Source organism: Micromonospora sp. WMMD998, from assembly GCF_029581235.1.
Classification (GTDB): domain Bacteria; phylum Actinomycetota; class Actinomycetes; order Mycobacteriales; family Micromonosporaceae; genus Micromonospora.
The window spans coordinates 5,783,635-6,009,507 of the sequence record NZ_CP120740.1; the positions used below are offsets into that span (position 1 = coordinate 5,783,635).

At 72.8% G+C, this 225,873-nt stretch carries 216 protein-coding genes, 4 tRNA genes, 3 rRNA genes, 2 pseudogenes and 1 riboswitch (1 of these 226 only partly in view); of the genes and pseudogenes, 85 read left to right on the plus strand and 140 right to left on the minus strand.

Annotated features, from left to right (window positions below):
• Positions 1–13: 13 nt before the first annotated feature.
• Entirely contained in the window at positions 14–265 is a 252-nt protein-coding gene (locus tag O7619_RS26030) for a hypothetical protein (RefSeq protein WP_282283984.1), read from the plus strand.
• A 96-nt stretch (positions 266–361) separates the two neighbouring features.
• Positions 362–1,108 (plus strand): ALF repeat-containing protein, encoded by a 747-nt coding sequence (locus O7619_RS26035; RefSeq protein ID WP_282283985.1) that lies wholly within the window; start codon positions 362–364, stop codon positions 1,106–1,108.
• Positions 1,109–1,165: 57 nt separating this feature from the next.
• Here the strand turns inward: O7619_RS26035 and O7619_RS26040 are convergent, their stop codons facing one another.
• The 5 genes from O7619_RS26040 to O7619_RS26060 all read right to left on the minus strand — a co-directional run bounded on the left by O7619_RS26040 (position 1,166) and on the right by O7619_RS26060 (position 5,426).
• Entirely contained in the window at positions 1,166–1,546 is a 381-nt protein-coding gene (locus O7619_RS26040; RefSeq protein WP_282288950.1) for a VOC family protein, read from the minus strand.
• A gap of 78 nt (positions 1,547–1,624) precedes the next feature.
• Positions 1,625–1,701: transfer RNA gene (locus O7619_RS26045), tRNA-Ile, on the minus strand.
• A 120-nt stretch (positions 1,702–1,821) separates the two neighbouring features.
• Entirely contained in the window at positions 1,822–3,054 is a 1,233-nt protein-coding gene (locus O7619_RS26050; RefSeq protein ID WP_282283986.1) for an FAD-dependent oxidoreductase, read from the minus strand.
• On the minus strand, positions 3,047–5,182 hold the full coding sequence (locus O7619_RS26055; RefSeq protein ID WP_282283987.1) for an MMPL family transporter: 2,136 nt from the start codon (positions 5,180–5,182) through the stop codon (positions 3,047–3,049). The genes O7619_RS26050 and O7619_RS26055 overlap by 8 nt, the downstream gene beginning before the upstream one ends.
• A gap of 171 nt (positions 5,183–5,353) precedes the next feature.
• Positions 5,354–5,426: transfer RNA gene (locus O7619_RS26060), tRNA-Asn, on the minus strand.
• Between the two features lie 195 nt (positions 5,427–5,621).
• Between O7619_RS26060 and O7619_RS26065 the strand changes: the two genes are divergently transcribed.
• The gene (locus O7619_RS26065; RefSeq protein WP_282283988.1) at positions 5,622–6,014 is read left to right on the plus strand and encodes a hypothetical protein; all 393 of its coding nucleotides are present in this window, start codon (positions 5,622–5,624) and stop codon (positions 6,012–6,014) included.
• Positions 6,015–7,115: 1,101 nt separating this feature from the next.
• Here the strand turns inward: O7619_RS26065 and O7619_RS26070 are convergent.
• The 9 genes from O7619_RS26070 to O7619_RS26110 form a co-directional block, all read right to left on the minus strand.
• Positions 7,116–8,126: a sugar phosphate isomerase/epimerase family protein gene (locus tag O7619_RS26070; RefSeq protein ID WP_282283989.1), complete on the minus strand. Its 1,011-nt coding sequence runs from the start codon at positions 8,124–8,126 to the stop codon at positions 7,116–7,118.
• Between the two features lie 68 nt (positions 8,127–8,194).
• Positions 8,195–9,424, minus strand: coding sequence for a Gfo/Idh/MocA family oxidoreductase (locus tag O7619_RS26075; protein WP_282283991.1), 1,230 nt, complete (start codon positions 9,422–9,424; stop codon positions 8,195–8,197).
• 19 nt (positions 9,425–9,443) lie between these two features.
• A complete protein-coding gene (locus tag O7619_RS26080) occupies positions 9,444–10,487 on the minus strand; it encodes a substrate-binding domain-containing protein (protein ID WP_282283992.1) in 1,044 nt (347 codons plus the stop codon).
• A gap of 91 nt (positions 10,488–10,578) precedes the next feature.
• On the minus strand, positions 10,579–11,664 hold the full coding sequence (locus O7619_RS26085) for an ABC transporter permease (RefSeq protein ID WP_282283993.1): 1,086 nt from the start codon (positions 11,662–11,664) through the stop codon (positions 10,579–10,581).
• On the minus strand, positions 11,661–13,229 hold the full coding sequence (locus O7619_RS26090) for a sugar ABC transporter ATP-binding protein (RefSeq protein ID WP_282288951.1): 1,569 nt from the start codon (positions 13,227–13,229) through the stop codon (positions 11,661–11,663). The genes O7619_RS26085 and O7619_RS26090 overlap by 4 nt, the downstream gene beginning before the upstream one ends.
• A gap of 53 nt (positions 13,230–13,282) precedes the next feature.
• Positions 13,283–14,461: an ROK family transcriptional regulator gene (locus O7619_RS26095; RefSeq protein WP_282283994.1), complete on the minus strand. Its 1,179-nt coding sequence runs from the start codon at positions 14,459–14,461 to the stop codon at positions 13,283–13,285.
• 300 nt (positions 14,462–14,761) lie between these two features.
• Positions 14,762–15,859, minus strand: coding sequence for a YhjD/YihY/BrkB family envelope integrity protein (locus O7619_RS26100; RefSeq protein ID WP_282283995.1), 1,098 nt, complete (start codon positions 15,857–15,859; stop codon positions 14,762–14,764).
• Positions 15,860–16,064: 205 nt separating this feature from the next.
• Entirely contained in the window at positions 16,065–16,253 is a 189-nt protein-coding gene (locus O7619_RS26105; RefSeq protein WP_282283997.1) for a DUF397 domain-containing protein, read from the minus strand.
• Complete coding sequence (locus tag O7619_RS26110; protein ID WP_282283998.1) at positions 16,244–17,047, minus strand: helix-turn-helix transcriptional regulator; 804 nt, start codon at positions 17,045–17,047, stop codon at positions 16,244–16,246. The genes O7619_RS26105 and O7619_RS26110 overlap by 10 nt, the downstream gene beginning before the upstream one ends.
• Positions 17,048–17,315: 268 nt before the next feature.
• On the opposite strand from O7619_RS26110, the gene O7619_RS26115 reads away from it, so the two are divergent.
• From O7619_RS26115 to O7619_RS26165, 11 genes are all read left to right on the plus strand, one after another.
• On the plus strand, positions 17,316–17,576 hold the full coding sequence (locus tag O7619_RS26115; protein ID WP_282283999.1) for a flavin reductase: 261 nt from the start codon (positions 17,316–17,318) through the stop codon (positions 17,574–17,576).
• Positions 17,577–17,915: 339 nt separating this feature from the next.
• Positions 17,916–20,027 (plus strand): TRAP transporter fused permease subunit, encoded by a 2,112-nt coding sequence (locus O7619_RS26120; RefSeq protein WP_282284001.1) that lies wholly within the window; start codon positions 17,916–17,918, stop codon positions 20,025–20,027.
• Positions 20,024–21,037, plus strand: coding sequence for a TAXI family TRAP transporter solute-binding subunit (locus O7619_RS26125; protein WP_282284003.1), 1,014 nt, complete (start codon positions 20,024–20,026; stop codon positions 21,035–21,037). The genes O7619_RS26120 and O7619_RS26125 overlap by 4 nt, the downstream gene beginning before the upstream one ends.
• Before the next feature lie 66 nt (positions 21,038–21,103).
• Positions 21,104–23,479, plus strand: coding sequence for a nitrate- and nitrite sensing domain-containing protein (locus O7619_RS26130; protein ID WP_282284005.1), 2,376 nt, complete (start codon positions 21,104–21,106; stop codon positions 23,477–23,479).
• Positions 23,476–23,868: a roadblock/LC7 domain-containing protein gene (locus O7619_RS26135; RefSeq protein WP_091071202.1), complete on the plus strand. Its 393-nt coding sequence runs from the start codon at positions 23,476–23,478 to the stop codon at positions 23,866–23,868. The genes O7619_RS26130 and O7619_RS26135 overlap by 4 nt, the downstream gene beginning before the upstream one ends.
• The gene (locus O7619_RS26140; RefSeq protein WP_282284007.1) at positions 23,865–24,842 is read left to right on the plus strand and encodes a TAXI family TRAP transporter solute-binding subunit; all 978 of its coding nucleotides are present in this window, start codon (positions 23,865–23,867) and stop codon (positions 24,840–24,842) included. The genes O7619_RS26135 and O7619_RS26140 overlap by 4 nt, the downstream gene beginning before the upstream one ends.
• 45 nt (positions 24,843–24,887) lie before the next feature.
• On the plus strand, positions 24,888–25,742 hold the full coding sequence (locus O7619_RS26145; RefSeq protein WP_282284008.1) for a MerR family transcriptional regulator: 855 nt from the start codon (positions 24,888–24,890) through the stop codon (positions 25,740–25,742).
• A 46-nt stretch (positions 25,743–25,788) separates the two neighbouring features.
• Complete coding sequence (locus O7619_RS26150) at positions 25,789–26,046, plus strand: type II toxin-antitoxin system prevent-host-death family antitoxin (protein WP_281587172.1); 258 nt, start codon at positions 25,789–25,791, stop codon at positions 26,044–26,046.
• The gene (locus tag O7619_RS26155; protein ID WP_282284011.1) at positions 26,031–26,429 is read left to right on the plus strand and encodes a PIN domain-containing protein; all 399 of its coding nucleotides are present in this window, start codon (positions 26,031–26,033) and stop codon (positions 26,427–26,429) included. The genes O7619_RS26150 and O7619_RS26155 overlap by 16 nt, the downstream gene beginning before the upstream one ends.
• A 75-nt stretch (positions 26,430–26,504) precedes the next feature.
• A complete protein-coding gene (locus tag O7619_RS26160) occupies positions 26,505–27,359 on the plus strand; it encodes a helix-turn-helix domain-containing protein (RefSeq protein WP_282284013.1) in 855 nt (284 codons plus the stop codon).
• Between the two features lie 61 nt (positions 27,360–27,420).
• Complete coding sequence (locus tag O7619_RS26165) at positions 27,421–28,365, plus strand: NADP-dependent oxidoreductase (protein WP_282284015.1); 945 nt, start codon at positions 27,421–27,423, stop codon at positions 28,363–28,365.
• Positions 28,366–28,451: 86 nt separating this feature from the next.
• Here the strand turns inward: O7619_RS26165 and O7619_RS26170 are convergent, their stop codons facing one another.
• From O7619_RS26170 to ppdK, 11 genes are all read right to left on the minus strand, one after another.
• A complete protein-coding gene (locus O7619_RS26170; protein ID WP_282284016.1) occupies positions 28,452–28,991 on the minus strand; it encodes a GNAT family protein in 540 nt (179 codons plus the stop codon).
• A gap of 320 nt (positions 28,992–29,311) precedes the next feature.
• Positions 29,312–29,848, minus strand: a complete 537-nt coding sequence (locus tag O7619_RS26175; protein WP_282284017.1) for a hypothetical protein — start codon at positions 29,846–29,848, stop codon at positions 29,312–29,314.
• Complete coding sequence (gene dnaG / locus O7619_RS26180; RefSeq protein ID WP_282284018.1) at positions 29,848–31,740, minus strand: DNA primase; 1,893 nt, start codon at positions 31,738–31,740, stop codon at positions 29,848–29,850. The genes O7619_RS26175 and dnaG overlap by 1 nt, the downstream gene beginning before the upstream one ends.
• A 73-nt stretch (positions 31,741–31,813) precedes the next feature.
• A complete protein-coding gene (locus O7619_RS26185; RefSeq protein WP_282284019.1) occupies positions 31,814–32,059 on the minus strand; it encodes a helix-turn-helix transcriptional regulator in 246 nt (81 codons plus the stop codon).
• A 10-nt stretch (positions 32,060–32,069) separates the two neighbouring features.
• Positions 32,070–32,921, minus strand: a complete 852-nt coding sequence (locus tag O7619_RS26190; RefSeq protein ID WP_282284020.1) for an ABC transporter permease — start codon at positions 32,919–32,921, stop codon at positions 32,070–32,072.
• Positions 32,918–33,808 (minus strand): ABC transporter ATP-binding protein, encoded by an 891-nt coding sequence (locus O7619_RS26195; protein ID WP_282288952.1) that lies wholly within the window; start codon positions 33,806–33,808, stop codon positions 32,918–32,920. The genes O7619_RS26190 and O7619_RS26195 overlap by 4 nt, the downstream gene beginning before the upstream one ends.
• A 128-nt stretch (positions 33,809–33,936) precedes the next feature.
• Positions 33,937–35,571, minus strand: a complete 1,635-nt coding sequence (locus O7619_RS26200; protein ID WP_282284021.1) for a BCCT family transporter — start codon at positions 35,569–35,571, stop codon at positions 33,937–33,939.
• A 59-nt stretch (positions 35,572–35,630) separates the two neighbouring features.
• Positions 35,631–36,467, minus strand: a complete 837-nt coding sequence (locus O7619_RS26205; protein ID WP_282284022.1) for a siderophore-interacting protein — start codon at positions 36,465–36,467, stop codon at positions 35,631–35,633.
• A gap of 48 nt (positions 36,468–36,515) precedes the next feature.
• Entirely contained in the window at positions 36,516–37,748 is a 1,233-nt protein-coding gene (locus tag O7619_RS26210; protein ID WP_282284023.1) for a deoxyguanosinetriphosphate triphosphohydrolase, read from the minus strand.
• Positions 37,738–38,100, minus strand: coding sequence for a VOC family protein (locus O7619_RS26215; RefSeq protein WP_282284024.1), 363 nt, complete (start codon positions 38,098–38,100; stop codon positions 37,738–37,740). Before O7619_RS26215 ends, O7619_RS26210 begins: the two co-directional genes overlap by 11 nt.
• Before the next feature lie 109 nt (positions 38,101–38,209).
• Positions 38,210–40,918, minus strand: coding sequence for a pyruvate, phosphate dikinase (ppdK, locus tag O7619_RS26220; RefSeq protein WP_282284025.1), 2,709 nt, complete (start codon positions 40,916–40,918; stop codon positions 38,210–38,212).
• 312 nt (positions 40,919–41,230) lie between these two features.
• On the opposite strand from ppdK, the gene O7619_RS26225 reads away from it, so the two are divergent.
• On the plus strand, positions 41,231–43,048 hold the full coding sequence (locus tag O7619_RS26225; RefSeq protein WP_282284026.1) for a beta-N-acetylhexosaminidase: 1,818 nt from the start codon (positions 41,231–41,233) through the stop codon (positions 43,046–43,048).
• Positions 43,049–43,743: 695 nt separating this feature from the next.
• The gene (locus tag O7619_RS26230) at positions 43,744–44,403 is read left to right on the plus strand and encodes a C39 family peptidase (protein ID WP_282284027.1); all 660 of its coding nucleotides are present in this window, start codon (positions 43,744–43,746) and stop codon (positions 44,401–44,403) included.
• 51 nt (positions 44,404–44,454) lie between these two features.
• Here the strand turns inward: O7619_RS26230 and dusB are convergent, their stop codons facing one another.
• Complete coding sequence (gene dusB / locus O7619_RS26235) at positions 44,455–45,603, minus strand: tRNA dihydrouridine synthase DusB (protein WP_282284028.1); 1,149 nt, start codon at positions 45,601–45,603, stop codon at positions 44,455–44,457.
• A gap of 177 nt (positions 45,604–45,780) precedes the next feature.
• Here dusB and O7619_RS26240 point away from each other — a divergent pair, with 177 nt between their 5' ends.
• Entirely contained in the window at positions 45,781–46,743 is a 963-nt protein-coding gene (locus O7619_RS26240) for a type IV toxin-antitoxin system AbiEi family antitoxin domain-containing protein (RefSeq protein WP_282284029.1), read from the plus strand.
• 52 nt (positions 46,744–46,795) lie between these two features.
• Here the strand turns inward: O7619_RS26240 and O7619_RS26245 are convergent, their stop codons facing one another.
• The 3 genes from O7619_RS26245 to O7619_RS26255 all read right to left on the minus strand — a co-directional run bounded on the left by O7619_RS26245 (position 46,796) and on the right by O7619_RS26255 (position 49,191).
• Positions 46,796–48,175, minus strand: a complete 1,380-nt coding sequence (locus tag O7619_RS26245) for a glycine--tRNA ligase (protein ID WP_282284030.1) — start codon at positions 48,173–48,175, stop codon at positions 46,796–46,798.
• Between the two features lie 103 nt (positions 48,176–48,278).
• Positions 48,279–48,752 carry a hypothetical protein gene (locus O7619_RS26250; RefSeq protein WP_282288953.1) on the minus strand — a complete coding sequence of 158 codons (474 nt, stop codon included), beginning with the start codon at positions 48,750–48,752 and terminating at the stop codon, positions 48,279–48,281.
• Positions 48,753–48,849: 97 nt separating this feature from the next.
• On the minus strand, positions 48,850–49,191 hold the full coding sequence (locus O7619_RS26255; RefSeq protein ID WP_282284031.1) for an antibiotic biosynthesis monooxygenase family protein: 342 nt from the start codon (positions 49,189–49,191) through the stop codon (positions 48,850–48,852).
• 27 nt (positions 49,192–49,218) lie between these two features.
• On the opposite strand from O7619_RS26255, the gene O7619_RS26260 reads away from it, so the two are divergent.
• The 8 genes from O7619_RS26260 to O7619_RS26295 all read left to right on the plus strand — a co-directional run bounded on the left by O7619_RS26260 (position 49,219) and on the right by O7619_RS26295 (position 53,709).
• A complete protein-coding gene (locus O7619_RS26260; protein WP_282284032.1) occupies positions 49,219–49,482 on the plus strand; it encodes a DUF6703 family protein in 264 nt (87 codons plus the stop codon).
• Between the two features lie 78 nt (positions 49,483–49,560).
• Positions 49,561–50,511: a metal ABC transporter substrate-binding protein gene (locus tag O7619_RS26265; protein WP_282284033.1), complete on the plus strand. Its 951-nt coding sequence runs from the start codon at positions 49,561–49,563 to the stop codon at positions 50,509–50,511.
• Entirely contained in the window at positions 50,508–51,272 is a 765-nt protein-coding gene (locus tag O7619_RS26270) for an ABC transporter ATP-binding protein (RefSeq protein ID WP_282284034.1), read from the plus strand. The genes O7619_RS26265 and O7619_RS26270 overlap by 4 nt, the downstream gene beginning before the upstream one ends.
• A gap of 1 nt (position 51,273) precedes the next feature.
• Positions 51,274–52,149 carry a metal ABC transporter permease gene (locus tag O7619_RS26275; protein ID WP_282284035.1) on the plus strand — a complete coding sequence of 292 codons (876 nt, stop codon included), beginning with the start codon at positions 51,274–51,276 and terminating at the stop codon, positions 52,147–52,149.
• Between the two features lie 34 nt (positions 52,150–52,183).
• A complete protein-coding gene (locus O7619_RS26280) occupies positions 52,184–52,486 on the plus strand; it encodes a metalloregulator ArsR/SmtB family transcription factor (RefSeq protein ID WP_282284036.1) in 303 nt (100 codons plus the stop codon).
• Complete coding sequence (locus O7619_RS26285) at positions 52,483–52,878, plus strand: transcriptional repressor (RefSeq protein WP_282284037.1); 396 nt, start codon at positions 52,483–52,485, stop codon at positions 52,876–52,878. Before O7619_RS26280 ends, O7619_RS26285 begins: the two co-directional genes overlap by 4 nt.
• Before the next feature lie 45 nt (positions 52,879–52,923).
• Positions 52,924–53,529 carry a hypothetical protein gene (locus tag O7619_RS26290; protein ID WP_282284038.1) on the plus strand — a complete coding sequence of 202 codons (606 nt, stop codon included), beginning with the start codon at positions 52,924–52,926 and terminating at the stop codon, positions 53,527–53,529.
• Positions 53,530–53,538: 9 nt separating this feature from the next.
• Positions 53,539–53,709 (plus strand): hypothetical protein, encoded by a 171-nt coding sequence (locus O7619_RS26295; RefSeq protein WP_282284039.1) that lies wholly within the window; start codon positions 53,539–53,541, stop codon positions 53,707–53,709.
• Between the two features lie 57 nt (positions 53,710–53,766).
• Here the strand turns inward: O7619_RS26295 and O7619_RS26300 are convergent, their stop codons facing one another.
• From O7619_RS26300 to O7619_RS26315, 4 genes are all read right to left on the minus strand, one after another.
• Positions 53,767–55,716, minus strand: a complete 1,950-nt coding sequence (locus O7619_RS26300; protein WP_282284040.1) for an acyl-CoA dehydrogenase family protein — start codon at positions 55,714–55,716, stop codon at positions 53,767–53,769.
• Positions 55,717–55,816: 100 nt separating this feature from the next.
• Positions 55,817–56,320 carry a DUF6328 family protein gene (locus O7619_RS26305; protein ID WP_282284041.1) on the minus strand — a complete coding sequence of 168 codons (504 nt, stop codon included), beginning with the start codon at positions 56,318–56,320 and terminating at the stop codon, positions 55,817–55,819.
• A gap of 92 nt (positions 56,321–56,412) precedes the next feature.
• Positions 56,413–57,162, minus strand: a complete 750-nt coding sequence (locus tag O7619_RS26310) for an SIS domain-containing protein (RefSeq protein ID WP_282284042.1) — start codon at positions 57,160–57,162, stop codon at positions 56,413–56,415.
• On the minus strand, positions 57,159–57,995 hold the full coding sequence (locus O7619_RS26315; RefSeq protein WP_282284043.1) for an alpha/beta hydrolase: 837 nt from the start codon (positions 57,993–57,995) through the stop codon (positions 57,159–57,161). Before O7619_RS26315 ends, O7619_RS26310 begins: the two co-directional genes overlap by 4 nt.
• A 77-nt stretch (positions 57,996–58,072) precedes the next feature.
• Positions 58,073–58,179: riboswitch (TPP riboswitch) on the plus strand.
• 75 nt (positions 58,180–58,254) lie between these two features.
• On the opposite strand from O7619_RS26315, the gene O7619_RS26320 reads away from it, so the two are divergent.
• From O7619_RS26320 to gndA, 5 genes and pseudogenes are all read left to right on the plus strand, one after another.
• Complete coding sequence (locus O7619_RS26320; protein WP_282284044.1) at positions 58,255–58,845, plus strand: ECF transporter S component; 591 nt, start codon at positions 58,255–58,257, stop codon at positions 58,843–58,845.
• A 97-nt stretch (positions 58,846–58,942) separates the two neighbouring features.
• Positions 58,943–60,346 (plus strand): annotated as a pseudogene (locus O7619_RS26325) (ABC transporter ATP-binding protein); the annotation flags it as partial.
• Positions 60,347–60,609: 263 nt separating this feature from the next.
• Positions 60,610–61,410 carry an energy-coupling factor transporter transmembrane component T gene (locus O7619_RS26330; protein WP_282284045.1) on the plus strand — a complete coding sequence of 267 codons (801 nt, stop codon included), beginning with the start codon at positions 60,610–60,612 and terminating at the stop codon, positions 61,408–61,410.
• 854 nt (positions 61,411–62,264) lie between these two features.
• Complete coding sequence (locus tag O7619_RS26335; RefSeq protein ID WP_282284046.1) at positions 62,265–62,561, plus strand: MTH1187 family thiamine-binding protein; 297 nt, start codon at positions 62,265–62,267, stop codon at positions 62,559–62,561.
• Positions 62,562–62,689: 128 nt separating this feature from the next.
• Positions 62,690–64,132, plus strand: a complete 1,443-nt coding sequence (gndA, locus tag O7619_RS26340; protein ID WP_282284047.1) for an NADP-dependent phosphogluconate dehydrogenase — start codon at positions 62,690–62,692, stop codon at positions 64,130–64,132.
• A gap of 102 nt (positions 64,133–64,234) precedes the next feature.
• Here the strand turns inward: gndA and O7619_RS26345 are convergent, their stop codons facing one another.
• The 3 genes from O7619_RS26345 to recO all read right to left on the minus strand — a co-directional run bounded on the left by O7619_RS26345 (position 64,235) and on the right by recO (position 66,173).
• Positions 64,235–64,420: a hypothetical protein gene (locus O7619_RS26345; RefSeq protein ID WP_282284048.1), complete on the minus strand. Its 186-nt coding sequence runs from the start codon at positions 64,418–64,420 to the stop codon at positions 64,235–64,237.
• A gap of 68 nt (positions 64,421–64,488) precedes the next feature.
• Positions 64,489–65,301 carry an isoprenyl transferase gene (locus O7619_RS26350; RefSeq protein WP_282284049.1) on the minus strand — a complete coding sequence of 271 codons (813 nt, stop codon included), beginning with the start codon at positions 65,299–65,301 and terminating at the stop codon, positions 64,489–64,491.
• Positions 65,298–66,173, minus strand: a complete 876-nt coding sequence (gene recO, locus O7619_RS26355) for a DNA repair protein RecO (RefSeq protein ID WP_282284050.1) — start codon at positions 66,171–66,173, stop codon at positions 65,298–65,300. Before recO ends, O7619_RS26350 begins: the two co-directional genes overlap by 4 nt.
• Positions 66,174–66,274: 101 nt before the next feature.
• Here recO and O7619_RS26360 point away from each other — a divergent pair, with 101 nt between their 5' ends.
• Positions 66,275–67,072 carry a DUF4097 family beta strand repeat-containing protein gene (locus O7619_RS26360; protein ID WP_282284051.1) on the plus strand — a complete coding sequence of 266 codons (798 nt, stop codon included), beginning with the start codon at positions 66,275–66,277 and terminating at the stop codon, positions 67,070–67,072.
• 32 nt (positions 67,073–67,104) lie between these two features.
• Here the strand turns inward: O7619_RS26360 and O7619_RS26365 are convergent, their stop codons facing one another.
• The 8 genes from O7619_RS26365 to O7619_RS26400 all read right to left on the minus strand — a co-directional run bounded on the left by O7619_RS26365 (position 67,105) and on the right by O7619_RS26400 (position 74,443).
• The gene (locus tag O7619_RS26365) at positions 67,105–68,262 is read right to left on the minus strand and encodes an acyltransferase (RefSeq protein ID WP_282284052.1); all 1,158 of its coding nucleotides are present in this window, start codon (positions 68,260–68,262) and stop codon (positions 67,105–67,107) included.
• Positions 68,263–68,384: 122 nt separating this feature from the next.
• Positions 68,385–69,281, minus strand: a complete 897-nt coding sequence (gene era / locus O7619_RS26370) for a GTPase Era (protein ID WP_282284053.1) — start codon at positions 69,279–69,281, stop codon at positions 68,385–68,387.
• Positions 69,278–69,664: a cytidine deaminase gene (locus tag O7619_RS26375; RefSeq protein WP_282284054.1), complete on the minus strand. Its 387-nt coding sequence runs from the start codon at positions 69,662–69,664 to the stop codon at positions 69,278–69,280. The genes era and O7619_RS26375 overlap by 4 nt, the downstream gene beginning before the upstream one ends.
• Positions 69,657–71,066, minus strand: a complete 1,410-nt coding sequence (locus tag O7619_RS26380; protein ID WP_282288954.1) for a hemolysin family protein — start codon at positions 71,064–71,066, stop codon at positions 69,657–69,659. The genes O7619_RS26375 and O7619_RS26380 overlap by 8 nt, the downstream gene beginning before the upstream one ends.
• Positions 71,042–71,515 (minus strand): rRNA maturation RNase YbeY, encoded by a 474-nt coding sequence (gene ybeY, locus O7619_RS26385; protein ID WP_281587133.1) that lies wholly within the window; start codon positions 71,513–71,515, stop codon positions 71,042–71,044. The genes O7619_RS26380 and ybeY overlap by 25 nt, the downstream gene beginning before the upstream one ends.
• Before the next feature lie 18 nt (positions 71,516–71,533).
• On the minus strand, positions 71,534–72,592 hold the full coding sequence (locus O7619_RS26390) for a PhoH family protein (RefSeq protein WP_282284056.1): 1,059 nt from the start codon (positions 72,590–72,592) through the stop codon (positions 71,534–71,536).
• 133 nt (positions 72,593–72,725) lie between these two features.
• Positions 72,726–74,102, minus strand: coding sequence for a serine hydrolase domain-containing protein (locus tag O7619_RS26395; RefSeq protein ID WP_282284058.1), 1,377 nt, complete (start codon positions 74,100–74,102; stop codon positions 72,726–72,728).
• Positions 74,099–74,443 carry a histidine triad nucleotide-binding protein gene (locus tag O7619_RS26400; protein ID WP_281587130.1) on the minus strand — a complete coding sequence of 115 codons (345 nt, stop codon included), beginning with the start codon at positions 74,441–74,443 and terminating at the stop codon, positions 74,099–74,101. The genes O7619_RS26395 and O7619_RS26400 overlap by 4 nt, the downstream gene beginning before the upstream one ends.
• A gap of 93 nt (positions 74,444–74,536) precedes the next feature.
• Here O7619_RS26400 and O7619_RS26405 point away from each other — a divergent pair, with 93 nt between their 5' ends.
• A complete protein-coding gene (locus tag O7619_RS26405) occupies positions 74,537–75,298 on the plus strand; it encodes an SDR family oxidoreductase (RefSeq protein ID WP_282284059.1) in 762 nt (253 codons plus the stop codon).
• A 42-nt stretch (positions 75,299–75,340) separates the two neighbouring features.
• Here the strand turns inward: O7619_RS26405 and O7619_RS26410 are convergent, their stop codons facing one another.
• The 3 genes from O7619_RS26410 to hrcA form a co-directional block, all read right to left on the minus strand.
• Positions 75,341–76,075 carry a 16S rRNA (uracil(1498)-N(3))-methyltransferase gene (locus O7619_RS26410; RefSeq protein ID WP_282284061.1) on the minus strand — a complete coding sequence of 245 codons (735 nt, stop codon included), beginning with the start codon at positions 76,073–76,075 and terminating at the stop codon, positions 75,341–75,343.
• 1 nt (position 76,076) lies between these two features.
• On the minus strand, positions 76,077–77,222 hold the full coding sequence (gene dnaJ, locus O7619_RS26415) for a molecular chaperone DnaJ (RefSeq protein WP_282288955.1): 1,146 nt from the start codon (positions 77,220–77,222) through the stop codon (positions 76,077–76,079).
• 72 nt (positions 77,223–77,294) lie between these two features.
• Entirely contained in the window at positions 77,295–78,317 is a 1,023-nt protein-coding gene (gene hrcA, locus O7619_RS26420; protein WP_282284063.1) for a heat-inducible transcriptional repressor HrcA, read from the minus strand.
• A 209-nt stretch (positions 78,318–78,526) separates the two neighbouring features.
• On the opposite strand from hrcA, the gene O7619_RS26425 reads away from it, so the two are divergent.
• Entirely contained in the window at positions 78,527–79,192 is a 666-nt protein-coding gene (locus tag O7619_RS26425) for a DUF4870 domain-containing protein (RefSeq protein ID WP_282284064.1), read from the plus strand.
• 43 nt (positions 79,193–79,235) lie between these two features.
• Here the strand turns inward: O7619_RS26425 and hemW are convergent, their stop codons facing one another.
• On the minus strand, positions 79,236–80,459 hold the full coding sequence (hemW, locus tag O7619_RS26430; RefSeq protein WP_282284066.1) for a radical SAM family heme chaperone HemW: 1,224 nt from the start codon (positions 80,457–80,459) through the stop codon (positions 79,236–79,238).
• Between the two features lie 19 nt (positions 80,460–80,478).
• On the opposite strand from hemW, the gene O7619_RS26435 reads away from it, so the two are divergent.
• The 4 genes from O7619_RS26435 (at position 80,479) to O7619_RS26450 (ending at position 83,036) form a co-directional block, all read left to right on the plus strand.
• Complete coding sequence (locus O7619_RS26435; RefSeq protein WP_282284067.1) at positions 80,479–81,255, plus strand: enoyl-CoA hydratase-related protein; 777 nt, start codon at positions 80,479–80,481, stop codon at positions 81,253–81,255.
• A 110-nt stretch (positions 81,256–81,365) separates the two neighbouring features.
• Positions 81,366–82,226 carry a hypothetical protein gene (locus O7619_RS26440; protein ID WP_282284068.1) on the plus strand — a complete coding sequence of 287 codons (861 nt, stop codon included), beginning with the start codon at positions 81,366–81,368 and terminating at the stop codon, positions 82,224–82,226.
• Between the two features lie 197 nt (positions 82,227–82,423).
• Complete coding sequence (locus tag O7619_RS26445) at positions 82,424–82,549, plus strand: hypothetical protein (RefSeq protein WP_282284069.1); 126 nt, start codon at positions 82,424–82,426, stop codon at positions 82,547–82,549.
• 40 nt (positions 82,550–82,589) lie between these two features.
• A complete protein-coding gene (locus O7619_RS26450; protein ID WP_282284070.1) occupies positions 82,590–83,036 on the plus strand; it encodes a hypothetical protein in 447 nt (148 codons plus the stop codon).
• 18 nt (positions 83,037–83,054) lie between these two features.
• Here the strand turns inward: O7619_RS26450 and O7619_RS26455 are convergent, their stop codons facing one another.
• The 8 genes from O7619_RS26455 to O7619_RS26490 all read right to left on the minus strand — a co-directional run bounded on the left by O7619_RS26455 (position 83,055) and on the right by O7619_RS26490 (position 90,649).
• Complete coding sequence (locus tag O7619_RS26455; protein WP_282284071.1) at positions 83,055–83,702, minus strand: MOSC domain-containing protein; 648 nt, start codon at positions 83,700–83,702, stop codon at positions 83,055–83,057.
• A gap of 20 nt (positions 83,703–83,722) precedes the next feature.
• Positions 83,723–84,553 (minus strand): carbohydrate ABC transporter permease, encoded by an 831-nt coding sequence (locus tag O7619_RS26460; RefSeq protein WP_282284072.1) that lies wholly within the window; start codon positions 84,551–84,553, stop codon positions 83,723–83,725.
• Complete coding sequence (locus tag O7619_RS26465) at positions 84,550–85,539, minus strand: sugar ABC transporter permease (RefSeq protein ID WP_282284073.1); 990 nt, start codon at positions 85,537–85,539, stop codon at positions 84,550–84,552. Before O7619_RS26465 ends, O7619_RS26460 begins: the two co-directional genes overlap by 4 nt.
• The gene (locus O7619_RS26470; RefSeq protein WP_282284074.1) at positions 85,536–86,828 is read right to left on the minus strand and encodes a sugar ABC transporter substrate-binding protein; all 1,293 of its coding nucleotides are present in this window, start codon (positions 86,826–86,828) and stop codon (positions 85,536–85,538) included. The genes O7619_RS26465 and O7619_RS26470 overlap by 4 nt, the downstream gene beginning before the upstream one ends.
• Positions 86,829–87,049: 221 nt before the next feature.
• Positions 87,050–87,334: a GlsB/YeaQ/YmgE family stress response membrane protein gene (locus O7619_RS26475; protein WP_282284075.1), complete on the minus strand. Its 285-nt coding sequence runs from the start codon at positions 87,332–87,334 to the stop codon at positions 87,050–87,052.
• Between the two features lie 261 nt (positions 87,335–87,595).
• Positions 87,596–87,880, minus strand: a complete 285-nt coding sequence (locus O7619_RS26480) for a GlsB/YeaQ/YmgE family stress response membrane protein (RefSeq protein WP_282284076.1) — start codon at positions 87,878–87,880, stop codon at positions 87,596–87,598.
• A gap of 233 nt (positions 87,881–88,113) precedes the next feature.
• Positions 88,114–89,988 carry a translation elongation factor 4 gene (gene lepA / locus O7619_RS26485; protein WP_282284077.1) on the minus strand — a complete coding sequence of 625 codons (1,875 nt, stop codon included), beginning with the start codon at positions 89,986–89,988 and terminating at the stop codon, positions 88,114–88,116.
• A 124-nt stretch (positions 89,989–90,112) separates the two neighbouring features.
• Entirely contained in the window at positions 90,113–90,649 is a 537-nt protein-coding gene (locus tag O7619_RS26490; protein ID WP_282284078.1) for a DUF4240 domain-containing protein, read from the minus strand.
• A gap of 75 nt (positions 90,650–90,724) precedes the next feature.
• On the opposite strand from O7619_RS26490, the gene O7619_RS26495 reads away from it, so the two are divergent.
• Both O7619_RS26495 and rpsT read left to right on the plus strand, forming a co-directional pair.
• Complete coding sequence (locus O7619_RS26495; protein ID WP_282284079.1) at positions 90,725–91,705, plus strand: phosphotransferase; 981 nt, start codon at positions 90,725–90,727, stop codon at positions 91,703–91,705.
• Positions 91,706–91,954: 249 nt separating this feature from the next.
• Positions 91,955–92,221, plus strand: a complete 267-nt coding sequence (gene rpsT / locus O7619_RS26500) for a 30S ribosomal protein S20 (protein WP_089158054.1) — start codon at positions 91,955–91,957, stop codon at positions 92,219–92,221.
• Between the two features lie 256 nt (positions 92,222–92,477).
• On the opposite strand, the gene O7619_RS26505 is transcribed toward rpsT, so the two are convergent.
• The 5 genes from O7619_RS26505 to O7619_RS26525 all read right to left on the minus strand — a co-directional run bounded on the left by O7619_RS26505 (position 92,478) and on the right by O7619_RS26525 (position 97,983).
• Positions 92,478–92,960, minus strand: coding sequence for a hypothetical protein (locus O7619_RS26505; RefSeq protein ID WP_282284080.1), 483 nt, complete (start codon positions 92,958–92,960; stop codon positions 92,478–92,480).
• On the minus strand, positions 92,957–93,937 hold the full coding sequence (gene holA / locus O7619_RS26510; protein ID WP_282288956.1) for a DNA polymerase III subunit delta: 981 nt from the start codon (positions 93,935–93,937) through the stop codon (positions 92,957–92,959). Before holA ends, O7619_RS26505 begins: the two co-directional genes overlap by 4 nt.
• Positions 93,938–94,072: 135 nt before the next feature.
• Entirely contained in the window at positions 94,073–96,448 is a 2,376-nt protein-coding gene (locus tag O7619_RS26515; protein ID WP_282284081.1) for a ComEC/Rec2 family competence protein, read from the minus strand.
• The gene (locus O7619_RS26520; RefSeq protein WP_282284082.1) at positions 96,445–97,425 is read right to left on the minus strand and encodes a helix-hairpin-helix domain-containing protein; all 981 of its coding nucleotides are present in this window, start codon (positions 97,423–97,425) and stop codon (positions 96,445–96,447) included. Before O7619_RS26520 ends, O7619_RS26515 begins: the two co-directional genes overlap by 4 nt.
• 372 nt (positions 97,426–97,797) lie before the next feature.
• The gene (locus O7619_RS26525) at positions 97,798–97,983 is read right to left on the minus strand and encodes a hypothetical protein (protein WP_146179874.1); all 186 of its coding nucleotides are present in this window, start codon (positions 97,981–97,983) and stop codon (positions 97,798–97,800) included.
• A 65-nt stretch (positions 97,984–98,048) separates the two neighbouring features.
• On the opposite strand from O7619_RS26525, the gene O7619_RS26530 reads away from it, so the two are divergent.
• A complete protein-coding gene (locus tag O7619_RS26530; protein ID WP_282284088.1) occupies positions 98,049–98,366 on the plus strand; it encodes a hypothetical protein in 318 nt (105 codons plus the stop codon).
• Here the strand turns inward: O7619_RS26530 and O7619_RS26535 are convergent.
• From O7619_RS26535 to pepN (O7619_RS26560), 6 genes are all read right to left on the minus strand, one after another.
• Positions 98,299–99,075, minus strand: a complete 777-nt coding sequence (locus tag O7619_RS26535; protein WP_282284089.1) for an SDR family oxidoreductase — start codon at positions 99,073–99,075, stop codon at positions 98,299–98,301. The genes O7619_RS26530 and O7619_RS26535 overlap by 68 nt on opposite strands.
• Positions 99,072–99,923, minus strand: coding sequence for a DegV family protein (locus O7619_RS26540; RefSeq protein WP_282284090.1), 852 nt, complete (start codon positions 99,921–99,923; stop codon positions 99,072–99,074). Before O7619_RS26540 ends, O7619_RS26535 begins: the two co-directional genes overlap by 4 nt.
• 48 nt (positions 99,924–99,971) lie before the next feature.
• Complete coding sequence (locus tag O7619_RS26545; protein ID WP_282284092.1) at positions 99,972–100,601, minus strand: histidine phosphatase family protein; 630 nt, start codon at positions 100,599–100,601, stop codon at positions 99,972–99,974.
• Positions 100,598–101,005 (minus strand): ribosome silencing factor, encoded by a 408-nt coding sequence (gene rsfS / locus O7619_RS26550; RefSeq protein WP_282284094.1) that lies wholly within the window; start codon positions 101,003–101,005, stop codon positions 100,598–100,600. Before rsfS ends, O7619_RS26545 begins: the two co-directional genes overlap by 4 nt.
• A 110-nt stretch (positions 101,006–101,115) precedes the next feature.
• On the minus strand, positions 101,116–101,712 hold the full coding sequence (gene nadD / locus O7619_RS26555; protein WP_282284096.1) for a nicotinate-nucleotide adenylyltransferase: 597 nt from the start codon (positions 101,710–101,712) through the stop codon (positions 101,116–101,118).
• 89 nt (positions 101,713–101,801) lie between these two features.
• On the minus strand, positions 101,802–104,318 hold the full coding sequence (gene pepN / locus O7619_RS26560) for an aminopeptidase N (RefSeq protein WP_282284098.1): 2,517 nt from the start codon (positions 104,316–104,318) through the stop codon (positions 101,802–101,804).
• Between the two features lie 66 nt (positions 104,319–104,384).
• On the opposite strand from pepN (O7619_RS26560), the gene O7619_RS26565 reads away from it, so the two are divergent.
• Positions 104,385–104,603: a DUF397 domain-containing protein gene (locus O7619_RS26565; protein ID WP_013287999.1), complete on the plus strand. Its 219-nt coding sequence runs from the start codon at positions 104,385–104,387 to the stop codon at positions 104,601–104,603.
• A 10-nt stretch (positions 104,604–104,613) separates the two neighbouring features.
• On the opposite strand, the gene O7619_RS26570 is transcribed toward O7619_RS26565, so the two are convergent.
• Complete coding sequence (locus O7619_RS26570; protein ID WP_282284100.1) at positions 104,614–105,003, minus strand: hypothetical protein; 390 nt, start codon at positions 105,001–105,003, stop codon at positions 104,614–104,616.
• 245 nt (positions 105,004–105,248) lie between these two features.
• On the opposite strand from O7619_RS26570, the gene O7619_RS26575 reads away from it, so the two are divergent.
• Both O7619_RS26575 and O7619_RS26580 read left to right on the plus strand, forming a co-directional pair.
• Positions 105,249–106,496 (plus strand): cytochrome P450, encoded by a 1,248-nt coding sequence (locus O7619_RS26575; protein WP_282284102.1) that lies wholly within the window; start codon positions 105,249–105,251, stop codon positions 106,494–106,496.
• Positions 106,497–106,595: 99 nt separating this feature from the next.
• Positions 106,596–107,663, plus strand: a complete 1,068-nt coding sequence (locus O7619_RS26580; protein ID WP_282284104.1) for a glycosyltransferase family 2 protein — start codon at positions 106,596–106,598, stop codon at positions 107,661–107,663.
• Positions 107,664–107,728: 65 nt separating this feature from the next.
• Here O7619_RS26580 and O7619_RS26585 read toward each other — a convergent pair whose 3' ends face one another.
• From O7619_RS26585 to O7619_RS26595, 3 genes are read right to left on the minus strand one after another with little or no spacing between them, the layout of a single operon-like run.
• Entirely contained in the window at positions 107,729–108,367 is a 639-nt protein-coding gene (locus O7619_RS26585) for a DUF3618 domain-containing protein (protein ID WP_282284105.1), read from the minus strand.
• A complete protein-coding gene (locus O7619_RS26590; RefSeq protein ID WP_282284106.1) occupies positions 108,364–108,831 on the minus strand; it encodes a phage holin family protein in 468 nt (155 codons plus the stop codon). Before O7619_RS26590 ends, O7619_RS26585 begins: the two co-directional genes overlap by 4 nt.
• A gap of 31 nt (positions 108,832–108,862) precedes the next feature.
• A complete protein-coding gene (locus tag O7619_RS26595) occupies positions 108,863–109,663 on the minus strand; it encodes a hypothetical protein (protein WP_282284107.1) in 801 nt (266 codons plus the stop codon).
• Between the two features lie 195 nt (positions 109,664–109,858).
• Here O7619_RS26595 and O7619_RS26600 point away from each other — a divergent pair, with 195 nt between their 5' ends.
• Positions 109,859–110,335, plus strand: a complete 477-nt coding sequence (locus O7619_RS26600) for a DUF4383 domain-containing protein (protein WP_282284108.1) — start codon at positions 109,859–109,861, stop codon at positions 110,333–110,335.
• A gap of 27 nt (positions 110,336–110,362) precedes the next feature.
• Here O7619_RS26600 and O7619_RS26605 read toward each other — a convergent pair whose 3' ends face one another.
• The 11 genes from O7619_RS26605 to O7619_RS26655 all read right to left on the minus strand — a co-directional run bounded on the left by O7619_RS26605 (position 110,363) and on the right by O7619_RS26655 (position 123,253).
• Complete coding sequence (locus tag O7619_RS26605) at positions 110,363–110,812, minus strand: GNAT family N-acetyltransferase (protein WP_282284109.1); 450 nt, start codon at positions 110,810–110,812, stop codon at positions 110,363–110,365.
• A 70-nt stretch (positions 110,813–110,882) separates the two neighbouring features.
• A complete protein-coding gene (gene obgE, locus O7619_RS26610; protein ID WP_282284110.1) occupies positions 110,883–112,352 on the minus strand; it encodes a GTPase ObgE in 1,470 nt (489 codons plus the stop codon).
• A gap of 90 nt (positions 112,353–112,442) precedes the next feature.
• Positions 112,443–112,697, minus strand: coding sequence for a 50S ribosomal protein L27 (rpmA, locus tag O7619_RS26615; protein WP_091072397.1), 255 nt, complete (start codon positions 112,695–112,697; stop codon positions 112,443–112,445).
• 11 nt (positions 112,698–112,708) lie between these two features.
• Positions 112,709–113,026, minus strand: coding sequence for a 50S ribosomal protein L21 (gene rplU / locus O7619_RS26620; RefSeq protein ID WP_282284111.1), 318 nt, complete (start codon positions 113,024–113,026; stop codon positions 112,709–112,711).
• Between the two features lie 186 nt (positions 113,027–113,212).
• Positions 113,213–113,686, minus strand: coding sequence for a hypothetical protein (locus O7619_RS26625; RefSeq protein ID WP_282284112.1), 474 nt, complete (start codon positions 113,684–113,686; stop codon positions 113,213–113,215).
• Between the two features lie 117 nt (positions 113,687–113,803).
• Entirely contained in the window at positions 113,804–116,959 is a 3,156-nt protein-coding gene (locus O7619_RS26630; RefSeq protein ID WP_282284113.1) for an Rne/Rng family ribonuclease, read from the minus strand.
• A gap of 130 nt (positions 116,960–117,089) precedes the next feature.
• Complete coding sequence (locus O7619_RS26635; protein WP_282288957.1) at positions 117,090–117,809, minus strand: TIGR03936 family radical SAM-associated protein; 720 nt, start codon at positions 117,807–117,809, stop codon at positions 117,090–117,092.
• Between the two features lie 174 nt (positions 117,810–117,983).
• A complete protein-coding gene (mycP, locus tag O7619_RS26640; protein WP_282284114.1) occupies positions 117,984–119,195 on the minus strand; it encodes a type VII secretion-associated serine protease mycosin in 1,212 nt (403 codons plus the stop codon).
• Positions 119,196–119,205: 10 nt separating this feature from the next.
• Positions 119,206–120,684: a hypothetical protein gene (locus O7619_RS26645; RefSeq protein ID WP_282284115.1), complete on the minus strand. Its 1,479-nt coding sequence runs from the start codon at positions 120,682–120,684 to the stop codon at positions 119,206–119,208.
• A 13-nt stretch (positions 120,685–120,697) separates the two neighbouring features.
• On the minus strand, positions 120,698–121,132 hold the full coding sequence (locus O7619_RS26650) for a hypothetical protein (RefSeq protein ID WP_282284116.1): 435 nt from the start codon (positions 121,130–121,132) through the stop codon (positions 120,698–120,700).
• A gap of 138 nt (positions 121,133–121,270) precedes the next feature.
• Positions 121,271–123,253, minus strand: a complete 1,983-nt coding sequence (locus O7619_RS26655; protein ID WP_282284117.1) for a TIGR03960 family B12-binding radical SAM protein — start codon at positions 123,251–123,253, stop codon at positions 121,271–121,273.
• 176 nt (positions 123,254–123,429) lie between these two features.
• Between O7619_RS26655 and O7619_RS26660 the strand changes: the two genes are divergently transcribed.
• Entirely contained in the window at positions 123,430–124,983 is a 1,554-nt protein-coding gene (locus O7619_RS26660) for a hypothetical protein (protein WP_282284118.1), read from the plus strand.
• Positions 124,984–124,991: 8 nt separating this feature from the next.
• Here O7619_RS26660 and O7619_RS26665 read toward each other — a convergent pair whose 3' ends face one another.
• The 3 genes from O7619_RS26665 to O7619_RS26675 all read right to left on the minus strand — a co-directional run bounded on the left by O7619_RS26665 (position 124,992) and on the right by O7619_RS26675 (position 130,873).
• The gene (locus O7619_RS26665) at positions 124,992–125,672 is read right to left on the minus strand and encodes a lysophospholipid acyltransferase family protein (protein ID WP_282284119.1); all 681 of its coding nucleotides are present in this window, start codon (positions 125,670–125,672) and stop codon (positions 124,992–124,994) included.
• A 153-nt stretch (positions 125,673–125,825) separates the two neighbouring features.
• Positions 125,826–128,981, minus strand: coding sequence for an isoleucine--tRNA ligase (gene ileS, locus O7619_RS26670; RefSeq protein WP_282284120.1), 3,156 nt, complete (start codon positions 128,979–128,981; stop codon positions 125,826–125,828).
• A 332-nt stretch (positions 128,982–129,313) separates the two neighbouring features.
• Positions 129,314–130,873 carry an alkaline phosphatase D family protein gene (locus O7619_RS26675; RefSeq protein ID WP_282284121.1) on the minus strand — a complete coding sequence of 520 codons (1,560 nt, stop codon included), beginning with the start codon at positions 130,871–130,873 and terminating at the stop codon, positions 129,314–129,316.
• A gap of 194 nt (positions 130,874–131,067) precedes the next feature.
• Between O7619_RS26675 and O7619_RS26680 the strand changes: the two genes are divergently transcribed.
• Together O7619_RS26680 and sigJ are read left to right on the plus strand one after the other, a co-directional pair.
• A complete protein-coding gene (locus tag O7619_RS26680; protein WP_282284122.1) occupies positions 131,068–131,511 on the plus strand; it encodes a carboxymuconolactone decarboxylase family protein in 444 nt (147 codons plus the stop codon).
• Complete coding sequence (gene sigJ, locus O7619_RS26685) at positions 131,460–132,392, plus strand: RNA polymerase sigma factor SigJ (RefSeq protein WP_282284123.1); 933 nt, start codon at positions 131,460–131,462, stop codon at positions 132,390–132,392. The genes O7619_RS26680 and sigJ overlap by 52 nt, the downstream gene beginning before the upstream one ends.
• Before the next feature lie 8 nt (positions 132,393–132,400).
• Here sigJ and ndk read toward each other — a convergent pair whose 3' ends face one another.
• Positions 132,401–132,826, minus strand: a complete 426-nt coding sequence (gene ndk, locus O7619_RS26690) for a nucleoside-diphosphate kinase (protein ID WP_282284124.1) — start codon at positions 132,824–132,826, stop codon at positions 132,401–132,403.
• Positions 132,827–132,969: 143 nt separating this feature from the next.
• Here ndk and O7619_RS26695 point away from each other — a divergent pair, with 143 nt between their 5' ends.
• Positions 132,970–134,223, plus strand: a complete 1,254-nt coding sequence (locus O7619_RS26695) for a VOC family protein (protein ID WP_282284125.1) — start codon at positions 132,970–132,972, stop codon at positions 134,221–134,223.
• A gap of 69 nt (positions 134,224–134,292) precedes the next feature.
• On the opposite strand, the gene O7619_RS26700 is transcribed toward O7619_RS26695, so the two are convergent.
• The 3 genes from O7619_RS26700 to O7619_RS26710 are packed head-to-tail and all read right to left on the minus strand — an operon-like array spanning position 134,293 to position 138,622.
• Entirely contained in the window at positions 134,293–134,667 is a 375-nt protein-coding gene (locus O7619_RS26700) for a DUF4233 domain-containing protein (protein ID WP_282284126.1), read from the minus strand.
• Entirely contained in the window at positions 134,664–136,007 is a 1,344-nt protein-coding gene (locus O7619_RS26705; protein ID WP_282284127.1) for a folylpolyglutamate synthase/dihydrofolate synthase family protein, read from the minus strand. Before O7619_RS26705 ends, O7619_RS26700 begins: the two co-directional genes overlap by 4 nt.
• Positions 136,004–138,622 carry a valine--tRNA ligase gene (locus tag O7619_RS26710; RefSeq protein ID WP_282284129.1) on the minus strand — a complete coding sequence of 873 codons (2,619 nt, stop codon included), beginning with the start codon at positions 138,620–138,622 and terminating at the stop codon, positions 136,004–136,006. The genes O7619_RS26705 and O7619_RS26710 overlap by 4 nt, the downstream gene beginning before the upstream one ends.
• A gap of 69 nt (positions 138,623–138,691) precedes the next feature.
• Between O7619_RS26710 and O7619_RS26715 the strand changes: the two genes are divergently transcribed.
• Positions 138,692–139,372, plus strand: a complete 681-nt coding sequence (locus O7619_RS26715; protein ID WP_282284130.1) for a hypothetical protein — start codon at positions 138,692–138,694, stop codon at positions 139,370–139,372.
• Between the two features lie 57 nt (positions 139,373–139,429).
• Here O7619_RS26715 and rrf read toward each other — a convergent pair.
• The 3 genes from rrf to O7619_RS26730 form a co-directional block, all read right to left on the minus strand.
• Positions 139,430–139,546 (minus strand): 5S ribosomal RNA (gene rrf / locus O7619_RS26720).
• An 87-nt stretch (positions 139,547–139,633) separates the two neighbouring features.
• Positions 139,634–142,743: ribosomal RNA gene (locus tag O7619_RS26725) — 23S ribosomal RNA — on the minus strand.
• A 378-nt stretch (positions 142,744–143,121) separates the two neighbouring features.
• Positions 143,122–144,636, minus strand: a 16S ribosomal RNA gene (locus O7619_RS26730).
• Together the 16S, 23S and 5S rRNA genes form the textbook arrangement of a ribosomal RNA operon.
• A gap of 644 nt (positions 144,637–145,280) precedes the next feature.
• Between O7619_RS26730 and O7619_RS26735 the strand changes: the two genes are divergently transcribed.
• Complete coding sequence (locus O7619_RS26735; protein WP_282284131.1) at positions 145,281–145,502, plus strand: hypothetical protein; 222 nt, start codon at positions 145,281–145,283, stop codon at positions 145,500–145,502.
• Positions 145,503–145,507: 5 nt separating this feature from the next.
• Here the strand turns inward: O7619_RS26735 and O7619_RS26740 are convergent, their stop codons facing one another.
• Together O7619_RS26740 and O7619_RS26745 are read right to left on the minus strand one after the other, a co-directional pair.
• A complete protein-coding gene (locus O7619_RS26740; protein ID WP_282284132.1) occupies positions 145,508–146,305 on the minus strand; it encodes a carbon-nitrogen hydrolase family protein in 798 nt (265 codons plus the stop codon).
• Between the two features lie 39 nt (positions 146,306–146,344).
• Positions 146,345–147,178 (minus strand): EamA family transporter, encoded by an 834-nt coding sequence (locus tag O7619_RS26745; RefSeq protein ID WP_282284133.1) that lies wholly within the window; start codon positions 147,176–147,178, stop codon positions 146,345–146,347.
• Positions 147,179–147,204: 26 nt separating this feature from the next.
• Here O7619_RS26745 and O7619_RS26750 point away from each other — a divergent pair, with 26 nt between their 5' ends.
• Complete coding sequence (locus O7619_RS26750; protein WP_282284134.1) at positions 147,205–147,843, plus strand: XRE family transcriptional regulator; 639 nt, start codon at positions 147,205–147,207, stop codon at positions 147,841–147,843.
• A gap of 29 nt (positions 147,844–147,872) precedes the next feature.
• Here the strand turns inward: O7619_RS26750 and clpX are convergent, their stop codons facing one another.
• The 5 genes from clpX to O7619_RS26775 form a co-directional block, all read right to left on the minus strand.
• Positions 147,873–149,165 (minus strand): ATP-dependent Clp protease ATP-binding subunit ClpX, encoded by a 1,293-nt coding sequence (gene clpX / locus O7619_RS26755; protein WP_281587073.1) that lies wholly within the window; start codon positions 149,163–149,165, stop codon positions 147,873–147,875.
• A gap of 226 nt (positions 149,166–149,391) precedes the next feature.
• A complete protein-coding gene (locus tag O7619_RS26760; RefSeq protein WP_281587072.1) occupies positions 149,392–150,054 on the minus strand; it encodes an ATP-dependent Clp protease proteolytic subunit in 663 nt (220 codons plus the stop codon).
• A gap of 14 nt (positions 150,055–150,068) precedes the next feature.
• Positions 150,069–150,710, minus strand: coding sequence for an ATP-dependent Clp protease proteolytic subunit (locus O7619_RS26765; RefSeq protein WP_089158260.1), 642 nt, complete (start codon positions 150,708–150,710; stop codon positions 150,069–150,071).
• Positions 150,711–150,884: 174 nt separating this feature from the next.
• Entirely contained in the window at positions 150,885–152,231 is a 1,347-nt protein-coding gene (gene tig / locus O7619_RS26770) for a trigger factor (RefSeq protein ID WP_282284135.1), read from the minus strand.
• A gap of 149 nt (positions 152,232–152,380) precedes the next feature.
• A tRNA-Pro gene (locus O7619_RS26775) sits at positions 152,381–152,454 on the minus strand.
• Positions 152,455–152,614: 160 nt separating this feature from the next.
• Between O7619_RS26775 and O7619_RS26780 the strand changes: the two genes are divergently transcribed.
• Positions 152,615–152,685 (plus strand) — tRNA-Gly (locus tag O7619_RS26780).
• On the opposite strand, the gene O7619_RS26785 is transcribed toward O7619_RS26780, so the two are convergent.
• Both O7619_RS26785 and O7619_RS26790 read right to left on the minus strand, forming a co-directional pair.
• Positions 152,685–156,866, minus strand: a complete 4,182-nt coding sequence (locus tag O7619_RS26785) for a serine protease (protein WP_282284136.1) — start codon at positions 156,864–156,866, stop codon at positions 152,685–152,687. The genes O7619_RS26780 and O7619_RS26785 overlap by 1 nt on opposite strands.
• Positions 156,867–156,886: 20 nt before the next feature.
• Positions 156,887–157,213 carry a trypco2 family protein gene (locus tag O7619_RS26790; protein ID WP_282284139.1) on the minus strand — a complete coding sequence of 109 codons (327 nt, stop codon included), beginning with the start codon at positions 157,211–157,213 and terminating at the stop codon, positions 156,887–156,889.
• 280 nt (positions 157,214–157,493) lie between these two features.
• Between O7619_RS26790 and O7619_RS26795 the strand changes: the two genes are divergently transcribed.
• Positions 157,494–160,421 (plus strand): Hsp70 family protein, encoded by a 2,928-nt coding sequence (locus tag O7619_RS26795; RefSeq protein WP_282284141.1) that lies wholly within the window; start codon positions 157,494–157,496, stop codon positions 160,419–160,421.
• A 170-nt stretch (positions 160,422–160,591) separates the two neighbouring features.
• On the opposite strand, the gene O7619_RS26800 is transcribed toward O7619_RS26795, so the two are convergent.
• Positions 160,592–161,122, minus strand: a complete 531-nt coding sequence (locus tag O7619_RS26800) for a hypothetical protein (RefSeq protein ID WP_282284143.1) — start codon at positions 161,120–161,122, stop codon at positions 160,592–160,594.
• Positions 161,123–161,221: 99 nt separating this feature from the next.
• Here O7619_RS26800 and O7619_RS26805 point away from each other — a divergent pair, with 99 nt between their 5' ends.
• Positions 161,222–162,442, plus strand: coding sequence for a GNAT family N-acetyltransferase (locus tag O7619_RS26805; RefSeq protein WP_282284144.1), 1,221 nt, complete (start codon positions 161,222–161,224; stop codon positions 162,440–162,442).
• 1,053 nt (positions 162,443–163,495) lie between these two features.
• Positions 163,496–163,711, plus strand: a pseudogene (locus tag O7619_RS26810) (hypothetical protein); the annotation flags it as partial.
• An 81-nt stretch (positions 163,712–163,792) separates the two neighbouring features.
• Here O7619_RS26810 and O7619_RS26815 read toward each other — a convergent pair.
• From O7619_RS26815 to O7619_RS26830, 4 genes are all read right to left on the minus strand, one after another.
• A complete protein-coding gene (locus O7619_RS26815; RefSeq protein WP_281587065.1) occupies positions 163,793–164,263 on the minus strand; it encodes a ribose-5-phosphate isomerase in 471 nt (156 codons plus the stop codon).
• A 75-nt stretch (positions 164,264–164,338) separates the two neighbouring features.
• Positions 164,339–165,538, minus strand: coding sequence for a DUF1015 family protein (locus tag O7619_RS26820; RefSeq protein WP_282284146.1), 1,200 nt, complete (start codon positions 165,536–165,538; stop codon positions 164,339–164,341).
• Between the two features lie 128 nt (positions 165,539–165,666).
• Positions 165,667–166,008, minus strand: a complete 342-nt coding sequence (locus O7619_RS26825) for a hypothetical protein (protein ID WP_282284147.1) — start codon at positions 166,006–166,008, stop codon at positions 165,667–165,669.
• A gap of 184 nt (positions 166,009–166,192) precedes the next feature.
• Positions 166,193–166,819, minus strand: a complete 627-nt coding sequence (locus O7619_RS26830) for a DsbA family protein (protein ID WP_282284148.1) — start codon at positions 166,817–166,819, stop codon at positions 166,193–166,195.
• Positions 166,820–167,048: 229 nt separating this feature from the next.
• Here O7619_RS26830 and pepN (O7619_RS26835) point away from each other — a divergent pair, with 229 nt between their 5' ends.
• Positions 167,049–169,595: an aminopeptidase N gene (gene pepN / locus O7619_RS26835; RefSeq protein ID WP_282284149.1), complete on the plus strand. Its 2,547-nt coding sequence runs from the start codon at positions 167,049–167,051 to the stop codon at positions 169,593–169,595.
• A gap of 84 nt (positions 169,596–169,679) precedes the next feature.
• Positions 169,680–170,243: a Uma2 family endonuclease gene (locus O7619_RS26840; RefSeq protein WP_282284150.1), complete on the plus strand. Its 564-nt coding sequence runs from the start codon at positions 169,680–169,682 to the stop codon at positions 170,241–170,243.
• Between the two features lie 64 nt (positions 170,244–170,307).
• Here O7619_RS26840 and O7619_RS26845 read toward each other — a convergent pair whose 3' ends face one another.
• The 16 genes from O7619_RS26845 to O7619_RS26920 all read right to left on the minus strand — a co-directional run bounded on the left by O7619_RS26845 (position 170,308) and on the right by O7619_RS26920 (position 183,973).
• Positions 170,308–170,721: a DUF5130 family protein gene (locus O7619_RS26845; RefSeq protein ID WP_282284151.1), complete on the minus strand. Its 414-nt coding sequence runs from the start codon at positions 170,719–170,721 to the stop codon at positions 170,308–170,310.
• On the minus strand, positions 170,708–170,992 hold the full coding sequence (locus O7619_RS26850) for a hypothetical protein (protein WP_282288958.1): 285 nt from the start codon (positions 170,990–170,992) through the stop codon (positions 170,708–170,710). Before O7619_RS26850 ends, O7619_RS26845 begins: the two co-directional genes overlap by 14 nt.
• Before the next feature lie 72 nt (positions 170,993–171,064).
• On the minus strand, positions 171,065–172,528 hold the full coding sequence (locus tag O7619_RS26855; protein WP_282284153.1) for an amidase: 1,464 nt from the start codon (positions 172,526–172,528) through the stop codon (positions 171,065–171,067).
• Between the two features lie 260 nt (positions 172,529–172,788).
• Positions 172,789–173,217, minus strand: a complete 429-nt coding sequence (locus O7619_RS26860) for a PIN domain-containing protein (protein WP_282284154.1) — start codon at positions 173,215–173,217, stop codon at positions 172,789–172,791.
• Positions 173,214–173,432, minus strand: coding sequence for a type II toxin-antitoxin system VapB family antitoxin (locus O7619_RS26865; protein WP_282284155.1), 219 nt, complete (start codon positions 173,430–173,432; stop codon positions 173,214–173,216). Before O7619_RS26865 ends, O7619_RS26860 begins: the two co-directional genes overlap by 4 nt.
• 28 nt (positions 173,433–173,460) lie before the next feature.
• Positions 173,461–174,471, minus strand: coding sequence for an amidohydrolase family protein (locus O7619_RS26870; protein ID WP_282284157.1), 1,011 nt, complete (start codon positions 174,469–174,471; stop codon positions 173,461–173,463).
• Positions 174,471–174,995: a 3-hydroxyanthranilate 3,4-dioxygenase gene (locus O7619_RS26875; RefSeq protein ID WP_282284158.1), complete on the minus strand. Its 525-nt coding sequence runs from the start codon at positions 174,993–174,995 to the stop codon at positions 174,471–174,473. Before O7619_RS26875 ends, O7619_RS26870 begins: the two co-directional genes overlap by 1 nt.
• On the minus strand, positions 174,992–175,414 hold the full coding sequence (locus O7619_RS26880) for a RidA family protein (protein WP_282284159.1): 423 nt from the start codon (positions 175,412–175,414) through the stop codon (positions 174,992–174,994). Before O7619_RS26880 ends, O7619_RS26875 begins: the two co-directional genes overlap by 4 nt.
• Positions 175,411–176,184 (minus strand): 4-oxalocrotonate decarboxylase, encoded by a 774-nt coding sequence (locus O7619_RS26885; RefSeq protein ID WP_282284160.1) that lies wholly within the window; start codon positions 176,182–176,184, stop codon positions 175,411–175,413. The genes O7619_RS26880 and O7619_RS26885 overlap by 4 nt, the downstream gene beginning before the upstream one ends.
• Positions 176,181–177,245, minus strand: a complete 1,065-nt coding sequence (gene dmpG, locus O7619_RS26890) for a 4-hydroxy-2-oxovalerate aldolase (protein WP_282284161.1) — start codon at positions 177,243–177,245, stop codon at positions 176,181–176,183. Before dmpG ends, O7619_RS26885 begins: the two co-directional genes overlap by 4 nt.
• Positions 177,242–178,177, minus strand: a complete 936-nt coding sequence (locus tag O7619_RS26895) for an acetaldehyde dehydrogenase (acetylating) (protein ID WP_282284163.1) — start codon at positions 178,175–178,177, stop codon at positions 177,242–177,244. The genes dmpG and O7619_RS26895 overlap by 4 nt, the downstream gene beginning before the upstream one ends.
• On the minus strand, positions 178,174–178,968 hold the full coding sequence (locus O7619_RS26900; RefSeq protein WP_282284164.1) for a fumarylacetoacetate hydrolase family protein: 795 nt from the start codon (positions 178,966–178,968) through the stop codon (positions 178,174–178,176). The genes O7619_RS26895 and O7619_RS26900 overlap by 4 nt, the downstream gene beginning before the upstream one ends.
• Positions 178,965–180,446, minus strand: a complete 1,482-nt coding sequence (locus O7619_RS26905; RefSeq protein ID WP_282288959.1) for a 2-hydroxymuconic semialdehyde dehydrogenase — start codon at positions 180,444–180,446, stop codon at positions 178,965–178,967. Before O7619_RS26905 ends, O7619_RS26900 begins: the two co-directional genes overlap by 4 nt.
• 20 nt (positions 180,447–180,466) lie before the next feature.
• Positions 180,467–181,798 carry an NAD(P)/FAD-dependent oxidoreductase gene (locus tag O7619_RS26910; protein ID WP_282284166.1) on the minus strand — a complete coding sequence of 444 codons (1,332 nt, stop codon included), beginning with the start codon at positions 181,796–181,798 and terminating at the stop codon, positions 180,467–180,469.
• Positions 181,795–183,078 carry a kynureninase gene (gene kynU / locus O7619_RS26915; RefSeq protein ID WP_282284167.1) on the minus strand — a complete coding sequence of 428 codons (1,284 nt, stop codon included), beginning with the start codon at positions 183,076–183,078 and terminating at the stop codon, positions 181,795–181,797. Before kynU ends, O7619_RS26910 begins: the two co-directional genes overlap by 4 nt.
• Positions 183,079–183,094: 16 nt before the next feature.
• On the minus strand, positions 183,095–183,973 hold the full coding sequence (locus O7619_RS26920; RefSeq protein ID WP_282284168.1) for a tryptophan 2,3-dioxygenase family protein: 879 nt from the start codon (positions 183,971–183,973) through the stop codon (positions 183,095–183,097).
• Positions 183,974–184,118: 145 nt separating this feature from the next.
• Here O7619_RS26920 and O7619_RS26925 point away from each other — a divergent pair, with 145 nt between their 5' ends.
• The 3 genes from O7619_RS26925 (at position 184,119) to O7619_RS26935 (ending at position 186,048) form a co-directional block, all read left to right on the plus strand.
• Entirely contained in the window at positions 184,119–184,565 is a 447-nt protein-coding gene (locus O7619_RS26925) for an Lrp/AsnC family transcriptional regulator (RefSeq protein ID WP_282284169.1), read from the plus strand.
• Between the two features lie 109 nt (positions 184,566–184,674).
• Positions 184,675–185,187: a hypothetical protein gene (locus O7619_RS26930; RefSeq protein ID WP_282284170.1), complete on the plus strand. Its 513-nt coding sequence runs from the start codon at positions 184,675–184,677 to the stop codon at positions 185,185–185,187.
• 12 nt (positions 185,188–185,199) lie between these two features.
• Positions 185,200–186,048 carry a class F sortase gene (locus O7619_RS26935; RefSeq protein ID WP_282284171.1) on the plus strand — a complete coding sequence of 283 codons (849 nt, stop codon included), beginning with the start codon at positions 185,200–185,202 and terminating at the stop codon, positions 186,046–186,048.
• Positions 186,049–186,083: 35 nt separating this feature from the next.
• Here the strand turns inward: O7619_RS26935 and O7619_RS26940 are convergent, their stop codons facing one another.
• Entirely contained in the window at positions 186,084–186,623 is a 540-nt protein-coding gene (locus tag O7619_RS26940) for an HNH endonuclease (RefSeq protein ID WP_282284172.1), read from the minus strand.
• A gap of 254 nt (positions 186,624–186,877) precedes the next feature.
• Between O7619_RS26940 and O7619_RS26945 the strand changes: the two genes are divergently transcribed.
• The 3 genes from O7619_RS26945 (at position 186,878) to O7619_RS26955 (ending at position 190,007) form a co-directional block, all read left to right on the plus strand.
• Positions 186,878–187,939: a mechanosensitive ion channel domain-containing protein gene (locus O7619_RS26945; RefSeq protein ID WP_282288960.1), complete on the plus strand. Its 1,062-nt coding sequence runs from the start codon at positions 186,878–186,880 to the stop codon at positions 187,937–187,939.
• Between the two features lie 235 nt (positions 187,940–188,174).
• Positions 188,175–189,542, plus strand: a complete 1,368-nt coding sequence (locus O7619_RS26950) for an MFS transporter (protein ID WP_282284173.1) — start codon at positions 188,175–188,177, stop codon at positions 189,540–189,542.
• A 78-nt stretch (positions 189,543–189,620) separates the two neighbouring features.
• The gene (locus tag O7619_RS26955; RefSeq protein ID WP_282288961.1) at positions 189,621–190,007 is read left to right on the plus strand and encodes a globin; all 387 of its coding nucleotides are present in this window, start codon (positions 189,621–189,623) and stop codon (positions 190,005–190,007) included.
• Between the two features lie 16 nt (positions 190,008–190,023).
• Here O7619_RS26955 and O7619_RS26960 read toward each other — a convergent pair whose 3' ends face one another.
• From O7619_RS26960 to ettA, 4 genes are all read right to left on the minus strand, one after another.
• Complete coding sequence (locus tag O7619_RS26960; protein ID WP_282284174.1) at positions 190,024–190,608, minus strand: YbjN domain-containing protein; 585 nt, start codon at positions 190,606–190,608, stop codon at positions 190,024–190,026.
• A 131-nt stretch (positions 190,609–190,739) separates the two neighbouring features.
• Complete coding sequence (locus O7619_RS26965) at positions 190,740–191,408, minus strand: hypothetical protein (protein ID WP_282284176.1); 669 nt, start codon at positions 191,406–191,408, stop codon at positions 190,740–190,742.
• Complete coding sequence (locus O7619_RS26970) at positions 191,405–191,848, minus strand: thioesterase family protein (RefSeq protein ID WP_282284177.1); 444 nt, start codon at positions 191,846–191,848, stop codon at positions 191,405–191,407. The genes O7619_RS26965 and O7619_RS26970 overlap by 4 nt, the downstream gene beginning before the upstream one ends.
• Before the next feature lie 13 nt (positions 191,849–191,861).
• A complete protein-coding gene (gene ettA, locus O7619_RS26975; RefSeq protein ID WP_282284178.1) occupies positions 191,862–193,538 on the minus strand; it encodes an energy-dependent translational throttle protein EttA in 1,677 nt (558 codons plus the stop codon).
• 369 nt (positions 193,539–193,907) lie between these two features.
• Here ettA and O7619_RS26980 point away from each other — a divergent pair, with 369 nt between their 5' ends.
• Both O7619_RS26980 and otsB read left to right on the plus strand, forming a co-directional pair.
• Positions 193,908–195,308 carry a trehalose-6-phosphate synthase gene (locus tag O7619_RS26980; protein ID WP_281587035.1) on the plus strand — a complete coding sequence of 467 codons (1,401 nt, stop codon included), beginning with the start codon at positions 193,908–193,910 and terminating at the stop codon, positions 195,306–195,308.
• The gene (gene otsB / locus O7619_RS26985) at positions 195,305–197,905 is read left to right on the plus strand and encodes a trehalose-phosphatase (protein ID WP_282284187.1); all 2,601 of its coding nucleotides are present in this window, start codon (positions 195,305–195,307) and stop codon (positions 197,903–197,905) included. The genes O7619_RS26980 and otsB overlap by 4 nt, the downstream gene beginning before the upstream one ends.
• Positions 197,906–197,955: 50 nt before the next feature.
• On the opposite strand, the gene cobA is transcribed toward otsB, so the two are convergent.
• Genes cobA through cobC form a run of 3 tightly spaced genes read right to left on the minus strand, consistent with a single transcriptional unit; the run spans position 197,956 to position 201,469 of the window.
• Complete coding sequence (gene cobA, locus O7619_RS26990; protein ID WP_282284189.1) at positions 197,956–199,191, minus strand: uroporphyrinogen-III C-methyltransferase; 1,236 nt, start codon at positions 199,189–199,191, stop codon at positions 197,956–197,958.
• Positions 199,188–200,333, minus strand: coding sequence for a nicotinate-nucleotide--dimethylbenzimidazole phosphoribosyltransferase (locus O7619_RS26995; RefSeq protein WP_282288962.1), 1,146 nt, complete (start codon positions 200,331–200,333; stop codon positions 199,188–199,190). Before O7619_RS26995 ends, cobA begins: the two co-directional genes overlap by 4 nt.
• Positions 200,333–201,469 carry an Rv2231c family pyridoxal phosphate-dependent protein CobC gene (gene cobC, locus O7619_RS27000; RefSeq protein ID WP_282284190.1) on the minus strand — a complete coding sequence of 379 codons (1,137 nt, stop codon included), beginning with the start codon at positions 201,467–201,469 and terminating at the stop codon, positions 200,333–200,335. Before cobC ends, O7619_RS26995 begins: the two co-directional genes overlap by 1 nt.
• 121 nt (positions 201,470–201,590) lie before the next feature.
• Between cobC and O7619_RS27005 the strand changes: the two genes are divergently transcribed.
• Positions 201,591–203,723 (plus strand): transglycosylase domain-containing protein, encoded by a 2,133-nt coding sequence (locus O7619_RS27005; protein ID WP_282284192.1) that lies wholly within the window; start codon positions 201,591–201,593, stop codon positions 203,721–203,723.
• A gap of 106 nt (positions 203,724–203,829) precedes the next feature.
• On the opposite strand, the gene O7619_RS27010 is transcribed toward O7619_RS27005, so the two are convergent.
• Entirely contained in the window at positions 203,830–205,206 is a 1,377-nt protein-coding gene (locus O7619_RS27010; RefSeq protein WP_282284194.1) for a cobyrinate a,c-diamide synthase, read from the minus strand.
• 132 nt (positions 205,207–205,338) lie between these two features.
• Here O7619_RS27010 and O7619_RS27015 point away from each other — a divergent pair, with 132 nt between their 5' ends.
• The gene (locus tag O7619_RS27015; protein ID WP_282284195.1) at positions 205,339–206,226 is read left to right on the plus strand and encodes an SURF1 family protein; all 888 of its coding nucleotides are present in this window, start codon (positions 205,339–205,341) and stop codon (positions 206,224–206,226) included.
• Here the strand turns inward: O7619_RS27015 and O7619_RS27020 are convergent.
• From O7619_RS27020 to O7619_RS27035, 4 genes are all read right to left on the minus strand, one after another.
• Positions 206,216–207,799, minus strand: a complete 1,584-nt coding sequence (locus tag O7619_RS27020; protein WP_282284197.1) for an ATP-dependent DNA ligase — start codon at positions 207,797–207,799, stop codon at positions 206,216–206,218. The genes O7619_RS27015 and O7619_RS27020 overlap by 11 nt on opposite strands.
• Positions 207,800–208,334: 535 nt before the next feature.
• Positions 208,335–208,541, minus strand: coding sequence for a hypothetical protein (locus tag O7619_RS27025; RefSeq protein ID WP_091069481.1), 207 nt, complete (start codon positions 208,539–208,541; stop codon positions 208,335–208,337).
• A 147-nt stretch (positions 208,542–208,688) separates the two neighbouring features.
• The gene (locus tag O7619_RS27030; RefSeq protein WP_282284199.1) at positions 208,689–210,053 is read right to left on the minus strand and encodes a dipeptidase; all 1,365 of its coding nucleotides are present in this window, start codon (positions 210,051–210,053) and stop codon (positions 208,689–208,691) included.
• Between the two features lie 21 nt (positions 210,054–210,074).
• On the minus strand, positions 210,075–210,728 hold the full coding sequence (locus O7619_RS27035) for a hypothetical protein (RefSeq protein WP_282284200.1): 654 nt from the start codon (positions 210,726–210,728) through the stop codon (positions 210,075–210,077).
• Between the two features lie 111 nt (positions 210,729–210,839).
• Between O7619_RS27035 and O7619_RS27040 the strand changes: the two genes are divergently transcribed.
• On the plus strand, positions 210,840–211,241 hold the full coding sequence (locus O7619_RS27040) for a rhodanese-like domain-containing protein (RefSeq protein WP_282288963.1): 402 nt from the start codon (positions 210,840–210,842) through the stop codon (positions 211,239–211,241).
• A gap of 4 nt (positions 211,242–211,245) precedes the next feature.
• On the opposite strand, the gene O7619_RS27045 is transcribed toward O7619_RS27040, so the two are convergent.
• Both O7619_RS27045 and O7619_RS27050 read right to left on the minus strand, forming a co-directional pair.
• Positions 211,246–212,790: a cobyric acid synthase gene (locus O7619_RS27045; RefSeq protein WP_282284201.1), complete on the minus strand. Its 1,545-nt coding sequence runs from the start codon at positions 212,788–212,790 to the stop codon at positions 211,246–211,248.
• A complete protein-coding gene (locus O7619_RS27050; RefSeq protein WP_282288964.1) occupies positions 212,787–213,779 on the minus strand; it encodes a cobalamin biosynthesis protein in 993 nt (330 codons plus the stop codon). The genes O7619_RS27045 and O7619_RS27050 overlap by 4 nt, the downstream gene beginning before the upstream one ends.
• A 412-nt stretch (positions 213,780–214,191) precedes the next feature.
• Between O7619_RS27050 and O7619_RS27055 the strand changes: the two genes are divergently transcribed.
• A complete protein-coding gene (locus O7619_RS27055; protein ID WP_282284204.1) occupies positions 214,192–215,397 on the plus strand; it encodes a pyridoxal phosphate-dependent aminotransferase in 1,206 nt (401 codons plus the stop codon).
• Between the two features lie 83 nt (positions 215,398–215,480).
• Here the strand turns inward: O7619_RS27055 and ssb are convergent, their stop codons facing one another.
• The 3 genes from ssb to O7619_RS27070 form a co-directional block, all read right to left on the minus strand.
• On the minus strand, positions 215,481–216,302 hold the full coding sequence (gene ssb, locus O7619_RS27060; RefSeq protein ID WP_282288965.1) for a single-stranded DNA-binding protein: 822 nt from the start codon (positions 216,300–216,302) through the stop codon (positions 215,481–215,483).
• Positions 216,303–216,380: 78 nt separating this feature from the next.
• Entirely contained in the window at positions 216,381–217,817 is a 1,437-nt protein-coding gene (locus tag O7619_RS27065) for a recombinase family protein (protein WP_282284205.1), read from the minus strand.
• Positions 217,817–218,209, minus strand: coding sequence for a hypothetical protein (locus tag O7619_RS27070; protein ID WP_282284206.1), 393 nt, complete (start codon positions 218,207–218,209; stop codon positions 217,817–217,819). Before O7619_RS27070 ends, O7619_RS27065 begins: the two co-directional genes overlap by 1 nt.
• A 271-nt stretch (positions 218,210–218,480) precedes the next feature.
• Here O7619_RS27070 and O7619_RS27075 point away from each other — a divergent pair, with 271 nt between their 5' ends.
• The 16 genes from O7619_RS27075 to O7619_RS27150 all read left to right on the plus strand — a co-directional run.
• Positions 218,481–218,738 carry a hypothetical protein gene (locus tag O7619_RS27075; protein ID WP_282284207.1) on the plus strand — a complete coding sequence of 86 codons (258 nt, stop codon included), beginning with the start codon at positions 218,481–218,483 and terminating at the stop codon, positions 218,736–218,738.
• Positions 218,735–218,941 carry a hypothetical protein gene (locus O7619_RS27080; RefSeq protein ID WP_282284208.1) on the plus strand — a complete coding sequence of 69 codons (207 nt, stop codon included), beginning with the start codon at positions 218,735–218,737 and terminating at the stop codon, positions 218,939–218,941. The genes O7619_RS27075 and O7619_RS27080 overlap by 4 nt, the downstream gene beginning before the upstream one ends.
• 119 nt (positions 218,942–219,060) lie before the next feature.
• Entirely contained in the window at positions 219,061–219,792 is a 732-nt protein-coding gene (locus O7619_RS27085; RefSeq protein ID WP_282284209.1) for a hypothetical protein, read from the plus strand.
• A complete protein-coding gene (locus O7619_RS27090) occupies positions 219,789–220,295 on the plus strand; it encodes a hypothetical protein (protein ID WP_282284210.1) in 507 nt (168 codons plus the stop codon). The genes O7619_RS27085 and O7619_RS27090 overlap by 4 nt, the downstream gene beginning before the upstream one ends.
• Positions 220,292–220,561: a hypothetical protein gene (locus O7619_RS27095; RefSeq protein WP_282284212.1), complete on the plus strand. Its 270-nt coding sequence runs from the start codon at positions 220,292–220,294 to the stop codon at positions 220,559–220,561. The genes O7619_RS27090 and O7619_RS27095 overlap by 4 nt, the downstream gene beginning before the upstream one ends.
• Complete coding sequence (locus O7619_RS27100; protein ID WP_282284214.1) at positions 220,558–220,836, plus strand: hypothetical protein; 279 nt, start codon at positions 220,558–220,560, stop codon at positions 220,834–220,836. Before O7619_RS27095 ends, O7619_RS27100 begins: the two co-directional genes overlap by 4 nt.
• Positions 220,836–221,231, plus strand: coding sequence for a hypothetical protein (locus O7619_RS27105; RefSeq protein WP_282284215.1), 396 nt, complete (start codon positions 220,836–220,838; stop codon positions 221,229–221,231). The genes O7619_RS27100 and O7619_RS27105 overlap by 1 nt, the downstream gene beginning before the upstream one ends.
• Entirely contained in the window at positions 221,228–221,596 is a 369-nt protein-coding gene (locus tag O7619_RS27110) for a hypothetical protein (protein ID WP_282284216.1), read from the plus strand. The genes O7619_RS27105 and O7619_RS27110 overlap by 4 nt, the downstream gene beginning before the upstream one ends.
• Positions 221,593–222,075 (plus strand): hypothetical protein, encoded by a 483-nt coding sequence (locus O7619_RS27115; protein ID WP_282284217.1) that lies wholly within the window; start codon positions 221,593–221,595, stop codon positions 222,073–222,075. Before O7619_RS27110 ends, O7619_RS27115 begins: the two co-directional genes overlap by 4 nt.
• Complete coding sequence (locus tag O7619_RS27120; protein ID WP_282284218.1) at positions 222,072–222,407, plus strand: helix-turn-helix transcriptional regulator; 336 nt, start codon at positions 222,072–222,074, stop codon at positions 222,405–222,407. The genes O7619_RS27115 and O7619_RS27120 overlap by 4 nt, the downstream gene beginning before the upstream one ends.
• Entirely contained in the window at positions 222,392–222,601 is a 210-nt protein-coding gene (locus O7619_RS27125; RefSeq protein WP_282284219.1) for a hypothetical protein, read from the plus strand. The genes O7619_RS27120 and O7619_RS27125 overlap by 16 nt, the downstream gene beginning before the upstream one ends.
• Positions 222,598–223,464 carry a PD-(D/E)XK nuclease-like domain-containing protein gene (locus tag O7619_RS27130; RefSeq protein WP_282284220.1) on the plus strand — a complete coding sequence of 289 codons (867 nt, stop codon included), beginning with the start codon at positions 222,598–222,600 and terminating at the stop codon, positions 223,462–223,464. Before O7619_RS27125 ends, O7619_RS27130 begins: the two co-directional genes overlap by 4 nt.
• Positions 223,461–224,366, plus strand: coding sequence for a hypothetical protein (locus O7619_RS27135; RefSeq protein WP_282284222.1), 906 nt, complete (start codon positions 223,461–223,463; stop codon positions 224,364–224,366). Before O7619_RS27130 ends, O7619_RS27135 begins: the two co-directional genes overlap by 4 nt.
• A complete protein-coding gene (locus tag O7619_RS27140) occupies positions 224,363–224,593 on the plus strand; it encodes a hypothetical protein (protein WP_282284223.1) in 231 nt (76 codons plus the stop codon). Before O7619_RS27135 ends, O7619_RS27140 begins: the two co-directional genes overlap by 4 nt.
• Positions 224,593–225,147 (plus strand): crossover junction endodeoxyribonuclease RuvC, encoded by a 555-nt coding sequence (locus O7619_RS27145; RefSeq protein ID WP_282284224.1) that lies wholly within the window; start codon positions 224,593–224,595, stop codon positions 225,145–225,147. Before O7619_RS27140 ends, O7619_RS27145 begins: the two co-directional genes overlap by 1 nt.
• Positions 225,144–225,873, plus strand: partial view of a hypothetical protein gene (locus O7619_RS27150; protein ID WP_282284226.1) — the 5' portion only. It continues 98 nt past the right edge of the window; the window shows 730 of its 828 coding nt (coding positions 1–730); it begins with the start codon at positions 225,144–225,146; the stop codon falls past the right edge of the window. The genes O7619_RS27145 and O7619_RS27150 overlap by 4 nt, the downstream gene beginning before the upstream one ends.

A 225,873-nucleotide genomic window follows, 5' to 3' on the forward strand; every position in this document is an offset into this window, starting at 1 on the left:
CTAGGCTGGGACGGTGGATGAGCTTCTGGCGATCGTGCTGGTCGCTGGATGCCTGGCAACCGTCGTGGGCCTCCTCGCATGGCTGGCGGCCCGGGTCCGTCGCCGCGGCATCGGCGACAACGTCATGGGGCCGTTCGAGGAGATCTGGCATCCGGCCGCCCACCGCTTCCGCGCGGAGATCAGGGCGCACGACGAGCGTGTGGTGCCGCTGCCGTCCGCCGGAGATCCGGAGCGGCGGGGCGACCGGGCAAGACGCCCCCGGTAGGCCGCCACTCTCGCATCGCTATATGTCGATGGGTACGTGCGCGCCGGCCGCTGTCGGTAGCATCTCCGTGTTTGTCCAACGGGGAGGAAGATCTACATGCGATGGAAGATTCCGGCCGGCGTCCTCATGGCGCTGGCCTTGCTGATTCCGGCGGCACCGGCTCTGGCGCAAACCGGCCATCCCGGGCTCGACTCGGCCTGCCAGACGGTCGAGCGCAAGGTCTACAAGGACATCCGGGACCTCATCACCATCGACCTGGACACCGCCAGCAACACCGAGTTGCGTGTGTTGACCGCCCAGATCCTGGCCGAGGCGAACGCCGAGTCGTTGCCGGTTCTGCCGGACGCCATCCAGAAGGCGCTGAAGGGCTCCGAGGACGAGCTGCGCGCGTTCCTCAAGACGGGCGTGCAGAGCGCCTGGTCGGTGGCGCTGCGCGTCACGGTGGTGCGGACGCTGACGGATGCTGGTCCCAACGTTCAGGCGGCCACGCAGAAGGTGCTCGACGACCCGAGCATCGATGCCTACCTGGTGTACCTGAACTACGGCCTGTACATCGCACGGGAGCTTGACTGCGCGTCCACGCCCACGCCGACGCCGACGCCGACGACGGCACAACCCACTCCGACGCCGACGCCGACGCCGACGCCGAGCACCACGACGACAGTCGTGCCGACCTCCGCTCCCGCCGTGACCCCGGGTGCCCCCGGCGGCGGCGAGGGCGGCGGGCTGCCCGTGACCGGCACCGACACCGCGACCGTGGCCGGCATCGGTGGGGTGCTCCTGCTCCTCGGCGGCGCGGGCTTCGTGATCGGCCGCCGACGCCGTTCCCGCTTCGTGGCCTAGCTCGCTCGACGCGCCCGGCTCGACGCTTCGTCAAGCCGGGCGCGTCGGCACCGTGCGTCAGAGGTGCTGGACGATCTGGATGGGGTTGCCGTCCGGGTCGGCGGTCCATGCGATCAACAGACGATCGAGCCATGTGTGAGGTGCGGCCAAGGCGGGGGCGCCATTGGCGACGAGGTCGGCGTAGGCGCGCGTGGTGTCGTCGGTCCAGAGGATCACCGCGGCCCGCTGACCCTCCGGTACGGGGTCGAGCCCGTGATCATCGCGAGTGGAGGCGACCGAGGCGATGCCGATCTTGTAGCCATCGAGCACGAGATCGACGTGAATCGGCTCGCTCTCGGTCGGCACTCGAAAGGTCTCCGTGAACCCGAGACCGGTGTAGAACTCGGCGGCGCGCAGAACGTCCTCACTGAAGAGGATGACTTGGGGAGCACGAAACATCGACACGGCGGGACGTTAGCAGCGTTGTCGCCTCGTGCTGCTGCGGACTCAGCGCGGACTCTGGGCGTCGGTCCCTGCTGGTGGGGCGGGCGGGGTTCGAACCCGCGACCGAGGGATTATGAGTCCCCTGCTCTAACCGGCTGAGCTACCGCCCCGTCACCGCGCCGGATCGTAACCTGCCGATCGGTCGCCGGCCACCACCGACCCGGCGACGGAGGCCGCCTCGACAGCACGATGGGCAACGCGAGAATAACAGCGCACAGTGACCCGCCGGTTCAGCCCCGCAGTTCGTCGAGCACCGCGCCGGCGGTACGCCAGCCGCTTGCCAACGCGCCCTGGATGGACGGGCTGTCCCGGTGGTCGCCGGCCACGAACAGGCCGTCGCCGAGCGCGACCGGCTTGCGCAGCCGGCCCTGGGGCGGCGGGGCGGCCGGCAGCGCGTCCGGCACCGTGACGGTGGTGAGGTGGGTCCAGTCGGCGGTGGGGCGGCCGTAGAGGCGGTCCAGCTCGCGTCGGATCACCGGTTCGGGCGGTGCCTGCGGGCCGACCACGGAGGTGGCCACCAGGTGTTGGCCGGACGGCGCGTACGTGGGCGCGGCCTGGCTGAGCACCACCGTGTTGGTGACCAGTTCCCGCCGGTCGCCGTCGAGCAGCAGGATCGGCTCGTCGAGCGGCGGCGACTCGGTGCGGTGGTAGTAGGTGGTGTAGGCGTGCATGCGTACCCGCTCGATCGTGGGCAGCAGCGTGGCCGCCGCCGGCGGGTCCGCGGCGACCACGACGGCGCGGCAGGTGATCTCGCCGTTCGGGGTGCGGACCCGGCCGGGGGCGACCTCGGTGACCGGCGTGTGCAGGGCGATCAGCTCGGCGGGCAGCGGCGCGGCGACGGCCCCGGGCAGCGCGCCCATGCCCTGCGCGGGCAGGCCGATCCGGCCCCGGGCGAAGGAGCGCAGGATCATCGCGAACACGTGGCTCGAGGTGGCCAGCTCGCGGTCGAGCAGCACGCCGGCCAGGAACGGCCGGAGCAGTTCCTCGATGATCGCGTCGGAGAGCCCGGCCCGGCGTAGCGCCGTCTCGGTGCTGGTCTCGGGCGCGGTGAGCAGCCGACCGGCGGGCAGGGTGGCGCAGCCCCCGGCGAGCGCGGCGAGGCGCAGCCGGTCGCGCAGCGAGCCGACGCCCGCGGTGAGCGTGCCGGGCGCGCCGGTGGGTTCGCGCAGCGGGTTGACCAGGCGTGCCAGCCGGTCGCCGCGGCGCACGAGCACGCCGGAGGTGAACCAGCCCAGATCGAGGGTGTCGAGGTCGAGCAGCCCGCCGAGTCGGGGGTAGGCGGTGTTGAGCACCTGGAAGCCGCGGTCCAGCAGGAAGCCGTCGACCTCGTCGGTGGCGACCCGGCCGCCGAGCCGGTCGCCGGCCTCCAGCAGCCGCCACGGCACGCCGGCGCGGTGCAGCCGCCGGGCGGCGGCGAGGCCGGCCAGGCCGCCGCCGACGATGACCACGTCGGTGTCAGGCACGGTCCACCCCCGCCTCGGCGCGGTCGCCCTCGCGGTGCGACCGCGACAACCGGCCCGGCCACCAGACCTTCGGCCCGATGTCGTACGCGAGCGCGGGCACCAGCAGCGAGCGGACCACGATGGTGTCGAGCAGCACCCCGGCGGCGACCGCCACGCCCAGTTCGACGAGCACCACGAGCGGCAGTACGGCGAGCGCGGAGAACGTGGCGGCGAGCACGATGCCGGCGGAGGTGATCACGCCGCCGGTGACGGCCAGGCCGGTGAGCACCCCGGCCCGGGTGCCGCGCCGCACCGACTCCTCGCGGACCCGGCTCATCAGGAAGATGTTGTAGTCGATGCCGAGCGCGACCAGGAACACGAACGCGAACAGCGGGAAGGACTGGTCGACGCCGGGGAAGTCGAAGACGTATGTGAAGAGCAGCGCGCAGAGGCCGAGCGTGGCCAGGAACGACAGGACCACGGTGGCGATCAGCAGCACCGGGGCGACCAGGGCGCGCAGCAGCAGCGCCAGGATGACCGCGATGACGAGCAGCACCACCGGGATGATGACGTTGCGGTCGCGGACGGAGGCGTCGGCGGTGTCCACGTTGATGGCGGTGAAGCCGCCGACCACGGCGTTCGCGCCGGGCACCGCGTGCACCGCCTCGCGCAGGTCGCGGATGGCCTGTTCGGCGCCGTTGCTGTCGGGTGGATAGGCGAGCGTGACGTTGAGTTGCACCCGGCCGTCGACGACCTTCGGCGGCGCGTTCGGGTCGGGTGGCGCCAGTCCGCCCCGCTGGCCGAGCGGGGCCACCGAGTCCACGCCCTTGACGCCCTGCGCCACCTGGGCGACGCGCTCGGCGGTGTTCTGTGCGGTGAAGATGGTGGCCGGGCTGCCGGTGCCGGCCGGGAAGTGCCTGTCGATGACCTCCTGTCCGGCCACCGAGTCGGTGCGCTGGGTGAAGAGCTGGGACTGGCCGAGGGTGGTCGCGCCGAGCTGGGTCACCCCGATCGCGAGCGCGGCCAGGACCACGGCGGTGACGACCCAGACGGTACGCGCGCGGCGCGCCACGAAGCCGGCGATTTGCCCCCAGATGCCGTGCTCGGTGCGCGGGTCGGCGTCGTCGTGCCGGGGCCGCCGGGGCCAGAACGCCCACCGGCCGCCGAGCACCAGCAGGGCGGGCAGGAAGGTCAGCATCACCAGCAGCGTGGCGGCGATGCCGACGGCGCTCACCGGGCCGAGCGCCCGGTTGGAGTTGAGGCTGGACAGCAGCAGGCAGAGCAGGCTGACGATGACCGTGGCGCCGGAGGCGAAGATGGCCGGGGCGGCGCCCTTCCAGGCGGCCGTCATCGCGTCCCAGGGGCGTTCGTGCCGGTGCAGTTCCTCCCGGTAGCGGGCGATGAGCAGCAGCGCGTAGTCGGTGCCGGCGCCGAACACGAGCACGGTGAGGATGCCCTGCGCCTGCCCGTTGAGCTTGACCACGTCGTGCTTGGCGAGTTGGTAGACGAAGACCGCGGCAAGCGAGTAGGACATCCCGGCGGCCAGCAGCGGAAAGACCCAGAGCACCGGGCTGCGGTAGACGATCAGCAGGATGATCAGCACCACGACCAGGGTGACCAGCAGGAGTGGTCCGTCGATCGCGGAGAACACCTCGATCAGGTCGCCGAGCAGCCCGGCCGGGCCGGCCACGTCGACGGTGAGCCCGTCGCGGTCCGGGCCGGCGATGGTCCGCAGCTCGTCGACGACGGCGCGGATCTGTTCGCCCTCGGCGCTGTCGATCGGCACGATCACCTGGGCGGCCTGCTTGTCCTGGCTGACCACGGGTGGCGGCAGCGGGGCGACCACGCCGGGCACCTGGGCGAAGCGGGCGGCGTCGCCCTGGATGCGCTGCTGGTCGGCCGGGGTGATGCCGCCGGCGCGTTCGTAGACCACGAGGGCCGGGGTGGTCTCCCGGTCGACGAAGCCGGCGGCGAGGTCCTGGGCGCGGGTGGCCTCGGCGTCGGCCGGGAGGAAGGAGGCGTTGTCGTTGGTGGCGACGTCACCGAGTTTGCCGGCGTAGGGACCGGCGATCCCGCCGACGACAAGCCAGCCGAGCACCACCGCCACCGCGACCAGCGTCGCGGTCCGGCGGGTCCGTCCTGCGGCCATCCTCACCACCCTCGAATCGACGCGCGGATCGACGCAGCGGGAGTCTAAGTCGACGTCGACCATCCTGCCGGCCGAAGCGGCGTTCGCGGGCGGAAACCGGGCGGGCCGTACGCGGGGCGGGCGACGAGAAACGCCCGCCGGCGGGGCCGACGGGCGTGGTGTGGAGCGAAGCTCCCCCGATTGGACTCGAACCAATAACCTGCCGGTTAACAGCCGGCTGCTCTGCCAATTGAGCTACAGGGGACCGTGCACCGCCCGGGCGACGATCTCTCCGCGCCGTGCGACGGGGAAAAGAATACAGGACATCGGGGGGTGGCGCGCCAGTGGGTTGTCGGGCCCACAAAATCGGGGCAAATCGTCATCTCGGCGCAGGGAGGTATGAGCGGAGAGCAGGATGGGTAGTTAGCGTTCAACAGAGTCAGGTACGGAAGGAGCCGCCATGCGCGGAAAGATCATGTTTCTTGGCGGGCTGGCTGCGGGATTCGTCCTGGGCGCCCGTGCCGGCCGGGAGAAGTACGAGGAGTTGGTGGTGCGCGGGCGCAAGGTGCTCGACCACCCGACCGTCCAGGAGGCGGCCGGCGTCGCGCAGGCACAGGCGACCCGGCTCTACTCCGAGGGCAAGGACAAGCTGGGGCAGAGCAAGATCGGCGAGAAGATCTCCACCGGCAACGGCAGCAAGTCGGGGCTGACCGAGGCCGACAAGCCGTTCGCCGGCACGCCGGCCGCCGTCGGCACCAAGGCCGGCACCAGCGGTACGGGATCGACCGGCGCGACCGGCTCGACCACGACCGGCACGAGCACCAAGTCCAACGGCACGAGCAGCACCCTCTGACATCAGCGGACAGCGGGCCGATCACCTTCGGGTGACCGGCCCGTTTCCGTATGCAGGTGTGGCCCGTTCTCCGGTGCGACGGCCGGCACCGGGGCCGGCGCATCGGGCGCCTTCGCCTCGCCGAGGACGGACCGCTGGTAGGCGACATGGCCGCGATGGCCGCGATGGGCGCAGCGGGTCGCAGCGGGTCGCAGCGGGTCGCAGCCACAGAGCCGACCACAATCCGCGCCGCGCCCCGCCACAGCGCGGGCGCGCGGCCCCACACTCGGCGCGACGGTCTCCGCGGCGCAACGGTCTCCGCGGCGCAACGGTCTCCGCGGCGCAACGGTCTCCGCGGCGCAGTGTGGCACCGGGCATAGTTCGGTCCGGGGTTCCTACAAACTTGATGACGCGAATGGATCGGGCTGGTCTCCGGCCGGCTGTGCCGCAGCGGCCAGGCCGCCGGTGCCGGCCATGGGTCACACGGCTCGTTCGACACCCATGGCGTGCAGGCGTGGCTCGCCGGCCTCGACATTCCACCCAGCCTCGCGGACGGCAACCGAGCCACCGCGATCTCCCGGGCCGGGCCCGCCCCTCCCCTCACGCTCGTCGGGGACGCATCGGACATACGTCGGTGGCGGGGCCGACGGAAAGGCCCGGGGCCGGCCGGTTACGGGATGCCACACCGCTCCGGGTGGCGACTCGTTCACGTCATCAAGTTTGTAGGCGCGGAGAAGTGATTCCCCGGCCGAGGCTGATGGTCGGGGTCGGTTCCTGACCACGACCGACCGACCTGGGGCGGACCGACCAACGACCAGCCGACCGACCTGCGGCGGACCGACCAACGACCAGCCGACCGGCCGACCAGCCGACCGACCTGCGGCGGATCAACCAACGACCAACCGGCCGGCCGACCGACCGACGACAGCGGACCTACCGACGACAGCGGCAGACCTGCGACATGCCAGCGAAACGACGATGGGGACGGCCCGTCACCGCGGTCGAGCCCGGCCCGGCGATGCTGGCCGAGCTGCACAGCGCCGAGCTGCACAACGCCGAGCTGCGGCCCGGCCCGTACGCCGGCACCGGGGACGACGGCGACGGGCCGGGAGACTGTCTACGTCAGTCGCGGGTGGTGCTGAAGGCGGCGTCGAACGCGGCGGTCGGGGCGTCGAAGGCCAGGCGGCGGACGAACTGGAGCGCCTCCGGCGCGCCGACCAGGCGGTCCATGCCGGCGTCCTCCCACTCGATCGAGATCGGGCCGTCGTAGCCGATCGCGTTCAACGCCCGGAAGCAGTCCTCCCACGGCACGTCGCCGTGGCCCGTGGAGACGAAGTCCCAGCCCCGTCGCAGGTCGGCCCAGGGCAGGTGGGAGGAGAGCCGGCCGCGCCGGCCGTCGCCGGTGCGGACCTTCGCGTCCTTGCAGTCCACGTGGTAGATCCGGTCGGCGAAGTCGAAGATGAAGTTGACCGGGTCCAGCTCCTGCCAGACGAAGTGCGACGGGTCCCAGTTCAGCCCGAACGCCGGCCGGTGCCCGATCGCCTCCAGGGTCCGCTTGGTGGTCCAGTAGTCGTACGCGATCTCGCTGGGGTGCACCTCGTGCGCGAAGCGCACGCCCTCGGCGTCGAAGACGTCCAGGATCGGGTTCCACCGGTCGGCGAAGTCCTGGTAACCGCGTTCGATCATGGCCGGCGGCACCGGCGGGAACATCGCCAGCGTGTGCCAGATCGACGAGCCGGTGAAGCCGACCACGGTCCGTACGCCGAGCTTCGCCGCGGCCCGCGCGGTGTCCTTCATCTCCTCGGCGGCGCGGCGGCGTACCCCTTCCGGCTCGCCGTCGCCCCAGATCCGCGCCGGCAGGATGTCCTGGTGCCGCTCGTCGATCGGGTGGTCGCAGACCGCCTGCCCGACCAGGTGGTTGGAGATGGTGAAGACCTGGAGGTTGTGCTTGGCGAGCGTCTCCCGCCGGCGTTCGACGTACGAGTCGTCGGCGAGCGCCCGGTCGACCTCGAAGTGGTCACCCCAACAGGCGATCTCCAGGCCGTCGTACCCCCACTCGGCGGCGAGCCGGCAGACTTCGTCGAACGGAAGATCGGCCCACTGGCCGGTGAAGAGCGTGATGGGTCGCGCCATTGTCCTTCTCCCAAGTCGTGTGATGAGGGTTTCCGTTCTGCGACCGGAGCGGGGGCACCGCGCCGACGTTAAGCGGGGCCCCCTCCTCTAGCGGAGGCGTTAAGCGGGGCCCCCTCCTTCTCCACCTCGGCCCAGGCGGAGTCGGCGGCGGACCGCGAAACCGCGTCCAGCACCTGCTGCACCTGCAACGCGTCGGCGAACGACGGCGTCGGGTCGGCGCCGGTGGCGACCGCCTCGACGAAGTCGCGCATCTGGTGGGTGAAGGAGTGCTCGTAGCCGATGATGTGGCCGGGCGGCCACCACGCCGCCAGGTACGGATGGTCCGGCTCGGTCACCAGGATGCGGCTGAAGCCCTGCTCGGCGGCGGGCCGGGTGCCGTCGAAGAACTCCAGTTCGTTGAGGCGTTCCAGGTCGAACGCGACGCTGCCGCGCGAGCCGTTGATCTCGACCCGCAGGGCGTTCTTGCGGCCGGTGGCGAACCGGGTCGCCTCGTACGTGGCGAGTCCACCGCCGTCGAGCCGGGCCACGAAGACCGCGGCGTCGTCCACGGTGACCGGACCCGTGCCCTGACCGTTGCCGCCGGACTGCGCGGCCAGGCCGCTCGACTCCGACGGCAACGGCCGCTGCTTGACGAACGTCTCGGTGAGCGCGCTGACCCCGGTGATCGACTGCCCGGTGACGTACTGGGTCAGGTCGATGATGTGCGCGCCGATGTCACCGAGCGCGCCGGAGCCCGCCCGCTCCTTCTGGAGCCGCCACACCAGCGGGAACTGCGGGTCGACGATCCAGTCCTGGAGGTAGGTCGCCCGGACGTGCCGGATCTCGCCGAGCCGCCCGTCCGCGACGAACTGCCGCATCAGGGCGACCGCGGGCACCCGCCGGTAGTTGAAGCCGCACATCGCGCGTACCCCGGACTCGCGGGCCCGCGCGGCGGCGGCGGTCATCTCCCGCGCCTCCGCGACAGTGTTCGCCAGCGGCTTCTCGCACAGCACGTGCTTGCCCGCGGCCAACGCGGCGAGGGCGATCTCACCGTGACTGTCTCCCGGCGTGCAGATGTCGACCACGTCGATCTCGTCGGACTCGACGAGCCGCCGCCAGTCCGTGGTGTACCCGTCCCAGCCGAGCCGGTCGGCGGCCTCGGCCACCTTCGGCTCGTCCCGGCCGCAGACGAGCGACATCCGCACCCGCGCCGGCAGGTCGAACACCCGGTTCACGGTGCGCCACGCCTGCGAGTGCGCGGCGCCCATGAACGCGTAGCCGACCATGCCGACCCGCAGGATCCTGTCGTGACTGGACAACCCGTTCTCCCCCCTTGTGTTAGAACCCGAGCTTGAGGTAGTCGCCCGAGTTCTCCTTGGTGATCGTCTCGGAGGCGAGCACGATTTCCTTCGGCACCTGGAGTTCCACCAGGTCGGACATGCCCTTGCCCTGCCCGATCAGCCGGGCCAGGGTGATCGCCGAGGAGGCCATCGACGGGCTGTAGGTGACTGTCGCCTTGAGCACCGTGTTGTCGGCCGCGATGTCCTCCATGGCCTTCTTCGAGCCGGCGCCGCCGACCATGAAGAACTCCTTGCGGTTGGCCTGGTTGACCGCGGCCAGCACGCCGATGCCCTGGTCGTCGTCGTGGTTCCAGACCGCGTCGATCTTCGGCAGGGCCTGGAACAGCCCGGTCGCGGCCTGCTGGCCGGAGTCCACGGTGAACTCGGCCGGACGCCGGTTGGCCACCTTCAGCCCGTACGACGCGAGCGTGTCGGCGAAGCCCTTGGACCGTTCCTGGGTCAGCTCCAGCGACTCGATGCCGGGGATCTCGCCGATCACCGGGTTGCTCACGCCCTTGGCCTTGAGCTGCTCGGCGATGTAGGTGGCGGCGGCCACCCCCATGCCGTAGTTGTCGCCCTTGATCTGCAACCGGTAGGCCCGCGCGTCCGGGAACGCCCGGTCCAGGTTGACCACCGGGATGCCGGCCTTCATCGCCTCCAGGCCGAAGGCGTTGAGTTCCTTGCCGTCGTGCGGCAGCAGCACGATCACGTCCGGCTTCTGGGAGATCAGCGTGGACAGCGCCGCCCGCTGGGCCGCCGCGTCCGCGCCGGCCTCCACGGACTTCAGCTCCACGTCGCCGTACGCCCCGGCCTGCGCCTTGGCGTTGTTCGTGATGGCGGCGATCCAGCCGTGGTCGGCGGCCGGGGCGGAGAAGCCGATCGTCACCTTCTTGCCCGGCTCGGCGTTGCCGTCGTTCGCGGCGGCCTTGGTCTGCGCCTCGGTCGGGGACTGCTCGTTGCTCGTACAGCCGGCGAGCAGCACCCCGGCGGAGACTGCGGCCCCGCCGAAGAGCAGCCGGCGGCGTGACAGGTCACGGGTCATGACGACCTCCTGGATGACGGTGGTGGGGGTGGTTTCCGGGTGTGGCCGGCCGGGCCACCGTCGGGGGACGGCGACCTGGCGGCGCGGTGGGTCAGGTGGTGGTGGCCCGGTTTCGGGCGAGGAACTGGGTCAGGCTGCGGAACTGCACCTGCTGGACCAGGACGGCGGCGACGATGATGCCGCCCTTGACCATGTTCTGGGCCTCGGCGGACAGGTTGTTGATGGCGAAGAGGTTGGTGATCGTGGAGAAGATGATCACTCCGAGCAGGGAGCCGATGATGGTTCCCCGCCCGCCGCTGAGCAGCGTGCCGCCGATGATCGCGGCGGCGATCGCGTCCAGCTCGTAGAGGTTGGCCATCGCCGCCTGGGCGGAGGTGGCCTGCGCGGTCAGCATGACCGCGGCGATGCCGCAGCACAGGCCGGAGAGCGCGTAGAGCAGTACGGTGTGCCGGCGGACGTCGATGCCGGCGAGCCGGGCCGCCTCCGGGTTGCCGCCGACCGCCACCGTGCGGCGGCCGAACGTGGTCCGGTTGAGCAGCACCCACCCGGCCGCGACCACCGCCACCAGGATGTAGACGAGCAGCGGGATGCCGAGCACGTCGGTGGTGGCGATGCCGTTGATGAACGAGCTGGTGGAGACCTGGGTCTGCTTGTCGGAGATCTCCGCGGCCAGCCCGCGCGCGGCCACGAGCATGGCAAGCGTGGCGATGAAGGGCACCAGCCGCCCGTACGAGACCAGCAGCCCGTTGACCACGCCGACGGCCAGCCCGACGGTGAGCGCGGTGAAGATCATGCCGCCGGCGCCGTAGCTCTGGGTGGCGACCGTGGTGCACCAGACCCCGGCCAGCGCCACGATCGCACCGACCGACAGGTCGATGCCGCCGCCGATGATCACGAAGGTCATGCCGACGGTGACCACGCCGACCACCGAGGCGAGCTTGAGGATGGTGAGCGTGTTGCCCCACACCCAGGTCGGGTCGCCGTAGAGGTCGGGGCGGGTCAGGATGCCGATGACCACCAGCACCACGAGCGTGGCCAGCAGGCCGAGGTTGCGCTTGACGCCCTCCCCGCCGTCGCCGCGCCACCAGGAGAGCCGGGCCGTCGCGTCGGCCTTCGCGGTCTCCGCCCGGTCCACCGGTGGCGACTGCGCGGGGAGCGTCGTGTCGGTATCGCTCATGCCGGTGCGCCTTCCATGAGGGACCCCGCCATGACGAGGTCGAGCACGGTGTTCTCGTCGAGTTCGCCGGCCGGGGCCTCCCGGACCACCCGGCCCTCCCGCATCACCAGCACCCGGTCGGCCAGGCCGAGCACCTCGGGCACCTCGCTGGAGACCAGCAGCACCCCGACGCCCCGGGCGGCCAGGTCGCGGATGACCTGGTAAAGCTCGGCCCGCGCGCCCACGTCCACGCCCCGGGTCGGCTCGTCGAGCAGCAGCAGCCGGGTGTCCCCGAGCAGCCACCGCCCCACCACCACCTTCTGTTGGTTGCCGCCGGACAGCGTGCGCACCGGCCGGCGTACGTCCGCCGGCCGCAACTCCAGCGCGGTGGCGATCCGGTCCGCCTCGGCCCGTTCCCGCCCGGCGTCGGTGAAGCCGAGGCGGGCGTACCGGCCGAAGGTGGCGAGCGTGACGTTGCGGTAGATCGGCTCGCCGAGCAGCAGCGCCTGGCTCTTGCGCTCCTCCGGCGCCATGCCCATGCCGGCCCGCACCGCCGCGCCCACGCTGCCGGGGCGCACCGCCTTCCCGTCCAGCCGGACCGTACCGGCGTGCGCCCGGCGAGCCCCGAAGATCGTCTCCAGCAGCTCCGAACGGCCGGAGCCGACCAGCCCGGCGATCCCGACGATCTCCCCGGCCCGGACGCCGAGCGACACGTCGGCGAACTCGCCGTGCCGGGTCAGGCCGTCCACCCGCAGCAACTCCGCGCCCGCCCCGTGGTCGGCCGGGCGCTGCGGAAAGACGTACTCGATGGTCCGCCCGGTCATCCGGGCGACCAGGTCGCGGGTCGGGGTGTCGCGCGCCGGCAGGCTCGCCGCCGTGGTCCGGCCGTCCTTGAGTACGGTGACCCGGTCGCCGATCTCGCGGATCTCCTCCAGCCGGTGCGAGATGTAGATGACCGCGATGCCCTGCGCGCTGAGTTCCCGGATGATCCGGAACAGGTTGCCCACCTCGTCGTGGGCCAGCACCGCGCTCGGCTCGTCCATGATGATCAGTCGGGCCTCGTGCGACAGCGCCCGGGCCATGCTGACGATCTGCTTCCCGGCCGCCGGCAGGTGCCGGACCAGTCGCCCGGGCGGGATCTCCGGGTGCCCGAGCCGGGCCAGGATCTCCCGGGTACGCCGGGCCGTCAGCCCACGCCGGACGAAACCGAGCCGGCGCGGCTCGTGCCCGAGGAACGCGTTCTCCGCCACCGACAGGTCGTCGACCAGGTCGAGTTCCTGGTAGATCGTGGCGATGCCGGCGCGCATGGCGGCCTGCGGGTTGGCGAACGCGGCCGGCTCGCCGCGCCACACCACCTCGCCGGAGTCCGGCCGGTGCACCCCGGCGAGCACCTTGATCAGCGTGGACTTGCCGGCGCCGTTCTGCCCCAGCAGGCAGTGCACCTCGCCGGCCCGCACCTCAAGCTGCACGCCGTCGAGCGCGCGTACCCCGGGGAACGTCTTGACCACGTCGGTGAGCCGCAGCACCACCTCGCCCGCGACGGCGTCGTCCTTCGCGCTCACCTGGACCTCCTCGGACGGGCTCATGCTGGGCCGGCCGGGCATGCCCTCACGGCCCTCGCTACGCTCGGTGCGTTCGCTCATGCTGGTTCACCGAACGCGACGTCGCTGGCGAGCACGGCCGCGCCGGCGACGCCGGCGCGCGGACCCAGCTCGGAGAGGACGACCGGCAGGTTGCCGGTGGCCAGCGGCAGCGAGCGGCGGTAGACCACGCTGCGGATCTCGGCGAGCAGGATGTGGCCGAGCTGGGCGAGCCCGCCGCCGATCACGATCATCGACGGGTTGGTGAAGCTGACCAGCCCGGCCAGCACGCTGCCGACCCGCCGGCCACCGTCGCGGATGAGCTGGATGCAGGTGACGTCCCCCTCGGTCGCCCCCTGTGCCACGTCGAGCGCGGTCACCGAGCCGTGGGCGGCGAGCCGCTCGACCAGGGCCGGTGACGCCTCGGCGCGGGCCGCGGCGGTCGCCTCCCGGGCCAGCGCCGCGCCGCTGAACACCGCTTCCAGGCAGCCGACGTTTCCGCAGGAGCACATCGGCCCGTTCGGGTCGACCTGGATGTGGCCGATGTCGCCGGCACAGCCGTCGGTGCCCCGGTAGACCTCGCCATGCAGGTAGATGCCGCAGCCGATGCCTGTGCCGATCTTGATGAAGAGGAAGTCGTCGATCGGGTGGGCGACACCGCCGTGCCGCTCGCCGATGGCCATGATGTTGACGTCGTTGTCCACCACGGCCGGGCAGCCGTGCTCGCGGGTGAGCAGCTCGCGGACCGGGAAGCGGTCCCAGCCCGGCATGATCGGTGGGGAGACCGGCACGCCGTCGCGGAAGCTCACCGGCCCCGGCACGCCGATGCCGATCGCGTCGAGCCGCTCGTACGCGCCGTCCGCCTTGGCCTTGTGCAGCAGCTCGTTCACCCGGTGCAGGATCACCTTGGGGCCGGAACGGATGTCGGCCGGCTCGGCGTACGCGGTGACCGGCTCCAGCCGGCCGTTGACCACCTCGACGTCGATCGAGCTGGCGCCCAGGTCGACGGCGGCGAACCGGAGGCGCGGGCTCAGCTCGACCAGGGTGGAACGGCGACCGCCCCGGGAGGCGGCCAGCCCGGCCTCGGCCACGTAGCCGAGGGCGACCAGCCGTTGCAGCTCGGCGAGCAGCCGTGGGCGGGGCATCTGGAGCCGGTCGCCCAGCTCGGCGCGGGAGACCGGGCCCTCGTCCCGGAGCACCCGCAGGAGCCGCACGTGCAGGGGGTCGACCGTCCGCACCGGCTGTCACCTCGCATCGGATCTCCGCACATCGACGCGCTGACGATGTGTTGTGTCCGCCACAGTAGGAGCGTTCCGGGTCGGGTGTCCATAGCTTCGGCTCAACTGACGGAAACTTTTGTCCATCCGAACAAAAGCGCGTCGCGGATCATGAAAACCCCCGCCCCGCCCCACCCGCACCCCACCCCGCGCCCCGCGCCCCGCGCCCTGTTTCACGGAAAGAGTGGCCATCCAGGCGCGGATAGCCACTCTTTCCGTGAATCTGCGGGCGTATGGGGGGTGGGGGGTGGGGGTGGGGGGTCAGCGTGGGGTGGGGGTGTTGCGCTTCTTGCGCAGCTTGCGGTCGTCGCGCAGCTCGACGTAGGGCTCCTTGTCCTCGGGGAGCCCGGCGGCGATGGCGCGGCTGCGCTCCAACTCGGCGTCGAACTCCGCGCCGAGCAGGATGGCGACGTTGCTCAGCCAGAGCCACACCAGGAAGATGATCACGCCGGCGACCGCGCCGTACGTCTTGTTGTAGGAGCCGAAGTTGCTGACGTAGAACGCGAACAGACCGGACACCAGCAGCCAGAGCACCACGGCGAGCACCCCGCCCGGGCTGATCCAGCGGAAACCGCCGTGCTTGGCGTTCGGCGAGGCCCAGTAGAGGATCGCGAACATCAGGCTGACCAGGAGCAGCAGAACCGGCCACTTGGCGATGTTCCACACCGCGACCGCGGTCGAGCCGAGCCCGATCGCGCTGCCCGCCTGCTCGGCCAGCCCACCGGTGAACACCACGATCACGGCGCTGATCAGCAACATCACGCCGATCACCGCGGTCACGCCGAGCCGGATCGGCAGCGTCTTCCAGATCGGCCGGCCCTCCGGCACGTCGTAGATGCTGTTCGAGGCGCGCATGAAGGCGGCGACGTAACCGGACGCCGACCAGAACGCGCCGACCAGACCGAGCACCGCCGCGACGCTCGCCAGCCCGCCGGACTGCCCGGCCTGGTCGATCGCGCTCTCGATGATCTTCCGGATGTTCTCCTCCGGCACCGCCTGGCCGACCGTGTCCCGCACCCCGTTCGTGGCCCGGTCGCCGAGCAGGCCGAGCAGCGAGATCAGCACCAGCAGGCCGGGGAAGATGGAGAGCACGCCGTAGTAGGTGAGCGCGGCGGCCCAGTCGGTCAGGCTGTCGTCCTGAAACTCCCGGGCGGTCCGCTTGAGCGTCGCCACCCACCCCGGCCCCGGCAGGTCGGTCGGGCTGTCCGGCCCGTCGTCCGGTCCCACCGGCCGGGTGCGGTCGTCCGGCTCCACCGGCCCGGTGCGGTCGTCCGGTCCCACGGGTCCGGTGCGGTCGTCCGGCTCCACCGGCCCGGTGCGGTCGCGCCCGTCGCGGGCGGGAGACTCGTCGCCTGCCATCGCACCTCCCTCGTCGTCGTGTCGTCCTGCACGACTTGCCCCGAGGCGAGGTCGGGTAACCAGCTACTTCTCAGGCAATGGCGGCGTCGGGCTCCGGCTCCGTGGTGACGGGCTCCCTACCCGCCCCGCAGGGACAGGCGGCGGCCCGGCGACCCGGCGAGGCGGCGGCGGTGTCGGGGCCGCTTCCCCGCCGGGCCGGCGTCGGTCAGCGGGCGGGGAGCCGGTCGACGAACGCGCGCCAGGCGTCGGGGCCGAAGGCCAGCACCGGGCCGCCCGGGTCCTTGGAGTCGCGCACCGCGACCACGCCCGGCAGGCCGTCCGCCACCTCCACGCAGTTGCCGCCCTGGCCGTTGCTGCGGCTGCTCGTGCGCCACCGGGCACTGCTCAGGTCCATGTCTCCGCCACCTCCGTCAGGAATTCGAGGGACTGCTGGTGCGATAGTGCCTCACCGCGGATCGACTCCCACACCTCGACCATCCGCCGCACGTGGTCGGCGCGGTCGACGACCTGACCGTGGAGCTGGCCCTCCTGGTAGACGACGTCCTCGCCGTGCGGCGGAGTGGCGATCACGAACGGGCCGTTGACGCCCGGGTAGGCACCGACGGTGAGCGGCACGACGTGGATCCGCACCCGGGGCAGCGTCGAGCCGACCTTCACCAGGTGGCGCACCTGCTCGCGCATCACCTCGGGCCCGCCGACGCTCCGGCGCAGCACGTGCTCGTCGACCACGAACGTGAGCAGCGGGGGTCGGTCGCGGGTCAGCAGCGGCTGGCGGTCCAGCCGCGTCGTCACCTGCTGCTCCACCTCCTCGGGCGCGAACAGGCCGCCGCTGGAGAGCAGCGCGCGGGCGTAGCCCTCGGTCTGGAGCAGGCCCGGCACGCAGAGCGGCTCGAACGAGCGCAGCGCGGTCGCCTCCGCCTCGATGCCGGGCCAGTCGCGGAACCACGGCACCACGCTCTCCCGGCCGATCCGCCGCTGGATCCGCTCGAATCGCCCGTCCGCGCCGAACACGGTGTCGCAGCGGCGGGCGAAGTCCAGGCTCGGGCGGCGCTCGCAGGTCTCCACCTTGGCGACAAGCGCGCCGGAGTAGGCGAGCGCCTCGGCCAACGACGTCTGCGACATGCCGTTGGCCGCGCGGGCGAGCCGCAGCTCCTCGGCGAAGTGTTCCAGCATGGACGACAGTTCCACGGACCGCCTCCGTACATCCTCGACACACCCGGGAGCCGGCCGCCGCACGCGCTTGTCGTCGCCGTGCCGGATCTCCCACCGTAGTCGCGTCGTCACCAGACTGTCACGCAGCGGAACCGCTCACGGGATCGGACGGCGGGCGGAACCAGGCCGGGGGCGTCGGCGCACGACGAGGTCCGCCGACGCCCCCATTCCAGCCCGCTACGGAGGTCCACGTCATGCGCATCGCCTGCTGGCGCCCGGCCAGAGACCCGGACGGCACGCGCTGATGCCGCGCCACCGCCCACATGTCGCGGCGCGACCGTCCTGGCGCTGCCGGATCTGCGGTGCGGCGTGGCCGTGCTCGCCCGCCCGGCTCGCCCTGCTCGGTGAGTACCGCGAGGATCGGATCGCGCTCCTGGTGTACCTCGGCACGCTCCTGTGCGAGGCGACGACCGACCTCGCCACCGTACGTGACGGCACCGCTCCCCAGGACCTGGCACAGCGCTTCGTCGCATGGGCCCGCACACCCCGCCCGACCGATATCTGACTGGACGGGCCGGGCCCGAACTGGCGTCGATCATTGACCAGAACCCGCCATCCACCCCGCCCTGTCCGAAATCCGACCGGAAACGGGTCCGGCTTGCACCTGTTGCACCTATTCCCGCCGGCACCGCAGCCCGACACCAGACAATTGTGAAAGCCATTCAGAATGAATGTGCGGTGAGTGATCCGAGCCGTGATCCGTCACTCAATGCAATCACCATCGGCAATGTCCCCCAACGTGTCCGCCATTCGCGTATCGTGCCCCTTCGTGCCACCCGTTCGCCCCTCCGATGCCACTCCCCCGCCATCCCGGCCGCCCGCCGGCGAGCCGGGTGGGTCCGAAGTGGACGCCGTCGAGGTGCCGCTCCCGCCGGACGAGGGGGACGTCACCGACCCGGCGTGGGCGGACGACGGACCGGGCGAGACCCACCACCACATGCGGGATCCGGCGCACCCCGACACCCGCGACCTCGCCGCCCGTTTCGAGGAGGAGAAACCGGGTCGGGTGCTCTCCGGACCGGTCGGGTTGCTCTTCACCGGGGTCACCGTCGCGGTCGCGCTGCTGGCCCTCCGGCAGGTGTTCTTTCCGCTGGCGCAGGGCAGCAAGTACTACCTCATCTTCTTTCTCGCCGGCGTACTGCCGATGGTTTTCCTCGCGTACCCCGCAAGGGCACGGCACACGACGCGGCCGACGGCTGTCGACTGGCTGCTGGCCGCCGCCGCGCTCGGGGTCTGCCTCTACCCGGTGCTGCCGGTCGCGCTCGGCGCGGCCGGCGGCGGCTACGACGCCTTCCTCGACCGGCAGGGCCTGCTGGACCCGCTTGACGTGGCGTTCGGCACCGGCCTGCTGCTCCTGCTGCTGGAGGCGTGCCGCCGCACCACCGGGTGGATCCTGCCCGCCGTGTGCGTGCTGTTCCTCGGCTACGGCTACTACGGCGGGCTGCTCCCGCAGTCCTGGCCGGTGGCGCACGCCGGCCTGGACTTCGGGCAACTCGTCGACGCCTTCTACAACTCCGACAGCGGTTTCTACGGCACCCCGCTCGACGTGGCCGCCTCCTACATCGTGCTGTTCACCATCTACGGCGCGGTGCTCGACCTCTCCGGCGCCGGCCGGTTCTTCGTGGAACTCTCCGCCGCCGCGTTCCGCCGCTCCCGCACCGCCGCCGGCCGGACCGCGGTCGCCTCCGGCTTCCTGCTCGGCACCGTCTCCGGCTCCGGCGCCGCCACCACCGTCAGCATCGGGGCGGTCACCTGGCCGATCCTGCGCCGCGCCGGCTACCCGCCCGAACGGGCCGGCGGCATGCTCGCCGCCGCCGGGGTCGGCGCGATCCTCTCCCCGCCCACACTCGGCGCGGCGGCCTTCATCATCGCCGAATACCTGGGTGTGTCCTACCTCCAGGTGCTCGGCTGGGCCACCGTGCCGACCGTCCTCTACTACCTGGGCATCCTGCTCTCCGTCGAGATCGACGCCCGGCGCTCGGACGTACGCCCGGTGGTCCTCGACACCGGCTCGGCGTGGCGGCTGCTGGCCCGCTTCGGCTACCACTTCCTCTCGCTCCTCGTGATCATCGTGGTGCTGGCGCTCGGCGCCTCCGCGATGCGGGCGGTGGTGATCGCCACCGCGCTGGCCGCCGCGCTGTCCTTCCTGGACCGGCGACACCGGCTCACCCCGGCCCGGCTGGTGGCGGCGCTGCGCGACGGCGTACGCGGGGTGCTCGCGGTGAGCGCGGTGTGCGCCGCGGCCGGCATCATCACCGCCACCACCACCAAGACCGGCCTCGGCCCGCAGGCGGCGGCGCTGCTGATCGGCGGCGCGCAGGCGGTCAGCTCCGAACCGGCGGTGGTGCTGGCGTTGACCGCCGTGCTCGCCGCGGTCGCGCTCAGCCTGCTCGGCCTCGCCGTGCCGGTCACCGCGTCCTTCGTGATCGGCTGGGTCATCATCGGCCCGGCGCTGCTGCACCTGGGCGTCGCCGCCCCCGCCGCGGCCATGTTCGTCTTCTACTTCGCGGTGCTGTCCGAGGTCTCGCCGCCGACCGCGCTGGCCGCGGTCGCCGCCGCCGCGATCACCGGCGGCCGGCTGGTGCCGACCATGTGGCAGACCCTGCGGTACGCGCTTCCGGCGTACCTCATCCCGCTCGCCTTCGTGATCACGCCGACCGGCCTCGGGCTGCTCGGCATCGGCGGGGCCGGGCGGATCGCGCTGGCCGGCCTGGTCTCCGCGCTCGGTGTCGCCGTGCTGGCCGTGGCGGCCGGCGGGTGGCTACCCGGCGTCGGCCCGGCCGGCCCGCCGGAGCGGCTCCTCGGCGCGGTCGCCGGGCTGGTGCTGCTCTGGCTGGAACCGCTGCCCATGGCGATCGGCGCGGTGCTCGCCGCGTCGGCCGTCGCGGGCGTGTACGCCCGACGTGGCGCCGCCCGCCCGTCGACAGAGGAACCCCCTGGGGAGGAGAGCACGTGAAACGGATCGACACGCGAATAGCCGCGGGCGTCGGGGCGCTGGCCCTGGTCGCCGCCGGCGGGTGCGGAGGCCGGCAGGACAGCGCGGCGACCGACGACGCCGCCCGCGACGTCACCTGCAAGGTCACCAAGGACACCCGGGTCGGCATCGCCACCGGCAACGCCACCGGCGTCTACTACGTGGTCGGCAACGCGCTCGCCGGTGAACTCACGAAGACGACCGACGGCAAGCTCACCGGGACGGCCGCCGAGACCGGCGCCTCGGTGCAGAACATCGAGCAACTCGTCGCCGGCCAGTACGACGTGGCGTTCTCGCTGTTCGACACCGCGGTCAACGCGGTGCAGGGCAAGGAGAGCTTCAGCGCGCCGCAGCCGGTCCAGGCGCTGGCCCGGATCTACGACAACTACACCCAGGTGGTCGTGCGGACCGACTCGGGGATCACCTCCGTCGCCGGCATGAAGGGCAAGAAGATCTCCACCGGCTCACCCAAGTCCGGCACCGAGGTCATCGCCAACCGGCTGCTCACCGCCGCCGGGCTGGACCCGACCAAGGACGTCCAGGCGCAGCGGCTCGACCTCACCAAGACCGTCGACGGCATGAAGGACGGCAGCATCGACGGGTTCTTCTGGTCCGGCGGCGTGCCGACCGGCGGCGTCACCGACCTGTTCACCACCGCCGGCGACAAGGTGACGTTCCTCGACCTCAGCGCGCTGCTGCCGAAGATGGCCGAGCTGAACCCGGCGTACCAGGCCGGCACCATCGGCAAGGACATCTACCGGACGCCGGCCGACGTGCCCACCATCGTGGTGCCGAACGTCCTGCTGGTGCGGGACAACCTCGACGCGGACGTCGCCTGCGCGATCACCCGGACGGTCTTCGACCGCAGGGACGCGCTGGCCCAGGCGAACCCGGCCGCCAAGGGCATCGAGCTGGGCAACGCCCGCAAGACGGACCCGGTGCCGCTGCACCGGGGCGCGGAGCGGGCACTCACCGACCTCGGCGCGAGCTGACCCGACCGGCCGGGCCCGGACCTCCCCGTCCGGGCCCGGCCGACCCACACCCGACCGGAGACCCCCGTGCCGCAGCCCCACCCCACCCGCGTACGCCGGCACCACCGTTCCGCGGACCGTGCCGGGCGTTTCCGGTCGGTGCGCGTCCAACTGCTCGCGCCGATCCTGGTGGCCACGGCCGGTCTGGTGGTGCTCGGCGCGGCGCAGGCCGGCGCCGCGCTGGACGCCTCCGCGGACGCCGACCGGGCGCGCGTGCTGGCCGGCACCGCGACCGCGACCGTCCGGCTGGTGCACGAGCTGGAACGCGAGCTGGCCGAGACCGCCGCGCTGCGCCAGCGCGGCGGCAACGCCGGCCGGCCCCTCGTCGACGCCCAGCGACGCCGGGTGGACGCCGCGGTCGACAGGTACCGCTCGGCCGGCGGCGACGCCCGGCGGGCCGCCCCGGACCTGGCCCGGGTGCTCGACAACGCCGACGGCCACCTCGACCAGCTCGACCCGGCCCGCGCGCTGGCGGTGACCGGGGAACGCGGGGACCCGGCGTACGGATCCCTGGTGGAGTCGCTGCTCGCGGTCGCGGACGCGCTGCCCAGCCAGCTCCGCGACGCCGGCCTGGCCAACGAGGCTCGCGAGGTCGCCTCGGTGGCCGCCCAGGAGCACCTCTCCGCGCTGGAACGCGACCTGCTGCGCACGGTGTTCGTCCGCGGCGCGTTGGAGCGCGGCGAGCTGGCCCGGCTGGGCCGGCTGCGGGGCGCCCGGGAGCAGCGGCAGGCCGAGTTCCTCCGGATCGCCTCCGGATCGGCGAACGCCGCCTGGTACCGGCTGGTCGACGGCACGGACGTGACGGCCGCCCGGCGGATGCGCGACGCGGTGCTGGACACCGACGGCACGCCGGAGACGCTGCGGACCGACGGCGACGCCTGGTACGTGGCGCAGAGCGGCGTCATCCGCCGCTACAACCTGCTCGGCCGGGAACTCTCCGACGACCTGGACGGTGACGCCGCCGCGATGGCCGGCGACGCCCGGTTGCGCGCGCTGCTGACCGCCACCGCGACGAGCGCCGTCGCGCTCGGCTCGCTCGTCACCGCCGTGCTGCTGGCGGTACGCACCAGCCGCCGGCTGCGCCGGCTGCGGGTCGCGGCGCTCACCATGGCGAACCGGGAGCTGCCGGAACGGATCACCGCGATCGCGGCGGGCGAGGGCGCGCCGGTGGAGGGCCCGGCCACCCGGATGACCGACGGGATCCGCCGGGGGCGGGACGAGGTGGCGCAGGTCGCCGAGGCGTTCGACACGGTCAACCGGGCCGCGCTGCGGCTGGCCGGTCAGCAGGCCGAACTGCGGCTGGACGTCACCCGGATGGCCGAGGCGCTGGCCCGCCGGATCCGTACGCTGATCACCCGGCAGCTCCGGCTGCTCGACGACTTCGAACGCGAGGAGACCGACCCGGACGCGCTGGCCCGGTTCTTCGCGCTCGACCACCTCGCCGCCCGGTTGCGCCGCAACGGCGAGAACCTGCTGGTCCTCGCCGGTGGCGAGCCCGGCCGGGGCCACGAGGGCGCGGTGCTCCTGGACGACGTGGTGCGGGCGGCGGCGTCCGAGATCGAGGACTACCCGCGGGTGGAGATCGACGTGCCGGCCGCCGCGGTGCACGGCGCGGCGGCCGGCAACCTGGTGCACCTGCTGGCCGAGCTGCTGGAGAACGCGACGGTCTACTCACCGCCGGCGTCCCGGGTGCTCGTCGACGGGCGGCGGACCGTGGACGGGCTGGTGCTGCGTGTCCACGACCAGGGCATCGGCATCAGCGACAGCCGGTTGGCCGAGATCAACGAACGGCTCGCCGCGCCGGCCACGCTGTCCAGCGCCGCCGCCGGGAGCATGGGCCTGCACGTGGTGGCCCACCTGGCCGCCCGGCACGGCATCCGGGTGCAGTTGCACCACGTCGACAGCGGAACGGTGGCGCAGGTGGAGGTGCCCGAGTCGGCGCTGACCCGGGTCGAGGCGGTGACCCGCCGGCCGACCGCCGACCGCCGGTCGCCGTACGGGCCCGCCGCGCCCTGGTTCAAGCCGGGGCCCGTGGCGGGGCCGCTCGCCGCGGTCGGCGACCTGGTCACCGCCACGCCGCCGGCCACCCGGCCGCCGGGCGCGCGCGGGATCGCCACGGTACGCCCGCCGGGCGGCGCCCTGCCGGTGCCGGTCGAGGCGCGGCTCCGGCCGGTGAGCGCCCCGCCGGCGCCGGTCTCCACCACCGGCGCGGGCCTGCCCCGCCGGACCCGGGGCGGAAGCCTGCCCGCGCCGATGCCCAGCACCACCACGCCGCCGCCGGCAACGGACCTGCTCGACCCCGAGGTCGTACGCGCCCGGCTGTCCGCGCTCGCCGCGGGGGTGGCCAGCGCGACACGCCGTACGTCGAACCCCACCACCACACCCACCGGGAGAACGCCATGACCACACCCGTTACCGCCGGACTCGACTGGCTGCTGGCGAACTTCGCCGAGCAGGTGCCGGACGTCTCGCACGCGCTCGCGGTATCCGAGGACGGGCTGCGCCTGGCCTCCTCCCCGGACCTCTCCGCCGACCAGGTCGACCAGCTCGCCGCGGTGATCAGCGGCCTGGCCAGCCTGACCGTCGGCGCGGCCCGGCTGATGTCGGCCGGCCGGGTACGCCAGCAGATCGTGGACATGGACGGCGGGGTGATGCTGGTGATGGCGGTCGGCGAGCGGGCGTTGCTCGGCGTGCTCGCCGCGCCCGGGTGCGACCTGGGCCAGATCGGCTACGAGACGGCGACGCTCGTGCAGCGGGTGGCGGAGGCGTTGGAACCGGCGGTCCGGCAGTGACCCGCCGCCCGCTGGGGTTGGTGGCCGCGCTGCTGGCGGCCGTGCTGGTGGCCGGCTGCGGCGGCGGGGGCACCGACGCCCCGGCGTGGCACGGCGGGCGGATCTTCCTGGCCACCGGCAACACCACCGGCGTCTACTACCAGCTCGGCGGCGGGTACGCCGACCTGATCAGCCGCCACCTGCCGGGCTACGAGGCACGGGCGGAGCCGACCGGCGCGTCGGTGGAGAACATCACCCGGGTGGCGAGCGGCGACATGGAGATCGCGTTCAGCCTGGCCGACACCGCCGCCGACGCGGTGAGCGGGCGGGGCGTCTTCGACAAGCAGCCGCAGCCGGTGCGGGCCCTGGCCCGGGTCTACAGCAACTACACCCACGTGATCGTCCGCGCCGACGGCAAGATCGGCAGCTTCGCCGACCTGCGCGGCAAGCGGATCTCCACCGGCTCGCCGAAGTCCGGCACCGACATCGTCGCCGGTCGCCTGCTCACCGCCGCCGGCATCGACCCGGACCGGGACATCCAGCGGGTCAACCTGTCGCTGCCGGAGACCGTCAAGCGGATGCGGGCGAACGCTCTGGACGCCATGTTCTTCTCCGGCGGGCTACCCACCCCGGGCGTCAAGGACCTGCTCTCGGCGGCGCCCGGGAGGTTCCGGCTGCTGCCGCTGAGCGACCTGATCGAGCCGCTGGGCGCCCGCTTCGGCCCGGTCTACACCACCGCCGTCCTGCCCAAGGAGGTCTACGGCACGCCGGAGCCGACCCCGACCATCACGGTGGCGAACGTGATCCTGGTGGCCGCGGACATGCCGGACCAGCTCGCGTACGACCTGACCCGGGTGCTCTTCACCTGGCAGGGCGAGCTGGCCCAGGTGCACCCGGAGGCGGCGAACTTCACCCGGTCGAGCGCGGCGTTGACCGATCCGATCCCGCTGCACCCGGGCGCGCGGCGGTTCTACCGCAGCGGCGGCAACCGCTGACGCGCTTGACCCTCTCACCGTGTCAGGGCCGATGCTGAGCGGACCATGTTCAGTATCGGAGAGTTCGCCGGCCTGGGCCGGGTGTCGGTGCGCATGCTGCGCCACTACGACGCCATCGGCCTGTTGCGTCCCGCCCACGTCGACCCGCACAGCGGCTACCGCTTCTACACCGCCGTGCAACTGCGCCTGCTCAACCGGGTGACCGCCCTGAAGGACCTGGGCTTCAGCCTCCAGCAGGTGCAGACGCTGATCGACGAGGAGGTGGATCCCGCCGAGCTGCGCGGCATGCTGCGCCTGCGCCGGGCCGAACTGGCCGCGCGCATGCGGCAGGACACCGCCCGCCTGGCCCAGGTCGACGCGCGACTCCGCATGATCGAGAGCGAGGGGCACATGGACACCGGAGACGTCGTCCTGAAGAACATCCCGGCCATCCGGGTGGCACAACTGTCCGGCACCGCCGCCGGCTACGACCACCCGACGTCGATCACCGAGAACCTCACGCCGCTCTATCCCCGGCTGATGGAGTCGCTGGAGCGGCACGGGATCGCCATCACCGGCGCGCCGATCGCCTGGTACGAGCCCGCGCCGGCCGAGCCCGGCGACGAGACGATCCGGGTGCACGCGGCGTTCCCGATCGGCACCGCCGACGAGCCTCCGGCCGCCGGGTTCGAGGTGGTCACGCTTCCCCCCATCGGGTACGCGGCGACCGCGCTGCACCACGGCCCGATGTCGGAGGCGTTCCGGACCGGGCAGAAGATCGCCAACTGGATCGACGACAACGGCCACCGGGCCGTCGAGCCGGGTTTCGCCCGGGAGGTCTACCTCGACTGCCCGCCGGACGAATTCGACAGGTGGGTGACCGAGATGCAGGTGCCGGTGCGGACCGCGACAGCGTCGTGAGCCGCAGCGGCGGCGAAGAAGTCTGATTATCAGATACACTCCGGTCATGCGTACCATCTCGGCCACCGAAGCGTCGAGGAGATTCTCCGATCTCCTCGACGCGATCGAGCGCGGCGAGAGCGTCGTCGTCACGCGCGGGAACCGCCCGATCGCGGAGATCCATCCAGCACACCGTCGCACCGGTCGCGACCTCCGAGCCGCACTGACCGACGTCCCGTCACCCGATGATCACTTCGAACGGGACATCGCCGACGCCCTCGGCTACGTGACGAGCGAACGGACGGATCCGTGGGCCGACGCCTGATCCTCGACACAAACGTCCTCATCGCCTACGAACGCGGCACACTCGACCGTGCCTCCCTCGACGAGGACGAGCTGGCGATCGCCGCCGTCACCGTCGCCGAATACCGGATCGGCATCGAACTGGCCGACACCGTCGCTCGCGCGCCCGACCGGGCGCGAGCCCTGGCGGCGATCGTCAGCGCGGTCGACGTCCTCGACTACACCGAGGCGACGGCCGCCCACCACGCACGACTCATCGCGCACGTACGCCGCGCCGGGACACCGCGCGGCGCCCACGACTTGATCATCGCCGCCCACGCGGCCGAAACCGGACGAGCCATCCTGAGCCGGGACGCGAAGGCCCGCTTCGGAGACCTGCCCAACGTGCTGGCGGCGGAGGTCTGAGCGGCGGATCAGCCGTCCGCGGCCCCGAACCAGCGCGGCAGCCGGGCGAGCACCGTGCCCGGGCACAATTGGGCCGTGGAACGTCATGAGTTCGGTGCCGCGGTGCGCCAGTTGCGGGAGAGCACGATGCCTGCGGCTGTCGGGCTACCGGTCGGCCGGCGGCGGACGCAGGGGTTACGACGGGAGGAACTCGGCGACCTCGCGGGCATGTCGGCGGACTACGTACGCCGGTTGGAGCAGGGGCGCAGCCATCCGTCGGCCGGGGTGGTGAACGCGATCGCCCGTGCGTTACGGGCCGGGCGGGCGGACTACGAGCGGCTCTGTGCGCTGGCCGGTTACGCCGCCGCCGAGGGGCGGGTGCCGACCGACATCGGTCCGGGTGCGATGCGGCTGCTGGAGCGCTTCACCGACACTCCGATGTTCGTCTCCGACGCGGCGATGAACCTGGTCGCCGTGAACAGCGCGTTCCTGGCCCTGGGGCACTGGCATCCCACCGGGGACCCGTGGGAGTGGAACGTCGCCTGGCGTACGTTCTGCGATCCGTTCCACGACTTCAAGCAGTCAGCGGATGACGCGACCGATCACGAAGCGATCCTCGCCGCCCAATTGAGGAGCACGCTGCTGCGCTACCCCGGCGACGCGCCGCTCGCCGCGCTGGTGGACGAGATGCGCAGCCGAAGCCGCCTGTTCGACACCCTGTGGCGCACGCCGCGCCCGGTGGCGGCCTACGAGAGCAGCGCCGCGTTCCTCCATCCGGACGTCGGCGCGGTCACGCTCGTCGGCAGCCTGCTCGCCGTCCCGGGCGACGATCTGGCGGCCCTGATGCTCACCGCGGCGCCGAGGTCGGCCGATGCGGCGCGCCTGGCCGAGATCGTCGCGGTCGCCGGGGAACCGGCCGTCATCAGGGTGGGCCAGCCCGGCCCAGGCTAACCGCGCCGGATCCGGCCAGATTGAGTGCACACGAACAGCGCTCACGAAGGCAGGTTCAGCGATGAAGGCAGTGCGTTTCCACGAGTTCGGCGGCCCCGAGGTCCTGCGTTACGAGGACGTGGAGCAGCCCACCCCCGGAGCCGGCGAGGTCCGCATCCGCGTCGCGGCGACGTCGTTCAACGGCGTCGACGGCAACATCCGCGCGGGCTTCATGCAGGGCCCGATCCCGGTCGAGTTGCCGCACACCCCCGGCCTCGACGTCGCCGGCACGGTCGACGCGCTCGGCGACGGCGTGACCGACGTCGCGGTCGGCGACCGGGTCGTCGGCTTCCTGCCGATGACGGGAACCGGGGCGGCGGCGGAGTACGTGATCGCACCGGCCACCATCTTGACCGGTGCGCCCAGGAACATCCCGTTGGCCGACGCGGCGGCGTTCCCGCTGGTGGGCCTCACCGCATGGCAGGCGCTGTTCGACCACGGCAAGCTGACCGCCGGCCAGCGGGTGCTGATCAACGGCGCCGGCGGAGCGGTCGGCGGATACGCGGCGCAGTTGGCCAAGGAGGTCGGCGCCCACGTGATCGCGACGGCCAGCCCCCGTAGCGCCGAGCGGGTCAGGGCCACCGGCGCCGACGAGGTGATCGACCACACCACCACCGACGTGATCACGGCGGTGACCGAGCCGGTCGACCTCGTCCTCAACCTCGCCCCCGTCGCCCCGGAACAGCTCGCCGCGCTGGTCACGCTGATCCGCGACGGCGGCGCCCTGGTCAACACCACCGTCTGGATGCCCGCCCCCTCCGACGAGGAGCGTGGCGTACGCGGCATCGACCTGTTCGTCCGCAGCGACGCCGACCAACTCGCCGACCTGGCCGCTCGGGTCGGCACCGGCGAGTTGCGGGTCGACGTCGCCGAGCGGGTCGCGCTGGCCGACCTGCCCGCGCTCCACGCCCGGGCCGGCTCGGGCGAGCTGCCCGGCAAGACGGTCGTCCTCGCCCCCACCGCCTGACCCATTCCCAGGAGACGGCGCCGCCGGGCACCGCATGGTGCCCGGCGGAGAACCACCGACCCGGTGTCCCGGGCCGCGCGCATCGGCTACGGCGTCCAGTCGCGCCGCAGCAGACCGTAGATCACCAGGTCCGCGAAGCCGTCGCCGTCGTAGGCGCGCTCCCGCTGGGTGCCCTCGTGGGTGAAGCCGCACGTCTCGGCGGTCCGCCGCATCGCCGTGTTGCCGGCCAGCGTCTCGATCTCCAGCCGGCGCAGGTTGCGGTTGCGGAAGCCGTACCGGCAGAGCAGCCGGATCACCTCGGTCCCGTAGCCCTGGCCACGCGCCTCGGGAAGCAGCGAGATGCCGAGGTGGGCGTACCGCTCGAACGCGCTGATCCCCCACAGCGAGCAACCGCCGAGGAACGTGCCGTCGGCCACGGTCTCGGCCAGCAGCGACACCGGGGCGCGGCCGTCGGGCGGCTCGGTGACCTGCTTTTCCAGCCGGGCGCGGATCTGGCCGACGTGGCGCGGCAGGAACGGCTCGCCGTCCGTGAGCAGGTGCAGCTCGGGGTCACCGTCGAGCCGGAAGAAGTTCGGCGCGTCGTCGGGCGTGGGCGGGCGCAACCGGACCCGGTCGGTGGCGAACATCCCGCGACGCTAACAGCAGGTATGGAACTCCGACGACCGGAATACCGTGCGGATCGCAGTGCCGCCACCACTACGAATGCAGTGAACCATGCCGCCGAGCCGGCTAAATTAACCCATTAGCTGAGCTAGGAGGTCTGCGCCATGTCGGCTGAGGCCGGGCACCCGGTGGCGAAGGTCGTGCCGCTGATCCGGCGGGTCAACCGCACCGCGGTCGGCTCCCTCGCCGGCCACCTGGACCTCTCCGGTGACTGGGACTCACCACAGACCAACACCGAGATCGCCGACGACTTCGGCACCGCTCACACCCGCGTCGGTCGCGCTCAGGCGTCGGCGGGTGTGGTGGCGGCGCGGGCCTCGGCGACCAGCCGGCCCGTCTCGGCGGCCACCGCCTCGTCGTCGGCCGGCGTGCCCGGGTCGTAGCGCACCGTCCAGGTCAGACCGTCGACCCCGGACACCCGCCGGGCGGCGATCCGGCCGGCGCCGCCGGGCACCGGGTGGTGCGCGGTGTACGCCACCGAGCCGGTCACCCGGGCCCGCACCTGGTGCGGCAGGTCGCCCGGGTCGAGCAGCAGGTAGGTCTCGGCCGGGGCGTCGGCGACCACGAGGTAGCCGTCCCGCTCGCCGACCGGCTCGGCCGGGGTGACGGTCAGCTCGCGGCCGGACCAGATCGCCTTGAGGATGTCGTGCCACCCGAGGCGGTGGCCGCGACCGGGCAGCCACAGCCCGCGGTTGGTGGCGACCAGCACGCCGTCGCCCTCGCCGTTGCCGGCGGCGGCCCAGGCGAGCACCCGCTCGTCGGCGGCCAGCGGCGGTCGGTCGGCCGGCGGCAGCTTCGGGCGGCGGCGGAAGAGCCTCATCACAGTCCTCCCGCGGCCTGCTCGCGTAGCGCCCGCGCGTGCTGCTCCAGCGAGAGCAGCTCGCCGAAGAGGGCGAAGTATTCGTCCTTGTTGCTCACCGGGTTGATCCGCTGGATCTTCGACTTGAGGTCCCGGATCCGGCCGGTGACCGAACTCCACTGCAACCGGGCCATGGTGACCGAGACGTACCTCGGGTCGACCTCGCCGTCGATGCGCAACGGCTCCACCGCCAGCTCGCCCACGAGCGCCTGGGCGGCCAGGTCGGCGCAGGCGTCGCGGACCCGCTCGATCCAGACCGCGCCGCCGGTGGCGCCGGCCGCCCCGCCGGCCTCGGCGACGGCGGCGCGGACCGCGGCGTGCACCGGGTGCTGGTAGTCGGTGACCTCGACGGCGTCGAACATCGGGCCGGCCAGCACCGGCTCCTGGAGCGCCAGCTTCAGCGCCTCCCGCTCCACCATCGACCGCGGGCTGTCCACGGCCGGCGTGGCAGGCCCCGGGCGGGACGGCGCGGGACGGCCACCGGCCGGCTCGGCGTGCGCGGCGGTGAGCACGGCACGCTGCACCGGCTCGATCTCCATGCCGAGGTCACCGGCGAGCTTGCGGACGTACTCCGGGCGCTTCTCCCGGTCCTTGATCTTCGCGACCAGCGGCGCGGCCCGGCGCATCGCCTCGACCCGGCCGTCGACGGTGTCGAGGTCGAACCGGGTGATCACGTGCCGGAGGGCGAAGTCCACGAGCGGCTCGCGGCGGGCCACCAGGTCGCGGACGGCCAGGTCGCCCTTTGCCAGCCGCAGGTCGCACGGGTCCATGTTGTCCGGGCTGACCGCGATGAAGGTGCGCCCGACGAAACGCTGGTCGTCCTCGAAGGCGCGCAGCGCGGCCTTCTGGCCGGCGGCGTCCCCGTCGAACGTGAAGATGATCTCCCCGGCCCGCTCGTCGCTGTCGAACAGCACCCGGCGCAGCACCGAGATGTGGTCCGAGCCGAACGCGGTGCCGCAGGTCGCCACCGCGGTGGGGACGTCGGCGAGGTGGCAGGCCATCACGTCGGTGTAGCCCTCCACCACCACCACCTTGCCCTGCTTGGCGATCTCCCGCTTGGCCTGGTCGATGCCGTAGAGGACGTGCGACTTCTTGTAGATCGGCGTCTCGGGGGTGTTGAGGTATTTCGGGCCGTCGTCGTCGTCGAACAGCTTGCGGGCGCCGAAGCCGATCACGTCGCCGGTGATGTCCCGGATGGGCCACATCAGGCGACGCCGGAACCGGTCGATCAGCGAGCCGGACCGGGCCGGGCGGGACAGGCCGGCGGTGACCAGCTCGTCGTGGCTGAAGCCCCGCTGGCGCAGGTGCTTGGTGAGCAGGTCCCACCCGTCGGGGGCGAATCCGCAGCCGTAGCGCTCGGCGGAGGCCCGGTCGAAACCGCGGTTGGCGAGGAACTCCCGGGCCGGCCGGGCGCCGGCGGCGCCGAGCTGGGCAGAGTAGAACTCGACGGCGGCGGCGTGCGCGGCCACCAGGCGCTGCCGCTGCCCCTGCTGCGGGCGGGCGCGCGGCGTCGACCTGTCGTCCTCGACGTAGCGCAGTTGGATGCCGGCCCGGGCGGCGAGGCTCTCGACCGACTCGACGAACCCGAGGTGCTCGGCGTCCATCAGGAACTTGATCGCGTCACCGCCGACCCCGCAGCCGAAGCAGTAGAACACGTTGCGCGCGGGCGAGACGTTGAACGACGGGCTCTTCTCGTCGTGGAACGGGCAGAGCCCCTTGAGGTTGCCACCGCCGGCCGACCTGAGCGTCACCACCTCGGAGATGACGTCCGCGATGGCGGTGCGCTCGCGGACCAGCGCGATGTCCTCGTCCCGGATCCGCCCCGCCATGACCGCCACCCCCTCGGCGTACATCCTGCCCTGCCGGACCGACGATCCGGCGGCCGGGGGGACGGGCGTGTGGCCGGCCACGCCCGCCCCCGCCGGCTCAGGCCGAGCGGACGGCCGGGGCGTCGCCGATCCGCGGGAACGGCTCGATGGAGAAGACCACCTCGACCGGCACCTCGAAGTACGCGGCGATGCGCAGCGCGAGGTGCAGGCTGGGCCGGAACTCGCCGCGTTCCAGGTAGCCCACGGTCTGGTAGTGCACACCGAGGGCGTCGGCGAGTTGCCGGCGGGAGACGCCCCGTTCGGCGCGCAGCACCGAGATGCGGTTGTGCACGGTCTCGCTCATCGACGCCCTCTCATCCGACCCGCTGCATGGCCCGCTCCCGTCGGGCCGCGACCCGCGAGCCGGACTCCCGGCGGGCCATCCGGCGCAGCACCACCGGGGCCAGGACCAGCCCGAGCAGCGCCCACGCCCCGAGCACGCCGAGCGTCTCCAGGTGCCGCCAGGAGCCGCCCAGCTCGACCGCCGCCAGGTCGGCCGGGAGCATCGCCGAGCGCATGCCCAAGCCTAGCCAGTAGAGCGGGAAGACCTGGGCCACGCCCTGCACCCAGCCGGGCAGGCCGTTGATCGGATAGAAGATCCCGGAGAGCGCGATCAGGCCGAAGATCGGCAGGACCACCAGGCCCATGTTGCGCGGGTTCTCGATCAGCGAGCCGATCACCGCGCCCAGCGGCAGCGTCGCCACCAGTCCGAGCGGCACCACCCAGGCCAGGGTGAGCCAGGCGCCGGGATCGCCGAGCCGCAGCCCGTCCAGGACGAACAGGCCGGGGGTGAGCTGGATGGTCACGCCGATCAGCGAGATCGCCGAGACCAGCACCAGCTTGCCGACCAGATAGCCGAGCATGCCGTTCGGGATCGCCTTGGCGCGCAGCAGCGTGCCGTCCTCCCGGTCGACGATGAGCTGCTGGGCCAGCCCGAGCAACCCGCCGAAGAGCATGCCCATGCCGAGCGCGCTCGGCAGCGTGCGGGCGCCGAGGGAGAAATCCGTGCCCGGCACGGTCGAGCCGCGCATCCAGAACACGGCGACCAGCAGGACCACCGTGGGGAAGAAGTAGTTCCACAGGTCCTGGCCGTTGGTGAACGTGGCACGCAGCTCGATCAGGCCGCGCCGCACCCCGGCCCGGAGCGCGCTCGTGGTCGGGTTCATCGCGTCGCCTCCTGCTGCCACACCCGCTCGGCCCGGCCGGTGCGGATCCCGGTCTCCTCCTCGTGCACGAGCGCCAGGTAGGCGTCCTCCAGGCTGGCCCGGCGCACCTCCAACTCCCGGATCCGGTCGCCGTGCTCGCGGAGCAGGTCGCGCAGGAAGCCGGTGGCGTCGGGGGTGGCGTGCACGTAGCGCTCGCCGTCGCGGGTCCAGCGGACCTCGGCGTCCCCGGCGACGCGGCGGGCCAACTGGTCCGGTGAGCCCTCGGCGATGATCCGGCCGCCGGCCAGGATGAGGATGCGGTCGGCCAGCTTCTCCGCCTCGGCCAGGTCGTGGGTGGTCAGCACGATCGTGGTCTCGTCGGTGTCGGCCAGGCGGTGCACCAGCTCGTGGAACTCGCGCCGGGCCGCCGGGTCGAAGCCGACCGTCGGCTCGTCCAGGAACAGCAGCTCCGGCCGACCCACGATGCCGACCGCCACGTCGAGGCGGCGGCGCTGCCCGCCGGAGAGCCGGGCCACCCGGGTGCCGGCCTGCGTGGTCAGGCCCACGGTGGACAGCAGGTCGTCGACCGGCCACGGGCGGGGGATCCGGTCGGTCGCGTACGGCGTGTAGAAGTCGCCGAGGTGGGCCAGCAGCTCGCGCACCCGCCACTTGCCGTGGTCGCGCCAGGACTGGAGCACCACGCCCAGCCGGGCGCGCCACCGCTCGTCGCCGTGGGCCGGGTCGGTGCCGAGCACCCGGACCGTGCCGGCCGAGGGCAGCCGGAAGCCTTCGAGGATCTCGATGGTGGTGGTCTTGCCGGCGCCGTTGGGCCCGAGCAGGGCCACCACCTCGCCACGCCGGGCGGTGAGGTCGACGCCGTGCAGCACGTCGATGCTGCCGTATCGCATGCGCAGGTCGCGGACGTCGAGGACCAGATCCTCGTCGGGTGGGCCGGTCGGCGCGACGACATCCAGAGAATCGGTCGCAGTCATACCCCGGAATGTAGCACCTCTACTACAAGTCGAGGTATACCCGCTCAGCGCCGAGGGTGATGCAGCCAGCGCGTGACCGGCGGCGGTTCCTCCTCCTCGTACGACCGGGCCGCACGCACCGCGGCAGCCAGGCCGGACCGGCGCGGCCGGGCCCCCGCACGCAGGCTCGGGTCGGCGGCCATCTCCCGGACCAGGGACACCGCCAGGCCCAGCATCACCACCACGAACGGCAACGCGACGATGATGGTGGCCTGCTGCAACGCGCCCAGGCCGCCGACCAGCAGCAGCGCCGCCGCGACCGCGCCGATGAGTACGCCCCAGAGCACCACCACCGCGCGGTGTGGCCGCAACGCGCCCCGCGAACTCAGCGAGCCGAGCACCAGGGACGCCGAGTCGGCGCTGGTGACGAAGTAGAGCGCGATCAGCACCATGGCGAGCACACTCGTCACCGTGCCCAGCGGCAGCGCGTCCAACAGGCCGAACAGCGCCTGCTCCGAACCGGCGCCCACGTCGGCCACCAGGTCACGGGTGCCGGTGGCCTGGGTCCGCAGCGCGGTGCCGCCCATCACCGCGAACCAGATCGCGCTGGCGCCGCTGGGCACCAGCAGCACCCCGACGAGGAACTCCCGCACCGTACGCCCCCGGGAGATGCGGGCGATGAACGTGCCGACGAACGGCGCCCAGGAGATCCACCACGCCCAGTAGAAGATCGTCCAGGAGCCCAGCCAGGCCGGGTCGGAGAACGCTCCGGTCCGGGTCGACATCCGCACCAGGCCGCTCAGGTAGTCGCCGACGGCCGCCGGCAGCACCTCCAGCGTGTAGACGGTGGGACCGACCACGAACACGAACAGCATCAACGCGACGGCGATCAGCACGTTGGTGGTGGACAGCCACTTGACCCCGCGGTGCAGGCCGGAGAAGGCCGAGAACACGAAGGCCAGGGTGAGCGCTCCGATGATCACCAGCTCGACGGTCCGGCTGTCCGGCACGCCGGCCACCAGGTCCAGGCCCGCCGCCACCTGGAGCGCGCCGAGCCCGAGGCTGGTCGCCGAGCCGAACACGGTGGCGAACACGGCCAGCAGGTCGATCGCGCGGCCGATCGGACCGTCCGTGCGCGTGCCGAGCAGCGGCGCGAACGCCGACGAGATCCGGTTGCCGCGCCCCTTACGGAACGTCGAGTAGGCGAGCGCCAACGCCGCGATCGCGTAGATGCCCCACGGGTGCAGCGTCCAGTGGAAGAGGGTGTACTGCATGGCTGCCGCGGCGGCGCCGCCGGTCTGCGGCTGGACGCCGGAGGCGGGCGGCGGCGTGGCGTAGTGCTGGATCGGCTCGGCGACGGCGAAGAAGACCAGGCCGATGCCCATGCCGGCGCTGAACATCATGGCGATCCAGGCCAGCCCGTTGAACTCCGGCTCGTCGTCGTCGGCGCCCAGCCGGATCCGACCGAACCGGGACGCCGCGAGCACCACCGCCAGCACCAGGAAGGCGTCGGCGGCGACCACGAAGAACCAGCCGAACGTGTTGATCGTCCACTCCAGCCCGGCCGCGCCGAACGACGCCAGGGATCCGCGCGCGAACACCCCCCAGGCCACCACGGCGAGCACCCCGGCCACACCGAGCCCGAGCACCACCCGGTCGGCCGGCTGCGTCGCGGGCCGGTCCCGTACCTGTTCCGCCATGGCCCCATCCTCGGCGGACCGGGAGCCACGGCGGGGCGGAACGGATCAGGAAGCCCGGCTCAGGCCGCGACGGCGGCGGCCTCCTCCGCCTCCACCTCGGCGTTCCACGTCTGCTTGGTGGAACGCCAGCCCTCGTCGTCCAGGCCGCGTCGCCAGTAGCCGGAGATGGACAGGTCGGCCCGGGGCACCCCGCGCTCGACCCGCAGCAGCCGGCGCAGCTCCTTGACCGCGCCGGCCTCACCGTGCACGAACGCGTGCACCCGGCCGGGCGGGAACTCCACCGCGGCGACCGCCTCGACCAGCGGCTCGCCCGCCGGCCGTCCGGCGCGGTGCAGCCAGCGCAGCTCGACCGCGCCGGCGCTGGTCAGCGGCAGCTCGTCGGCGGGGCCCTCCACCTCGACATAGACCTTCGCCGGCGCGCCGGCCGGCAACCGTTCCAGGGCGGCGGCGATCGCCGGCAGCGCGCTCTCGTCGCCGGCCAGCAGGTGCCAGTCGGCCGTCGGGTCCGGCGCGTACGCGCCGCCGGGCCCGGTGAACAACACCCGGTCGCCCGGCCGCAGCGCCGCCGCCCACGGGCCGGCCAGCCCCTCGTCGCCGTGGTGGACCACCTCCACGGTCAGCTCGCCGGCCGTCGCGTCCCAGGCCCGCACCGTGTACGCGCGCAGCCGCGGCCACTGCTCGGCCGGGAACTCGCGCCTGATGGTCGCCATGTCGATCGGGTGCGGGTAGGTCACCCCGTCCGGTGGGAAGACGAACTTCACGTAGTGGTCGGTGTACGCGCCCACCGGCAGGCCGGTCAGCTCGTCGCCGCCCAGCACGAGGCGGATCAGGTGCGGGGTGGGCCGAGCGGTCCGGACGACCGTGGCGGCGGTGAGCGACTTCGGGCGTTCCGTCATGCGGCTTAGGCTACCCTCACCAACCGGCCGGGTCCCGCCGGCCGGGCGTCAGCTCGGCGACACCAGGCGGGCGTGCCAGGCCAGCGCCGCCGGGTCGGTGAGCGAGGCCACCTGGTCGATCACCACGCGCAGCCGCGCGGCGTCGTCCGCGGCGTCGCGCCAGAGCGGAGCGAAGACCGGGTCGAGCACGTCCGGGGCCCGGTCGAGCAGCGCGGCCACCAGCTCGGCCAGGATCGCCCGCTGCCGCTCGTAGCGGCCCCGGGAGCCCGGGCGGCGCATCACGTAGCGCAGGGCGATGCCCTTGAGCAGCGCGCACTGCGCCCGGATCCGGCGCGGCACCACCAGGTCGGCGACGTAGCGGCGGTGCGGCCCGGCGCCGTGGCGGGTCTCGGTGGCGGCCACCACGGTCGAGACGAACCGGCCGGTGAGCACGCTCGTGGTGGCCTTCAGCGCGGCCATCGCCCGGTGGCTGCCGTCGTACGCGGCGAGCGGGGCGAGCGCCGGCTCGGCGAGCAACTCGGCCAGCACCTCACCCAGGTCCTCCGGCGCCTCGCCGGAGTAGGCGGACGCCACGTCGGCGCAGAGCGCCCGCCGCTCGTCCTCCTCGGCCAGCAGCGGGCGCAGGTCGACGTACCCGCCGTGGATGCCGTCCTCGACGTCGTGCACCGAGTACGCCACGTCGTCGGCCCAGTCCATCACCTGGGCCTCCAGGCAGCGCCGGCCACCGGGCGGGGCGCCGGCGCGCAGCCAGTCGAAGACCGGGCGGTCGTCGGCGTACACACCGAACTTGCGCTCACCGGGCCGGCGCGGCCACGGATACTTGCCGACCGCGTCGAGCGTGGCCCGGGTGAGGTTGAGCCCGGCGGACCGCCCGTCCGGGGTGAGCACCTTGGCCTCCAACCGGGTGAGCACGCGCAGCGTCTGCGCGTTGCCCTCGAAGCCGCCGCACGCGGCGGCCAGCTCGTCCAGGGCGTACTCGCCGTTGTGGCCGAACGGCGGGTGGCCCAGGTCGTGCGCCAGCCCGGCGGTGTCCACCACGTCGGGGTCGCAGCCGAGCCGCGCGCCCATCTCGCGGGCGACCTGCGCCACCTCGAGCGAGTGGGTCAGCCGGGTACGCAGGAAGTCGTCGGTGCCGGCGGCGTGCACCTGGGTCTTCGCGGCGAGCCGGCGGAACGCCGCCGAGTGCAGCACCCGGGCCCGGTCCCGCTCGAACGGCGACCGGCCGTACCCGGTGTCCTTGGGCGTCTCGGCGACGAGCCGGGCCGCGTCGTCAGCGTGCAACGGGGTTTCGCTGGCGCAACACGCAGAACTCGTTGCCCTCCGGGTCGGACAGCACGGTCCACTCCACGTCGCCCTGCCCGAGGTCGACGTGCCGCGCGCCCATGTCGACGAGCCGTTCCACCTCGGCCTCCAGGTCGGTCGGGCGCAGGTCGATGTGCAGCCGGTTCTTTCCCTGCTTCGGCCCGGACACCGGGACGAAGACGATGCCGGGGAGCGTCTCCGGCGTTCGACGGATCTCCACCTCGTCCGGTTTGTCGGTGACCACCTGGTAGCCGAGCGCCTCCGCCCACCAGCGGGCGAGCCGGGACGGGTCCTGGGCGTCGACGGTCAGGTTCTCCCAGACGGCGGTCATGCGGCCACCCCTTTTGATCGACACGTGGCGGAAGCTCAGGTTACGCCGCAGTGCCCGGATCGGCGCGCCAGCGGGCCGCCGGGGTCACCGGCGGCCCGCGCGGGCGTGCTCAGCGTGAGTCGGAGCCGGTCGTGCTGATGGCCGCCCGCCCGGCCTCCAACCGGGCCACCGGCACCCGGAACGGCGAGCAGGAGACGTAGTCCAACCCGACCGAGTGGAAGAAGTGCACCGAGTCCGGGTCGCCGCCGTGCTCGCCGCAGACGCCGAGCTTCAGCCCGGGCCGGGCCGCCCGGCCCTCCTCGGCGGCGATCCGGACCAGCCGGCCGACCCCGTCGGCGTCGATCGACTCGAACGGCGAGATGCCGAAGATGCCCAGCTCCAGGTAGCGCCAGAAGAACGCGCCCTCCACGTCGTCGCGGGAGAAGCCCCAGCCCATCTGGGTCAGGTCGTTGGTGCCGAAGGAGAAGAACTCGGCCGCCTCGGCGATCTGCCCGGCGGTCAGCGCCGCCCGGGGCACCTCGATCATCGTGCCGATCAGCACCTCGACGCCGCTGTCCCCGACCACCTCGGCGATGATCCGCTCGGCCTCGGCGCGTACCGTCTCCAGCTCCTGCACGGCCCCGACCAGCGGCACCATGATCTCCGGACGGGCCGACCCGCCGTCGCGGGCCACCGCGACGGCGGCCTCGGCGATGGCGCGGACCTGCATCGCGAACAGGCCCGGGATGACCAGGCCGAGCCGGACCCCGCGCAGGCCCAGCATCGGGTTCTCCTCGTGCATCCGCCGGACGGCGGACAGCAGCGCCTCCTCCTTCGCCACATCCTCACCGCGCTCCTGTGCGACCGCGACGTTCACCGCGAGCTGCTCCAACGGCGGCAGGAACTCGTGCAGCGGCGGGTCGATCAGCCGCACCGTGACCGGCAGGCCGTCCATCTCCCGGAAGATCTCCACGAAGTCGTCGCGCTGCAACGGCAGCAGCGCCGCCAGCGCGTCCTCCCGTTCCCGGCCGCCGCCGGCGAGGATGAGCCGCTCGACCAGCTCCCGGCGGTCACCGAGGAACATGTGCTCGGTGCGGCACAGGCCGATGCCCTCGGCGCCGAAGCGCCGGGCCCGCGCCGCGTCCGCGCCGGTGTCGGCGTTCGTCCGGACCCGCAGCCGCCGCGCCGAGTCGGCGTGCGTCATGATCCGATGTACGGCGCGGACCAGCGCGTTGTCGATGTGCTCGGGGTCGAGGCTGCCCTCGAAGTACTGCACCACCTCGGACGGCGTGACCGGCACCTCACCCAGGTAGACCTTGCCGGTGGTGCCGTCGATCGAGACCACGTCCCCCTCGACGACGGTGTGGCCGCCCACGGTGAACTTCTTCGCCGGGACGTTCACCTCCAGCGCGTCGGCGCCGGAGACGCAGGTCTTGCCCATCCCCCGGGCCACCACGGCGGCGTGGCTGGTCTTGCCGCCGCGCGAGGTGAGGATGCCCTGCGCGGCGATCATGCCGGTGAGGTCGTCCGGGTTGGTCTCCCGGCGGACCAGGATCACCGACTCGCCCTCGGCGGCCAGCTCGACGGCGCGGGCCGAGGTGAAGACCACCCTGCCGGACGCGGCGCCTGGCGACGCGCCGATGCCCGTGGCCACCGGCTCGAAGTCGTGGTCGAGCTGGAAGCGCGGGAACATCAACTGGGCGAGCTGCGCGCCGTTGACCCGGTGCAGCGCCTCGTCCAGGTCGATCAGGCCCTCGTCGACGAGCTGCCCGGCGATGACGAACGCGGCGGCGGCGGTGCGCTTGCCGACCCGGGTCTGGAGCATCCAGAGCTTGCCGCGCTCGATGGTGAACTCGATGTCGCAGAGATCCTTGTAGTGCTCCTCCAGCCGGGCCATGATGCCGAGCAGCTCGTCGTAGGAGGTCTTGTCGAGCTGCTCCAACTCCTGCAACGGCACGGTGTTGCGGATGCCGGCGACCACGTCCTCGCCCTGCGCGTTGGCCAGGTAGTCGCCGTAGATGCCCTGCGCGCCGCTGCCCGGGTCGCGGGTGAACGCGACGCCGGTGCCGGAGTCCGGCCCGAGGTTGCCGAAGACCATGGAGACCACGTTGACGGCGGTGCCGAGGTCGGCCGGGATGCGCTCCTGCCGGCGGTAGAGCACCGCCCGCTCCGCGTTCCACGACTCGAACACCGCGCGGATGGCCAGGTCGAGCTGCTCCCGGGGCTCCTGCGGGAACTCCCGCCCGGTGTGCTTGGCGAAGATCTTCTTGTACGTGTCGACGAGCCCGCGCAGGTCGTCGGCGTCCAGGTCGAGGTCGTTGTGCGTACCCTTGGCGCGCTTGGCGTCGTCGAGCGCGTGCTCGAACTCCTCGCCCGGGACCTCGCAGACGGTCTTGCCGAACATCTGGATCAACCGCCGGTAGGAGTCCCAGGCGAACCTGTCGTTCTGCCCGGCCTGCTTGCTCAGGCCGACGACGCTGCGGTCGTTGAGGCCGACGTTGAGGACGGTCTCCATCATGCCGGGCATGGAGAACTTCGCGCCCGATCGTACGGAGACCAGCAGCGGGTCGCCCGGGTCACCGAGGCGGCGGCCCATCTCGCGTTCCAGCGCCTCCAGGTGCGCCTCGATCTGCCCGGCCAGCCCGTCCGGTTCACGCCCGGTCGTCAGGTATGCCTGGCACGCCTCGGTGGTGATGGTGAAGCCGGGCGGGACGGGCAGGCCGAGATTGGTCATCTCGGCCAGGTTGGCCCCCTTGCCGCCCAGTAGGTCCTTGAGGTCCTTGTTGCCCTCGGCGAAGTCGTAGACGTACTTGTGCTCGACCGTTTCCTGCGATGCCACCTTCAACCTCCCACGCGCGCCATTGACACTTAACGAAGGTTCAGTTCGGACCTACCCCGGGAGCGACCACCGGTAATCCCGGCTCGTCAGCGATCGGTGGGCGAAGGTTAAGCGAACTTCGCGGGACCTGGGACTGTTCGGTGACTATTGGCACAACAGTCACCCCTGCCCGCGTCCGTACCGGTTTTTGGGAACGCTTCCACGAGCAGGAACACGCAATTCCGATTCACCTCGTACCCTTGACGGCACCGGATATCGCCGAACCTCACCTTTGCCATATCCCGCACGAATACACCCCTCGGAGCCGTCGCCGTGACGACCATTCCCGCCACTCCCGGGACCGGGCCGGACCCCTCCCGCCCCACCCCGACGCCGACCTCCCCCGACGCCGGCCGGACGCCTGCCGGGCTCGTGCCCGGTGCGTCCCCGGACGCTGCCGAGCTGGCGCGCGTCGCCAGTGACCGGGCCGCCGACCTGCTCGCCCCGCCCGCGCCGGTCCGCCTCCATGACGTGGTGCCCGCTCCCGAGCACGTCCGGCCCGACCCGGACGGCGACTTCACCCTGCGCGCCGACGCGGCGCTGCGGGTGGGCCCCGCCGGCCGGGACGTGGCCGAGCAACTCGCCGGCTGGCTGCGCCCGGCCACCGGCTATCCGCTCCCGGTGACCGACATCACCGTTCCCGACGCGGACGGCCCGCTGACGCTCACCCTGACCTCCAACGGCGGCGGGCCGGCGGACGGCAGGTCGGCGGCCGACGGCAGGTCGGCGGACGGCATGTCGGCGGACGGCGGGTCGGGCCGAGGGCTCGGCGCAGGACCGGTCGACGGCGAAGGGCTCGGTGCCGAGGGCTACCGCCTCGACGTCACGGCCGATGGCGTCCGGATCACGGCCGACACGGCGGCCGGCCTGCTCCACGGCGCGCAGACGCTACGGCAGCTTCTGCCCGTGGCGATCGAGAGCCCCACCCCGACCGGAGAGCGCTGGACGGTGCCCGGCGGCACGATCGTCGACCGGCCGCGCTTCGCCTACCGGGGCGTCATGCTCGACGTCGCCCGGCACTTCTTCGAGGTGGCGGACGTGCTGCGGGTGATCGACCACCTGTCCCGCTACAAGCTCAACCACCTGCACCTGCACCTCACCGACGACCAGGGCTGGCGGATCGCCGTCGACTCGTGGCCCCGACTCGCCGAGGTCGGTGGCGCCACCGCGGTCGGCGGCGGCCCCGGGGGCTGGTACAGCCGGGACGACTACCGGCGCATCGTCGCGTACGCCGCCCGTCACCACGTGACCGTGGTGCCCGAGATCGACCTGCCGGGGCACACCAACGCGGCGCTCGTGGCCTACCCCGAGCTGGCACCCAACAAGATCGCGCCGCCGCCGTACACGGACACCGAGGTCGGCTTCAGCTACGTCGACCCGGCCGACGAGCGGACGTACGCCTTCGTCGCCGACGTGTTCGGGGAGGTGGCCGCGCTGACCCCCGGCCCGTGGCTGCACCTCGGCGGCGACGAGGCGTTCAAGGTGCCGGCGGAGAGCTACCGGGCCTTCGTCGAGCGGGCCCAGGCCCTGCTCGCGGCCACCGGCAAGACCGTCGTCGGGTGGCACCAGCTCGCCCCGGCCGGGCACGCCGACGGGCGCGTCCTCCAGTGGTGGGGCACGGACGGCGACGATCCGGAAACGGCCGACGCGGTACGCCGGGGCGCTCGACTGATCCTCTCGCCGGCCAACCACGCATACTTGGACATGAAGTACGCAGCGGACACGCCGATCGGACACGACTGGGCCGGCCTCACCGACGTGCGCCGGGCGTACGACTGGGATCCCGGCAGTCACGTCCACGGCGTACCGGCCGAGGCCGTGCTGGGTGTGGAGGCGCCGCTGTGGACCGAGTCGATCACCAATCGCGCCGAGGTCGAGTTCATGCTCTTCCCGCGTCTGCCCGCCATCGCCGAGCTGGGCTGGTCACCGCGGTCGACCCACGACTGGGCCGGCTTCCGGGAACGGCTCGCCGGCCAGGGGCCCCGCTGGACCACGGCCGGGATCGCCTTCCACCCCGCCCCCGAGGTCCCCTGGCCGCACGCCACCATCCCCACCCAGGCCGTACGTGGGAGTGCGTCCGCCACCCGCTGACCACCGCCGCCGGCCCGTGGCGGGTTGTCGCCCGCTGAACGACAACCCGCCCCGGGGCCGCCCGTCCCCCAGCCGCGCGCACGGGCGGAACGCCCCGAGTGTGTCCTCGGCACCCCGAAGACACCCACCGCGTTCCAGTCGTCCGCGTTCCGGCCCACGACTGGAACGCCACGGGTGCATCCCGACAACGGAGACACCCACCGCGTTCCAGTCGTGCGCCATCCAGCCCACGAGTGGAACGCCACGGGTGCATCCGGACGCCGAGGACGCCCGTGACGTTTCGGGTCGGCGCGATCGGCCGCTGGTGGAGCGCCCCGGACATCCGCCCGGAACCGGGACCGGGGTGACGGTGGCCGGGTGGTGGCCGTCACCGTGGCGGCGGAATCGCTGCCGGGGTCGGGGCGTTGTACAGGGCTGACCGCGCCGCACCCCCTCGCCACCCGCACCGTCCCCCGGGCCGGAGCCGGCGGGGAATGACCCCGGGCCGCCGGTCGTTACACCCCCGAGCCGCGGAGAACGTGGCTGAGCCACAGCCCCGGCCAATCGCGCCACCGCGCCGGCCCCGGGCCAACCGAGCCGGGCCGGCCCCCGGGCCAGCCATCCAACGCCGGGTCACCCGAGCAGGTCCTACGGATCGCCTTACCCCCCATGCGGCGCACCCCGCCGCGTACCCCCAACCAGGGAGGCAACCGATCATGGCTACCACTCTGCTGCGTAAGACCGTTCTGACCGCTGCCGGCATCGCCGCCACCGCCGGAGGCATCGCCGGACCCGCCATCGCCGCCCACGCCGCTCCGGCCGGGAAGGCCGCCGTCGTCGTCGCCGACCGCAAGGGCCGCCACGGTGAGCGGGAGCTTGACGTGCGCTACGAGGCGCAGCCCAACTTCTACTTCTGCGGCCCCGCCGCCGCCCGCAACGCCCTGTCCGTGCAGGGCAAGAACATCGACGTCGACGCCATGGCCCGCGAGATGGGCACCACCGAGAGCGGCACCAACAGCATCAACGACATCACCCCGGTCCTGAACAAGGAGACCGGCGCCAAGGACGCCTACCGCTCGGTGGAGATCCGCAGCTCGAAGGCGGACGAGAAGCAGACCGAGACGCTGCGCGCCGACATCGTCAAGACCGTGGACAACGGTCGGGCGGTCGTGGCCAACATCGTCGGCACCGCCACCGACACCGACGGCAACACCCACTCCTTCGAGGGCGGCCACTACATCAGCGTCATCGGCTACCGCGACGACGGCAAGGTCGTGACCATCGCCGACAGCGCCAACCCGAACATGGCCTCCTACCGGATGAGCGTCGACAACCTCGCCGACTGGATCGCCACCCGCGGCTACTCGACCTCCTGACCGACCGACAGCGAAGGGCCCGACCCCGAACGGGGGTCGGGCCCTTCGGCGTCAGCCGCCGGAGTCGTCCAGCTCGGCGCCGTCCGGCGGGGTGTCGTCGTCCCGGCTGGCCAGCCAGCCGTCGGGCAGGAAGACCTTGCCCGGGGAGTTGGTGCGGCCCCGTGGCTGGCCGAGCGTCTCGACCGGGAAGGGTACGGCCGGGTCGAGCTTGCCGAGCAGGTCGTCGAGCTGCGCCAGGCTCTCGATCATGGCGAGTGAGCGGCGCAGTTCGCCGCCGATCGGGAAGCCCTTCAGATACCAGGCCACGTGCTTGCGGAAGTCGGTGCAGCCGTCCCGCTCGCCCCGGGCCGGGTTGCGTGCCCCGGCCACGAACTGCTCCACCAGCAGCTCGGCGTGCCGGCGCATGGTCACCGCCACCTCGCCGAGGGTGGGCAGCCGCCGGTCGACGCGGCCGTCGAACGCGGCCTCCAGGTCGGCGAAGAGCCACGGCCGGCCCAGGCAGCCACGCCCCACCACCACGCCGTCCACCCCGGTGTGGGCGACCATCCGCAGCGCGTCCTCGCCCTCCCAGATGTCGCCGTTGCCGAGCACCGGCACGTCGAGCGCCGCCTTGAGCGTGGCGATGGCGTCCCAGTCGGCGGCGCCCGAGTAGCGCTGCGCCGCCGTACGCCCGTGCAGGGCCACCGCGGCGACGCCCGCGTCCTGGGCGGCCAGCCCGGCCTCGACGTACGTCAGGTGGTCGTCGTCGATGCCCTTGCGCATCTTGACCGTGACCGGCACCCCGGCGGGTGACGCGGCGTCCACCGCGGCCCGGACCAGCCGGGCGAACAGCCGCCGCCGCCACGGCAGGGCCGAGCCGCCGCCCCGCCGGGTGACCTTGGGGACCGGGCAGCCGAAGTTCAGGTCGATGTGGTCGGCGAGGTCCCGCTCGACCACGATCCGCACGGCGGCGGCGGTGATCTCCGGGTCGGTGCCGTAGAGCTGGAGGCTGCGGGGCTTCTCCTCGGCGCCGAAGGCGATCATGCGCAGCGTCTTCGGGTTCCGCTCGACGAGCGCCCGCGTCGTGATCATCTCGCAGACGTAGATGCCGCCGCCCTGCTCGCGGCAGAGCCGCCGGAAGCCGACGTTGGTGATGCCGGCCATCGGCGCGAGCACCACCGGCGGCCACACCGCATACGGCCCGATCTTCAGCTCACTCACCGCCCAAGTGTAAGGAGGGGGCCCCGCTTAACGCTTTCTGCATAGGCGGGGGCCCCGCTTAACACGGCGCATATCACAACGCCAGGATGATCCGCGGGGTTTCCACAAGCGGGCCGGTGTCCACAGGACGTGGGCGACGGGCAGCACGGATGCCCGCCCGTCGCCCACGCTTGCCGCATGGTCGATCACCCGCCCCGGCTGGCGGACATCGCGCACCGCCAGCAGGACCTGGTCACGCGCGTCCAACTGCTGCAAGCCGGCTACGACGACATGTTCATCTACCGGCAGACCCGCCGGGGCCGCTGGCAGCGCGTGCTGCCGGCGACGTACGCCCTGGTCACCGGCGTGCTGACCGACGAGCAGCGGCGCATCTCCGCGGCCCTGTACGCCGGCCGGGGCGCCCAACTGACCGGGCTGTCCGCGCTCTCCTGGTACGGCTTCCGATACAGTCCGCGGACCACCGACGTACATCTGCTGGTTCCGCATTCGACGAGCCGCAAGTCGACAGGTCACGTGCTGGTGTCCCGGGCCCTGTCGCTCGATCCGAACGCGCGGGCGACCGCCCACTACCCGGTCTGCTCGCCCGCGCGGGCCGTCGTCGACGCCGCCCGCGACCTGCGCGACCTGCGGACGGTACGGGCGATCGTGGCCGAGGCCGTCCAACGGAGCTTCACCGACCTGGCCGCCCTGGACGAGGAGATCATCCGGGCCCGGCGCAGCCGTACGGCGCTGATCCGGAAGGCGTTCCACGAGGTGACCGCCGGTGCCCGCTCCGCGCCGGAGGCCGAGTTGCGGGACTGTCTCGCCGGGAGCCGGCTGCTCCCGGAGATCCTCTGGAACCCACGACTGACGACCGGTGACGGGTGCACCCTCCCGACGCCCGACGGCTACCTTGCCGGGTCGGCGCTGGCGCTGGAGGTCGACTCGCGGGAATACCACTTCAGCCCGGACGGTTGGGCGCGCACGCTCGACCGTCACAACGAGCTGAGCCGGCTCGGGGTGATGACCCTGCACTTCACCCCGGCGCAGATCCGACGCGAGCCCCGGCGGGTACGCCGGACGGTGGAGCAGGCGCACGCTTCCCGCCGGGGTCTCGCCGCCGCCGTCGCGGTCCATGCCGCCCCGGCAGCGGGGTGTTAAGCGGGGGCCCTTCCTCTACCAAATGCGTTAAGAAGGGCCCCCGCCTTACACCTCAGCAGCCGGGGAGGCGCTCGATCAGGTAGCGCTCGACCTGGGTGAGGGAAACGCGCTCCTGGGCCATGGTGTCCCGGTTGCGGACGGTCACCGCGTCGTCGTCGAGCGTGTCGAAGTCGACCGTGACGCAGAACGGGGTGCCGATCTCGTCCTGCCGGCGGTAGCGGCGGCCGATCGCCTGCGAGTCGTCGAACTCGACCACCCACCGCTTGCGCAGGTCGGCGGCGAGCTGCTTGGCCTTCGGCGACAGCGCCTCGTTGCGGGACAGCGGCAGCACCGCCACCTTGACCGGGGCCAGCCGCGGGTCGAACCGCATGACGGTGCGCTTGTCCACGCCGCCCTTGGTGTTCGGCGCCTCGTCCTCGTCGTACGCCTCGAGCAGGAACGCCAGCACCGCGCGGGTCAGGCCGGCGGCCGGCTCGATCACGTACGGCATCCAGCGCTCGCCCTTGCCCTGGTCGAAGTACGACAGGTCGACGCCGGAGTGCTTGCTGTGCGTGGACAGGTCGAAGTCGGTGCGGTTGGCGATGCCCTCCAGCTCGGCGAACTCGCTGCCGCCGAACCGGAACTTGTACTCGATGTCGACGGTGCGCTTCGAGTAGTGGGAGAGCTTGTCCTTGGGGTGCTCGTAGAAGCGCAGGTTCTCCTCGGACAGGCCCAGGTCGAGATACCAGTTCCAGCGCTCCTGAAGCCAGTATTCGTGCCACTGCTCGTCGGTGCCGGGCTCGACGAAGAACTCCATCTCCATCTGCTCGAACTCCCGGGTGCGGAAGATGAAGTTGCCCGGGGTGATCTCATTGCGGAACGACTTGCCGGTCTGCGCGATGCCGAACGGCGGCTTCTTGCGGGCGACCGTCTCCACGTTCTTGTAGTTGACGAAGATGCCCTGGGCGGTCTCCGGCCGCAGGTAGTGCAGGCCCTCGTCGCTCTCCACCGGGCCCAGGTAGGTCTTCATCAGGCCGTTGAACATCTTCGGCTCGGTGAAGGTGCCCTTGTTGCCGCAGTTGGGGCAGTTCAGCTCGGTGAGCGAGGTCAGCGGCTTGCCGTGCTTGGCCTCGTACGCCTCTTCCAGGTGGTCGGCGCGGAACCGCCGGTGGCAGGACTGGCACTCGGTGAGCGGGTCGACGAACTCGGCGATGTGGCCGCTCGCCTCCCAGACCCTGCGGGCCAGGATGACCGCGGAGTCGAGGCCGACGACGTCGTCGCGCTGCTGGACCATGGTCTTCCACCACTGCCGGCGGACGTTCTCCTTCAGCTCGACGCCGAGCGGGCCGTAGTCCCACGCCGACCGGGTGCCCCCGTAGATCTCGCTGGAGGGGAAGACGAAGCCCCGGCGCTTGGCAAGGCTGACGACGGCGTCAATTCGGTCGGCTGGCATGTTTCCTCCTACGCCGGCTGGCGGTCGGCGCGGTCGAGTTGGATGGAATGGGACCACGGTACGACCGCCTCGGCCCCGAGCCCAGCAGAATACCGGGGCCCGGTCAGCTCACCCCGCAGACCTCCATGCCGCCGGTCTGCCGGTCGGGCGCCAGCGTCACGGTCTGCGCCTCCCGCCGGCCACCGGCGAGCGTGACGTCCACCGGCACGGTGAGCGTGGTGGTGTCGACCTTGCCCACCCGGTAGCCGGAGATCTGCGGCTCGGTGGCCACCCGCTGCACGAACTCGGGCCGGGACTCGCGCCGCCGGGCGTCGTCGCAGAGCTGGGCGTACGCCTTGGTCCACTCCCGGGCGACGAGCGCCTGGTAGTAGTCGTCGGTGACGGCCCGGCCCTGCTCCCCGATCGCCTGCACGTTGCTCACGGCCAGGCCGATCACCGCGGCGCCGCCTCCGCCGCAGCAGAGCAGCACGGCCAGCGCGCCGACGCCGAGGGCGAGCCAGAGCCGGGCCCGCCGTCCCTCGGTCGGCGGGGCGGCGAACGGCGGGGCGACGCCGGGACCGGGCGGCGGCGCGGGCACGCCCGGGTCCGCCGGCGGCGCGCCGGGCGGCACGGGTGGCGGGGGCGGCGCGGCCGGTCCGGGAGCGGTCATACGCGAAAGGGTAGTGCCCCGGGACTCAGCGGTAAGGACCTGCGGCACGATCGCTGGCGGCGACGACGATCTCGCCCTGCGGGGCGGCGCTGGCGAGCGTCTCGTACGCCGACGGCTCGTCCACCGATCGGGCGAGCAGCGGCACGGCGGTGACCTTGACGTCGAACCCGCCGAGCCCGCGCCGGTACGCCCCGACGGACTCCCACTCGGTGATCAGGCACCAGTGGGTCGGGTCGTCGAGCGCCCGCAGCAGTTCGCCGCGCAGGTAGCCGGGTCGGGCGGCGAGCGCGGCCAGCGCCGCGTGCGCCTCCCGGGTGAACTCGTCCACCGTTTCGGCTTCCACCACGAACCGGTTGGTGACCAGCACGGCGTTCCTCCTCGTAGAGTCTGTGGCATGCAGCGTACGCAGAGTCCCGTGCTGTCCCGGTTGGCCCGGCTCAACCCGACGACGGTGTTCCTCGCCGCGCTGGTGCTGGTGCTGGTGGGCCTCTTCGCGCCCGGCCCGGCCGGCGGCGTCCTGCTGTTGGCGTTGGCCGCCGGGTTGGTCTGGTTGATGTCGGTCACCTGGCCGGTGCAGGCGCCGGCGACCCGGATGCTCCGGCTGCTGATGCTCACCCTGCTGGTCGCGGTGGCGCTGGCCAAGCTGCTTGTCGGTTGAGCAGCGCCGGTTGACCTGCGCAGACATGCAATCATGCGTTTTTGACAATAATTTTCGTTATCGCGGACAGTTGGTCCCATGACCGTTCGTGCCACGCCCCGTGTCCTGGCCGCCGCCACCGCCGCCCTGCTCGCGCTGGGCGGCCTGGCCGCCTGCTCGGACGGCGGGGGCGGGGGTAGCGACCCGGACCGGGTCGACGTGGTGGCCGCGTTCTACCCGCTCCAGTTCCTCGCGGAGCGGATCGGCGGCGACAGGGTGGTGGTCGGCAACCTGACCAAGCCCGGCGCGGAGCCGCACGACCTGGAGTTGAACCCCCGCCAGGTCGGCCAGGTGGTCGACGCCGAGCTGATCGTCTACCTGGCCGGCTTCCAGCCGGCCGTGGACGAGGCGGTCGAGCAGAACGGCGGCGACCGCGCCTTCGACGTGGCGGGCGTGGCGCCGCTGCGCGACGCCGCCGCCGGCGGCCACGAGCACGAGGGCGGGCACCAGGAGGAGGCCGGGCACGAGGAGGGCGGCGGCAAGGACCCGCACCTCTGGCTCGACCCGACCCGGCTGGCCACCGTCGGCGACAGGCTCGCCGAGCGTCTCGGCGCGGTCGACCCGGACCACGCCGCCGACTACACCGCCCGCGCCGGCGCGCTGCGGGGCGAGCTGACGACACTCGACACCGAGTACGCCGAGGGCCTGCGCACCTGCCAGCGCCGGGAGATCGTGACCAGCCACACCGCCTTCGGTTACCTGGCCGAGCGCTACCGGCTGGAGCAGATCGGCCTCACCGGCCTCACTCCCGAGTCCGAGCCGTCCCCGCAGCGACTCGCCGAGGTGGCGAGGGAGGCCCGGGAGCACCAGGCCGGCACGATCTTCTTCGAGACACTCGTCAGCCCGAAGATCGCCGAGACGATCGCCCGCGAGGTCGGCGCGAAGACCGCCGTCCTCGACCCGATCGAGGGACCACCCGCCGAGGGCGACTACCTCTCCGCGATGCGCGCCAACCTCCAGACCCTGCGAACCGCCCTGGACTGCTCATGACCGCACCCGTGCTCGAGGTCACGCACGCCACCGTCGGCTACGACGGCCGACCGGTGCTGCGCGACGTATCCCTGACGCTGGCCGCCGGCGAGGTGGTCGCCGTGCTCGGCGCCAACGGCTCCGGCAAGTCGACGCTCGTCCGCGCCGCGCTCGGCCTGGTGCCGCTCGGCGCCGGGTCGGTCACCCTGTTCGGCACCCCGCAGCGCCGCTTCCGGCAGTGGCACCGCATCGGGTACGTCCCGCAGCGGCTCGGCGCGGGCGGCGGCGTACCCGCCACGGTGGCCGAGGTGGTGGCGTCCGGGCGGCTGGCCCGCCGGGGGGTGCTCCGGCCGGCGCGGCGGGCCGACCGCGAGGCGGTGACGGAGGCGCTGCGCGCGGTCGGGCTCGACGACCGGGCCGGCGACCCGGTGGCCACCCTCTCCGGCGGTCAGCAGCAGCGCGTCCTGATCGCCCGGGCGCTGGCCGGCGGGCCGGAACTGCTGGTGCTCGACGAGCCGACCGCCGGGGTGGACGCGGCCAGCCAGGAGGCGTTCGCCGGGGCCCTGCGCGCGTTCCGCGACGGTGGCGGCACGGTGCTGCTCGTCGCCCACGAGTTGGGGCCGCTGCGCCCGCTGATCAGCCGGGCGGTGGTCGTGCACCGGGGCGGGATCGCGCACGACGGCGCGGTGCCCGAGCCGGCCGGTCACCACGCCGACCCGGACCACGAGCACGTCCACCCGCACTGCGACGAGGAGCCCGCCGGGCTCTGGACAGGCATCTGAGATGGACCTTTTCCAGTACGACTTCATGCTCCGCGCGCTCGTCGGCGCGCTCGTCATCGGGCTGGCCGCCCCGGCGCTCGGCATCTACCTGGTGCAGCGCCGGCTGGCGCTGATCGGCGACGGCATCGGGCACGTGGCGCTCACCGGCGTCGGCGCCGGGCTGCTGCTCAACCGCTCCCCCGTGCTGGTGGCGGTGCTCGCCGCCACGCTCGGCGCGGTGGTCATCGAGCTGGTCCGCGCGTACGGGCGCACCTCCGGCGACCTCGCGCTGGCGCTGCTGTTCTACGGCGGCATCGCCGGCGGCGTGATGCTCGTCGGGCTCTCCGACGCCAGCAGCGGGTCGCTCAACGCGTACCTCTTCGGGTCGCTGACCACGACGTCGCCGGCCGACCTGGTCACCATCGGCGTGCTCGGCGCGGCGCTGCTGGTGACCATGCTGGCGCTGCGCCCGGCGCTGTTCGCGGTCTGCCAGGACGAGGAGTACGCGCGGGTCTCCGGCCTGCCGGTGCGGGCGCTGAACCTGCTGATCGCGGTGGGCACCGCGATCACGGTGACCATCGCCATGCGGGCGGTCGGGGTGCTGCTGATCAGCGCGCTGATGGTGGTGCCGGTGGCCACCGCGCAGCAGGTGACGCGCGGTTTCCGGTCGACCATGACGGCGGCCATGACGCTGGGCCTGTTCGCCGCCGGAGCCGGGATCTGGGTGGCCGCCACCGCCAACACCGCGCCGGGCGCCTCGGTGGTGCTGGTGGCGATCGGCTCGTTCCTGGTGGTGGCGCTGCTGACGGCCGGCGGGCGGGCGGTGCGGCGGCGCGTCCGGCCGACGACGGCGCAGGCGGCGGCCGAGCCGGCCGAGCACGAGGTGCTGCTCGGATGAGGCCGGCGCAGCCGACACTGGTTATCGTTACGGGGTGACCGGCTCCAACGGGTACGACCTCTTCGAGGGCGCGGGGGATCTGCTGCGCGCCCTCTCCGCCCCGATCCGGCTCGCCATCGTGAGCGAGCTGGCCGAGGGCGAGCGCTGCGTGCACGAGCTGGTCGAGAAGCTCGGCGCTCCCCAACCGCTTGTCTCCCAGCACCTGCGGGTGCTGCGCGGGGCGGGGGTGGTGCGCGGCTCGCGGCGCGGTCGGGAGATCGCGTACGCCCTGGTCGACGAGCACGTCGCGCACATCGTGGCGGACGCGGTCAGCCACGCCGGGGAGGGACCGGCATGACCACCGGCGCCCCGCGCACCACCCGGCAGCGCAGCGCGGTGAGCGCGCTGCTGGACGAGGTCGAGGGCTTCCACAGCGCCCAGGACCTGCACGCCATGCTGCGCCGGCGCGGCGACCGGATCGGGCTGACCACGGTCTACCGGACGTTGCAGGCGCTCGCCGACGCGAACGAGATCGACGTGATGCGCCCGCCGGGCGGCGAGCACCTCTACCGGCGGTGCAGCGGCGGCCACCACCACCATCTGGTCTGCCGGGGCTGCGGTCGTACCGTAGAGGTGGCCGGCCCGGCGGTGGAGAAGTGGGCGGACCGGATCTCCGCCGAACACGGCTTCACCGAGGTCAGCCACACCCTGGAGATCTTCGGCACCTGCCCGGCCTGCGCCGACCGGTAAAACCGACCGGTGCCGCCGCGGCCACGCCGTGGCAGGCTGTCCGGCGTGAAGATCTACGCCGACCGCTTTCCGACCGCCCTCCGCCAGCTCCTCACCGATCTGCTCGTGGTCGTCTGGGTGTACGCGGCGATCCGCTTCGCGTTCTGGGTGCACGACCTGGTGGAGAAACTCGCCGTACCCGGGCAGAAGCTGGAGGGGGCCGGCGGCGGACTCGCCGACAACCTGGCCGAGGCCGGCGGCAAGGTGGGCCGGGTGCCGATTGTCGGCGACGAGCTGACCGCGCCCTTCACCCGGGCCGCCGACGCCGCGCGCGCGATGGCCGACGCGGGCCGCGACCAGCAGGAGCTGGTCGGCCAACTCGCGGTGGCGCTGACCGTCGCGGTGCTGGTGTTCCCGCTCGGGCTGGTGCTCTTCGGCTGGCTGCCGCTGCGGGTGCGGTGGATGCGCCGGGCCGGCGCGGCGAAGGCCATGTCCGGCGTGCCGGCCGGCCGGGACCTGCTGGCGTTGCGCGCGCTCGCCGGCCAGCCGCTGTCCAAGCTCAACCGGATCGCGCCGGACGTGGCCGAGGCGTGGCGGCGCGGCGACGACGCGACCGTGGACGCGCTCGCCGCGCTGGAGCTGCGCGGGCTGGGGCTGCGCACCGGCCGGTAGGGTGTGCCGGTGCTGTACTTCCTGATCGTCGTCGCCGTGCTGCTGCTCGTCTACGCGGGCGTGCTGGTGAGCTTCGTCCGCAAGGGCCGCAGGATTCCGCCGGCCGCCTACCTCGTGCTGGCCGCGCTCAACGGTCTGATCCTCGCCGCGGTGATCGCCTGGGCGGTCGCCCGCCGCTGAGCGGTGTTAGGAGGGGCCCCCGCCTCTACCGAAAGCGTTAAGCGGGGGCCCCTCCTTTCACAGCCGGCGGCGGACGTCGTCGGCGGTGGAGGGACCCGGCTGCCAGCGGGCCACCCAGGGCAGGTCGGTGGGGGGTGTGAGCACGCCGGCCTCCACCGAGGCGTACCGGCCGGCGACGATCCGCTTCGCGGCGGCCACGTCCACCGAGTCGGTGTTCGACCACAGGCCGGTGAACAGCTCGTCGACGCGCAGCCGCGCCTGCCGGCAGAACAGGTCGGCCAGCTCGACGTTCTCCGGGTGCTCGGACCGCTCGGCGTAGGCCCGCACGCAGACCGCGGACATCGCGAACAGCTCCGCGCCGATGTCCACCACCCGGCCGAGGAACGCCTGCTTGCGCTCCATCTTTCCCTGCCAGCGGGACATCGCGTAGAACGTCGACCGGGCCAGCTTGCGTGAGGTCCGCTCGACGTGCCGCAGGTGCCCGGCCAGCGGCCCGAACTCCTGGTAGGCACCCGGCGACTGCCCCTTGCCGACGGCGAGCGCGGGCAGCCACTTCGCGTAGAACGCGCCGGCCCGCGCGCCGGCTGCCGCCTTGCGCCCCAGCCCGGCGTCCGGGTCGATGATGTCGCCGGCCACCGACAGGTGCGCGTCGACCGCCTCGCGGGCGATCAGCAGGTGCATGATCTCGGTGGAGCCCTCGAAGATCCGGTTGATCCGCAGGTCGCGCAGGAGCTGCTCGACCGCGGCCGGGCGCTCGCCCCGGGCTTCGAGCGACTCGGCCGTCTCGTAGCCGCGCCCGCCCCGGATCTGGATCAGCTCGTCGGCGACCCGCCAGGCCATCTCGCTCGCGTAGAGCTTGACCAGCGCCGCCTCGATCCGGATGTCGTTGCGGTCGTCGTCGGCGAGCAGGCAGGACAGGTCAAGCATGGATTCCATGGCGTAGGTGGTGGCGGCGATGAACGCCAGCTTCTTGGCCACCGCCTCGTGCTCGCCGACCGGCCGGCCCCACTGGACCCGGTCGGCGGCCCACTCCCGGGCCACGTTGAGCGCCCACTTGCCGGCGCCCACGCACATCGCCGGCAGCGACAGCCGGCCGGTGTTCAGCGTGGTCAGCGCGATCTTCAGGCCCTTGCCCTCGCCGCCGATCACGTTCTCGGCCGGCACGAACACGTCGTGGAACCGGGTGAGGCTGTTCTCCAGGCCGCGCAGCCCGACGAAGGAGTTGCGCCGTTCCACCGTGATGCCGTCGCTGTCGCCCTCCACCACGAAGGCGGTGATCCCGCCGCGCCGGCCCTCCGCGGCCGGCACCCGGGCCATCACCACGAGCAGCGTGGCGACGGTGCCGTTGGTAGCCCAGAGCTTCACCCCGTTGAGGCGGTAGCCGGTGCCGTCGGCGGTCGGCTCGGCGGTGGTGGCGAGCCGGGCCGGGTCGGAGCCGACGTCCGGCTCGGTGAGCAGGAACGCGGACACCTCGCCGGCGGCCAGCCGGGGCAGGAAACGCTGCTTCTGCTCCGGCGTGCCGAACATCTTCAGCGGCTGCGGCACGCCGATCGACTGGTGCGCGGAGAGCAGCGCGCCGATCGCCGGGTTCACCGAGCCGGCGAGCATCAGCGCCCGGCAGTAGTGCAGGTTGCTCAGCCCGAGGCCGCCGTACCTCCGGTCGATCTTCATGCCGAAGGCGCCGAGCCGGGCCATCCCGTGGAACACCTCGTCCGGGATGCGCGCGTCGCGCTCGATCGCCGCGCCGTCCACCTCGCTGCCCAGGTAGGCCCCGAACGCGCCGAGGAACTCCTCCGCCCGGGTCACGTCGTCCGGGTCGGACCGGGGCCACGGGTTGATCAGGTCGAGCCGGAACCGGCCGAGGAAGAGTTCCTTGCCGAAGCTGGGCCGGTCCCAGGCCGCCTCGCGGGCCGCCTCGGCGACCTGGCGGGCCTCCTTCTCCGAGACCTGGCCGGCCTCGCCGGGCAGCGGCCCCGCCCCGTCGGCATTGTTCTGTGTCGTGGTCACGGCTGCCTCCTGGATGGTCGGTCCGGATGCGACGAAAACGACGCTACCCCCGGGTGTTACCCAGCGGTAGCATCGCGTGCACGTCCGATTTGGCGGACCGTCAGTCTCCGGTGAGGGTCTGCGGGTCGTCGTCCTCGTCGTCGATGTCGTCGTCGGCCCAGTTGCGGCGGACGAACGGCAGGACGGCCCAGAAGGTCAGGAACCAGCCGCCGGTGATCGCGGTGAGCACGAAGGCGATCGGCCGGGGCAGGACGAAGTCGGTGACCAGCAGGACCGCGCTGACCATCGCGATCAGCATGAAGAGCAGGCCACCGGTGGCCATCCGGTGGGCGAAGCGGACCAGCTCCGGCTTGCGCCCCTGGCGGAACAGCGCCCGGTGGAACGCCACCGGTGAGATGATCATCGCGGCGGCAGCGGCGGCGGCCAGCAACGCCACGACGTAGACGTCGCGCTGGAAGTCGGTGGTCCGGTTGAAGGCGTTGCTGAACGGCATGGTCAGCAGGAACGCGAACAGGATCTGCACACCTGTCTGCGCGACGCGCAGCTCCTGCAACAGGTCGGCGAAGTTGCGCTGCCAACGCTGCTTCTCGGATTCCTTGGACAACTCGTGAACCTCCGGTGAAGACGGCACGACCGGCGGGCGAACGTCCGCCGGCAGCAGCGCCTGTGCCCGGTTCAGATGATCACGAAACCGGCTCAGGAACCCCGGCGGATCCGGCCCGCGTACCGGGCCTCCCACTCGGCGTTGTGTTCGTCGCCGCCGGCGATGTTCGCCGACAGGTAGACCGGCGGACGCTCCCCCGCCGCCACCAGCCGGGCCACCACCTCGACGGTGATCTGCTGGGCCAGCAGCGCGGCGGTGATCGAGGAGACCGCGCCGACCGCGCCACCGCCGGGCAGCGGCAGCGTGGCGTCGCCGTACGGGGCGCCGTTGTCCAGCACCACGTCGGCGTAGTCGGCGAGCTTGCGGCCGGACGGATGCCGCGACGCCATCCGGGCCGAGTGCCGTGCCGAGGTGACCGCCACCAGGCCGTGCCCGTGCTCCTTCACCACGGACGCGAACTCGACCATCGCCCCGTTCACGCCCGAGTTGGAGGCCAGCACGAACACGTCCTGCGGCCGGACCGGGGCCAGCTCGTAGAGGCGGTGCGCCACGGCCGGTTCGCGTTCCAGCTTCGGGCCGAGCACGTCGGCCGGCGCGCCGCCGACAAGCACCAGGTCACGCAGCGCGATCCGATTGGTGGGCACCAGGCCGCCGGCCCGGCCGGCGATCTCCATGGCGAGCGCCTCGGAGTGCCCGGTGCCGAAGGCGTGCACCACCCCGTCGGCACGCACCGCCGCGGCGATCAGGTCGGCCGCCGCGGCCACGTTCTCCCGCTGCTCGGCGGCAACCCGGCCCATCATCTCGGTCACCGTGGCCAGGTACGCCTGGGCGCTCACCGTCATGTCTGCTCCGTTCCTCGCACCCGGGCGAGGATCGCCTCGGCCAGCGGGCCGGGGGCCTCGTCGGGGATCCAGTGGCTGACGCCGGGGAGCGTCACGAAGCGGTAGTCGCCGGTGACGTGCGCCGCGCACGCCTCGGCGGCGGTCCGGCCGATCGCCACGTCCTTCTCGCTCCACACGTACGTGGTCGGCACCGCCACCGGGCCGACCGCCTTCATGTCCGACCCGCTCATCGCGCGGTACCAGTTGAGCGCGGCGGTGAGCGCGCCCGGCTCCCGCATCGGCTCGGCGTAGCGGGCGACCGCGTCCGCGTCACCGACCCCGCGCAGCAGCCGGCGCAACGCGGCCCCGTGCAGCGCCAGCAGCACCTTCTCCGCCTTGCCCGGCATCCGGAACAGCGCCATGTAGGCGGACTTCGCCTTCTGCCGCCCGTCGGTGGCGAGCGCGTGCCCCATCGCGGCCGGGTGCGGCACCGACACCGCGGTCAGCGTCCGCGCCCGCTCCGGGTGCGCCGCCGCCAGGCCCCAGGCCACGATCGCGCCCCAGTCGTGGCCGACCAGGTGGGCGTCGGTCACCCCGAGCGCGTCCAGCACGGCCGCCGCGTCGGCCACCAGCTCCGGGATGCGGTACGCCTCGACGGCGTCCGGCCGCGCGCCGGGCGAGTAGCCGCGCTGGTCGAGCGCGTACGTGCGCAGCCCGGCGGCGTGCAGCGCGGGCGTCACCGCGTCCCACTCGCCGGCGTGCTGCGGGAAGCCGTGCAGCAGCAGGACCGGATCGCCGCCCTCGGGGCCGCCGGTGCGTACCTCGAACGTCAGATCCCGCGCCTCGACCCGCATGATCGCCACCATACCGACCCACGCCCTGCTGGGCCTGGCCCCGACATCGGTGCTAGCGTCTGCCGTTGAGACAACTTCACATCCGACAGGGGAGCGCACAGCGCTGAGAGTGCGGGCCGACGCCCGCAGACCCTCGAACCTGATCTGGGTAATGCCAGCGCAGGGAGTTCGGTCGACCTCCAGCCGCGTCGACGTCCGGGCACAAGCCGGGCGCGGCGTGCGTCTTCTCCTGGTTCCGCACCACGAACTGGGAGTCCGTATGAACCACACCGACAGCAACCGCTGGCGTACCGTCGACATCGTCGTCGCCTCGGTGATCGCCGTCGCCTTCGGCGTCGTCTTCTGGGCCTGGGGCCTGCTCTGGAGCGCCACCGACGCGGCGTTCGCGTTCTTCCCGCCGGCGCAGGCGGTGCTCTACGGCGTGTGGCTGATCCCGGCGGTGCTCGCCGGCCTGATCATCCGCAAGCCGGGCGCGGCGCTCTACTGCGAGACGGTCGCCGCGATCGTCTCCGCGCTGCTGGGCAGCCAGTGGGCCGGCATCGTGATCCTCCAGGGCCTGATGCAGGGCATCGGCGCCGAGCTGGCGTTCGCCGCGTTCCGCTACCGCTCGTTCAAGCTGCCGGTGGCGACGCTCGCCGGCGCGCTCACCGGCCTCGGCGCGGCCATCTTCGACTTCGTCTACTGGAACAAGGCCTACGACCTGACCGACTACCGCATCCCCTACGCCCTGATCACCATCGCCAGCGCCACCGTCGTCGCCGGCTTCGGCGCGTGGGTGCTGACCCGCGCCCTGGCCAACACCGGCGTCCTGGACCGCTTCCCCGCCGGCCGAGACCGAGCCCTGGTCTGACCCTCCCGCCCCCGTTGATCAAGGAGTTTGCGTCAGCCGTGGGCGGTTTCCCCGACGCGAACTCCTTGATCAACGAGGCTGGGGAGGAGGTGGAACGGTGAGCGGGGTGGTGCTGCGGGGGTTCGGGTGGCGGCACGGGGGGCGCAGACGCTGGGCTCTGCGGGGGGTGGACCTGCGCGTCGAGAGCGGGGAGCGGGTGCTGCTGCTCGGGGCCTCCGGGGCCGGCAAGAGCACGCTGCTGGCGGCGCTGGCCGGGCTGCTGCCCGAGGACTCCGGCGAGCAGGAGGGCACCGTCGAGATCGACGGGCTGGACCCGCGCAAGGCCCGCGAGCGCGTCGGCCTGCTCTTGCAGGACCCGGAGACCCAGCTCGTGATGGCCCGCTCCGGCGACGACGTCGCGTTCGGGCTGGAGAACCGGGGGGTGGCGGCCGAGGAGATCTGGCCCCGGGTGGACGAGGCGCTGCGCCGGGTCGGCTTCCCCTACCACCGGGACCGCCCCACCGCCGCGCTCAGCGGCGGCGAACAGCAACGGCTCGCCCTCGCCGGGGCGCTCGCGCTGCGGCCCGGGCTGCTGCTGCTCGACGAACCCACCGCCAACCTCGACCCGGACGGCGCCGCGCTGATCCGCCGGGCCGTCGCCGACGCCGTCGACCCGGACACCACACTGATCCTGGTCGAACACCGGGTCGCCGAGGCGCTCCCGCTGGTCGACCGGGTGGTGGTGCTGGAACCCGGCGGCGGCGTCCGCGCCGACGGCCCACCCGAGGCGGTCTTCGCCGCGCACGGCGAGGCGCTGGCCGCCGCCGGGGTCTGGGTGCCCGGGCACACCGCGCCGCCCCGGCACGCCACCACGCCGGCCGGGGACGTGCTGCTCACCGCCGACCGGCTCGGCCTGCCGCCCCGGCTGGCCCCCACCGACCTTCGGGTACGCGCCGGCGAGGCGCTCGCCGTGCTCGGCCCCAACGGCGTCGGCAAGTCCACGCTGGCGCTGTTCCTCGGCGGCCTGACCCGCCCCGGCACCGGCGCGGTCACCGCCTCCGCCGCACTTGCCGGCCGGGACGCGCGTACTCCCCCGCACCGGTGGCGCGCGCCCGCGCTGGCCGGGCGGATCGGCTCGGTCTTCCAGGACCCGGAGCACCAGTTCGTCACCGGCACCGTCCGCGACGAGCTGGCCCTCGGGCCGCGCCGCACCGGCCGGTCCGAGGCGGAGGTCACCGCCACGGTGGACGCGCTGCTGGAGCGGCTGCGGCTGGACCGGCTCGCCGGCGCCAACCCGTACACCCTCTCCGGCGGCGAGGCGCGGCGGCTGAGCGTGGCGACCGCCCTGGCCACCGCGCCCCGCCTGCTGATCTGCGACGAGCCCACGTTCGGCCAGGACCGGCGGACGTGGCTGGAGCTGGTCGACCTGCTGGCCGAGCTGCGCGACGCCGGCCACGGCGTGGTCACGGTGACCCACGACGCCGACTTCGTGGCCGCGCTGGCCGACCGGACGCTCACCCTGACCCGCCCGACCGAGCCGAGCCACCAGACCGATACCGCCCAGCCGGACCAGCCGGCCGGGTCCGACCCGCTGGGACGCCCGACCCGGTCCGACCCGCCGGGACGCCCGACCCGGTCCGACCCGCCGGGACGCCCGACCCGGTCCGACCCGCCGGGACGCTCGACCCGGTCCGACCCGCCGGGACGGCGCGGGGGAACGACCCGATCGGGCCGTCTCGATTCGGGGCGGCCCCCGTCGCCGCCGGGTCGAGGGACCGGTGCGCCGTGATCGACCTGGAGCCGGTGGCGACGCCCGGCGCCCCACTTGCCCGGCGCAACCCGGTGGCGAAGCTGGCCGCCGCGATGGTGTTCACCATCGTGCTGGTGGCGACGCTGGACCCGGTCGCGCCGGCCATCGCCATCGCCGTCGAGCTGGCCGTGCTGCCGCTGTTCGGCGTCCGCTACCGGGTGCTGGCCCGACGGGCGTGGCCGCTGCTGACCGCCGCCGTCGGCATCCTGGTCACGCTTGTGCTCTTCGCCGCCGACCGGTCCGGCCGGGTGCTCGTCGAGGCCGGACCGGTGCTGGTCACCGAGGGCGTGCTGGTCACCGCGCTCGGGCTGGTGCTGCGGATGCTCGCGGTGGCGCTGCCCGGGATCATCGTGTTCGCCACCACCGACCCGACGGACCTGGCCGACGCGCTGATTCAGAACGCCAAGGCCCCGGCCCGGTTCGCCATCGGCGCGCTGGCCGCGTTCCGGCTGGTGCCGCTGCTCGAACAGGAGTGGCGGATGATCAGCATGGCCCGCCGGGCCCGGGGCGTGGACGCCGGCCGCAACCCGATCGCCAAGCTGCGGCTCTTCGCGTCCACCGCGTTCACGCTGCTGGTGGGCGCGATCCGGCGGGGCACCCGGCTGGCGGTGGCGATGGACGCCCGGGGCTTCGACGCCGGCACCCCGCGTACGGTGGCACGCCGGCAACGCTTCACCCGGGCCGACGGGCTGTTGATCGCCGGGGCGGCGCTGCTGGCCGGCGCGGCCCTGACGGTAAGCGTGGTCCTCGGCACCTTCCGCCCCCTGATCGGCTGACCCGCCAGCCCCCTCAACCCAGCCCGGTCCGGCTCATGATCGCTGAGGGGGTTGTCAAGGGCTCACCACGTTGGCGACGACACAGCGGCCAGCCACCCGCCGATCTCGGGTGATGGCGTCGATCTTGGACTTGTGGCACCTCCGATACCAGACCGAAACCGACATTTCATGGCACCACAAGTCCAAGATCGACGAGGCAGCCGCGAAAGGGCGAGCGGGCAGGCACGGAAGCCGGGGACGGTCGGCGGTCAGCTACGCCGGAAGGCGTAGAAACGGTTTTGGCCTGACCGCTGGCTGCGGCCGGACAGCCGAGCATCACGGCCGGCGGACGGGCCGGCCTTCGGTGGCCCTGGGCGAGCCGACGCCGAACCATTCGACGCCGAACCATTCGACGCCGAACCGGGCACAGCCGGCCCGAACGAATCGGGTAACGCCGGCACAGCCGGACCGATGGAACCAGCCGCGGGCAGGGTGGGCGGAGACACGGCGAGCGCGTCGGCATCGGTCGGGGTCAGCCCCAGCGGGGACTGCTGACGGGACTTCTTCGGGCTGCGCTTCGCGGGCATCCGCGGGCCTCCTGTCTGTCGGGCGCGCCGACCTGGACGCACCGGGGCGCGCCGACCAGGGGCGCGCCGACCAGGGGCGCGCCGAGCGGGTGCCCCGGTGCGATCCGATCACGACAGTCACCGCGAACAACGGCGGCGGGAACGAGGATGCGGACGCCCGGAGCGGGACGGGTCCACGGCACGTGTGGCGGTGGACCGGTGCTCGGAGGAAGGGCGTCAGTTACGCATACCGACACGCTAGCCCGCGGCCCCGCCCCCCGCACCCGAATTACTGGCACCATCGTCGGCATGCTGATCGCGTTCTCGATCACCCCGCTCGGCGTGGGTGAGTCCGTGGGCGACCTGGTCGCCGACGCCGTCCGGGTGGTTCGTGAATCCGGCCTGCCCAACCGGACCGACGCCATGTTCACCACCGTGGAGGGTGAGTGGGACGAGGTGATGGCCGTGGTGAAGCGCGCCGTCGACACGGTCGCGGCCCAGGCGCCCCGGGTCAGCCTGGTGCTCAAGGCCGACCTGCGCCCCGGTGTCACCGACGCGCTGACCGCGAAGGTGGCACACGTCGAGGCGCGCCTGGCCGAGGGGTGAGACGAGCCGCCACCGGTTCCTCACCCACCGTCGAGGTGTGGTCCGCTCCGTCATGCGACCGCGATACGGTCGCATGACGGCAACGAGGACGGTCGCGGCACGCGGCGCGGACGAGAGGGGCGGTACGCATGGCAGAACAGGCGACGGCGCAGATCGGGGTCACCGGTCTGGCGGTGATGGGTCGCAACCTGGCCCGGAACCTGGCCCGCAACGGATTCGCCGTGGCGGTGCACAACCGAACGCCTGCGCGCACCCGCAGCCTGGTGGCCGAGCACGGCGACGAGGGCACCTTCGTGCCGTCCGAGTCGCTTGCCGACTTCGTCGGCTCGCTGGAGCGCCCGCGTGCGGTGATCGTGATGGTGAAGGCCGGCGCGCCGACCGACGCCGTGATCGACGAGCTGATCCCGCTGCTGGAGGAGGGGGACATCGTCGTCGACTGCGGCAACGCGCACTTCGCCGACACCCGCCGCCGGGAGGAGGCGCTGCGCGAGCACGGGCTGCACTTCGTCGGCACCGGTGTCTCCGGCGGCGAGGAGGGCGCGCTGCTCGGCCCGAGCATCATGCCGGGCGGCTCGGCGGAGTCCTACCGCAAGCTCGGGCCGATCTTCGAGAAGATCGCCGCGCAGGTCGAGGGCGAGTCGTGCTGCCGGCACGTCGGGCCGGACGGCGCGGGCCACTTCGTGAAGATGGTGCACAACGGCATCGAGTACGCCGACATGCAGCTCATCGCCGAGGCGTACGACCTGTTGCGGGCCGGTCTGTCGGCGAGCCCGGCGGAGATCGCGGAGATCTTCCGGGAGTGGAACGGCGGCGAGCTGGAGTCGTTCCTCATCGAGATCACCGCCGACGTGCTCGGGCACACCGACGCGGCGACCGGCCGGGCGTTCGTGGACGTGGTCCTCGACCAGGCCGAGCAGAAGGGCACCGGCCGCTGGACCGTGCAGAGCGCGCTGGACCTGGGCATTCCGATCACCGGCATCGCCGAGGCCACGTTCGCCAGGTCGCTGTCCGGCCACGCCGACCAGCGCGAGGCGGCCCGCCGGGCGTTCCCCGACGCCGGTGAGAAGTGGCAGGTGGACGACCGGGACACGTTCGTCGAGGACGTGCGCCGCGCGCTGCTGGCCAGCAAGATCGTCGCGTACGCGCAGGGCTTCGACCACATTCGCGCCGGCAGCCGGGAGTACGACTGGGACATCGACCTGGGCGGCACGGCCACCATCTGGCGGGGCGGCTGCATCATCCGGGCCCGCTTCCTGGACCGGATCAAGGAGGCGTACGACGCCGAGCCGGAGCTGTCGACGCTGCTGGTGGCGCCCTGGTTCGCCGACCGGGTCAGCGCCGGCGTCCCGGGTTGGCGGCGGGTGGTGGCCGACGCGGCCCGGGCGGGCGTGCCGACGCCGGCCTTCTCGTCGTCGCTCGCCTACTTCGACGCGCTGCGCGCCGAGCGGCTGCCGGCCGCGCTGATCCAGGGTCTGCGGGACAACTTCGGCGCGCACACCTACCGCCGGGTGGACCGGGACGGCTCGTTCCACACCCTGTGGGCGGGCGACCGCTCCGAGGTGGAGGGCTGACGGCCGGGAGCGCTGACAGTGGAACGCCCCGCGGTCCGGCCGGAGAGGCCGGGGCGCGGGGCGTTCGGCTCGACGGCCGGAGTTGCCCGGCCGTCGAGGGGGTCAGAAGAACCGACGTCGCTTGGCCTTCTGCGGCCGGATCAGGTCGGCGCCCTTGGTCAGCAGGCGGCTCACCCCGGTCGGGCCACGGCGGGCCTCAAGCGTGTGACTGAGCCGGCGAGCACCGGCCGCCGCCAGCGGCACGGCGACCGCCATGATCGCCCACTGCGCGATCCGCTTCTGAATCATGTGGTTCACCTCCGCGTTTGCTGGTATCCCTGTGCGATACCCAGCGTGTCGCGTCGGTAAGCGTCAGCTCAGGCTCCCGGGGCCACCGGATTGGGCAGCGCCCCGCCGAAGCGGCGGTCCCGCTGCGCGTACAGCTCGCAGGCGTACCAGAGGTGACGGCGGTCGAAGTCGGGCCAGAGCGTGTCCAGATAGACGAGTTCCGCGTACGCGGTCTGCCAGAGCAGGAAGTTGGAGATGCGCTGCTCGCCGGAGGGGCGCAGGAACAGGTCGACCTCGGGCACCTCCGGGTGGTAGAGGTAGCGCGCCACCGTCTTCTCGGTGACCTTGTCCGGGTGCAGCTTGCCGGCGGCGACGTCCCGGGCGATCGCGGCGGCGGCGTCGGCGATCTCGGCCTGGCCGCCGTAGTTGACGCAGAACTGGAGCGTCAGCGTCGAGTTGTCGCGGGACATCTCCTCGGCGGTCTGCAACTCGGAGATCACGCTCTTCCAGAGCCGCCCGGCCCGGCCCGACCAGACCACCCGTACGCCCAGGTCGACGAGCTGGTCGCGGCGGCGGCGGATGACGTCGCGGTTGAAGCCCATCAGGAAGCGGACCTCGTCCGGCGAACGACGCCAGTTCTCGGTGGAGAAGGCGTACGCCGACAGGTAGGGCACGCCCAGCTCGATCGCGCCCTCGATGGTGTCGAAGAGGCTGTGTTCACCCTGCTCGTGCCCCTTGGTGCGGGGCAGGCCGCGTTCCTTGGCCCAGCGGCCGTTGCCGTCCATCACGATGGCGATGTGCCGGGGCAGCGCGGCGGCCGGCAGCGCCGGCGGCCGGGCGCCGGACGGGTGCGGGGTCGGCGGGGTCGGCTCGCGGCGGGTCGCCCTCGTCGCACGGATCACTCGGTCATCTCCCTGTTCACACCGGCGGCGGCGGGTCCGGCGCCGGTGCGCGGCGGGACCACACCCGGCCCCGCGCCGCCGGGCGGCGGGACCGTGCCGGCCGCCGGGGCACCCCGGTCGACCAGCGGCAGCGAGCGTAGCGCGCGCTCCAGATGCCACTGGAGGTGCGCCGCGACCAGGCCGCTGCACTCCCGGCGTACGCCGGTGTCGGCGGCGTCGGCGTGCGCCCAGTCGCCGCTGGTCAGCGCGGACATCAGCAGGAGCGTGGCCGGCGCGGGGTGGGCGGCGCCCGGGGGGCGGCAGTCCGGGCAGACGGCACCGCCGGCCGGCACCGAGAACGCGCGGTGCCGGCCCGGCTCGCCGCAGACGGCGCAGGCGGACAGCGCCGGCGCCCAGCCGGCGAACGACATGCCGCGCAGCAGGTAGGCGTCGAGCACCAGCGTGGTGGCGTGGTCGCCGCGGGCCAGGGACTTCATCGCGCCGAGGGTGAGCTGGAACAGCCGCAGCGACGGCTCCCGCTCGACCGGGGTGAGCCGCTCGGCGGTCTCGGCGATCGCGCTGGCCGCCGTGTAGCGGGGGTAGTCGCCGAGGAACCGCTTGCCGTACAGCTCGATCGCCTCGACCTGGCTGACGGTGTGCAGCGAGCTGCCCTGGTTGCCCTTGGGATCGCCGGCGAGTTGGAGGTCGACGTGCCCGAACGGCTCCAGCCGGGCGCCGAACCGGCTTGTGGTGCGCCGGACGCCCCGGGCCACCGCGCGCAGCCGGCCGTGCCGGCGGGTGAACAGGGTGATGATCCGGTCGGACTCGCCCAGCTTCTGCACACGCAGCACCACCGCGTCGTCGCGGTAGAGCTGTCGACGGTAGCCGGCCACCGGCCCATTCTCCTCGGGGTGCGATCTCAGGGTTGGTTCGGGGTGGACCGGCGGACCATCCCCGATGTGCCGGCCGCCGGGCCGGACCTAGGGTTTTGGCCATGGCTTCGCTCCGAACGGCCGTCCGGCCCCGCGTGGTGGTGGCCGCGACCGCGACCGCCACGCTCATCGTCCTCGCCGGGTGTGACACCCTCTCGTTCCGTCGCCTCGACTACGACCAGACCGAGCGCACCAGGATCACCCGGATCAACGTGGCCGGCGACGGCTCGGGCGACGTCGTGGTCCGGGCCAACGGCCCGGCCGACCAGGTACGCGTCAAACGGGTGGTCCGCTACCAGGGCGGCGAGCCGGACAGCAGGTACGAGATCAAGGGCGACGAGTTGGTGCTGCCCACCGACTGCGGCAGCCGGTGCAGCATCTCCTGGGAGGTGACCGCGCCACCCGGTGTGGCGGTTCGCGGCGGCACCGGGTCGGGCAACGTCGAGCTCAGCGAGGTCGGTGCGGTGGACTTCACGCTCAGCTCGGGCGACTTCACGGTCAGCGGGGCGCGCGGCGAGGTCCGCGCGTCGACCACCTCGGGCAACATCCACCTGAGCGAGGCCGCCGGCCCGGTCCGGCTGCGGGCGCGATCCGGTGACATCGAGGCGCGGCGACTCACCTCCGCGGTCGACGCGGAGGCGACCTCCGGCAACCTCACCGTCGAGCTGGACCAGCCGGCCCCGGCCCGGTTGCACGCCACGAGCGGCGACGTCGACCTGGCCGTACCGCAGGGCCGTTACCGGGTGCGGGCCGACGCGAAGTCCGGCGACGTCCGCGTGCAGGTGACGAACGACCCGGCCGCGTCCCTGCTGCTCGACGTCTCGGCGACCAGCGGCAACGTCAGCGTGTCCAGCCGCTGACCCGACCGCCGCCCGGCCGGGCCCGTCCACGCTCAGCGGGTGGCGTGGTCGGGCTGGACGGTGTGGTCGGTGGTCCGCTCGGGGCTACGGCGCGGCGCCGGCACCGGCGTCCCGGCGCCGACGAGCGCGCCCGCCGCGCCGGCCGGGGCCGGGCTGGCCGGGGCGACCGTTACCCGCCCGGACGCGGTGCGTCGCCTGCCGGGCACCAGTTCGGGGGTACGCCGGGCGGCCACGTCCTCGACCCAGCCGACAAGCAACGTCACCACACCGACGAGCGCGAAGACCAGCCCCACGCGCAGCCACAGTCCGACCGGGTCGCGCGGCGACCAGCCCACCAGGCCCACGAGCGGGGTGAGCGCCACCACGAACGGCATGTGCCAGAGATAGATGGTCAGCGCCCGCCGGTTGACCAGGGTCACCGCGCGGCCGAGCACCGGAACGCGGTCGACCCAGGCCACGCCGGTCGGCGCCCGTCCGATCGTCACCAGGATGAACGCCGTCGCCCAGAGCGCGTTGCCCAGCGGGATGTCGTTGATGTCGTAGCCACGCGGGCCGGGATGGGTGGCGATCCAGGCCAGCCCGGCCGCGCCGACGACGGCGGCGAGCGGCAGCAGCACGCGGTTGCGCATCCGTCGCAGCAGACCGTCGTGGTGGGCGAAACCGAGCAGCCAGGCGCCGAAGTAGAGACCGAACTCGCGCAGCACGGCCGGCGGGTTCGGCAGGACGCCGAACTCGATCGCGGCGAGCAGCGCGTACGGGACGGCAAGCGTGGGCAGGGGCGCCCGGCGGAACAGCCAGAGCGCCAGCGGTGAGGCGAGCACGAACCACAGGTAGTCCCGCAGATACCAGATCGGGCTGAGCGCCAGCCCACCCCAGTAGTTGGCCGGCGGGTCGGCGATCGGGAACAGCCAGAGCAGCACCCGCGGGCTGAACGTCAACCCGGTGAACAGCATCGCCGGCACGAAGACCGCGGCGAGCACCCAGAGCGAGGGCAGCAGCCGCCGCAGCCGGCGTACCACCGCGGGTGCCCCGCTGCGGCCCAGCGACGCAGCCATCAGCGACCCGGCGAGCGCGAACATCACCGCCATCGCGGGGAACACCAGCGTGAGCGTGGCGTAGCCGGTGACGTGGTAGGTGACGACGCGCAGGATGGCCAGGAAGCGAAGCAGGTCGAGGTAGCGGTTTCGCATCAGCTCGCAGCAGGGGTCCGGGGGGCGGAGACAACCGTCCCTACCCTGCTCCCGCAGCCTGTGAAACGTGTAAAGACGCCTACGTTACGTGAGATGCCCCATAAGCCTGACCGATCCGGCCCTCAGAAGCCGAGCTTGCGCAACTGCTTCGGATCGCGCTGCCAGTCCTTCGCCACCCGCACGTGCAGATCGAGGTAGACCCGGGTACCCAGCAACTCCTCGATCTGCCGGCGCGCGGTGGTGCCCACGTGCTTGAGCCGGCTGCCACGGTGACCGATCACGATCGCCTTCTGGCTCGACCGCTCCACGTAGAGATCGGCGTAGATCTTCGTGAGGTTGCCCTCCGGGATCATCTCCTCGACCACCACGGCGATGGAGTGCGGCAGTTCGTCCCGCACCCCCTCCAAGGCGGCCTCCCGGACCAACTCGGCGACGAGCACCTGCTCCGGGTCGTCGGTGAGCATGTCGTCCGGGTAGAGCTGCGGCGACTCCGGCAGGTAGCCGGTCATCACGTCGACGAGCGTGTCCACCTGGTGACCGGAGACCGCGCTCACCGGCACCACGGCCGCGAACTCGGCCAGCTCGCTCACCGCGACCAACTGCTCCGCCAGCCGCTTCTTGTCCACCAGGTCGGTCTTGGTGACCACGGCCAGCACGGTGGCCTTCAGGCTGGACAGCTCACCGGTGATGAACCGGTCGCCCCGCCCGACCGGCTCGTTCGCCGGGACGCAGAGCCCGATCACGTCGACCTCGCTCCAGGTCTCCCGCACCAGGTCGTTGAGGCGTTCGCCGAGCAGCGTGCGCGGGCGGTGCAGACCGGGCGTGTCCACGAGCACGAGCTGCGACTCCGGCCGGTGCAGCACCGCCCGGATGATGTGCCGGGTGGTCTGCGGCTTGCTCGACGTGATCGCGATCTTGGTGCCGACGATCGCGTTGGTGAGCGTCGACTTGCCGGCGTTGGGCCGGCCGACGAAACAGGCGAAACCGGCCCGGTAGGGACGTGCCTCGGGCGTGGTCACTCGACCACCGTGCCGAGGACCGTGCCGTCCGGCGCGGCCACGTGGATCGGCGCGTCGGCGGAGAGATCCCGGACCGCGGCGTGCCCGGCGCCGTCGAGCGTCGACGCCTCGGTCACCACCACCGCCGCCTCCAGCCGGCTCGCCCCCGCCGCCACCGCCGAGGCGACCGCCAACTGGAGCGCGGTCACCGTCAGCGACGGCAGCGCCACGCTTGCCGCCGCGTACGTCCGGCCGTCCTGGTCGCGGACGGCCGCGCCCTCCACGGCGGCCACCCGGCTCCGCGCGCCCCGGGCCAGCACGACGAGCTTGCCGTCCTCGGCGCTCAGCTCGGCCGGATCGGCGGGGGTGGGCAGTGCGGCCGGCACGGCGGGTGACTCAGGCATCGGCGGGTTGCCTCTCCTCGGAACGGTTGTGGTTGCCACGGGACTCGGCCGGCTCGCCCCGGCCCGTGCCCTCCGGCGCGGACCCCGGATCGACCCGGCTCACCAGGACGGTGTCGATCCGGTTGCGCCGGCCGGTGGTGCCCTCGGCGATCAGCCGTAGGCCGGACACCTCGGCCTCGGCGCCCGGGATGGGCACCCGGCCGAGCGCCTGCGCGAGCAGCCCGCCGACCGTCTCCACCTCGTCGGTGGGCAGCGCGGTGTCGAACAGCTCGCCCAGATTCTCCACCGGCAGCCGGGCGGTCACCCGCACGGCCCCGTCCGGCAGGTGCTCCACCGGCGGGCGCTCGACATCGTACTCGTCGGTGATCTCGCCGACGATCTCCTCCAGGATGTCCTCGATGGTGACCAACCCACCGGTGCCGCCGTACTCGTCGACCACGATGACCAGGTGGTTACGGGCCGCCTGCATCTCGGAGAGCAGATCGTCCACCGGCTTGGACTCCGGCACGAACGTCGCCTGGCGCATCAGCTCCGCCACCGGCATCTCCCGCGCCTCCCGGTCGCCCTGGGTACGCCGGATCAGGTCCTTGAGGTAGAGCACACCGAGCACGTCGTCGACGTTCTCACCGATCACCGGGATGCGGGAGAAGCCGGACCGCAGGAACAGCGCCAACGCCTGCGCCAGCGTCTTGCGTTCCTCTATCCACACCATCTCGGTGCGCGGCACCATCACCTCACGGGCGATGGTGTCACCGAGCGCGAACACGGAGTGGATCATCTGACGCTCGCCGTGCTCCACCACCCCACGCTGCTCGGCCAGGTCGACCAGCTCGCGCAGCTCCACCTGGGTGGCGAACGGCCCCTCCCGGAACCCCTTGCCCGGGGTGACCGCGTTGCCGATCAGGATCAGCAGCGACGCCAGCGGATTGAGCGCCCGGCCCAGCCACCGCACCAGCGGCGCGACCGCCCGGCCGACCGCGTAGGCGTGCTGCCGGCCCAGCGTGCGCGGGGCCACCCCGACCACCACGAAGCTCACCACCGTCATCGCCCCGGCGGTGACCAGGGCCGCCCGCCAGCCGGCGCCGAACGTGTCGACCGCCACCAGCGCGACGAGCGTGGTCGCGGTCAGTTCGGCCAGCAGGCGGAGCAGGAGCAGCAGGTTGAGGTGACGGACCACGTCACCGGCGACCGCCTGGAGGGCGCGTGCGCCGCGCGCGCCCTCACGGGCCAGCTCGGCGGCGCGCGCCGCGGAGACCGCGGCCAGAGCCGCCTCGGTCATCGCGATCAGGCCGGCGAGCACCACCAGCCCGGCCCCGAAGAACAGGAGCTGAAAATCGGGCAGGCCGGCCGGAGCGCCCGCCGCCGCGAGGGACGTCATCACCGCGACCGGGTCGACCGCCAGCTGGCCAGCAGCCGGGCCTGGAGACCGAACATCTCCCGTTCCTCCTCGGGCTCGGCGTGGTCGTAGCCGAGCAGGTGCAGCACACCGTGCACGGTGAGCAGGTGCAACTCGTCGCCGGACGAGTGCCCGGCGGTGGCCGCCTGCTTGGCCGCCACCTCCGGGCAGAGCACGATGTCGCCGAGCAGGGCCGGCTCGCCGCCGGCCGGGGCGCTCTCCCCCGGCCCGTGGTCGACGCTGCCCTCGTCCATGGGGAAGGCGAGCACGTCGGTCGGGCCGTCACCGCCCATCCAGCGGTGGTTCAGCTCCGACATGTATTCGATGTCGACGAGCAGCACGGACAGCTCGGCGAGGGGGTTGACCCCCATCTCGTCGAGGGCGTGCCGGGCGACGGCGAGCACGGCGTCGGTGTCGACCTCGACACCGGACTCGTTGGCGATCTCGATGGACAACTGTCTTCCTCTGGTGGGTTAGCGGCGCCGGCCGGCCCGGCCGCCCTGGGCGGTGCGCCCCGGCACGGCGTGCACGCTCTGCGCCTGCTGGTTCTCCCGCTCGGCGTCCCAGCGGGCGTACGCGTCGACGATCTCACCCACCAGCTTGTGGCGAACCACGTCCGAGCTGGAGAGCTGGGCGAAGTGCACATCCTCGACGTTGCCCAGGATCTCCCGGACCAGCCGCAGGCCGCTTGTCGTCCCGCCGGGAAGGTCCACCTGGGTGACGTCGCCGGTGACCACGATCTTGGAGTTGAAGCCGAGCCGGGTCAGGAACATCTTCATCTGCTCGGGCGTGGTGTTCTGCGCCTCGTCCAGGATGATGAAAGCGTCATTCAACGAGCGGCCCCTCATATACGCCAGGGGCGCGACCTCGATCGTGCCGGCGGCCATCAGCTTGGGGATGGACTCCGGGTCGAGCATGTCGTGCAGCGCGTCGTAGAGCGGGCGCAGGTAGGGGTCGATCTTCTCGTTCAGCGTGCCGGGCAGGAAGCCCAGCCGCTCGCCCGCCTCGACCGCCGGCCGGGTCAGGATGATCCGGTTGACCTGCTTGGCCTGGAGCGCCTGGACGGCCTTCGCCATGGCCAGGTAGGTCTTGCCGGTGCCGGCCGGGCCGATCCCGAAGACGATGGTGTGCGAGTCGATCGCGTCGACGTACCGCTTCTGCCCGAGGGTCTTGGGGCGGATGGTGCGCCCGCGCCGGGAGAGGATGTTGAGCGTCAGGACCTCGGCGGGTCGCTCGGCGCCGCCCTGCTCGAGCATGCCGACGGTACGCCGGACGGCGTCTGTGGTCAGGGTCTCGCCTTTCTCGATCAGTTCGAGGAGCTCACTGAAGAGACGCTCGGCGAGGGCGTTGTCGGCGGGCGCACCGGTGATGGTGATCTCGTTGCCGCGCACGTGGACGTCGCTGCTGACCGAGCGTTCGACGAGACGCAGGATCTCGTCGCCCGCGCCGAGCAGGTTCACCATGATCTTCTGGTCGGGGACCGTGATCCTGGTCTGCACCCGGGGCGGGCCGGGAGGTGGGGTGCCGGTCATAGGTCGGGCCGTCGGGCCCTGCGCCACCTGCTCTCCGATCTCGGCGCCGGGCCCTGCTGGCGCGGCGTACGGTTGCCCTCCATCGTATCGGGTCGACACCGCACGCACCGTGCCCATTTCCGGTGCCCGGCGGTCAGCCGCCGGCCCGGAAGTCGTACCCGTCGAAGGTCTCCTGCCGGCGGGTGAACCGGTAGGTCGCCCAGTGCATCCGGACCACCACGCCCCGCTCGTCGCGGGTGAGCCGGAGCAGCTCGCCGGCCTCCCGGCCGGCGACCGTGCGGAACACGTCCGGCCGGTCCGGCAGCGGCGCGAACACCGACGGCGGCTTGCCGGCCGGGTCGTCCGCGCCCCGGGCCCGCAACGCCCCGTCGTGCCAGGAGAAGACCGACTCGAACCCCTCGCCCCACCAGCGGCCCAGCATCCCGCGCAGGTGCGCGGGGGCGGGCGGACCGGGACGCCACGGCTCGATCTCCGCCGGGTCGTGCTCGGCGGCGGCGGCGAGCAGCGCGTGGGGCAGGTCGAGCACCTCCACGCCGGTGCCGGACGAGCCGAGCACCGCGCAGCCCATGCCGCCGGCGGTGCCGTCGCCGCCGCGCCGGCCGTAGACGGCGGCCAGGAAGCCGGGCATCGCGCCGTCGTGCCCGACGTGGGTCACCCGGTCCGGGCGTGGCACCACGATCAGCCCGAGGCCGAAGCCGGCCGCCCAGAGCGACTCGTCGGTGGTGGTGTGCGGCCAGCGCATCTCCTCGACGGTGGCCGCGGCGAGCACCGCCCCGTCCGGGTCGAGCGCGGCCGGGTCGGCCAGGAACGCCGCCCAGCGGGCCATGTCCGGCGCGGTGCTCCAGAGCTGGGCGGCCGGCGCCACCGCGCCGAAGTCGGTGGGCGGCTCCGGGTGCGCCTCGTCGGAGTACGCGTCGACCAGGTGGCCGGTGGCCGCCCGGTCCCCCGGCTCGGGCCCGGTCGCGGCCAGCCCGAGCGGGCCGAGCACCCGGTCGGCGAGCACCTCGGCCCAGGTGCCGCCGCGCCGCCGGGCGACCAGCGCGCCGAGCAGCGACAGGCCGAGGTTGGAGTAGTGGAAGCGGCGGCCGGTGGGCAGCACCCGCTCCACCCGCGCCAGGTCGGCGAGCAGCTCGTCGACGCCCGGGACCCGCAGGGTGTCCCACACGTCGCCGTGCGGCTCGCGTTGCAGGCCGGCGGTGTGCGACAGCAGCCGGCGCACGGTCAGCTCGCCGTGCGCGGGCAGGTCGAGGTGTCGCCCGACCGGGTCGTCCAGGTCGAGCAGCCCGTCGTCGCGGCACTGCATGACGAGCACCGCGGTGAAGGTCTTGGTGACCGAGCCGATCCGGAGGACCGTGTCCGGGTCGAGCGGCGTGTCGTTGCCGGTCCCGCCCACCGTGCACGTCCAGAGCGGCCGGTCGGCCCGGTGCAGGGCCGCCGACACCGCCGGGATCCGCCCGGTCGCCTGGGCCTGCCGCACCATCCGGTCGAGCCGGTCGGAGATCGGGGTCACCGGCAGAGCATCGGGCCGAGCGGCGCGCCACCGAGCAGGTGGGCGTGCACGTGGAAGACCTCCTGGCCGCCGTACGGGCCGGTGTTGAACATGAGCCGGAACCCGTCCACCGTCAGGCCCTCCTCCTCGGCCACCACGGCAGCGGTGTTGAGCAGCTCACCGGCGAGCGCGGAGTCGCCCTGCGCCAGCGTGACCACGTCCGCGTAGTGCTCCTTCGGGATCACCAGGACGTGGGTGGGCGCCTTCGGGTCGATGTCGCGGAAGGCGAGGGTGGTGGCGGTCTCGCGGACGATGGTGGCCGGGATCTCCCCGGCGACGATCCGGCAGAACAGGCAGTCCATCGCAGCAGTGTAAGGAAGGGGCCCCGGTTAACGCTTTCTGCATAGGAAGGGGCCCCGCCTAACACCCCGGGCGGGTGCGGCAGGATGGCCGGCATGGCGGGACGGGCGGTGCTGGTGACGGGAGCCTCGCGGGGCATCGGACGCGCGGTGGCCCGGGCGTTCGCGGCCGGCGGGGACCGGGTGGCGATCCACCACCGGGACTCCGCCGGGCTGGCCGAGGCGCTGCGCGACGAGCTGCCGGGTGACGGGCACGTGGTGGTCCGCGCCGACCTGGCCGACCCGGACGCCGTCCGCGCCGTGGTCGACGAGGCGGCCCGACTGCTCGGTGGCCTCGACGTGCTCGTCAACAACGCCGGCGTGTTCGGGCCCGCCGACCCGCCGCACCCGGTCTTCGACAGCAGCTACGAGCAGTGGCGGGCACGCTGGCGCGAGGTGCTCGACACCAACCTGGTGGGCGCCGCGAACGCCGCCTGGTGCGCCGCCCAGCACATGCGGGAGCGGGGTGGACGGATCGTCAACGTCTCCTCCCGGGGCGCGTTCCGGGGCGAGCCGGCCAATCCCGCGTACGGGGCCAGCAAGGCGGGGATGAACGCGATGGCCCAGTCGCTGGCGGTGGCCCTGGCCCCGTACCGCATCGGGGTGGCCTGCGTGGCGCCCGGCTTCGTCGAGACCGACATGACGAACGAGCACCTCAAGAACGAGCGTGGCGAGGCGGTACGGGCGCAGTCGCCGTTCCACCGAGTGGCCCGCCCGGAGGAGATCGCCGCGGCCGTGCACTGGTTGGCCAGCCCCGAGGCGGAGTGGGCGTCCGGCACGATCGTCGACCTGAACGGCGCCTCCTACCTGCGCACCTGACCCCGACCCCACCGCACGCTGACGCACGGAATCAGGGGTTGCCTACCAGCGGCCCAGGCGGGCGGCGAGCACGCTGAGCGCGGCCACCCCGGCGGTGGAGGTGCGCAGCACCGACGGGCCGAGGCGGACGGTACGCGCGCCGGCCTCGGCGAACACGGTCAGCTCGGCCGGGGCGATGCCGCCCTCGGGGCCGACCACGAGCACGATCTCACCCGCCGCCGGCAGCTCGACCGTGGTCAGCCGCTCGTCGGCCTCCTCGTGCAGCACGAAGGCGGCACCGGCGCCGGCGATGCGCCGGGCCACCGTGGCGGTGGACTCGTCCGGGGCGCCGGCCACCACCGGCAGCCACGGGCGGCGGGCCTGCTTGGCGGCCTCCCGGGCGGTGGCCGCCCACTTCTCCCGGGCCCGTACGCCCCGGTCGCCGCGCCACTGGACCACCGAACGGGACGCCGCCCAGGGCACGATCTCGTCCACCCCGACCTCGGTCATCGCCTGCACGGCCAGCTCGCCCCGGTCGCCCTTGGCGATCCCCTGCGCCACGACCACCCGGGGGACGCTCGCGTCGGCGTACCCCCGGGAGGTGACCCGCGCGTCGAGCGTGCCCCGGCCGACGGCGGTGACGAGCGCGGCGGCGGTGCCGCCCCGGCCGTCGGCGAGCAGCAGCTCCTCGCCGACGCGCAGCCGCTGCACGGTGGCCGCGTGGTGGCCCTCCGGGCCGTCCAGCGTCACCGTGTCGCCGGTGGGCAGCGCCTCGACCAGGAACAGCGGCGCCGACACCTCAGGCGTGCCCGTTGAAGGCGTCGCGCATCCGGGAGAAGAAGCCGCCCTGCTTGGTCAGCTCGGCGACCTCCTCGCCGCGGGTCTTGGCGAAGTCGCGCAGCATCCGCTCCTGGTCGGCGTCGAGCTTGGTCGGCGTGCGCACGTCCAGGTGGACGTAGAGGTCGCCCCGGCCGGTGCCCCGCAGGTGCGGCACGCCGCGGGCGCGCAGCCGCAGCGTGCTGCCGGGCTGGGTGCCCGGCTTGACGTCGACGACCTCCTCGCTGTCGAGCGTCTTGATGGTCAGCCGGGTGCCGAGCGCGGCGGCGGTCATCGGCACGGTCACCCGGCAGTGCAGGTCGTCGCCCTTGCGGGAGTAGACGTCGTGGGTCCGCTCGTGGATCTCGACGTAGAGGTCGCCGGCGGTGCCGCCGCCCGGGCCGACCTCGCCCTGCTGGGCCAGCCGGATCCGCATGCCGTCCTCGACCCCGGCGGGGATCTTGACGGTCAGCGAGCGGCGGGTCCGCACCCGGCCGTCACCGGCGCAGGTCGGGCAGGGGTGCGGGATCGTGGTGCCGTAGCCCTGGCAGACGGTGCACGGCCGGGCGGAGACCACCTGGCCGAGGAACGTCCGCTGCACCGACTGCACCTCGCCGCGACCGCCGCACGCCTCGCAGGTGGCGAGGTGGGTGCCGGCGGCGGTGCCGGCGCCGGAGCAGGTGGTGCAGAGCACCGCCGTGTCGACGGTGATGGGCGCCTCGACGCCGAACGCGGTCTCGTTGAGGTCGAGTTCCAGCCGCAGGATCGCGTCGGCGCCAGGCCGGGTACGCGGCCGGGGACCCCGGCTGCCGCCCGCCGCGCCGCCGAAGAACGCGTCCATGATGTCCTGGAAGCCGACGAACGGGCCGGCGCCGCCCGGACCGCCCGGACCGCCGGCGCCACCGCCGCCCGGGGCGAGCGGATCGCCGCCCAGGTCGACGATCTGCCGCTTCCGGTCGTCCGAGAGGACCTCGTACGCGGCGTTGATGTCCTTGAACTTCTCCTGTGCCTCCGGGTCCGGATTGACGTCCGGGTGGTACTGCCGCGCCAGCTTGCGGTAGGCACGCTTGATCTCGTCGTCGGAGGCGTCCCGGCTCACGCCGAGAATGCCGTAGTAGTCCCTGGCCACTGCGTTCGGTGTCCTCATGTTCGTCTCGCGTTCGCCGGTCGTCGGCCGCAGCCGGCCGTCGGCCCTGACTGGTCAGTTCTGGGCCAGCAGTTCGCCCACGTAGCGTGCCACGGCCCTCACCATGGCGATATTGCCGGGGTAGTCCATCCGGGTCGGCCCGAGCACGCCGAGCCCACCGACGATGGTCGCACCCGGGCCGTAGCCGGTGCTGACCACGGAGGCGGCCCGCAGGTTGTCGACCTCGTTCTCGTCGCCGATGAGCACCCGGGTGGTGCTCGGTTCGGTCTCGCCGATCAGCTTGAGCAGCACGACCTCCTCCTCGAGCGCCTCCAGGATGGGGCGCAGCGAGCCCTGGAAGTCGAGCAGGCCACCCCGGGTGAGGTTGGCGGTGCCGGCCAGCGCGATCCGCTCCTCGTGCCGCTCGACGAGCGTCTCCAGCAGCACGGTGGAGAGCGTGGTCATGGCCGGGCGGAGCTGCGGCGGCGACTCCTCGACGAGCGCCTGCACCAGTGGCGGTGTCTCGGCGAGTTGGCTGCCGACGAGCTTCTCGTTGACCAGCCGGCGCAGGTCGGTGACGTCCTCGGCGGGGATCGGGGCGGGCAGCTCGACCAGCCGCTGCTCGACCCGCCCGGTGTCGGCGATCATGACGACCATCAGCCGGGTGGTGGAGATCGGCACCAGCTCCAGGTGGCGCACCTTGGACCGGGCCAGGCTGGGATATTGCACCACGGCGACCTGCCGGGTGAGCTGGGCCAGCAGCCGGACCGTGCGGTGCACCACGTCGTCGAGGTCGACCGCGCCGACCAGGAACCGCTCGATCGCCCGCCGCTCGGCGGGGCTGAGCGGCTTGACCCGGGAGAGCCGGTCGACGAAGAGGCGGTAGCCGCGGTCGGTGGGCACCCGGCCGGCGCTGGTGTGCGGCTGCCGGATGTAGCCCTCCTCCTCCAGCACCGCCATGTCGTTGCGCACGGTCGCCGGCGAGACGCCGAGCTGGTGCCGTTCGACCAGGGCCTTGCTGCCCACCGGCTCCTGCGTGTGGACGTAGTCCTCGACGATGGCGCGCAGCACGGCGAGCTTACGGTCGTCGAGACCCATCTCCCCACCTCCTGACGCACCTCGGCCGGACGACGCGCGGCATCCGCCGGGCGGCTGGCACTCGACTGTAGCGAGTGCCAGTCTACGTCGGCAGTCCCGCCGACGCGATGATCGCCCGACGGACCTCGGGTGCGGCCCGCCGCACAATCCGCCGCAGCGGGTCCGGACGGCACTGGTGTCGCTTGCCTGCGGGACCTACGGTGACGTGCATGACTGAACCTCCTCGCCCGCCCGGAGCGGGGGACCCTGGCCCCCAGCCCGACCCGACCCCGCCGTCGGCGCCCTACGGCTCGTCGCCGGCCGACGAGCCTCCCACCGCACCACTGTCCGGGGCACCCGGCGGGGGCGGCTATCCCCCGCCCGGTGACTATCCGCCCCCGGGCGGCCAACCTCCGGCCGGCGGCTATCCCCCGCCGGGTGGTTATCCCCCGCCGGGCGGCTATCCCCCGCCGGGCGGCGGCGCGCCGGGTTACGGCGCGCCCGGCGCCGGCTATCCCGGCGGCGGCGCGTACGGCCCGCCGGCCGGCTACGCCAACAACGACGACAAGACCTGGGCCCTGGTGGCGCACTTCGGTGGCGCGGCCGGGATGCTGATCGGCGGCGGCGTGCTGGGCTGGGTCGCGCCGCTGGTGGCCCTGCTGGCGCGGGGCAACCAGTCCCCGACCGTCCGGGCGCACGCGATCGCCGCGCTCAACTTCCAGCTCATCTGGTCGGTCATCGCGCTCGTCGGCTGGATCCTCACCTGCATCCTCATCGGCCTGGTGATCGGCTTCGGCGCCATGATCGTCGGCATCATCTTCGGCATCCTGGCCGGGGTGAAGGCCAACGAGGGCCAGCTCTACCGCTATCCGATGTCGGCCAGCCTGATCAAGTGAGCCGCTCCGGCCGGTCCCGCCAGGCGGGGCCGGCCGGGTCCGGTCAGGGCAGCAGGTCGCGGACGACCGCGTCGGCGAGCAGCCGGCCGCGCAGGGTGAGCACGGCCCGGCCCCCGGCGTACGCCCCGGCGTCGAGCAACCCGCCGGCCCGGGCCCGCTCCGCGCCCGCCCGGCCGGTCTCGTCCAGCACGTCCAGCGGCAGTCCGGAGGCGAGCCGCAGCCGCAGCATCACGTCCTCCATGTGCTGCTCGTCGGCGGTGAGCCGCTCCCGGGCCAGCGCCGGCGACACGCCGTCGGCCAGCCGCGCCGCGTACGCGCTCGGGTGTTTGACGTTCCACCAGCGCACCCCGCCGACGTGGCTGTGCGCCCCCGGGCCCAGGCCCCACCAGTCGGCGCCGGTCCAGTAGAGCAGGTTGTGCCGGCACGCCCCGGCCGCCGAGCGGGCCCAGTTGGACACCTCGTACCAGGAGAAACCGGCCGCGTGCAGCGCCGCCTCCGCGGCCAGGTACCGGTCCGCCGCCACGTCGTCGGAGGGGTACGGCAGCTCGCCGCGCCGCATCCGGGCGGCCAGCCGGGTGCCGTCCTCCACGATCAGGGCGTACGCGCTGACGTGGTCCACCCCGGCGTCGACCACCCGCGCCAGTGAGGCGGCGAAGTCCTCCGCCGTCTCCCCCGGCGTGCCGTAGATCAGGTCCAGGTTCACGTGGTCGAACCCGGCGTCGCGCGCCTCCGCCGCGGCGGCGGTGGCCCGGCCCGCGCTGTGCCGCCGGTCGAGCACCGCCAGCACGCCCGGCGCGGCGGACTGCATGCCCAGCGAGATCCGGGTGTAGCCGGCCGCCCGCAGCGCCTTCAGCGACTCCGGGGTGACCGACTCGGGGTTGGCCTCGGTGGTCACCTCGGCGTCGGCGGCCAGCCCCCAGGTGCGGTCGATGCCGTCGAGGATCCGGGCCAGGTCGTCGGCGGGCAGCAGGGTGGGGGTGCCGCCGCCGACGAAGACGGTGTCCACCCGCGGCGGCGGGGAGTCACCCAGCACCCGGGCGGCGAGCGCCAGCTCGGCCAGCGCGCTGTCGGCGTACGTCTCCCGGCTCGCCCCGCCGCCCAGCTCGGCGGCGGTGTACGTGTTGAAGTCGCAGTAACCGCACCGGCTGGCGCAGAACGGGACGTGCACGTACACCCCGAAACCGCGGGCGCCGACGGCGCGGCGGGCGGCGGCGGGCAGCGACCCGTCGCGCGGGACGGGTTCGCCTTCTGGAAGGACGCCGGGCATGGCCACTAGTGTGCCCGGCATGACCTCTCCGGACGCTCTCGTGCGGGTCGCCACGGCCCGTGGGGTGACCACGCTCACCCTGGACAGCCCGCACAACCGCAACGCGCTCTCCACCCCGCTGATGACCGAGCTGCTGGCCGGGCTGGCCGCGGCGGTCGCCGACGACACGGTCCGGGCGGTCGTGCTCGACCACACCGGCCCGGTCTTCTGCTCCGGCGCGGACCTGAAGGAGACCGCCGCGGCGTACGCCAGCGGGACCGTGCCGGCCGGGATGCTCGGCGACGTGCTGGTCGCCGTGCGGGAGTGCCCGAAGCCGGTGCTGGCGAAGGTGGCGGGGGCGGCGCGGGCCGGCGGACTGGGCCTGATCGCCGCCGCCGACCTGGCGGTCTGCGCCGAGGAGGTCACGTTCGCGTTCACCGAGGTGCGGATCGGCGTGATCCCGGCGGTCATCTCGGCGACCGTGCTGCCCCGGCTGAGCCCGCGGGCCGCCGCCGAGCTCTACCTGACCGGCGACACGTTCGACGGCCGGCGGGCCGCCGAGATCGGTCTGGTCACCGCCGCGGTGCCGGCGGACGCGCTGGACGCCGCCGTCGAGCGCTACCGCGCGTCGCTGGTGCGGGGCGCGCCGGGGGCGCTGGCCGGGGCCAAGGAGTTGCTGCGCCGCCCGGCCGCCACCGACCTGCGCGCCGAGATCGCCGAGCTGGCGGCGCTCTCCACCGGATACTTCCTCTCCGCCGAGGGCCGCGAGGGCGTGCAGGCGCTCCGCGAAAAGCGCCCCGCCTCCTGGGTGGTGTAAGGAGGGGCCCCCGCTTAACGTCTCCGGTATAGGCGGGGCCCCCGCTTAACAGCCACGGCGGGCCGGCGGCGATCTCGACGTACGCTGGGCGGGGTCTGGAGGGGCAGGGGGTGCGGGTGCGGACGCGAGCGCCGATCATGGCAGCGGGGGTGGCCGTGTGCGTGCTGGCCCTGCTCGCGGTCTGGTTCGTGAGCAAGCAGTTCGGTCATCACCTGCGACTGCCGACGGCCAGCCGGACCTGCACCGTGCAGGCCGACGGCGAGGTGGTGCTCGGCGCGGACCAGATGGCCAACGCGGCCACCATCGCCGCCATCGGCGTGCAGCGCCGGATGCCCGAGCGGGCGGTCGTGGTGGCGCTCGCCACCGCCTACCAGGAGTCACACCTGCGCAACATCGCCCACGGCGACCGGGACTCGCTCGGCCTGTTCCAGCAGCGCCCGAGCCAGGGCTGGGGCACTCCGGATCAGATCCAGGACCCGCGCTACGCGGCGAAGAAGTTCTACGCCGCGCTGAAGAAGATCAAGGGCTGGGAACGGATGCGGATCACCGAGGCCGCCCAGCGGGTGCAGCGGTCGGCCTACCCCGAGGCGTACCAGAAGTGGGCGGACGAGTCGGAGGTCCTCACCCGCGCGCTGCTCGGCCCGGCGACCGGCGCGGTGGCCTGCACGGTCGGGTCGACGCCGACCATGCGTGGACCGGCCGCGGCCAGCGCGGTGCTGGAGGGCCTGACGCTCGACTGGGGGCTGCCCCGGCTGACCGCCGGGACGGACCTGACCGGGCTCACGGTGCCGGTCAGCGACGCCCGAAACGGCTGGCGGTACGCGCACTGGCTGGTCTCGCACGCCGACGACCGGGGCGTGAAGCGGGTCCGCTTCGCCAACCTGGAGTGGACGGCCGAGCAGGGCACCTGGACCCGGGTGAAGGGCGACCCGGCGACGCAGGTGCTGGCCGAGGTCTTCGCCGAGATCTGACCCGGGCCCGAAATTCTTCTCAGGTCAAGGGCCCCGCTGCCGTCGCCGAGTGCCCCCTCAAGCCGTTGGACCTCCGGAGCCGTTGCTGGGCTGCATGTGCCGAAAAAAACGGCCCCCCGAAGGGAGCCGTTCCTGCCGTATCTCTCGGCGTCGTATGGCACCACCATACACCACACGGAACTCGGAGAGAGGTGAACGTGGCCACCGTCGCCGCCTACATCGACGGCTTCAATCTGTACTACGGGATGAAGAGCAAGTACGGGCGTAAACACATGTGGCTCGATGTCGTATCACTCGTTCGCCAACTCAGACCCAAGGAATGAGCCCGCAGCGGCCCAGAACCAGTCCACCTACCTCGATGCCATGAAGACCCGGAACGGGGCGGTGCTGGACGTGCACCTCGGCCGATTCAAGGAGCGGACCATCCGGGACTGCCGTCGCTGCGGTCAGGGCTACACCTGCGGATGCAACCGGCCCTACAAGAGTTACGAGGAGAAGGGTACCGACGTCGCCCTCGGCGCCAGGATGGTCGCCGATGCTGCTCTCCGGCTCGCCGACACCACGCTGCTGGTCAGCGCCGACACCGATCTCGCCCCCGCCCTCGCCATCGTCAAGCAGGTCAACCCTGTCCAACTGATCTACCTCGCCATGCCGCCAGGTAACACCCGGGCCTCCAACCATCTCACCCGGGTGGGCGGCCTCGGCCAGTTCTTCATCAACGAGCGGGCCTTACGCAACGCCCAGCTACCCGGCATCGTGGCTGATCCGGTAACCGGCAGAAGCTACACCCGGCCCGCCAAGTGGGCCTGACACGAGCGCGCGCACCGCTCAGGATTCCGTGGCGACGCCGAGGCGGCGGCGGGCCTTCTCCCGCAGCGACCCGGGCAGTTCCGGCACGTCGAGCAGCCGGGGCAGCAGCGCCGGCTCCAGCGTGACGGCCCGGAACACCTCGCCGATGGTCACCCCGTGGGCCGGCCGGTCGACCACCTCGACCGGGTCGCCGGCGCCGACGTCGCCGGGACGCAGCACCCGCAGGTAGGCCCCGGGCGCACCGTACGCGGTGAACCGCTTGATCAGATCGGGTACGCCCCAGAAGCCGGCGAAGGTGCGGCACGGGGTGCGTGGCTTGGTCACCTGGAGCAGGGTGGAGCCGATCGCCCAGCACTCGCCGATCACCGCGCCGGTCACGTCCACCGCCGAGGTGGTGAGGTTCTCGCCGAAGACGCCGGGCCGCATCGGCCGGTCCAGGGAGCCGGCCCACCAGGCGGCGTCCTCCTCCGCGTACGAGTAGACCGCCTGGTCGGGGCCACCATGGTGGGCCCGCTCACCGATGAAGTCGCCGACCACCCCGCCGGGCCGGATCTCCACCCGGCCGTCGGCCGGCCGTTTGTCGATGCCGCTGCGACCGCTCGCGTCACCGGCCCACGCCGCCTCGGTGATCTCGCCGAGGTTCACCGCCACCACCCTGCCTGTCATGGCGACCACCCTAGGTGCACTCAGCCCTTCACCGCGCCGGCGACCAGCCCGGAGACCATCCGGCGCTGGACCAGCAGGAAGAAGACGATGACCGGCAGGGTGAACAGGGTGGACGCGGCCATCACCGAGCCCCAGGCGGTGTCGTCCCGGCCGAAGAAGAACGTCATCGCCACCGGCAGCGTGTACTTCTGCTGGTCGTTGATGAAGGTCAACGCGAAGATCAACTCGTTCCAGGCGGTGATGAAGGAGAAGATGCTCGTCGCCACCAGGCCGGGCGCGACGAGCGGGAGCAGCACCTTGCGGAAGGTCTGCGCCCGGCTGGCGCCGTCGATCGCCGCCGCCTCCTCCAACTCCTTCGGCACCGCCGCGACGAAGCCGCGCAGCATCCAGACCGCGAACGGCAGCGAGAAGCCGAGGTACGTGAGGATCAGGCTGGGCAGCGTGTTGTAGAGGCCGAGCCGCTGGATCATCAGGAACAGCGGGATGACCAGCGCCTCCAGCGGGATCATCTGCACCACCAGCAGCAGGATCAGGAAGCTGGTGCGCAGTGTGAACCGGAACCGGGCGACCGCGGTGGCGGCGAGCAGGGCGACCAGCCCGCTCAGCAGCACGGTGGCCACCGCGACGAGAACGCTGTTGAGGAAGAAGTCGAGGAACGTCACGCCGGGGATCAGGTTGCCGGTGAGGATCTCCCGGTAGTGCTCCAGGGTGGGCTTCGCCGGCACCGGGCGCGGCGTGGCGGAGAAGATCTCCCGGTTGGGCTTGAGCGAGGTCGCGATCATCCAGTAGACGGGGAACGCGGCGAACAGCGCGACCAGCAGGCCGGCCCCGTTGAGCGCGAGCTTCTTCACGACTCGTCCTCCTGCCGGAGCACCATGCGGACGTACAGGGCGGTCACCACGAGCAGGATCACGGTGAGGATGACGGCGATCGCGGAGCCGAGGCCGTACTTGGGCGGCGGCGAGAACGCCTCCGCGTACGAGTAGATCGACAGCATGAACGTCGACCGGTCCTGGGTGCCGCCGGCCAGCACGAACTGCTGGGTGAAGACCTTGAAGTCCCAGATCGTGGAGAGCACCACGAGGATGCCGAAGACCGGCCGCAGGATCGGGAAGGTGACGGACCAGAAGACCCGCCACGGCCCGGCGCCGTCGACGCGGGCCGCCTCCTGCAACTCGCCCGGCACGCTCTTGAGCCCGGCCAGCACGCTCACCGCGATGAACGGGAACGAGTGCCAGACCACCACGAGCGTCAGGATGCCGAAGAAGAGCAGCGGGTCGTTGAACCAGCCGTACCCGGTCCAGTCGCTGCGCCCGAACACCGCCGTGGAGAGCCCGTCCGGGAGCTTGTTGAACAGCCAGGTGACCAGGCCGCTCGTATCGTCGAAGATCCATTTCCAGACGATGGTGCCGGTCAGCGCCGGGGTGGCCCAGGCGAGCATCACGCAGCTCGCCACGAACGTGGCCATCTTCCGGCCCAACCGGTTGAGCAGCAGCCCGACAAGCGTGCCGAGGACCATGGTGAGCGCCACGTTGGCGACCGCGAAGAGCACGGTGTTGCGCAGCACCGTACGGAAGAACGGGTCGCCGAGGATCTGCGCGTAGTTGGCCAGGCCGACCCACGGCCACTCGCGGTCCCCGCGAAGCTGGCGGACGTTGTCCAGTTTGAAGAAGGACATCGTCACGACCTGGCCGAGCGGCCAGAGCAGGAGCACGGCGATGATCGCCAGGCAGGGCAGGAGCAGCAGGTACGGGAGGCGGTCCACCTTTCGGCGGGGCCGCCGCGCGGGGGTCTCCCGCGCGGCGGCGTCGCCGGTGGCCTCGGTCAGCGTGGTCACTTGGCGTTGAGGATGCTTTCCATCTCGGTGGCCGCGTCGGCGGTTGCCTGCTCGACCGTCTTCTGGCCCTTCATGACCGAGCTGTTCATCGCCTGGGTCACCGTCTTGGTCCGGCTGACCTCGACCCACTTGGGGGTGAGCGGGGTCAGCTTGGTGTTCTGCATGGCGGTGGCGAACGCGGCCATGACCTTGTCGTCGGCGTAGCTGCCGCCGCTGAGCAGGTCCTGGTAGACCGGGAAGAAGCCCAGGCTGTCGGCGAACTCCTTGTCCTTCTGCTTGGACAGCAGGACGGTCATGTAGTCCCAGGCCAGGGACTGCCGCTCGCTGTCCTTCCAGATGGCGATGTCGGAGCCGCCGGCGAACGCCGGGGCGGCGCTGCCGTCCGGGCCGGGGATCGGGAAGGTGCCCCAGACCTTCTCGATGTCCGGGTTTGCCTCCTTCATCGCGCCGCCCTGCCAGCTACCGGCGAAGGCCATGGCGGCCTTGCCGGTGGCGAACTGGGTACGGGCGTCGACCTCGTTCCAGCCGGCGGCGGCCGGCGGGGCGACCTTGTGCACGGTCACCAGGTCGGTCCAGAACTTGACCGCCCGCTGCGCCTCCGGCGTGTTGTAGCCGGACTTCCAGGTGTCGCCGTCCTTGGTGGCGATCTCACCGCCGGCGCCCCAGAGGAAGGAGTAGAACGGCAGCTCGGAGTTGCCGGGCAGGGCGATGCCGTAGGTGCCGGGCTTCTTGGCCTGGACGGCCTTCGCGGCGGCGACCATCTCGTCCCAGTTCGTCGGCGGCTTCACGCCGGCCTCGGCGAACCAGTCGGTGCGGTAGTAGACGGCGCGCACGCCGGCATACCACGGCACCCCGTACTGCTTGCCGTCGAGCTGGGCGTTCTTGACCAGGTCGGGCAGGATGTCCTTGCCCTCGGACCAGCCGTCGAGCTTGTCGGTGACGTCGGCCAGGGCCTCCTGCGCCGCCCAGCCCTGGGTCTCGGTGTTGCCCAGTTCGGTGACGTCGGGGCCCTCTCCGCCGGCGAGCGCCGCCTGGAACTTCTTCGGCGCCTCGAGCCAGGGAATGTACTGCACCACGACGTCGGTCTCGGGGTGCTTCTTCTTGAACTCCGTCTCGACCGTGTCGAGGAACGCGGTCTGGGCGTCGCCGCCCTCGCCCATCATCCAGACCGTCAGCTTGCTGGTGTCGCCGGCCTCGTCGTCGTCGCCGGAGCCACCGCATCCGGTGAGCGCCAGCGCGGCCGACGCCACGATGGCGGTGACCGGGGCCAGCCGCTTCCACCTGTTCACGCCATATCTCCCTCAGGGCCGTTTGGCACTAACCTTCTGCGCCGCACCTTAGTAGGAAAATTTCCTTTACAACAGGGGGCGGTCGCGGCGGCCGGCCGAGGCGACGGTATCGCAGCCGGGAGCCCGGCCGGCAGAGGCACCGTCCGGGCAGGTCAAAGCGGGGGTACGCGGACGGGCGCCCGGCCAGTGGCCGGGCGCCCGTCGAGGCTGTGGTGCGGGGGTCAGTAGCGCGAGACGCCGCGGCGACGGCCCACACCGGCCACCAGGGCCACCCCGATGGCGGCGAACAGCACCTGCAGCATCAGCTCACGCCAGTCGATGCCGGCGGTCTCGGCGAAGCCGGAGGCCCGGGCGACGACCGTGCCCAGCAGCGCGGCGCCGACGCCGATCAGCATGTGCAGCCACATCGGCATGTTCTGCCGGCCCGGCACGACCAGCCGGCCCAGCGCGCCGACGATCAGACCAACGACCAGCGCGGTGATGATTCCCCAGACGGTGAACTCCATGGTCGCCCTCCTCCTTCGGATGGGTCACACGATTTCGTGTGGTAACTGTCGTGACCGCTAAATTCCCGACCGGCCAAAAATCCAAACCGCCTCCGATGACGATTTGTTCAGACCGGCAGCGACCTGGCGTTTCTCGTCCAAACTCCCGTGCGGGGCAGCAATGCCCGGTAGCACCGGCGGACCCACGGGCTTCAATGCGGAAACGCCGACGGGCGCCCGGCCGAGTGGCCGGGCGCCCGTCGAGGCGCGTGTGGTGCGCGGTCAGTGGTGGGTGACGCCGCGGCGACGGCCCACACCGGCCACCAGGGCCACCCCGATGGCGGCGAACAGCACCTGCAGCATCAGCTCACGCCAGTCGATGCCGGCGGTGTCGGCGAAGCCGGAGGCGCGGGCGACGATCGTGCCCAGCAGCGCGGCGCCGACGCCGATCAGCATGTGCAGCCAGATCGGCATGTTCTGCCGGCCCGGCACGACCAGCCGGCCCAGCGCGCCGACGATCAGACCGACGATCAGAGCGGTGATGATGCCCCAGACGGTGAACTCCACGGTCGTCCTCCTATAAGCGGTTTCGCACGTTCTGTGCGGTTGCTGTCGTGACCGGTAAGTTCCCGACCGGCCGAAAACCGAAACCGGTCGGATCCACGCCGGGGCGCCCCGGCCCGCCTCGACGGCACGAATCCGCAGGTGAGGGCGCTGCCAGAAGCTGAAAAATTCCTGGGTACGCGAACCGGCCGGCCCCTCCGACGAGGAGGGACCGGCCGGTCGGGGAGGCCGTGCGGCTACTTCTTGCCCGTGGACTTGCCGTCGGAGTCGGAGGAGAGCGCGGCGATGAACGCCTCCTGGGGGACCTCCACCCGGCCCACCATCTTCATCCGCTTCTTGCCCTCCTTCTGCTTCTCCAGCAGCTTGCGCTTCCGGCTGATGTCACCGCCGTAGCACTTGGCGAGCACGTCCTTGCGGATCGCGCGGATCGTCTCCCGGGCGATCACCCGGGAGCCGATGGCCGCCTGGATCGGCACCTCGAACTGCTGGCGCGGGATCAGCGAGCGCAGCTTCGCCGCGATCGTCGTGCCGTACGTGTAGGCCTTGTCCTTGTGCACGATGGCGCTGAACGCGTCGACCGGCTCGCCGTGCAGCAGGATGTCGACCTTCACCAGGTCGGACGCCTGCTCGCCGGAGGGCTCGTAGTCGAGCGAGGCGTACCCCTTGGTGCGGCTCTTGAGCTGGTCGAAGAAGTCGAAGATGATCTCGGCAAGCGGCAGCGTGTAGCGCAACTCCACCCGGTCGGCGGAGAGGTAGTCCATGCCCAGCAGGCTGCCCCGCCGGCCCTGGCACAGCTCCATCACCGCGCCGACGTAGTCGTTCGGGGTGAGCACCGTGGCCCGCACCGTCGGCTCGTACACCTCGGCGATCTTGCCGGACGGGTACTCGCTCGGGTTGGTGACCACGATCTCCTCGCCGTCCTCCGTGATGGCGCGGTAGACCACGTTCGGCGCGGTGGAGATCAGGTCGAGGTTGAACTCCCGCTCCAGCCGCTCCCGGATGATCTCCAGGTGCAGCAGGCCGAGGAAGCCGCAGCGGAAACCGAACCCCAACGCGCCGGAGGTCTCCGGCTCGTAGGTGAGCGCCGCGTCGTTGAGCTTGAGCTTGTCCAGCGCCTCGCGCAAGTTCGGGTAGTCCGAGCCGTCGATCGGATAGAGACCCGAGTAGACCATCGGCTTCGGGTCCTTGTAGCCGCCGAGCGCCTCCTTGGCCTGGTTGCCGTTGATGGTGACCGTGTCGCCGACCCGGGACTGGCGCACGTCCTTCACGCCGGTGATCAGGTAGCCCACCTCGCCGACGCCGAGCGCGTCGGCCTTCACCATCTCCGGCGAGATGACGCCGATCTCCAGCAGCTCGTGGACCGCCCCGGTGGACATCATCTTGATCCGGTCCCGGGCCGAGATCCGGCCGTCGATCACCCGCACGTAGGTGACCACGCCCCGGTAGACGTCGTACACCGAGTCGAAGATCATCGCGCGGGCCGGGTCGTCGGCCGCGCCCACCGGCGGCACGAACTGCCGGACGATCTCGTCGAGCAGGTAGGGCACGCCCTCGCCGGTCTTGCCCGAGACCCGGATGCAGTCCGCCGGGTCGCCGCCGATCAGGTGCGCCAGCTCCTCGGCGTACTTCTCCGGCTGGGCGGCCGGCAGGTCGATCTTGTTGAGCACCGGGATGATGTGCAGGTCGTTCTCGAGCGCCAGGTAGAGGTTCGCGAGCGTCTGCGCCTCGATGCCCTGCGCGGCGTCCACGAGCAGGATCGCGCCCTCGCAGGCGGCGAGCGAGCGGGACACCTCGTAGGTGAAGTCGACGTGACCCGGGGTGTCGATCATGTTGAGCACGGCCGTCTCGCCGGCCCGGTCACCCTCCCGGATCGTCCACGGCATCCGGACGGCCTGGCTCTTGATGGTGATGCCGCGCTCACGTTCGATGTCCATCCGGTCCAGATACTGCGCGCGCATCTGCCGGGGGTCGACCACGCCGGTGAGCTGCAACATCCGGTCGGCCAGGGTCGACTTCCCGTGGTCGATGTGGGCGATGATGCAGAAGTTCCGGATGCGCGCCGGGTCGGTGGCACCAGGAGCGTTCGCGCCGGGATCGAGCGTCGGTGGCACAGCGGTCCGTTCTGGTCGGCTGACGTGAGCGGGCCGGCGCGACGCCGGCCCCCTCTATGCTCCCACGCCGGCCGGGGCGCGCCCGGGCTCCCCCGTCACTCCCTCCGCGTCGCCGCCGCCGGTGTCACTCCTCGGGCGGCTCGACGAAGAGCGCGGCCAGCTTCGGCAGGCGCCGCCGCGCCTCGTCCTCGTCGTCGAAGTCCCAGAAGTCGTTCAGGTCGGGCTCGGGGGCCCGCTCACGGCCCGCCGGCAGCTCGGTCGCGGTCGCCTTCCGGTACGCGTCCCACGGCGCCGCCAGCATGTCCTCGCACTCGAACTCCTCGCCGCTGAGCGCGGCGGCCCGGACCCGGGGCAGCTCGGCGAGGGAGTCGGGATCGGCCACCGCCCGGGCGAACACCGCCCGGCCCTGCGTCATCAGCCAGCCCCGGAAGTATTCGAAGCCGTCGTCCGAGGCGCCCCCGTTGATCAGGTACGCCGCGCCCCACAGGTCGACCCGGTAGGAGGCGGCGATCACCCGCCGCTGGTGCTCGGCGTACCCGACGATCTCCTCGGGGTCGCGCTCGGCCAGCAGCGCGACCGTCCGGGCGGCGACTGCGTCGGCCTCTTCCCCGGCGCCGGCCCGGGCCTGGTCGATCAACTGCCAGAAGTCCTCGGTCCTCATGGCCCGCAGTCTCGCAGAGCCCACCGACGCCCGCCCGCACCCACCGACGCGGCGGCGGTGCGGCAGCATGGTGTCGTGCGTCAGGTCTCGCTACCGCCCGTGCCGTACGGCTCGACGGCCGTGCGGCCCGGCTGGGCCGACCTGCCGGACGGGCTGCGCGCGGCGGTGGCGGCACGGCTCGGCGGCCCACCGGCGACGGTCGAGGTGGCCGGCGGCGGCTTCACCCGCGGCTTCACCGCCGTGCTGACCGGCCCGGGCGGCGAGCGGGTGTTCGTCAAGGCGGCCCCGCTGGACGGGCAGCGGCACCTGGTCGACTGGTACGCCCACGAGGCCGCGATCCTGGCCCGGCTCCCCGCCGGCCTGCCGGTGCCCCGGCCGCGCTGGGCGCTCACCGAAGCCGGCTGGTACGCGCTCGCCCTCGACGCCATCGACGGGCACACCCCCCGGCTGCCCTGGGACCCGGCCGAGCTGGAGGCGTCCCTCACCACGTACGCCGAGGTGGCCGCCGCGCTCGCCGAACCGCCCGCGCAGCTCGTCGCGCTCGGCCTGCCCCGCCTCGCCGACCTGGCCCGGGACGACATCCTGTGGTGGGGCGAGGTGGCCGCCGGCCGCGAGCCGCTGCCCGAGGCGGCGGCCGGGGCGCCGCTGCCGGAGCTGGTCGCGTTGGAGTCCCGCCTCCCCGGGTACGCCGAGGCCGGCACCGGGCTGGCCCACGGCGACCTGCGGGTGGACAATCTCCTGCTCGACGCCGGAGGCCGCGCCTGGCTCTGCGACTGGACCTGGCTCTGCCACGGACCGGCCTGGTTCGACCTGGCCGGCCTGCTGCTCACCGGGTACGCGAGCGGCCTCGACGCGGACACCGCCTTCGCCCGCCACCCGGCGACCGCCGGGGCGCCCGCCGACGCGCTCGACGTGAGCCTCGCCGCACTCGCCGGCTATTTCCTCACCGCTGCCGCCTCGGGACCGTCCAACTCCTCCCCGCACCTGCGGTCCCACCAGCGATGGAGCGGCGAGCAGGCGCTGGCCTGGCTGACCACCCGCCAGGGCTGGCGCTGACGCGCTGCTCCTCCCGCTCCTGCTTGTTAGGAGGGGGCCCCGCTTAACGCCTCCGGTAGAGGCGGGCCACCCGCTTGAATCTGAGCTGTTAAGTGGGGGCCCCGCTTAACAAGCAGGCGGGATGGGGGTTCGGGAGGCGTTTTGGCTCGGTCGGGGGCAACCTGGTAGCCTGGCCATTCGCGCGGCGATGACGCATGCTCGTCGCGCGCGGAAGCTGACCAACCCGAGCTATCAAGACGAGGCTGTCGCGTGGCGAACATCAAGTCCCAGATCAAGCGCAACCGGCAGAACGAGAAGCGCCGGCTGCGTAACAAGTCGGTCAAGTCGTCGCTGAAGACCGCCATCCGCAAGTTCCACGAGGCTGCCGAGGCTGGCGACACCGAGAAGGCCGCCGTCCTCATGCAGGAGGCCACCCGGAAGCTCGACAAGGCTGCCAGCAAGGGTGTCATCCACGCCAACCAGGCGGCCAACCGGAAGTCGGCGATCGCCAAGCGCGTCGCCTCGTTCTCGGCCTGACGAGACCGCAGACCCGACCGGAAGCCCCGGGGCACCACCCCGGGGCTTCCGGCTGTCCGCGTTTCCTGCCCCTGGCGGGTTGAGCGGGTGATCACCGAGTCCGGGGTTGATGGTCGTTTCGTCGATCTTGGACTTGTGGTGCCAGGACATGTCGGTTTCGGGCCGGTATCGGAGGTGCCACAAGTCCAAGATCGGTGCCACCCGTCCGAGCGAATTGGGGGGGTCTAGCGGGCGGCGGGCGGCGGATGGAGTCGGGTCAGGTGATGCCCGGATCGGTGCGGCGGGCACCCTCGTCGGGCCGGTCGAAGGGCAGCGCGGAACGCCCCGGCTGGTGGCATGAGACGGCCGCACGGGTCGGCCGTGGGTCACCGGCCAGGGTCAGGCCGCCGGGCAGCGCCCGGGCCGTGGTCGGCACCCGCGCCCGGCCGACGACCGGCTCCATCTGCCGGCGAAAGCGATCCCGCTCCTGCTCGGGCACCTGCGCCGCGGTGCGGATCACCACCGCGGCCACCACGTCGTTGAGTTTGACCATCGCCGCCACCGCGGTGGGCAGCACGAGCACCGCCCACCAGCTCACCAGCTCGGCCAGCGCGAGCAGGACGGCCAGCGCCACCGCGCCCTCGAAGAAGACGAAGCAGAGCACCCCGCCCGGGTTGACGAAGCGCAGGCCGAGCACCCGGGCGTAGAGGGGCCGGTATCGCTCCTCGTCCGTCGGCACGGTCGACCATGCTCGGGTCACCGGGCGCCCCCCTGACGGGCCGCGGCCACCGAGAAGACGGCCCGCTCCAGCGCGTACGCGCGGTCGTCGGCGCCTCCCTTGACCGCCGCGTTGCACTCGGCGGCTGCCCGCATCGCCTCGACCAGGCCCTCCGGCGTCCAGCCCCGGCCCTGGCGTTGGGCGCGCTCGATCTTCCACGGCGGCATGCCCAGGCTGCTGGCGAGCTGGTAGGCGCTGCCCCGTCCGGCCGAGGCCACCCGCGCCACGGTCCGTACGCCGTCGGCGAGCGCGTCGGCGATGGGCACCGGGTCCACGCCGACGTGCAGTGCCCATCGCAGCGCCTCCAGCGCGCCGGGGACGTCGCCGACCATCGTCGCGTCGGCGACGGTGAAGCCGGTCACCTCGACCCGGCCCCGGTAGTAACGGGAGACGGTGTCGGCGCCGATCCGCCCGTCGGTGTCGGCGACGAGCTGCGAGCAGGCGGCGGCCAGCTCACGCAGGTCGTTGCCGACCGCCGCGATGAGCGCCTCGGCCGCGTCGTCGGTGCATCTGCCGCCACTGCGGCGGATCTCGTCCCGCACGAACGCGACCCGGTCGCGGTGTCCCTTGAGCTTGCCCGCCGGCACCACTGTGGCGCCCGCCGCCCGCAACCCGTCGGCGAACGCCTTGCCCTTGGCGCCGCCCAGGTGCAGCACTACGAGTTGCACGTCCGGGTCGGGATTCTTCGCGTATGCCAGCAGCGCGGCGGACAGGTCCTTGCGGGCGTCCTGACCGGAGCGGAGCACCAGCACCCGACGGCCGCCGAACAGCGACGGGCTGAGCATCTCGTCGATCTCACCGACCGCCAGCGAGCCGGCTTGGTATTCCCGCACGTCCACGTCGGGGTCCACCGCGCGGGCCCGGGCCACGGTTTCGGAGACCGCGCGCGTGGCGAGCAGCTCCTCGTCGCCGAGGACGAGCAGAATAGGAGGCAGGCTGGCGGGGCTCACGTCGCACATACTCGCACGCCCCACGACCGGATCGTGCCTGCTCATCGGGGACTGTGACGGCGCAGCCCGCACTCAACGCAAATCCAGACATTTGACTCGATCCGCAATCTTTGCCATCAAGATCCCCCGCGCCCGCCGGCACGTTCACCGCGACCGCCCCCGATCGACGCCCCGCGCCACCACCGCCAGGCCGGCACCGGCCCGGACGGCGGCCACGTCGCCGTCGGTGTCGGTACGCATCACCCGCGCCCCTCCCCTGGTCAACCGGCCCAGCAGCCCCGCGTTGGGATGCCCGTAGTCGTTGTCGACACCGACGCACACGAGCGCGACCGCCGGACGGACCGCGGCGAGGAACTCCGGATCCTGGTACGCCGACCCGTGGTGCGCCACCTTCAACACGTCCGCCCGGAACGCGCCGGCCGGCGTCGTCTCCCGCAGCGCCCGCTGCTCCTCGGTCTCGGCGTCCCCGGCCAGCAGGATCCGCACCCCGGCCACGGTGGCGGTCAGCACCAGCGAGTTGTTGTTCGGGTCGGAGCGGCTGCCGCGCAGCGGATACGGCGGCCCGATCGCGGCCAACTCCACCGCTCCGGCCCGCCACCGCCAACCCGCCGGCGCCGGCGTCAACGTGACGCCACCCCGGTGGGCCGCCTCGCGTACCTGGGCGACCCCGAAGGGCGGCTCGGCCCAGGGCGGGCTCACCACCGCGCCCACCCGTCGACCCCGGAACACGCCGGCCACCCCGCCCACGTGGTCCGCGTGGAAGTGGCTGACCACCAGTAACGACACCTCGCGTACGCGAAGGCGACGCAGGCAGCCGTCCACGCCGGACGGCTCCGGGCCGGCGTCGACCACCACGGCCCGGCCGGCGGCGACCGGCAGCACCACCGCGTCCCCCTGCCCCACCGCGCACGCCACCACCACCCAGTCGCGCGGTGGCCATCCGGAGGCGAGCAGGCGGACCGGCAGCGCGCCCAGCACCACGGCGACCACGACCACCGCGACCAGCCGCCGGGCCCGCCGCCGCCGGGCGGCGAGCAGCAGGGTCACGCTCACGGCGGCCAGCAGCAGCGCGCCGGCCACCCCGCCCAGCCACGGCAGGTTCCCGGCCGGCACCCCCGCCCCGTGGGCCGCCACCGCCACCAGCCAGCGCGCCGGCCAGCTCGCCAGCCAGGCGAGGAACTCCGCCCCGGCCGGCCACACCGGCGACAGCACCGCGGCGAGCACACCCAGCACAGTGGCCGGCGCGACGGCGGGCACGACCAGCAGGTTCGCCGGGACCGCCACCAGGCTGACGGTCGCGGACAGCCCGGCGATCACCGGACCGCAGGCGAGCTGCGCGGCGGCCGGCACCGCAAGCGCCTCCGCCAACCCGGGTGGTACGCCCCGGCGGCGCAGCGCGTCCCGCCACCCGGGCGCGAGCAGCAACAGCCCGCCGGTGGCGCAGACCGACAACGCGAAACCCGGGTCGCCGGCCAGGTCCGGGTCCAGCAGCACCAGCCCGGCGACCGCGGCGGCCAACGCGGGCAGCGCGGCCCGGGACCGCCCGGCGGCGAGCGCGGCGAGCCCGATCGCGCCCATCGCCGCGGCCCGCACCACGCTGGGCGATGGCCGCACCAGGATGACGAAGCCGACCAGGGCGAGACCGCAGAGCGCCACCGCGGTACGCGGGCCGGCGCGCGCCCAGCGGGCCAGCAGCAGCACCGCCCCCACGATGATCGCCACGTTGGAACCGGACACCGCGTTGAGATGGGTCATCCCGGTGGCCCGGAAGTCCTCCTCCACCTCGGGCAGCAACCGGCTGGTGTCCCCCACCACCAGGCCGGGCAGCAGCCCACCCGGCGCGTCCGGCAACGGCGCGCAGGCCCGTTGCAACCCCGATCGCAGCGCGCCGGCCGCCCGCTGTGGCCACGACGCCGCCCCGTGCCGGGTGGGCGGCCCGGTGGTCGAGAGCACCGCCGCGGTCAGGTCGCCACCGCGTGGCGCGGAGAGCCGCCCCCGGGTGGTGACCCGCTGCCCCGGCAGCAGCCCCTGCCAGCCGGGATCGGTGGCGAGCACCAGGCCGCGTACCGGGCCGGTGACCTGACCTCCGTCGGGGTCGGTGAGGCGTACCAGGTCGGCTCGGACCAGCAGTGTGGCCTGGCGGCCGGGCGCGCCGCGTACCCGCCGGGGGTCGTCGCGGACCACCAGGTCGGCGGTGACCAGCGCGCGCTCGGCGACGAGCGCGCGGACCGGCGCGGCGTCGCGGACCGCGAGCCGGGCCGCGGTGGCCGCCGCCCCGCAGAGCACGCCGAGCAGGACCGCGACGGCGATCCAGCCGTAGCGGCGGACCGGCCCGGCCGGGCCTCGCACCCGGCGCAGGCGCAGGCCCGCGACCAGCGCGAGCGCGGCGGCGACGGCGGCCAGCCAGGCGGTCACTCCGACGGAGGAGTGCAGCCCGGCGAGCGCGGCGAGCCAGGCCGCCACCGCGAAGCCGGCCAGGCGCAGGTCCGGCCCGGCCGCGTCCCCACCGTCGGCGCTCACACCGTCACCAGTTCCTTGAGCTGCTCGTACCGGGCGTCGCCGATGCCGTCGACCTGCCGCAGGTCGGAGACGGACCGGAACGGGCCGTGCTGCTCCCGGTGGTCGAGGATCCGCTGGGCGAGCACCGGGCCGACGCCGGGCAACGTGTCGAGCTGTGCCAGCGTGGCGGTGTTCAGGTTGACCGGCCCGGCCGCCGGGCCACCGGGCGCGCCGCCGCCGGCCGCCGGCCCGGCGGCGGCCTGCCCCGGCGGGGCGGTGACGCCGACCAGGATCAGCTCGCCGTCGGTGACCTTGCGGGCGGGGTTGAGCAACGCCACGTCGACGCCGGGCAGCGCGCCGCCGGCCGCTTCCAGGGCGTCGGCCAGCCGGGCACCGGACGGCAGCCGCACCAGCCCCGGACGACGGACCTTACCGGCCACCGCGACGACCACCTGGGCGGACGGCCCGGCGGGCGCGGCCACATCGGTCACCGCGCCCGCCGACGCCTCGGTGACCGGTGCGACCGGCCGGACAGGTTCGGCGCTCGGGCGGGATCGCCACGCCCAGACGGCGGCCACCACGACGACGACCGCGGCCACGGCGGCGAGCGCGCGGACCCCGCGATGGCCCGGGTCGAATGCGCCCGGCCCGGGCAGCCGCGCGGCCAGTCCACGCGCGGGTCCCGGGGACTCCTTGCTTCCGTCGGCATCGCCCACGGTGGACGTCGGGTCCGGGTCGAACGGATGGGCCGGCCCGGCGTCCGGCTCCGGACGGCCGCGTCGGAGCCCGGAACGGTCCGGCTCGCCCAGCCGAGGTCCGAGGTCCGGGAAACCCCACGGCTCCTCGGCAAAGGGATGGGCGGCGGACGGCTCGGGGGTCGCCGCGCGGACGAGGTCCGGCGCGCCGCCGGCAGGATCCGGGACGGCGACCGTCCTACCCGCCGGCGTGAACAACCGGGCGAGCCGCCGCCGTACGGTCGCTTCCTCGTCGTCTGGCACGGCTCAGGACGCTACGGCGGGCAGTGGGCGTGGAGCCGGCCCGCAGACCCTGGCCTGTGGACAGCGGTGCGCTTGTGGACAACTCCCCGATCATGCCGCCGATGTGCTAATGAAGCCGACGCCGGAGAACCCGGGTTCTGTCGGGATTGGTGGCCGGCGGCGCACGACGAACCTAAAAGCGAGAATGGGTCAGGAGGCGATTCACTTACGCCATCAAGTTCGTAGGCGAGCACATCCGGAGACCTCCGCCCGCAGCTACGCTTCCTCGTCCGCCTCGCCGAGGTGTGGACGGTGCTCGGCGATCCCATGCCTCGACGCCACCTTGCGCCACACCGCACCCAAAGCCATCCACCAAGGCCCCGACACTGCTGGTCAGTCCGCGAGGTCCGGCCGGTTGGCTCGGATCCAGCGCTCCACATCCCGCCGTCGCCAGACCTTGCCCATCGCCAGTACGGCGATCGGATCGGGAAAGCCCTTGGTGTTGGCGATGATGCTGACGCGCTGACGGGAGATGCCGCCGAGCATGTCCCGGATCTCCGACACACCAACCAAGTCCACGCCTTGACAGTAGAGGCCCTGTTCACCCGCTTTGTCGGCTGGACCCGCCGAGACCACCGCCTGCGATGAACCACGTCGAACGCCCGACCGAGCCGACCTTCCGCGCCGGTGACGTGGTGCACCTGACCCGGGCCGCGAGCGTCCAGTTCGTCCGGCCGATCGTGGTCCGCGTGATCCGGGAGCTGACCGACCGGCACTCCTACCACGGGTGGGAGTGGGTCGAGGGCTACGAGGTGAGTCCGCGCGGAACGGCCGTGGCGAAACGCGAGCTGTTCGTGATGCCGGCCGGCGTGCGCTGGTTGTCCCACGCGCCGGTCAGCGCGCCTCCGGGTCCAGCCCGAGCGCGGCCCGACCTCCGTCGACCGGCAGCGTCACCCCGGTGACGAACGAGGCCGCCGCCGACAGCAGGAAGGCGACCACGTCGGCCACCTCCGCGGTACGCCCGATCCGGCCCACCGGATGCAGCCGGGCCAGTTCCGATTCGACGCGGTCCACCCCGGCCGGGTCCAGCCCGGCGAGGTGGGCGGCGTGCCGCTCGGTGTGGATCGAGCCGAGCGCGACCGCGTTGGCGCGGATCCCGCGCGGGCCGTAGTCGACCGCGAGCGCCCGGGTCAGCCCCTCGACGGCGGCCTTCGCGGTGGCGTACGGCAGGGCGCCCGGCACCGCCCGCGCGGCCTGGTGGGACGAGACGTTGACGATCGCGCCGTCGGTGCCGGCGGCCAGGAACCGGCGTACGGCGGTGCCGGCGCCGACCACCGCGGGACGCAGGTTGGCGGCGATCAGGTCGAACACCTCGGTCGCGGGCGCCCGGTGCAGGTCGGCGTCGCGGAAGACGGCGGCGTTGTTCACCCACCCGGCCAGTGGGGCGAGCGCCTCGGCGCGGTCGGCGGCACGGCCGGTGACCGCCTCGTCGCCGGCGTCCCCGGTGACGGCGTGCAGCCGGTCGGCCGCGGGGTGCCGGGCCAGCCAGTCCGTGGCGCTCGCGTCGCGTTCGACGACGACCACGGCGTCGCCGTCGCCGGCCAGCCGCTCGACGATCGCCCGCCCGACGCCGCGCCCACCGCCGGTGACGACGAACGACCGCGCGCTCATGGACGGCGGTGGACGACCACGCTGGCCAGTCCGGGGCCGGCGTGTGCGGCGACCACCGCGCCGGCTTCGCTGACGTACGTGTCGTGCAGCCGGTCGCCCAGCCGCTCGGTCAGCGCCGCCAGCAGTTCGTCGGCGCGGTGCGGGACGGCGAGGTGGTGCACCGCGAGGTCGACGTCGGCGTCGCCGGCCGTCTCGACGGCCAGGTCGACCAGGCGTGCCATGCCCCGGCCGGCGGTGCGGACCTTGTCCCGCACCACGATCGCGCCGTCCGGCATGTGCATGATCGGCTTGACCGAGAGGGCGGTGCCGAGCAGCGCCTCGGCCGCGTTGATCCGGCCACCCCGGCGCAGGAACTCGAGCGTGTCGACGTAGAAGAAGATGGTGGTCCGTCCGACCGCGTCCAGCGCCGCCGCGCGTACCCCGGTCAGGTCCGCGCCCTCGGCGGCGGCCGAGGCGGCGGCGAGCGCCGGGAAGCCCAGGCCCATGCCTGTGGATCGGCTGTCGACCACCGTGACCCGGTCGTCGCCGACCTCGGCGGCGGCCAGCCGGGCCGCCTCGACGGTGCCGGAGAGTTCGGCGGACAGGTGCACCGACACCACCCCGTCGGCGCCGTCGGCCAGCAGCGCGCGGTAGACCCGCGCGAACTGCTCCGGGGCGGGCCGGGAGGTGCTCACCGAGACGCGCCGGGCGCTCAACGCGCGGGTGGCGTCGGCCGGGAAGGTCTCGATGCCCTCCAGCCCTTCGGCGCCGTTGAGCACGACGGTGAGCGGGACGACGGTGAGCCGGTGCGCGCGGACCAGGTCGGGGGGCAGGTAGGCGGTGGAGTCGGTGACGACCGCTACGGGCATGACGGGCACGCTAGCCGATGTCGCGGCGGCGTGCCGGGGCCGGTGGGCTCAGACCGCGTCGGTGAGCGCCGGCTGGGTGATCAGCCCGACATTGTGCGCCCGCAGGTGCCAGCCGCGGACGTCGTCCTCGCGCAGCTCGGTCCAGTGGCAGTTGGCGAGCGAGCCGACGCTGCGCAGCACGGTGTGGTCCCAGCCGAGGAGCTGACCGATGCCCTGCCGGGCGCCGCCGCCGTGGGTGGTCACCACCACGGTGCCGCCGGCGGCCAGGTCGGCGGCGGCGCGGAACGCGGCACCGAGCCGCGTGCCGAGGTCGTCCAGGTTCTCGATGCCGGCGCCCGGGTCGGGGTCGCCGGCCCGCCAGCGGGCGTACTCGTCGGGGAACCGCTCGGCGACCTCGGTGAGGGCCAGGCCCTGCCACCGGCCGAAGTGCCGCTCGCGCAGCCGGGGGTCGGAGCGGACCGGCAGCCCGGTCAGCGCCGCGAGCGCGGCGGCGGTGTCGGCGGCCCGGCGCAGGTCGCTGGCGACGATGGCGTCGGGGCGCAGCGCGGCCAGCACCGGCGCGGCGGCGCGGGCCTGCTCGCGGCCGAGGTCGTTGAGCGGCACGTCGGTCTGGCCCTGGACCCGGCTCTGCGCGTTCCAGTCGGTGTTGCCGTGCCGCCAGATGATCAGGCGGGTCATTCGGCGGTGGCGGTGCCGGCGGCCGAGTCGGCCAGGTCGCGGTCCACGAACGGGATCTGCGGGCAGTCCTTCCAGAGCCGGTCGAGCGCGTAGAACTCACGCTCCTCGGTGTGCTGCACGTGCACCACGATGTCGACGTAGTCGAGCAGCACCCAACGGCCGCCCCGCTCGCCCTCGCGGCGGACCGGCTTGGCCTTCTCCGGCAGCTCCAGCAGGCGCTCCTCGATGGCGTCGACGATGGCGAGGACCTGCCGCTCGTTCGGAGCGGAGGCCACCAGGAACGCGTCGGTGATCGCGAGCTGGTCGCCCACGTCGATGATGACGATGTCCTGTGCCTTCTTGTCGGCCGCGGCCTGGGCAGCGGTCGTCGCCAGCTCGTAGGCGCGTTCCGGAATGGTGGTCACCGTTCTCCTTCGATCAACCGTGCGACCCTCCAAGCCTCTCACACCCTCCGGTGCGGCGACTTGCCAGTTCTGGTCGGTTTCAGGCATGAACGGGGACGTAACGGGCGAGATCAGCGCTGGTAGAGCCGCCGTTTGGCGATGTACTGCACCACACCGTCGGGCACCAGGTACCACACCGGCTCGCCCCGACCGACGCGGGCGCGGCAGTCGGTGGAGGAGATGGCCATCGCGGGCACCTGCACCAGGCTGACCGAGTCCGCCGGGAGGTGCTTGTCGGACAACTCGAAGCCGGGCCGGGTCACCCCGATGAAGTGGGCCAACTCGAGCGCCTCGCCGAGATCCTTCCAGGAGAGGATCCGCTCCAGCGCGTCCGCGCCGGTGATGAAGAAGAGCTGCGCCTTCGCGCCGTATTCCGCGTGCAGGTCGCGCAGCGTGTCGACGGTGTAGGTGGGACCGCCGCGGTCGATGTCGACGCGGCTCACCTGGAAGCGGGGGTTGGAGGCGGTGGCGATCACGGTCATCAGGTAGCGGTCCTCGGGCGGACTGACCGGTTCGTCCGCCTTCTGCCACGGCTGCCCGGTCGGCACGAAGACCACCTCGTCCAGGCCGAACCGGTCGGCCACCTCGCTCGCCGCCACCAGGTGGCCGTGGTGGATCGGGTCGAATGTGCCGCCCATGATGCCGATCCGCCGGATGTCGTCCTCCACTCCGCGATCCTAGGCCGCGCCCGCGCCGGCCGGGGGCACCCGGGGAGCCTGCCGGGCGGGCGCCTGACCCGCCCGGCAGGCGCTCCCGGTCAGGCCGCCGCGGCGGCCACCGCCGTCCGGGCCACAAGCGCCCGACGCATGTCGTCGTCCAGGTCGGTGACCCAGCGGCGCAGGCCGGGCGTGAGGTCGTCGCGGGCCAGCAGCGCCGCGGCCAACTCCCGGGTGGGTTGCGCCACGGCGAACCGCGGGTATGCCGCGACCGTGACCGAGTCGGCCACCCAGGCGGTACGCAGCCGCGCCGCCTCCGGCATGTCGGTGAAGTAGCGCGCGACGTAACCGGCGGTCAGCTCCGCCTGCTCGGGCTGCCAGAAGCCGTCGGCGGTCGCCTCGACCAGCCGGTTCGACAGCTCGGTGTTGCGGGTGATGATCTCCCAGGCGGTCCGCTTCGCGTCCGGGTCGGGCAGTGCGGCCCGGCAGGCGGCGGCCCGCTCGGCGCCGGTGGCGCTGCGGTCGGCGGCGGCCTCGGCGTCGATCTCCGCCGTGCCGGCCGCGCCGAGCACCACGAGCCGGCGGAGCACCGCCCAGCGCAGGTCGGTGTCGACGGCGAGCCCCGACGGCACCTCCTTGCCGGCCAGCCAACCGGCCAGCAGCACGGTGTCGGTGGAGGCGGCGATCAGCCCCCGCGCGGCGGCGAGCTGCAACGACCCATCGGAGTCCCGGTCGGCGAGCAACGCCTCGCAGGCGCCCGCCACCCGCAGCAGCGCGGCGTCGCGGGCGAGCGGGTCGAGGTAGCGGTCGATGAGCCGCCGGCTGAGCAGCAGCACGTCCTCGACGATTGTCACCTCGGTCTCGGCCGGGAGCGCCGTGGCGATCAGCCCGGCCAGGGCGGCGGCGGGCCGTTCCCCGTCGGTGACCGCGTCCAGCGCCTCGCCCCAGAGCAGCGCCCGGGTGAGCGGGTCGTCGAGGCCGGGGAGCAGCGTCGGCACCGCGTCGGCGGAGCGTGGGTCGAGCCGGATCTTGGCGAACGTGAGGTCGCCGGCGTTCGGCAGCAGCAGGCCGGTGGCGGGCTGACCGACCAGCTCGGGCACCCCCGTGCGGCCACCGTCGGCGTCCGGGTCGAGGGCGACCTCGAACCGGCGCGCCGGGCCCTCGGCGGGGTGGTGGGCCACGCCGATGCGGTGCGGCCGGAGCACCGGGTGGCTCGCCGGCGCGGTCTGCACCACGGCGACGTCGGTCCACCGGCCGTCGGCGCCCACCGCGGTCTCCATCCGCAGCGTGTTCACCTGCGCGCGGCGCAACCAGCGCTCGGCCCAGTCGGTGAGGTCACGACCGCTGGCCGCGCCGAGGCTCGCCAGCAGGTCGGCGAGCGTGGCGTTGCCGAACCGGTGCGCGGCGAAGTGGGCGTTCAACCCGGCGAGGAAGGCGTCGTCGCCGAGCCACGCGACGAGCTGGCGGAGCACGCTGGCGCCCTTGGCGTACGAGATGCCGTCGAAGTTGAGCAGGGCCTGCGCGGCGTCGGCGACCTCGTCGGGCGCCACCGGGTGGGTGGACGGGCGCTGGTCGGCGGTGTAGCCCCAGCCCTTGCGGCGGCTGGCGAACGTCGTCCACGCGCCGTCGAAGCGGGTCGCCTCGGCGGTGACCCTGGTGCCCAGGTACTCCGCGAACGACTCGTTCAACCAGAGGTCGTCCCACCAGCGCATGGTGACCAGGTCACCGAACCACATGTGCGCCATCTCGTGCGCGATGGTGGTGGCGCGCTGCTCCCGCTGGGTGTCGGTGACCGCGGAGCGGAAGACGAAATCGTCGCGCAACGTCACCAGGCCGGGGTTTTCCATCGCACCGGCGTTGAACTCGGGCACGAACGCCTGGTCGTACTTGCCGAACGGGTAGCGCTCGGCGAAGAGCTGGTGGAAGCGGTCGAGGCACTGCCCGGTGATCGTGAAGATCTCGTCGGCGTCGGCGTCGAGGTGGGCGGCGAGCGAACGCCGGCAGTAGAGGCCGAGCGGGATGCCGTCGTGCTCGGCGCGCAGCACGTGCCAGGGCCCGGCGACGAGCGAGACGAAGTAGGTCGCAAGCGGCGCGGTGGCGGCGAACTCCCAGCGCCCCGGCGCCGGCCGGTCGGCGAGCGGGCCGTTGGCCGCCACCGTCCACCCCGGCGGCGCGGTGACCGCGAGCGTCACCGGGGCCTTCAGGTCGGGCTGGTCGAACGCGGCGAAGATGCGCGGACCGTCGTCCAGGAAGGACATCGCGTAGAGGTAGGTCTCGCCGTCGGCCGGGTCGACGAAGCGGTGCAGCCCCTCGCCGGTGTGGGAGTAGCCCATCTCGGCCTCGACGGTGAGCGTGTTCGTCGCGGCCAGGCCGGTGACCGGCAGCCGGTCGCCGGCCAGCAGCGCCGGGTCGAGGTCACGGTCGTTGAGGCGGGCCCGCAGGAGTCGGCGGGGTTTGACGTCGACGAAGGTCTCGGCGCCGGGGGTGGCCCGGAACCGGATGGTGGTGGTGGAGCGGAACCGCTCGGCGTCGCCGGTCAGGTCGAGGTCCACGTGGTAGGACTCGACCGTGATCGACGCGCCACGCGCGGTCGCCTCTGCACGGGTCAGGCTCGGCATCCGCTTATCCTGCCCGATGAGGCCCGCTCGGGCCTTCCCGTGACGTGTGGCGATGGAGGAACAACGATGGGTCAGCACCCCAAGGGCGATTTCGACCTTTCTCGGGCGGTCTGGCAGCGAGCGGAGGGCGACACGTCCGAGGGCGCGGTCGAGGTGGCCTTCGTCGACGACCTGATCGGCATGCGCAACTCGGCCGAGCCGGACGGCCCCGTCCTGGTCTTCACCCAGGCCGAGTGGGACGCCTTCGTGGCGGGCGCCCAGGACGGCGAGTTCGACCTGGACTGAGCGCCGGAGGTCAGTCACCGTCGCCCCAGCCGAGCCCGCCCGGCCCGGGCGCGTGGTGGAAACCGGGATGGTCGGCCACGTCGGCGCACCGCTCGCCGTCGGGGCCGGCCGCGCCGCAGAACAGCCGCTCGGCGCGGTGCCAGGCGTCGGCCGGGGACAACGCCGCCGCGCCGAGCGCCAGCTCCGGGCGGAGCAGGCCGAGCGCCTCCGCGTACGACACGGCCAGCTCCCGCGCGACGGTGGCGTCGGTGGCCGCGAAGCCGAGGTGCACGGTGAAGAACCGCGGTGGGCGGACCGCGGCCCGGCGGGGCGCGGCGATCAGCGGCTCCTCGCGACCGCCGCCGCGCAGCCCGGCCACCGCGTCGCGGTGCCGCCGTCGTGTCGCCCGATCGTCACGCATCCGTGCCCTCCCCGTCGTCGGTGGCCCCCGCCGGACGTCGCGCCGGCGGAGGGCCGGACCGGTCGCCGCCGATCCGCACACCGAGCCAACCAGCTTTTCCGCGCCCGGGGAGGGGCCAGCGCCCGTCCCGGCTGGCCCCTCCCCCGGCCGGGTGGAGCTGGTGGAATGGAGGATTCGGCCGCGTCGCCCCGGGTAGGCAGCACATACGTCGCACCGAGCGTCGAGCCGGGTCAGGAGCAGCCGAGATGAGCACCATGCCGAGCGACCGGAGCCCGGACAGCACGCTGGCGTTCCTGCGCGAGGGCTACCGCTTCGTCGGCGCCCGCTGCGACCGGTTCGGCACCGACATCGTGCAGGCCCGGCTGCTGCTGGAGCCGACGATCTGCCTGCGCGGCCGGGAGGCCGCCGAGCTGTTCTACGACGAGGAACGGTTCGTCCGGCGCGGCGCGATGCCGATGCGCGCGCAGCGCACGCTGACCGGGGTCGGCGGCGTGCAGGGCCTCGACGGGCCGGCGCACCGCGCCCGCAAGGCGATGTTCATGTCGATGATGACGCCGGCCGCCGTCCGGCGTCTCGGGGATCTCTTCCACGACGAGTGGCAGGCACGGATATCGGCCTGGGCGGGGCACGGCCCGGTCGTGCTCTACGACGAGGTGGGCCGGATGCTGACCCGGGCGGTCTGGGCCTGGGCCGGCGTGCCGCTGGCGGAGGCCGACGTGCGCCGCCGGACCGCCGAGATGCACGCCATGATCGAGGGCCCGGCCGTACTGGGCCCGACGCACTGGCGCGGCCTGCTCGCCCGCCGCCGCGCCGAACGGTGGGCCGGCGAGCTGATCGAGGCGGTACGCGCCGGCGCGGTGCCCGCGCCCGAGGGCAGCGCGCTGCGGATCGTGGCCGGGCACCGGGACGAGCGGGGCCGGCCGCTGCCCCGCCGGATCGCCGCGGTGGACCTGCTCAACGTGCTCCGCCCCACGGTCGCGGTGGACCGCTACGTGGTCTTCGCCGCGCTGGCGCTGCACGACCACCCGCACTGGCACGACCGGGTACGCGGCGACGACGCCGCGACCGAACAGTTCGTGCAGGAGGTACGCCGCTACTACCCGTTCTTCCCGATCGCCGCGGCCCGGGTACGCCGCTCGTTCGAGTGGCAGGGGTACGCGTTCCCGCAGGGCCGCCGAGTGCTGCTCGACCTGTACGGCACGAACCACCATCCGGCGCTCTGGCCGGAGCCGGAGCGGTTCCGGCCGGAACGCTTCGCCGGCTGGCGGGACGACCCGTTCGGCTTCGTCCCGCAGGGCGGCGGCGACCACGACGCGGGGCACCGGTGCGCCGGCGAGTGGATCACGATCGAGTTGATGAAGCGGGCGGTGACCAACCTGACCGGCGCGATGAGCTACCGGGTGCCGCCGCAGGATCTCGCGCTCGACCTCGGCAGGATGCCGACGTTGCCGCCCAGCGGCCTGGTCGTCGACGGGGTGCGGCGGACCGCCTGAGCCGCCCGGCCGCGTGCGGGAAGCGGCGCGGGACCACCGAAACGGTTTCAGCTATCGCATTCCGGGCAAGTCGCGTGACCCGATCCGACCGGAGGCGACGTGACCCGAGCGACAGTCCCCCCGCTGCGCAACGCCGACCGGACCGCTGCGGCGTCCACGCCGGTCCGGCTCCCGATGGCGTACGTCCTGCCGCTGCGCGCCGCCGCCGACCGTGACCTCGACGAGCTGACCGGCTACCTGCGCGAGCTGCGCCGGTGGGTCGACGTGGTGGTGGTCGACGGCTCGCCGCCGGACCTGTTCGCCCGGCACGCGACCGCCTGGCGGGAACTTGTCCGGCACGTGCCGCCGGACCCCGCGCTGCGTGGAGGCAACGGCACGGTGCTCGGGGTGCTCACCGGCGTCGCGCTGGCCCGCCACGAGCACGTGGTGATCGCCGACGACGACGTCCGGTACGACCTGCCGGCGCTGCGCGCCGTGCACGAGCTGCTCGACCGGGTGGATCTGGTCCGGCCGCAGAACCACTTCGACCCGCTGCCCTGGCACGCCTGGTGGGACACCGGCCGGACGCTGCTGAACCGGGCGCTCGGCGGAGACTGGCCGGGCACCCTCGCGGTACGCCGGAGCACCTTCCTGGCCATGGGCGGCTACGACCCGGACGTGCTCTTCGAGAACCTGGAGCTGCACCGGACCATCCGCGCGTACGGCGGCAGCACGGCCACCCCGGCCTGGCTGTACGTGCGGCGGCTCCCGCCCACCACCGCGCACTTCCTCGGGCAGCGGGTCCGCCAGGCGTACGACGAGACGGCCCGGCCCGGGTGGCTGCTGGCCGCGCTGGCGGTGCTGCCGGCCGCGGCGGTCGCGCTCGCCGCCCGACGCCCGGGGCTGCTGCTGCGGGCCGGGCTGGTCACGGTCGCGGTGGCGGAGCTGGGGCGGCGGCGGGCCGGCGGGGCCCGCGTCTTCCCCGCGCACACCACGCTCGCGGCGCCCGCCTGGGTGCTGGAGCGCGGGGTGTGCGCGTGGCTGGCGGTGGGCCGGCGGCTGCGCGGCGGGGTGCCCTACGCGGGCCGCCGGCTGCGGGTGGCGGCGCATCCCACCCGGACGCTGCGGCGGCGGATGGCCCGACGCCGCCCCGACGAGTTGACCCTCTGGGTGCACGCCGAGAGGTAAGGCGGGGCCCCTTTTTATCGCCAGAGCGATAAAAAGGGGCCCCGCCTAACACGCGAGCGCAGCCGTCAGGAACGCACCTGCTCGGCGCTGTGCCGGACGTCGTGCGCGGCGCTGCGGCCGTCGTCCTGCACGGCGTGCGCGGCGTCCTGCGCGGTGGACCGCACCGACTCGGCGGCCTGCTGGGCCGGCTCGCGCAGCTCGTCCCGGAGTTCGCCGGCGACCTCGCCGAGCTTCTCCTTCACCACGCCGCCGTGCTCGGTCGCCTTCTCCTTGACCTGCGCGGCGAGTTCCTGCTCGCGGCGGGTGGCCGGGATCAGCGAGGAGACCAGCATGCCGACGCCGAAGGCGATCACCCCGGCGGCGATCGGGTTGCCCTCGGACTTCCGCCGCACCACCTGCGGCGCCCGGTGCGCGGCGTCGCTGACCGTGGATGCGGCGGAGTGTGCCCGGTCGCCCACGGTGGAGGCCGCCGAGGAGGCGTGGCCACCCACCGAGTGGGCCGCGTGGCCGGTGCTGTGGCCGAGATCGGAAGCGCTTCCCATCACCTTGTCCTTCACGTTCGTCAGCGCGTTACGGACGCGCTGCTTGCGGTCGTCGACGATGCGGCCCGGGCTCACCTTGTACGCCAGGGCGTCCACGTCCGAGCTGAGGTTGTTGCGGGTGGCTTCGATCTCCCGGCGGATCTGGTCGGGGTCAGTGCTCATCGGGTGACTCCCTCCGGGTGCGGCTTGAGCGCGTCGGGGATGCGCTGCACGCTGTCGTTTGTCTGCTTCAGGCCACGGATCCGCTCGGCGTTCTTCTTCCCCATCGAGTAGAGGACGGCGGCGACGGCGGCCCAGATCACGGCCACGATCAGCGCGGCCAGCCCGGAGTCCATGACGTTGTCGAGGAACTGCCACACCGCGATGGAGACGAAGAGCGCCACCATGTAACCGCCGAAGCCGGCGCCGCCGAAGAGACCGGCGGCCTTGCCCGCCTTCTTGCCCTCCTGGCGGATCTCGGCCTTGGCCAGCTCGACCTCCTGGCGCATCAGGGTGGACAGGTCACCGGTGACCTGGCGCATCAGCTCGCCGAGCGAGTTGCCGCGCACCTCGTCGGCCTGGTGCGGCGCATCCGCCGCCTGGTAGCCCGCCGCCTGGTAGCCCGGGTCCTGCGTCGGCACGGTCATGCCGTTGCCTCCCTTCTGCCGGTGCGGCGGTTCACGGGCGGGGAGCGCCGGTCGACGGGACACCCGGCAGCGGGTCGGTCCGCTCCGGCGGCGGCAGCGGCTGGCCGGTGCCACCGGCCGGGTCGGCCCAGGTGTTCGGGGCGCCGCCGCCCGGGTAGGTCACGCCCGGCGCGGAGTAACCCGGGTCCGGCTCGGCGTAGGTGCCCGGGGTCGGGTCGAGGTAGCCGCCCGACGGCACCTGGTCCGGCACCGCACGCGCGGTCGGGATGGAAGCGGTCCGGTCCGGGTCGTAGGCCGGCCGGGACGCGCCGCTGTCGTTGCCCACGGCGGCGATGTTCCGGGTGAGCCGACCGGCGACCACGCCCAGCAGGGCGGCGCCGACCAGGAACGTGCCGGGGTTGCGACGGGCGTAACCCTTCACCTCGTTGAGCAGGTCGCCCGGCTCGCGCTGCTCCAGCCAGCCGGCCACGCCGTGCACCCGCTCGGCCGCCTGGTGGGCCAACTCGGTGACCGGCCCGGAGCCGCCACCCTGCTGCGCCATGGACCGCATCTCGTCGGCCAGCGAGCGCAGGCCGCTCGCGGCACGCTGCTGCTGCTGACCGGCCTGGGTGGTGACCTGGTGGCGGGCCTCGCCGTACAGGTCGCGGGCCTGCCGCTTGGCCTCGCCCACCACCTCGTGGCCCTGCTCCCTGGCGGTCTGGACGACCGCTCCGCCGGCGCTTGCGGCGTCCGAGCCGACCTGGCGGGCCTGATCGCGTACGCCGCCGCCGTTCGTCGACTCGTATGTGGTGGACTCGTACGTGGCGGACGTGGGTGAAAGATCCTGAGTCATGGTTTCCCTTCCGCTCGTGTGGTGCAGCGGTATGTGTTCGGGGGGCACGCGCATGATTTCCGCGTGACAAGTGCCCTACCCCTGGTCTCCGGGTCCATGCCTGATTCGTGATTTCTCTGCGGAAGCGACACGCGTCGGTCACACAATGGAATACCGGCCGCACGGACGGCGAGAAGATCCACGGGGGTGACCGCGATGGCACGTGACGTGCGCGGGCGTACGCCCGCTCGGCCGACCGTGCAGAAGGTCGCTCTGGCGGTGGCCGCCGTGTTCGTGCTGATCGGCGTGCTCGGCTTCGTCCCCGGCGTCACCGCGCACCTCGGCCGGATGGCGTTCGCCGGGCACCACTCCGGGGCGAAGCTGCTCGGGCTGTTCCAGGTGTCGGTGCTGCACAACCTGGTGCACCTGATCTTCGGGCTGGTCGGCCTGGCGGCGGCCCGGCGGCTGGCCGGCGCGCGGGTGTTCCTGGCCGGTGGCGGCGCGCTCTACCTGGTGCTCTGGCTGTACGGCTTCGCCATCGACCGGGAGAGCGCGGCGAACTTCGTGCCGATCAACGACGCCGACAACTGGCTGCACCTGTTCCTCGGCTTCGGCATGCTGGCCACGGGTCTGCTGCTGAACAACGAGGTGGGCACCGGAAGTCGGCCGGACACCCCGATCGACCGCCCCTGAGCGCGGACGAGCGACCGACGCGAGAACTCAGGCCGCCACCGGCAGTTGCTTGGCGAAACAGACGCTGTGCGGGTTGTCGACGTACTCGCCGTACACCGGGACGGGCTGGTAGCCGGCGGAGCGGTAGAGCGCGATCGCGGCCGGGAGGTAGGTGCCGGTCTCCAGGCACACCGTCCGGTGCCCCTGCCGGAAGGCCAACTCCTCCAGCGCGAGCAGCAACTGCCGGGCGATGCCCCGACCCCGGTACGCCGGCCGGACGTACATCCGCTTCAACTCCCCGGTGTCGGCGTCGAGCGTCTGGAGCCCACCGCAGCCGACCGCCCGGCCGCCGACCACGGCCGCCAGGTAGCGGATGTCGGCGTGCGTCACGGTGACCTGACCGTCCAGACCGCCGTCGGCCTCCCGCAGCTCACGTTGCTGGGCGACGACGAGCGTGGCGATCTCCGGATCGGTGCCGGGCCGGGATTCGATCAGCATCCGGTCACGGTAGGTCGACCGGATTTCGCGGAGGTTTCCGGCCAACGTCCCGAACACGGACGGAGCCGAACTATTCGTCGTCCAGATCGTCCTGGTCGTCCGCCGGGGTCTCCGGCGTCCCCTCGATCTCGTCCTCCGGGCGCCGCCGGCGGGCCTTGCGGGCCTCCAGCCGGTCCGCGGCCGAGGGACGTGTCGACTTGTCCTCCAGCCGCACGTCGGTGCCCCGGTTGCCGGGGACGAAGTCGACGCCCGCATAGAGCGTCGGTTGCCAGTCGAACTCCCGCTCGCCGATCCGCACCAGGTCGCCGGCCTGCGCGCCGGCCTTCGCCAGCTTCTCCTCGACACCGAGGCGGGCCAGGCGGTCGGCCAGGAAGCCGACGGCCTCGTCGTTGTCGAAGTTGGTCTGCTTCACCCAGCGCTCCGGCCGGCTGCCGCGCACGGTGTAGGAGCCGTCCGGCTCGGCCTCGACGGTGAAGCCGGCGTCGTCGACCGCCTTCGGGCGGATCACGACCCGGGTCGGTTCGGCCGGCGGGGCGGCACGGCGGCCCTCGTCGACCAACTGGGCCATCGCGTACGTCAGCTCGCGCAGCCCTTCCCGGGTGGCGCTGGAGACGTCGAAGACGCGGAAGCCACGGGCCTCCAGGTCGGGACGGACGATGTCGGCGAGGTCCTTCCCGTCCGGCACGTCGACCTTGTTGAGCGCGACCAGCCGGGGCCGGTCGGCGAGCCCGCCGTACTGGGCCAGCTCCGACTCGATGGCGTCGATGTCGGCCAGCGGGTCCCGGCCGGGCTCCAGCGTCGCGGTGTCGACCACGTGCACCAGCACGGCGCAGCGCTCGACGTGGCGGAGGAACTCCAGGCCCAGGCCCTTGCCGGTGGCCGCGCCCGGGATCAGGCCGGGCACGTCGGCGACGGTGAAGGTGTGGTTGTCCACCCGGACCACGCCCAGGTTGGGCACCAGCGTGGTGAACGGGTAGTCGGCGATCTTCGGCTTGGCCGCGGAGATCACCGAGATCAGCGAGGACTTGCCGGCGGACGGGAAGCCGACCAGGCCGACGTCGGCGACGCTCTTGAGTTCCAGCACCACGTCGAGCTTGTCGCCGGGCTCCCCCAACTCGGCGAAGCCCGGCGCCTTGCGGCGGGCGTTGGCCAGGGAGGCGTTGCCCCGCCCGCCCCGACCGCCGCGGGCGGCCTCGAAGGTGGTGCCGACGCCGACCAGGTCGGCCAGCACCTCGCCGTCGAGGCTCTGCACCACGGTGCCGTTCGGCACCTTGATCACGAGGTCGCGGCCGTTGGCGCCGTCCCGGTTCGAGCCGGCGCCGCCCTTGCCGTTGTCGGCCTTCAGGTGCGGCCGGAAGTGGAAGTCGAGCAGCGTGGTGACCTGCGGGTCGACCACCAGCGACACGCTGCCGCCGTGGCCCCCGTTGCCACCGTCCGGGCCACCGAAGGGCTTGAACTTCTCCCGGTGGATCGAGACACAGCCGTGCCCGCCGTCGCCGGCCTGCATGTGCAGGACGACCCGGTCAACGAACGTCGTCACGACGCCAATCCTTCCAGCGGGGTTCCGCCCCGCGCGGGGAAAGGCGAAGCGGGCCGGGACCCGAGGTCCGCGGCCCGCTTCGCCTTCGAACTACTGCTGCGGAACGATGCTGACGGTCTTGCGACCGCGCTTGGTGCCGAACTGGACCGAGCCGGCGGACAGCGCGAACAGCGTGTCGTCGCCGCCGCGGCCGACCAGGTCACCGGGGTGGAACTTGGTGCCACGCTGACGGATGAGGATCTCACCCGCGCTGACGACCTGACCACCGAAGCGCTTCACGCCGAGCCGCTGGGCCGCGGAGTCGCGACCGTTACGCGAGCTGGACGCACCCTTTTTGTGAGCCATTGGAGGACGACCTACTTCCCGCTGTTGGAGATGCCGGTCACCTTGACCTGGGTCAGCGGCTGGCGGTGACCCTGGCGCTTGTGGTAGCCGGTCTTGTTCTTGAACTTGTGGATCCGGATCTTCGGGCCCTTGGTGTGCGCGGCGATCTCGCCGGACACGGCGACCTCGGCGAGCTTCGCCGCGTCGGTCACCAGGTCGTCACCGTCGACGAGGAGCACCGCGGTGAGCTTCACCGCGTCGCCGGGAGCACCGGCGAGCTTCTCGACCTCGATCACGTCGCCCTCGGCGACCTTGTACTGCTTGCCGCCGGTCTTGACGATCGCGTACATCGGAGGCGCACTCCCTGTCGTTGAGGCTGCTGGCGTCTTTCCGGCCGTCACCGGCCGGTCGTTCCCACGGCGTCTCGCCGGGAGCCGTGACACCGGCGGCGCGGGCGCGCGGGAACTAGGCACACCAAAGTGCGCCGCAGGCAAGAGTACGCCATAGGAGGGCCGCCCCCCAAACCGGGCCGCCGGTCAGGCCGGGCAGAGCTCGTCGAGACGCTGCTGGAGCCGATCGAACTCCGTCTCGTCGATCGACCGCACGTCGGTGCCGAGCCCGCCCACCTCGGTGGCGAGGTCCGCCAGGAGCGTCCGCAGCGGCGGGTCGCTGGCCTTCCCCGCCTGCTCCCGCAGCACGTCCCGCCAGCCCGCCAGCGCGGCCTCCGCGTCCCGTTCGGCGGCCTTCGCGGTGCTCTTGTCCCCGCCTGCGTCCGCCCGCAACATCTCCGCCAGCTTGAACACGTACGTCTGCACGGCGGCGGAGCCGGCCTGCTTCGCCCGGGCGCAGACGCCCGCGTCCCCGGTCGCGGTCGGGGCCGGAGCGGGTGACGTGGCGGCCGGGGCCGGCGAGGCGAAGCCCACCGCGAACGGGTCGTCGTTCCGGTCGGCGCAGCCCGTCCCGGCCAGCAGCAGTCCGGTCAGCGCGGTGACCGCGAGCACCCGACGCATGTCTCCTCCCTCCGGGGCGCGCCGGCCCGACCGGGGGTCGACGGGAACGGCAGGGCCCCTGCCCGGCACTCTGTTGCCGGAGCAGGGGCCCTGTCAAACGCCACGCAGGTCAGCGGTTCACGGCCGGGTACGCCGCCGGGCGCCGCCACGCCGGGACCGCCGCCGCGGAGTGCCCTCGTCGTCGCCCTCGCCGTCGATCGCGTCCGGATCGTCGGCGGCGGCCAGCCGGGCCGAGTCGCCCTCCTGGCTGTCCGTCGCCGCCGGCGCGGCCGGTGTCTCGGTCTCGAACCGGGACAGGTCGTAGCCCTGGGTGTCGTAGTAGTCGTCGGGGGACTCGACCACCTCGGCGACGGCCCGCTCCGGCTCGGCGGCGGCCGGCGGCTCCGGCGCGGCCTCCACGGCGGGCTTCTCCGCGGCGGCCTTGCGACCCCGGCGTCGGCTTTTCTCCTCCACCGGCGCGACCGCCGAGGCGACCGCCTTGACCTTCTCCCCCGCGCCGCCGGCACGCGGTTTCTCCGGCACCGGCTCGGGATGGATGATCACACCCCGGCCCTTGCAGCACTCGCAGGTCTCGCTGAACGCCTCCAGCAGGCCCGCGCCGATCCGCTTACGGGTCATCTGCACCAGGCCGAGCGAGGTGATCTCGGTGACCTGGTGCTTGGTGCGGTCCCGGCCGAGGCACTCGGTGAGCCGGCGCAGCACCAGTTCCCGGTTCGACTCCAGCACCATGTCGATGAAGTCGATCACCACGATGCCGCCGAGGTCGCGCAGCCGGAGCTGGCGGACGATCTCCTCGGCCGCCTCCAGGTTGTTGCGGGTGACCGTCTCCTCCAGGTTGCCGCCGGAGCCGGTGTACTTGCCGGTGTTCACGTCGACGACCGTCATCGCCTCGGTGCGGTCGATCACCAGCGAGCCGCCGGAGGGGAGGAAGACCTTGCGGTCCAGCCCCTTGAGGATCTGCTCGTCGATCCGGTACTCGGCGAACACGTCCGCGACCCCGGCGTGCCGGCGCAGCCGCGCCACCAGGTCCGGCGAAACGTGCGACAGGTACGACTCGACCACGTCGTACGCCGACTCACCCTCGATGACCAGCTCGCGGAAGTCCTCGTTGAAGAGGTCCCGGACCACCCGGATGACCAGGTCCGGCTCCTCGTAGAGCAGCACCGGCGCGCCACCGGAGGCCGCCTTGGCCTGGATCTCCTCCCACTGCGCCTGGAGCCGCTTGACGTCCCGGGCCAGCTCGTCCTCGCTGGCGCCCTCGGCCGCGGTCCGGACGATCACGCCCGCGCCGTCCGGCACCAGCTTCTTGAGGATGTCCCGCAGCCGCTTGCGCTCGGTGTCGGGCAGCTTGCGGCTGATCCCGGAGGCGTTGCCGTTGGGCACGTAGACCAGGTGCCGGCCGGAGAGCGCGACGTGGCTGGTCAGCCGCGCGCCCTTGTGCCCGATCGGATCCTTGGTGACCTGCACCAGCACCGGGTCGCCGGACCGCAGCGCCTGCTCGATCGAACGGGCCCGGCCCTCCAGCCCGGTGGAGTCCCAGTTGACCTCGCCGGCGTAGAGCACGGCGTTGCGCCCGCGCCCGATGTCGACGAAGGCCGCCTCCATGCTGGGCAGGACGTTCTGCACCTTGCCCAGGTAGACGTTGCCGGCCATGGTGCCGGAGGAGTTGCGGGTCACGTAGTGCTCGACGAGCACGCCGTCCTCGAGCACCGCGATCTGGGTGCGGTCGCCACGCTGGCGGACCACCATCGTCCGGTCGACCGCCTCGCGGCGGGCCAGGAACTCCGACTCGCTCAGGATCGGCGGCCGGGTCCGCCGCTGCTCGCGACCGTCCCGGCGGCGCTGCCGCTTGGCCTCCAGCCGGGTCGACCCGGAGACGCCCTGCACCTCGTCGACCGCCTTGCGCGGCTCCCGGATCTTGACGACGGTGGGCACACCGTCCTCGGTGGCGCTGTCCGCCTCGCCCGCGCCCCGGCGGCGGCGACGGCGGCGGCGCCGGGTCATCCCCTCGCCCTCGGCGTCCTCGTCGGTCTCCTCGGCCTCGGCTTCGGCGGGCTCCGCCGTACCGGACTCCTCGTCCTCGGCCTCGTCGGCGCCACCCTTGCCGCGCCCACGGCCACGACGGCCGCGACGACGCCGGCGCCGGCCCTCGGCCGTGTCGTCGTCCTCCTCGGCCTCGACGGACTCCTCGGCCTCGGCGGCGGTCGGCTCCTCCGCGACGGGCTCGGCCTCGACCTCGGCCTCCACCGGCTCGGCCTCCCGCCGGCCACGGCGGCGACGCCGGCCGGTCTCGACCGGCTCCGCCACGGGCTCCTCGGCCGCCGGGTAGCTGACCTGGACGGCCGGGGCCTCCTCGGGCTGCGGAGGCATGAACAGGACGGTCGGCGCGGACAGTGCGGCTCGGCGCCGACGGCCGGTGGTCGGGCGTTCCTCGGCCGACTCCTCCGCGACGCCCGGCACCGCGGCGCCCGTCGACACCGCGCCGGTGTCGTCCGCCGGCCCGCCGGCCCGCGCCAGGTCGGTCTCGTCGGTGCGGTGCGGCGCGGACTCGGCCGCGCCACGCCCACGGCGGGTACGCCGCACGGCACCCTCGGCCGGGGTGGGCTCGGCCGGGGCGGGCTGCTCGGCCACGGCGCCCTCGGCCGGCGTCGGCTCGTCCACGGCGTCCTCGCCGTCCGCGTCCTCGTCGGCGTCGAGCGGGGCGCGGCCCTCGGCGATCTCGCTCGCGCCGCCGGGGGTCGAAACCGGTCCGTCGATCACGGCGTCGACCTGCGGTTCGGCCGCTGCGGGCGGCGGCCCTGCCGCCTCGGCGGGGGCCTCGGTCGGCGACTCGGCGGCCAGGGCTGGCTCAGCGGCGGGCGGGGTGGCCTTGCGGCGGCGCGTCCGGGTCACCTTGACCGGCGGCACCACCTCGTCCGAGGTGGCCTCCACCCCGGCGGCGGCCACCGGCTCCTCGACCGCCTTCGCCGGGGTCGCCTTACGGCGCCGGCGGGTGGTCTTCGGCGCGGCCTCCAACTCACCGGCCACCGGCGCGAACACCTCGGCCTGCGGTGACTCGCCGCTGCCGCTGGCCGCGGCGGACGCCTCGACCGGCGCGTCGGTCTGCTCCGGCTGGTTGAGCGGAGCCGCCTTGCGGCGGCTGGCCCGCTTGCGGGCCGGCGGCTTCGCCTCGGCGGCGGCGCTGTCGGCGGCGCCACCGGCGCTGCTGGTGTTGTCGGTGACGGCCGGCTCCGCGCCGGTCCGCTCGCCGCCCTCGGGCTCGTTCTCGAGCATGGACGTTCTCCAGTTCTGGCTGCCCCGGGCGCGGGTGAGCGCTGCCACGCAGGGTCGCCGCAAAGGTGTTTCCGCCGGGCGCGCGGAAGCGCGACCGCCGAAGTCTGCCTGCCAGAGCGCTGACCGACGGTCAGTGCTCTCCGATGGCTGCCCCGTCGCGATCCGCGTCCAACGGATCGACGATCTCGCCCTGCGCGGTCAGCGTGCCCTGCGCCAGCCGGATCACCTTCGGGGTGACCGGCGGCTCCAGGTCGGCCACCACGCGGAGGCCGGAAAGGACGTCATCGGGTCGCACGGACGGGGTGACCTGCCGCACGACCAGTTCGAGTATCGCACACGGTACGGCCGGCGCTCCGGAAGGCGTCTCACCCGACGACAAGGCATCGATAGCCATCACCGCGCCGCGGGCGTCGAAAGTGCGCCGGCCCTGCTTGGTCATCCGCTCGACCTGGATCTCCTCGGCGGCGGTGAAGGCGGCCACCGCCGCCCGGAGCACGTCCGGGTCGACCTCGGGCAACTCGATGCGCCAACGGGACGCCTCGATCCGGTCGGCCAGGCTGCCGCCGGTGGCCTGGACCGCGTCGAGCACGTCGAGCCCGGGCGAGAGCGCGGCGTCCAGCGCGGCGCGGAGGCGCTCCGGGTCGACCGGCTCGCGCAGGCCGATCTCCAGATACTCGGCCTCGCTGGCGACACCCGTCGGCGCGGCGGAGGCGTACGAGATCTTGGGGTGCGGGGTGAAGCCCTGGGAGAAGGCGATCGGCACGCCGGCCCGGCGCAGCGCGCGCTCGAACGCCCGGGCGAAGTCCCGGTGCGAGGTGAAGCGCAGCGGTCCACGCTTGGCGTACCGGATGCGGACCCGCTGGACGACGGGCGCCTGCCCGCCCTCGGGTTGAGGCTTTCTGGCGATCGTGAACTCCTCGGCTGTGCCTGCGTGTCCGCCCCATCCTGGCGCAGCCGCCGCCACACCCCGCGACCGGGGCCGCACGCACGCCGGCGACCCCGCACCGGCCCGCGCCGCGGGCCGTCAGGGTGCGTTCATCCGGTCGAGCACGTCGTCCGGGATCTGCCCCGCCCGGGCCACGTCACGCCGGTGCCGGCGCCGGTTCCAGATCAGGAACACCACGAGCGCCACCAGCACCACGAGCGCCACGGCGATGCCGATGCCGACCACCATGACCTGCTGGTCGGTCGGGCCGCCCCGGTCGCCGTACCTGGTCACGTCGAAGTCGTCATCCTCGGCGGCGGCGGCCGGCGGCGGGCTCGCGGCGGGCGAGGTCGGGCCGAGCAGCGGGTTCGCCGAGACCGCCGGCACGTCGGCGGTGAGCGCGGCCACCGGGTCGATCCGGCCGAAACCGAACCGCGGGTCGCGGCCGGGCGGGCCGGCGTCCCGGGCGGTACGGATGATCCGGTTGATCACGTCGGGCGCGGAGAGCTTCGGGTACTTCGACCGGATCAGCGCCGCGACGCCGGCCACGATGGCGCTGGAGTCGGAGGTGCCGTCACCCCAGCCGTAACCCTGCTCCGGGCCGATGTTGTAGACCTCGTCTCCCGGGGCGGCGATCACCGCCTCCGGACCGTGGGCCGAGCCGGACCAGAAGCCACCACCCCGGACCGTGCCGGTCACCGCGATCACCCCGGGGTACCGGGCGGGCGCGCTGACGTCCGGGCCGGACCGCCGGGCGTTGCCCACCGCGGAGACGACGACCACGTCGTGCTCCAGCGCGTACCGGACCGCCGCCTGCTCGTCGTCGTCGGAGAGCCCGGCGTGACCGTAGGACAGGTTGAGCACCGTGGCACCACCGTCGACCGCCATCCGGATCCCGGTCGCGGACGGCCCGGGGGCGCCCACCTCGGCCGCCGGCACGCGGATGGGCAGGATGCGGGCGTCCGGGGCGACGCCCACCACCCCGGTGCCGTTGGCCGCGATGATCCCGGCCATGTGGGTGCCGTGGCCCTTCGGGTCACGCCGCCCGTCACCGTCGCCGGAGACGCTGCCACCGGCGAGAAGCCTGCCTCGCAGGTCCGGGTGACCGGCGTCGACGCCGGTGTCCACCACTCCGACCACCACACCCCGGCCGGTGGAGATCTGGTGCGCCCGGTCGATCCGCAACTCGTCCAGATACCACTGCTCGGCCCGGCGCGGCGCGGCGACCGCCGGCTGGGCGGCACCCAGCAGCATCAGACCGGCCAGCAATCCGGCCCCCAGCGGCCGGAGCGCGCCGACGTGAACCCTCATCGGTCCGTCCTCATCGCAGGATGCCCGGGGACCCACCGTCACCGGCACCCCACGGATCGTCATCCTCAGTCAACCACGACGAGTGCTCGCCCCCGCCGCCGCCGTGCCCGGCGCCACCGTGGCCGCCCATCATCCCGCCGCCCACCATCCCGCCGCCGGCCAGCCCGCCGCGGGTGCCGCCCGCGCCCGCGCCGCCCGTGGCGCCGCGCAACGCGTTGGCCGCGCTGGTCAGCGGCGGGACCTTGCCGTTACCGCCGCCCACCATGCCGGGCAGCGCGCCCACACCCATCCCGCCGGCCGCGCCGAGGCCGCCGCCACCGATGCCACCGGCGGAGCCGAGACCGGCTCCGGCGCCACCGAAGCCGCCACCACCACCGACCGTGCTCAACCCGCCACCGCCACCGAAGCCGCTGCCCGGACCGCCGGCCGTGATCGAGCCCGGGCCGCCCGCGCCGGCCAGGCCGGTGCCGTAGTCGTGGTCGCCGGCACCCGGATAGCCGCCGGAGTCGGGCAGGCCGCCGGTGACCGGCGGGACGTACGAGCCGGAGCCGCCGGACCCACCGCCGACGTCGGCGCCACCGATGGTCGGCGGGGGCGTGAACGAGCCACCGCCGCCACCACCGCCGCCGACACCGCCGATCCCGGTGCTGCCGAGCGAGGGCATCGTGCCGCCACCGCCACCGCCACCTCCACCGCCGCCACCCGGCAGACCGGTGTCGGGTACGCCGGACGGCGGGACCCGGGTGTCCGGGCGGTAGCCGTCGTCGTACGCACCCTGGGGCTCGGGAACGGTCAGCTTGGGGCGCTCGGTCTGCACCGCGGTGGGCAACGGCGACATCGCCCGGTTGGCCGCCTCCTGGTTGTCCCGGTACCAGTTGTCCAGATGCGACTTGGTGTCCCACCAGCCGCCGCGCTTGTGGTCCTCGGCGTTGCCGTCGACCTTCATGGTGGCTTCCAGGTCGTCGGCCTTGTCGCGGAACGCCCCGTCGGCGTAGAGCGCCGGGTTGCCCCCGTAGTCCTGGCGCAGGGAGGCGAGGAAGCCGGACTGGCTCTCGCCGTCGCGGGCGTCGTCCAGCTCGGTGCCGCCGGGCAGGCTCCACTCGTTCCAACCGAAGTCGTCCATCAGCGGGATCGGGATGCTGGCGACCGCCGTGCGGATGTCGCCCTCGATCCGCGTCAACGCACCACTGACCCCGCTCGCGTGCGTGATCAGCTCCTCGATGTCCTTGCCGATGCCGCTCAGGTGCTCGCGGTAGGCGTCACCGCCGCTGCCCTTCCACCCGGCCAGCAGCCCGGGCAGGCCGCCGCTGTGCGGACGTTCCTGACCGGGCGCGATCGGGCCGACGAACGAACGCCCGACGAGCGAGTCCCGCAGGTAGCCGAGCGCGGTGGACAGGTTGCTCCAACCCGCCCCCACCGACCCGACGGTCTCCGGGTCCGCCGACAGCGTCACCTCGCGCACGGCGCGCTCCCAGGTGCCTCCAGCCATGACCATCTCCCCCTCAGGCCGGGTACGGGTACGTGGGCTGCTGCCCGGCCTCCGGCGGCGGCGCCGCGGACTCCAGCAGGCGCTCGATCTGCTTGCCGTTGGCCGCGTTGCGGGCCTCCGCGTCACGGAACGCCTTCGCGATGTCCTCGGTGCCCTTCTTCAGGCCGGCCAGCCTGGTGGAGATGGCCTTGAGGTGTGCCTCCATGTTGGCCGTCGACCTCGTCAACGCCGCCCACTGCATCCGGGCGTCCTCGTACGCGCCGAACGGGGTGCCGTTCGGCACCGTCTGCGCGCTGCCGTCGCCCTTCATCCGCTCCTTGATGCGTTCCATCTCGTAACCGATGGTGTCGTCGACGTACTGCTTGAGGCGCTCGACGTAGTCGGCCGCGGCGTCCAGGTCCTCGACGCTGACGTGCAGGTCGCCGGTGTCCGGTGGCGTGATGCCCATGCTGCTGTCCTCCCCGCTACCGGCACCGGGGCCGGTCCATTACGGACGCAGCGTATCGAGGAACGACCAGTCCGGGCAGCCCCGCCCCGGCGGGCGGGCGTCCGCGCGAGACGCGCCGCTCCGGCGGTCGTGACGCGCTCAGCCCGCGGCGGCGGGCTGCCGCAGACCGCCGACCGGCGTCAGCGGCAGCAGCTTCCGGCCGGTCGGGCCGATCTGGATCTCGGTGTCCATGGACGGGCAGACGCCGCAGTCGAAGCAGGGCGTCCAGCGGCAGTCGTCCTGCTCGTACTCCGACAGCGAGTCCTGCCAGTCCTGCCAGAGCCAGTCCTTGTCCAGGCCGGAGTCGAGGTGGTCCCAGGGCAGGACCTCCAGCTCCGTACGCTCGCGGGTGGTGTACCAGTCCAGGTCGACGCCGAATGCCGGCAGCACCTCGGCCGCCGCGTCCACCCAGCGCCGGTAGGAGAAGTGCTCGCTCCAGCCGTCGAACCGGCCGCCGTTCTCCCACACCTTGCGGATCACCGCGCCGACCCGGCGGTCCCCCCGGGACAGCAGGCCCTCGATCAGCGACGGCTCGCCGTCGTGGTAGCGGAAGCCGATCGCCCGGCCCAGCGACCGGTCGCTGTTGATCGCCTGCTTGAGCAGCTTGAGCCGGCCGTCGATGACCTCCGGGCGCTCCATCGGGGCCCACTGGAACGGGGTGTGCGGCTTCGGCACGAACCCGCCGATGGAGACGGTGCAGCGGATGTCCTTCGAGCCGGTGGCCGCCCGTCCGGCCCGGATCACCTCGTGCGCCATGTCGGCGATCTCCAGGACGTCGGCGTCCGTCTCGGTGGGCAGGCCGCACATGAAGTAGAGCTTCACCTGCCGCCACCCATTGGTGTACGCGGTGACCACGGTGCGGATCAGGTCTTCCTTCGAGACCATCTTGTTGATGACCTTGCGGATCCGCTCCGACCCGCCCTCGGGGGCGAAGGTCAGGCCGGTGCGCCGCCCGTTGCGGGACAGCTCCTGCGCGAGGTCGATGTTGAACGCGTCCACCCGGGTCGACGGCAGCGAGAGCGACACGTTCGTGCCCTCGTACTGCTCGGCCAGGCCGGAGCACATGTCGCCGATCTCGGAATGGTCCGCCGACGACAGCGACAGCAGGCCCACCTCGTGGAAGCCGGAGAACTCCAGCCCCTGCTGCACCATCTGGCCGACGGTGGTGATCGAGCGCTCGCGCACCGGGCGGGTGATCATGCCGGCCTGGCAGAACCGGCAGCCCCGGGTGCAGCCCCGGAAGATCTCCACCGCGTACCGCTCGTGGACCGTCTCGGCGAGCGGGACCAGGGGCTTCTTCGGGTACGGCCAGGCGTCCAGGTCCATCGTCGTGCGCTTGTGCACCCGGAACGGCACGTCCGGGCGGTTCGGCACGACCCGCTGGATCCGCCCGTCGGGCAGGTAGTCGACGTCGTAGAAGCGCGGCACGTAGACGCTCTCGGTGCGGGCCAGCCGCAGCAGCAGCTCGTCCCGGCCGCCGGGCGCGCCCTCGGCCTTCCACTCCCGGACGATGGTGGTGATCTCCAGCACCGCCTCCTCGCCGTCGCCGAGCACCGCGGCGTCGATGAAGTCGGCGATCGGCTCCGGGTTGAACGCGGCGTGCCCGCCGGCCACGATCACCGGGTCGGCGTCGGTGCGGTCGGCGGCGAGCAGCGGGATGCCGGCCAGGTCGATCGCGGCGAGCAGGTTGGTGTAGCCCAGCTCGGTGGAGAACGACACACCGAACACGTCGAAGTCACGCACCGGCCGGTGCGCGTCGACGGTGAACTGCGGCACGCCGTGGGCGCGCATCAACGCCTCCAGGTCCGGCCAGACCGCGTAGGTGCGCTCGGCGAGCACGTCGGGCAGCTCGTTGAGCACCTCGTAGAGGATCTGCACGCCCTGGTTGGGCAGGCCCACCTCGTACGCGTCCGGATACATCAACGCCCACCGGACGGTCGCCGCGTCCCAGTCCTTGACCACCGCGCCCAGCTCGCCACCCACGTACTGGATGGGTTTGGTCACCTGCGGCAGCAGCGGCTCCAGCCGGGGCCACACCGAGTTGGCGGCCGGGGGACGTGGGGTCGTGGACGGGGCACTCATGATGCCCAAGGGTACGCGGTGCCCCGTCCGCTCCTGCCCCACCGGCACCCTTCCGGCGGCATCCGTTCGGGTGATCAAGGAGTTGTCGTCCCCGCCCACCCGCCACCGGCCCGAACTCCTTGATCATCAGTCGGCGATTCGTGGCCGGTGGCGGGGCGGTACTAACCTCGCAACGGGTGCGAGAGGAGATTGCCGCGATGCCGCAGCCGCAGCCGGGGGCGGGCCGGCCGGCCGACGGGGCCGAGGAGCCGACCGTCACCGAGCCGCCGACCGTCGTACCGACACCGGCCGACGCCGAGGACGCCACCGCGCCGTCGGCACCCGACGTGCCGGCCGCGACCGACGTGCCGTCGAGGACGGAGAGCGCGCCCTCGGCACCCGACGCGCCGTCGACGACGGACGACGCGCCGCCGGCACCCGACGCGCCGTCGACGACGGAGGACACGCCGTCCGCGACGAAGGACGCCGACGCGCCCGAGCAGCCCGAGCAGGCAGCGACGGCGGAGACGGCTGCGGCGACGACCGGCGTGGAGGCGGCCGAGGGCCCCGGCACCGAGCCGGCCGCCCGCACGGGTCGCGCCCGCGGCTCCGCCAGCGTGCCCGCCCCCGTCACACCGGCTCCGCCCGCCGTCGACCCCACCCGGGTCGAGGACGCGCCACCGCCCACCCGCGTGGAGCCCCAGGCACCCCGCTGGAGCGGCTCCGCCCCGGTCCCGCCCCCGCCGGCACGCCGCCGCGGCTGGGGCGAGTCCGCCGAGCCCACGCCGGTGCCACCGATCGACTCGCCCGAGCACGCCACGCCGGTCGACCCGTGGGCCGGGGTGGACACCACCGGGTGGAACCTGCCCTCCACCGAGTTGCCGGAGCTGCCGGCGACGACGCCGTACACCATGCCCTGGCCGGTGCCGACGCACCCGGCGCCGCAGCCCGCCCACCCGGTGTCACCGCCCGCGCACACCCCGCCGTACCCGGGTCCGCCGGTAGCACCACCGGCGCACAACCCGCCGTACCCTGGTCTGCCGGCCACGCGGCCGGTGTCACCGCCGGCGCACACCCCGCCGCCGGGCCCGGTCGGCCCGGCCCGGCCGCCGAAGCAGCGTCGGAGGAAGACCGCGCCACCGGCCGCGCCGCCGCCCGGGTGGCGGGCCCCCAAGGGGTATGTGCCGGTGCCGGTACGCCGACGACGCCGCTGGCCCTGGGTGCTGCTGCTCACCGTGGCCTGCTGCTGCGGCGTCCCGCTCTGGTGGGTCCAGCCGCTGTCCAGCCAGTATCCGGCCAGCGCCAGCCTCCCCGACCGGATCGACTCGATGCGGCTGCGTCAGGACGAACGCAGCCGGGCCGACGCCGAGAAGCTGAAGGGCCAGGTACGCCAGGCGCACCTGCTCGCCGAGGACACGTTCGCCGGCATCTACGCCACGAACGACGGCAAGCGGGTGACCCTCTTCGGCAGCACCGGCCTGCGGTTCAGCCCGGAGTCCGACGCCGAGGCCGAGCTGAAGCGCCTGGCCGGCGACTACGAGCTACAACCCTCGGTGGCCGTGGACACCGGTGTCCGGGGCCGCTACGAGCGCTGCGCGGTCGGCCGGGCGGACGGCGACACGGTGGTGGTGTGCACGTCGGTCGACCACGGCAGCCTGACCACCGGTGTGTTCACCCGGCTGTCCGTGGATGACAGCGGCCGGCTGCTGAACGAGTTGCGCCAGCAGGTGGTGGTCCCGAAGCAGTCCTGAGCGGCGGGTCAGGCCGGCGGCTGCTCGCTGCGCTTCGGGGCGTAGCGCGGCACGTACTCCTGGCCGGTGAGCTTCTGGATCTCGGCCATCAGCTCGTCGGTCATGGTCCGCAGCGACGCGCGGTCGTCGGGCCGGCCGGTGAAGTCGATCGGCTTGCCGAACTTGATGGTGATCTTGGCGCGGCCGGGGCGGGGCACCCGGGTCCCGATCGGCTGGGCCTTGTCGGTGCCGGTCACGCCGACCGGGATGATCGGCACCCCGGCGGCCACCGCCAGCCGGGTCGCGCCGGTGCGACCGCGATAGAGCCGGCCGTCCGGGGAGCGGGTGCCCTCCGGGTAGACGGCGACCAGGTCACCGGCCTTGAGCACCGGGATCGCGGCGTCGAACGCGGAGAGCGCCGCCCGCCCGCCGCCCCGCTCGACCGGGATCGCGCCCAGCCCGGTGAGGACGAACTTGGAGAAGCCGCCCTTGAGGCCGGTGCCGCTGAAGTATTCCGACTTGGCCCAGAACGCCAGGTGTCGGGGGACCACGGTGCCGAGCAGCAGTTCGTCGGCGACGGAGAGGTGGTTGCCCGCGAAGATCGCGCCGCCGGTCGCCGGGATGTGCTCCAACCCCTCCGCGTGCGGCCGGAAGGCCAACCGGAGCGCGGGCGCCACGGTGAGCTTGCCGATGGTGTAGAGCAGGGGCACGGGTCCTCCGGCGGTCGTACGCGAAACAGGCGCTGTCACGGTAGCCGACGCCGTCACCCGCGGCCGAGCGGGTGGCCCGCAGTCCACCCGCTCGGTGCGCCCGGTTAAGCGGGGGCCCCTCCTCTACCGAATGCGTTAAGCAGGGGCCCCTCCTTACACCCGGCGGACGGTGACCACCACGCGCTCGCCGTCGCCGACCTCGCCGGCGAAGCCGTCGAGGTCGGCGGAGCCGGAAGCGACGTCGACGCTCTCGGCCAGCACCTCCCGCGCCACGAAGTCGCCGTACGTGGCCACCGCCGCGCGCACCTCCTCGGACGCGGAGACCGCCACCGTGATCCGGTCGGAGACGTCCAGGTCGGCGTCGCGGCGGGCCTGCTGGACCACCCGGACCACGTCCCGGGCCAGCCCCTCGGCGGCCAGTTCCGGCGTGACCTCGGTGTCCAGCACGACCACGCCCTCACCACCGGGCAGCGGGGCGGAGTGCTCCGCGTCCGCGGCGACCAGGCGCAGCTCGTACTCGCCCTCGGCCAGGGTGACCCCGGCGGCGACCGGGGCACCGTCGCGCAGCTCCCACTCACCCGCCTTGACCGCCTTGATCACCTGCTGGACCTTCTTGCCGACGCGCGGGCCGAGCGCCCGCGGCACCACGGTCAGCACCTGCTGGCAGTAGGCCGCCACCTCGCCGGTGAGGACGACCTCCTTCACGTTGACCTCGTCGGCGACCAGGTCGGCGAACGGCCGGAGCTGGTCGGCGACCGGCGACGCCACGGTCAGCGTCGGCAGCGGCAGCCGGACCCGCAGGCCCTTCGCCTTGCGCAGGGACAGCGCCGCCGAGGCGACCGCCCGGACGTTGTCCATCGCGGAGACCAGCCCGTGGTCGGCCGGGAACTCGTCGGCGGACGGCCAGTCGGTCAGGTGCACCGACCGCTCGCCGGTCAGCCCACGCCAGATCTCCTCCGCGGTCAGCGGCGCCAGCGGCGCCACCACCCGGCAGAGCGTCTCCAGCACGGTCCAGAGCGTGTCGAACGCGTCCGCGTCGCCGGCCCAGAACCGGTCCCGCGAGCGGCGCACGTACCAGTTGGTGAGCGCGTCCAGGTAGGACCGGACGGTCGCGCACGCGCCGGAGATGTCGTAGGCGTCCATCTGCGCGCCGGCGGTCGCCACCAGCTCGTTCGTCTTCGCCAGCACGTACCGGTCGAGCACGTTGGTGGAGTCGGTACGACGACGCGCGGTGTGACCGTCCGCGTTGGCGTAGAGCGTGAAGAAGTACCAGACGTTCCACAGCGGCAGCAGCACCTGCCGCACCGCGTCCCGGATCAGCGTCTCGGTGACCGCCATGTCCCCGCCGCGCAGCACCGGCGACGACATCAGCATCCACCGCATCGCGTCCGACCCGTAGGAGTCGAACACGTGGTAGACGTCCGGATAGTTCTTCAGGCTCTTGGACATCTTGCGCCCGTCGGAGCCGAGCAGGATGCCGTGGCTCAGGCAGTTGCGGAACGCCGGTCGGTCGAACAACGCGGTGGCCAGCACGTGCATGGTGTAGAACCAGCCACGGGTCTGCCCGATGTACTCGACGATGAAGTCACCCGGGTAGTGGTGCTCGAACCAGTCCGCGTTCTCGAACGGGTAGTGCACCTGGGCGAACGGCATCGAGCCGGACTCGAACCAGCAGTCCAGCACCTCCGGCACCCGGCGCATCATCGCCTTGCCCGTCGGGTCGTCCGGGTTGGGGCGGACCAGGTCGTCCACCGCCGGCCGGTGCAGGTCGGTCAGGCGTACGCCGAAGTCCCGCTCGATCTCGTCGAGCGACCCGTACACGTCGACGCGCGGATAGTTCGGGTCGTCGGAGCGCCACACCGGGATCGGCGAGCCCCAGAACCGGTTCCGGCTGATCGACCAGTCCCGGGCGTTGGCGAGCCACTTGCCGAACGAGCCGTCCTTGATGTGCCCCGGCGTCCAGTTGATCTGCTGGTTCAGCTCGACCATCCGGTCCCGGAACCGCGTCACCGCGACGAACCACGACGACACCGCCTTGTAGACCAGTGGGGTGTCGCAGCGCCAGCAGTGCGGGTACGAGTGGGTGTAGACGTCCTGCCGCAGCACCACCCCCCGCTCCTTCAGCTCCCGGATCACCGGCTTGTTGACGTCGAAGACCTGCTCGCCCTGATAGGGCGGGACCAGCGCGGTGAACCGGGTGTGGTCGTCCACCGTGACGACGGTCGGGATGCCGGCCGCGTTGCAGGTGTTCTGGTCGTCCTCACCGAAGGCCGGCGCCAGGTGGACGATCCCGGTGCCGTCCTCGGTGGTGACGAACTCCGCGCCGAGCACCTGGTAGGCGTTCGGCCCGGCCGGCTCGACCAGGAAGTCGTAGAGCGGCGTGTAGCGACGCCCGACGAGGGCCTTGCCGGTCACCCAGCCGACCTGCTCGTATCCCTCCAACTCCTTGGCGTACGCGCCGAGGCGGGACTCCCCGACCACGAACCGCTGCCCGTCGCGCTCCAGCACCGCGTACCGGATGTCGGGGCCGACGGCGAGCGCCAGGTTCGACGGCAGCGTCCACGGGGTGGTGGTCCAGACGCCGAGGTTCACCGGGCCCCGGACGAGTTCCGGCGCGTTCTCGTCGGCGGTCAGCTCGAACCACACCGTCAGGGTCGGGTCGTGCCGGTCCCGGTAGACGTCGTCCATCCGGGTCTCGGTGTTCGACAGCGGGGTCTCGCACCGCCAGCAGTACGCCAGCACCCGGAAGCCCTCGTAGACCAGGCCCTTGTCGTGCAGGGTCTTGAAGGCCCACATGACGCTTTCCATGTAGTCCAGGTCGAGCGTCTTGTAGTCGTTGTCGAAGTCCACCCAGCGGGCCTGCCGGGTGACGTAGCGCTCCCAGTCCTGGGTGAACTCCAGCACGCTGGCCCGGCAGGCGTCGTTGAACCGGGCCACGCCGAGGTCGAGGATCTCCGCCTTGGTGGTGATGCCGAGCTGCTTCTCGGCCACCACCTCGGCCGGCAGGCCGTGGCAGTCCCAGCCGAACCGGCGCTCCACGTGCCGCCCGCGCATCGTCTGGTAGCGCGGCACCACGTCCTTCACGTACCCGGTGAAGAGGTGGCCGTAGTGCGGCAGGCCGTTGGCGAACGGCGGGCCGTCGTAGAAGACGTACTCGTTCTTGCCGTCCTGGCCGGTCGGCCTGGCTTCCACGGACGCTTCGAAGGTCTTGTCGGCGGTCCAGTGCTCCAGCACCCGGCGCTCGACCGCGGGCAGGTCCGGGCTCGCCGGGACGCCGGCGCCGGCCGGGTCGTGCAACGGATAGGCCATCGGGGGTCGCTCTCCTCGCGCAGCTCACTCGTCGGTGGGTCTGCGAGGACGAACCTCACCGGGTCGGCCGTGTCGGCTCCCCCGGGTTGGCCCGCGGTACCACCCCGCTTGGCGGTCAGGATCGACCGCCCGCTCATTTGTCGGCTGTGACGGGCCGTCCCGTCCGGTTCTACTGGGCCGGTTGCCCGGCTGTTCTTCCGGAGGCTCACCGGTGATGGCCGGGTCGTCGCCTGTACGCCCAAGCTTACCCGCTCCCTCACCCCCTCCGCCTCCGAGTAAGGAGGGGCCCCTTCTTAACGCATTCGGTAGAGGAAGGGGCCCCGCTTAACACCTCAGCGGCGGGTGGGCGCCGGGAGCGTGGTGGTCCAGAGGGACGCGCCGGTGCGGTCGCGGAGGTGCACCGTGAGAGCCGCCGTCTCGGCGTCGATCTCCACCTCGCCGAAGTGCTGGAAGCCCTCGGCCGGGGAGGTGTTCGCGACCGGCGGCGCGTGCACGAAGACGGCCCGCGGGCCGAACGTGCCGTCGAGCGCGTTCGGCCCGAACGCGCCGGCGTGCGCCGGGCCGGAGACGAACTCCCAGAACGGGCTGAAGTCCCCCACCGCGGCGCGCGCCGGGTCGTAGTGGTGGGCGGCCGTGTAGTGCACGTCGGCGGTGAGGAACACCAGGCCGGTCACACCGGCCCGGTGCGCCGAGCGCAGCACCTCGGCGAACTCCAGCTCGCGCCCGGCCGGCACGCCCGGGTCGCCCTGCGCCACGCCCTCCTGGGCGCCCGGACCGTCCGGCACCACCAGGCCGATCGGCAGGTCGTTGGCGATCACCTTCCAGGTGGCCCGGGACGCCTTCAGCTCCCGGACCAGCCACTCCCGCTGCGCCCGGCCGAGCAGGCCGCGCGCCGGGTCGGCGTACGTGTTGCCGTCGTTCGGATCCTTGTAGGTGCGCATGTCCAGCACGAACACGTCGAGCAGCGGCCCGTACGACAGCCGGCGGTACAGCGGCCCGCCGTCGCGCACCGGCAGCCACTCGTGGAACGCCTGCCGGGCCCGGGTCGCCAGCACGTCCACCCGCTTCTCGGTGTAGCGGTCGTCGACCAGGATCTCCCCCGGGTACCAGTTGTTCAGCACCTCGTGGTCGTCCCACTGGTTGACCTGCGGCACCTGCGCGGCGAACGCCCGCAGGTGCTCGTCGAGCAGGTTGTACGCGAACTGCCCGCGGTACTCGGCAAGCGTCTCGGCGACCTTGCTCTTCTCCGCGGTCACCAGGTTGCGCCAGGGCCGGCCGTCGGGCAGCGTGACCCGCTCGGTCAGCGGGCCGTCCGCGTACACGGTGTCGCCGCTGCACAGGAAGAAGTCCGGGCGGCGCTCGCGCATCGCCCGGAAGATGGCCAGGCCGTCGAAGTCCGGGCTGATCCCCCAGCCCTGCCCGACGATGTCGCCGGTCCAGACGAACCGCACGTCCCGCCGCTGGTGCCGCCCCGGCGCGGTGGTGAACGAACCGGTCAGCGGCGCGCTGTCCGCCCCGTGCCGGTCCAGGCTCTCCACCCGCACCCGGTAGTGCAGCCGCTCGCCGGACGGCAGGCCGCGCAGCCGGACCTTGCCGGTGAAGTCACCGGTTGGGTCGACCACCGGGCCGCGCACCAGCCGCGCGCCGCGCAGGTCGGGCCGGCGGCCCACCTCGACCAGCATCCGGCCGGGCCGGTCCGCCCGGGTCCAGACCAGCGCCGAGTCGGCGGTCACGTCGCCGCTCTGCACGCCGTGGGTGAGCAGCGGCCGGCCGCTGGGCCGCCATCCGGGGGCGGCGGGCGCGCCGGGCGCGCCGAGCAGCGCGCCGCCGGCGGCTCCCGCGCCGGCGACCAGGCCGGCGCGGAGCAGCGTACGTCGGTCGATGTGGGTCATTGATCCTCCCGTTGGGCGAAGTCGCCAGCCCGGTCTACCGGCCGGACATGACCGGTGACGCGGACCGAGGTGGCCGGCACGTCAACGACGGCTGTCCAGACCTCGCCATGACGACCGTCACACCGCCGCGCCGTCACACCGGCCGGGCCGGGATCCGTCGTGCCCACGTACGGACGACACGAGGGAGGCAACGAATGAGCCGGATCAACCTGGCGGCGGTGGCGCCGGAGGCGTACGCGGCGGTGCGCGGGCTGGAGACGTACATCCGGGGCAACCTGGACCACACCGTGTTGGAGCTGGTGAAGGTGCGGGCGTCGATGCTCAACGGCTGCGCGTTCTGCGTGGACATGCACACCCGGGAGGCGCTCGCCAACGGGGAGGACAGCCGGCGGCTCTTCGCCCTGTCCGCCTGGCGGGAGGCCCCGTCGTTCTTCGACGAGCGGGAGCGGACCGCGCTGGCCCTGACCGACGCGGTCACCCGGCTCGGCGAACACGGCGTGCCGGACGAGGTGTGGGACGCCGCCGCGAAGGTCTGGTCGGAGCGGGAACTGGCCGACCTGGTCATCGCGATCGCCACAATCAACGTGTGGAACCGGATCGTGATCAGCAGCCGGACCGAGCCGCCGCGCGAGGTGTGACCGCGATCGGCGCGACGGAGGCGGCCGGTGCGCTCACCGCGCACCGGCCGATGCTGCTCGGGCTGGCGTACCGGCTGCTGGGCAGCCTGCACGACGCCGAGGACGTGCTCCAGGAGACGTACCTGCGCTGGCTCGACGTCGACCGCGACACGGTCGCCGAGCCGCGCCGGTACCTGTCCCGGGTGGTGACCCGGCTGGCGCTGGACCGGCTCCGCGCCCGCCAGGCCACCCGGGAGACGTACGTCGGCCCGTGGCTGCCCGAACCAGTCCCCACCGACCCGTCGCCGTTCGGGCCGCTGGAGACCGTCGAGCTGCGGGAGACGGTCTCCACCGCCCTGCTGCACCTGCTGGAGCGACTCACCCCGCCGGAGCGGGCGGTGTACGTGCTGCACACCGCGTTCGCCCTGCCGTACGCGGAGGTCGGCGAGATCCTGGACCGGTCGGCGGCGGACTGCCGCCAGTTGCACCACCGCGCGGCGTCCCGGCTCGCCGGGGAGCGGCGGCGCTTCACCGCGGACCCGGCCGAGCAGCGGCGGCTGCTCGACGCGTTCCTCGCCGCCGCCCGCGACGGCGACCTAGCCCGGCTGACCGACCTGGTCGCGGCCGACGCCACCGCCTGGTCCGACGGCGGCGGACGGATCCGCGCGGCCCGGAACCCGGTGTACGGCGCGGACCGGATCGCCCGTTTCTTCGCCGGCGTGTACGGCCGCCGCCGCCCCGGGGTGCGGGCCACGCCGGTGGAGCTCAACGGTGCGCCCGCGCTGCTGCTGAGCTGGCCGAGCGGCATCCGGTACACCCTCGGCGTCGCCGCCGCCGGCGGCCGGATCACCGGCCTCTACCTGGTCGGCAACCCCGACAAGCTGACCCGGATCGGCGGCTGAGGGAGGAGTCAGCCCAGCTCGGGGAACCAGAGGGCGATCTCGCGTTTGGCGCTGTCGACCGAGTCGGAGGCGTGCACCAGGTTCTCCCGGTTCGACAGGGACAGGTCGCCGCGGATGGTGCCGGCGGCGGCCTTGCGGCCGTCGGTGCTGCCGATCATCCCGCGGACCACGTCGATCACCTGGTCGCCGGAGAGCACCAGCGCCACCAGCGGGCCGCCGGTCATGAACGTCTTCAGCGGCGGGTAGAACGGCTTGTCGACGTGCTCGGCGTAGTGCTGGTCGGCGAAGTCGCCGTCCATGGTCCGGTTCACCAGCGCGTCGATCCGCAGGCCCTTGCGCTCGAACCGGGACAGGATCTCGCCCACCAGACCACGGCGCACCGCGTCGGGCTTGATCAGTACGAGCGTCCGCTCGTCCGGGCTGCTGCTGGACACGCTGTTGCCTCCTGTGCGCTCAAACCGGCTGGGCTGGGTACGGTCAGCGTAGCGACCCGGTCCCGGCGCCGGCGCGGCGGCTGCGTCTTCCCTGGCCCGCCGCGGCGGCCTAGCCTGGCCCTGGAACCCCTGGGAGGTCCACTGTGGCGAATGGCGGGAACCGCACCATCGCGCCGGTACGCAAACTGATCGGCGCGGTGCTGGGCACCGTGGCCACCTTCGTGACCCTGTTCGGGCTCGGCATGACCAGTTGGGCGATCGTGGCGCTCGGCGTCGCGTTGCTGGTGCTGGCGGTCGCCCTGGCCATGGTGCGCGGCGGCGGGCGCACCTGGGTGGTCGGCCTGGGGCACGTGCACAGCGCCTCCGAACCACCGAGCCAGTACGCGTTCGGCCGCTGCGAGCTGCAACTGGTGATCGACGCCCCGGGGCTGCCGCCCCGCTCCAAGAAGATCATCGAGCCTCGGGTGCCGGTCGCCAAGTGGCCCTCGCTCGGCCAGGCGCTGCCCGTCCGGGTGGCCCTCGACGACCAGCGCCACGTCCGGGTGCTCTGGGACGAGGTGCCCACCCACGCCGAGAGCGCCGGCACGCCCGCCGACCTGCCCCCCGAGTACGCCGAGGCGGACCCGCTCGACGAGACGCTCATCGGGCAGGAGGCCCCGCCGTGGGCCGGACGCGCCCCGGAGGACGACTTCCGCGACGACTACCCGCCCGCGCCGGACCCCCTGCCGGCCGACGTCCCGCGCCAACCCGAGGAGCGCGGGCCGGTGGTGATGCGCCAGCAGCGCCCCGGCGGCCCGGTCGTGTTGGAGGGGCAGTTGGTCGATCCGATCCCGGTCGGCCGGCTCCCCCGACGCGCGCCGTCGCCCCGCCCGCCGACCGAGGAACAGGCCCCCGACACCGTGCCGGTGGAGTCGATCGACGTGCCGCTCGACGCCCCGGAGCCGGACGCGCCGCCCACCCCGCAGGAGCTGGACGAGGCGATCTTCGGCCCGGCCGGCGACGCCGAGCCGGACGATCTGGCCAGCCCGATCAGCGGCGTCGGCATCACCCTGCTCGTCACCGACCTGGACCGGTCCCTCGACTTCTACCGCGAGCTGGGCTTCGACGAGTTGGACCGGGGCGAGGGGAACGCCGTGCTCGGTTCCGGGCCGACCCGGCTGGTGCTGCGCCGGGTCACCGGGGCCGCCCCGATCAGCCGCCGGCTGGTGCACGTCAACCTGGAGGTCGACGACATCCAGGCGGCGTACGAGCGACTGCGGGAGGGCGGCGTGCGCTTCACGTACGCCCCGCGCGTGGTCAACCGGGGCACCAAGCTGGAGGTGTGGGCCGCCGCCTTCCGCGACCCCGACGGTCACGGCGTCGCACTCACCCAGTGGCGCTCCCTCGCCGACGCCTGAAGATGCAAGGAGGGGCCCCTTCTTAACGCCTGGGCGATAGGAAGGGGCCCCGCTTAACAACCGCGGCGCTCAGCCGAGAATGACCCGCCGCACGTGCCACGCGTACGCCCACACCAGCGCGAAGATCACCCCGAGCACGAACAGCGACCAGTGCAGCAGCCCGGAGAGCAGCAACAGGCCCTGCACCACGGTGCCCGCGTGCCACGCCCAGCCACGGCGCATCATCCCGGCCAAGACCACGCAGGCCACCGCCAGCGCGACGATCGCGCCGATCGCGGCGCCGCCCAGGTCGCCGCCGACCACCCGGATCGGCTGGATGGCCAGCAGCAGCACAAGGGCCTCCAGCGCGAGCGTGCCGGCGCCCAGACCGCGTACCGCCTTGTCGGGGTTGCGCAACCCGGAGCGGCGCGGGCCGCCCGAGCCCTCCGGCGACGGGCCGGTCATCGCTTGAACAGCCGGCGGGCGTCGGCCACGGTCACCACCGAACCGGTGATCAGCACGCCCACGCCGGCCAGCTCACCCGGCACGTCGGACTCGGCCTCGGCCACGGCCGCCTCGATGGCGTCCGGCATGTCCCGGGCCACCTGCACCCGGTCCGGGCCGAAGACCTCCCGGGCCAGCTCGGCCAACTCGTCGACGGGCATGGCCCGGGGTGAGCTGTTCGCCGCGACCACGACCGTGTCGAGCACCGGTTCGAGCAGTTCGAGCAGGCTGGCGGCGTCCTTGTCGCCGAGCACGGCCAGCACGCCGACGAGCTTGCTGAACGCGAACTCCTCCTGCAACGCGGTGACCGTGGCGGCCATCCCGTGCGGGTTGTGCGCGCCGTCGAGCAGCACCGTGGGGGCGGTGCGCACCCGCTCCAGCCGGCCCGGTGAGCTGGTCGCGGCGAAGCCCTCCCGGACCGCCTCGATGTCGAGCTGCCGCCGTGCGCCGGCGCCCAGGAACGCCTCCACCGCGGCCAGCGCCACGGCCGCGTTCTGCGCCTGGTGCGCGCCGTGCAACGGGAGGAACACCTCCTCGTACACCCCGCCCAGGCCCTGGATGCTCAACACCTGGCCGCCGACGGCGACCGCCCGGCGCAGCACCCCGAACTCGGCGCCCTCCCGGGCGACGGTGGCGTTGACCTCGGCGCAGCGTTCCAGGATCGGCCGGGCCGCCTCCTCCTCCTGCGCCGCCGCGATCACGGTGGCGCCGGGGTGGATGATGCCCGCCTTGTGCAGCGCGATGTCCTCGATCGTGTCGCCCAGCCACTCGGTGTGGTCCAGCCCGATCGGGGTGATCACGGCGACGCCGGCCTGGATCACGTTCGTCGCGTCCTCCGCGCCGCCCAACCCCACCTCCACCACCGCGACGTCGACCGGGGCGTCGGCGAACGTGGCGAACGCCAGCGCCGTGGTCAGGTCGAAGTACGTCAGCGGCTCGGCCGACCGCTGGTCGACCAACTCGGCCAACGGCGCGATCTCGCGGTACGTGGCCACGAACCGCTCCTCGCTCACCGGCTCGCCGTCCAGGCTGATCCGCTCCCGCACGGTCTCCAGGTGCGGGCTGGTGTAGCGCCCGGTGTGCAGCCCGAACGCCCGCAACAGTGAGTCGATCATCCGGGCCGTCGAGGTCTTGCCGTTGGTGCCGGTCAGGTGGATCGACGGGTACGCCCGCTGCGGGCTGCCGAGCAGGTCGAGCAGGCTCTCGATCTTCTCCAGCTCGAACCGCATCCGGGTGAAGCCGCGCGCGTTGAGCCCGGCCTCCACCTCGGCGAACGCGGCGTGATCGGTGCGGTCACTCACGAGGGCAGTGCCTCCAACGCGGCGTCGATCCGGACCAGGTCCGCCTCGGCCACCGCCAGCCGCTCGCGGATCTTCGCGACCACCGGCTCCGGCGCCTTGCCGACGAATGCCGGATTGCCCAGCTTGGCCCGCGCCTGGGTGGCCTCCTTCTCCGCCGCCGCCCGGTCCTTCGTGAGCCGGGCCCGCTCGGCGGCCACGTCGATCGCGCCGCGGGTGTCGAGCGCGACACTGACCTCGCCGGGCATGGCAAGCGTCGCGGCGGCCTGGAAGTCGTCGCCGGGCGCGTCGAGCCGGGCCAGCGACCGGACCAGCGGCTCGTGCGCCGCGATGCCCGCGCCGGCCAGGCCGTCGAGCCGGGCGGCGACCCGCTGCGTCGGCCGCAGCCCCTGGTCCGACCGGAACCGCCGGACCTCGGTCACCACCCGCTGCAACGTGGCGACCTCCGCCTCCGCGGCGTCGTCGATGCCGGTACGGTCGGCCACCGGCCAGTCCGTCCGCAGCAGCGTCTCCGCGCCGCTCAGCGCGGTCCACAGCTCGTCGGTGACGAACGGGATCACCGGATGCAGCAGCCGCAGGAGCTGGTCCAGCACGTGCCCCAGCACCCGTCGGGTGGCGTCCGCCGCCGGCCCGCCCTCGGCGAGCACCGGCTTGCTCAACTCGACGTACCAGTCGCAGACGTCGTCCCAGGCGAAGTGGTAGAGCAGATCACAGACCTTCGCGAACTCGTACGCCTCGAACTGCTCGTCCACCTCCGCGGTGACGTGCGCCAGCCGGGACAGGATCCACCTGTCCACCGTCGACAGGTCACCGGCCACCGGCGGCGGGCCGTCGGTGTGCGCGCCGTTGAGCAGCGCGAACCGGGTGGCGTTCCAGAGCTTGTTGCAGAAGTTGCGGGAGCCCTGGCACCACTCCTCGCTGACCGGCACGTCCTGACCGGGGTTGGCGCCCCGGGCCAACGTGAACCGGGTGGCGTCGGCGCCGAACCTGTCGATCCAGTCGAGCGGGTCGACCACGTTGCCGAACGACTTCGACATCTTCTTGCCGTGCTCGTCGCGGACCATGCCGTGCAGCGCCACCACGTCGAACGGCTGGACGCCGTCCATCGCGTACAGGCCGAACATCATCATCCGGGCGACCCAGAAGAACAGGATGTCGTAGCCGGTGACCAGCACGCTCGTCGGATAGAACTTCGCCAGGTCGGGGGTCTGCTCCGGCCAGCCGAGGGTGGAGAACGGCCACAGGCCGCTGGAGAACCAGGTGTCGAGGACGTCCTCGTCCTGCCGCCAGCCGTCGCCGGTCGGCGGCGCCTCGTCCGGGCCGACGCAGACGATCTCGCCGGCCGGGCCGTACCAGACCGGGATGCGGTGTCCCCACCACAACTGGCGGGAGATGCACCAGTCGTGCATGTTGTCGACCCAGGCGAAGTAGCGCTTGGCCAGCTCCGCCGGCTCGACCTTCACCCGGCCGTCGCGCACCGCGTCGCCGGCCGCCTTCGCCAGCGGCGCGGTGTTGACGAACCACTGGAGCGACAACCGCGGCTCGACAGTCGTCTTGCACCGCGAGCAGTGCCCCACCGCGTGCAGGTACGGCCGCTTCTCGGCCACGATCCGGCCCTGCTCGCGCAGCGCCGCCACGATCGCCGGGCGGGCCTCGTACCGGTCCAGGCCCTGGAACGGACCGGGCGCGGTGATGACGCCGCGCTCGTCCATGATCGTCAGCGAGGGCAGGTCGTGCCGCTGGCCGATCTCGAAGTCGTTCGGGTCGTGCGCCGGCGTCACCTTGACCATGCCGGTGCCGAAGGCCGGGTCGACGTGCTCGTCCGCGACGATCGGGATCCGCCGGTCGGTCAGCGGCAGCGCCACCTCGGTGCCGATCAGGTGCTGGTAGCGCTCGTCCTCCGGGTGCACCGCGACCGCGGTGTCACCGAGCATCGTCTCGGCCCGGGTGGTGGCCACCACGACCTCGTCGCCGTAGCGGATCGAGACCAGCTCGCCCTCGTCGTCGGTGTGCTCCACCTCGATGTCGGAGAGCGCGGTCAGGCAGCGCGGACACCAGTTGATGATCCGGTTGGCGCGGTAGATCAGGCCGTCGTCGAACAGCTTCTTGAACATGGTCTGCACGGCCCGGGACAGGCCCTCGTCCATGGTGAAGCGTTCGCGGTCCCAGTCGACCGCGTCGCCGAGCCGGCGCATCTGGCCGAGGATCGCGCCGCCGGACTCGGCCTTCCACTGCCACACCCGCTCGACGAACTTCTCCCGGCCGAGGTCGTGCCGGGACAGCCCCTCACCGGCGAGCTGCCGCTCGACCAGGTTCTGGGTGGCGATGCCGGCGTGGTCCATGCCGGGCAGCCAGAGCGCCTCGTAGCCCAGCATCCGCTTGCGCCTGGTGAGCGCGTCCATCAGCGTGTGCTCGAACGCGTGGCCCATGTGCAGCGACCCGGTGACGTTGGGCGGCGGGATGACGATGGTGAACGGCGGTTTGTCGCTGTCCGCCGACGCCCGGAAGTGCCCGCCGGCTACCCACTGCTCGTACCGTCGCTGCTCTACCTCGCCGGGCTGGTACTGGCCGGCAAGGGTCGGGGCGTCGGGGCGTCGGGCGTCCAGTCTCTCGGTCACCCTGAAAGTCTACGGAGCGCTTTCCGGGACCCGACGTGCGCCACCTGTGATTCGCGTACGGTGGCGGACATGTCCGACGCGCATCTCACCGAGCGGCCGGTCGACGGGGGTGACGGTCCGGTCGAGCTGACCAACGAGCCGATCCGGCTGAGCCGCCGCGACCCCGCGCTGGAGCCCGAAGTCCGACCCGTCTCCCGGCGCCGGAAGATCGTGCTGGCCGCCGCCCTGGCGGTCGGTCTCGCCGGTGCCGGCGCGCTCGGCCTGGCCGGCTGGGGGGTCGCGAAAGAGAAGGACACCCAGCTCACCCAACCGGACGCCGTGGCCGGGTTCACCCGCGACGACAGCGAACGGGCCCGCAGCACCGCCGAATACCTGCGCGACGGCTTCGCCGCCGACATCGAGCTGGACCACAGCATCGGTACGGTCTACACCGACCCGGCGGACGCGAAACGGTCGGTGCTGCTGTTCGGCGGGACCACCCTGCTCTGGCAGCCGGAACGGGACCTGGACACGCTCTTCGACCTGATGGCCGACGAGACCGGCAAGGTGGCCGGCGTGCGCGAGGTCGACGCCGGCCGGCTCGGTGGCGTGATGAAGTGCGGCACGACGACCGGCGACGGCGGCGACTTCGCGGTGTGCGGCTGGGCGGACCACGGGAGCGTGGCGATGGCCATGCTCCCCGGCCGCCCGGTCGACGAGGCGGCGACGCTGTTCCGTGAGATCCGCGAAGGCGTCCAGCGCCGTTCGTGAGGGGCCGGAAACGCAGTTCAGGGCCACCCCGTGGGGGTGGCCCTGAACTGAAAGATTGTCCGGCGGTGTCCTACTCTCCCACACCCTCCCGAGTGCAGTACCATCGGCGCTGGAGGGCTTAGCTTCCGGGTTCGGAATGTTACCGGGCGTTTCCCCTCCGCCATGACCGCCGTAACTCTATGAACATATCAACCAACCACCCACACACGCGCGCGGGTTTGGTGTTTGTTCAGAGTTGCACAGTGGACGCGTAGCAGCTTGGTAGTCAAGTCCTCGGCCTATTAGTACCGGTCAACTGAACCCGTTACCGGGCTTACATTTCCGGCCTATCAACCCAGTCGTCTAGCTGGGGGCCTTACCCCACAAATGTGGGTGGGATACCTCATCTTGAAGCGAGCTTCCCGCTTAGATGCTTTCAGCGGTTATCCCTTCCGAACGTAGCTAACCAGCCGTGCCCCTGGCGGGACAACTGGCACACCAGAGGTTCGTCCGTCCCGGTCCTCTCGTACTAGGGACAGCCCTTCTCAAGTATCCTACGCGCACGGCGGATAGGGACCGAACTGTCTCACGACGTTCTAAACCCAGCTCGCGTACCGCTTTAATGGGCGAACAGCCCAACCCTTGGGACCTGCTACAGCCCCAGGATGCGACGAGCCGACATCGAGGTGCCAAACCATCCCGTCGATATGGACTCTTGGGGAAGATCAGCCTGTTATCCCCGGGGTACCTTTTATCCGTTGAGCGACACCGCTTCCACATGCCAGTGCCGGATCACTAGTCCCGACTTTCGTCCCTGCTCGACCTGTCAGTCTCACAGTCAAGCTCCCTTGTGCACTTGCACTCAACACCTGATTGCCAACCAGGCTGAGGGAACCTTTGGGCGCCTCCGTTACCCTTTAGGAGGCAACCGCCCCAGTTAAACTACCCACCAGACACTGTCCCTGAACCGGATAACGGTCCGAAGTTAGATACCCAAATCAACCAGAGTGGTATTTCAAGATTGCCTCCACCCATACTGGCGTATAGGCTTCACCGGCTCCCACCTATCCTACACAAGCTAATTCAGATACCAATGTCAAGCTATAGTAAAGGTCCCGGGGTCTTTCCGTCCTGCCGCGCGTAACGAGCATCTTTACTCGTACTGCAATTTCGCCGGGCCTGTGGTTGAGACAGTGGGGAAGTCGTTACGCCATTCGTGCAGGTCGGAACTTACCCGACAAGGAATTTCGCTACCTTAGGATGGTTATAGTTACCACCGCCGTTTACTGGCGCTTAAGTTCTCCGCTTCGCCCTTGCGGGCTAACAGGTCCCCTTAACGTTCCAGCACCGGGCAGGCGTCAGTCCATATACATCGAATTACTTCTTCGCATGGACCTGTGTTTTTAGTAAACAGTCGCTTCCCCCTGCTCTCTGCGGCCATACAACGCTCCACCCGCGCGGGGCTTCACGTCTCCGGCCCCCCTTCTCCCTAAGTTACGGGGGCAATTTGCCGAGTTCCTTAACCACAGTTCGCCCGATCGCCTCGGTATTCTCTACCTGACCACCTGTGTCGGTTTGGGGTACGGGCCGCTCAGAACTCGCTAGAGGCTTTTCTCGGCAGCATAGGATCACTGACTTCACCTGAATCGGCTCGGCATCACGTCTCAGCCCATATGACGTGCGGATTTACCTACACGTCGGCCTACACGCTTACCCCGGCACAACCACCGGCCGGGATCAGCTACCTTCCTGCGTCACCCCATCGCTTGACTACTACCCGCCAGGTTCCCACGCTCCCCACCCTCAACCCGAAGGTCGTGGATGGTTTGGGTGGTTAGCACAACGAGGTTCGTCAGGGTCGCTCTTTCGCGGGTACGGGAATATCAACCCGTTGTCCATCGACTACGCCTCTCGGCCTCGCCTTAGGTCCCGACTCACCCAGGGCGGATTAGCCTGGCCCTGGAACCCTTGGTCATCCGGCGGAAGGGTTTCTCACCCTTCTTTCGCTACTCATGCCTGCATTCTCACTCGTGCCGTGTCCACAACTAGGTCACCCCGTCGCTTCACCCCCGGCACGACGCTCCCCTACCCACCCACACACCTGCACACCCCATCAAGGAGGCACGAGGTAAAGTGTGAATGCCACAGCTTCGGCGGTGTGCTTGAGCCCCGCTACATTGTCGGCGCGGAACCACTTGACCAGTGAGCTATTACGCACTCTTTAAAGGGTGGCTGCTTCTAAGCCAACCTCCTGGTTGTCTATGCGACCCCACATCCTTTTCCACTTAGCACACGCTTAGGGGCCTTAGCTGGTGATCTGGGCTGTTTCCCTCTCGACTACGAAGCTTATCCCCCGCAGTCTCACTGCCGCGCTCTCACTTACCGGCATTCGGAGTTTGGCTGATTTCGGTAAGCTTGTGGGCCCCCTAGACCATCCAGTGCTCTACCTCCGGCAAGAAACACGCGACGCTGCACCTAAATGCATTTCGGGGAGAACCAGCTATCACGGAGTTTGATTGGCCTTTCACCCCTAACCACAGGTCATCCCCCAACTTTTCAACGTTGGTGGGTTCGGCCCTCCACGCGGTCTTACCCGCGCTTCAGCCTGCCCATGGCTAGATCACTCCGCTTCGGGTCTAGAGCATGCGACTCAAGAGCGCCCTATTCAGACTCGCTTTCGCTACGGCTCCCCCACACGGGTTAACCTCGCCACATGCCACTAACTCGCAGGCTCATTCTTCAAAAGGCACGCCGTCACCCCGTAAGGCTCCGACGGATTGTAGGCGAACGGTTTCAGGTACTATTTCACTCCCCTCCCGGGGTACTTTTCACCATTCCCTCACGGTACTCGTCCGCTATCGGTCACCAGGAAGTATTTAGGCTTACCAGGTGGTCCTGGCAGATTCACGGCAGATTTCAGGAGTCCGCCGCTACTCGGGAACACCCACAGAAGACCAGCAGCTTTCACCTACCGGACTATCACCGTCTACGGTCAGCCATTCCAGACTGTTCGACTAACCACTAGCTTTGTAACTTCTCGACTGTGTGTCAGCACAATCAGCAGGGTCCCACAACCCCGACCACGCAACCCCTGACAGGTATCACACGCAGCCGGTTTAGCCTCAATCCGCTTTCGCTCGCCACTACTCACGGAATCACTATTTGTTTTCTCTTCCTACGGGTACTGAGATGTTTCACTTCCCCGCGTTCCCCCCACACACCCTATGTGTTCAGGTGCGGGTGACATCACATGACTGATGCCGGGTTCCCCCATTCGGACACCCTGGGATCACAGCTTGGTTGACAGCTCCCCCAGGCCTATCGCGGCCTCCCACGTCCTTCATCGGCTCCTGGTGCCAAGGCATCCACCGTTCGCCCTTGACAACTTGACCACAAAGATGCTCGCGTCCACTGTGCAATTCTCAACAAACAACCAACCCACAACCCACAGCCCCACACCTACAACCCCCACCGGGATCACGGTTTGCGAGACCAGGCCATGCCTGGCGCCAACCCGAGGCATCACCTCGGACATCAGCTCCGAAGAAAACAACCAACGGTTGTTCCTTCAGGACCCAACAGGGTGCTCTCCGCCCTCCCCCAGCCGCACCAGGACTCCGCTCCACACCAACCCGAAAGTCAGCAGTACTAGAAGGATCCCGGCCGTTGCCGAGGAAAAACTCACCAGTGTCTCCGCCATTCGAGCACCCCGACCCGACATTCGCAGGTCGCGGGCTCCATACCAGCCTTCGCTGGATGGTGCTCCTTAGAAAGGAGGTGATCCAGCCGCACCTTCCGGTACGGCTACCTTGTTACGACTTCGTCCCAATCGCCAGCCCCACCTTCGACGGCTCCCTCCACAAGGGTTGGGCCACCGGCTTCGGGTGTTGCCGACTTTCGTGACGTGACGGGCGGTGTGTACAAGGCCCGGGAACGTATTCACCGCAGCGTTGCTGATCTGCGATTACTAGCGACTCCGACTTCACGGGGTCGAGTTGCAGACCCCGATCCGAACTGAGACCGGCTTTTTGGGATTCGCTCCACCTCACGGTATCGCAGCCCATTGTACCGGCCATTGTAGCATGCGTGAAGCCCTGGACATAAGGGGCATGATGACTTGACGTCATCCCCACCTTCCTCCGAGTTGACCCCGGCAGTCTTCGATGAGTCCCCGCCATAACGCGCTGGCAACATCGAACGAGGGTTGCGCTCGTTGCGGGACTTAACCCAACATCTCACGACACGAGCTGACGACAGCCATGCACCACCTGTGACCGCCCCCGAAGGACCTTACATCTCTGCAAGTTTTGCGGCCATGTCAAACCCAGGTAAGGTTCTTCGCGTTGCATCGAATTAATCCGCATGCTCCGCCGCTTGTGCGGGCCCCCGTCAATTCCTTTGAGTTTTAGCCTTGCGGCCGTACTCCCCAGGCGGGGCGCTTAATGCGTTAGCTGCGGCACAGAGAACCGGAGAGGCCCCCCACACCTAGCGCCCAACGTTTACAGCGTGGACTACCAGGGTATCTAATCCTGTTCGCTCCCCACGCTTTCGCTCCTCAGCGTCAGTATCGGCCCAGAGACCCGCCTTCGCCACCGGTGTTCCTCCTGATATCTGCGCATTTCACCGCTACACCAGGAATTCCAGTCTCCCCTACCGAACTCTAGCCTGCCCGTATCGACCGCAGGCCTGGGGTTGAGCCCCAGGTTTTCACGGTCGACGCGACAAGCCGCCTACGAGCTCTTTACGCCCAATAAATCCGGACAACGCTCGCGCCCTACGTCTTACCGCGGCTGCTGGCACGTAGTTGGCCGGCGCTTCTTCTGCAGGTACCGTCACTTCCGCTTCGTCCCTGCTGAAAGAGGTTTACAACCCGAAGGCCGTCATCCCTCACGCGGCGTCGCTGCATCAGGCTTCCGCCCATTGTGCAATATTCCCCACTGCTGCCTCCCGTAGGAGTCTGGGCCGTGTCTCAGTCCCAGTGTGGCCGGTCGCCCTCTCAGGCCGGCTACCCGTCGTCGCCTTGGTAGGCCATCACCCCACCAACAAGCTGATAGGCCGCGAGCCCATCCCAGGCCGAAAAACTTTCCACCACACACCATGCGACATGTGGTCATATCCGGTATTAGCCCCGGTTTCCCGGGGTTATCCCAAAGCCTAGGGCAGGTTGCTCACGTGTTACTCACCCGTTCGCCGCTCGAGTACCCCGAAGGGCCTTTCCGCTCGACTTGCATGTGTTAAGCACGCCGCCAGCGTTCGTCCTGAGCCAGGATCAAACTCTCCAACAAAAACTTTCGTTGGACACAATGTCCTGACAACAAAATGTTGCCAAAGGAATCCCCACCAGCAACCATCCGAAGACAGCCACCAGCACGGGGTATAAAACAATTGGCACTGGCTTATCAAGCACCCTGTTGAGTTCTCAAAGAACAACCACACACCAACCAGAAGCCCTACACCGTAGAACCCCCGTTTGGGGCAACCTCTCGAACTTACCCGTCTCGAAATTCGCTGTCAACCTCATGTTTGAGGCGATCAACTTGGTTCGAGTCGACCCACGCTGACGCTCACCGTCTCCGGTGGTCGTTGCTGTCGTGGTTTGCGGCGGACCGGCCGGCGCCGCTTTCGCAGCAACCCGCCCGGCTCCCTGCCGGCTTTCGAACTCTACCCGGCCGGCTTCGCATTCGCAACCCCGTGTCTCCGGAGTCTTCCTGCACCGCCCGAAACCCCAGCCTGGCTCGGCGTGACCGCCACCAACCTGGTGCCCGTTCTCGGCCGGTTTGACCCGGCCTCCCGCGTGCAGAGAGAAAGTTACGCGGAGCGGCCCGGGAAGGCAAATCAATGATCGTCATTCTCAGGTCGGCGAGCCGTCCGGTGGAAAGGAACCCGTCGGGGAGGTCCGCGTCGGGTGTCGCCGTGCCAGAGTGTCGGCATGGCTGACGTGTCCCCGCTCCCGGCGCTGGCCGAGGAGACTCTGCTCGGTCTCCTGCTGCCGTTCTGGCAGCTCGTCATCGGGGCCTTCGTGCTCGCCGTGCTGGTGCTGTCGGTGGGCCGCCTCGTCCGGCGCGGCCCCTCCCGGATGACCACCGCGCTGCTGATCACCGCGGCGGCGATCGCCGGCCTCACCGTGATGGGTGTCCTGCTGGAGACCTGACCGGGTCAGAGCCGACGGTTGGCGAGGCTGGGCAGCTCCGCGCGGATGGTCCGGAGCCGGTCGAGGTCAACCTCGGCGACGGCCAGCCCCGGGCCGTCGGCGACCTGGCTCACCACCGTCCCCCACGGGTCGACCACCATGCTCCGCCCGAAACAGGTCCGCCCCGGATCGTGGTCACCGGTCTGACCGGCCGCCGCCACGAAGCACTGGTTCTCGATCGCCCGGGCCCGGAGCAGCACCTCCCAGTGGTCCCGCCCGGTGTGCATCATGAACGCGGCCGGCACGACCAGCAGCTCGGCGCCGCCGTCGACGGCGAGCTGCCGGTAGAGCTCGGGGAACCGCAGGTCGTAACAGATCGACAGACCGACCCGGAGCCCCTCCACCTCGACCACCACCGGCTTCTCGCCCGGCGCGACCGTGGCCGACTCCTGATAGGAGACCCGGCCGGGGATCTCCACGTCGTACAGGTGGATCTTCCGGTACGCGGCGGCGAGCGCGCCCTCGCGGTCGAAGACCAACGAGGTGTTCCAGGTGTGCGCCGGGTCCGGACCGGCCTCGTGGAACGAGCCCGCGATCACCCAGAGGCCGAGCCGACGGGCGGTCTCGGCGAAGAACCGCCCCACCTCACCGTCGACCGGTTCGGCCGGTGGCATCCGGTCGGCGCGGCCGAGGTAGTCGACGTACTCGGGAAGGAGCGCGAGGTCGGCGCCGGCCGCCGCGGCCCGGACCAGCAGGGCCTCGGCGGCGGCGAGGTTCGCCGCGCGGTCGTCACGGGCGTTGAGCTGGCAGACGGCGACGCGCATGACATCGAGGGTACGGGCGCGGGCGACCCGGCGACAGTCTCAGACGCTGGCCAGGACGAGCGCGGCGGCGGCGAAGCCGAGCCCGGCCACCTGGACCGGCCGTAGCCGCTCCCGGTCGACGGCGAGCGCGAGCAGGACGGTGCTCGCCGGGTAGAGGGAGGCGATGGCCGCCACCACGCTGAGGTGGCCGCGCCCGGCGGCGGCCAGGAAGAGCGCGTTCGCCGCGGAGTCGAGCAGGCCGGCGGTGGCGGCCCAGCCGAGCACCCGCGGACCCATGCGCAGGCGCGCGCCGGTGCGGGCGGCGAGCGCGAGGCCGAACGCGATGGAGCTGACGCGGACCGCCAGCACCGGCCACATGCCGGCGCTCTCGTCGGCCTGGCCGAGGAGTGCGAAGAAGATGCCGAAGAGCAGGCCCGCGGCGAGCGCCATGCCGACCACGCGGCCGGAGACGCGGCCGGAGACGCCGCGCTCACCCAGGCTGACGAGCGCGATCGCCACCACGGCCAGCCCGGCGCCGCCGAGCGCGACGGCGCCGGGAGAGGCGGCGAAGACCAGCCCGACGACGATCGGGACCACCGCGGCGGTGATCGCGGTGACCGGGGCCACGACCGACATGACGCCGGTGGCGAGCGCGCGGTAGAGCAGCATGACGCCGGCCGCGCCGGCCACCCCGGCGAGCAGGCCCCACACCAGGTCGGCCCGGCCCGGAGAGCCGGGTACGACGAGCACGAGGACGATCAGCAGCGGCAGGCTGAGCACCTGGGACACCACGGTCACGGCGATCGGGTCGGCGTGTCGGGACGCCTTGCCGCCGGAGAAGTCGGCCGTGCCGAACGCGATCGCGGACACCGCGGCGAGCACAATGGGAAGCATCCCGTAGTCGTACCACAATAGTGACCGTGAAGGACAGTATGATGACCGACGCCGGTGGGCGGGTGGGCGCGGTGACCGCCGCGGTCGCCCAGCAGGTACGCGAGTTGCGGGCCACCCGCGGCTGGTCCTTCGAGGAACTGGCCGGCCGGTCCGGCGTCAGCAAGGGCATGCTGGTGCAGATCGAGGGCGGGCGGACCAACCCGAGCATCGGCACGCTCTGCCGCGTCGCCGACGCGTTCGGCGTCACCATCGCCCGGCTGCTGGAGCCGGCCGAGGAAGCCCCGGTGCGGGTGACCCCGGCGGACGAGGCGCCGGTGTTGTGGCGCGGCGAACACGGCGGCGCGGCGCGTCTGCTCAGCGGCCTCGGCGAGCCCGACCTGGTCGAGCTCTGGGAGTGGCGGATGCGCCCCGGCGAGACGCTGCGCTCCGCCGACCACGCACACGGCACCCGGGAGATCCTGCACGTGCTGGACGGAACCCTCACGGTCACCGTCGACGGCGTCGACCATCAGGTCGACGCCGGCGAGACGGTCGAGTTCCACGCCGACCGGGAACACGGCTACCGCACGGCCGGCGACGAGCCGGTGCGCCTGATGATGGTGGTGGTCACCCCGTCGGGCGAGTGGGACCGCCGAACCCGGTCACGCGGACCGCGCCCGAGCTGACCCGGGCGCGGTCGCGGTCGCGACGACGATCAGGCCGACTTCTCCTCGCGGTCCCGGCGGCGGCGGCCGGTGAACTCGCGAGGCACGATCGTCGGGTTGACGTTTTCCAGGACCGCCTCGCGGGTGATCAGCACCCGGGCGGCGTCGGGGTTGCTCGGCACCTCGTACATCACGGAGAGGAGCACCTCTTCCATGATGGCCCGCAGGCCGCGGGCGCCGGTGCCACGGAGCATCGCCTGGTCGGCGATGGCCTCCAACGCCGGCTGCTCGAACTCCAGCTCGACGCCGTCGAGCTCGAACAGGCGCTGGTATTGCCGGACCAACGCGTTGCGCGGCTCGGTGAGGATCTGGACCAGGGCGCCGCGGTCGAGGCTGCGCACGTTGGTGATCACCGGGAGTCGGCCGATGAACTCGGGGATCAACCCGAACTTCAACATGTCTTCCGGCATGACCTGGCTGAAGATGTCGTCGGTGGAGCGTTCCGACACCGACCGGAGCCGCGCGCCGAAGCCGGTGCCGCCGGAGCCGGTGCGGGCCTCGATGATCTGGTCGAGGCCGGCGAACGCGCCGCCGCAGATGAACAGCACGTTCGTGGTGTCGATCTGGATGAACTCCTGGTGCGGGTGCTTCCGGCCGCCCTGCGGCGGCACGTTGGCGACCGTGCCCTCGAGCATCTTGAGCAGGGCCTGCTGCACACCCTCGCCGGAGACGTCCCGGGTGATCGACGGGTTCTCCGACTTGCGGGCGATCTTGTCGACCTCGTCGATGTAGATGATGCCGGTCTCGGCGCGCTTGATGTCGTAGTCGGCGGCCTGGATCAGCTTGAGGAGGATGTTCTCCACGTCCTCGCCGACGTAGCCCGCCTCGGTGAGCGCGGTGGCGTCGGCGATCGCGAACGGGACGTTGAGCATCCGGGCCAGGGTCTGCGCCAGGTGGGTCTTGCCGCAGCCGGTGGGGCCGAGCAGCAGGATGTTGGACTTGGCCAGCTCCACGCCGTCGCTGCCGGAGCCGGGGGCGCCGGCCGCCTCGGCCTGGATCCGCTTGTAGTGGTTGTAGACCGCGACGGCGAGCGCCTTCTTGGCCTGCTCCTGACCGACGACGTAGTTGTCGAGGAACTGGCAGATCTCCATCGGCTTGGGAAGCTCTTCCCACTTCACCTCGCCGGACTCGGCCAGCTCCTCCTCGATGATCTCGTTGCAGAGATCGATGCACTCGTCGCAGATGTAGACCCCGGGGCCCGCGATGAGCTTCTTGACCTGCTTCTGTGACTTGCCACAGAAGGAGCACTTCAGTAGGTCGCCGCCGTCACCGATCCGTGCCACCTACGTTCTCCCTGCACTCATCGGCCGAAGCGCCGGCCCTGACCTGCGAGCGCCTCCGGCGCTCGTCCGTCCTGTCGTCTCACCATGCTGCCGGATCCACCGATCCGACCCCGGAGCGGTACAGACCCGACGTTACCCGGTGGCCGGGTTTTCTCCGACCCCCAAAACGGGTGTGTCAGAGGCCGGCCGGGATCGATGCCCCGGCCGACCTCCGACCAACACGTGCTCAGCCCGCGGCGTGAGTCGCCAGCAGACCCTTTTTGCGGCTGGTCAGGATGGTGTCGACCAGCCCGTAGTCCTTCGACTCCTCGGCCGTCATGATCTTGTCACGGTCGATGTCCTTACGGACCTGCTCGATCGGCCGGTTGCAGTGTCGGGACAGCATGTCCTCCAACTGCGTCCGCATCCGCAGGATCTCCCGGGCCTGGATCTCGATGTCCGAGCCCTGACCGTAGCCGCCCTCGGTGGCCGGCTGGTGGATGATGATCCGGGAGTTGGGCAGCGCCATCCGCTTGCCCGGGGTGCCGGCGGCGAGCAGCACCGCCGCCGCGCTGGCCGCCTGCCCGAGGCAGACGGTCTGGATGTCCGGCCGGACGTACTGCATCGTGTCGTAGATCGCCGTCATGGCGGTGAAGGAACCGCCCGGCGAGTTGATGTACATGATGATGTCGCGGTCCGGGTCGGTGCCCTCGAGCGTCAGCAACTGGGCCATCACGTCGTTGGCCGAGGCGTCGTCCACCTGGACCCCGAGGAAGATGATCCGGTCCTCGAAGAGCTTGTTGTAGGGATTCGACTCCTTCATCCCGTACGACGTGCGCTCGACGAACGACGGCAGGACGTAACGGTTGTGCACGGCCGCGAACTGGGGCGGCAGGCTCAGGTCGGTCATCGTCAGCTCCTCGATCAGCTCAGGGTCCCGGCGCCATCCGGAACCTGCGCGGCCCCGATGATCACCTTGTCGATGAAGCCGTAGTCCATGGCCTCCTGGGCGGTGAACCAGCGGTCACGGTCCGAGTCCGCCTCGATCTGGGCCTGGCTCTGGCCGGTGTGGTGCGCGACCCGCTCCTGGAACATCCGCTTGGTGTAGAGCATCTGCTCGGCCTGGATCGCGATGTCCGACGCGGTGCCGCCGAGGCCACCCGAGGGCTGGTGCATCATGATCCGCGCGTGCGGCAGGGCGTAGCGCTTGCCCTTGGTGCCCGCGCACAGCAGCAGCTGGCCCATGGAGGCGGCCATGCCCATCGCGACGGTGGACACGTCGTTGTCGATGTATTGCATGGTGTCGTAGATCGCCATGCCGGAGTAGACCGAGCCGCCCGGCGAGTTGATCCAGAGGAAGATGTCGCGGTCCGGGTCCTCCGCGGCGAGCAGCAGGAGCTGCGCGCAGATGCGGTTGGCCACCTGGTCGTTCACCTCGCTGCCGAGGAAGATGATCCGTTCCTTGAGCAACCGGTTGTAGACCGAGTCGTCGAGGTTGCCAATGGAGTCGCCACCGCGGGCCTCGATCGCCCGGAGCGACTTCTTGGGGATGTGCATGTCGGTCATGGCAGCCCTTCGCTCTCCGTACCGTCCTGTCCGACACTAACCGCTCGGCCTCCGGGCGCACTCCCGGTCGGGGCACTGTTCGCTCTCAGCGCAGTCACCCGTTCGGCGTACCCCGGAAAGGGTTTCGGCCGCCGCCCGGCGCGCAGCGCGGGACGGCGGCCGTCACCGGGACGATCAGTGCTGGTGGTCGTGCTCGGCCTCGTTCTGGGCCCGCAGGGCGTCGAGGGAGACCTCGTTGCCCGCGGAGTCCTTGATCTTGATCTTCTCCATCACCGAGGCCAGCGCCTTGCCCCGGCGGACGTCACCGAAGACGGCCGCCGCGGCGCCGGAGCGGGCGAGCTGGTCGTAGTACTGCTGCGGGGCCATCCCGGCGCGCTGCGCCCGGTGCACGATCTCGTGCCCGAACTCGTCGTCGGAGACCTGCACGTCCTCCGCGTCGGCGAGCGTGTCCAGCAGGAGCTGGATCTTGACGCCGTCGGTCGCGGCCTCGGTCAGCTCGGTGTCGATCTGCTCCTCGGTCTTCTCCTCCGCGGCGAGGTATTCCTCCAGGGAGGCGCCGATGCGCTCGAGCTGGTCGACCATGGCGGCCTTGCGGCTCTCGACCTCGTCCTTGACGACGCCCTCCGGCGCCGGCACGTCGGCGGCGGCCACGAGCTGCTCCAGCGCCTTGTCGCGGGCGGCGTAGATCTGCTCGACCTGCTTGCCCCGGGTGACCCGCTCCCGCAGGTCGGCGCGGAGTTCCTCGATCGTGTCGAACTCGCTCGCCATCTGCGCGAAGTCGTCGTCGAGCTCGGGCAGCTCCTTCTCCTTGACCGTGCGGACGGTCACCGCCACCTCGGCGTCCCGGCCGGCGTAGTCGCCGCCCACGAGCTGCGTGGTGAAGGTGGTGCTGTCGCCGGCGGCCAGGCCGACGAGCGCCTCGTCCAGGCCCGGCAGGAGCTGCTTGCTGCCCACCTCGTGGGAGATGTTGCTCGCCGAACCACCGGGGACGTCCTCGCCGTCGACCGTGGCGTTCAGGTCGATCTGGACGAAGTCGCCCTCCTGGGCGGCCCGCTCGACGGTCTTCAGCGTGGCGAACCGCTCACGCAGGCTGCTGACCTGCTCGTCGATCTCACTGTCGGCGATCTCGAGCTCGTCGACGGTCACCTCGATGGTGGCCGGGTCCGGCAGGGTGATCTCCGGGCGGACGTCGACCTCGGCGGTGAAGTTGAGCGAGTCGCCGTCGTTGAACTCGGTGATGTCGACCTCGGGACGGCCGAGCGTCTTGAGGTCGTGCTCCCGGACCGCGGCGAGGATGTTCTGCGGGATGGCCTCCTGGATCGCCTCGTTGAGGACGGTCCCCCGGCCCACCCGCTGGTCGATCACCGCGCTGGGAACCTTGCCCCGGCGGAAGCCGGGAACCTGGACCTGCTGGCCGATCTCCCGGTACGCCTTCTTGAGGCTCGGCTCGAGCTCGACGAACGGCACCTCGATGGCGAGCCGCACGCGCGTCGGGCTCAGAGTCTCGACGGTGCTCTTCACAGGCGTACTCCTTGAACGGATCTGGGTGTTGAGATCTGGGGCGTGATTGGCGCATCGAGTGTAGGCGAGTCGGGCTGCGGCGTCGGCAGCGCCCGGGCACCACACGGAGAAACCGGCGGTTCCCGGGACGATCCGGTCGCGAACGACAGTCGGGGTGGCGGGATTTGAACCCACGGCCCCTCGCTCCCAAAGCGAGTGCGCTACCAAGCTGCGCCACACCCCGTGGCGACGAAGAGTGTATGCCGTCCGGGCCTCCGCGTGGGTGACCGGGGCGCACCGTGGGATCCGCGCCGTGGGCGCCGCCGCCGCCCGGGGTGGGCGCTGCGCGCCCGGGCCGGAGATTGGGTACGCTGTCGCATGCGCCCCGCCGTGGTGGGGGGCTCGCGGGCGTAGCTCAATGGTAGAGCTTCAGTCTTCCAAACTGACTACGCGGGTTCGATTCCCGTCGCCCGCTCAGGTGGTCGGCCGATCCACCAGGGCACGCAGCGTGTCCGCGGCCGGGGCGCCGGCGTGCTCGGTGAGCCACGCCCGGGCATACCCGACGGCCGAGGCGGCCTGCTCATCCGACAGCTCCCGGTGCAGCAACGGCTGCAACACGAACCGCGCCCCCGGCGTGACCGCGTGCACCCCCAGCCACGCCAGCGCGTACCGGACGACCGGGACGGCCTGCTCGTCGCGGGGCGGTCGTTGCAGCAGGGGTCGCAGTACGAACCGCGCGCCGGTGGTGGCCGCGTGCTCCCCGAGCCACGCCAGGGCGTGCCGGACGACCCTGCCGGCCTGCTCACCGGGCAGCCGGCGTCGTAGCAGCGGTTGCAGCACGAAGCTGGCGTTGAGCGTGGTGGCGTGTGCGGCGAGCCACGCCGACGCCTGCCGGACCACGGTGTCGGCCTGCTCGTCGGGCAGCTCACGTTGCAGCAACGGACGCAACACGAAACCGGCGTTGAGAATGCCGGCGTGTGCGGCGAGCCACGCCAACGCCTGCCCGACGACCGTGGTGACCTGATCGTCGGGCAGCTCACGTTGCAGCAACGGTTGCAGCACGTAGCCGGCGTCGACGGTGTCGGCGTACCCGGTGAGCCAGGCCAGGGCGTGCCGGACCACGGTGGCGGACTGCTCTCCGGACAGCTCGCGATCCAGCAACGGGCGCAGCACGAACTGCGCGTCCAGGGTGGCCGCGTACTCGGTGAGCCACGCCAGGGCGTGCCGGACGACGGCGCTGACCTGCCCGTCGGACAGGGGACAGTGCAGCAGCGGTTGCAGCACGAAGCCGGCGTTGCGGGTGGTGGCATGCTCGGCGAGCCACGCCAGGGCATGCCGGACGACCGTGGCGGTCAGCCCGTCGGGCAGCTCGCGTTGCAGCAACGGACGCAACACGAAACCGGCGTCGAGCGCGACCGAGTGATCATCGAGCCACGCCAGGGCATGCCGGACGACCGTGGCGGCCGACCCGTCGGGCAGCTCACGTTGCAGCAACGGACGCAACACGAAACCGGCGTCGGCGATGTCGGCGTAGTCGGTGAGCCACGCCAGAGCGTGCTGGACGACAATGGTGGCCGGCCCGTCGGGCAACTCGCGTTGCAGCAACGGACGCAACACGAACTGCCCGTCGAGGGTGCCGGCGTGGACGGTGAGCCACACCAGGGCGTGCCGGACGGCGGTGCCGGCCTGCTCGTCGGGCAGCTCGCGTTGCAGCAACGGACGCAACACGAACTGCGCGTCCAGGGTGGCGGCGTGGACGGTGAGCCACACCAACGCCTGCCGGACGACCGTGGCGGCCGACCCGTCGGGCAGCTCACGTTGCAGCAACGGACGCAACACGAAACCGGCGTCGGCGGTGTCCGCGTAGTCGGTGAGCCACGCCAGGGCATGCCGGACGACCACGGTGGCCGGCCCGTCGGGCAACTCGCGATCCAGCAGCGTACGCAGCACGTACTGCGCGTCGAGAGTCATCGCGTGCTCATCGAGCCACGCCACGGCGTTCCGGAGGACGCCGCTGTTCTGCTCGCCGGACAACTCACGATCCAGCAGCGAGCGCAGCACGAAACGCGCGCTGAAACCGGCCGCGTGGTCATCGAGCCACGCGGAAGCCCGCTGGACGGCGACGGTCGTCTGCCCGGCGGTCAACTCACGGCCCAGCAGCGGATACAGCACGAAGCCGGCGTCGAGAGCGGCCAGGTGATCATCGAGCCACGCCAGGGCGTGCCGGACGACGACGTCCGCCTGCCCGCCGGACAACTCACGGCTCAGCAGCGACTGGAGCACAAACCGCGCGTTGAAGGTGGCGGCGTGGTCGTCGAGCCACGCCAGCGCGTGCCGGACGACGACCTCCGCCTGCCCGCCGGACAACTCACGGTCCAGCAGCGACTGGAGCACGAACTGCGCGTTGAGCGTGGTGGCATGGTCGTCGAGCCACGCCAGGGCCCGCCGGACGACGACCGCGGCCTGCTCGTCGGAGAGCTCCCGCTGCAACAGGGGACGCAGGACGAAGGTGGCTTCCGCCCGATGGTGGACCGCGAGCCACTCGATCGACTCGCGCACCAACCGATCGTCGGAGACCGAGGCCCGCAGGCCCTTGTAGAGCAGGTGGCGGGCCGAGAACGTGCGCGCGTGCACCGCCAGCCACGGCGCCACGACGGTGTCCCACCTGCCGAACGCGACGGGCGACCACGAGGGGTTGTCCATCACCGCGCCGAGCGCGTACGCCCCCTCGTCCTGCTGCTCGGCGAGCAGCGCACCCACCTCCCGCTCGTGCCCCTCCAGCCAGTGCCGGCAGTGTTCCTGCAACGGGCCGGACCGCTTCTCCAAGGTGAGGTCGCGCATCAGGCGGCCCAGGTTCGTGGCGTACCTCCCGATCGTCCGGCCGCGGGTCAGCGAGGCGGCGAGGATCCGGTCGGCGACCGCGGAGCGCACCGTTCCGCTGCCGGGTCGGTGGAAGGTGCTGTCCGTGAGCTGGTCCGTGACGATGTCGTGCACGGTCGTGTACTCGCCGAAGCTGGGCACCAGCCAGCCCATCGTGAGCAGGATGCCGAGGAGGTGTTCCGCCCGCTCGGTGTCGCCCCCCGCGACGCGGCCCCCGCAGGCGATCAGGCTCGTCCGCTCCTGCGGGGCGGCGACCGCCATGGCGACACACGTCTGGAGTTCCACGCTCGGCTCGGGGTCGCTGATCAGGCTCGCCGCCTGCGGGAGCAGGCCGTCCTCGCGTAGCCGCCGGTTCAGCCAGTCGACGAGTTCCCCGGGACGGACGCTCGGGAGCGCACGGTTGAGCGTCCCCGCCTTCGCGCGCGTCTCCGCCTCCAGGGCGACGAGCATGGCGATGATCGGCCGGCTGCCGCAGAGTTCCAGCAGGCGTTCCTCGCCCAGCATGCCCAGCGCGGTCGGGGACAGCGAGGTCACCACCTGCTGCCGGATCCTGGCCGCCTGCTGGTCGTCCGGAGCCAGGCGGACGAGGTCGAACAGCGGGGTGAGCTCGGCTGCCGTCTGAAGTTGCCAACCGGGCCGTGCGGAAGCCAGCAACGCCACCCGCACGCCGTGACGCCTGGCCTCCGGCAGCACCTGCTGACGGAGGCCGGGCAGGTCGAGGCCCCGGCACTCGTTGAGGTAGTCGAGGATCACCAGAGTCCGTTCGCTGCCCACGGAATGCAGCGCTTCCGCCACGTCCGCGTTGGTGACCAGCGGCTCACCGGACTTCACGTGCAGGACGGTCCACCCGTCCTTCTCCGCCCGCATGCCGACCTCGAAGCAGGTACGCGTCTTGCCGGCCCCGGCGGCGCCGACCAGGAGCACGCCCGACCGTCCGGCCGACTCGGTCAGCCGCTCCAGCAGGCGGTCGGGGTGCGTCGGCGCCGCGGCGTCCATCGGCGGCACGAAGGGCAGACACTCCTCCTGCAGGTTGCGCAACAGCCCGTCCAGGCCGGCCACCTCGTCCGCGTGCGGAACGATGCCCGGCGGTAGTTGCGGCTCGTCGGCCTGGCCCTTGGCGGTGAGGCGGACGACGTCGTCCGGGGCGACCCCGACCCAGTTGCCGAACACCCCGTCCCGCGCCAGCGAGCTGACCCGCACCGCCTCCAGGCGTCCCGGCCCGAAGCTGTGCGGGTCGGCGACCACCACCCCGAGCACGACGCGGCCGTCGCCGCTGAGCAGGGCGGCACCGGACTGGCCCGCCCAACCCGAGCGCGGTCCACCGGACGTGGCCACCCGCTCGTGCGGCGGGGTGAGAAGGCTGTTGAGCGCGTACCGGTCCCGCTCGACCCCGGTCCCGGGAGCCACCAGCCACGCGTGCTCCTCGACCGCGCTCCGTCCGTCGGCGTCCACGCTCGCCAACGGGTAGCCGACCGTGAGGCATTCGACGGGTTGCGGGCCGGCGAGTTCCCCGTACCGGATGGCGGGGGTGAACTCGGGCCAGCCGGCCTGCGGCACCTGGACCAGCGCGGCGTCCAGGCGCAGGTGGTCCGCCCGCCACACCACGGCGCCGTCGCGTTCGACGCCGCCGTGCACCCGCACCCGGCAGGGCGCGCCCAGCGGGCCGACCACGTGGCCGGCGGTGAGGATCAGGTCGCGGCCGACCACATGTCCGGAGCCACGCCGCGCCCCCTGCACCAGAGCCAGGCGAGCGATGTGCGCGGCGACCGACTGCATCCCCGATGTCCCCCGGTCGGCTAGCTGTCGTCGCCGATGAGGGTCTCCCCCGATGCCGGTAGCAGGGTGTCCCTCGGCTTGAGGGTGAGGGTCATCCGATGCGTGGCCGTGTTCGTGTGCTTGCGCCCGCCGCCGGCCGACAGCACACGCCACAGGGTGAGTTTGCCGGACGCGTCGCGGGCGGCGTCGACCACCAACTCCAGCTCGAGCTCGATCGAGTCGACGGCGAACCGGATCTGGGAGTCGGCGCCGTCGGCCAGGGCCGCCGTGAGCTCGGAGCGGAGCAACCCGATCGCGGTCGACAGGGAAACGCCGTACTCATCCATCAGGACGGTGCCGTCGTCCACGAACTACCTCCGCGTCTGGATGCCCCATGTGTAGCGGAAAGGGTATCGGCCCGGCCCAGCCCCGAAACGCCGCCGAGGAACCGCATAACGGCGTAAACGGCCACAGCTCGGTCGGTCGGCGCGGCGTCAGGGTCGGCAACACGACAGCCGTTACCACCGGTTCCGACTCCGACGGGACCGCCGCCGATTTCCGCCCGGCAAGCGGGCCGGCGAGCGCGGCGGCGCGGGCTGCGTACGATGCGGGACCGGACAAGCCCCCGTCGGGTGGAGGTAGCGAAGGATGTCAGGCCAGCGGGACGGTTTCGCCCTGGGCGTTGACCTCGGCACCTCGAACACGGTGGCGGTGCTGCGCCGGCCGGACGGGACCACCCGGCCGGTGCTCGTGGACGGCCAGCCGATCCTGCCGTCCGCGGTGTACGCCGACGCCGACGGCCACCTGCACGTCGGGCGGGACGCCCAACGGCTGGCCCAGGCCGACCCGGTCGGCTACGAGCCGAACCCGAAGCGCCGGATCGACGAGCCGACGGTCGAGCTGGCCGGGCGGGCGTACCGGCCGGCGGAGCTGCTGGCCGCGGCGCTGCGGGCGGTCGCGGACGCGGCGGTGGCGTCGGTCGGCCTGCTGCCCCCGGCGGTGGTGACCCACCCGGCGGCCTGGGACGCGCCCCGACGCCAGGTCCTGCACGACGCGCTGGAACTCGCCGGCTGGCCGGCGGCGGCCGAGCACACGCTCGCCGGGCCGATCGCGCCCGGCACCCGCCTGCTGCGCGAGCCGGTGGCGGCGGCCCGCTACTACACCCAGGTGCTGCGCCGGCCGGTGCCGGTGGGCGGCGCGGTGGCGGTGTTCGACTTCGGCGGCGGCACGCTCGACGTGGCCGTGCTGCGCAACGAGGGCGCCGACCCGTGGGGCGACTCCGGTTTCCACCTCGTCGCCACCGGCGGGATCGCCGACCTCGGTGGGCTCGACCTGGACGCGGCCCTGCTCGGGCGGCTCGGTGAGCTGGTGCGGCCCGCCCATCCCCGGCAGTGGGCCCGATTGGCCGAGCCGGCCGCCACCGCCGACCGGCGGGACCGGCAGCAGCTCTGGGACAACGTGCGCGGCGCGAAGGAGATGCTGTCCCGGGCCACGGTCGCGCCGGTGGCCGTACCGGGCGTCGAGGCGGCGTTCCCACTGACCCGGGCGGACTTCGAGCGCCTCGCCGCGCCGCTGCTCGCGCGCGCGGTCGCCGAGACCCGGAACGTGACCGCCGCCGCCGGCCTGCGCCCGGAGCAGCTCTCCGGCCTCTTCCTGGTCGGCGGGTCGACCCGGGTGCCGCTCGTGGCCCGGCTGCTCCACGCCGAGCTGGGCATCGCGCCGACCGTGCTGGAACAGCCGGAGCTGCCGGTCGCCGAGGGGGCGCTGACCGACCTGCCGCTCCCCCGCCGGACCGGACGACCCGCCGTGCCGGCGCAACCCGTGCCCCCGCCGGCGCAGCCCGACGGACCGCTGGCGCACGCCGACCCGCCGGGACGGGCGACGACCGTGGCCCACGCGACGCCCGGCCCCACCCGGGACGACCGGGCCGCGGCGTTCGGCCCGCACGGCACGGCCGCCGACGCGGCGACCACCGCAGCCGGCGGCCCGCACGGCACGCTCGTCGCCGACCCGGCCGGCCCCACCCCGCCCGGGTACGCCCCGACGTCCGCGCCGCCCGCTCCCACCCCGCCCGGGTACGCCCCGACGTCCGCACCCACCCCGCCCGGGTACGCCGCGGCGTCGGCACCGCCCGCCTCCGCGCCGGGGTACGCCGCTCAAGGCGTACCCCCGGGTTGGCCTTCGTCGCCGGCTGGCGCGCCGCCGGCCGGCGGTGGCCGGCCCGGACGGAGCCGGCGCGGTCGCTGGATCGCGCTGGGCGCCGGTCTGACCGTGGTCGGTCTGGTGGCGGCGACGCTGCTCTGGGTGTTCCGGGACCGGCACCCGGCGCTCGACTTCCACTCGCCGGAGCTGGTCCGGAGCATCGCCACGGGTGACGAGCGGCCGGACGGGATGTTCACCGCGACGCTTGCCGACCGCGCCTACCTGGCCTGGTCGCTGCCGGACGACCGGCTGAACGTGATCGCCGTGGACCCGGCCACCGGTCGGAAGATCTGGGAGAAGCCGACCCCGGTGAGCGCCGACCGGTGGGCCGGGATCCGGGCCCTGCCCGACGGGGTCGCCGTCGTCGCCGACGCCTCCGGCACCAGCACGCCCCGGCCCCTGCTGGTGCTCGACGGGGACAGCGGCGCGCAGCGGTGGGCCGTCGACATCCACGGCGACGACGAGATCCTCCCCGGGCCCGGCACGCTGGTCTGGGTGGACCGCGCCGGCAACCGGCTGGTCGGGCTGCGGCTGGACGACGGCCGGCCGCGGTGGACGCGGGACAACCCGCGCAGCGAGTACGGCGACGCGCGGACCGTGGTGGTGCCGGTCGGCACCGGTGCGGCGCTCGACGGCGCCGGATACCCGGACGGCTCGCCGCGCGCGCCCTGGTCCGGCAACGCGGACCGGCTGGTGCAGGTCGGCGCGGACCGTTCGGTGCGGGTGCTGGCCATGGCGGACGGGAAAATCCTGCGCAGCCGGGGCAACGTGGCCGACCTCGACGACCCGGTGGCCGCCCGCGACGACCGACTGTACGTGGCGGAGAGCGGCCGGAGCCTGCGGCTCGTGTCCTACGATCTCGGCGCGCTCGGCGTACCCGACGTGCTGTACGAGGCGACGGAGGCCGGCAGCCGGGCGCAGGCGCTGGTCAGTTGCGGCGAGCACCGTGCCTGCCTGCTGGAGGTGCCGAGCACCGGCGCGGACGACGCCCGGGTGGTGGTGGCCACCGAGGGCGAGGACAGCCGGCACTGGCCGGCGCCGCAGACCCGGCGGCTGGTCCCGCTCGGCGACCACCTGCTCGCCGAGCGGGACAGCCCGCGGAACGCGGTGACGCTGTTCGCGCCGGACGGCACGGTCAGGCTGCGCGACCGCGACGGCGTGGCGGTCCGGCTGGACGCCGGCAATCTGCTGCTGTTCGACAAGGAGCCGAGCGGCTACGAGGACGACCGCGTCCTGGCCGGGCTCGCGGTGGGCGGCAAGCCGTACGAGATGGGGAAGGTGGCGCAGATCCGCAGCGAGTCCTGCTCCTGGAACACGTCGGTGCTGGTGTGCGGCGCGGAGAAGGAGTTCCGGCTGTACCGGTTCGCCGGGTGACCGACCCCGGCGGCGACCGGTCGCCGCTCACCCCGACGGGCGACGGATGAACCGGGCCGGGCCGGGTAATGCCAGCGCCATCCTGGTGGAGTGACGGCCGGCGTCGCGGCGTACCGCGACCGGGCGCGCGGGCGGGCGGCACCACGCCGACCCGCCCGCCGCCACGCGGCTCAGGTGCCGGTGACCCAGTTCCAGGCCGAGACCACCCACTCGGTCTGCTGAAGGTAGGCCACGCCCACGCCGGCCAGGAACAACGCGGTGATCATGTGCGCGCCGCGGGCGCTGCGGCGCACCCGGCCGAGCTGCCGTTCCAGGATCAGCCGGCCGAGCAGCCGCATCAGCGCGAACACCCCGACCGCGGTGAGCAGGCTCAGCACGAACGTGAGCAGCGGCGCGATCAGGTTGCCCCGGCCGGAGATCGCCCAGATGCCCCAGCAGACGAACGCGAACAGGGCGCCGGCGGCACTCCACTCCCCGCCCCGGCGGGCCTGCGCGAGGTGCCAGCTCATCGACCGGCGGGGTGCCTGCTCACCGGCCCAGTCGCCGTGCTCCACCGTGGGGAAGGGCTCGGTGCGAGGCGTACGCGGCTGACCGACCGCCGCCACCCCGCGCTGGAACGCGTCCCGCTGCCCGGGCGCCACGTCCGGCTGGGGCGGCACCTCCACGGTGCGTTCCGCCCACGGTTGTGTCTGGTCCGCCATCTTCCGTCCTCCCCCTCGACCGACGTCGGCCTCGGTTCCGAGGGTAGCCACCTCGCAAATAGGGTGCCGACCCCCACGGTGGTGGGATAGACACGGGCGATGAGCGACGTGGTGGTGCCCCGGGCCGAGGACTTCGACGAGATCGCCGCGCTGATCGCGCTGGCCTTCCACGGTGACGTCGACCCGGAGGCGCAGGAGGTCGAACGCCCGATCTTCGAGCCGGAACGCGCGCTGCTGATCCGCGACGGCGGGGCCGCGGTCGCGCACGCCGCCGCGTTCGGCCGCGACCTGACCGTGCCCGGGGCGACCGTGCCGGCCGCGCACGTGTCGATGGTCGCGGTCGCGCCCACCCACCGCCGGCGTGGCCTGCTCACCGGGCTGATGCGGCGGCAGCTACGCGAGATCCGCGACGCCGGCCGCGAGCCGGTCGCGGTGCTCTGGGCCAGCGAGGGCCGCATCTACCCCCGCTTCGGCTACGGCTCGTCGGCGCAGCGGCTGATGCTGACCGCCGACACCACCGGGCTGCGGCTGCCCGCCCCGACGTCCGCCGAGGGCACGCTCCGCCTGGACCGACCGGCCACCCACCGGCACGAGCTGGCCCGGTTGTACGAGCGGGCGCGCGCCGACCGTCCCGGCTGGTCCCGCCGGGACGAGCGCTGGTGGGCGTACGTCCTGGCGGACGTGAAGAGCCGGCGGGACGGCGCCACCGAACGCCGGGTGCTGTTGCACGACGGCCCGGACGGGCTCGACGGATACGCGCTCTACCGGACGAAGGAGGGGTGGAACGGCGAGATCCCCCGGGGCGAGGTGCGGGTCGACGAGATGGTGGCGGTCACCCCGGAGGCGTCCCTGGCGCTGTGGCGGCTGTTGCTCTCGGTCGACCTGACCCGGCGGTTGTCCTTCCCGACCGCCGCCGTGGACGAGCCGCTGCTGCGCCTGGTGGACGAGCCCCGGCAGCTCGCCCCGCAGCTCGCCGACGCGCTCTGGCTGCGGGTGGTGGACGTGCCGGCCGCGCTCGCCGCCCGCCGCTACCCCGCCGACGTCGACGTGGTGATCGAGGTCACCGACGAGCTGCTGCCGGAGAACAGCGGGCGGTGGCGGCTGGTCGGCGGACCGACCGGCGGGGAGTGCACGGCCGCCACCGGGCCGGCGGGGCTGGCCTGCGACGTCCGCGCCCTCGGTGAGCTCTATCTGGGCGGCGTCACCCCGGCCGCGCTGGCCGCCGCAGGCCGGATCCGCGAGCTGCTGCCGGGCACGCTCACCGCCCTGACCGCGGCCTTCCCCTGGCACCGCGCCCCCGCCCCCATGGAGGTCTTCTGACCGCCCTTCCGACCCGGTCCTGATCAGCGCGGCGCGGTTCGGCGCGGCTCGGCGCAGCGCGGCACTACTCGGCCCGGCGCGGCGGAGGGCTCATCCAAGTTGGCGGCGACAAGGCGGACGCCCTGCACCGCCGGCTGCACGAGACCGGGCTGGCCGGGGTGACGCTTGAGGAGTGGCTGCGGGGCCTGCCGTCGGACGTGTACGTCGGCGCGGCAGGCACGTCATGGGTGTCTGACCGGCCTGGCGCCACTGATGGGCCCCCCACCCGCCGCGCTGTCTCATATGGCGGACAAATCCATCTCCCATATTCGACCCACCTTGATACCCGTGGCGCCCGGGAGACATCGGTGGGCCGGATGCCAGTCCACCGACCAAACGATCGCCGCCAGGGCCGCTCCCCTCCAAGATCTCGGCCTGCACGCGGCGATCTAGGAGTTGTGGCACCTCCGAATACCCGACAAAGCCGGCATTCAATGGCACCACAAGTCCATGATCGACGAAGCGGGCGAGCCCGGGGCCGCCCTTCCGCGAGGCAAGCCGACGATCATGAAGGTGACGGTGCAAATCGGCTGGATTGTCCCAGCCCACCTCATGATCGACCGGCGAGGCCGGCGCGGGATGGACGGGCGGAGGCGGGAAAGCGGACGGTGGGGGCGGTACGGTCGGGGGGTGGGTGAGGCGGAGCGACGGCGACGGCGGCTGCGGCATCACGGCGAGGCGAGCGAGCCCGCCGACGGCGGCGTCAGCGCCGGGGAGACGAGCAAGCCCGCCGACGCCAGCGTCAGCGCCCGGGAGGTGAGCGGTCCCACCGACGCCAGCGTCAGCGCCCGGGAGGTGAGCGGTCCCACCGACGCCAGCGTCAGCGCCCGGAAGATGAGCAAGCCCGCCGACGCCCGCGTGACCGCCGGGGAGATGAGCGCGAGCACCGCCGCGGTGCACGACGACGTCGCGCCCCGCCCCGGGGGCGGCGGCCGACGCGGCGAGCCGGAGCCACCGGGTGACGGCGTCAGGGCACCACGCGGCGCCCGACGCGCCGAGTCGGAGCCGGAGCACCGGGGCCGGCGTGGCGCCCCGTCCGCCGACGAGAGCGAACGCGGCCTGCGTGGCCTCGTCGGCTCGGGATCGTCGCAGGTGAGCGTGACCGCCGCGATGCGGGCCCGGGACGCCGCCCGCCCCAGCGAGGACGACCTCGCCGAGGCGGAACAGCGGGTGGTGCTGGTCCGCCGCAACTGGGTGCCGCGCGAGGAGCTGCCCCGCAGCGGACGCTGACCGACACGCAGCCCGCAGCGGACGCTGACCGACTCGCCGCCCCGCAGACACTGAACGACGGGCCGCCCCGGACGCGACCCGTCAGGCGGGCAGCTCGGGCAGCCGGCGGCTCTTCTCGTAGTCGGCCACCTGGGCGATCCGCCGGCTGTGCCGGGGGTTGCCGGAGAACGCGGTGGTCAGGAACGCCTCGACCAGAGCGGTGGCCTCGTCCAGCGTGTGCTGCCGCGCCCCGATCGCGATGACGTTGGCGTCGTTGTGCTCCCGGGAGAGCTGCGCGGTGTCGACGTTCCAGGCCAGCGCCGCCCGGACCCCGGCCACCTTGTTCGCGGCGATCTGCTCGCCGTTGCCGGAGCCGCCGATCACCACACCCAGACTGCCCGGGTCGCCGACCACACGGTCGCCGGTGTGCAGGCAGAACGCCGGATAGTCGTCGTCGGGGTCGAAGGTGCGCGGACCCACGTCCACCACCTCGTAGCCCTGTTTGGCCAGGTGATTGGCCAGGTGCACCTTCAGCTCGAAACCGGCGTGGTCGGATCCCAGGTAGACGCGCATACCGCGCAGTCTGACAGGCCCGCCTCCGAGCCGGTGCCCGGGCAGCGGCCCGGAGGCGGATTCGTCACACGCCGATCAACGGGGGATCTCGGCCACCACCAGGCCGGCCCGCGCCTTCGGGGTGAACCAGGTGCTCTTGCGCGGCATCTTCTCCCGGGCCAGGTTCACCGCGACGAAGTCGTCCACGGTCACCGGCGCCACCAGCACGGCCAGCTCGGCCCGGCCGGCGTCGACCTCGCCGGTGAGCCAGCTCGCCGGGTAGTCGCCGCCCACGTACGTGATCCGCTTGTCGCCCGGGTCGAGGCCCAACGCCTCCCGCAGCAGCAGCCGCTCGACGAGCGCGTGGTCGAGGTTCTCCAGCCGGCCGTCACCGGTGTGCGGCAGCGTCACCGCGTACCCGCCGCCGGCGAGGTGGAGGTGCACGGTGCCGCCGGTGGCCGGGACCTCGACCGGGCCGGTGGCCGGGGTGACCTCGGCGCCCGCGGCGCGGAGCCGGTCGAGCAGCTCGTCCGGGGTGGTGGTCAGCTCGCTGACCAACCGGTTGTAGGGCTGGATGGCGACCGACGCGGGCGTGGTGATCACCGAGAGGAAGCGCGGGAAACCGCCGGTCTGCGCGGCCAGGCTGCGGTGGTTGCCGTCCGCGACCACCAGTTCGCCGCCGCCGGCCAGCGCGGTCAGCTCGTCCTGCGCCGGGCCCGGGCCGACCAGCCAGATCGCGTGGGTACGGCCGGACTGGTCGAGGTCGGTCGCGGCGGGCGCGCCGGCCGCCTCGGTGGCCGCCGCGAGCGCCGCGTGCAGCTCGTCGCCGCGCCCGGTCTGGAGCAGGAGTACGGGCGAGAGCAGGTGACCGAGCGCCTCGGCCAACGCGACGCGCTCCCGCACCTTGGCGATGAACACGTCCTCGTTGCGGATCACCAGGCCGGGCTCGTCGGCGCGGGTGGAGATCTGGTCGGTGTCGACCATGGCCCACAGCCCGTACGCGCTCTCCTCGCCCGGCGCGCTGATCCGGTAGAGCACGACGACCTGCTCGGCCGGGGTGTAGCTGCCGTCCGCCTTCGCCTCGGTGAGACGGTCCACCGCGTCCGGAAGCGCCTCCAGGAACGAACTCCCGAGGCTGCCCGGCGCCCGGTGGGGCATCTCGATGCCGAGGGCACTGTGCGGGTTCGCCTCGACGATGGCGGTGATCTCCGCGTCGTCGGCGAACTCGTCGTAGTTCTGCGCGCCGGTGCCGCCAGTGGTGATCCAGGCCCGGGCGATCGGATGCACGACCGTCATGCCCGCTGACGCTACCCGCGCCCGCCCCACCCTCGCCGCCGGACTCACCCCCTCTCACTGAGTGAAAGGAGGGGCCCCTTATTAACGCCTCCGGTAGAGGAGGGGGCCCCGCTTAACAACCGGGCGGCTCACGCGGTGACGTGGCGGTGCCGGCCGGGGGCGGGCGGGCGACAGGTGGGCGCGGTCGCGCGGGAGCCGGCGTTCAGGCGTACCGTCGTCGCCCCTGCGCCGGGCGGGAGGCCGCCGCCGGGCGGGAGGCCGCCGCCGGGCGGGAGGCCGCCGCTGGACGGGGTCACCCGGGAGGTGGCCACCGCCCGGGCCACGCCGACCACGATCGGCGGGGCCAGCAGGTCGGCCAACTCGGGCGCGCCGGAGGGCCAGCCGCCCCCGGCCACCGACCAGTACGTCGCACCGGAGTCCTCGGCCGCCGACGGCGGCACGTCGTCGGACAGACGGCGGTGCTTACCCATGAGTACGCCTCCCGGAACTGCCGCGGCGCGGCCACGGTCGGGCCGCCGGCTGGAACACCCGGTGAAACGAGCCCCGCACCGACCCGGTGACGGGCGCACGGCGCGGGGCGCGCACCGAGCGAGGGGTGTTAAGCGGGGCCCCCTCCTCTACCGGAGGCGTTAAAAGGGGGCCCCTCCTTACACCTCAGTCGAAGATGGGGGGCTGGGTGCGGGTGCGCTTCAGCTCGTAGAAGCCGGGGGTGGCGGAGACCAGGAGCACGCCGTCCCACAGCCGGCCCGCCGCCTCGCCCTTCGGCGCGGGGGTGATCACCGGGCCGAAGAAGGCGACGGTCCCGCTGCCGTCCGGGCCCGGAGCGTGGACCACGGGGGTGCCCACCTCGGTGCCGACCGGTCGCATGCCGGCCTCGTGGCTGGCCCGCAGCGCGTCGTCGTACTCGGTCGACTCGGCGGCGTCGGCGAGCGCCGGGTCCAGCCCGACGTCGGTGAGCGCGCCCACCAGCATGTCCCGGCCCAGCTCCTCCTTGCCGAGGTGGATCCGGGTGCCCATCGCGGTGTAGAGCTTCGCCAACGTCTCGGCGCCGTGCGCCTGCTCGACGGCGATGCACACCCGCACCGGACCCCAGCCCTTGCGCATCAGCTCCTGGTATTCCTCCGGCAGGTCCCGGCCCTCGTTGAGCACGGCCAGGCTCATCACGTGGTACCGGATGTCCACGTCCCGGACCTGTTCGACCTCAAGCAGCCAGCGGGAGGTGATCCACGCCCAGGGGCACAGCGGGTCGAACCACATGTCCGCAGTGACACGATCGGTCACGGTGTCGTCCCTTCACGATTTTCCGCGTCGGAACCCCGACGCCTTCACCTTCCGATCCTCACCCCGGGCCCCATCGACCGGTAGCGGAATGAGAGCGTGACCTCGACCACCGAATGCGGTGCGTGCATGGAAGACTCGGTTCTCGGCGGGCCGTCACGAGCGGACCCGGCGGAGACCGGTGCCGCGGGGCGCGGCGATACGAGTGGGATGGAGACGAACAGTGCCGGGAGTGCGCAACCTGACCCAGGTCGAGGCGACCGAGCGGGCCCGCCTGCTCGAGGTGACCGGGTACGACATCAGCCTTGACCTGTCGACCGCGGTGCAGTCCACCGGTCGCACGTTCCGTTCGGTGACCGAGGTCCGGTTCCGCTGCGCCGAGCCGGGAGCGACCACCTTCATCGAGGCGGCGGCCGACTCGGTGCGCTCAGCCACGCTCAACGGCGAGCCGGTCGACCTGTCCGGCTGGTCCGCCGAGAAGGGCCTCACGCTGACCGGCCTCGCCGCCGAGAACGTCCTCGTGGTCGACGCCGACTTCGGCTACTCGAACAGCGGGCAGGGCCTGCACCGCACGGTCGACCCGGTGGACGGCGAGACCTACCTCTACAGCCAGTTCGAGACCGCGGACGCGCAGCGGGTCTTCGCCTGCTTCGACCAGCCGGACCTGAAGAGCGTCTACACCTGGCACGCCACCGTCGCCGACCACTGGAAGGTCGTGTCGAACATGCCGGTGGCCCGCGAGGAGGCCGCCGGCGAGGGCCTGAAGACGCTGCACTTCGCCGTGTCGGAGCGGATGAGCACCTACATCACCGCGCTCTGCGCCGGGCCGTACCACGAGGTGCGGCACACCCACGACGGCATCGACATGGGCTATTTCTGCCGGGCCAGCATGGCGCCCCACATGGACGCGGACGACCTGCACCTGATCACCACGCAGGGCTTCGACTTCTTCCAGGAGAAGTTCGGGGTGCGCTACCCGCTGCCCAAGTACGACCAGCTCTGGGTGCCGGACTTCAACGCCGGCGCGATGGAGAACTTCGGCTGCGTCACGCACGCCGAGTCGCACTACATCTTCCGCTCGCAGGTCACCGACTTCGAGTACGAGCAGCGCGCCAACACGATCCTGCACGAGCTGGCGCACATGTGGTTCGGCGACCTGGTCACCATGCGCTGGTGGAACGACCTGTGGTTGAACGAGTCGTTCGCCGAGTGGGCCAGCCACTGGTGCAACACCCACGCCACCCGCTTCACCGACGCCTGGACGACGTTCCTGTCCATCCGGAAGAACTGGGGCTACCGGCAGGACCAGCTCTCCTCCACCCACCCGGTCTACTGCGAGATGCCGGACCTGGAGGCCGTCGAGGTCAACTTCGACGGCATCACGTACGCCAAGGGCGCCAGCGTGCTCAAGCAGCTCGTCGCGTACGTGGGCGAGGAGCCGTTCGTGGCCGGTCTGCGGGCCTACTTCGGCAAGCACGCCTGGGGCAACGCCACCTTCGACGACCTGCTCTCCGAGCTGGAGACGGCCTCCGGCCGGGAGCTGCGCAAGTTCGCCGCCCAGTGGTTGGAGACCGCGCAGGTCAACACGCTGCGCCCGGAGGTGACCCTCGGCGCGGACGGCGCGTACGAGCGGGTGGTGGTCCGGCAGGAGGCGCCGGCCGGGCACCCGACGCTGCGGACCCACCGGATCGGCGTGGGCCTCTACGACCTGACCGACGGCCGGTTGGTCCGCCGGGAGCTGGTCGAGGTGGACGTGACAGGCGAACTGACCGAGTTGTCGGCGCTGCACGGCAAGCCCGCCGCCGACGTGCTGCTGCTCAACGACGAGGATCTCACCTACGCCAAGCTGCGGCTGGACGAGCGGTCCATGTCGACGGTGGTGCAGCACATCGCCGGCTTCGACTCGTCGCTGGCCCGGGCGCTGTGCTGGACGGCCGCCTGGGACATGACCCGCGACGCCGAGCTGTCGGCGCGCGACTACGTGGCGCTGGTGTTGGCCGGGCTGACCACCGAGACCGACATCAACCTGGTGACCGCCACGTTGCGGCAGGCGACCACCGCGCTCACCTTCTACGCCGATCCGGCGTGGGCGCCGACCGGCTGGGCCGACGTGGCCCGCACGGCGCGGACCGCGCTCGCCGCGGCCGAGCCGGGCAGCGGGTTCCAGCTCGCCTGGGCCCGGGCGTACGCCTCGTCGGCCCGTTCCAGCGAGGACCTGGCGACGCTGCGCGGCTGGCTGGACGGCAGCGGGGTGCCGGACGGGTTGACCGTCGACACCGAGCTGCGGTGGACCGTGTTGCAGTCGCTTGTCGCCAACGGCGCGGCCGGGGCCGCCGAGGTGGACGCCGAGCTGGCGCACGACCGCACCGCGAGCGGCGAGCGGGAGGCCGCGTACGGGTACGCGCTGGTGCCGACCGAGGCGAACAAGGCCGCGGTGTGGGCGCAGCTCACCGGCGCGGAGGCGCTGCCGAACTGGCGCAACCGGGCGCTGTTGCAGGGCCTCACCCATCCGGCGCAGGTGGAGCTGACCGCGCCCTACCGGGAGCGTTACTTCGAGGTGGTGGACCAGGTCTGGGCGCAGCGGGACAGCGAGCCGGCGCAGGAGTTCGTGCAGCTCGCCTACCCGTCGTACCTGGTCGACGAGGACACGGTCGCGGCCACCGACGCCTGGCTGGCCCGGGACGGCCAGCCGGCGTCGCTGCGCCGCCTGGTGGCCGAGGGCCGCGACGGCGTGGTCCGCGCGCTGAAGGCCCGCGAGCGGGACGCCCGCAGCGCCTGATCGGGGGTACGCCGGCCGGGGCCGGCGTGGGCGCAGGCCCGCGCCGGCCCCGGCCGTTTATCGTGTACGGAGGAGGTGGACGTGATGGCACAACCGATCTACGAGTGGCGGCCACCCGAGCGCGACTGGCGGGAGCAGGATCTCTTCGACCTGCCCGAAGACGGTAACCGCTACGAGATCATCGACGGGAGCCTGCACGTGACCCCACCCCCGGGGTTCGCCCACCAGGAGTTGGCGGATGATCTGCGCATGGCGCTGCGTCTCGCCGCGCCTGAAGGATGGCGGGTCATCCGGGAAGTCGGCCTACGCGCACCCGGCGGCAATCTCATTCCGGACATCAGCCTCATCAGGCCAGATGCTCCCCGCGACGGTCTGTGGCTGCACGCGGCGGACGTGGCATTGGTCGTGGAGGTGGAGTCGCCGAGCAGCCGGCGGCATGACCGTTTCACCAAACCGTCCGTCTACGCCGAGGCCGGCATCCCGCACTACTGGCGGGTGGAGCGGGGCGAATTCGGCCCGGTGATCTACCGCTACAAGCTGACCAAGGGTGTGCACTACGAATCGCTGGGCACGGTCGGGCCGGACGATCCGGTGCGGCTCGACGAGCCGTGGCCGATGCGGCTCGACCCGTCCGCCTGGCCCCGCTGAGCGCGCGAGAAAGCCCGGCCCGCACGTATGCGGGCCGGGCTTCGTCGTGTGTGCGGCCCGGTGCTCAGCCCTTGCCGGCGTGGCTGGCGAGCTGGTCGAGGCCCTGGATGACGCCACCGGCCAGGTCGCCGCCGCCGAAGGCGGCCACCATGGAGAGCGCGGCCAGCTTGGCGTACGTGTCCGGGATGCGCTTGCGCGCGTACTTGCCGGTGACGATCTCCAACTGCCGCTGGTTGGGTGAGATCGCGATCAGCACCGACTTGTCCGGCTCGGCGAGCTGCCGGTGCAGCCGCTCGGCGTGCTCCCGGACCGGCTCGTCGAGGCCGCCCACGTAGATCGAGAAGACCAGGCCGGTGCCCTGGTCGGCCAGGCGGAGCGCCTCGTCGATGCGGAGCAGTTGCCGGGTCGAGAACGGCCCGTCCAGCACGTCGGGCGGGGTGTCCGTCCCCGTCGTGGGCCGCGCTTCACCAACGGTCACTTGCGCCTCCGGTTCCACCGGCCGGCGCCTCCCGGCCGGCCTGCTCCTGCTTGCGGCTGGTCAGCGCCGGCGCCTGGGCGCCGGCGGTCAGCGCGGCGCCGGCCGAGTCGGCCAACTGCTCCGGGCGGCCCAGGAACCACACCGGAGTGAAGTCGAAGGGCCGGCCCGGCCGGTAGCGCTTGGCGCCGCCACCGTGGCCACGGCTGCCGGCCGCCGCCAGGCCGGCGATCAGCAGCACCGCGGCGAGCGGGATGCCGACGAAGAACACCAACGTCTCGGTAACAGACAATCCCAACGCCCCCAGGCGGAAAGAGACCAGGAATGTTCCGGGTCGGGTGGACGGTCACGACGGGCCGCGCCCGACCTCGCTTGTGCTGTTCACGTTAGCGGAGTCGACGGCCCGCCAGATTGCGGGGTGCTGATCCCACCCGCCACAGAGGTGCTCCAGTTGCGCGGCAGTGGCGATCAATGTGGCGTCGTCGCCGTACCGGCCGGTCAGCAGCACCCCGACCGGCAGGCCCTCGGCGGTCCGGCCGACCGGCAGCGAAACGGACGGATCGCCGGTGACGTTGAAGACGGCGCAGTACGGCGAGAAGCGCCGCTGCCTGTCGAAATCCTCCGCCGGGTCGAGCGCGGCGAACGCGCCGACCCGCGCCTGCGGTGCCGCGAGGGTGGGGCAGAGCAGCAGGTCACAGCCGGCGGTACGGCGTACGCCGCGGCGTACCTGGGCCTGTAGCTCGCCGAGCGCGGCCATCAGCCGGCCGGCGCCGATCGCTGCTCCGCGCTCGCGCAGGAGGCGGGTCAGCGGCAGCAGTTCGCCTTCCCGGCCGGCGGGCACCGGGGCGAGCGCCAGCGCGTACCAGACGGTTTCGAACATCGGCCACACCTCGGGGCCGAGCGGCGCGGGGACGTCGACCACCTCGTGGCCGGCGGCGGCGAGCAGGGCGGCGGCCCGGTCGACGGCGGCCACGCAGTCGGGGTGGACCGGCTCGTCGGCGAGCATCGGCGTGGTGAAGCGGCCGATCCGCAGCCGGCCGGGGTCGGCGGCGCGGGCGACGCCGAGGTGGCCGCCGGCGGGCGCGGCGGGCGGCAGGTACGGCTCACCGGGCACCGGCTGCGCCAGCACGTCGAGCAGCGCCGCCACGTCGGTGACGGTGCGACCGAGCGGCCCGTGGGTGGGCAGCCCGAACGCGCCGAAGCCGAGCGGGCCGCCGGAGACCAGGCCCCGGCTGGGTTTGTGGCCGACCAGGCCGCAGAGCGCGGCCGGGATGCGCAGCGAGCCGCCGCCGTCGGAGCCCTGCGCCACCGGGGCCAGGCCGGCGGCCACCGTGGCCGCCGCGCCGCCGCTGGACCCGCCGGCGGTGTACGCCGGGTCCCACGGGTTGCGGGCCGGTGGCGCGACCCGCCCTTCGGAGTAGAGCGAGCAGCCCAGCTCGGAGGTGGTGGTCTTGCCGAGGCTGACCAGCCCGGCACCGGTCAGGAAGCGCACCACGTCGGCGTCGACGGGCGGGACGAAGTCGGCGAAGGCGGCCGAGCCGAACGTGGTCCGCACCCCGGCGGTGAGCGTCAGGTCCTTGATCGCGGTCGGTACCCCGTGCAGCGGCCCGCGCTCGGCGGTCGGGACGGCGTCGGCGGCCCGCGCGGCGGCCCGGGCCCGGTCGGCGGTGACGGTGACGAACGCGCCGACGGTGTCGCCGAGCGCGTCGACCCGGCGCAGGTGGTGCTCGACGAGTTCCAGGCTGGACAGTTCGCCTCGACGGATGGCGGCGGCCTGTTCCAGCGCGGTCAGGTCGTGCGGCTCGGCCATGGCCACCATCCTGCCCGCTGCCGGGCCCGGTTGCCGGGCGACACGGCCGGGCTCCGGATCCGCCCCTATCCGCCTGACATGACCGGATCGGGATTGCCGGCCGGCGGGCCCGGACGGGCGCCCTGAGTCGTATCAGCGTGCCCCGGGGGCAGCGCCATCCAGGAGTACCGGGACACCTGACCGACAAAAGCGGAAGTTTCGGTCGTGTCTAATGTCGCTCCGGCGACAGACGCACCCGAAACCAGCGAAACCGGGGGCGGTCAGGACAGGGTGCCGGGCGGGGCCACCCATTCGGACCGAGGGCCGCCGACGTCGGCCAGTAGGTCGAAGTCTCGGTCGTAGTGCAGGACGGTGGCAGAGTGTTCCGCAGCGATCGCCGCCACCGTCAGGTCGACCGGGCTCGCCGCCCGGTGATAGCCCCGCGCGGTGAGTGCCAGTTGCAGGTCCCGAGCGCGGGTGGAGACGGCTGCGGTCACCGGAAGCTCGACCATGACCTGCGCGCGACGGGCGCGGATTGCCATGGCGTCACGGAAGTCCAGCGCGCTGCGGCCGTCTTCGAGATCGAGTGGAAGGCACGTGGCTGCCAGGCCCTCCTCCAGGATGGCGCTCACCCGCTTCGCCACGACGGGCAGGCGAAGCCGAGCCCACGCCGAGGTGTCGATGAGATAGAGCCCGCCGACGCTGCTCACGCGGCTTCCTTCTCACTGGCGGGCACCTTGTCGTCGTCGACGATGCCCGTCCAGTCGCGGTCGATCGACAGGAGTTCCCTGATCGCCTCCATCCGCTCGCTCCGCTCAGCGACCAGCCGCAACGCCGCGTGGATGGTGTCTTTCTTGCTCTTGGTACCGAGTTCACGGCGGGCACGCTCGAGCAGTTCGTCGTCCAGGTCGATCACAGTCTTCATGGGCCGAGTGTATACGAACCGGAATGCTTTATATATCGATTCGGCCGAGGAAGCGCAGGGCGTTGCCGCCGAGCAGCGCGGTCCGCTGGGCGTCGGTGAGGAAGTCGGAGCGGTGCACCACCTGCCCGACCGGCCGCTCCCCCAGCGGGTACGGGTAGTCGCTGCCGAGCAGCACCCGCTCGGCGCCCATGGTGTCCACCAGCAGCCGCAGCGCGGCCGGCTCGAACACCACCGAGTCGACGCTGAACCGGTCGACGTAGGAACTGGGCGGCGCGGCGGACGCGCCGCGTACCAGGTCGCCCCGGCGGTGCCAGGCGTTGTCGGCGCGGCCGAGCCAGAACGGGAAGCTGCCGCCGCCGTGGGCGAAGCAGATCCGCAGCGTCTGCGGCACCCGGTCGAACACCCCGCCGAGGATCAGCGCCAGCACCGACAGGTGCGTCTCGGCCGGCATCCCGGCCAGCCAACGGGCCATCCACCGGTTCAGCCGGGGGCCGCCGGGCATGTCCCACGGGTGCACGAAGACCGGCGCGCCGACCTCGGCGCAGTGGGTCAGGAACCGCACGATGCCGGCGTCGTCGAGGTCCCGGTCGCCGACGTGGTTGCCGATCTCCACACCGGCGTGCCCGGCGGCGAGGCAGCGGTCCAGCTCGGCGCAGGCCAGATCGGCGTCCTGGAGCGGCACCTGGCAGAACGGCACCAGCCGGCCGCCGCCGGCCGCGGTGACCTCGAGGGTGAGGTCGTTGAAGATCCGGGACACCTTGGCCGCCTGGTCGGCCGGGCGGTCGTAGCCGAAGAAGACCGGGGTGGGCGAGACCACCTGCACGTCGACGCCGTCGGCGGCCATGTCGGCGAGCCGGGTGGGCGCGTCCCAGCAGGACGCGCCGACCGGCCGGAACTCGGTCTCCCCCACCATGATCATGGCGGCGCGCTCGGAGTCCACCCGCAGCCACGGCCAGCCGGACCCGCCGCAGGCCGCGGCGAGATCCGGCCACCCCTTCGGCACGACGTGGGTGTGCACGTCCACCACCGGCACCGGCATCAGCCCTTGCCCGGGTGCAGCGCGCCGCAGTTGTCGCAGGTGCGGGCGCTCTCGTCGGCGTAGAACGCGGCGAAGACCGGGGGCAGGTCGGCGGCGATGTCGCGCACCTGCAACTCCACCTCGTACACCTTGTGGCTGCACTCGGCGCAGTACCACTGGAACTTCTCCAGCGTGCCCTCCTCGCGGACCCGCTCGATCACCATGCCGATCGAGCCGGCCTCCGGGCGCTGCGGCGAGTGCGGGGTGTTACGCGGCAGCATCCACATCTGCCCCTCGCGCACGTGCACCGTACGCGGGCCCTCGGGCGTCATCAGGTTGATGTGCATGTTGCCCTTGACCTGGTAGAAGAACTCCTCGTACGGGTCGACGTGGAAGTCGGTGCGCTGGTTCGGCCCGCCCACCACCATGACGATGAAGTCGTCGCTGCCGGGCAGCATCTCCTTGTTGCCCACCGGCGGCTTGAGCAGGTGCTGGTTGTCCCCGATCCAGCCGGCGAAGCTGAACGGCTCGGCGATCTCACTCATGACGGACCTCCCGACGGAAGTAGGGCCACGGCCTGCATCTCGATCAGCAGGTGCGGATGCGGAAGCTGGTGCACGGCCACCGTGGTCCGGGTCGGACCGGTGGCGTCGAAGAACTCCGCCCAGACCTCGTTGTAGCCACCGAAGTCGTTCATGTTGACCAGGTAGCTGGTGACCTGCACCAGGTCGGTCAGTTCGGCGCCGACCGAGCGGAGCAGGTCGCGGATGTTGTCGATCACGGCCCGGGTCTGCGCCCGGATGTCGAGGTCGGTGGTGCCGAACTCGTCCACCGACACCCCGGCGAACGTGTTGTCCGGCCGGCGGGACGACGTACCGGAGACGAAGACGAACCCGCCCGCGACCTTGACGTGCGGGAACGCCCCGCGTGGCACGGCCTTCCCGGCGACCACCCGGGCGGTCATGGGAGGGCCTTCAGGGAGGCGGAACCGAGCCTCTCCACCACGGCGCGGACGTGCGCGCCCGGTCGCAGCGGCACCGCGGCGGTGGCCGCGCCGGCCAGGAACACCCACCCCCGGCGCAGCCGGACGCCGTGCCGGCCGGCCAGCCGCAGGCCCTCGTCGAGCGCGCGGCGCGGGTCGCCGAGGATGGCGGCGGTCGAGCCGGCCTGCGCCACCCGCCCGTCGATCTCCAGCAGCACGCCGAGGTTGTCCAACCCGTCCGGCACCGGCGACCAGGGTCCGATCGCGAACGCGGCGGCCGAGGTGTTGTCGGCGATCACGTCCGGCAGCGAGAAGGTGAAGTTGGCGTACCGGGAGTCGATCAGCTCGATCGCCGGGGCGACCGCGCGGACCGCCCGGGTGAACGAGCCGACCGGCTCGCCGGGGTCGGGCAGCCGGTCCAGCAGGAACGCCACCTCCGGCTCGACCCGGGGGTGGATGAACCCGGTGGTGTCGACGGTGCCGCCGTCGGGCACCCGCATCTCGTCGGTCAGCCGGCCCCAGATCACCTCGTCCACGCCGACCTGGGCCATCTTGGCCTTGCTGGTCAGCCCCATCTTCAGCCCGACCAGCCGCTCGCCGCGGTCGAGGCGGCGTCGCACCAGCGCCTCCTGCACCGCGTACGCGGCGTCCACGTCGAGGCCGGTCTCGGCGGCGAGCTGCGGGATCGCGGTGGCGGTGTCGGCCGCCGCGCCCAGCTTCTCCGCGATCCCCGCGACGTCCGGCCCGCTCATGAGGTGCTCTCCCTGCTCGCCAGGTCCAGTGCCACGTCCACGATCATGTCCTCCTGGCCGCCGACCATCCGGCGACGGCCCAGCTCGACCAGGATCGAGCGGACGTCCACCCCGTACTTCGCCGAGGCCCGCTCGGCGTGGCGCAGGAAGCTGGAGTAGACGCCCGCGTACCCCAGGGAGAGCGTCTCCCGGTCCACCTGCACCGGCCGGTCCTGCAACGGGCGGACCAGGTCGTCGGCGGCGTCCATCAGCGCGAACACGTCGCAGCCGTGTTTCCAGCCGTGCAGCTCGGCGACCGCGACGAACACCTCCAGCGGGGCGTTGCCGGCGCCCGCGCCCATCCCGGCCAGCGAGGCGTCCACCCGGACGGTCCGCCCGTCCGCGGCTTCCGGACCGACCGGGGCGGAGCCGAGCACGCGGCCGTGCTCGACCGCCAGCACGCTGTTCGCCACGCCCAGCGACAGGTTGTGGTGCGCGTGGATGCCGATCTGCGTCTCCGGCGCCAGCACCTGCCGGTACGCGTCGACCCGCTGCGCCACGTCGGACATCAGCAGCCGCCCGCCGGAGTCGGTGACGTAGACGCAGTGCGCGCCGTACGACTCCATCAGCTTGGCCTGGGCGGCCAGCCCGGCCGGGTCGTTCAGGTGGGACATCATCAGGAACCCGGAGACGTCCATGTCGTTCTCCCGGGCCCAGGCGATGTGCTGGGCGGAGATGTCCGCCTCGGTGCAGTGGGTGGCGATCCGGACGCTCGTCACGCCGAGCGCCTTCGCCGCCTTCAGGTCGGCGATGGTGCCGATGCCGGGCAGCAGCAGCGTGGTGAGCCGCGCGGTGGTCAGCACCTCGGCGGCGGCGGCGATCCAGTCCGCGTCGGCGGCGGCGCCGTGGCCGTAGTTGACGCTGGAGCCGGCCAGGCCGTCGCCGTGCGCCACCTCGACCGCCGCCACACCTGCGGCGTCGAGCGCCGCGGCGATGGTCCGCACCTGGTCGACCGTGTAGCGGTGGGCGATGGCGTGCATGCCGTCGCGCAGCGTCACGTCCTGGATGTAGAGGTCGGTCATCGCGGTGCCCCCTCCGGCGAACGCAGCGCCACCAGCCGCTCGGCGGTACGCAGCGCGGCCGACGTCATGATGTCCAGGTTCCCGGCGTACGCGGGCAGGTAGTGCCCGGCGCCGGAGACCTCCAGGAACACCGACACCTGAAGGCCGCGGAAGTGCCGGCCGAGCACCGGCGCGTACGTGTCCACCGGGTCGAACTGCACGTCCTGCTTGAGCCGGTAGCCGGGGACGTACTCCTGCACGGTCTTCACCATGTCGGCCACCGAGTCGGCGATCGCGGCCCGGTCGGCGTCGGCGTCCGGGCAGAGGCAGTAGACGGTGTCCCGCATCAGCAGCGGCGGGTCGGCCGGGTTCAGCACGATGATCGCCTTGCCGCGTTCGGCGCCGCCGACCACCTCGATGGCCCGGGCGGTGGTCTCGGTGAACTCGTCGATGTTGGCCCGGGTGCCCGGACCGGCCGACTTCGAGGCGATCGAGGCGACGATCTCCCCGTACGCGACCGGGGTGACCCGGCCGACCGCGTGCACGATCGGCACGGTGGCCTGCCCACCGCAGGTGACCATGTTGACGTTCGGCTCGTGCAGGTGCTCGTCGAGGTTGACCGGCGGCACCACGTACGGGCCGAGCGCGGCCGGGGTCAGGTCGACCACGGTGCGACCGTGCGCGCGCAGCACCTCGTCGTGACGCTTGTGCGCGCCGGCCGAGGTGGCGTCGAAGACCAGCTCGACGTCGGCGAACCCGGGCAGCGCCACGAGGCCGTCGACGCCGTCGGCGGTGGTGGTCACGCCGAGCCGACGGGCCCGGGCCAGGCCGTCGGAGGCCGGGTCGATGCCGGCCATCGCCACCATCTTCAGGCTCTCACTCAGCCGCAGCACCTTGATCATCAGGTCGGTGCCGATGTTGCCCGACCCGAGCACCGCCACACCCGTCGTCATGAGGTCTCCTTCGAGAAGCAGGTACGCACCGAGCCGAGCCCGGAGATCCGCGCCTCGTACGCGGCGCCCGGCGTGACCGGCACCATCGGGCCGAGCGCGCCGGAGAGCACCACGTCCCCGGTCTTCAGCGGGTCGCCGGCGCGGGCCATGGTGGCGGCCAGCCACCGCAGCGCGTGCAGCGGGTTGCCGAGGCAGGCCGCGCCCGCGCCGACCGAGACCGGCTCCCCGGCGTGCTCCAGCACCATCCCGCACAGCCGCAGGTCCACGTCGGCGAGTCGGCGGGGCGCGGTGCCGAGCACGAACAGCCCGCTCGAGGCGTTGTCCGCCACCGTGTCCACGATGGAGATGTCCCAGTCGGCGATCCGCGAGTCGACGATCTCGATGGCCGGCAGCACGTGGTCCACGGCCCGGATCAGGTCGACGGTGGTGACCCGCTCGTCCGGCAGGTCCGCGCCGAGCACGAAGGCGATCTCCGCCTCCACCCGGGGCTGGAGCAGCCGGCCGATCGGCACCTCCTCGCCGTCGCCGACAGCCATGTCGTCGAAGAGCACCCCGAAGTCGGGCTGGAACACGCCGAAGCTCTCCTGCACCGCCCGGGAGGTCAGGCCGATCTTCGCGCCGACCCGGCGGTGCCCCTTGCCCAGGCGCTGCCGGGTGTAGACCTGCTGCGCCTGGTACGCGGCCTCGACGTCGCCCTCCGGCAGCAGCCGGCCGCGCAGCGGCGGGCAGGGTTTCCCCTCCTGCCGGGCCACGGCCAGTTCGCGGTTGGCGGCCTCGATGTCCACAGTCATGTCAGGTCCACGCAGACGTTTGTGAGTTCGGAATAGAAGGCTAGTGAGTGCACGCCGCCCTCGCGGCCGACGCCCGACGCCTTCACCCCGCCGAACGGAGTGCGCAGGTCGCGCAAAAACCAGGTGTTGACCCAGACGATGCCGGCGTCCAGCCGCATCCCGGCCCGGTGTGCCCGGCCCACGTCCCGGGTCCACACCGTCGCCGCCAGGCCGTAGTCGGTGCCGTTGGCGAGCGCGTACGCCTCGTCCTCGGTGTCGAACGGCGCGACGTGCACGACCGGGCCGAAGATCTCCTCGCGGTTGGTGCGGGCGTCCGCCCCGAGCCCGGTGAGCACGGTCGGCTGCACGTACGCGCCGCCGTCGCGGCCGTCGCCGAAGCGCGGCGTCCCGCCACCGGCGCGGACCTCGGCGCCCTCGATGTGGGCCAGCGCGTAGTGGCCGAGCACCTTGTCCCGGTGGCCGTGCGAGATCAAGGGCATGTTCACCGTCGCCTCGTCGGACGGCCAGCCGTACGCCAGTTCGTCCGCGCGCTTCGCCAGCCGGGCGGTGAACTCCTCGAACACCGGCCGCTGCACGTAGATCCGCTCGGTGCAGAGGCAGACCTGGCCGCCGTTGGTGAAGCTGGACCGGACCGAACCGGCGACCGCCGCGTCCAGGTCGGCGTCGGCGAAGACCAGGCCGGCGTTCTTGCCGCCCAGCTCGAAGCTGACCGCCTTCACCCCGTCCGCGGCGGCCCGCATGATCGCGCTGCCGGTGGTCGACTCGCCGGTGAACGTGATCGCGTCCACCCCCGGGTGCCGGGTCAGGTGCTCGCCGGCCGAGTCGGGGCCGAAGCCGTGCACCAGGTTGAACACGCCGTCCGGCACACCGGCGGCGGCCATCACCTCGGCCAGCAGCGTCGCCGACGCCGGGGTCTCCTCGCTGGGCTTGACCACCACCGCGTTGCCGCAGGCCAGGGCCGGGGCGACCTTCCAGGTGAGCAGCAGCAGCGGCAGGTTCCACGGCACGATCACCGCGACCACGCCGACCGGCTTGCGGACCGCGTAGTTGAGCGCCCGGCCGCCGGTCGGCGTGACCGTGGTGAACGACTCGGTCGGCGCGGTCGCCACGATCTCGGCGAACGCCCGGAAGTTGGCCGCACCGCGCGGGATGTCGAGCGTGCGGGCCTGCGAGATGGCCTTGCCGGTGTCCGCCACCTCGGCGGCGACCAGGTCGTCGAAGCGCCGTTCCAGCTCGTCGGCGACCCGGCGCAGCACCTCGGCGCGTTCCCGCTCCCCCATCCGGCCCCACGGGCCGCGCAGCGCCGCCCGGCCGGCGGCGACGGCGTCGTCGACCACCGCGGACGACGCCTCGACCACCTCGAAGACCGGTTCGCCGGTGACCGGGCTGCGCTTGGTGAACCGGGTGCCGGTGTCGACGAACGCGCCATCGACGAAGTTGCGCAACAGGCCGGGGCCGTCCGGCGCGTGCCCGGTCATCAGCCGGGGGTCCCAGAGCGTCACCGCCGCCTCCCCAGCGCCGCGCCCACGCCGGCGGCCAGCAGGGCCGCCGCGCCGGCCGCGAGCGCGCCGACCGCCGCGTACTGCCGGCGGACCCGACGACGGACCTGCGCGTACGGGGTGGTGGAGAACGAGACCAGCTCGTACTGGGAGACGTAGCGGCCGGGCAGCGCGCGTTCCAGCGCGTGCTCGACCGTCTTGCGGGCCCGGAACACCGGGGAGGCGACCTTGTCCCGCATCTCCACGAAGTTGGCGAGCGCCATCCGGGCGATCGCCTCGGCGTCGTCCTGGCGGCGGCGCTGGAACAGCGGCAGCGCGGCGGCCCACTCGTCGTCGCACTCGTCGAGGCAGCGGTCCAACTCGACCACGTCCTCGAACGCGCAGTTCGCGCCCTGGCCGTAGAACGGCACGATGGCGTGCGCGGCGTCGCCGACCAGGCCGACCGTGCCGGCCACCTGCCACGGCGTGCAGCGCACCGTGCCGAGCACGCCGACCGGGTTGTGCCGGTAGTCGTCGACCAGGTTCGGGGCGAGCGGCACCAGGTCCGGGTAGTGGGCGGCGAAGAACCGCTCGATCGCGGCCGGGCTGCTCAGCGACGCGAAGCTGCGGGTGCCGTGGGTGGGCCAGAAGAGCGTGCAGGTGAAGGAGCGGTCCGGGTTCGGCAGCGCGATCATCATCGAGGTGCCGCGCGGCCAGATGTGCAGCGCGCCCGGGTCGAGGGCGAACTCCCCGCCGACCGGCGGGATGGTCAGCTCCTTGTAGCCGTAGTCGAGGAAGTCCAGGCTCTCGCTCAACCCCCCGTACGCCAGCAGTTGCCCACGCACCGCGGAGCCGGCGCCGTCGGCGCCGAGGACGACCGACGCGGCGGCGGTGGTCTTGCCCTGCGGGGTCTCGAACGTCATCTCCCCGCCGACCGGGTCGAGGCCGACCAGCTTGTGGTCGAACGCGATCCGCACACCCGGTAGCGCGACGGCGGCGTCGAGCAGCGCGTTGTTGAGCGCGCCCCGGCTGATCGAGTTGATCGCCCGGTCGCCGGAGACGCTGTACGACTGGAACTGCGGCTCGCCCGCAACCGGGTGGACCATCCGGCCGCGCATCGGCAGCGCGTCCGCCATCACCTGCTCGTCCAGGCCGATCCGGCGCAGCGCGTCCAGGCCGCGCTCGGAGAGGGCCAGGTTGATCGAGCGTCCCCGTTCGGCGACGCCGCCGCGCGGGTCGGGCCGCCGCTCGTAGAGGGCGACCGGGTAGCCCCGCCGGGCCAGGAAGCAGGCCAACAGGCAACCGGCCAGCCCGGCCCCCACCACCGCGATCTCGTCGCGTCGCGTGCTCATCGGCCCTCCTCCGGCGAAACCGTCGCGGCCAGCGCCTCGGCCACCCGCCAGCAGTCGTGGTACGTCGAGTAGAGCGGCACCGGGGCGAACCGGACCACGTCCGGCTCCCGGGCGTCGGCGATGACGCCATGCTCGTGCCGCAGCCGCTTGGTCAGCTCGTTCGCGCTGCCCGTGCCGATGCGGACGGAGAGCTGGCAGCCGCGGCGGGCCGGGTCGCGGGGCGTCACCACGGTCAGCGGCCGGCCCGGGGTCACGTCGTCGAGCAGCCGCTCCAGCCAGGCGGTGAGTCGCAGGCTGCGCTCCCGCAGCGCCGGCATGCCGACGGAGTCGAACAGTTCCAGCGAGGTGCGCACCGGGCCCATCGCGAAGATCGGCGGGTTGGAGATCTGCCACGCCTCCACGGTGGCCGGCGGGCGGGACACCGGCGTCATCTCGAACCGGGTGGCCGCCTCGGTGCTCCACCAGCCCTCGAAGCGGGGCAGCGACCGGTCGCCGAGGTGCCGTTCATGGACGAAGACGCCGCCGAGCGCGCCCGGGCCGGAGTTCAGGTACTTGTAGGAGCACCACGCGGCGAAGTCGACGTCCCAGTCGTGCAGCGCCAGCGGCACGTTGCCGGCCGCGTGCGCCAGGTCCCAGCCGACGACCGCGCCGGCGGCCCGCCCGGCGGCGGTGATCGCCGGGATGTCCATCAGCTCGCCGGTCAGGTAGTTGACGCCGCCCAGCAGCAGCAACGCGACCGTGTGCCCCTCGGCCGCCAGGAAGTCGGTGACGTCGGACGTGCGCAGGGTGTCCTCGCCCGGGCGGGGCGTCAGCCGCACCACCGTGGCGTCCGGGTCCAGGCCGTGGAAGCGGGCCTGGCTGCGCACCGCGTAGCTGTCCGAGGGGAACGCGCTGTCCTCGATGACGATCCGGGTGCGGTCCCCGGCCGGGCGGTAGAAGCTGACCATCAGCAGGTGCAGGTTGACGGTGAGGGAGTTCATCACCACGGTCTCCGCGGGTGACGCGCCGACGAGTCGCGCGGCCGGGGCCGACAACAGCTCGTGGTACGGCAGCCAGGGCCGCTCCGCCTCCAGGTGGCCCTCGACGCCCAACCGGCGCCAGGCGTCCAGGTCGGCGACGAGTTCGTCCCGGGTGGCCCGGGGTTGCAGGCCCAACGAGTTGCCGGCCAGATAGGCCGCCTCGGGGTAGCGCCCGCCGTCGGCGGCCGGCACGTGGAACAGGTGCCGGTGGCCGGGGTCGGCGGCGTCGAGCCGGTGGGCTTCGTTCTCGGGGATGTTCATCGCCTGCTCTTTCGCCTCACATCGCGGTACGGGCGGACCACAGCTCCGGGAAGACCACCCGGGCCATGCTGCGCTGCAACCATGCCAGCCCGGCCGAGCCGCCGCTGCCGACCTTCGCGCCCATGGCGCGCTGCACCGCCTTGACGTGGTTCCACCGCCAGTCGCCGAACTGCTCGGCCACCTCGGTCAGCGCGTCGCCGAGCATCCGCAGGTGGTTGTCCGGCCCGCTGTCGCCGTAGACGCGCACCCAGGCCGCCTCCACGCCCGGATGCGACTCGTGCTCGGCCGTCACGTCCCGCTCCAGCAGCTCGGCCGGCACGTCGAAGCCACGCCGGGCAAGCAGCGCGACCACGTCGTCCCAGAGGCTCGGCGTGGCCATCGCGGCGGTCAGCTCCGCGTACACCTCGGTCTGCCGGCGGAACGGGCGGATCAGCGCCGGGTCGCGCAGGCCGAGCAGGAACTCCAGGTGCCGGTACATCGCGGACTGGAAGCCGGACCCCTCGCCGAGGCGGTCGCGGAACCGGTTGAAGTCGGCCGGGGTCATCCACCGCAGCCCCTGCCAGGCGGCGTTGAGTCCCTCCAGGTGCAGCGCGGCGCGGCGCAGCGGCGGCAGCGCGTCCCAGACCCGGTCGGCCCGCAGCTCGCGCTGGGCGTGCCGCAGCTCGTGGCAGGTCAGCTTGAAGTACAGCTCCATGATCTGGCTGACCATCAGGAAGGACATCTCGCCCGGGTCGTCGCTGAGCGGCTGCTGAAGCCGGTGCAGCGTGCTGGCGTGCACGTAGGCGTCGTAGGGCACGCGCTCGGCGAACTCCAGCGTCGGCTCGCCTCCGTTGCGCTCCGCCCGGGCCGCCCGCTGCTCCGGGGTGGCCGGGCGTACCGCCGTCGTGTGTTCCACCGTCTTCTCCGTCCGTGCGGGGTAGATGCCATGATCTCGCTGGTGGACGGGCGAATGGAATGCCTGTTCAACGGGGGTAGAGTGGTCTGACCTCATGAGCTGAAAGCATCTCGGGACGCTGACTTCACGGAAGAAAGGTTCCCGCGTGGACGACATGGACTGGGCGTTGCTGCGCGAACTCCAGGCCGACGCCCGGCTCTCCTACAGCGAGCTGTCCCGCCGGGTGCACCTGTCCCCGCCGGCGGTCGCGGAACGGGTCCGGCGGCTGGAGGAGTCCGGGGTGATCACCGGCTACCACGCGCACGTCGACCTGGCCCGGGCCGGGCGGACCGTGCTCGCGTTGATCCGGATGTCCTGTTACGGCTCCCGCTGCATCCTCAACGACCCGCAGGTGGCGCAGTGGCCGGAGATCATGGAGATCCACCGGATCACCGGCGACGCGTGCAGCATGCTCAAGGTCGCGGCCACCTCGATGGGCGAGTTCGAGGCGGTGATCGACCGCCTGGCCCCCTACGGCCAGCCCTCCAGCACGATGGTCCTGTCCACCCCGCTCACCTGGCACCCCGTGGTGAAAGGCGGGGGCCCCGCTTAACGCCTGCGGTAGAGGAGGGGGCCCCTGTTAACAGCCCCGCTGACCGGGAAGGCAGCCCTCGCTGCCCGTCAGTGGGTCCGGTGCGCCATCGCACCGGGAGGGGGGAACCATGCGAGGGCTCCTGTCACATCGCGCGCTGTCGTCCGTACTGGGCCTGTTGGGCCTGGTCGCGGCGTTCGTCCTGACCACGGCCGCACCGGCCCGGGCCGGGCAGAACGTGTTCATCGAGGTGACGCCGAACAGCGTCCAGGCCGGTTCCCGGGTGAGCCTGCGAGCCGGCTGCGACACCAACAACGACCGTCAGGCGCAGGTCACCTCGGACGCGTTCGGCCGGGTGACGCTGCGCTCGAACAACGGCTTCCTCACCGGCTCGGTCACCGTGCCCGGCAACAAGGCACCCGGCGACTACCCGGTGAACCTGGACTGCGCCAACGGCGCCACCGCCTCGACCATGCTCACCGTGCTGAACATGTCGCAGCCGAGCAAGGGTCCGGCGACCGGCGGCGGAGGCACCGCGGAAGGTGGCCGGGGCACCGGCTCGCTGCTGCTGGTCGGCGGTCTGGTGGCCGTGGCCGTGGTGGCCGGGGTGAGCGCCCGCCGCAAGACCGGTAGCCGCGTCTGACGGGGTGCGGCCATGGCCCACGCACCGCGCCGCGGCGGGACCGGCGGTCGCGGCCGGCAGCACCCCGACCGACCGCCGGCGAGCCGGTCCGGGCGGCTCCGGGCCGCGCTGCGACTGGCCTCGGGCGCCGCGCGCCGGTTCGGCCACACCGCCGGGCACGCCTTCTCGGCAAGCGTCACCACCGCCGACCCGACGGCCCGCCCGGTCGCGGCCCGCACCACCACGACCACCACCCGCCGGTACGCCCCGGGGCGCGGCCCCGGCGTACCGGTGCTCGTGGTGGCCGGGCTGATGGCGCTGATCGTGGCGATGTTCGGGGTGGAACGGGTGACCGGCGTCAGCATGCTGCCCGACCGGATCGTCGCCGGCCTGCGCCCGCCGCCGAAGAAGTTCCCGGTGCTGCCCGCCAGCCCGCCGACCGACCTGACCATCGGCCGGCTCGACCTGAAAGCGCCGGTGCACCGGGTCGGCATCGCGCCCGACGGCAGCATCGCGGTGCCGGACGTGAGCCGTGCCGGTGAGGTCGGCTGGTACGACCAGGGGCCCACCCCCGGCCAGTACGGCCCGGCGGTGCTCGTCGGGCACGTCGACACCACCACCGGCCCGGCCGTCTTCCACGGGCTGCGCGACCTCGACGACGGCGACCGGATCGAGGTGACCCGCGAGGACCGTTCGGTGGCGGTGTTCGAGGTGACCTCGATCGAGCGGTACGGCAAGGAGAAGCTGCCGGTGCAGGAGGTCTACGGGGACTTCAGCCGCCCCAACCTGCGGCTGATCACCTGCGGTGGGCGCTGGGTGGGCGGCGAGACCGGGTACGCGGACAACCTGGTCGTCTATGCCGCGCTGGTCCAGGCGCGCTGACCCGGGCCGCGCGGTCGTGCAGGCCGCGCCGTCGTTCAGGCCGCTTCGTGTTCGGGCTCGCGCAGGTCGAGCCAGTCCGCCCAGCGCGGGTCGGGGGCGCGGTGGCCGAGCACCCGCCAGGCGTTGCCCTTCGGGGCGGCCGGCAGGTGGTGCAGCCGCCAGCCCAGCTCGGCCGGGGTCCGGTCGCCTTTGGTGTGGTTGCAACGGGCGCAGGCGGCGACGACGTTCTCCCAGGCGTGCCGGCCGCCGCGGCTGCGCGGGAAGACGTGGTCGATCGTCTCCGCCGCCCCCCGGCAGTAGGCGCACCGCCAGCCGTCCCGGGCGAAGATCGCCCGGCGGGAGAGCCCCACGTGGGTGCGGTAGGGAACCCGGACGTAGCGGGTCAGCCGCACCACGGAGGGGATCGGGAGCGTGTTGCGCGCGCTGTGCAGAATGCCCTCGCCGTCGGCCACGCAGACCGCCTTGGCGGAGAGGACGAGGATCGCGGCACGACGCACCGACACGACACACAGGGGCTCGTAGGTGGCGTTCAGAACGAGTGCACCGGAGCCCGCCGTGGGTCGTATGTCAGGCATCGCGCTCACCCTCCCGGTCCAGCCGCTCCCGCCACCACCACGGGCGGGACCGCCCCGCACACCGCGCGGAACGGCCCCGACGCCGGCGGGAACACCGACGTCCGTTGGGCCAATAGTCCCTGATCGCGCCCCGGATTGCACGTACTAATCCGGGGTACCCACTTCGGGGCTGACCCGGGCGTGCCAAGATGACCGGTTCACTCCGCCCGAGCGGCGGACCGGACCGGCGGGTCCGCGGTGGACGCCCACCGCCGATGGGGTACGAAAGCACGGTGAACGTCTCCGACCTGATCGCCGCCGTGCTCTCCGCGATCTCCGACCGGCGCCCCGACTGCCAGGGCAGCAGCTCCTGCGAGTTCCTGTACCGGCTGACCGGCTCCGCCTGGTTCGCCGAGAGCAGCTACTGGATCCTGCTGAAGCCGCTGCGGGTGGCGCTGATCCTGCTGCTCGCCGTGGTCGCCCGCTGGGCGTTGCACCGGACCATCAACCGGTTGGTGCGCACCACCACCCAGGGCGCGGTGCCGACCATGCTCCGCCCGCTGCGGGAGCGGATCCCCAGCGCCACGCTCGACCCGGAGCAGTTCGTGCCGGAGCGGCGGCGGCAGCGCGCGGAGGCGATCGGGTCGGTGCTGCGCAGCATGGTCACCGCGTTCGTCTTCGGCATCGCGTTGCTGATGGTGCTCAAGGAGTTCAGCTTCGACCTGGCCCCGCTGCTGGCCAGCGCCGGCATCGCCGGGGTGGCGCTCGGCTTCGGCGCGCAGAGCCTGGTCAAGGATCTGATCGCCGGCCTGTTCATGCTGATCGAGGACCAGTACGGCGTGGGCGACACGGTCGACCTCGGCGAGGCGACGGGCGTGGTGGAGGGGGTGGGCCTGCGGGTGACCACGGTGCGCGACGGTCGGGGTGTGCTCTGGTACATCCGCAACGGCGAGATCATCCGGGTCGGCAACAAGAGCCAGGGGTGGGCACTCGTCGTGGTGGACCTGCCGATCGGCTTCGCCGGCACCGAGGAGGCCACCGCGGTGCTCCGGACCGCCGCGGCGTCGGTGGCGCTGGACCCGGAGCTGTCGCCGAAGATCGTGGAACAGCCGGAGGTGCTCGGCATCGAGCAGGTGACGGTCGACGGGTCGGTGATCCGTACCGTGGTCAAGACCACCGCGGACGGGCAGTTCACGGTCGGTCGCGCGCTGCGTCGCCGGCTGGCGGAGGCGTTGGAGAACTCGGGGATCACCGCCCAGATCGCGGCGGCCCGGCTCTATCCCGGGCTGCCGCCGCAGCCCCGGCCGGAGGGGACGGGCCCCGACGCGGCCTCCTGACCTCGCGGCGGTACGGACGTTCGCCGGGGGTCGCGTGCCGCACGGCCCCTCGGGTATCGTCCTTTCGGTTCAGTCGGAGATGCGACGATCGATCCGTTCGCCCTAGGCACCCGTCAGACGATCGGGCAGAATCCGGTGCACGCACTCCACCGGGGAGTGCGCTTCGTGTCCTCGCTGATCGACCGATCCGACGACGGTTCCCGGTCGGGCCATCACAAGTGGTCGACCCGGAACGATGGAGGCGACGGTGTCCGACGAGCGGCCCGCTCAGGAGAGCCCGGCCACCTTCCGTGACGTGTTCGGCCAGTCGGAGTTCCGCGCGCTCTTCGCCGCCAACGTCCTGTCCTGGGTCGGCGACTATCTCGCCAAGGCCGCGGTCACCGTGCTCGTGCTGCACGAGACGCAGTCGGTCGCGCTCTCCGCCGCCGCCTTCGCGGCCAGTTACCTGCCCTGGCTGATCGGTGGCCCGCTGCTGTCGGCGCTCGCCGGGCGGCACCGCTACCGCCGGGTGATGGTGCTCTGTGACCTGATCCGGATGGCGCTGATGGTGCTCGTCGCCATGCCGTTCATGCCGGCCTGGGCGATCATCGGCCTGATCTTCCTGGCGACGCTCGCCAACCCGCCGAGCCAGGCGGCCCGCTCGGCGCTGCTGCCACACATCCTCACCGGCGACCGGCTGGTGGTGGGCCTCACCGCCTCCACGAGCGCGGTGCAGGCCGCCCAGGTCGTCGGCTACCTGGCCGGCGCGACCATCGCGGTGTTGAACCCGAGCACCGCCCTGCTGATCAACGCCGGCACGTTCGCGCTGTCGGCCGCGCTGGTCCGGTTCGGCCTGCGGGACCGCGCCCCGGTGATCGCCGAGGCGTCCCGCAGCCACCTCCTGCGGGAGACCGCCGAGGGTTTCCGGATCGTCTTCGCGCGGCCGGTGCTGCGCGCCATCGCGGTGCTGGTGTTCAGCGCCATGGTCTTCTCGATCGTCCCGGAGGGGCTGGCCGCCGGCTGGGCCGCGGAGCGGACCGGCGGCGGCATGGACGCCGGCACCGCCCAGGCGGTCATCATGGCCGCGAACCCGGTGGGATACGTCCTCGGCGGGCTGGTGATCGGGCGGCTGGTCGGTCCGGCCCGCCGGCTGGCCCTGATGCCGGCGCTGGCGGTCGCCGCCCCCGCGGTCCTCGTGCCCGCGCTCCTCGATCCGCCGCCGACCGTGGTGGCCCTGCTGGCCGGCGCGTGCGGCTTCGCGGTCGGCGGGATCCTCCCGTTGTCGAACAGTCTGTTCATGCAGGCGCTGCCGGACATCTACCGGGCCCGGGCGTTCGGGGTGATGGCCAGCGGCACCCAGATCATCCAGGGCGCCTCGGTGTTGGCCACCGGCGCGCTGGCCGAGCGGTTCCCCATCCCGACGGTGGTCGGTTTCTGGAGCGCGGCCGGCGTCCTCCTCATGCTCGTCGCGGCGATCACCTGGCCCCGTCCGGCGACGATCGAGGCGGCCGTCCGGAGCGCCCGGGCGGAGTCGGTGGTCGGGAGCCCGCACCCGCCGCACCGGGGGCCGGGGGCGGACGACCGGGGGCGGGAGCCCGCCCGACGCCGGCACGCGGTGACGTGACCACCACCGCCCCGCAGGCGGACGCGGACGGCGGGTCGCACCTGGCAGGATGGACGGGTGACTTCCCCAGGCGAGTCGATGACACTCTTCGAGGCGATCGGCGGTGAGCCCGCCTTCCGCAAGCTGGTCGACGAGTTCTACGCCGGCGTCGCCGACGACCCGTTGCTGCGGCCGATGTATCCGGAGGAGGACCTGGGCCCGGCGGCGGACCGGCTGACCCTCTTCCTCATCCAATACTGGGGCGGCCCGCGGGACTACTCGGATCAACGCGGGCACCCGCGGCTGCGGATGCGGCACGCCCCGTTCCGGATCGGCGCCGCCGAGCGGGACGCCTGGCTGCGCCACATGCGGCAGGCGGTGGCCACGTTGGACCTGCCGCCGCAGCTCGCCGCCACGCTCTGGGACTACCTGGAGCGGTCCGCCTACTTCATGGTGAACGCGGAGGACGACCCGGCCGCCGGCTGACCGGCGGCCGGCGCGCTCAGAGCAGGGCGCCCTCGTCGTGCAGCCAGTCGACGAACGTGGTGGCCACCGCGGCGCCGCAGTCGAGCATCTCGACCAGCAGCGCGTCGTGGGTGCCGGCGCCGAGCGGCACCTGGAGCTCGGCATAGATGGGCAGTTGGCCACGCTCGGTCGGGTCGCCGATGTACGCCTTGCAGAACCGTCGGGTGTGGTTCCACTCGTTGACCACGCGGTAGGCCCGGTCGGCCCAGTCCGGCGGCACCGTGGCGTGCGGACGGGCCCGCATCACCAGGATCTCGTCCTCCGGGCCCTCGAGCGCGACGAGCACGGCGTGTCGCTCCCACATGGCCAGCAGGTTGCCGTCGCCGTCGGCGAGGTAGCGAACGTCGAGCAGGTCGAGCGCGTCACGGACCCGGCACAGGGTGACCGGAGCGACGGTGGCCGGCATGTCGGTGATGACCTGTCGGTCGGGTGCCGCCGCGTCGTCCCCCGGCTGGCGTGGGGTCGGTGGCCCGACCCGGAAAGGTTCGTCCACTGTGGTCCCGCTTCGAGTTTCCGGATCGCCGCCACCGGCGGGACCGGGGCGCCATGACCACCACGGCATCGCTCGCGCACCTCACTCCCCAGCGGATCCACTCGCCTACGGTGCGTTGGATCCGAGGATGGACGGTACCCGGACAGCCGGCAGGAGGCACCCCCCCAACGGCCGCCCCAGCCCGGAAGAACGATGTCGGGTCATCCGTTCGGATGAGCCCGAGTAGGCGTGAGTGCAAGATCCGCGACGGTACGCGACCACGCCGCCCCGTACGGCCCGATCAGCCCGACCCAACGGCCGACCGTCCGCACCTGAACGTCACCGGCCCCGACGAAACCCATCCGCACCACGCCCTGCACCAACCGCTGCGACACCTCCACCGGCGTACCCGGTTCCTCGTCCGGGGTCACCACCACCGCGACGTGGTCCAGCAGCGCGTCCCGCAGCACCCGCTGGCCGACCGCCCGGCCGGCCACCCCGTGCGTGACCGCCTCGCGCAGCGTCCCGGCCGCCGCGTCCGCGATCCGGAGCAGCTCCGCGCCGGGAAGCACCTCCACCGGTCGGCTGGCCGGCGGCGGCAGCGGCCAACGCCAGCCGTCGTCGCGGCGTCGCGGCAGCGTCGGGCCGCCGGCGGAGAGTTCGGCGAGCAGTTCCCCGGCGGCGACCGTGGCGTCGCCCGGCGCGTCGCCGGGCACGGTGCGCACCACGAGCACCCCCCAGGGCAGCCGCGCCCAGAGGGCGGTGCGGCCGGTGTCCGGCACCGGCCGCAGCCGGACCAGCGCGGCCGGGTCGAGCCGGACCAGCCGGGCGAGGAAGGCGCCCGCGTCGGCCACCCCGGTCAACCCGTGCCCGACCCCCGGCCCGGTCATCCGGTCAGCCCGGGGGCGTAGCGGAGCAGGAAGGCCCGCTCCTCCGGGGAGATCCGGCGCAACCGCTGCGCGGACAGGTCGAACGGCACGAGCACCGACCGGGCGGTGCCGGCCAGCGTGTCCCCGTCGTACATCTCGTAGGCCACCGCGAAGGACCCGGCCCTGATCTCGTCGACCCAGAGTTCGATCCGCACGGTCGGCGCCGCGTCCGCACTGGCCCGGCCCAGCGCGTAGTCGACCGGGCGCAGGTAGTCGACCTCGTGCCGGCGGATGACCACGCCGTCGGCGAACGAGCCCACCCCCCACGCCCGGCCGCCGGCGAACATCATCGCCACCCGTGCCTCCTCGTAGAGCGTGAGGACGCGGGCGTTGTTGACGTGGCCGTAGGCGTCCAGGTCGGACCAGCGCAGCGCGCAGTGGTAGACAAACCGGTCAGACAAGGTTCAGCACCGGTCAGTCACGGGTGAGCTTGCGGTAGGTCACCCGGTGCGGGCGGGCCGCCTCGGCGCCGAGCCGGTCGATCTTGTTCTTCTCGTACGCCTCGAAGTTGCCCTCGAACCAGAACCACTGCGACGGGTCCTCGTCGGTGCCCTCCCAGGCCAGGATGTGCGTGGCGACCCGGTCCAGGAACATCCGGTCGTGGGAGATGACCACGGCGCAGCCGGGGAACTCCAGCAGCGCGTTCTCCAGGCTGGAGAGCGTCTCCACGTCCAGGTCGTTCGTCGGCTCGTCGAGCAGGATGACGTTGCCGCCGATCTTGAGGGTCAGCGCCAGGTTGAGCCGGTTGCGCTCGCCACCGGAGAGCACCTTGGTCGGCTTCTGCTGGTCCGGCCCCTTGAAGCCGAACGCGGCGATGTACGCCCGGGACGGCATCTCGACCTTGCCCACCATGAGGTGGTCCAGCCCGTCGGAGACGACCTCCCAGACGCTCTTGTCGCCGGCCAGGCCCGCCCGGTTCTGGTCGACGTAGGACAGCGACACGGTGGGGCCGACCTTGACCTCGCCGCCGGTCGGCTGCTCCAGCCCGACGATGGTCTTGAACAGCGTGGTCTTGCCGACGCCGTTGGGGCCGATGATGCCGACGATGCCGTTGCGCGGCAGCGAGAACGACAGGTCGTTGATCAGCACCCGGTCGCCGAACGCCTTGGTCAGGCCGTGCGCCTCGATGACGGTGCTGCCCAGACGCGGGCCCGGCGGGATCTGGATCTCCTCGAAGTCGAGCTTGCGGGTCTTCTCCGCCTCGGCGGCCATCTCGTCGTAGCGGTCCAGGCGGGCCTTGGACTTGGTCTGCCGCGCCTTGGCGTTCGACCGGACCCACTCCAGCTCCTCGGAGAGGCGCTTCTTCATCTTGGCGTCGCGGCGTCCCTCGACGGAGAGCCGGGCGGCCTTCTTCTCCAGATAGGTGGAGTAGTTGCCCTCGTACCCGATGGCCCGGCCGCGGTCCAGCTCCAGGATCCAGCCGGCCACGTTGTCGAGGAAGTACCGATCGTGGGTGATGGCCAGGACGGTGCCGGCGTACTTGGCCAGGTGCTGCTCCAGCCACTGCACGCTCTCCGCGTCCAGGTGGTTGGTGGGCTCGTCGAGCAGCAGCAGGTCGGGCGCCTCCAGCAGCAGCTTGCACAGCGCGACCCGGCGACGCTCGCCGCCGGAGAGCGTGGTCACGTCGGCGTCCGGCGGCGGGCAGCGCAGCGCGTCCATGGCCAGTTCGAGCTTGGAGTCGATGTCCCAGGCGTCGGCGTTGTCCAGCTCCTCCTGGAGCCGGCCCATCTCCTCCATCAGCTCGTCGGAGTAGTCGGTCGCCATCTGCTCGGCGATCTTGTTGAACCGCTCCAGCTTCGCCTTGGTCTCGGCGACCGCCTCCTCGACGTTGCCGAGGACGGTCTTGGCGTCGTTCAGCGGCGGCTCCTGCGCCAGCATGCCGACGGAGTAGCCGGGCATCAGCCGGGCCTCGCCGTTGCTCGGCCGGTCCTGCCCTGCCATGATCTTGAGGAGGCTGGACTTGCCGGCGCCGTTCGGGCCGACCACACCGATCTTGGCGCCCGGCAGGAAGTTGAGCGTCACGTTGTCGAGCACGACCTTGTCGCCGTGCGCCTTGCGCGCCTTGTCCAGGACGTAGATGAACTGGGCCACGGTGCGGGCTACCTCCGTCGGTTGCGATCGTGGGCTGGCGGGGTGCGGGCGCGGGCTTCGACCTCCACCCGCCGCCGCCGGCCGGGAGCCGGCCGCACGCACGCCATCGTCAATCCTGACAGGTACGGGCGGCGACGCCCACATCACCCCACCCCAGCAGAGGTACGGCGTGGCGGGAGTTGCTCGGTGAGGCGTTGCCGAAGGACTGGCCGACCCTCGACCTGTGACAACACGGGTGTCGGCAAGATCACCAACAGGATTCGGCGGGCTCGGGGCGGGTAGAGGAGTCCGGCACGGGGGATCAGACGCCGCAGCTACGCTCAGTACGCTCATCGCGGTGGACCCGTCAGCACCCGGAGGTGGCCGATCGTGACCGTCCGTAGCTCCTTTGTCGTAGTGGCCAATCGCTTGCCGGTCGACGAGGTGAGCACCCCCGAGGGTCGGCAGTGGCGGCGCAGCCCGGGTGGCCTGGTGACCGCGCTGCACCCGGTGCTCGCCGAGCACAAGGGCACCTGGGTCGGCTGGGCCGGTGGCACCGGCGCCGCGCCCGAACCGTTCGACCTGGAGGGCATCCGGCTGCACCCGGTGCCGTTGAGCGCCGAGGAGCTGGAGCGCTACTACGAGGGCCAGTCGAACGCGACGATCTGGCCGCTCTACCACGACGCGGTGGAGACACCTGCCTACAAGCGGCGCTGGCGCGAGGCGTACCGACTGGTCAACGCCCGGTTCGCGGAGGCCGCGGCGGACGTGGCGGCCGAGGGCGCCACGGTCTGGGTGCAGGACTACCAGCTTCAGCTCGTCCCGTCGATGCTGCGCGAGCTCCGGCCCGACCTGAGGATCGGCTTCTTCCTGCACATCCCGTTCCCGCCGATCGAGCTGTTCATGCAGATGCCGTTCCGGGCCGAGATCCTGCGCGGCCTGCTCGGCGCGGACCTCGTCGGTTTCCAGCAGCGGCTGGCCGCGCAGAACTTCGTCCGGCTGGCCCGGCACCTGCTCGGCCTGCGCTACGAGGGGCAAATGATCCAGGTCGACGGCCGGCAGGTGAAGGCCGGCGCGTTCCCCATCTCGATCGAGACCCGGGAGATGGAGCGGCTGGCCGAGGACCCGGCGATCCAGGCCCGGGCCAAGCAGATCCGCGAGGAGCTGGGCAACCCGAAGACGATCATCCTGGGCGTCGACCGGCTCGACTACACCAAGGGCATCGAGCTACGACTCAAGGCCTTCCGCGAACTTCTTGCTGACGGAAAGTTGACAGTTCCGGACGCGGTTATGGTGCAGGTCGCCACGCCCAGCCGTGAGCGCGTGGAGCACTACCAGGCACTTCGGGTGAAGGTGGAACGCGAGGTTGGCCGGATCAATGGCGAATTCGGCCGGGTCGGCGTGCCGGCGGTGCATTACCTCCATCAGTCGTACAGTCGCTCCGAACTGGCCGCGATGTACGTCGCGGCCGACGTGATGATGGTGACCCCGCTGCGAGACGGAATGAATCTGGTGGCCAAGGAGTACGTCGCATCGCGCGCCGACCAGGGCGGCGCGCTCGTGCTCAGTGAGTTCGCCGGCGCTGCCACCGAGCTGCGCCAGGCGTTCCTGTGTAATCCGCACGACCCGGACGCGGTGAAGGACGCGCTGCTCCGGGCCGTGCACATCGAGAAGCCCGAAGCCCGTCGTCGGATGCGCGTCATGCAGCGCCATCTGCGCAGCCACGACGTGGGCCACTGGGCCAAGTCCTTCCTCAGCGAGCTCGGTGTCCCCGATACGGAGGCTGCGTGACCCCGCCCGCCGCCGCCACCGCACCCGGTGGCGTGCTCGACCCGGAACTGCGCGCCGCCATCGGCCGCATCGCCCGGATCCCCCAACTCCTGGTGGCCTGCGACTACGACGGCACGCTGGCGCCGATCGTCGAGGACCCGACCAAGGCCGTGCCGCTGCCCGAGTCGGTGGCCGCCGTACGCGCCCTGGCCTCGCTGCCGCAGACAAGCGTGGCGGTGGTCTCCGGCCGTGCGCTGCGCGACCTGGCCACCCTCTCCCGGCTGCCGAGCGAGGTGCACCTCGTCGGCAGCCACGGCTCGGAGTTCGACATCGGTTTCGTCGAGCGCCTCACCCCCGAGCTGATCGCGGTCCGGCACCGGCTCCGCCAGGAGCTGCGGGACATCGCCGCCGCCTACCCGGGGGTCCGCCTGGAACGCAAGCCGGCGAGCGTCGCCGTACACACCCGCGGGGTCGATCCGCAGATCGCCGCCGCGGCCGTGGAAGCGGTCCGCAACGGCCCCGCCACCTGGGACGACGTCACCGTCACCCAGGGCAAGGAGGTGATCGAGCTGTCGGTGGTGGCGACCCACAAGGGCACCGCGGTCGACCAGCTCCGCACCCAGCTCGCGGCCGGCGCGGTGCTGTTCATCGGCGACGACGTCACCGACGAGAACGCGTTCGGTAACCTCCAGGGGCCGGACGTCGGCATCAAGATCGGCCCCGGGGACACCCAGGCCGACTACCGGGTGGCCGAGCCGATCGAGGCGGCCCGCGCGTTGGGGCTGCTGCTGGAGACCCGGCGGCACTGGCTCTTCGGCGAGCGGGCGGTGCCGATCGAACGGCACTCGATGCTCGCCAACGGGCGTACGGTCGCTCTCGTCACCCCGGAAGCCAAGATCACCTGGCTGTGTCACCCGAAGCCGGACTCGGCGGCCATCTTCGCCGACCTGGTCGGTGGCAGCCCGGCCGGGCACTTCACGGTCGGTCCGGAGCGCGGCGGCATCCCGCTGGGACAGCGCTACCGCAGCAACACCATGACGGTGGAGACCCGCTGGTCCGGCCTGACCGTCACGGACTGGCTGGACCTGCCCGTCCGGCAGACCACGCCGGACGACCCGGCCGTGGTCAGCGGCGACTCGACCCTGGTCCGGGTGCTCAGCGGCACCGGTCGGGCCCGCGTCGAGTTCGCGCCGCGCCCCGAGTTCGGCCAGGTCGCGGTGCAGCTCCAGCCGCTCGACGACGGGCTGCTGGTGCTCGGCTCCAACGAGCCGGTCGCGCTGCACTCCCCCGGCCTCGAGTGGGAGGTCACCAACGACGCCGGGTACGAGACCGCGAAGGCGGTGGTGGACCTCTCCGCCGTCGGCGGGCAGGTGGTGCTGGAGCTGCGCTTCGGCACGCAGAGCCTGGAGCCGCACCGGGTGCCGATCCACGAGCGGCAGGCCGCCGCCGAGCAGCCCTGGAAGGACTGGGTGGCCTCGCTACGGCTGCCCGCCACCGCCCGGGACCTCGTCGCCCGCAGCGCGCTGACCCTGCGCGGGCTCTGCCACGAGCCGACCGGTTCGATCCTCGCCGCGGCGACCACGTCGCTCCCCGAGGAGCTGGGCGGGGTCCGCAACTGGGACTACCGCTACTGCTGGCTGCGGGACGCGGCGATGACCGCCCGCGCGCTGGTCGACCTCGGCTCGACCGAGGAGGCCGAGGGGCTGCTGCGCTGGATCGACGGCGTGGTGGAACGCACCGGCGGGCACCCGGAGCGGCTGCACCCGCTCTACACCGTCGACGGTTTCGAGCTGGGCGCCGAGGCGGTCATCGACACGCTGCCCGGCTACGCCGGCTCCCGGCCGGTCCGGGTCGGCAACCTCGCCAACCACCAGCTCCAGCTCGACGTCTTCGGCCCGGTGGCCGACCTGATCGCCGCCGTGGCCGACGCCCGCGGCTCGGTCCGGGACGACGAGTGGCGGGTGCTGGAAAACATGGTCGAGGCGGTACGCCGCCGCTGGCACGAGCCCGACCACGGCATCTGGGAGGCCCGCCTCCCACCCCGGCACCACGTGTTCTCCAAGGTCATGCTCTGGATGACTGTCGACCGGGCGCTGCAGGTGGTGCGGCAGCACGGCGGCGAGGACCGGCCGGAGTGGGTCGAGCTGCGCGACCGGATCGGGGCCAACGTGCTGGAGCACGGCTGGCACCAGGACGTGGAGGCGTACAGCGTCGCGTACGGGCACGACGAGATGGACGCCTCGTCGCTCTGGATCGGCCTGTCCGGCCTGCTTCCCGGTGACGACCCGCGCTTCCTCTCCACCGTGCTCAGGATCGAGGCGGACCTGCGCAGCGGCCCGGTGGTCTACCGCTACCACTGGGACGACGGCCTACCCGGCCGGGAGGGCGGCTTCCACATCTGCACCGCGTGGCTGATCGAGGCGTACCTGCGCACCGGCCGCCGCACCGACGCCGAGGAGCTGTTCGCCCAGATGGTCGACACGGCCGGGCCGACCGGCCTGCTGCCGGAGCAGTACGACCCGCTGGCCGAGCGCGGGCTGGGCAACCACCCGCAGGCGTACAGCCACCTCGGGCTGGTCCGCTGCGCGCTGCTGCTGGACAACATGCTCAAGCAGTGAGCCGAGCACGGCGCGGCCCGGGACCGTCACGGTCCCGGGCCGCGCCGCGTTCACCGGGTCAGCGCGTCCACCACGTCACCGACGACCACGATCGCCGGTGGGCGGAACGCGGCGGCCTCGACGTCGGCGGCGACCGCGGCGAGCGTGGACCGGAGCGTACGCTGCGCCGCCGTGGTGCCCTCCTGGACCACCGCGACCGGGGTGTGCGGCGGCTTGCCGTGCGCGACGAGCGTGGCGGCGATCGCGGCGAGGTTCTTCAGGCCCATCAGGATCACCAGGGTGCCGCGCAGCCCGGCCAGTGACTCCCACCGGACCAGCGAGGCCGGCGCGTCCGGCGCGACGTGGCCGGAGACCACCGTGAACTCGTGCGCCACCGCCCGGTGAGTCACCGGCACCCCGGCCACCCCGGGCACCGCGATCGCGCTCGTCACCCCGGGCACCACGGTCACCGGCACGCCCGCCTCGGCACAGGCGAGCAGTTCCTCGCCGCCCCGGCCGAAGACGTACGGGTCGCCACCCTTGAGCCGGACCACGACCTTGCCGGCCCGGGCGCGGTCCACCAGGATGCGGTTGATCTCCTCCTGGGCGCGCGACGGCCCGTACGGGATCTTCGAGGCGTCGACCAGCTCGACGTCCGGCCGCAGCTCGTCCAGGAGCAGCCCGGGGACGAGGCGGTCGGTGACCACCACCTCGGCCTCGGTGAGCAGCCGCCAGCCCTTCACGGTGATCAGCTCCGGGTCGCCCGGCCCCGCGCCCACGAGCGCCACCCGCCCGCGGGAGGTGTTAAGCGGGGCCCCCTCCTCTACCGCAGGCGTTAACAGGGGCCCCTTCCTTGCGTCGAGGAGGGTGCGGATGGCGTCGCGGACGCGCGTCGCGCGGCGGGGGTCGCCGCCGCCCAGGACGGCCACCGTCACCGGGCCGTGGCGGGTCACGGCGGGCGTCCACGCGCTGGCCGCCACCCGGTCGTCGGCCCGGACGCAGAAGATCCGCCGTTCCGCGGCGGCGGCGCTGACCGCCGCCGCGGCGGACCGGTCGTCCACCGCCACCTGCACCAGCCAGGCGCCGTCCAGGTCACCGGCGGCGAACCGGCGGGGCTCCCAGCGCAGCCGCCCGGCGTCGGCGTGCGCGCGCAGCGCCGGGGTCAGCTCGGGCGACACCAACAGCACGTCCGCGCCGGCGTCCAGCAGCGCGGGCACCCGCCGGGTGGCCACCGCTCCCCCGCCCACCACGACCACCCGCCGGCCGGCCAGCCGCAACCCCAGCGGGTACGGGCTCGGCCCGCTCACTTCTCGGCCACCCCGGCCGCGTCGAACGTGGCCACCTCGTGCAGCACCCGGACCGCCCCGGTGACCACCGGCAGGGCGAGCAGCGCCCCGGTGCCCTCGCCGAGCCGCAGCCCCAGGTCGATCAGCGGGTCGAGGCCGAGGTGCCGCAGCGCCACCGTGGCGCCCGGCTCGGCGCTGCGGTGCCCGGCCACCATGGCGCCCACGGCGTCCGGCGCGAACGCGGCGGCGGCAAGCGCGGCGCTGACCGCGATCACGCCGTCGAGCAGCACCGGCACCCGGCGCGCGGCGGCGCCGAGGATCAACCCGGCCAGCGCGGCGTGCTCCAGCCCGCCGACCGCCGCGAGGACACCGAGCGGGTCGGCCGGGTCGGGCGCGTGCCGGTCCAGCGCGGCCCGCACCACGCCGACCTTGCGGGCGTACGTCCCGTCGTCCACCCCGGTGCCCCGGCCGGTCGCCGCCGCCGCGTCCACGCCGGTGAACGCGGCGACGAGCGCGGCGGCCGGGGTGGTGTTGCCGATGCCCATGTCACCGGTGAGCAGGATGCCCGCGCCGGCGTCGACCAGCTCGCCGGCGATCCGGATCCCGGTCTCCACCGCCGCCCGGGCCTCGTCCCGGGTGAGCGCGGCGGTGACCGTCAGGTCCCGGGTGCCGGCACGCACGTTCGCGGCCACCAGGCGCGGCCCGGCCGGATCGGCGGGCGTCGCGACGAGATCGGCGGAGAGCGCGGCCGGGCCGGCGGGCGGGCCGGTCAGGTCGCCGCCACCGGCCGCCGGGTCGGCGGGCGCGAGCGGGGTGGCCACGCCGACGTCCACCACGGTGACCGAGGCGCCGGCCTGCCGGGCGAACGCGTTGACCACCGCGCCGCCGGCCAGGAAGTTGCCGATCATCTGGGCGGTGACCTCCTGCGGCCACGGGCTGACGCCCTGGGCGTGCACGCCGTGGTCACCGGCGAAGATCGCCACCGCGGCCGGCCCGGGCAGCGGCGGCGGGCAGGACCCGGCCAGCCCGGCCAGGCGCACCGAGAGCGGCTCCAGGGCGCCGAGCGAGCCGGGGGGCTTGGTCAGCCGGCCCTGGAGCTCACGGGCCGCCGCCATGGCGGTCTCGTCCAGCGGCCGGATCGCCGCGACGGTGGACTCCAGCATCATGCCTCCAGGATCTGTGCCAGCGTGTCGATGAGCGCGTCGGTGGTGGCCGGGTCGCGCACCGCGATCCGGAGCCAGTCCGGCCCGAGGCCGGGGAACGTGTCGCCCCGGCGTACCGCCCAGCCCCGCTCGCGCAACCGGTCCCGCACCCTAGCGGCACCGGGGATGTGGATCAGGACGAAGGCGCTTGCCGGGCGCCCCGCCACGCGTACCCCGGGCAGGCCGGACAGCCGTTCCACCAGGTGGTCGCGGTCGGCGGCGAGCGCGGCGGCGAACGCGCGTTCGGCCGCGACGGCGACCGGCGCGGCGCAGGCGGTGGCGGCGGCGAGCGCCGGGGTGGAGACGGCCCAAAGCGGCTGGGCGGTGGCGAGCCGGGCCAGCAGCCCGGCGTCGCCGAGCAGGTAGCCGATCCGCAGCCCGGCCAGCCCCCAGGTCTTGGTGAGGCTGCGGACCACCACGAGGCCGGGCAGGTCGCGGCGGGCGGAGAGCGACTCGGGCTCGCCGTCGACGCCGGGCGCCACGGTGGTGTCGGCGAACGCCTCGTCCACCACGAGCACCCGACCGGGGCGGGCCAGCGCGGCGATGGTGTCCGCCGGGTGCAGCACCGACGTCGGGTTGGTGGGGTTGCCGACCATGACCAGGTCGGCGTCGGCGGGGATCCGGGCCGGGTCGAGGCGGAACCCGTCCGCCGGGTCGAGCAGCACCCGGTCCACCCGGTGGCCGGCGGCGCGCAGGGCGGCCTCCGGCTCGGTGAACTGCGGGTGCACCACGACCGGGTGGCGGGCGTCGCGCAGCGCGCGGGCGATCAGCACGAAACCCTCGGCCGCGCCGGCGGTGAGGAGTACCTCCTCCGGGGGTCGCCCGTGTCGGTGACCGACGGCGGCGCGGGCGGGCCGCGGGTCCGGGTACGCGGCCAGTTCGCCGAGCGCGGCGGTGAGCGGGTCGGCCAGCCAGTCGGGCATCGGCGCGCGGCGCACGTTGACGGCCAGATCCACCAGGCCGGGCGTGGCCTCGGCGTCCCCGTGGTGGCCCAGATCGGGCTCGGGGGCCTCGGCGGGCGCGGCGGTCCCGCCCTGCGCGTTGGGCTCGGCGGGCGTCTCCGGCGCGGCGACGGTCCCGGTCGGTGTTGCGGGCATGACCGCGATCCTGCCGGGAAGCCGCCGCCCGGGACAGCGCATCCCGGCGTGCGTCGCGTCACGACCCACCCGTTTATGAATTCTTCTCATTTCCGAATCGGAAATGTCATAGCTTGACCCCGTGAGCAACCGACCCCTTGCCTCTGCTGGTCGTGCCGTGCCCCTCCTTCGCGCCGGGCTGATCGCCGGCATCGTCGTCGCCGCCGCGATGTATCCGCTCGCCGCCGCCGCCGGCATCGGCGCGAAGGCCACCGCACACGCCGTGCAGCAGAAGACGAGCATCCTCAAGACCGCCCTGCCGGCCGAGACCTCGTACGTCTACGCGCCCGACGGCAGGACCGTGCTGACCATGTTCTACGAGGAGTACCGGCAGTACACCAAGATCGAGAACATGTCGCCGAACATCCAGCAGGCGATCGTCGCCGCCGAGGACAACCGCTTCTATCAGCACCACGGCGTCGACCCGAAGGGCGTGGCCCGCGCCTTCGTCTCCAACGCCCGCTCCGGCGGCGTCTCCCAGGGCGCCTCCACGCTCACCATGCAGTACGTCCGGATGGCCCTGCGGGACAGCGCGAGCACCCCGAAGGAGGTCCAGGAGGCCACCCAGCAGACCAGCCTGCGCAAGGTCAAGGAGATGCGCATGGCGCTGGACATCGAGAAGCACCTGACCAAGGACCAGATCCTGGAGCGCTACCTCAACTCGGCCTACTTCGGCCACCGGGCGTACGGGATCTACGCCGCCTCGCAGATCTTCTTCTCCAAGACCCCGGCCACGCTCACCCCGGTCGAGGCCGCCACGCTGGCCGGGCTGGTCAAGTCCCCCTCGGAGTACGACCCGATCACCTCCGACCAGAAGGACGCCACCGGCCGGCGCAACTACGTGCTGGACAACATGGCCCGCCTCGGCTACCTGTCACCGGACGCCGCCGCGGCGGCCAAGGCCCAGCCGATCACGCTCAAGCTGACCGACCCGCCGAACGACTGCGCCGCGATCGACGGCGCGCACCGGAGTTGGGGCTTCTACTGCGACTACCTGAAGAACTGGTGGAGCGCGCAGCCCGCGTTCGGCGAGAACCGCCTGGAACGGATGGACAAGCTGCGTCGCGGCGGCTACCGGATCGTGCTCGCGCTCGACCCGAGGACCCAGGCGTCGGCCGAGAAGAACGTGGGCGCCAAGGACAACACCGGCAGCCCGTTCGCCAACGGGATCGTGGTCGCCGAGCCCGGCACCGGGCGGATCAAGGCGATGGCGGTGAACCGGAACTACTCGCTGGACCTGGCCGAGAACCCGAACAGCTCGAATCCGGAGGCCGGCCCGAAGGTCAAGGCCAACTATCCGAACACGGTGGCGCCGCTGCTCGGCGGCGGGACGCTCCCCGGCTACCAGGCCGGCTCGACGTTCAAGATGTTCCCGATGCTCGCCGCGCTCAACGCCGGGATGCCGCTGTCGACCGCGTTCGACTCGCCGTACAAGTACCAGTCCGCGGTCTACGACGGATGGGCGCCGTCGAACGCCAGCGCCGCGATGACCGGCCGGCAGACCATGTGGTCCGGCTTCGGCAAGTCGGTGAACACCTACTTCGTCCAACTGGAGGAGAAGGTCGGCGCGGACGCCGGGGTGCGCCTGGCCGAGCAGTTGGGGCTGCGCTGGCGCACCGACGTGGACCGGGAGCAGGCGTCGCCGGGCAAGGCGAGGAAGTGGGGCGCGTTCACGCTCGGCGTCTCCGACGCCACCCCGCTGGAGATGGCGAACGCGTACGCGGCCGTCGCGGCCGACGGGCGCTACTGCGAGGCGATCCCGGTCAACGCGATCATGAACCGGGACGGCACGCCGGCCACCTGGTCCACCCCGGGCGGCGTGCAACGGGAGGTGGCCAAGCCCCGGTGCCGCCAGGTGGTGAGCGCCGACGCGGCCCGGGCCGCCACCGACGCCGCGCGCTGCCCGACCGGCGACACCCCGGCCAAGGGAACCTGCGGCGGCTGGTCGACGGCGGACAGCGTCCGGAAGACGGTCGGTCGGCCGGTCGCCGGCAAGACCGGCACCACGGACAGCACCCGGTCGGCGTGGTTCGTCGGCTACACGCCGGAGCTGGCCGCGGCGAGCTTCATCGCCGATCCGGACAATCCGTTCAACGCGGTGGGCGACGGCCAGTCCCAGGTCCCGGTGAACGCGGTGGCGCAGACGCTGCGCGACGCGCTGAAGGGCCAGCCCACCCGCCAGTTCACCCCACCCTCCGACCGGATCGTCGGCTGACCTCTCGGTCTGCCCGGGGGTGCGCCCGGGTCAGTTGATCAAGGAGTTTGCGTCCGGGACCACCTGATCCCCGACGCGAACTCCTTGATCGACTTCGCCGTCAGGGTCAGGCGGGGGCTGGGGCGGGGGTGGGGGCTGCGGCGGCGGTCGCCAGGCGGTGGGCGATGCCGGGCAGGGCGGCCCAGTGCGGCACGAGCTGTGAGGCGTGCACGCCGAGGCGCACGAAGCCCTCCGGGGTGCCACCGCCCCACTGCCACGCCGGCCGGTCACCGGCCCGCGGGGTGAGCACGGCGGCGTGCTGCTTGTGCCCGGTCACCGTGACCCCGGCCGGCGCCACCACGCTGTCGGTGACCGCGGTGGCCTCGCGGTAGCCGACCACCAGGCCGTCCCGGACCGTGCCGACCGCGTCGAGCACCCCGCACATCGGCTGGCCGTCCAACTCCCGGGCCAGCCAGAGCAGGCCGGCGCCCTCGGCGACCACCGGGCGGCCGGAGCGGGCCAGCTCGGCCACCGCGATGCAGAGCCGGCGGTTGGTGGAGAGCTGCTCCGCGTACGCCTCCGGAAGCCCGCCGCCGACGACGAGCGCGCGGGTCCCGGCGGGCAGCGCCTCGTCGCGCAGCGGGTCGAGCGTGACCACCTCGGCCCCGGCGGCGCGCAGCAGCTCGGCGGTCTCCGGGTGGCTGTAACTGCCGGCCGGGCCGCCGGCGAGCGCGACCACCGGCCGCTCGGCGGGCGCGGCCGACCCGTCCGCCGGCTCCGGCGACCAGGGCTCGACGGTCAGCGCCGGGGCCGATCGGGCCAGCGTCAGCAGCCGGTCCAGGTCGACCGTGGCGGCCACCGCCTCACCGAGGCGGCGCACCCCGCGCTCGGCCTCGGCGTCACCGCGCACCACGGGCGCCGTGCCGTGCCGGCGGGCCGGCAGCACCGGAGGCAGCTCGTGCCGGCGCAGCGCGCCGTAGACCGGCACCCCGACGTCGTCCAGCGCCTCGCGCAGCAGCGTCTCGTGTCGCGGCGAGGCCACCCGGTTGAGGATCACGCCGCCCAGCCAGAGCTGCTCGTCGTACGCCCGGAAGCCGTGCACGAGCGCGGCCACCGACTGGCCCATCGCGGCCACGTCCACCACCAGCACCACCGGGCTGCGCAGCGCGGTGGCGACGGCGGCGGTGGACTCGCTCTCCGGCCGGCCGGCGACCGAGTCGTAGAGCCCCATGGTGCCCTGGACCAGCGCGAACCCGGCGCCGGCCGCGCCGTGCGCGAAGAGCGGGGCGATCCGCTCCGGGCCGACCAGCCGGGGGTCGAGCGTGCGGCCGGGGCGGCCGGCGGCCAGCCCGAGGTATGCCGCGTCCACCTGGTCCGGGCCGACCTTGAACCCGGCCACCGCCAGCTCCCGGTCACCGAGGGCCGCGAGCAGGCCGAGGGAGAGGGCGCCGGTGCCGTGCCCCGAGGAGGGCGCGCTCAGCACGACGCGCGGCACGTCGGTCATCATCGACTCCTGGGTCCGGGGGTTTCCGCCCGCGTGACCATACCCGCCCGGTGCCGTGTACGCGGTCCGCCCGCCGTCGCTTTCCGCCCGGCCGCGGAAGTGTGCCCGCTCACACGGGTAGCCTTGGCAACCGTGTACCGGTTCCTGCTGACCCCGCGCTGGCTCGGCTACCTGGCGCTGACGCTTGTGGCCGCCGCCGTGATGGTGTTCCTCGGCAACTGGCAACTGGACCGCTACCACGGCCGGACGGCGATCAACGACCGGATCGACGCCGGCGCCACCATGACCCCCGCGCCGCTGCGTGACGCCCTGCCCGCGCCGGCCGGCGGCCCCGGCAGCGTGGGCCCCGCCCCGGCCGAGCGGCTCACCTGGAGCCGGGTCACCGCCACCGGCCGCTACGACAGCGCGAACGTCGTCCTGGTCCGCGGCCGGACCGTCGACAGCACGGTCGGCTTCGAGGTGCTGACCCCGCTGGTCCTGGCCGACGGCAGCGCGGTGCTGGTGGACCGCGGCTGGATCCCACCCGTCCCGGGCGGTGCCGCCACCGTCCAGCCCCCGGTGCCGGCGGCGCCCACCGGTGAGGTGACCGTCACCGGTCGGGTGGTGGGCAGCGAGAGCGGCGGCGGTGGCGTCGCCCGGCGGGACGGCAAGCTGGAGGCCCGGCGGATCGACATCGCCCGCCTGGCGAAGCAGTTGCCCTACCCGGTGACCGGCGGATACGTGCTGCTGGACGGGCAGACCCCGGCCGCCGACCCGGCCTTCCAGGCCGTGCCGATCGGGCACACCAACAACTGGCAGAACTTCGGCTACGTGTGGCAGTGGTGGATCTTCGCGGTGATGAGCCTGGTCGGCTACGGCTGGGTGGCGCGCCGGGAGGCCCGCCGCCGCGCCGGCCTGGACGGCCCGCGCGTACCGGTGGACCGCGCCGCCGAGCCGGCGGACCGGGCGGTTGAGCCGGCGGACCGGGCGGCTTCGCCGGCGGACCGCGCCGTCGAGCCGGTGGAGAGGCTCAGCCGGTGACCCGGCCGGCGTGGATCGCCCGGACCGCGTCGATGGTGTCCGCCTCGGCGGCGGTCTTGTCGTCCCGGTAGCGCACCACCCGGGCGAAGCGCAACGCCATCCCGCCCGGGTAGCGGCTGCTCGCCTGCACCCCGTCGAAGGCGATCTCGACCACCTGTTCCGGCCGCACCCGGACGACCCAGTCGCCCTTTTCCACGGCCAATGACAGGAACCGCTCGGTCTGCCAGCGCAACAGCTCGTCGGTCAGCCCCTTGAACGTCTTGCCGAGCATGACGAACTCGCCGGTGCCCGGGTCGCGGGCGCCCAGATGCAGGTTGGACAGCCAACCCTGACGCCGGCCGCTGCCCCACTCGACGGCGAGCACCACCAGGTCGAGCGTGTGCCGGGGCTTCACCTTGACCCAGGCCGAACCGCGCCGCCCCGCGTCGTAGGGCGCGGCCGGGTCCTTCACCACCACGCCCTCCTGGCCGGCGTCGACCGCGGCGGCGAACGCCGCGCCGGCCTGCGCCGCGTCGGCCACCTCCACCCGGCCGACGAGCAGCGCCGGGTCGACCGCGCGGGCCAGCGTCGCCCACCGCTCCCGCCCGGGCAGGTCGATCAGGTCGGCGCCGTCGAGGTGCAGCAGGTCGAAGAAGTACGGCGTGAGCACCGCCTCGCCGGCCCGCTCGGCGGCGGCGAGCACGGCGGGCGCCACCGGGCTGCGGCCGGTGGTGCTGGGCGTGGTGCGCCGCGCCGCGTGGCTCGACGTCTGCTGGAACGGCAACGGCCGGCCGGCGGCGTCCAGCCCGATCGCCTCACCGTCGAGCACCAACTCGCGGGCGGGCAGCGCGCGGACGGCGGCCACCACCTCGGGCAGCCGGCCGGTGATCTCGTCGAGACTGCGGGTGAAGATCGCGATGTCCGCCCCGGAGCGGTGCACCTGGATGCGGATGCCGTCGAGCTTGACGTCCACCACCGCCGGCGCGCCGGTGGCGGTGAGCGCCTCGTCGACCGTGGGCGCGCTCTGCGCCAGCATCGGCGCGAGCGGACGGCCCACCTGGAGCCCGAACCCGGCCAGCGCGGCGGCGCCGCCGGTGAGCGCCGCGCTGGCCACCGCCCGCAGGTCACCGGCGAGCAGCAGGGCCCGCCGGACGGCCGTGACCGGCACGTCGGCGGCCCGGGCCACCGCCTCGGCGAGCAGGCCCGCCTGGGCGCCCTGGCGCAACTCGCCGCGGAACAGGCCGGTCAGCAGGCGCTGCTCGTCGGCGGTCGCCGCGGCGAAGAGCCGGCCGACCAGTTCCCGCCGCCGGGCCTGCGAGCCGGCGCCGGCGACCCGGGAGATCTCCTCGATCGCCGCGTCGACCGCGCCCACGGTCAGGGTCGGCACGGCCGCCGGTGGGGGCAGGTCTCGCAGCCCCGCCCAGCCCACGCCGGTCTGCCGCTGGCGCAGCTCACCGGCGAGGTAGCCGGCCCCGGCCGGGATCTCGGTCGGGTCGAGGCCGCGCAGCGCGGCGGCCAGCAGCTCCACCTTGGCCCGCCGGCCGCCGGTGGCGCCGACCGCGGCCGAGGTGGCCGCCAACTCCGCGAAACGCACGCCCACATCCTGCCAGTCACCTGCGACAACCCGGGCGCTTCCGGCAACCCGCGCGGGTGACTGTGGATGGGATCGGGTCGAGATCCGACCGGTCCATGTGGCCCTTCTTGATACCCGCAATGCCCGGGAGACGTCGGTCGGCCGGACGCCAGTTCGGTGAAGTGGCGGTATCCGACTACCGGCGATGCCACCACGTCACCGAAATGGTGTCGATCACGGGCAGATGATCGCCGCGCACCCTTCCGCACACGAGGCCCGGCCGGCGAGCAGGCCACCGTGCGCCAGTTGTCCGTTTGGACGCCTGCGCGGCGTCCCGAAGGGACCAGGTGACTTGGTGCGACACAGCCCGTACTGGGGCCTTTCCCACCGAGGTCTCCGGCGGTCCCGGATGGTGGATGCTCGCTCTCTTGGTCCAGGAGCAGAGGTTATGGCAAAAGGCGAGGACGGCAGCTTGCACCGGCCGCCCGACCGACGGCCAGGCTCCCCGACCGGCGGCCAGGCTCCACGACCGGCGGCCAGGCTCCTCGACCGGCGGTCAGGCCGAGACCGGCTCCTCGACCCGCAGGCCGCGCCCACGCACCCCCTCTGCGACCCGGGTGAGCAGCGCGTCGAGCGTGACCAGCGTGGCCGAGAGCTCACCGAGCTGTTCCTTGAGCGTGGCCTCGGGCCACGCGGAGACGTCGACGTCCCCCAGAGCACGGACGGCGGCCTGGAGCCGCGCCATCTCGTCGTTCGTACGCATGTTCGAAAGGCTATAACACCCAGCCGGTCGACACACCGCAAACTCCGACATCCATCCCGAAGTTACGGTTCTGACACCTCACGTGTCGGTGTCGGACGTTAAGCGGGGCCCCCGCCTATGCAGAATCCGTTAAGAAGGGCCCCCGCCTCACCCCCCGACCCCCGCCTCCGCCACCTTGGCCAGCAGCAGCGCCTCGGCCAGGCAGACCCGGGCGAACTCGCCCAGGTGCAGGCTCTCGTTCGGCCCGTGCGCCCGCGCGTGCGGGTCCTCCACGCCGGTCACCAGGATCGCCGCCTGCGGGAACATCTCCTGGAACGTGGCGATGAACGGGATCGAGCCGCCCACCCCGATGTCGACCGGATCGGTGCCGTCCCACGCGGCCCGGAACGCCGCCCGCGCCGCGTCGAACATCGGCCCGCCGGCGTCGATCACGCAGGGCGCGCCGTCGTGCTCGAACGTCACCGTCACCTGCGCGCCCCACGGCGCGTTCCGCTCCAGGTGCGCGGTCAGCGCGGCGTACGCCTTCTTCGGGTCGTCGCCCGGCGCCAGCCGTACGCTGAGCTTCGCCTTCGCGGCCGGGACCAGCGCGTTCGGCGCCTCCCCGGTGGCGGGCGCGTCGATGCCGAGGATCGCCAGCGCCGGCTTGGTCCAGAGCCGGTCGGTGATCCGGCCGGTGCCGAACAGCCGTGCGCCGTCGACCAGGCCGACCTCGGCGCGGAACCGGTCCTCCGGGTAGTCGACGCTTGCGCCCTCCCGCCCGGCCAGCCCGTCCACCGCCACGTCACCGGCGTCGTCGTGCAGCGTGCCGAGCAGCTTCACCAGCGCGGTGAGCGCGTCCGGCACCGCGCCGCCGAACATGCCGCTGTGCACCGCGTGGTCGAGCGTGCGCACCTCCACGAAGCAGTTCACGATGCCGCGCAGCGAGGTGGTCAGCGCCGGGACCCCGACGTCCCAGTTGGTGGAGTCGGCGATCACGATGACGTCCGAGGTCAGGTCGTCGCGGTGCTCGGCGAGCAGCCGCTCCAGCGAGTCCGAGCCGTACTCCTCCTCGCCCTCGACGAACAGCACCACGCCGACCGGCAGCCGGTCGCCGTACGCCCGCAGCGCGGCCACGTGCGCCATGATGCCGGCCTTGTCGTCGGCCGCGCCCCGGCCGTAGAGGCGGCCGTCGCGCTCCACCGGCTCGAACGGGTCGGACTCCCACAGCGCCAGGTCGCCGACCGGCTGCACGTCGTGGTGGGCGTAGAGCAGCACGGTGGGCGCGCCGGCCGGGGCCGCCCTCGTCCCGATCACCGCCGGCTGGCCGCCGGAACGGACGATCCGGGTGTCCAGGCCGCAGCCGCGCAGCAGCTCCGCCACCGCTTCGGCGGAGCGCTCCACGTGTGAGTGGTCGAAGCCCTCGAAGGCGATGCCCGGGATGCGGACGAGTCGCTCCAGGTCGGCACGGACACCTGGTAGCTCGCGCGCGACGGCGGCCCGTACCTCGGACTCGGAGATGATCGGAGTGGTCATGAGCGGAATCGTATGCCGGCCTTACCCGGCCACATCGTCCGAGCCCGGCCGCCGCCCGGCCCGCACGTAGTAGCGGCCCGGATCGTGCGGCACGTCGGGAGCGCCGTCGACGACCAGGTCCACCGCGGCCCGCGTGCCGTCGGCGGCGAAGTGCGCCCGCTCCCCGGCGTGCCAGCGGCGCAGTTCGGGCAGCACCTGCGCGCCGTCGCGGGCCAGCGCCCGGGACAGCCGCAGCCCGGCCGGCGCGGTGACCAGCACGGCGAGCGTCAGCTCCGGGCGTACGGCGGCGCGCGCCGCGCTCACCCCCTCGACGATCAGCACCGGCGCGGCCGGCACCGGCACCACCCGGTCGCCGAAGCGGCGGCGGACCCAGCTGTACCGGCGGTAGCCGCCCGCCCGCCCGGCCCGCACCGGCCCGAGCACCCACTCCTCCAGGCGGTCCCAGAACGTGAGCTGGTCGTCCCAGCCGTCGAGCAGGTCGTCGGTGCGGACCAGCGGCGGTCGGCCGCCGCCCGGCACCGTCGCGAGCGCGTCCGCGAGGCGCGTCGCGAACACGCTCTTGCCCGCGCCGCTCGGCCCGTCGACCGCCACCAGTCGGGTACGCCCCAACCGCGCCGGCCCGGCCAGCACCCGGCGGGCCAACCCGGTGTACGCCTCGACCACCGCCACGTTCACCCGACCGACGTTAACGTTCCCCCGTCCGGGAGATCCTGCGACCCGGCCGGGCCGTTTCGCCGGGCGGTGTGGCGGTGCCGCGGGCATGATCTGGGGGTGCTCCATGACGTGATGTGTCCGGGCGTCGACGCCCTTCTGGAACAGGCCCGCGCCGGTCTCCGCCGGCTCACTCCACACGAGACGGTCGAGGCGGTACGCGGCGGCGCGCTGCTTGTCGACACGCGCACCGAGACGCAGCGTCGCGAGGAGGGTGAGCTGCCCGGCGCGATCGTCATCGACCGCACGGTGCTGGAGTGGCGGCTCGACCCGGCGAGCGCGTGGCGCATCCCGGAGGCGACCGGGTACGACCGGGAGATCGTGGTGGTGTGCCGGCAGGGCTACAGCTCCAGCCTGGCCGCCGCCAGCCTCCAGACGCTCGGCCTGCGCCACGCCACCGACATGATCGGCGGTGTGCAGGGGTGGCGGGAGGCGGGGCTGCCGATGTCCGACCGCCCGGCCGACGTGCGGCCCTGACCCCTCAGCCGGGTGCGCCGGGCGGCACGAACGGCAGGCCCGGTGGCGGGCCGGACTCGATCAGCCGCCACAGCGCGTCGGTGTCGAGGTGTTCCTCCACCAGGTCGCCGAGCAGGTCGAGCGTCCGCTCCCGGGCCGCCGCGAACGACGTGTCCGGCGCGACCTTGAAACCGGTCCGCCCGGCCACCCGGGCGACCTCGGTGAGGAACCGCCGACGGAACGCGTCGGACTCGAAGGCGCCGTGCCAGTGCGTCCCGCACACCGCGCCGAGCCGGGCGCCCTCGCCGGTGCCGTCGGCATACCGCAGCAGCGGCGGCAGGCCGGGGCCGGCGGCGGAGACCCGACCGTGGTGGATCTCGTACCCGTGCACCGGCACGTCCGCGTCGCCGGCCGCCGTGCCCTCGGCCCGGCGGACCGTCTTGCGCCTGTCGAACGTGACCTCGACGGGCAGCAGCCCGAGGCCGGGGACGCTACCCCGGCGGCTCTCCACCGGGTCGTGGATCGCCCGACCGAGCATCTGGAACCCGCCGCAGATGCCGAGCAGCGGACGACCGGCGGCGGCGTGCGTCCGCACCGCGTCGGCCAGCCCGGTCTCCCGCAGCCAGGCCAAGTCGGCGACGGTCGACTTGGAACCGGGAAGCACCACCAGGTCGGCGGCGGCCAGTTCGGCCGGCTCGACGGTCAGCCGTACCCGCACACCGGGCTCGGTGGCCAGCGCCTCGACGTCGGTGGCGTTGCTGATCCGGGGCAGCCGGACCACCGCCACGTCGAGCCAGTCGGTGCCGCGCGGCGCCGCCGGTCGACCGAGCACCCGCCCGTACGCGAGTGAGTCCTCCGCGTCCAGCCACAGGTCCAGCGCCCAGGGCAGCACCCCGTACGTGGGGCGGCCGGTGACCTGACGCAGCATGTCCAGCCCGGGCCGCAGCAGCCCGAGGTCACCGCGGAACTTGTTGATCACGAACCCGGCGACGAGCGCCTGGTCGGCCGCGTCGAGCAGCGCCACGGTGCCGAACATCGAGGCGAACACGCCGCCCCGGTCGATGTCACCGACCACGATCGCGGGCAGCCCCGCCTGCCGGGCCAGCCCCAGGTTCACGTAGTCGCCGGCCCGCAGGTTGATCTCCGCCGGGCTGCCCGCGCCCTCGCAGATCACCACGTCGTACTCGGCGCGCAGCTCGGCCAGCACCGCGTACGCGGTGGCGGCCAGCCGGGGCCGCAGCGCGTGGTAGTTGCCGGCGGTGACCGTGTCGACCGCCTCGCCGAGCAGCACCACCTGGCTGGCGAGGTCGCTGCCGGGCTTGAGCAGCACCGGGTTGAACCGCAGGTCCGGGGCGAGTCCGGCAGCGGCGGCCTGCATGGCCTGCGCCCGGCCCAGCTCGCCGCCCCGGCCGTCCGGGCCGACCACCACCGCGGAGTTGTTCGACATGTTCTGCGCCTTGAACGGGGCGACCCGGACGCCCCGGCGGCGCAGCCAGCGGCAGATGCCGGCGGTGAGCACGCTCTTGCCGGCGTCCGAGGTGGTGCCGGCGACAAGCAGCCCGCCGCTCACCGCCCGCTCCCCCGGCGCTCCGGCCGCCATCGCAGCGCGGCGCGGGCGGTGGCGCCGGCCAGCCGGCCCACGGTCACCGGGTAGAGCGCGGCCAGGCCGAGCGCGGCCAAGCCGACCGCGCCGGAGATCCGCGCCGCCCGCGTCAGGTGCCGCGCCTCCGGCCGGGGCCCGTCACCGAGGTACGGCCGCGTCTCGGACCGGCCGAAGTAGACGTTGCGCCCGCCCAGCCGCACGCCGAGCGCGCCGGCCATCGCCGCCTCGCACTGCCCGGCGTTCGGGCTCGGGTGGTCGGCCCGGTCCCGCCGCCACACGTGCCAGGCCGCGGCCCGGTCTCCGTGCGCCACCGGCGCGACGGCCACGGTGAGCAGCCCGGTCAGCCGGGACGGCACCAGGTTCAGCAGGTCGTCCAGCCGGGCGGCCGGGGTGCCGAAACGCGCGTACCGGGGTGAGCGGTGCCCGACCATGGCGTCGAGCGTGTTCGCCGCCCGGTAGCCGAGCAGGCCCGGAAGGCCGGCGACCGCTCCCCAGACCAGCGGCGCGACCACCGCGTCGGAGGTGTTCTCGGCGACCGACTCGACGGTGGCCCGGGCCAACTCGGGTTCGTCGAGCGCGGACGGGTCCCGCCCGCAGAGGTGACCGAGGCGCGCCCGAGCGGCGGGCAGGTCGGCCCGGCGCAGCGCCCGCCCCATCACCCGGGACTCGTGCCGCAGCGTCCGCCCGCCCAGCACGGTCCAGGTGCCGGCGGCCACCAGCACGACCCGGGCCACCGGATGACGCCGGGTGGCACGCGCGGCGGCGGCACCGAGCAGCACCGGCACGCCGACCGCGAGCGCGGTGAACGCGGCGCCCGCCGCCCGGTCGGGCCGGTAGATCCGCTGCTCCAGGGCACCCGCCGCGCGCCCGAAACCGGCCACCGGATGCCACCGGCGTGGGTCGCCGAGCAGCACGTCGAGCGCGTAGCCCGCCACCAGCCCGGTCGCGTTCGCCATGGCGGTCGCCTGCCGCACCCGTCACCACCTCCGGCCGGCCAGCCTAGCCGTACCGGTGGTTCACGGCGGTCCGTCCGCGCCGCGGCGAAACCGGTCGAGCCACGCCAGGAAGCGCCTCGCCGACGAAGAGCCGAGCTGACGACAGCCCCGATCACCCGGCCGCCGACCCCGCCGCGGCGGCGCGGCGGCGCGGCGGCAAGATCCACTCCACTGCGCCGAGGCGGCGGGGTCGAGGCCGCGCTGATGCCACCATTTCCCCGAGGTGGAGTGGATCTCGAACGGTCGCGGGTGCGGCCGAGCAGGCCCGCCCGTTGTCGTTGCCACGGCCGCCTGGCTGCCCACACCGGCTAACGTTCACGGAGGAACGCCTAGCATTGATCATCGGGTACACGGCGTTCGTGGAGGGGGTCCGATGCGGCAGGCGCAGCGGCTGAAGAGTGTCCGGTACGACATCCGCGGCCCGGTGCTGCGCCGAGCGCAGGAGCTGGAGGCGGCCGGGCACCGGATCCTCAAGCTCAACCTGGGCAACCCGGCGCCGTGGGGGCTGGCCACGCCGGAACCGATCGTCGCCGACGTCGTGCAGAACATCGTGGCCGCGCAGGGGTACAGCGACGCGCGAGGCATCTATTCCGCCCGCGTCGCGGTGGCCCAGCACTACCAGACTCTCGGGGTGCCCGACGTGCAGCCGGACGACGTGCTGCTCGGCAACGGGGTCTCCGAGTTGATCGTGATGGTGCTCCAGGCGCTGCTGGACACGGGCGACGAGGTGCTGGTGCCGAGCCCGGACTACCCGCTCTGGACCGGCGCGGTAAACCTGTGCAGCGGTCGCGCCGTGCACTACCGGTGTGACGAGAGCGCGGACTGGGCGCCGGACCTGGAACACATGGCGTCGCGGATCACCGACCGCACCCGCGCGCTCGTGGTGATCAACCCGAACAACCCGACCGGCGCGGTCTACTCCCGTGAGGTGCTGCTCGGCATGATCGAGCTGGCCCGCAAGCACGATCTGCTGATCTTCGCCGACGAGATCTACGACAAGATCGTGTACGACGGCGCGACGCACCACACGCTCGCCGCCCTCGCGCCGGACGTGCCGGTGGTCAGCATGGGTGGCCTGTCCAAGGTCTACCGGGCCGCGGGCTTCCGCTCCGGCTGGCTCGCCACCAGCGGCTTCAGCGGCGGCGACTCGGACTACCTGGACGGGCTGCAACTGCTCGCCAACATGCGCGTCTGCCCGAACGTGCCCGCCCAGCACGCCATCCAGACCGCGCTCGGCGGCTACCAGAGCATCGAGGAGCTGACCCGCGCCGGAGGCCGCCTGATCGAGCAGCGCGACCATGCCTGGCAGTCCCTCGTCGACATCCCCGGCGTCGACTGCGTGAAACCGGCCGGCGCCCTCTACCTCTTCGCCCGCCTCGACCCCGAGGTCCACAAGATCCACGACGACGAGCGCCTGGTGATCGACCTCCTGGAGCAGCAGCACCTCCTGATCTCCCACGGCACCGGCTTCAACCTCGACACCCCGGACCACCTCCGCATGGTCTTCCTGGCCGCCACGGACGTCCTCGACGACGCCGTCTCCCGGCTCCGCACCTTCCTCTCCACCTACCACCAGTAGCGCCGGACGGAGGCACCCGTCGTACGTGCGGGGTGGCGGCGTCGGCGTCGCCACCCCGCACCCCCGTCGCACCGTCCGGACGCTCAGGCCGGCACCGGGGTACGCCGTCGGCCGCGACGACCCGAGGCGGCCCGGCCGCCGACCGGCCTCTCGTCGCCCGGGTCCGCTCCGGTCGACCCCGCACCGGCACGCCCCTCGACGACGGGCGGCTTCACCTCGGCCAGCTCGTCGTCCTCGGTGCCGCCCAACTCGTCCCCCTCCTCGCCGCCCAACTCGTCCCCCTCCTCGCCGCCCAACTCGTCCCCCTCGTCGGCACCCGTACCGCCGAGCTGGACGCCCCCGTCGCCGGGCCGGTCGTCGAACGGGTCGAGTTCGACCGTCCGGCCGAGCGAACCGGCGAGGCCGACCCGAGCCGGCTCGAACTCCGGCGGCGGGAAGTCGTCGTCGAACGGACGGTCGTCGAGCGTGGCCGGCGCCTCCTCGTCGGGCACCGCCTCGGTGATCTCGCCGTGCACCCGCTGCTCCGCCTCGGCGTCCTCAACCGTGCTGGTGGTCGCGCGCGGCTGGTTACGCAGGAAACGGGAACGCCCCCGGGACAGGTCGTGCCCGACCGCGATCGCCTCCAGCTCGTAGATCGTGCGGTGGTTGCCGGCCTCGTCGGTCCAGTCGCGGGTGTAGAGCCGGCCGGCGACGATCACCGGGTCACCCACGGCCACCGAGGCGGCCACTCCCTCGGCCAGGCGTCGCCAGCAGTTGACGCGTACCCGAAGGCTGTTGCCGTCCACCCAGCGCCCGCTGTCGCGGTCGAGGCGGCGCGCGGTCGAGGCGACCTTGAAGTTGGCCACGAGCGTCCCGCTCTGGTTGGTCCGGCGCCACTCCGGCGCGGTCAGCACGTTGCCGACGATCGTGGGACATCACGGACTACGAGCACGGCCCGTAGTCGATGTTCCCGATGCCCCACAGTCGTGGCCGATGCCGGACACCTACCAGCGGAATACGACCGTCACCCGCTCGGCCTCCGGCTGCCGCCACCGCTGCGCCGGCCGCACCAGCACCCGCTCCACCACCGACCGCAACGCCTTGCCCCGGTCCGCGTGCGTCGCCTCCGGCAGGTGCCACAGCGCGAGCAGCGCGTCGACGGCGCCGGCGGCGACCTCCGGGTCCGGTGACGGATCGTCATCACCGAGCCGGGCCAGTTCCACCGCAGCGGTCCGCTCCGCCTCCCGCAGCTCGGCCATCGCCTCCCGGTAGACCTCATCGGGCAGCGGCGTCAGCGCGTTGTTCCGGGCGAGGCGGACCATCGCCGCTCGGGCCTGCTTCAGCTCCCGCTCCAGGGTGACCCGGTCGGCGCGGGCGGCGGTGACTCGGGCGAGCCGGGCGGCCTGGGCGACGTGGTCGGTGCGCAGTTCGGCCGCCCAACCGGCGATCTGGTCGAGGACCTCGGCCTCCACGGCGGCCAGGCGGGGCCGGCCCACGCCGGGGCAGGTGCCGCCCTTGACGTCGCCGCAGCCCTCTCCGCAGACGAGCCGTTCGCCCTGCCGTTGGAGCTTGTGCCCGTTCGGGCATTCGGCGAGGCCGACCAGCGACCAGGTGGGTGCGAGGTGCCGGGGTGGGGTGCCGGCCTCGGCGGCGAGCCGCCGCTGTACTCGGTCCCACGTCTGCTCGTCGACGAGCGGCGGGTGGAGGCCGGGCAGGACTTGGTCGCCGGCGACGACCTTCCCGAGGTAGACGGGGCTGCGGAGCAGCTTCTTGACGTTGGCGGTGTGCATCGGCCGGCCGCGCACGGCGGCCAGGTAGCTGGTGATCTCGCCGATCGGGTCGCCGGCGGCGTACCGGCGGAACACCTCGGCGACCGCCGGGCCGAGCACCGGGTCGGGCACCATCTGCTTGTCGACCCGGGTGTAGCCGAGCGGCCGGCCGTGGTGCCGCCCGCTCTCCGCCCGCGCCGCGATCGCCCCGGACCAACTGCGGCCGATCTCCTTCGCGCGCATCTGCGCGATCGCCAGCAGGTTGGTCAGCATCCACTCGCCGGACGGTGTCGACGTGTCGATGCGTTCGCTGGCGGAGATGATCGTGACCCCGAACTGGGACAGCTCCCGGAGCACGAGCAGGGACTCCAGGACGTCCCGCCCGAATCGGCTGACGTCGTACACCGCGACGGCGTCGATCTGCCGGGAGCGGGCGAGCGCGCGGACGCGCTCGATCCCGTCGCGGTTGAAGTGGGTGCCGGACACGTCGATGTCGTCGATGACGGCGACCTCGTGCATGCCGGTGGTGGCGCGGCGCATGGCTGCGGCTTGGACGTCTGGTGAGTGGAAGTCGTCGCCGTCGCGGCCCATGAGCGCGGAGACGCGGCGGTAGAGCACGACCCGGCTCGGCTGGTCGGGTACCGCGGCGAGGGGTGTCCGGCGGCGGGGCATCAGCTTGCGGCGCGGCCGTTGTCGCCCTGCTCCTGCCGGTCGGCCAGCTCGGCGAGGTGCCGCAACGCGCCCCGGATTACGGCCCGCTCCGCGTCGCTGGTGCTCGGGTCGGCGAGGCGCCGCTGGATGATCCGCAGGTCGGCGTCGAGCTGGTCGCCGCCGGCCGCGGCGCCGCCGGCCGCGGCCAGGGCGTGGCCTTCGTCGTCGCCGAGGGCCTGGGCGATCATCTTGACGCTGGCGACGGTGACGCCGTCGCCCTTCATCCAGCCGAAGATGGTGGCCCGGTTGACGCCGGCTTCGCGGGCGAGCCGGGCGACGCTCCAGCCGGGCCGCTTCGTCATGCGGCGCAGGTATGCGGCCCAGTCTTCGGGTTGCGTGGAGGCGTCGCCCATGCCCCGACGGTAGGCGGTGGACCACCTACAGCGGTAACTCTCGGGGCGTTGCTCTTTGGCTACGCCTGGGCGGTGGCGTGAGCGTCGCTTTTCCTTGACGGCTGAGCTGTGAATCACTCGCTGCGGCATCGTGTGACCTCCCCAGGTGCGTTGCCTACGGGCAACCATAAGGGATTCACGGTGGTCGTAGCTACTCATCCGTTCGGCCGAAACCGACGCCGGATGGCGTCATTGCTTGCGTCGCCTTTTGGCAACGGTTAACGTGGCGAACATGGAACCGACGCCAAATCCCGACGCACCGTCGCCGAAGGCCGACGTCGTCCGGCTGCGGGTGGAGGTCTACGACGCCCTCGCCGACGCGAAGGGCCTCAAGACCCGGGAGCAGCAGGCGGCACGGCACGGCATCAACAAGACCCACATGTCGCTGATCTACAACGGCCACAAGGGCGCCGGGCTGGCGCTCGCGCTGCGGATGGCGCAGGACCTTGGGACCACGGTGGAGGCGCTGTTCGGACGGAGGGCGTCGTGAGCGCCCGCGTCGCGCCGATCGACCCGACGTCGCCGGGCGGGCTGGCCGCCGCCGAGTCGCTGGGCCAGGCGCTCGGCGAGATCTACGCGGGGATCGCCGCCCGGCGGGCGGCGTCCCGAGTGACGGGGCCGCGTCCGCCGGCGGGGCCGGTGACGCCGCCGCCGCCGGCTGGTCCGGCGACGCCGAGCAAGCAGGCCGCGTGAGCCGCGGGTGGCCGGCCGTGACGTAGGGCTCCGGCCGGCCACCCAGGAAGCAAGACGCGGGCCGCCTGGCAAGAGGCGACCCGCGAGACCACCGACCAACCCGCGAAAGGAACAGGTCGATGACCGAGAAGCAGGGTACCAACCGCCGCCCGATCGAGGACTTGACGGCCGGCGACCACATCAGCGACAGCCAGGGTGTCCACGAGGTCGTGCACGTGCTCGGCATGCAGGACGGCGGGCAGCGGGAGATCACGCTGACGCTGCGCCCGGTCGGTCCCGGCAAGCCGTGGCTCATGCGCCACACCGAAGGCTCCGCCGTGGCGATCGCCACCCAGGAGGAAGTCCGGGAGTACGCGGACCTCGGCCGGCGGCGGGCGCTCGCGGATGCGCTGCACACGCTGGCCGACGGCATCGTGGAGCAGCGGCTGCCGCTGCCGAGGTACTGGATCGGCTTCCGGGCGGTCCTCGACTCCCGGGCCGACGTCGACCGGTGGGCCGCGTACCTCGGTGTCGAGACGAAGGTGGGCGACACCAACCGCACACCCTCCGCCAGCGCGGACCGGCCTGTGGCGGACGGGCTGACGCTGGACATCCACATGCAGGGCCCGGCCGAGCCGGAGCCCGAGCAGGAGTGGCTGTTCACCTTCGGCCCGGACCACGGGCACGACGGCCGGTTCGTGCGGATCACCGGCACCCACGACTCCGCCCGCGCCCGCATGGTCGAGGTGTTCGGCACCGCATGGTGCGACCAGTACACGTGGCAGTCGTTCGACGCGGCTGGTCTGCCGTCCCGACTGACCGAGCTGACCGGGTCGGAGTGGCTGTCCGACGCGCTCACGGCCGAGGCGTGACCGGCATGCGTCCCCTCGACGAGTCCGCCCGCGCCTGGGTCGACCTCCAGCTCCTCCTGATGCGCCGCCACGCCACCAAGGCGTCCGAGGCCAGCGCCGAGTGGAACCGGATCAACGACGAGCTGATGGCCAAGTTCCGGTCCGAGCGGAAGACCGACCAGCAGATCGCCGCGCTCAAGGCCCCGAACCTGGCGCTCAACGACGCCTACAGCGCGTACGCCTTCCACGCGGGCAAGGCCCAGCTCCACGCGGCCGTGCTCCAGGCCGAGCTGGCCGCCCGGACGCTCCTCGACGCCGACGACGACCCGACCGGGCTGCGGTACTCCCGCGACGACGGGCCGCCGGCCGCGCCGGTGCCGCCGGGTGTCGACGGCCTGTCCATCACCGGTCGCCCTCCGCGGCCCACGAACGCCCCGGCCGGGTACCCCGAGACGCGCACTCGTCGTTCGTCCCGGCCGGGGCCTGACCTGCCGTCCACCCCCGCCCCGGGCGGTGTCCGGTGATCGCGTCGATCTGGGCCGGGCTGGCCGAGTCGGCCGGTGAGGTCGCCGGCCTCGCCCTGACCGTGGTCGTCGTCGCCGTGGTCGCGGTGATCGGCCGGCGGCAGGAGGTGGCCCGGGCGGCTGCCCGCCGCCGGCCGGCCCGGCCCGAGCCGGCTCCGCTGGACGTGGCCGAGTGCGGCACGGCGGTGGACCCGTGGCCGGACGCGGACGACGCGGATGAGGCGTCGCTGCGGGACCTCGTTGCGGTGTGGGCAGGTGCCCAGTGATCGCGCTCGCTGGCGTGCTGATTCTCGCCGGCCTGGCCGTCCTCGGCTGGCTGGTGTGGCTGTTCGCCACCGCCCCGACGTTCCCCGACCCCGATGAGCAGTTGGTCGCCGCCGCGCTCACCCCCGATGCCGCGCTTTTCACCGAGGACGAGCAGCGCGCGATCGCTGCGGCTCACTCGCTCGACGTCAGCGACGCCGAGTTGGCCGCCGACGTCGAGCGGTTCCTCACCGAGATGTTCCCCGAGATCCGACCTGTCACCCCAGAGGACTCCTGATGCAGATCATCGACATGAACGCGGCCCTGGCCGGCCTCGGCGCGATCGCCCTCGGCCTGGGCGGGCTGCTCCTCGTCGGCCGGGACCGAGCCGCCGACCAGCACGACGTGTCCGACTACCACGCCCCCGAGCCGGTCGCCGTGAAGCTGACCGTCGACGCGGGCCCGTTCGTCGACGCGGTCCGTCGGGACTGGCCGCTACTCGACGTCGACACCCAGCCCGACCCGCTGACGCTGGTGGTGCCCGTGGACTGCGGGGTGACGCCGCCGCTGGCCCGGCAGGCGCTGATCGACTGGGCGGTGCCGACGCTGTCCGACGCGGCGGTGCGGGGGATCGCGGACGAGTGGCTGCGGGAGATCGCGTACGAGCAGCGCGCCAAGGCCGGTGCCCGATGAGCGAGTTCATCACCATCCACACCTACGAGCCGGACGGCAAGCGGTGGTGGATCGTCCGCCGCGCCGACGTTGCCGTGTCGCTGACCGCCGTCGTGGTGCCCGACGACATGCCGCCGCTGTTCTCCACCGTCCAGGACGCCAACCTCGACCGGCTGATGCCGGACTCGATCACGCTGCACTACCCGGGTGGTTCCGAGGACGGCTGCCCGACGTTCGAGGGCGGCTGCGACGGCACGGGCGGCGTGCGGCGCGGCGCGTACGAGCTGCTGCACGCCTGGGCTCAGGCGGGCCACGACGACTCGGTGATCTGCCGGCGGCTGACCGAGATCCTCAACGGCGAGCAGGCCCTGGCGGTGACCCGATGACGGCCCGGACGCAGGAGCAGATCCTGGCCCGCTTCAAGGCCATCACCGACGGCGGCACCGACTGGATGGGCTTCCGCCGCGACGTGCTGCTGTCCGCGATGGACGTGGAGACGCTGTGCAAGGCGGTGCCCGACGGCAACATCGACGTTGACCGGTGGGTGCCGATCGACCCGGAGCACGAGGCCCGCGAGTACCTGACGTTCGCCATCGGCAAGGCGGTCGACCACCGAGGCATCTCCGCCAGCCGGTCGGTGGACAAGCTCCGAGAGTACGCATGGCTGCTCGGCCGCGACGACATCGTCCAGGCGATGGAGGACGCCGAGTACGAGCAGTACGGGGTGCCGAAGCTGAAGGCGTTCGCCGTCGGTCTGGGCTGGCCCTGGCCGGCTGACGGCGACGGGTGGCAGGAGAAGGCGCTCGCGCGGATGGCCGAGGGCATGCCGTGCTCCGAGGACTGCTACGACGGGTGCGGCCAATGACCGCGGCCCAGCTCGCCCCGGTGGCCGCCGACACCACGTCGGCGGCCCCCCGCCCCTACCGCGCCTGGACCCCCGCCGCCGAGCACTACCTCCTCGCCCTGGTCGCCGAAGGCCACACCGCCGCGCAAATCGCCCGCCGGCTCGGCACCAGCCTCCGCGCCGTCGCCGCCCAGAAAGAACGGATCTTCCGCCGAATCGGCGCGGTCAACGCCCCGCACGCGGTGGCGATCGCGATCCGGACCCGGCTGATCCCGGCGACTGACCGGCCGACCGAGGCGTTCGCGCTCGTCGGCCCGGAGCGGGAGGTGATCGTGCGATGGCCGCGCCGCTGACCGCCGCCGACGAGCAGACCGCACCGGCCGACCGGCCGGTCCACGTCGTGTGCTGCGACCCGAACGAGGCGCTCTGCGGCACCAACGTCAGCGCCCTGCTCGGTGTGCCCGACGACGTCGAGCCGACCTGCGTGCTGTGCGCGCTCGCGTACGCCAACGGCCTGCCGTGCGCCAACCCGGAGTGCCCCGAGTGACCGACCAGCCGTTCGTCGTCGAGCGCCCCGGGATCTACCTCGGGGTGCTCGACGCCGACTACCACCGCGACCCCGTCCCCGGCGGGTCGCTGTCGTCCACCGGCGCCCGGAAGCTCCTGCCCCCGTCCTGCCCGGCGCTGTTCCGGCACTGGCTCGACAACGGCCAGGGCACGAAGCCCGTCTTCGAGCACGGCAAGGCCGCACACCAGCGGGTCCTCGGCGTCGGCCCCGACCTGGTGCTGGTCGACCGCGACCGGTGGGACACCAAGGAGGTCAAGGCGCGGGTCGCCGCGATCCGGGAGGCCGGCGGCGTGCCGCTCAAGCGCGCCGACATGGAACAGGTCGACGCGATGGCCGCGAAGATCCGCGAGCACCCGCTCGCCGGCCGGCTCCTCGACCCCGACCGCGGGCAGGCCGAGGTGTCCCTGTTCTGGCAGGACCCGGAGACGCGGGTCCGCTGCCGGGCCCGCCTCGACTGGGCGCCCGACCCGGGCGCCGGCCGGCCGCTGCTCGTCGACTACAAGACCTGCGACTCGGCCGAGCCCGAGAAGTTGGAGAAGGCCGTCAACCAGTACGGCTACCACGTCCAGCGCGGCCACTACCTGCCCGGCGCGAAAGCGACCGGGCTGGTCGGGGAGGACGCCGAGCTGCTGTTCGTCTTCCAGGAGAAGCGCCCGCCGTACCTGGTGACCGTGGTCGAGCTGCACCCGGTCGCAAAGCGGATCGGGGAGCACCTGGCCCGGGAGGCGCGGCACCTCTACCGCGAGTGCACGACGTCCGGCCGGTGGCCCGGCTACGCCGATGACGTCGTGCTCCTCAGCCTGCCCGGCTACGTCGAGAACCGATACCAGGAGTTGATGTGAGCACCAGCCAGCGCGCCGTCGAGCGCATCCACCCGGCCGCCGCGATCACACCGGCGGCCACCCAGACCACGGCCGTCGAGCAGGCCCGCGCCGTCGCCGAGGTCGCCGCCGCCGTGCAGGTCGCCCAGCAGAACCCCCGCGACATGGGCCGGGCGTGGGCCGAGATGCAGGCCGCGTGCGGCCGGCTCGGCCTCGCGTCCCGGGCGTTCTACTCCGTGCGCAACCGGGGCAACGGCCCGTCCGTGCACCTCGCCCGGGAGCTGGCCCGGATCTGGGGCAACGTCGACTACGGGGTGCACGAGCTGCACCGCGATGACGTGCGGGGCATGTCGGAGATCCGCGCGTACGCCTGGGACCAGCAGACCAACGTCCGCTCGTCGCGGACCTTCCAGGTGCCGCACCAGCGGATGGCCGGCGGCGAGCGCAAGCCGCTCACCGACCTCCAGGACGTCTACCTGAACAACCAGAACATCGGCGCCCGGGCGGTCCGGGAAGCGATCTTCACCGTGCTGCCCGCCGACTTCGTCGCGGAGGCGCAGGACCGGTGTCGGCAGACGGTGGAGCGGGGCGACGGGAAGCCGCTGGTCGACCGGATCACCGACATGGCCGCCGGTTTCAAGGCGTCGTTCGGCGTGACCGTGGCGCAGATCGAGACGCGGCTCGGCCGGAAGAAGGGCCAGTGGACGGCGGCGGACGTCGCGGAGCTGGGCGTGGTCTTCCAGTCGCTGAAGCGCGGGGAGACGCTGGTCGGTGACGAGTTCCCGGCGCAGGTGACCGGCGAGGAGATCGCCGCCCAGGCCGCGGTGTCCCGGCCGGCGCCGGCGGTCGAGCCGACGGTGCCGCCGGCGGACCAGTCGGCGTGGGACGACGTCCAGGTCGCGCAGCCCGGGAGCCAGTCGTGACCGATCTCGACGACTGGTACGACGACGAGCCGGACCCGGCCCGCGAGGAGCCCTACTGCCCGCCGTGCGGCGACGCCGGCTTCATCGGCCGTCGGCACTGCGCGGACTGCAACCCGACCGTGGTCCAGCACCTGTGGTGGCTGTTCACCTGGCGGATCCGGTCGCGCTTCTACGCGGTGGTCGACCGGCTGCGTGGTCGGCGGTATGACAGCGAGGCACCGTTCTGATGACCGCGCTGCGCGCCGTATCCATCGACCTTGCCCTGCGGAAGACCGGCCTGAGCTGGACTCACAATCACCGCGGTGAGCCCGGTGTCGGCACCGACACCGTCATCTGCGAGACCACCACCGGCCATCCCCGGATCCAGAAGATTCTCACCAGCGTCGCCGCGGCGGTCGGCTGCCGGCCGCACATCGTGGCCATCGAGTCCATGTACGCCGGGGCGGGGAAGGGCGGCACGCCGCTGCGTCTCGCCGAGGTCCACGGGGTGGTCACGCACTGGCTGTTCAGCCGCGGCATCCGCTACGTGTACGTCGAGCCGCAGCAGATCAAGATCTACGCGACCGGCAACGGCAATGCCGACAAGACCGATGTGCAGGCGGCGGTGACCGCCGAGTACGGGCATCTCGCGCACGTTGCCGACGAGCACCAGGCGGATTCGCTGGCCCTGCTCGGCCTGACCGCGCACGCCTACGGGGCGCCGCTGACCACCGTGCTGAACCCGAAGCGCACCCGGGCGGTCACCTCGATCACCTGGCCGGCCCTCGGGGAGCTGTCGTGACGGCCCCGATTCCGCCGCATGTGACGGCCTCGGTGGATCAGGCCCGCGCGGAGCTGGCCGAGGCGGAGGCCGAGGCGGAGCCTGTCGACGAGCCCGAGCCTGAGCCGGAGCCCGTGGTGGTGGCCGACCCGGCCGCTCAGGCCGAGCACGCCGAGCAGGTCGCCGCCGTCGACGAGCAGCTCGCCCAGCCGGGTCCGGACGACGCGCTGGCCGAGCAGATCGAGGAGACGCAGCAGGTCGCCACCGAGCTGGCCCAGGAGCGCACCGAGACGCAGCGGCTCACCGAAGAGCTGGCCACCATGACCGAGGCCGCCGCCGACCACCGCCGCACCGCTGGGGTCGCGCTGTCGGAGCGGAACCGGGCGGTGGAGCGCGTCGCCGAGCTGGAGCGGCAGGTCGAGGCGCTCACCGCCGAGCGCGACGAGGAGCGCGAGCGGGCTCGGGACGCCGGCCACGCGGCCAAGGCCGCCCGGGAGGCCGTCCTCGATCTGCGGCGTGCGCTCGCCGAGCAGGAGCAGCACTCCGCCCGCGAGCTGGGTGCCCGGTCTGCTGAGATCGCGCAGCTCCGCGCCGAGCTGGACCGGGCCACCGCCGCCCGGCGGCGCGTCCAGCGGAGGTACGACGACGCGGTCCGGACCGGCCTGGCCTCCGCGCTGCGGGTGGTGTGGCGCTACAACGCCGAGCAGTGCGAGGAGTGCGGGTTCCGGACCACGGTGCCCGGCATGA

What these genes read in the sequence shown, in the direction of transcription:
- O7619_RS26035 (WP_282283985.1), top strand. Translation starts at nt 362, where the DNA reads ATGCGATGGAAGATTCCGGCCGGCGTCCTCATGGCGCTGGCCTTGCTG.
- O7619_RS26040 (WP_282288950.1), bottom strand. Translation starts at nt 1,546, where the DNA reads ATGTTTCGTGCTCCCCAAGTCATCCTCTTCAGTGAGGACGTTCTGCGC.
- O7619_RS26055 (WP_282283987.1), bottom strand. Translation starts at nt 5,182, where the DNA reads ATGGCCGCAGGACGGACCCGCCGGACCGCGACGCTGGTCGCGGTGGCG.
- O7619_RS26065 (WP_282283988.1), top strand. Translation starts at nt 5,622, where the DNA reads ATGCGCGGAAAGATCATGTTTCTTGGCGGGCTGGCTGCGGGATTCGTC.
- O7619_RS26070 (WP_282283989.1), bottom strand. Translation starts at nt 8,126, where the DNA reads ATGGCGCGACCCATCACGCTCTTCACCGGCCAGTGGGCCGATCTTCCG.
- O7619_RS26080 (WP_282283992.1), bottom strand. Translation starts at nt 10,487, where the DNA reads ATGACCCGTGACCTGTCACGCCGCCGGCTGCTCTTCGGCGGGGCCGCA.
- O7619_RS26085 (WP_282283993.1), bottom strand. Translation starts at nt 11,664, where the DNA reads ATGAGCGATACCGACACGACGCTCCCCGCGCAGTCGCCACCGGTGGAC.
- O7619_RS26090 (WP_282288951.1), bottom strand. Translation starts at nt 13,229, where the DNA reads ATGAGCCCGTCCGAGGAGGTCCAGGTGAGCGCGAAGGACGACGCCGTC.
- O7619_RS26100 (WP_282283995.1), bottom strand. Translation starts at nt 15,859, where the DNA reads ATGGCAGGCGACGAGTCTCCCGCCCGCGACGGGCGCGACCGCACCGGG.
- O7619_RS26105 (WP_282283997.1), bottom strand. Translation starts at nt 16,253, where the DNA reads ATGGACCTGAGCAGTGCCCGGTGGCGCACGAGCAGCCGCAGCAACGGC.
- O7619_RS26115 (WP_282283999.1), top strand. Translation starts at nt 17,316, where the DNA reads ATGCCGCGCCACCGCCCACATGTCGCGGCGCGACCGTCCTGGCGCTGC.
- O7619_RS26135 (WP_091071202.1), top strand. Translation starts at nt 23,476, where the DNA reads ATGACCACACCCGTTACCGCCGGACTCGACTGGCTGCTGGCGAACTTC.
- O7619_RS26145 (WP_282284008.1), top strand. Translation starts at nt 24,888, where the DNA reads ATGTTCAGTATCGGAGAGTTCGCCGGCCTGGGCCGGGTGTCGGTGCGC.
- O7619_RS26150 (WP_281587172.1), top strand. Translation starts at nt 25,789, where the DNA reads ATGCGTACCATCTCGGCCACCGAAGCGTCGAGGAGATTCTCCGATCTC.
- O7619_RS26165 (WP_282284015.1), top strand. Translation starts at nt 27,421, where the DNA reads ATGAAGGCAGTGCGTTTCCACGAGTTCGGCGGCCCCGAGGTCCTGCGT.
- O7619_RS26170 (WP_282284016.1), bottom strand. Translation starts at nt 28,991, where the DNA reads ATGTTCGCCACCGACCGGGTCCGGTTGCGCCCGCCCACGCCCGACGAC.
- O7619_RS26175 (WP_282284017.1), bottom strand. Translation starts at nt 29,848, where the DNA reads ATGAGGCTCTTCCGCCGCCGCCCGAAGCTGCCGCCGGCCGACCGACCG.
- dnaG (WP_282284018.1), bottom strand. Translation starts at nt 31,740, where the DNA reads ATGTACGCCGAGGGGGTGGCGGTCATGGCGGGGCGGATCCGGGACGAG.
- O7619_RS26185 (WP_282284019.1), bottom strand. Translation starts at nt 32,059, where the DNA reads ATGAGCGAGACCGTGCACAACCGCATCTCGGTGCTGCGCGCCGAACGG.
- O7619_RS26190 (WP_282284020.1), bottom strand. Translation starts at nt 32,921, where the DNA reads ATGAACCCGACCACGAGCGCGCTCCGGGCCGGGGTGCGGCGCGGCCTG.
- O7619_RS26195 (WP_282288952.1), bottom strand. Translation starts at nt 33,808, where the DNA reads ATGCGATACGGCAGCATCGACGTGCTGCACGGCGTCGACCTCACCGCC.
- O7619_RS26200 (WP_282284021.1), bottom strand. Translation starts at nt 35,571, where the DNA reads ATGGCGGAACAGGTACGGGACCGGCCCGCGACGCAGCCGGCCGACCGG.
- O7619_RS26205 (WP_282284022.1), bottom strand. Translation starts at nt 36,467, where the DNA reads ATGACGGAACGCCCGAAGTCGCTCACCGCCGCCACGGTCGTCCGGACC.
- O7619_RS26215 (WP_282284024.1), bottom strand. Translation starts at nt 38,100, where the DNA reads ATGACCGCCGTCTGGGAGAACCTGACCGTCGACGCCCAGGACCCGTCC.
- O7619_RS26230 (WP_282284027.1), top strand. Translation starts at nt 43,744, where the DNA reads ATGGCTACCACTCTGCTGCGTAAGACCGTTCTGACCGCTGCCGGCATC.
- O7619_RS26240 (WP_282284029.1), top strand. Translation starts at nt 45,781, where the DNA reads ATGGTCGATCACCCGCCCCGGCTGGCGGACATCGCGCACCGCCAGCAG.
- O7619_RS26245 (WP_282284030.1), bottom strand. Translation starts at nt 48,175, where the DNA reads ATGCCAGCCGACCGAATTGACGCCGTCGTCAGCCTTGCCAAGCGCCGG.
- O7619_RS26260 (WP_282284032.1), top strand. Translation starts at nt 49,219, where the DNA reads ATGCAGCGTACGCAGAGTCCCGTGCTGTCCCGGTTGGCCCGGCTCAAC.
- O7619_RS26265 (WP_282284033.1), top strand. Translation starts at nt 49,561, where the DNA reads ATGACCGTTCGTGCCACGCCCCGTGTCCTGGCCGCCGCCACCGCCGCC.
- O7619_RS26270 (WP_282284034.1), top strand. Translation starts at nt 50,508, where the DNA reads ATGACCGCACCCGTGCTCGAGGTCACGCACGCCACCGTCGGCTACGAC.
- O7619_RS26275 (WP_282284035.1), top strand. Translation starts at nt 51,274, where the DNA reads ATGGACCTTTTCCAGTACGACTTCATGCTCCGCGCGCTCGTCGGCGCG.
- O7619_RS26285 (WP_282284037.1), top strand. Translation starts at nt 52,483, where the DNA reads ATGACCACCGGCGCCCCGCGCACCACCCGGCAGCGCAGCGCGGTGAGC.
- O7619_RS26310 (WP_282284042.1), bottom strand. Translation starts at nt 57,162, where the DNA reads ATGACGGTGAGCGCCCAGGCGTACCTGGCCACGGTGACCGAGATGATG.
- O7619_RS26315 (WP_282284043.1), bottom strand. Translation starts at nt 57,995, where the DNA reads ATGCGGGTCGAGGCGCGGGATCTGACGTTCGAGGTACGCACCGGCGGC.
- O7619_RS26320 (WP_282284044.1), top strand. Translation starts at nt 58,255, where the DNA reads ATGAACCACACCGACAGCAACCGCTGGCGTACCGTCGACATCGTCGTC.
- O7619_RS26335 (WP_282284046.1), top strand. Translation starts at nt 62,265, where the DNA reads ATGCTGATCGCGTTCTCGATCACCCCGCTCGGCGTGGGTGAGTCCGTG.
- gndA (WP_282284047.1), top strand. Translation starts at nt 62,690, where the DNA reads ATGGCAGAACAGGCGACGGCGCAGATCGGGGTCACCGGTCTGGCGGTG.
- O7619_RS26345 (WP_282284048.1), bottom strand. Translation starts at nt 64,420, where the DNA reads ATGATTCAGAAGCGGATCGCGCAGTGGGCGATCATGGCGGTCGCCGTG.
- O7619_RS26360 (WP_282284051.1), top strand. Translation starts at nt 66,275, where the DNA reads ATGGCTTCGCTCCGAACGGCCGTCCGGCCCCGCGTGGTGGTGGCCGCG.
- O7619_RS26365 (WP_282284052.1), bottom strand. Translation starts at nt 68,262, where the DNA reads ATGCGAAACCGCTACCTCGACCTGCTTCGCTTCCTGGCCATCCTGCGC.
- O7619_RS26375 (WP_282284054.1), bottom strand. Translation starts at nt 69,664, where the DNA reads ATGCCTGAGTCACCCGCCGTGCCGGCCGCACTGCCCACCCCCGCCGAT.
- O7619_RS26390 (WP_282284056.1), bottom strand. Translation starts at nt 72,592, where the DNA reads ATGACCGGCACCCCACCTCCCGGCCCGCCCCGGGTGCAGACCAGGATC.
- O7619_RS26400 (WP_281587130.1), bottom strand. Translation starts at nt 74,443, where the DNA reads ATGGACTGCCTGTTCTGCCGGATCGTCGCCGGGGAGATCCCGGCCACC.
- O7619_RS26405 (WP_282284059.1), top strand. Translation starts at nt 74,537, where the DNA reads ATGGCGGGACGGGCGGTGCTGGTGACGGGAGCCTCGCGGGGCATCGGA.
- hrcA (WP_282284063.1), bottom strand. Translation starts at nt 78,317, where the DNA reads ATGGGTCTCGACGACCGTAAGCTCGCCGTGCTGCGCGCCATCGTCGAG.
- O7619_RS26425 (WP_282284064.1), top strand. Translation starts at nt 78,527, where the DNA reads ATGACTGAACCTCCTCGCCCGCCCGGAGCGGGGGACCCTGGCCCCCAG.
- hemW (WP_282284066.1), bottom strand. Translation starts at nt 80,459, where the DNA reads ATGCCCGGCGTCCTTCCAGAAGGCGAACCCGTCCCGCGCGACGGGTCG.
- O7619_RS26435 (WP_282284067.1), top strand. Translation starts at nt 80,479, where the DNA reads ATGACCTCTCCGGACGCTCTCGTGCGGGTCGCCACGGCCCGTGGGGTG.
- O7619_RS26450 (WP_282284070.1), top strand. Translation starts at nt 82,590, where the DNA reads ATGAAGACCCGGAACGGGGCGGTGCTGGACGTGCACCTCGGCCGATTC.
- O7619_RS26455 (WP_282284071.1), bottom strand. Translation starts at nt 83,702, where the DNA reads ATGACAGGCAGGGTGGTGGCGGTGAACCTCGGCGAGATCACCGAGGCG.
- O7619_RS26475 (WP_282284075.1), bottom strand. Translation starts at nt 87,334, where the DNA reads ATGGAGTTCACCGTCTGGGGAATCATCACCGCGCTGGTCGTTGGTCTG.
- O7619_RS26490 (WP_282284078.1), bottom strand. Translation starts at nt 90,649, where the DNA reads ATGAGGACCGAGGACTTCTGGCAGTTGATCGACCAGGCCCGGGCCGGC.
- holA (WP_282288956.1), bottom strand. Translation starts at nt 93,937, where the DNA reads ATGTGCGACGTGAGCCCCGCCAGCCTGCCTCCTATTCTGCTCGTCCTC.
- O7619_RS26530 (WP_282284088.1), top strand. Translation starts at nt 98,049, where the DNA reads ATGAACCACGTCGAACGCCCGACCGAGCCGACCTTCCGCGCCGGTGAC.
- O7619_RS26535 (WP_282284089.1), bottom strand. Translation starts at nt 99,075, where the DNA reads ATGAGCGCGCGGTCGTTCGTCGTCACCGGCGGTGGGCGCGGCGTCGGG.
- O7619_RS26540 (WP_282284090.1), bottom strand. Translation starts at nt 99,923, where the DNA reads ATGCCCGTAGCGGTCGTCACCGACTCCACCGCCTACCTGCCCCCCGAC.
- O7619_RS26545 (WP_282284092.1), bottom strand. Translation starts at nt 100,601, where the DNA reads ATGACCCGCCTGATCATCTGGCGGCACGGCAACACCGACTGGAACGCG.
- pepN (WP_282284098.1), bottom strand. Translation starts at nt 104,318, where the DNA reads ATGCCGAGCCTGACCCGTGCAGAGGCGACCGCGCGTGGCGCGTCGATC.
- O7619_RS26565 (WP_013287999.1), top strand. Translation starts at nt 104,385, where the DNA reads ATGGGTCAGCACCCCAAGGGCGATTTCGACCTTTCTCGGGCGGTCTGG.
- O7619_RS26570 (WP_282284100.1), bottom strand. Translation starts at nt 105,003, where the DNA reads ATGCGTGACGATCGGGCGACACGACGGCGGCACCGCGACGCGGTGGCC.
- O7619_RS26575 (WP_282284102.1), top strand. Translation starts at nt 105,249, where the DNA reads ATGAGCACCATGCCGAGCGACCGGAGCCCGGACAGCACGCTGGCGTTC.
- O7619_RS26585 (WP_282284105.1), bottom strand. Translation starts at nt 108,367, where the DNA reads ATGAGCACTGACCCCGACCAGATCCGCCGGGAGATCGAAGCCACCCGC.
- O7619_RS26590 (WP_282284106.1), bottom strand. Translation starts at nt 108,831, where the DNA reads ATGACCGTGCCGACGCAGGACCCGGGCTACCAGGCGGCGGGCTACCAG.
- O7619_RS26595 (WP_282284107.1), bottom strand. Translation starts at nt 109,663, where the DNA reads ATGACTCAGGATCTTTCACCCACGTCCGCCACGTACGAGTCCACCACA.
- O7619_RS26600 (WP_282284108.1), top strand. Translation starts at nt 109,859, where the DNA reads ATGGCACGTGACGTGCGCGGGCGTACGCCCGCTCGGCCGACCGTGCAG.
- O7619_RS26605 (WP_282284109.1), bottom strand. Translation starts at nt 110,812, where the DNA reads ATGCTGATCGAATCCCGGCCCGGCACCGATCCGGAGATCGCCACGCTC.
- rpmA (WP_091072397.1), bottom strand. Translation starts at nt 112,697, where the DNA reads ATGGCTCACAAAAAGGGTGCGTCCAGCTCGCGTAACGGTCGCGACTCC.
- rplU (WP_282284111.1), bottom strand. Translation starts at nt 113,026, where the DNA reads ATGTACGCGATCGTCAAGACCGGCGGCAAGCAGTACAAGGTCGCCGAG.
- O7619_RS26625 (WP_282284112.1), bottom strand. Translation starts at nt 113,686, where the DNA reads ATGCGTCGGGTGCTCGCGGTCACCGCGCTGACCGGACTGCTGCTGGCC.
- O7619_RS26630 (WP_282284113.1), bottom strand. Translation starts at nt 116,959, where the DNA reads ATGCTCGAGAACGAGCCCGAGGGCGGCGAGCGGACCGGCGCGGAGCCG.
- mycP (WP_282284114.1), bottom strand. Translation starts at nt 119,195, where the DNA reads ATGAGGGTTCACGTCGGCGCGCTCCGGCCGCTGGGGGCCGGATTGCTG.
- O7619_RS26645 (WP_282284115.1), bottom strand. Translation starts at nt 120,684, where the DNA reads ATGGCTGGAGGCACCTGGGAGCGCGCCGTGCGCGAGGTGACGCTGTCG.
- O7619_RS26650 (WP_282284116.1), bottom strand. Translation starts at nt 121,132, where the DNA reads ATGGGCATCACGCCACCGGACACCGGCGACCTGCACGTCAGCGTCGAG.
- O7619_RS26655 (WP_282284117.1), bottom strand. Translation starts at nt 123,253, where the DNA reads ATGAGTGCCCCGTCCACGACCCCACGTCCCCCGGCCGCCAACTCGGTG.
- ileS (WP_282284120.1), bottom strand. Translation starts at nt 128,981, where the DNA reads ATGGCCTATCCGTTGCACGACCCGGCCGGCGCCGGCGTCCCGGCGAGC.
- O7619_RS26675 (WP_282284121.1), bottom strand. Translation starts at nt 130,873, where the DNA reads ATGACCCACATCGACCGACGTACGCTGCTCCGCGCCGGCCTGGTCGCC.
- O7619_RS26680 (WP_282284122.1), top strand. Translation starts at nt 131,068, where the DNA reads ATGAGCCGGATCAACCTGGCGGCGGTGGCGCCGGAGGCGTACGCGGCG.
- O7619_RS26700 (WP_282284126.1), bottom strand. Translation starts at nt 134,667, where the DNA reads ATGACCGGCCCGTCGCCGGAGGGCTCGGGCGGCCCGCGCCGCTCCGGG.
- O7619_RS26715 (WP_282284130.1), top strand. Translation starts at nt 138,692, where the DNA reads ATGTCCGACGCGCATCTCACCGAGCGGCCGGTCGACGGGGGTGACGGT.
- O7619_RS26735 (WP_282284131.1), top strand. Translation starts at nt 145,281, where the DNA reads ATGGCTGACGTGTCCCCGCTCCCGGCGCTGGCCGAGGAGACTCTGCTC.
- O7619_RS26740 (WP_282284132.1), bottom strand. Translation starts at nt 146,305, where the DNA reads ATGCGCGTCGCCGTCTGCCAGCTCAACGCCCGTGACGACCGCGCGGCG.
- O7619_RS26745 (WP_282284133.1), bottom strand. Translation starts at nt 147,178, where the DNA reads ATGCTTCCCATTGTGCTCGCCGCGGTGTCCGCGATCGCGTTCGGCACG.
- O7619_RS26760 (WP_281587072.1), bottom strand. Translation starts at nt 150,054, where the DNA reads ATGACCGACCTGAGCCTGCCGCCCCAGTTCGCGGCCGTGCACAACCGT.
- O7619_RS26765 (WP_089158260.1), bottom strand. Translation starts at nt 150,710, where the DNA reads ATGACCGACATGCACATCCCCAAGAAGTCGCTCCGGGCGATCGAGGCC.
- O7619_RS26785 (WP_282284136.1), bottom strand. Translation starts at nt 156,866, where the DNA reads ATGCAGTCGGTCGCCGCGCACATCGCTCGCCTGGCTCTGGTGCAGGGG.
- O7619_RS26795 (WP_282284141.1), top strand. Translation starts at nt 157,494, where the DNA reads ATGTCAGGCCAGCGGGACGGTTTCGCCCTGGGCGTTGACCTCGGCACC.
- O7619_RS26800 (WP_282284143.1), bottom strand. Translation starts at nt 161,122, where the DNA reads ATGGCGGACCAGACACAACCGTGGGCGGAACGCACCGTGGAGGTGCCG.
- O7619_RS26805 (WP_282284144.1), top strand. Translation starts at nt 161,222, where the DNA reads ATGAGCGACGTGGTGGTGCCCCGGGCCGAGGACTTCGACGAGATCGCC.
- O7619_RS26815 (WP_281587065.1), bottom strand. Translation starts at nt 164,263, where the DNA reads ATGCGCGTCTACCTGGGATCCGACCACGCCGGTTTCGAGCTGAAGGTG.
- O7619_RS26820 (WP_282284146.1), bottom strand. Translation starts at nt 165,538, where the DNA reads ATGACGGTCGTGCATCCGATCGCCCGGGCCTGGATCACCACTGGCGGC.
- O7619_RS26825 (WP_282284147.1), bottom strand. Translation starts at nt 166,008, where the DNA reads ATGGGTAAGCACCGCCGTCTGTCCGACGACGTGCCGCCGTCGGCGGCC.
- O7619_RS26840 (WP_282284150.1), top strand. Translation starts at nt 169,680, where the DNA reads ATGGCACAACCGATCTACGAGTGGCGGCCACCCGAGCGCGACTGGCGG.
- O7619_RS26855 (WP_282284153.1), bottom strand. Translation starts at nt 172,528, where the DNA reads ATGGCCGAGCCGCACGACCTGACCGCGCTGGAACAGGCCGCCGCCATC.
- O7619_RS26865 (WP_282284155.1), bottom strand. Translation starts at nt 173,432, where the DNA reads ATGAAGACTGTGATCGACCTGGACGACGAACTGCTCGAGCGTGCCCGC.
- O7619_RS26870 (WP_282284157.1), bottom strand. Translation starts at nt 174,471, where the DNA reads ATGCCGGTGCCGGTGGTGGACGTGCACACCCACGTCGTGCCGAAGGGG.
- O7619_RS26875 (WP_282284158.1), bottom strand. Translation starts at nt 174,995, where the DNA reads ATGAGTGAGATCGCCGAGCCGTTCAGCTTCGCCGGCTGGATCGGGGAC.
- O7619_RS26880 (WP_282284159.1), bottom strand. Translation starts at nt 175,414, where the DNA reads ATGACCGCCCGGGTGGTCGCCGGGAAGGCCGTGCCACGCGGGGCGTTC.
- O7619_RS26885 (WP_282284160.1), bottom strand. Translation starts at nt 176,184, where the DNA reads ATGAGCGGGCCGGACGTCGCGGGGATCGCGGAGAAGCTGGGCGCGGCG.
- dmpG (WP_282284161.1), bottom strand. Translation starts at nt 177,245, where the DNA reads ATGACCGACCTCTACATCCAGGACGTGACGCTGCGCGACGGCATGCAC.
- O7619_RS26895 (WP_282284163.1), bottom strand. Translation starts at nt 178,177, where the DNA reads ATGACGACGGGTGTGGCGGTGCTCGGGTCGGGCAACATCGGCACCGAC.
- O7619_RS26900 (WP_282284164.1), bottom strand. Translation starts at nt 178,968, where the DNA reads ATGACTGTGGACATCGAGGCCGCCAACCGCGAACTGGCCGTGGCCCGG.
- O7619_RS26905 (WP_282288959.1), bottom strand. Translation starts at nt 180,446, where the DNA reads ATGACCGGGCACGCGCCGGACGGCCCCGGCCTGTTGCGCAACTTCGTC.
- O7619_RS26910 (WP_282284166.1), bottom strand. Translation starts at nt 181,798, where the DNA reads ATGAGCACGCGACGCGACGAGATCGCGGTGGTGGGGGCCGGGCTGGCC.
- kynU (WP_282284167.1), bottom strand. Translation starts at nt 183,078, where the DNA reads ATGAACATCCCCGAGAACGAAGCCCACCGGCTCGACGCCGCCGACCCC.
- O7619_RS26930 (WP_282284170.1), top strand. Translation starts at nt 184,675, where the DNA reads ATGCGAGGGCTCCTGTCACATCGCGCGCTGTCGTCCGTACTGGGCCTG.
- O7619_RS26935 (WP_282284171.1), top strand. Translation starts at nt 185,200, where the DNA reads ATGGCCCACGCACCGCGCCGCGGCGGGACCGGCGGTCGCGGCCGGCAG.
- O7619_RS26940 (WP_282284172.1), bottom strand. Translation starts at nt 186,623, where the DNA reads ATGCCTGACATACGACCCACGGCGGGCTCCGGTGCACTCGTTCTGAAC.
- O7619_RS26945 (WP_282288960.1), top strand. Translation starts at nt 186,878, where the DNA reads ATGGGGTACGAAAGCACGGTGAACGTCTCCGACCTGATCGCCGCCGTG.
- O7619_RS26950 (WP_282284173.1), top strand. Translation starts at nt 188,175, where the DNA reads ATGGAGGCGACGGTGTCCGACGAGCGGCCCGCTCAGGAGAGCCCGGCC.
- O7619_RS26955 (WP_282288961.1), top strand. Translation starts at nt 189,621, where the DNA reads ATGACACTCTTCGAGGCGATCGGCGGTGAGCCCGCCTTCCGCAAGCTG.
- O7619_RS26960 (WP_282284174.1), bottom strand. Translation starts at nt 190,608, where the DNA reads ATGCCGTGGTGGTCATGGCGCCCCGGTCCCGCCGGTGGCGGCGATCCG.
- O7619_RS26965 (WP_282284176.1), bottom strand. Translation starts at nt 191,408, where the DNA reads ATGACCGGGCCGGGGGTCGGGCACGGGTTGACCGGGGTGGCCGACGCG.
- O7619_RS26995 (WP_282288962.1), bottom strand. Translation starts at nt 200,333, where the DNA reads ATGCTGGAGTCCACCGTCGCGGCGATCCGGCCGCTGGACGAGACCGCC.
- cobC (WP_282284190.1), bottom strand. Translation starts at nt 201,469, where the DNA reads ATGCCCGCAACACCGACCGGGACCGTCGCCGCGCCGGAGACGCCCGCC.
- O7619_RS27010 (WP_282284194.1), bottom strand. Translation starts at nt 205,206, where the DNA reads ATGACCGACGTGCCGCGCGTCGTGCTGAGCGCGCCCTCCTCGGGGCAC.
- O7619_RS27025 (WP_091069481.1), bottom strand. Translation starts at nt 208,541, where the DNA reads ATGCGTACGAACGACGAGATGGCGCGGCTCCAGGCCGCCGTCCGTGCT.
- O7619_RS27030 (WP_282284199.1), bottom strand. Translation starts at nt 210,053, where the DNA reads ATGACCACTCCGATCATCTCCGAGTCCGAGGTACGGGCCGCCGTCGCG.
- O7619_RS27040 (WP_282288963.1), top strand. Translation starts at nt 210,840, where the DNA reads ATGTGTCCGGGCGTCGACGCCCTTCTGGAACAGGCCCGCGCCGGTCTC.
- O7619_RS27050 (WP_282288964.1), bottom strand. Translation starts at nt 213,779, where the DNA reads ATGGCGAACGCGACCGGGCTGGTGGCGGGCTACGCGCTCGACGTGCTG.
- O7619_RS27055 (WP_282284204.1), top strand. Translation starts at nt 214,192, where the DNA reads ATGCGGCAGGCGCAGCGGCTGAAGAGTGTCCGGTACGACATCCGCGGC.
- O7619_RS27065 (WP_282284205.1), bottom strand. Translation starts at nt 217,817, where the DNA reads ATGCCCCGCCGCCGGACACCCCTCGCCGCGGTACCCGACCAGCCGAGC.
- O7619_RS27070 (WP_282284206.1), bottom strand. Translation starts at nt 218,209, where the DNA reads ATGGGCGACGCCTCCACGCAACCCGAAGACTGGGCCGCATACCTGCGC.
- O7619_RS27075 (WP_282284207.1), top strand. Translation starts at nt 218,481, where the DNA reads ATGGAACCGACGCCAAATCCCGACGCACCGTCGCCGAAGGCCGACGTC.
- O7619_RS27085 (WP_282284209.1), top strand. Translation starts at nt 219,061, where the DNA reads ATGACCGAGAAGCAGGGTACCAACCGCCGCCCGATCGAGGACTTGACG.
- O7619_RS27105 (WP_282284215.1), top strand. Translation starts at nt 220,836, where the DNA reads ATGCAGATCATCGACATGAACGCGGCCCTGGCCGGCCTCGGCGCGATC.
- O7619_RS27110 (WP_282284216.1), top strand. Translation starts at nt 221,228, where the DNA reads ATGAGCGAGTTCATCACCATCCACACCTACGAGCCGGACGGCAAGCGG.
- O7619_RS27115 (WP_282284217.1), top strand. Translation starts at nt 221,593, where the DNA reads ATGACGGCCCGGACGCAGGAGCAGATCCTGGCCCGCTTCAAGGCCATC.
- O7619_RS27120 (WP_282284218.1), top strand. Translation starts at nt 222,072, where the DNA reads ATGACCGCGGCCCAGCTCGCCCCGGTGGCCGCCGACACCACGTCGGCG.
- O7619_RS27125 (WP_282284219.1), top strand. Translation starts at nt 222,392, where the DNA reads ATGGCCGCGCCGCTGACCGCCGCCGACGAGCAGACCGCACCGGCCGAC.
- O7619_RS27145 (WP_282284224.1), top strand. Translation starts at nt 224,593, where the DNA reads ATGACCGCGCTGCGCGCCGTATCCATCGACCTTGCCCTGCGGAAGACC.